At 44.8% G+C, this 230,686-nt stretch carries 188 protein-coding genes and 1 pseudogene (1 of these 189 running past the window's edge); 97 read left to right on the top strand and 92 right to left on the bottom strand.

What is annotated here, in order from left to right:
- The 6 genes from V202x_RS17690 to V202x_RS17665 all read right to left on the bottom strand — a co-directional run.
- Positions 1-2,047, bottom strand: the 5' portion of a protein-coding gene (locus tag V202x_RS17690) for a PSD1 and planctomycete cytochrome C domain-containing protein (protein WP_145177791.1). The gene continues 1,112 nt to the left of window position 1, outside the view; the window shows 2,047 of its 3,159 coding nt (coding positions 1-2,047); its start codon is at positions 2,045-2,047; its stop codon lies beyond the left edge, outside the window.
- Positions 2,048-2,347: 300 nt separating this feature from the next.
- Positions 2,348-3,841, bottom strand: coding sequence for an aldehyde dehydrogenase family protein (locus tag V202x_RS17685; protein ID WP_145177789.1), 1,494 nt, complete (start codon positions 3,839-3,841; stop codon positions 2,348-2,350).
- Positions 3,842-4,055: 214 nt separating this feature from the next.
- Positions 4,056-4,457: a hypothetical protein gene (locus V202x_RS17680; protein ID WP_145177787.1), complete on the bottom strand. Its 402-nt coding sequence runs from the start codon at positions 4,455-4,457 to the stop codon at positions 4,056-4,058.
- Positions 4,458-7,943, bottom strand: a complete 3,486-nt coding sequence (locus tag V202x_RS17675; protein WP_145177785.1) for a PVC-type heme-binding CxxCH protein — start codon at positions 7,941-7,943, stop codon at positions 4,458-4,460.
- A gap of 70 nt (positions 7,944-8,013) precedes the next feature.
- Positions 8,014-8,925, bottom strand: a complete 912-nt coding sequence (locus V202x_RS17670; protein WP_197992941.1) for an SGNH/GDSL hydrolase family protein — start codon at positions 8,923-8,925, stop codon at positions 8,014-8,016.
- A 167-nt stretch (positions 8,926-9,092) separates the two neighbouring features.
- The gene (locus V202x_RS17665) at positions 9,093-10,265 is read right to left on the bottom strand and encodes a serine/threonine-protein kinase (protein WP_145177781.1); all 1,173 of its coding nucleotides are present in this window, start codon (positions 10,263-10,265) and stop codon (positions 9,093-9,095) included.
- 368 nt (positions 10,266-10,633) lie between these two features.
- Between V202x_RS17665 and V202x_RS17660 the strand changes: the two genes are divergently transcribed.
- Positions 10,634-11,044, top strand: coding sequence for a hypothetical protein (locus V202x_RS17660; protein ID WP_145177779.1), 411 nt, complete (start codon positions 10,634-10,636; stop codon positions 11,042-11,044).
- Positions 11,045-11,168: 124 nt separating this feature from the next.
- Here the strand turns inward: V202x_RS17660 and V202x_RS17655 are convergent, their stop codons facing one another.
- The 5 genes from V202x_RS17655 to V202x_RS17635 all read right to left on the bottom strand — a co-directional run bounded on the left by V202x_RS17655 (position 11,169) and on the right by V202x_RS17635 (position 18,817).
- Positions 11,169-13,148, bottom strand: a complete 1,980-nt coding sequence (locus tag V202x_RS17655) for an ATP-dependent DNA helicase (protein ID WP_145177776.1) — start codon at positions 13,146-13,148, stop codon at positions 11,169-11,171.
- Positions 13,149-13,221: 73 nt separating this feature from the next.
- Complete coding sequence (locus V202x_RS17650; protein ID WP_145177774.1) at positions 13,222-14,946, bottom strand: SpoIIE family protein phosphatase; 1,725 nt, start codon at positions 14,944-14,946, stop codon at positions 13,222-13,224.
- Between the two features lie 247 nt (positions 14,947-15,193).
- Positions 15,194-16,891, bottom strand: a complete 1,698-nt coding sequence (locus tag V202x_RS17645) for a serine/threonine protein kinase (protein WP_145177772.1) — start codon at positions 16,889-16,891, stop codon at positions 15,194-15,196.
- A 153-nt stretch (positions 16,892-17,044) separates the two neighbouring features.
- On the bottom strand, positions 17,045-18,169 hold the full coding sequence (locus V202x_RS17640; RefSeq protein ID WP_145180650.1) for a pyridoxal phosphate-dependent aminotransferase: 1,125 nt from the start codon (positions 18,167-18,169) through the stop codon (positions 17,045-17,047).
- A gap of 105 nt (positions 18,170-18,274) precedes the next feature.
- A complete protein-coding gene (locus V202x_RS17635) occupies positions 18,275-18,817 on the bottom strand; it encodes an NUDIX hydrolase (protein ID WP_145177770.1) in 543 nt (180 codons plus the stop codon).
- Between the two features lie 177 nt (positions 18,818-18,994).
- On the opposite strand from V202x_RS17635, the gene V202x_RS17630 reads away from it, so the two are divergent.
- The gene (locus V202x_RS17630) at positions 18,995-19,843 is read left to right on the top strand and encodes a DUF5077 domain-containing protein (RefSeq protein WP_145177768.1); all 849 of its coding nucleotides are present in this window, start codon (positions 18,995-18,997) and stop codon (positions 19,841-19,843) included.
- 63 nt (positions 19,844-19,906) lie between these two features.
- Positions 19,907-21,628 carry an SMP-30/gluconolactonase/LRE family protein gene (locus V202x_RS17625; RefSeq protein ID WP_145177766.1) on the top strand — a complete coding sequence of 574 codons (1,722 nt, stop codon included), beginning with the start codon at positions 19,907-19,909 and terminating at the stop codon, positions 21,626-21,628.
- Positions 21,629-21,660: 32 nt separating this feature from the next.
- Here V202x_RS17625 and V202x_RS17620 read toward each other — a convergent pair whose 3' ends face one another.
- The gene (locus V202x_RS17620; RefSeq protein ID WP_145177764.1) at positions 21,661-22,131 is read right to left on the bottom strand and encodes a hypothetical protein; all 471 of its coding nucleotides are present in this window, start codon (positions 22,129-22,131) and stop codon (positions 21,661-21,663) included.
- A gap of 266 nt (positions 22,132-22,397) precedes the next feature.
- Here V202x_RS17620 and V202x_RS17615 point away from each other — a divergent pair, with 266 nt between their 5' ends.
- Positions 22,398-23,090, top strand: coding sequence for a uracil-DNA glycosylase (locus tag V202x_RS17615; RefSeq protein WP_145177762.1), 693 nt, complete (start codon positions 22,398-22,400; stop codon positions 23,088-23,090).
- Positions 23,091-23,118: 28 nt separating this feature from the next.
- Here the strand turns inward: V202x_RS17615 and V202x_RS17610 are convergent, their stop codons facing one another.
- Positions 23,119-23,985 carry a formyltransferase family protein gene (locus tag V202x_RS17610; protein ID WP_145177760.1) on the bottom strand — a complete coding sequence of 289 codons (867 nt, stop codon included), beginning with the start codon at positions 23,983-23,985 and terminating at the stop codon, positions 23,119-23,121.
- A 529-nt stretch (positions 23,986-24,514) separates the two neighbouring features.
- On the opposite strand from V202x_RS17610, the gene V202x_RS17605 reads away from it, so the two are divergent.
- From V202x_RS17605 to V202x_RS17575, 7 genes are all read left to right on the top strand, one after another.
- On the top strand, positions 24,515-24,841 hold the full coding sequence (locus V202x_RS17605; protein WP_144985096.1) for a hypothetical protein: 327 nt from the start codon (positions 24,515-24,517) through the stop codon (positions 24,839-24,841).
- 605 nt (positions 24,842-25,446) lie between these two features.
- Complete coding sequence (locus V202x_RS17600) at positions 25,447-25,770, top strand: hypothetical protein (RefSeq protein WP_144985095.1); 324 nt, start codon at positions 25,447-25,449, stop codon at positions 25,768-25,770.
- A 78-nt stretch (positions 25,771-25,848) separates the two neighbouring features.
- Positions 25,849-26,193, top strand: a complete 345-nt coding sequence (locus V202x_RS17595) for a hypothetical protein (RefSeq protein ID WP_145177758.1) — start codon at positions 25,849-25,851, stop codon at positions 26,191-26,193.
- A gap of 807 nt (positions 26,194-27,000) precedes the next feature.
- Positions 27,001-27,324 (top strand): hypothetical protein, encoded by a 324-nt coding sequence (locus V202x_RS17590; protein WP_145177756.1) that lies wholly within the window; start codon positions 27,001-27,003, stop codon positions 27,322-27,324.
- A gap of 87 nt (positions 27,325-27,411) precedes the next feature.
- Positions 27,412-27,744, top strand: coding sequence for a hypothetical protein (locus tag V202x_RS17585; protein WP_145177755.1), 333 nt, complete (start codon positions 27,412-27,414; stop codon positions 27,742-27,744).
- Between the two features lie 84 nt (positions 27,745-27,828).
- Positions 27,829-28,179, top strand: a complete 351-nt coding sequence (locus tag V202x_RS17580) for a hypothetical protein (protein WP_145177754.1) — start codon at positions 27,829-27,831, stop codon at positions 28,177-28,179.
- Between the two features lie 406 nt (positions 28,180-28,585).
- On the top strand, positions 28,586-28,921 hold the full coding sequence (locus tag V202x_RS17575) for a hypothetical protein (RefSeq protein WP_144985090.1): 336 nt from the start codon (positions 28,586-28,588) through the stop codon (positions 28,919-28,921).
- Between the two features lie 140 nt (positions 28,922-29,061).
- Here V202x_RS17575 and V202x_RS17570 read toward each other — a convergent pair whose 3' ends face one another.
- Positions 29,062-30,387 carry a hypothetical protein gene (locus V202x_RS17570; protein WP_145177753.1) on the bottom strand — a complete coding sequence of 442 codons (1,326 nt, stop codon included), beginning with the start codon at positions 30,385-30,387 and terminating at the stop codon, positions 29,062-29,064.
- Between the two features lie 407 nt (positions 30,388-30,794).
- The gene (locus V202x_RS17565; RefSeq protein WP_145177752.1) at positions 30,795-31,430 is read right to left on the bottom strand and encodes an NTP transferase domain-containing protein; all 636 of its coding nucleotides are present in this window, start codon (positions 31,428-31,430) and stop codon (positions 30,795-30,797) included.
- Positions 31,431-31,537: 107 nt separating this feature from the next.
- Here V202x_RS17565 and surE point away from each other — a divergent pair, with 107 nt between their 5' ends.
- The 4 genes from surE (at position 31,538) to fhcD (ending at position 36,254) form a co-directional block, all read left to right on the top strand.
- Positions 31,538-32,347, top strand: coding sequence for a 5'/3'-nucleotidase SurE (gene surE / locus V202x_RS17560; protein ID WP_145177751.1), 810 nt, complete (start codon positions 31,538-31,540; stop codon positions 32,345-32,347).
- Between the two features lie 216 nt (positions 32,348-32,563).
- Positions 32,564-34,612, top strand: coding sequence for a PAS domain-containing sensor histidine kinase (locus V202x_RS17555; RefSeq protein ID WP_145177750.1), 2,049 nt, complete (start codon positions 32,564-32,566; stop codon positions 34,610-34,612).
- Between the two features lies 1 nt (position 34,613).
- Positions 34,614-35,234, top strand: a complete 621-nt coding sequence (locus V202x_RS17550; protein ID WP_232098543.1) for a response regulator transcription factor — start codon at positions 34,614-34,616, stop codon at positions 35,232-35,234.
- Between the two features lie 105 nt (positions 35,235-35,339).
- Positions 35,340-36,254, top strand: coding sequence for a formylmethanofuran--tetrahydromethanopterin N-formyltransferase (gene fhcD, locus V202x_RS17545; protein WP_145177748.1), 915 nt, complete (start codon positions 35,340-35,342; stop codon positions 36,252-36,254).
- Positions 36,255-36,277: 23 nt separating this feature from the next.
- Here the strand turns inward: fhcD and V202x_RS17540 are convergent, their stop codons facing one another.
- The 3 genes from V202x_RS17540 to V202x_RS17530 all read right to left on the bottom strand — a co-directional run bounded on the left by V202x_RS17540 (position 36,278) and on the right by V202x_RS17530 (position 47,169).
- Positions 36,278-39,154 (bottom strand): 2-oxoglutarate dehydrogenase E1 component, encoded by a 2,877-nt coding sequence (locus tag V202x_RS17540; protein WP_145177747.1) that lies wholly within the window; start codon positions 39,152-39,154, stop codon positions 36,278-36,280.
- A 403-nt stretch (positions 39,155-39,557) separates the two neighbouring features.
- A complete protein-coding gene (locus tag V202x_RS17535; protein ID WP_145177746.1) occupies positions 39,558-39,920 on the bottom strand; it encodes a DUF3467 domain-containing protein in 363 nt (120 codons plus the stop codon).
- A 385-nt stretch (positions 39,921-40,305) separates the two neighbouring features.
- Positions 40,306-47,169, bottom strand: a complete 6,864-nt coding sequence (locus V202x_RS17530; protein ID WP_145177745.1) for a VCBS domain-containing protein — start codon at positions 47,167-47,169, stop codon at positions 40,306-40,308.
- Positions 47,170-48,322: 1,153 nt separating this feature from the next.
- On the opposite strand from V202x_RS17530, the gene V202x_RS17525 reads away from it, so the two are divergent.
- The gene (locus V202x_RS17525) at positions 48,323-49,465 is read left to right on the top strand and encodes a porin (protein WP_197992939.1); all 1,143 of its coding nucleotides are present in this window, start codon (positions 48,323-48,325) and stop codon (positions 49,463-49,465) included.
- Positions 49,466-49,499: 34 nt separating this feature from the next.
- Here V202x_RS17525 and V202x_RS17520 read toward each other — a convergent pair whose 3' ends face one another.
- From V202x_RS17520 to V202x_RS17490, 7 genes are all read right to left on the bottom strand, one after another.
- Entirely contained in the window at positions 49,500-50,495 is a 996-nt protein-coding gene (locus V202x_RS17520) for a cation diffusion facilitator family transporter (RefSeq protein WP_145177743.1), read from the bottom strand.
- 187 nt (positions 50,496-50,682) lie between these two features.
- Complete coding sequence (locus V202x_RS17515) at positions 50,683-51,846, bottom strand: M24 family metallopeptidase (RefSeq protein ID WP_145177742.1); 1,164 nt, start codon at positions 51,844-51,846, stop codon at positions 50,683-50,685.
- Positions 51,847-52,293: 447 nt separating this feature from the next.
- The gene (locus V202x_RS17510) at positions 52,294-54,033 is read right to left on the bottom strand and encodes a TIGR03545 family protein (RefSeq protein WP_145177741.1); all 1,740 of its coding nucleotides are present in this window, start codon (positions 54,031-54,033) and stop codon (positions 52,294-52,296) included.
- On the bottom strand, positions 54,030-54,542 hold the full coding sequence (locus tag V202x_RS17505; RefSeq protein ID WP_145177740.1) for a TIGR03546 family protein: 513 nt from the start codon (positions 54,540-54,542) through the stop codon (positions 54,030-54,032). The genes V202x_RS17510 and V202x_RS17505 overlap by 4 nt, the downstream gene beginning before the upstream one ends.
- A gap of 245 nt (positions 54,543-54,787) precedes the next feature.
- Positions 54,788-55,189, bottom strand: a complete 402-nt coding sequence (gene crcB / locus V202x_RS17500; protein ID WP_145177739.1) for a fluoride efflux transporter CrcB — start codon at positions 55,187-55,189, stop codon at positions 54,788-54,790.
- A gap of 45 nt (positions 55,190-55,234) precedes the next feature.
- Positions 55,235-56,443, bottom strand: a complete 1,209-nt coding sequence (locus V202x_RS17495; RefSeq protein ID WP_145177738.1) for a PQQ-binding-like beta-propeller repeat protein — start codon at positions 56,441-56,443, stop codon at positions 55,235-55,237.
- Positions 56,444-56,502: 59 nt separating this feature from the next.
- The gene (locus tag V202x_RS17490; RefSeq protein ID WP_145177737.1) at positions 56,503-57,648 is read right to left on the bottom strand and encodes a hypothetical protein; all 1,146 of its coding nucleotides are present in this window, start codon (positions 57,646-57,648) and stop codon (positions 56,503-56,505) included.
- Between the two features lie 290 nt (positions 57,649-57,938).
- Between V202x_RS17490 and trpD the strand changes: the two genes are divergently transcribed.
- Both trpD and V202x_RS17480 read left to right on the top strand, forming a co-directional pair.
- A complete protein-coding gene (gene trpD, locus V202x_RS17485) occupies positions 57,939-58,970 on the top strand; it encodes an anthranilate phosphoribosyltransferase (protein WP_145177736.1) in 1,032 nt (343 codons plus the stop codon).
- A gap of 177 nt (positions 58,971-59,147) precedes the next feature.
- On the top strand, positions 59,148-59,624 hold the full coding sequence (locus tag V202x_RS17480; RefSeq protein WP_145177735.1) for a DUF2203 domain-containing protein: 477 nt from the start codon (positions 59,148-59,150) through the stop codon (positions 59,622-59,624).
- Positions 59,625-59,664: 40 nt separating this feature from the next.
- Here the strand turns inward: V202x_RS17480 and V202x_RS17475 are convergent, their stop codons facing one another.
- Both V202x_RS17475 and V202x_RS17470 read right to left on the bottom strand, forming a co-directional pair.
- A complete protein-coding gene (locus V202x_RS17475) occupies positions 59,665-61,029 on the bottom strand; it encodes a sulfatase-like hydrolase/transferase (RefSeq protein WP_145177734.1) in 1,365 nt (454 codons plus the stop codon).
- A gap of 72 nt (positions 61,030-61,101) precedes the next feature.
- A complete protein-coding gene (locus V202x_RS17470) occupies positions 61,102-63,177 on the bottom strand; it encodes a prolyl oligopeptidase family serine peptidase (protein ID WP_145177733.1) in 2,076 nt (691 codons plus the stop codon).
- A gap of 533 nt (positions 63,178-63,710) precedes the next feature.
- On the opposite strand from V202x_RS17470, the gene V202x_RS17465 reads away from it, so the two are divergent.
- Positions 63,711-65,474 (top strand): DEAD/DEAH box helicase, encoded by a 1,764-nt coding sequence (locus V202x_RS17465; protein WP_145177732.1) that lies wholly within the window; start codon positions 63,711-63,713, stop codon positions 65,472-65,474.
- A 105-nt stretch (positions 65,475-65,579) separates the two neighbouring features.
- On the opposite strand, the gene V202x_RS17460 is transcribed toward V202x_RS17465, so the two are convergent.
- Positions 65,580-67,070: a hypothetical protein gene (locus V202x_RS17460; protein ID WP_145177731.1), complete on the bottom strand. Its 1,491-nt coding sequence runs from the start codon at positions 67,068-67,070 to the stop codon at positions 65,580-65,582.
- Between the two features lie 514 nt (positions 67,071-67,584).
- Here V202x_RS17460 and polA point away from each other — a divergent pair.
- The 5 genes from polA (at position 67,585) to nusB (ending at position 74,057) form a co-directional block, all read left to right on the top strand.
- Positions 67,585-70,287: a DNA polymerase I gene (polA, locus tag V202x_RS17455; protein WP_145177730.1), complete on the top strand. Its 2,703-nt coding sequence runs from the start codon at positions 67,585-67,587 to the stop codon at positions 70,285-70,287.
- Between the two features lie 296 nt (positions 70,288-70,583).
- On the top strand, positions 70,584-71,231 hold the full coding sequence (gene coaE, locus V202x_RS17450) for a dephospho-CoA kinase (protein WP_145177729.1): 648 nt from the start codon (positions 70,584-70,586) through the stop codon (positions 71,229-71,231).
- 309 nt (positions 71,232-71,540) lie between these two features.
- The gene (rho, locus tag V202x_RS17445; protein ID WP_409996684.1) at positions 71,541-72,884 is read left to right on the top strand and encodes a transcription termination factor Rho; all 1,344 of its coding nucleotides are present in this window, start codon (positions 71,541-71,543) and stop codon (positions 72,882-72,884) included.
- 163 nt (positions 72,885-73,047) lie between these two features.
- Positions 73,048-73,530, top strand: coding sequence for a 6,7-dimethyl-8-ribityllumazine synthase (gene ribE, locus V202x_RS17440; protein ID WP_145177727.1), 483 nt, complete (start codon positions 73,048-73,050; stop codon positions 73,528-73,530).
- A 77-nt stretch (positions 73,531-73,607) separates the two neighbouring features.
- The gene (gene nusB / locus V202x_RS17435) at positions 73,608-74,057 is read left to right on the top strand and encodes a transcription antitermination factor NusB (protein ID WP_145177726.1); all 450 of its coding nucleotides are present in this window, start codon (positions 73,608-73,610) and stop codon (positions 74,055-74,057) included.
- On the opposite strand, the gene V202x_RS17430 is transcribed toward nusB, so the two are convergent.
- A complete protein-coding gene (locus tag V202x_RS17430) occupies positions 74,050-75,183 on the bottom strand; it encodes an SDR family oxidoreductase (protein ID WP_145177725.1) in 1,134 nt (377 codons plus the stop codon). The genes nusB and V202x_RS17430 overlap by 8 nt on opposite strands.
- A 259-nt stretch (positions 75,184-75,442) precedes the next feature.
- Positions 75,443-77,671, bottom strand: coding sequence for an efflux RND transporter permease subunit (locus V202x_RS17425; RefSeq protein ID WP_145177724.1), 2,229 nt, complete (start codon positions 77,669-77,671; stop codon positions 75,443-75,445).
- 613 nt (positions 77,672-78,284) lie between these two features.
- Between V202x_RS17425 and V202x_RS17420 the strand changes: the two genes are divergently transcribed.
- Positions 78,285-78,635, top strand: coding sequence for a PilZ domain-containing protein (locus V202x_RS17420; protein WP_144985059.1), 351 nt, complete (start codon positions 78,285-78,287; stop codon positions 78,633-78,635).
- Positions 78,636-78,652: 17 nt separating this feature from the next.
- Here the strand turns inward: V202x_RS17420 and V202x_RS17415 are convergent, their stop codons facing one another.
- The 4 genes from V202x_RS17415 to V202x_RS17400 all read right to left on the bottom strand — a co-directional run bounded on the left by V202x_RS17415 (position 78,653) and on the right by V202x_RS17400 (position 83,854).
- Entirely contained in the window at positions 78,653-80,524 is a 1,872-nt protein-coding gene (locus V202x_RS17415) for a hypothetical protein (RefSeq protein WP_197992938.1), read from the bottom strand.
- Between the two features lie 194 nt (positions 80,525-80,718).
- Positions 80,719-81,576, bottom strand: a complete 858-nt coding sequence (locus V202x_RS17410) for a deoxyribonuclease IV (protein ID WP_145177722.1) — start codon at positions 81,574-81,576, stop codon at positions 80,719-80,721.
- 113 nt (positions 81,577-81,689) lie between these two features.
- Positions 81,690-82,394 carry a class I SAM-dependent methyltransferase gene (locus tag V202x_RS17405; RefSeq protein WP_145177721.1) on the bottom strand — a complete coding sequence of 235 codons (705 nt, stop codon included), beginning with the start codon at positions 82,392-82,394 and terminating at the stop codon, positions 81,690-81,692.
- Between the two features lie 173 nt (positions 82,395-82,567).
- Positions 82,568-83,854 (bottom strand): glycosyltransferase family 2 protein, encoded by a 1,287-nt coding sequence (locus V202x_RS17400; RefSeq protein ID WP_145177719.1) that lies wholly within the window; start codon positions 83,852-83,854, stop codon positions 82,568-82,570.
- 280 nt (positions 83,855-84,134) lie between these two features.
- On the opposite strand from V202x_RS17400, the gene V202x_RS17395 reads away from it, so the two are divergent.
- Complete coding sequence (locus V202x_RS17395) at positions 84,135-85,874, top strand: hypothetical protein (protein WP_145177717.1); 1,740 nt, start codon at positions 84,135-84,137, stop codon at positions 85,872-85,874.
- An 83-nt stretch (positions 85,875-85,957) separates the two neighbouring features.
- Here V202x_RS17395 and V202x_RS17390 read toward each other — a convergent pair whose 3' ends face one another.
- The 6 genes from V202x_RS17390 to V202x_RS17365 form a co-directional block, all read right to left on the bottom strand.
- Complete coding sequence (locus tag V202x_RS17390; RefSeq protein WP_145177715.1) at positions 85,958-86,596, bottom strand: DUF3124 domain-containing protein; 639 nt, start codon at positions 86,594-86,596, stop codon at positions 85,958-85,960.
- Positions 86,597-86,793: 197 nt separating this feature from the next.
- Positions 86,794-87,381 carry an HD domain-containing protein gene (locus V202x_RS17385; RefSeq protein ID WP_145177713.1) on the bottom strand — a complete coding sequence of 196 codons (588 nt, stop codon included), beginning with the start codon at positions 87,379-87,381 and terminating at the stop codon, positions 86,794-86,796.
- A 15-nt stretch (positions 87,382-87,396) separates the two neighbouring features.
- Complete coding sequence (locus V202x_RS17380) at positions 87,397-89,496, bottom strand: ABC transporter ATP-binding protein (RefSeq protein WP_197992937.1); 2,100 nt, start codon at positions 89,494-89,496, stop codon at positions 87,397-87,399.
- Between the two features lie 55 nt (positions 89,497-89,551).
- Positions 89,552-90,478, bottom strand: a complete 927-nt coding sequence (locus tag V202x_RS17375; protein WP_145177709.1) for an ABC transporter permease — start codon at positions 90,476-90,478, stop codon at positions 89,552-89,554.
- Between the two features lie 443 nt (positions 90,479-90,921).
- Positions 90,922-91,233, bottom strand: a complete 312-nt coding sequence (locus V202x_RS17370) for an acylphosphatase (protein WP_145177706.1) — start codon at positions 91,231-91,233, stop codon at positions 90,922-90,924.
- Positions 91,234-91,357: 124 nt separating this feature from the next.
- A complete protein-coding gene (locus V202x_RS17365) occupies positions 91,358-91,561 on the bottom strand; it encodes a carbon storage regulator (RefSeq protein WP_145177703.1) in 204 nt (67 codons plus the stop codon).
- 642 nt (positions 91,562-92,203) lie between these two features.
- Here V202x_RS17365 and V202x_RS17360 point away from each other — a divergent pair.
- The 4 genes from V202x_RS17360 (at position 92,204) to V202x_RS17345 (ending at position 96,086) form a co-directional block, all read left to right on the top strand.
- The gene (locus tag V202x_RS17360; RefSeq protein WP_145177700.1) at positions 92,204-93,265 is read left to right on the top strand and encodes a Gfo/Idh/MocA family protein; all 1,062 of its coding nucleotides are present in this window, start codon (positions 92,204-92,206) and stop codon (positions 93,263-93,265) included.
- A 159-nt stretch (positions 93,266-93,424) separates the two neighbouring features.
- The gene (locus V202x_RS17355) at positions 93,425-94,264 is read left to right on the top strand and encodes an MBL fold metallo-hydrolase (RefSeq protein WP_145177697.1); all 840 of its coding nucleotides are present in this window, start codon (positions 93,425-93,427) and stop codon (positions 94,262-94,264) included.
- 371 nt (positions 94,265-94,635) lie between these two features.
- Positions 94,636-95,571 (top strand): DUF1559 domain-containing protein, encoded by a 936-nt coding sequence (locus V202x_RS17350; protein ID WP_145177694.1) that lies wholly within the window; start codon positions 94,636-94,638, stop codon positions 95,569-95,571.
- Between the two features lie 92 nt (positions 95,572-95,663).
- Positions 95,664-96,086, top strand: a complete 423-nt coding sequence (locus V202x_RS17345; RefSeq protein WP_232098540.1) for a hypothetical protein — start codon at positions 95,664-95,666, stop codon at positions 96,084-96,086.
- A 140-nt stretch (positions 96,087-96,226) separates the two neighbouring features.
- On the opposite strand, the gene V202x_RS17340 is transcribed toward V202x_RS17345, so the two are convergent.
- On the bottom strand, positions 96,227-97,609 hold the full coding sequence (locus V202x_RS17340) for a Gfo/Idh/MocA family protein (protein WP_197992936.1): 1,383 nt from the start codon (positions 97,607-97,609) through the stop codon (positions 96,227-96,229).
- A gap of 316 nt (positions 97,610-97,925) precedes the next feature.
- Here V202x_RS17340 and dinB point away from each other — a divergent pair, with 316 nt between their 5' ends.
- Positions 97,926-99,116: a DNA polymerase IV gene (gene dinB, locus V202x_RS17335; protein WP_145177688.1), complete on the top strand. Its 1,191-nt coding sequence runs from the start codon at positions 97,926-97,928 to the stop codon at positions 99,114-99,116.
- 46 nt (positions 99,117-99,162) lie between these two features.
- On the opposite strand, the gene V202x_RS17330 is transcribed toward dinB, so the two are convergent.
- Genes V202x_RS17330 through V202x_RS17320 form a run of 3 tightly spaced genes read right to left on the bottom strand, consistent with a single transcriptional unit; the run spans position 99,163 to position 103,724 of the window.
- Positions 99,163-100,716, bottom strand: coding sequence for a sulfatase family protein (locus V202x_RS17330; RefSeq protein ID WP_145177685.1), 1,554 nt, complete (start codon positions 100,714-100,716; stop codon positions 99,163-99,165).
- 12 nt (positions 100,717-100,728) lie between these two features.
- On the bottom strand, positions 100,729-102,948 hold the full coding sequence (locus V202x_RS17325) for an ABC transporter permease subunit/CPBP intramembrane protease (protein WP_145177682.1): 2,220 nt from the start codon (positions 102,946-102,948) through the stop codon (positions 100,729-100,731).
- Positions 102,948-103,724, bottom strand: coding sequence for an ABC transporter ATP-binding protein (locus V202x_RS17320; RefSeq protein ID WP_145177680.1), 777 nt, complete (start codon positions 103,722-103,724; stop codon positions 102,948-102,950). Before V202x_RS17320 ends, V202x_RS17325 begins: the two co-directional genes overlap by 1 nt.
- A gap of 506 nt (positions 103,725-104,230) precedes the next feature.
- On the opposite strand from V202x_RS17320, the gene V202x_RS17315 reads away from it, so the two are divergent.
- Positions 104,231-105,451 (top strand): PQQ-binding-like beta-propeller repeat protein, encoded by a 1,221-nt coding sequence (locus tag V202x_RS17315; protein ID WP_145177677.1) that lies wholly within the window; start codon positions 104,231-104,233, stop codon positions 105,449-105,451.
- A gap of 89 nt (positions 105,452-105,540) precedes the next feature.
- Here the strand turns inward: V202x_RS17315 and V202x_RS17310 are convergent, their stop codons facing one another.
- Positions 105,541-106,590 (bottom strand): hypothetical protein, encoded by a 1,050-nt coding sequence (locus V202x_RS17310; RefSeq protein WP_145177674.1) that lies wholly within the window; start codon positions 106,588-106,590, stop codon positions 105,541-105,543.
- 201 nt (positions 106,591-106,791) lie between these two features.
- On the bottom strand, positions 106,792-108,291 hold the full coding sequence (locus V202x_RS17305; RefSeq protein WP_145177671.1) for a PLP-dependent aminotransferase family protein: 1,500 nt from the start codon (positions 108,289-108,291) through the stop codon (positions 106,792-106,794).
- 133 nt (positions 108,292-108,424) lie between these two features.
- On the opposite strand from V202x_RS17305, the gene V202x_RS17300 reads away from it, so the two are divergent.
- The 5 genes from V202x_RS17300 to V202x_RS17280 all read left to right on the top strand — a co-directional run bounded on the left by V202x_RS17300 (position 108,425) and on the right by V202x_RS17280 (position 112,015).
- Positions 108,425-108,862 carry a cupin domain-containing protein gene (locus tag V202x_RS17300; RefSeq protein ID WP_145177668.1) on the top strand — a complete coding sequence of 146 codons (438 nt, stop codon included), beginning with the start codon at positions 108,425-108,427 and terminating at the stop codon, positions 108,860-108,862.
- Between the two features lie 11 nt (positions 108,863-108,873).
- Positions 108,874-109,326, top strand: coding sequence for a carboxymuconolactone decarboxylase family protein (locus tag V202x_RS17295; RefSeq protein WP_145177664.1), 453 nt, complete (start codon positions 108,874-108,876; stop codon positions 109,324-109,326).
- Between the two features lie 69 nt (positions 109,327-109,395).
- Positions 109,396-110,199, top strand: coding sequence for a DJ-1/PfpI family protein (locus V202x_RS17290; protein ID WP_145177661.1), 804 nt, complete (start codon positions 109,396-109,398; stop codon positions 110,197-110,199).
- Positions 110,200-110,360: 161 nt separating this feature from the next.
- A complete protein-coding gene (locus tag V202x_RS17285; protein WP_145177658.1) occupies positions 110,361-111,449 on the top strand; it encodes an NAD(P)/FAD-dependent oxidoreductase in 1,089 nt (362 codons plus the stop codon).
- The gene (locus V202x_RS17280) at positions 111,446-112,015 is read left to right on the top strand and encodes a class I SAM-dependent methyltransferase (protein WP_145177655.1); all 570 of its coding nucleotides are present in this window, start codon (positions 111,446-111,448) and stop codon (positions 112,013-112,015) included. The genes V202x_RS17285 and V202x_RS17280 overlap by 4 nt, the downstream gene beginning before the upstream one ends.
- A gap of 12 nt (positions 112,016-112,027) precedes the next feature.
- Here the strand turns inward: V202x_RS17280 and V202x_RS17275 are convergent, their stop codons facing one another.
- Positions 112,028-112,279 carry a DUF2007 domain-containing protein gene (locus tag V202x_RS17275; RefSeq protein ID WP_144985033.1) on the bottom strand — a complete coding sequence of 84 codons (252 nt, stop codon included), beginning with the start codon at positions 112,277-112,279 and terminating at the stop codon, positions 112,028-112,030.
- Positions 112,280-112,520: 241 nt separating this feature from the next.
- Between V202x_RS17275 and V202x_RS17270 the strand changes: the two genes are divergently transcribed.
- The 4 genes from V202x_RS17270 (at position 112,521) to V202x_RS17255 (ending at position 117,059) form a co-directional block, all read left to right on the top strand.
- Positions 112,521-113,849, top strand: coding sequence for a dipeptidase (locus V202x_RS17270; protein ID WP_145177652.1), 1,329 nt, complete (start codon positions 112,521-112,523; stop codon positions 113,847-113,849).
- A gap of 295 nt (positions 113,850-114,144) precedes the next feature.
- Positions 114,145-115,413 (top strand): L-rhamnose isomerase, encoded by a 1,269-nt coding sequence (locus V202x_RS17265; RefSeq protein WP_145177649.1) that lies wholly within the window; start codon positions 114,145-114,147, stop codon positions 115,411-115,413.
- Positions 115,414-115,445: 32 nt separating this feature from the next.
- Entirely contained in the window at positions 115,446-116,852 is a 1,407-nt protein-coding gene (locus tag V202x_RS17260) for a purine-cytosine permease family protein (protein WP_145177646.1), read from the top strand.
- Between the two features lie 9 nt (positions 116,853-116,861).
- Positions 116,862-117,059 (top strand): hypothetical protein, encoded by a 198-nt coding sequence (locus V202x_RS17255; protein WP_145177643.1) that lies wholly within the window; start codon positions 116,862-116,864, stop codon positions 117,057-117,059.
- A gap of 80 nt (positions 117,060-117,139) precedes the next feature.
- Here the strand turns inward: V202x_RS17255 and V202x_RS17250 are convergent, their stop codons facing one another.
- A complete protein-coding gene (locus V202x_RS17250; RefSeq protein WP_145177640.1) occupies positions 117,140-118,012 on the bottom strand; it encodes an AraC family transcriptional regulator in 873 nt (290 codons plus the stop codon).
- 481 nt (positions 118,013-118,493) lie between these two features.
- On the opposite strand from V202x_RS17250, the gene V202x_RS17245 reads away from it, so the two are divergent.
- From V202x_RS17245 to V202x_RS17220, 6 genes are all read left to right on the top strand, one after another.
- Positions 118,494-119,510, top strand: coding sequence for a DUF1559 domain-containing protein (locus V202x_RS17245; protein ID WP_145177637.1), 1,017 nt, complete (start codon positions 118,494-118,496; stop codon positions 119,508-119,510).
- 107 nt (positions 119,511-119,617) lie between these two features.
- Positions 119,618-120,067 carry a carboxypeptidase-like regulatory domain-containing protein gene (locus V202x_RS17240; protein WP_145177634.1) on the top strand — a complete coding sequence of 150 codons (450 nt, stop codon included), beginning with the start codon at positions 119,618-119,620 and terminating at the stop codon, positions 120,065-120,067.
- Positions 120,068-120,115: 48 nt separating this feature from the next.
- Positions 120,116-123,499, top strand: coding sequence for a glycoside hydrolase family 78 protein (locus V202x_RS17235; protein ID WP_145177631.1), 3,384 nt, complete (start codon positions 120,116-120,118; stop codon positions 123,497-123,499).
- A gap of 214 nt (positions 123,500-123,713) precedes the next feature.
- On the top strand, positions 123,714-124,931 hold the full coding sequence (locus tag V202x_RS17230) for a nucleotidyltransferase (protein WP_145177628.1): 1,218 nt from the start codon (positions 123,714-123,716) through the stop codon (positions 124,929-124,931).
- Entirely contained in the window at positions 124,932-125,402 is a 471-nt protein-coding gene (locus V202x_RS17225) for a hypothetical protein (protein WP_145177625.1), read from the top strand.
- A 179-nt stretch (positions 125,403-125,581) separates the two neighbouring features.
- Positions 125,582-128,773: an NACHT domain-containing protein gene (locus tag V202x_RS17220; protein ID WP_145177622.1), complete on the top strand. Its 3,192-nt coding sequence runs from the start codon at positions 125,582-125,584 to the stop codon at positions 128,771-128,773.
- Positions 128,774-128,864: 91 nt separating this feature from the next.
- Here the strand turns inward: V202x_RS17220 and V202x_RS17215 are convergent, their stop codons facing one another.
- A complete protein-coding gene (locus V202x_RS17215; protein ID WP_145177619.1) occupies positions 128,865-129,692 on the bottom strand; it encodes a reverse transcriptase/maturase family protein in 828 nt (275 codons plus the stop codon).
- On the opposite strand from V202x_RS17215, the pseudogene V202x_RS17210 reads away from it, so the two are divergent.
- Positions 129,667-130,182: pseudogene (locus V202x_RS17210) on the top strand (transposase); the annotation flags it as partial. The gene V202x_RS17215 and the pseudogene V202x_RS17210 overlap by 26 nt on opposite strands.
- A gap of 85 nt (positions 130,183-130,267) precedes the next feature.
- Here V202x_RS17210 and V202x_RS17205 read toward each other — a convergent pair.
- The 5 genes from V202x_RS17205 to V202x_RS17185 form a co-directional block, all read right to left on the bottom strand.
- Entirely contained in the window at positions 130,268-130,813 is a 546-nt protein-coding gene (locus V202x_RS17205) for a YcxB family protein (protein WP_145177613.1), read from the bottom strand.
- Positions 130,814-130,881: 68 nt separating this feature from the next.
- Positions 130,882-131,337, bottom strand: a complete 456-nt coding sequence (locus V202x_RS17200) for a hypothetical protein (protein WP_145177610.1) — start codon at positions 131,335-131,337, stop codon at positions 130,882-130,884.
- A 334-nt stretch (positions 131,338-131,671) separates the two neighbouring features.
- Complete coding sequence (locus V202x_RS17195) at positions 131,672-132,130, bottom strand: hypothetical protein (protein ID WP_145177607.1); 459 nt, start codon at positions 132,128-132,130, stop codon at positions 131,672-131,674.
- A 502-nt stretch (positions 132,131-132,632) separates the two neighbouring features.
- Positions 132,633-132,896, bottom strand: coding sequence for a hypothetical protein (locus V202x_RS17190; RefSeq protein ID WP_145177604.1), 264 nt, complete (start codon positions 132,894-132,896; stop codon positions 132,633-132,635).
- Between the two features lie 344 nt (positions 132,897-133,240).
- Positions 133,241-134,287, bottom strand: a complete 1,047-nt coding sequence (locus tag V202x_RS17185) for a hypothetical protein (RefSeq protein ID WP_145177601.1) — start codon at positions 134,285-134,287, stop codon at positions 133,241-133,243.
- Between V202x_RS17185 and V202x_RS28060 the strand changes: the two genes are divergently transcribed.
- Positions 134,268-134,996, top strand: a complete 729-nt coding sequence (locus V202x_RS28060; protein WP_145177598.1) for a hypothetical protein — start codon at positions 134,268-134,270, stop codon at positions 134,994-134,996. The genes V202x_RS17185 and V202x_RS28060 overlap by 20 nt on opposite strands.
- Here V202x_RS28060 and V202x_RS17175 read toward each other — a convergent pair.
- Positions 134,973-135,899, bottom strand: coding sequence for a YybH family protein (locus tag V202x_RS17175; protein ID WP_145177595.1), 927 nt, complete (start codon positions 135,897-135,899; stop codon positions 134,973-134,975). The two genes, V202x_RS28060 and V202x_RS17175, sit on opposite strands and share 24 nt — an antisense overlap.
- A gap of 483 nt (positions 135,900-136,382) precedes the next feature.
- Between V202x_RS17175 and V202x_RS17170 the strand changes: the two genes are divergently transcribed.
- On the top strand, positions 136,383-136,658 hold the full coding sequence (locus V202x_RS17170; RefSeq protein WP_145177592.1) for a hypothetical protein: 276 nt from the start codon (positions 136,383-136,385) through the stop codon (positions 136,656-136,658).
- A gap of 143 nt (positions 136,659-136,801) precedes the next feature.
- On the opposite strand, the gene folD is transcribed toward V202x_RS17170, so the two are convergent.
- Entirely contained in the window at positions 136,802-137,659 is an 858-nt protein-coding gene (folD, locus tag V202x_RS17165) for a bifunctional methylenetetrahydrofolate dehydrogenase/methenyltetrahydrofolate cyclohydrolase FolD (RefSeq protein WP_145177589.1), read from the bottom strand.
- Positions 137,660-137,728: 69 nt separating this feature from the next.
- Positions 137,729-138,220, bottom strand: coding sequence for a phosphatidylglycerophosphatase A (locus V202x_RS17160; protein WP_145177586.1), 492 nt, complete (start codon positions 138,218-138,220; stop codon positions 137,729-137,731).
- A gap of 321 nt (positions 138,221-138,541) precedes the next feature.
- Between V202x_RS17160 and V202x_RS17155 the strand changes: the two genes are divergently transcribed.
- The 4 genes from V202x_RS17155 (at position 138,542) to V202x_RS17140 (ending at position 144,562) form a co-directional block, all read left to right on the top strand.
- A complete protein-coding gene (locus tag V202x_RS17155; protein ID WP_145177583.1) occupies positions 138,542-140,263 on the top strand; it encodes an NADPH-dependent assimilatory sulfite reductase hemoprotein subunit in 1,722 nt (573 codons plus the stop codon).
- Positions 140,264-140,657: 394 nt separating this feature from the next.
- On the top strand, positions 140,658-142,175 hold the full coding sequence (locus tag V202x_RS17150; RefSeq protein ID WP_145177580.1) for a 2-isopropylmalate synthase: 1,518 nt from the start codon (positions 140,658-140,660) through the stop codon (positions 142,173-142,175).
- Between the two features lie 36 nt (positions 142,176-142,211).
- A complete protein-coding gene (locus tag V202x_RS17145) occupies positions 142,212-142,655 on the top strand; it encodes a hypothetical protein (RefSeq protein WP_145177577.1) in 444 nt (147 codons plus the stop codon).
- A 146-nt stretch (positions 142,656-142,801) separates the two neighbouring features.
- Positions 142,802-144,562, top strand: coding sequence for an ArnT family glycosyltransferase (locus tag V202x_RS17140; protein ID WP_145177574.1), 1,761 nt, complete (start codon positions 142,802-142,804; stop codon positions 144,560-144,562).
- Positions 144,563-144,602: 40 nt separating this feature from the next.
- Here V202x_RS17140 and V202x_RS17135 read toward each other — a convergent pair whose 3' ends face one another.
- Positions 144,603-145,247: a molybdenum cofactor guanylyltransferase gene (locus V202x_RS17135; RefSeq protein ID WP_145177571.1), complete on the bottom strand. Its 645-nt coding sequence runs from the start codon at positions 145,245-145,247 to the stop codon at positions 144,603-144,605.
- A gap of 72 nt (positions 145,248-145,319) precedes the next feature.
- Here V202x_RS17135 and V202x_RS17130 point away from each other — a divergent pair, with 72 nt between their 5' ends.
- The 7 genes from V202x_RS17130 to V202x_RS17100 all read left to right on the top strand — a co-directional run bounded on the left by V202x_RS17130 (position 145,320) and on the right by V202x_RS17100 (position 153,504).
- Positions 145,320-145,751 carry a YkgJ family cysteine cluster protein gene (locus V202x_RS17130; protein ID WP_145177568.1) on the top strand — a complete coding sequence of 144 codons (432 nt, stop codon included), beginning with the start codon at positions 145,320-145,322 and terminating at the stop codon, positions 145,749-145,751.
- Positions 145,752-146,379: 628 nt separating this feature from the next.
- The gene (locus V202x_RS17125; RefSeq protein ID WP_144984992.1) at positions 146,380-146,829 is read left to right on the top strand and encodes an HU family DNA-binding protein; all 450 of its coding nucleotides are present in this window, start codon (positions 146,380-146,382) and stop codon (positions 146,827-146,829) included.
- Positions 146,830-147,277: 448 nt separating this feature from the next.
- A complete protein-coding gene (locus V202x_RS17120) occupies positions 147,278-147,496 on the top strand; it encodes a hypothetical protein (protein ID WP_144984989.1) in 219 nt (72 codons plus the stop codon).
- A 342-nt stretch (positions 147,497-147,838) separates the two neighbouring features.
- A complete protein-coding gene (locus tag V202x_RS17115; protein ID WP_145177565.1) occupies positions 147,839-148,777 on the top strand; it encodes a dihydroorotate dehydrogenase in 939 nt (312 codons plus the stop codon).
- A gap of 81 nt (positions 148,778-148,858) precedes the next feature.
- A complete protein-coding gene (trpS, locus tag V202x_RS17110; RefSeq protein ID WP_145177563.1) occupies positions 148,859-149,839 on the top strand; it encodes a tryptophan--tRNA ligase in 981 nt (326 codons plus the stop codon).
- The gene (locus V202x_RS17105) at positions 149,793-150,506 is read left to right on the top strand and encodes an MFS transporter (RefSeq protein ID WP_145177559.1); all 714 of its coding nucleotides are present in this window, start codon (positions 149,793-149,795) and stop codon (positions 150,504-150,506) included. Before trpS ends, V202x_RS17105 begins: the two co-directional genes overlap by 47 nt.
- 91 nt (positions 150,507-150,597) lie before the next feature.
- The gene (locus V202x_RS17100) at positions 150,598-153,504 is read left to right on the top strand and encodes a PQQ-binding-like beta-propeller repeat protein (protein WP_145177556.1); all 2,907 of its coding nucleotides are present in this window, start codon (positions 150,598-150,600) and stop codon (positions 153,502-153,504) included.
- Positions 153,505-153,521: 17 nt separating this feature from the next.
- On the opposite strand, the gene V202x_RS17095 is transcribed toward V202x_RS17100, so the two are convergent.
- Positions 153,522-155,021, bottom strand: coding sequence for a sulfatase-like hydrolase/transferase (locus V202x_RS17095; RefSeq protein WP_145177552.1), 1,500 nt, complete (start codon positions 155,019-155,021; stop codon positions 153,522-153,524).
- A gap of 115 nt (positions 155,022-155,136) precedes the next feature.
- Between V202x_RS17095 and V202x_RS17090 the strand changes: the two genes are divergently transcribed.
- On the top strand, positions 155,137-156,096 hold the full coding sequence (locus V202x_RS17090) for an endo alpha-1,4 polygalactosaminidase (RefSeq protein ID WP_197992934.1): 960 nt from the start codon (positions 155,137-155,139) through the stop codon (positions 156,094-156,096).
- 6 nt (positions 156,097-156,102) lie between these two features.
- Here V202x_RS17090 and V202x_RS17085 read toward each other — a convergent pair whose 3' ends face one another.
- From V202x_RS17085 to V202x_RS17065, 5 genes are all read right to left on the bottom strand, one after another.
- Positions 156,103-156,894, bottom strand: a complete 792-nt coding sequence (locus V202x_RS17085) for a phosphoadenylyl-sulfate reductase (protein WP_145177545.1) — start codon at positions 156,892-156,894, stop codon at positions 156,103-156,105.
- 225 nt (positions 156,895-157,119) lie between these two features.
- A complete protein-coding gene (locus V202x_RS17080) occupies positions 157,120-157,935 on the bottom strand; it encodes an HAD-IIA family hydrolase (RefSeq protein WP_232098538.1) in 816 nt (271 codons plus the stop codon).
- 580 nt (positions 157,936-158,515) lie between these two features.
- On the bottom strand, positions 158,516-158,959 hold the full coding sequence (locus tag V202x_RS17075; RefSeq protein ID WP_145177541.1) for an Hsp20/alpha crystallin family protein: 444 nt from the start codon (positions 158,957-158,959) through the stop codon (positions 158,516-158,518).
- Between the two features lie 341 nt (positions 158,960-159,300).
- Complete coding sequence (glnA, locus tag V202x_RS17070; RefSeq protein WP_145177538.1) at positions 159,301-160,713, bottom strand: type I glutamate--ammonia ligase; 1,413 nt, start codon at positions 160,711-160,713, stop codon at positions 159,301-159,303.
- A gap of 673 nt (positions 160,714-161,386) precedes the next feature.
- Positions 161,387-162,103, bottom strand: a complete 717-nt coding sequence (locus V202x_RS17065) for a pyridoxine 5'-phosphate synthase (RefSeq protein WP_145177535.1) — start codon at positions 162,101-162,103, stop codon at positions 161,387-161,389.
- A 326-nt stretch (positions 162,104-162,429) separates the two neighbouring features.
- On the opposite strand from V202x_RS17065, the gene V202x_RS17060 reads away from it, so the two are divergent.
- Complete coding sequence (locus V202x_RS17060; RefSeq protein ID WP_145177532.1) at positions 162,430-167,031, top strand: putative Ig domain-containing protein; 4,602 nt, start codon at positions 162,430-162,432, stop codon at positions 167,029-167,031.
- Here V202x_RS17060 and V202x_RS17055 read toward each other — a convergent pair.
- The 6 genes from V202x_RS17055 to V202x_RS17030 all read right to left on the bottom strand — a co-directional run bounded on the left by V202x_RS17055 (position 166,991) and on the right by V202x_RS17030 (position 173,485).
- Positions 166,991-167,803, bottom strand: coding sequence for a lysophospholipid acyltransferase family protein (locus V202x_RS17055; protein ID WP_145177528.1), 813 nt, complete (start codon positions 167,801-167,803; stop codon positions 166,991-166,993). The two genes, V202x_RS17060 and V202x_RS17055, sit on opposite strands and share 41 nt — an antisense overlap.
- A gap of 123 nt (positions 167,804-167,926) precedes the next feature.
- Positions 167,927-169,042 carry a serine hydrolase domain-containing protein gene (locus V202x_RS17050; protein WP_145177525.1) on the bottom strand — a complete coding sequence of 372 codons (1,116 nt, stop codon included), beginning with the start codon at positions 169,040-169,042 and terminating at the stop codon, positions 167,927-167,929.
- A 161-nt stretch (positions 169,043-169,203) separates the two neighbouring features.
- Entirely contained in the window at positions 169,204-169,539 is a 336-nt protein-coding gene (locus tag V202x_RS17045) for an STAS domain-containing protein (RefSeq protein WP_144984944.1), read from the bottom strand.
- Positions 169,540-170,107: 568 nt separating this feature from the next.
- Entirely contained in the window at positions 170,108-171,409 is a 1,302-nt protein-coding gene (locus V202x_RS17040; RefSeq protein ID WP_145177522.1) for a DUF11 domain-containing protein, read from the bottom strand.
- Between the two features lie 35 nt (positions 171,410-171,444).
- Positions 171,445-172,191 carry a hypothetical protein gene (locus V202x_RS17035; protein WP_145177519.1) on the bottom strand — a complete coding sequence of 249 codons (747 nt, stop codon included), beginning with the start codon at positions 172,189-172,191 and terminating at the stop codon, positions 171,445-171,447.
- 157 nt (positions 172,192-172,348) lie between these two features.
- Positions 172,349-173,485, bottom strand: a complete 1,137-nt coding sequence (locus V202x_RS17030; protein ID WP_232098536.1) for a hypothetical protein — start codon at positions 173,483-173,485, stop codon at positions 172,349-172,351.
- Between the two features lie 324 nt (positions 173,486-173,809).
- Between V202x_RS17030 and V202x_RS17025 the strand changes: the two genes are divergently transcribed.
- The 16 genes from V202x_RS17025 to V202x_RS16950 all read left to right on the top strand — a co-directional run bounded on the left by V202x_RS17025 (position 173,810) and on the right by V202x_RS16950 (position 189,293).
- Entirely contained in the window at positions 173,810-174,784 is a 975-nt protein-coding gene (locus V202x_RS17025; RefSeq protein ID WP_145177516.1) for a LolA family protein, read from the top strand.
- 201 nt (positions 174,785-174,985) lie between these two features.
- Positions 174,986-176,008 (top strand): hypothetical protein, encoded by a 1,023-nt coding sequence (locus tag V202x_RS17020; protein WP_145177513.1) that lies wholly within the window; start codon positions 174,986-174,988, stop codon positions 176,006-176,008.
- Between the two features lie 67 nt (positions 176,009-176,075).
- The gene (gene lspA / locus V202x_RS17015) at positions 176,076-176,642 is read left to right on the top strand and encodes a signal peptidase II (protein WP_145177510.1); all 567 of its coding nucleotides are present in this window, start codon (positions 176,076-176,078) and stop codon (positions 176,640-176,642) included.
- 26 nt (positions 176,643-176,668) lie between these two features.
- On the top strand, positions 176,669-177,727 hold the full coding sequence (locus V202x_RS17010; protein ID WP_145177507.1) for a tetratricopeptide repeat protein: 1,059 nt from the start codon (positions 176,669-176,671) through the stop codon (positions 177,725-177,727).
- Positions 177,728-177,761: 34 nt separating this feature from the next.
- Positions 177,762-178,619: a MotA/TolQ/ExbB proton channel family protein gene (locus V202x_RS17005; RefSeq protein WP_145177504.1), complete on the top strand. Its 858-nt coding sequence runs from the start codon at positions 177,762-177,764 to the stop codon at positions 178,617-178,619.
- Positions 178,616-179,032 carry an ExbD/TolR family protein gene (locus tag V202x_RS17000; protein WP_144984920.1) on the top strand — a complete coding sequence of 139 codons (417 nt, stop codon included), beginning with the start codon at positions 178,616-178,618 and terminating at the stop codon, positions 179,030-179,032. Before V202x_RS17005 ends, V202x_RS17000 begins: the two co-directional genes overlap by 4 nt.
- A gap of 12 nt (positions 179,033-179,044) precedes the next feature.
- Complete coding sequence (locus tag V202x_RS16995) at positions 179,045-179,509, top strand: ExbD/TolR family protein (protein ID WP_145177501.1); 465 nt, start codon at positions 179,045-179,047, stop codon at positions 179,507-179,509.
- A gap of 32 nt (positions 179,510-179,541) precedes the next feature.
- A complete protein-coding gene (locus V202x_RS16990) occupies positions 179,542-180,315 on the top strand; it encodes a TatD family hydrolase (RefSeq protein ID WP_145177498.1) in 774 nt (257 codons plus the stop codon).
- A gap of 180 nt (positions 180,316-180,495) precedes the next feature.
- On the top strand, positions 180,496-180,894 hold the full coding sequence (locus V202x_RS16985; protein WP_145177495.1) for a hypothetical protein: 399 nt from the start codon (positions 180,496-180,498) through the stop codon (positions 180,892-180,894).
- Positions 180,895-180,960: 66 nt separating this feature from the next.
- Entirely contained in the window at positions 180,961-182,793 is a 1,833-nt protein-coding gene (locus V202x_RS16980; RefSeq protein WP_145177492.1) for a glutamate mutase L, read from the top strand.
- A 30-nt stretch (positions 182,794-182,823) separates the two neighbouring features.
- Positions 182,824-183,960, top strand: coding sequence for a hypothetical protein (locus V202x_RS16975; protein ID WP_145177489.1), 1,137 nt, complete (start codon positions 182,824-182,826; stop codon positions 183,958-183,960).
- Between the two features lie 6 nt (positions 183,961-183,966).
- The gene (locus V202x_RS16970) at positions 183,967-185,232 is read left to right on the top strand and encodes a DUF6754 domain-containing protein (protein ID WP_145177486.1); all 1,266 of its coding nucleotides are present in this window, start codon (positions 183,967-183,969) and stop codon (positions 185,230-185,232) included.
- Positions 185,232-185,960, top strand: a complete 729-nt coding sequence (locus V202x_RS16965) for a hypothetical protein (RefSeq protein WP_145177484.1) — start codon at positions 185,232-185,234, stop codon at positions 185,958-185,960. Before V202x_RS16970 ends, V202x_RS16965 begins: the two co-directional genes overlap by 1 nt.
- 3 nt (positions 185,961-185,963) lie before the next feature.
- Positions 185,964-186,824: a hypothetical protein gene (locus V202x_RS16960; protein WP_144984897.1), complete on the top strand. Its 861-nt coding sequence runs from the start codon at positions 185,964-185,966 to the stop codon at positions 186,822-186,824.
- Complete coding sequence (locus V202x_RS16955; RefSeq protein ID WP_197992933.1) at positions 186,824-187,720, top strand: hypothetical protein; 897 nt, start codon at positions 186,824-186,826, stop codon at positions 187,718-187,720. The genes V202x_RS16960 and V202x_RS16955 overlap by 1 nt, the downstream gene beginning before the upstream one ends.
- Before the next feature lie 205 nt (positions 187,721-187,925).
- Positions 187,926-189,293, top strand: a complete 1,368-nt coding sequence (locus V202x_RS16950) for an MFS transporter (RefSeq protein WP_145177481.1) — start codon at positions 187,926-187,928, stop codon at positions 189,291-189,293.
- A 7-nt stretch (positions 189,294-189,300) separates the two neighbouring features.
- On the opposite strand, the gene V202x_RS16945 is transcribed toward V202x_RS16950, so the two are convergent.
- A complete protein-coding gene (locus tag V202x_RS16945; RefSeq protein ID WP_145177478.1) occupies positions 189,301-190,116 on the bottom strand; it encodes an IS5 family transposase in 816 nt (271 codons plus the stop codon).
- A gap of 181 nt (positions 190,117-190,297) precedes the next feature.
- On the opposite strand from V202x_RS16945, the gene V202x_RS27850 reads away from it, so the two are divergent.
- Both V202x_RS27850 and V202x_RS16940 read left to right on the top strand, forming a co-directional pair.
- Positions 190,298-190,417, top strand: coding sequence for an immunity 26/phosphotriesterase HocA family protein (locus tag V202x_RS27850; RefSeq protein WP_232098535.1), 120 nt, complete (start codon positions 190,298-190,300; stop codon positions 190,415-190,417).
- Positions 190,418-190,666: 249 nt separating this feature from the next.
- Entirely contained in the window at positions 190,667-191,101 is a 435-nt protein-coding gene (locus tag V202x_RS16940; RefSeq protein ID WP_145177475.1) for a DUF5713 family protein, read from the top strand.
- 42 nt (positions 191,102-191,143) lie between these two features.
- Here V202x_RS16940 and V202x_RS16935 read toward each other — a convergent pair whose 3' ends face one another.
- The 3 genes from V202x_RS16935 to V202x_RS16925 all read right to left on the bottom strand — a co-directional run bounded on the left by V202x_RS16935 (position 191,144) and on the right by V202x_RS16925 (position 195,056).
- Positions 191,144-191,635, bottom strand: a complete 492-nt coding sequence (locus V202x_RS16935) for a GyrI-like domain-containing protein (RefSeq protein WP_145177472.1) — start codon at positions 191,633-191,635, stop codon at positions 191,144-191,146.
- Between the two features lie 294 nt (positions 191,636-191,929).
- On the bottom strand, positions 191,930-193,456 hold the full coding sequence (locus V202x_RS16930) for a hypothetical protein (RefSeq protein ID WP_197992932.1): 1,527 nt from the start codon (positions 193,454-193,456) through the stop codon (positions 191,930-191,932).
- Between the two features lie 172 nt (positions 193,457-193,628).
- Positions 193,629-195,056 carry a right-handed parallel beta-helix repeat-containing protein gene (locus tag V202x_RS16925; protein ID WP_145177469.1) on the bottom strand — a complete coding sequence of 476 codons (1,428 nt, stop codon included), beginning with the start codon at positions 195,054-195,056 and terminating at the stop codon, positions 193,629-193,631.
- A 262-nt stretch (positions 195,057-195,318) separates the two neighbouring features.
- Between V202x_RS16925 and tadA the strand changes: the two genes are divergently transcribed.
- The 4 genes from tadA to V202x_RS16905 all read left to right on the top strand — a co-directional run bounded on the left by tadA (position 195,319) and on the right by V202x_RS16905 (position 198,271).
- Positions 195,319-195,834 carry a tRNA adenosine(34) deaminase TadA gene (gene tadA, locus V202x_RS16920; protein ID WP_145177466.1) on the top strand — a complete coding sequence of 172 codons (516 nt, stop codon included), beginning with the start codon at positions 195,319-195,321 and terminating at the stop codon, positions 195,832-195,834.
- 328 nt (positions 195,835-196,162) lie between these two features.
- On the top strand, positions 196,163-196,363 hold the full coding sequence (locus V202x_RS16915) for a carbon storage regulator (RefSeq protein ID WP_145177463.1): 201 nt from the start codon (positions 196,163-196,165) through the stop codon (positions 196,361-196,363).
- A 246-nt stretch (positions 196,364-196,609) separates the two neighbouring features.
- Positions 196,610-197,362: an isoprenyl transferase gene (locus V202x_RS16910; RefSeq protein ID WP_145177460.1), complete on the top strand. Its 753-nt coding sequence runs from the start codon at positions 196,610-196,612 to the stop codon at positions 197,360-197,362.
- A gap of 6 nt (positions 197,363-197,368) precedes the next feature.
- Positions 197,369-198,271, top strand: a complete 903-nt coding sequence (locus V202x_RS16905; RefSeq protein WP_145177457.1) for a phosphatidate cytidylyltransferase — start codon at positions 197,369-197,371, stop codon at positions 198,269-198,271.
- Here the strand turns inward: V202x_RS16905 and V202x_RS16900 are convergent.
- Both V202x_RS16900 and hisG read right to left on the bottom strand, forming a co-directional pair.
- Positions 198,208-198,852: a hypothetical protein gene (locus V202x_RS16900; RefSeq protein ID WP_145177454.1), complete on the bottom strand. Its 645-nt coding sequence runs from the start codon at positions 198,850-198,852 to the stop codon at positions 198,208-198,210. The two genes, V202x_RS16905 and V202x_RS16900, sit on opposite strands and share 64 nt — an antisense overlap.
- A 29-nt stretch (positions 198,853-198,881) precedes the next feature.
- On the bottom strand, positions 198,882-199,760 hold the full coding sequence (hisG, locus tag V202x_RS16895; protein ID WP_145177451.1) for an ATP phosphoribosyltransferase: 879 nt from the start codon (positions 199,758-199,760) through the stop codon (positions 198,882-198,884).
- Positions 199,761-200,119: 359 nt separating this feature from the next.
- On the opposite strand from hisG, the gene cysC reads away from it, so the two are divergent.
- Positions 200,120-200,731 (top strand): adenylyl-sulfate kinase, encoded by a 612-nt coding sequence (cysC, locus tag V202x_RS16890; protein ID WP_144983523.1) that lies wholly within the window; start codon positions 200,120-200,122, stop codon positions 200,729-200,731.
- Between the two features lie 107 nt (positions 200,732-200,838).
- Here cysC and V202x_RS16885 read toward each other — a convergent pair whose 3' ends face one another.
- Both V202x_RS16885 and V202x_RS16880 read right to left on the bottom strand, forming a co-directional pair.
- Complete coding sequence (locus tag V202x_RS16885; RefSeq protein ID WP_145177448.1) at positions 200,839-202,368, bottom strand: sulfatase; 1,530 nt, start codon at positions 202,366-202,368, stop codon at positions 200,839-200,841.
- 197 nt (positions 202,369-202,565) lie between these two features.
- Complete coding sequence (locus V202x_RS16880) at positions 202,566-202,805, bottom strand: hypothetical protein (protein ID WP_145177445.1); 240 nt, start codon at positions 202,803-202,805, stop codon at positions 202,566-202,568.
- 184 nt (positions 202,806-202,989) lie between these two features.
- On the opposite strand from V202x_RS16880, the gene V202x_RS16875 reads away from it, so the two are divergent.
- Positions 202,990-203,232 (top strand): hypothetical protein, encoded by a 243-nt coding sequence (locus V202x_RS16875; RefSeq protein WP_145177442.1) that lies wholly within the window; start codon positions 202,990-202,992, stop codon positions 203,230-203,232.
- 935 nt (positions 203,233-204,167) lie between these two features.
- Here the strand turns inward: V202x_RS16875 and V202x_RS16870 are convergent.
- The 9 genes from V202x_RS16870 to V202x_RS16830 form a co-directional block, all read right to left on the bottom strand.
- Entirely contained in the window at positions 204,168-204,884 is a 717-nt protein-coding gene (locus V202x_RS16870; RefSeq protein WP_145177439.1) for a hypothetical protein, read from the bottom strand.
- 156 nt (positions 204,885-205,040) lie between these two features.
- Positions 205,041-205,478 carry a hypothetical protein gene (locus tag V202x_RS16865; protein ID WP_145177436.1) on the bottom strand — a complete coding sequence of 146 codons (438 nt, stop codon included), beginning with the start codon at positions 205,476-205,478 and terminating at the stop codon, positions 205,041-205,043.
- A gap of 170 nt (positions 205,479-205,648) precedes the next feature.
- Entirely contained in the window at positions 205,649-206,083 is a 435-nt protein-coding gene (locus tag V202x_RS16860; protein ID WP_145177433.1) for a TolC family protein, read from the bottom strand.
- Between the two features lie 117 nt (positions 206,084-206,200).
- On the bottom strand, positions 206,201-207,220 hold the full coding sequence (locus V202x_RS16855) for a carbon-nitrogen hydrolase family protein (RefSeq protein WP_145177430.1): 1,020 nt from the start codon (positions 207,218-207,220) through the stop codon (positions 206,201-206,203).
- A gap of 210 nt (positions 207,221-207,430) precedes the next feature.
- Positions 207,431-208,198: a DUF3050 domain-containing protein gene (locus tag V202x_RS16850; protein ID WP_145177428.1), complete on the bottom strand. Its 768-nt coding sequence runs from the start codon at positions 208,196-208,198 to the stop codon at positions 207,431-207,433.
- A gap of 42 nt (positions 208,199-208,240) precedes the next feature.
- Complete coding sequence (locus tag V202x_RS16845) at positions 208,241-208,624, bottom strand: VOC family protein (protein ID WP_145177425.1); 384 nt, start codon at positions 208,622-208,624, stop codon at positions 208,241-208,243.
- 198 nt (positions 208,625-208,822) lie between these two features.
- Positions 208,823-210,064, bottom strand: a complete 1,242-nt coding sequence (locus V202x_RS16840) for a tetratricopeptide repeat protein (RefSeq protein ID WP_145177422.1) — start codon at positions 210,062-210,064, stop codon at positions 208,823-208,825.
- Positions 210,065-210,256: 192 nt separating this feature from the next.
- Positions 210,257-212,734, bottom strand: a complete 2,478-nt coding sequence (locus tag V202x_RS16835; protein ID WP_145177419.1) for a c-type cytochrome — start codon at positions 212,732-212,734, stop codon at positions 210,257-210,259.
- Positions 212,735-212,825: 91 nt separating this feature from the next.
- Positions 212,826-213,665 carry an endonuclease/exonuclease/phosphatase family protein gene (locus V202x_RS16830; protein WP_197992931.1) on the bottom strand — a complete coding sequence of 280 codons (840 nt, stop codon included), beginning with the start codon at positions 213,663-213,665 and terminating at the stop codon, positions 212,826-212,828.
- A 446-nt stretch (positions 213,666-214,111) separates the two neighbouring features.
- Between V202x_RS16830 and V202x_RS16825 the strand changes: the two genes are divergently transcribed.
- The 3 genes from V202x_RS16825 (at position 214,112) to V202x_RS16820 (ending at position 217,092) form a co-directional block, all read left to right on the top strand.
- Positions 214,112-215,101, top strand: a complete 990-nt coding sequence (locus V202x_RS16825) for a DUF1559 domain-containing protein (protein WP_145177413.1) — start codon at positions 214,112-214,114, stop codon at positions 215,099-215,101.
- A 117-nt stretch (positions 215,102-215,218) separates the two neighbouring features.
- On the top strand, positions 215,219-215,347 hold the full coding sequence (locus tag V202x_RS28005) for a hypothetical protein (protein WP_261343727.1): 129 nt from the start codon (positions 215,219-215,221) through the stop codon (positions 215,345-215,347).
- Between the two features lie 125 nt (positions 215,348-215,472).
- A complete protein-coding gene (locus V202x_RS16820; RefSeq protein WP_145177410.1) occupies positions 215,473-217,092 on the top strand; it encodes a calcineurin-like phosphoesterase C-terminal domain-containing protein in 1,620 nt (539 codons plus the stop codon).
- A 128-nt stretch (positions 217,093-217,220) separates the two neighbouring features.
- Here the strand turns inward: V202x_RS16820 and V202x_RS16815 are convergent, their stop codons facing one another.
- Together V202x_RS16815 and V202x_RS16810 are read right to left on the bottom strand one after the other, a co-directional pair.
- A complete protein-coding gene (locus tag V202x_RS16815; RefSeq protein WP_232098534.1) occupies positions 217,221-217,679 on the bottom strand; it encodes a hypothetical protein in 459 nt (152 codons plus the stop codon).
- Between the two features lie 152 nt (positions 217,680-217,831).
- Positions 217,832-220,048, bottom strand: coding sequence for a WD40 repeat domain-containing protein (locus tag V202x_RS16810; RefSeq protein ID WP_145177407.1), 2,217 nt, complete (start codon positions 220,046-220,048; stop codon positions 217,832-217,834).
- A 184-nt stretch (positions 220,049-220,232) separates the two neighbouring features.
- On the opposite strand from V202x_RS16810, the gene V202x_RS16805 reads away from it, so the two are divergent.
- The 5 genes from V202x_RS16805 (at position 220,233) to V202x_RS16785 (ending at position 223,585) form a co-directional block, all read left to right on the top strand.
- The gene (locus tag V202x_RS16805; protein WP_145177403.1) at positions 220,233-221,684 is read left to right on the top strand and encodes a sulfatase-like hydrolase/transferase; all 1,452 of its coding nucleotides are present in this window, start codon (positions 220,233-220,235) and stop codon (positions 221,682-221,684) included.
- A 120-nt stretch (positions 221,685-221,804) separates the two neighbouring features.
- Complete coding sequence (locus tag V202x_RS16800) at positions 221,805-222,338, top strand: DUF2975 domain-containing protein (protein WP_145177400.1); 534 nt, start codon at positions 221,805-221,807, stop codon at positions 222,336-222,338.
- Positions 222,339-222,418: 80 nt separating this feature from the next.
- Complete coding sequence (locus tag V202x_RS16795) at positions 222,419-222,643, top strand: helix-turn-helix domain-containing protein (RefSeq protein WP_144983473.1); 225 nt, start codon at positions 222,419-222,421, stop codon at positions 222,641-222,643.
- Between the two features lie 14 nt (positions 222,644-222,657).
- Positions 222,658-223,068, top strand: a complete 411-nt coding sequence (locus tag V202x_RS16790) for a VOC family protein (protein ID WP_145177398.1) — start codon at positions 222,658-222,660, stop codon at positions 223,066-223,068.
- Between the two features lie 118 nt (positions 223,069-223,186).
- Positions 223,187-223,585, top strand: coding sequence for a hypothetical protein (locus tag V202x_RS16785; protein WP_145177395.1), 399 nt, complete (start codon positions 223,187-223,189; stop codon positions 223,583-223,585).
- 200 nt (positions 223,586-223,785) lie between these two features.
- On the opposite strand, the gene V202x_RS16780 is transcribed toward V202x_RS16785, so the two are convergent.
- The 3 genes from V202x_RS16780 to V202x_RS16770 all read right to left on the bottom strand — a co-directional run bounded on the left by V202x_RS16780 (position 223,786) and on the right by V202x_RS16770 (position 227,235).
- A complete protein-coding gene (locus V202x_RS16780; RefSeq protein ID WP_145177392.1) occupies positions 223,786-225,456 on the bottom strand; it encodes a CehA/McbA family metallohydrolase in 1,671 nt (556 codons plus the stop codon).
- Between the two features lie 179 nt (positions 225,457-225,635).
- Positions 225,636-226,961 carry a Gfo/Idh/MocA family protein gene (locus tag V202x_RS16775; RefSeq protein ID WP_145177389.1) on the bottom strand — a complete coding sequence of 442 codons (1,326 nt, stop codon included), beginning with the start codon at positions 226,959-226,961 and terminating at the stop codon, positions 225,636-225,638.
- Complete coding sequence (locus tag V202x_RS16770; protein ID WP_145177386.1) at positions 226,891-227,235, bottom strand: hypothetical protein; 345 nt, start codon at positions 227,233-227,235, stop codon at positions 226,891-226,893. The genes V202x_RS16775 and V202x_RS16770 overlap by 71 nt, the downstream gene beginning before the upstream one ends.
- Positions 227,236-227,576: 341 nt before the next feature.
- Here V202x_RS16770 and V202x_RS16765 point away from each other — a divergent pair, with 341 nt between their 5' ends.
- Both V202x_RS16765 and V202x_RS16760 read left to right on the top strand, forming a co-directional pair.
- Entirely contained in the window at positions 227,577-228,935 is a 1,359-nt protein-coding gene (locus V202x_RS16765; RefSeq protein WP_145177383.1) for a DUF4365 domain-containing protein, read from the top strand.
- Positions 228,935-230,395, top strand: coding sequence for an argonaute/piwi family protein (locus tag V202x_RS16760; protein ID WP_145177380.1), 1,461 nt, complete (start codon positions 228,935-228,937; stop codon positions 230,393-230,395). The genes V202x_RS16765 and V202x_RS16760 overlap by 1 nt, the downstream gene beginning before the upstream one ends.
- Positions 230,396-230,686: the final 291 nt, after the last annotated feature.

The following is a 230,686-nucleotide window of genomic DNA, read 5'->3' as shown; positions in this document are numbered from 1 at the left end:
ACATCAGTCGACGTTCTTTCAAATTCGTCAGTTGGTAATGAATGTTTTTGAATTCAGGAGCAATCCGGCTATAGTAGAGATTCAGTGTTGCCGATTGGATTTCATCGCGTTCATTCTGAGCAATGGACAGTATTTTTTGAATCTCAATCGGAATATTCGTTCCATCATCAATGCCTGACATACCGAAGATCTTATAATCGCCGGCCATCAATCTCTTTCCGTAACCAAACTTTCCATCACCCCAAACTAACATGACTGTCAGGTAAGGAGAGCCTTTTGTTTCATAAGGGCGATCAAAAGTCACGGTCAAATGTTGCTGGCTCTGATTTTGTGGTGCAGGCGACCAACCCGTATGATCACGTGGATCCAAACAATCCTCAACAGGATATTCGGGGTGCGAAGCACTGGCGGTAGTTTTGACAACTTTAAACATCGCGTACAGGTCGACCTGATCTGATGGAACAGTCGTTCCGGAAGCAGCAAAACTTGTCAAAATGAATCCGCCGGGAAAGGTTTCTTTTTTACCATGCCCAATCCCGCCATGAGATAACTTTTCATTTGGGTAGAATACAAGTCGCAAACCGGTCAGTTTATCGATACCTGGTTTTACCTTTAAAGAAATGGAGGGAGAACGTCCACTGGCAGTTAATGCAAGCACATGCCCTTCTTTACTGATTTCAAACGCGCTACGAGTATTGGGATCAGATACTTTAACCACTTCCAATTCATGCAGTTTTAAGCCTTGTCCGCGTTGCGATAGTTCTTGACGCGCTTTCTTTTCCCATTCCGCTAATTTTTCTGTATTGGTATGCCTGAGTTTAGCTTGAAGTCGGGCGATTTCTTGATCAAGAGATTTTAACTCAGCTGCAACAAAAGGAAGTTCTGTTTTCGCTTTCAACTTGGGGCCGGCGTTAATTCCGCTATTTCCATCGAGGCCACGATCTTCCAACGTATTGAAATACGCGAAGAACTGATAGAAGTCTTTCATCGTAATGGGGTCATATTTATGATTGTGACATTGAGCACACCCCATCGTTAAACCTAAGAACACTTCCGATGTTGTTTTTACACGATCGACGGTATAGTTCACTAGATTTTCCTGAGGGATCGTACCACCTTCATGTGTAATCATATGATTGCGGTTAAAACCGGTAGCCACCTTCTGCCAGGTAGATGCTTCCGGAATTAAATCGCCAGCAATCTGTTCGGTGATAAATTGATCAAAGGGCTTATTTTTGTGAAACGAGTCGATCACCCAATCCCGCCAAAGCCACATGTGACGGCCCCCATCGATTGAAAATCCATTGGTGTCTGCATAGCGGGCCAGATCAAGCCACTTTAGCGTCATCCGTTCTGCGTATTGTGGTGACGCCAGCAATCGATCAACAAGTTTTTCGTAAGCTTTCGGGTCCTTCGAATTCACAAAAGCATCCACTTCCTCAATCGCTGGTGGCAAACCAATCAGATCAAGATAAAGTCGACGAATTAAAGTCGGACGGTCCGCTTCTTTTGCGGGTGAAATCCCCTCCTTTTCCAATCGAGATAACACATAATAATCGATCTCATTTTGTGGCCAATTTTTTTGTTTGACTGTAGGTCGTGGAGAACGAACCGGTTTGACGTATGCCCAGTGGTCCTGCCAGGTAGCTCCCTGCTTTACCCACTGCTTCAAGAGCTCAATCTCTTTAGGCTTCAGCTTCTTACCTGAATCTGCGGGTGGCATTCGCTCATCCACGTCAGTAGCAAGAATCCGTTGAATCAGTGCGCTTTCTTTTAAATTTCCCGGCACAATCGCCGCGTTTCCGTCAGTACTGTTAAAGGCTCCCGCCTTTGTGTCCAGACGCAGGTCTGCTTCACGATGTGATTCGTCCGGTCCGTGACAGAAAAAACAATTATTGGAAAGAATAGGACGGATGTCGCGACTGAAATCGATGTTTGATTTTGTCGTGGAAATCTTTGACTTCTCATTCTCAGCAGCAAATAAGGAAATACAAACTATGCCAGCAAAAATCAGTGGCAGACCGATTCGGAGCAAAAGGGAACGCATACTTTCATACCCTGTTGATAATGAGCTTAACACAATCCTGGTGCGTCTCTTTGAAGCCGAACCATGCCATCATAGTCCGGGAGAACAGGTGGGTCCCAGCAAACAGATTGTTATCCTTGATCTTAGAGCGTGAGAATAAGGCCTGTCAAGCAATGAATCTACGATCTATCACCATTTCTTGTGACTAAAGTGGTTTGGACTAATTGAACGAACAGGCACGCCAATGATGTCCAAAAAAGGCCCGCAGAGGTTTCCATAAGAAATGACCTGCGGGCCTGAACCTAATTGTAATTGAACGTCTTACAGCGGTCGCACGACAGACAAGCCGCGCCAGTAATCAAACAGTGTTTCAACAGACAACACACCACCACCCATGCCACTCTTGTTGATTCCGGCGTAGGGAATTCCGTGTGCAAATACATTGTGTGCATTGATCCAGCTATTGCCGGCACACATCGCTTCAGCAACGCGAGCCGCACGCGACAGGTCAGTCGACCAGACACTATTCGCCAGACCGTAGTCAGTCGCGTTGGTCATCTCAATCGCTTCATCTTCACTTTCAAAAGGAGCCAGATATGCTACAGGACCGAAGATTTCTTCACGTGCGGCCACATTATCCAGAGAACCAGCCATGAGTGCTGGTTTCACGTAGTACCCTTTGTAACCGGGCACCTCAGCAACACCACCTTCAAGAATACATTCAGCACCTTCGGCCTGCCCTTTTTCCAGATAAGACAGCACACGCTTGTGTTGTTTCTCATTCACAACCGGCCCCATTTGCGAGGTATCGTCTAATTGATAACCTATTTGCACATCCTGCAGACGATCAACACACTCACCGACAAATTCATCGTAAATATTCTTATGGACCAGCCAGCGCGTTGCGTCACAGCAGACTTGCCCCGTATGGAAGGTAATCGCATTGACCAGCTTTTCTGCCGTATCTGGAATGTCGACATCATTAAAGACTACTGCAGCTCCTTTGCCTCCGAGTTCCAGTTTCACCGGTACCAGATTCCGTCCACAGGATTCAGCCACCAGACGACCCACTTCAGGAGAACCAGTAAATGACATACGTTTGAGCTTGGGATTTCCGGACAACGCTGCTCCGGCCACAGAACCAATTCCTGGAACCACATTGATCACGCCATCTGGAATTCCGACTTCTTTAGCCAGACGTCCCAGATAGATTGCCGACATCGGTGTATCTTCAGCCGGTTTGATCACCACCGTATTTCCCGCAGCGAGTGCAGGAGCAATTCCCCAACCAATCAGCAGGAATGGAAAATTCCAAGGAAAGATAAATCCACAAGCACCATAAGGCTGACGCACAGTCCAGGCTTCATGATTTTTCACCGCGAGAACCGAGCGTCGTTGAACGTGTTGTGCCAAATCGGCGAAATAACGAATGGTATCCACAAAGTTTTGCACATCTCCTTGTGCCTGTGCTTCGATTTTACCCGCATCCAACGCTTCCAGTTGCGCGATGATAGGCTTCTTTTGTTCAACTGCATCCGCTAAACGATGCAACAGCGCGCTGCGCTCGTTCTGAGGCAGCTGTGCCCAACCAGTTTTCTTGAATGCTTCGTCAGCGACATCGACGGCCTGATCAATGTCATTCGCTTGAAAGCTAAAGACCTCTGCGAGTTTAGCCCCTGATCCGGGATCTGAGGTGATGAAGGTTTCACCACCCGTAGACTCCACTTCTTTACCGCCAACAATTCCTTTTAGGATGCCGCTTTCGAGGAAAGCGTTCACTTCAGGATAAAGGTCGTTTGCTGTGGTAGTTGACATCGCGCGCTCCTGTTCATTGAATTCCAGAATAGTCTGATTCGCGCCTTTGATCCTCAGCATACAAAAAGAATTTGACCAAAGGCTGATTTCTTGCGTATTAAATCCCCAGCCGCGTCCTGCTGCTTAAACTCATCATACCCAGAATCATTCTAAATATTAACTTCAAACACGTTGAGAGATACTTGAAAACAGGAGTTTCCAGAATAATTGCATTTTAACCAGATTTTCTTGGGAGTTCAGGGAGCGCAAATAATTTCGGCATCCAGGCAAACTCCTGCCACATTATGCACAGAACCGTAATACAGCCTGCAATTACATAAAATTTTACCCTCTTTGTCTGTTTGTTGTCTTTATTGATTAACGCAGCTAACAGAAATCCTTCTGGTATTGAAAACAGATAAATAAACGTTCTTAGCATAAAATGATTTAGATAATAGGCCAGAGTAATCTTACTCCAAAAGAGGCCGATAACATTGAATACAAATAACAGAATCAACGTTACTTTCGAGTCAGGAATCCCTTTCACAAATAAGTAATAAAGAATGCCTAAAAGAATGATAACACCGCAAACACCAACCACGCCCCCCATTCTACCACCTATACTATATAGACTCACTCACTTTCCATTTACAATCGCTACTTGTGCTGGTGAAGTGGGGGCATCCAACAGTTCCAAACGCAATAGGTCTCGCTCGGGTCTGAGTTCAATTGCAAAGGTCAGGCGGTGTTTGCCTTTGGTGAGTTCGAGTTCAGTTTCGGGTTTGAGAATGATTGGCTTTTCACCGAGCCACATTTTGAGACCATCAACCGAGTTGAACTTGAGAATCGTTTTTCCAGGAGAGGTCGCTTCCAGTTCACATCGCACAAAGGCAGCGCCTTTCGCTCGATTCGAAACGTGCAACTTGCCGATCTCATCAAAGTTTCTAACGGGTAAATTTCCATTTACTTGGCTATAAGCTGGCTCCCAGACAAACGCAGGGTTTTCCGTAGCGGCTGTTGCATGCCTTGTTCTTCGAATCGCGTTCATTGCCGCAGGTGTGCCTTTCATGACACGCCAGCGTCGTACGACACGCTCTTTACCCACTCTGTATGCTTCTGTTTTTCCCAACTCGGAAAGAAACCGAGTCAAATCAACTAATTCTTGCCGAGTTAACTTATCTAATAAACCAACTGGCATCAGAGATGCAGCTGGTGCTTCTTCGTCAATCTGATCCAGGGGAATATTCATGATGTGGTCATTCACATCCCGTAACACCAGTTGACTATCTGTACGACGTACCAAAACACCAGAAAATACTTTTCCCTGATCGGTAATGACAGTCACCGCATTATAATTCTCTTTGACCTTTTTATTCGGATTCAATAAGGAATCGACAATGTAGTCCAACTGGGCACTCCCGCCGAGACTGATCATGTCAGGGCCTACTTTACCACCGGCACCTCCAATCGCATGACATTTCAGGCAAGACAAATCCGCTCTGCGAAAGATGGCTTCGCCCCGTTTTGCATCCCCCTTGGTTTTTACGGCATTGACCATACTGGCCATCTCTTTTGGTGAGAGATTCACCGCTTGCGGCGCGCCGCTGCTGGTCAAGCCTCCTGCAACAGCAATGGCTTTTGCCAATTGCGGGTTGGCACGACCGGATGACTGTATTAAGCGCCCCAGTTGTATGGCAGCGTCTTTGGAGATCGTTTTCCCATTGAGTGCTTGAACCAGAACACCTGCGCCTCCCCTTCTCTGCACGAAAATGTTCGACAATGCGGACAGCTGCTGAGGCGAAGTAATGTCTTTCATTAAGCTTATTGTTTGTTTGGCAGCAAGATTAAGATTCATCTCCGCCAGTGCGGCAACAGATGCAATGCGAAGATCTTGTGAATCGCTGTCAATACTCAGATTCTCTAGAAGATCCTGATTCTGTATGCCTCCCAAGCGGGCTAATGCAAAGAGACACGATTTTCGTAGCTCTAAATTGGTCTGATCCGACTGTGCCAGATCACGAATCGGCGTTCGTAAAGTTTCGTTTTTCCAGAGCCCGGCACAATCGATGGCCGCCTGTTGAACAGGTAGACTCTGCGAGGTAAACAACTTTTGCAATGAACTCAAATCACCGGCAGGTCGTACTTTTCTTGATTGAAATGCCTGGGCCAATGCTCGTAAAATAGCGGCTTTCTGAGCTGCTTTCGTATCTTTTTTCAAAGCGAGTTCAAACAGTGGTTGCAAATCATTTGAGGTACCAAATTTGGCCATTAGGTTCAGACTGGTTTGCATTTCACTATCGGGAATCTGCCTGTTTTGAATCAATTTAGTAATGACTGGTGCGACTTCTGGCGAATTGACAGCCGTTAATGCAAATATAAGCTTGCGTGGATCTTTTTGAAGTGTTGATTTCCCCTCCAGTACTTGTGGCAGCCAGATCGGTTTTGTTTCGCGAGTAGTCAGCCAGAGAGCATAGTCCAGGAATTCATCTACTGGATGATCCAATGCTTGATAAGCATCAGTTAAGACAGCAGGCTGATCATAGAAAGAAAGCGCACGCACTGCTTCTAGACGAACCCTTGGATGGGCATCATTGGCTAAGGGTGCGATCAATTGATAGCTATCCGGAACTTCGTCCTTCCAATGTCGTGCTACGCGGACTGCAGCTGCACGTGCTCTGCCATCTTTGGACTTTAAACAACGCTTTAACAATTCCGGCTGCACACTATTAATACATTGTGCTACCCAAAGGCCTTCTAACTGGTTGTGTTCGAATTGCAAGTCTTTAGGATCGAGATTTTTCAGCCAAACTTTTAAGTCATTCTCTACTTTCGCCTGTCCACGCTCCCTTAGAACGTTTTTAGCATTTTGACGTGTCCATTCTTCAGGCAGCTTTAATGCATCCAGTAATTCCTGATTGGTTGCATTAACCAGTTTGGGACGGGGTAATGTGGGTTTACCTTTATAGGTCACGCGCCAGATACGTCCATGAGTATGATCACGGCGGGGATCTCGGAAATCGACTTCGCCATGCTGAATGATTGGGTTGTACCAATCCGCGATGTAGATTGCACCATCAGGCCCCATTTTGACATCAATCGGGCGAAAGGCAACATGGTCCGTTTTAATGACTTCTACCTGTTCTCGCGAAACATACCCGGCTTCGTTTTCTGTAACCACAAATCGGCACACGCGATGCCCACGGAAATCGTTCGTGATCATATTCCCCTGCCAGTCATCTGGAAGATGACGTCCACTCAGAATCTCCAAACCACAGTGTTTGGGACTGCCAAGATTCAAACCTTTTAAAATGCGGTCCATGCCGACTGCCGTCACAAAGGCAGCGCCTGGGAATGTATAATTGATGCCATGCCCATAAGCACCATCAGTACAGAACGACTGTCCCCAGCGATCAAAATGATGTCCCCAACTGTTAACCATACCTCGCATGACGACTTCGAGGTCCATCGTTTCGGGACGATATTTCCAGATACCACCTCCATTGAGACGGCGTACGCCGTGGGGGGTTTCAATGTGACTGTGAATGTAGATCGACTGATTGAAATAAAGGTGTCCCCCAGGTCCCCAACGAAGTGTATGTAAAATATGGTGAGTGTCTTCCGTACCGAATCCTGCTAAAACGGTTTTTCTTACGTCTGCCTTGCCATCGCCGTTTGTATCTTTGAGATGCAATAACTCCGTACTATTTCCAACATACGCACCACCATCACCGGGCATAACTGCAGTTGGAATTAACAGTCCATCGGCGAAAACAGTCGTTTTGTCCGCGGTTCCGTCTCCATCTTCGTCCTCCACTACAAGAATTTTGTCGTTGGCTTTTTCACCTGGCTTGATATGGGGGTAAATTTCGGAAGCAGCAATCCAGAGTCGGCCTTGGGGATCGAAATTCATTTGAATCGGTTTCGCGATTTGTGGATCAGACGCATAAAGGTTGACTTCAAAGCCTTCAGCAACTTTGAACGACTTTCGTTCAAGTTCCGGGTCAGGAGGAGGAATGTCCGTCAGGTCGCGTTGTGCCCATGTGGTTGATTGTGTTAGCAGGCAAAACACACATAGTGAGAAAAGAAAAAAATGCCGCAACGAACGATTGGGTTGATTTATCACGGGAACGATCCTCTTGAGATCAAATAACGGTTGTAGAACTATTTCGGAGATAATTAATTGTTGATCATAATTACTGAGACAAAATCAGGCGATGAATCGCAGTTTCATTTTTTTCGATCAATGGAATGAACTGCGGTAACTCTTTCGCGTTCTGGCCTTGTTCATGCTTTCGGAAGCCAAGCAGGTAGGTGATATTCTGGGGTCGCCAATTGTGAAAGTAATGACGGTTCTTCTCAAATGTTAACTCTTTTACTTTATGCATAGTATCCGGAGACAGGATAACGGGTCGTAATCCAAGATCAGCGGCAATGATTTCAGCAGCTTTCTGATAACCAGCGTCAGTTAAATGAATCCCATTCGTTGTCCATTTCAGTTGCGGTTTTCCAGCTGGCTCAGGAATCAACTTAGTATAGAGATCAATGAAATAGTGATTACCCCGCATCGCCGTTTCTTGTAACAGATTGGAGTAAAGCTTCAGATCTTGATTATGAGATTTTGGATCAGGCAGGGGATGACCTGCATATTCAGATCGATGTGGGGACAGAATAACGATTTTGGCTCCAGTTGGCTTCAGATCAGCAATCAGCTTTTCGAGTTGTTTCTGAAATGCTAGTAACCCTGCCTTACCTGCATATGCTTCATTCCCTCCGTAACCAAGCAAAATCATATTTGGTTTCAAATCTTTCACTTGTGTGAGCATCCGTTGATACCCCACAGCCGGAGGATCAAAAATTCCTCGTGATTCGGCCCAGACTGTATCGGCACTCCAACCTAAATTTCGGAATGATAGTTTCGACTGTGGAAAGCTCCTTAAGAATACACTCTCCCAATTTCCGAACTTTTGAGCCCGCTCGATCAGCGTGTTGCCAAGAAAGATCACCCGATCTCCGGTTTTTAACTCAAATAATTGGGTTTCAGCAGAAACTTGTTGAGTGGTGCCAAAAACAAAAAAGAGCAGTAGTAGGGAGAGACGCTGTTTCACGGAGGAACCTCTGAAGTTAGTCGAGAGAAGATCACAATCTATATTAGTTAAAATAACAGGCTGCGAGGGGAACGGCAAATCAGGAATCTAAAAAATACGACCAAATTTCAATGCTCAGAGGTCTACTTTGTTAGCATTGTAAAGATATCATTCAAATTCAGAATCGATCAAGATTCCAGTGAGGAGTCGTGCTGCGATGGTTGCTCAATATAGCGTGTTGTGGACACTGTTGTTTCCGGATCAGAGGAAAAGTGACCATTATCAAAATAATCCGTTTCGACTTCCTCGACCCAAAGGCGTAACTCATTTTCGTAATCACTGGGAAGATCACTTTTGACGAGTAGCCGATGGAAGTCAGCAGCTCCATCCTCTCCCAGGTCTGCTGCTTCTGCACTCTGGAAACGTTCGCCTGGATCGGGATGAACAAGTCTGTGAATTAGCTTCATTAATGGTTCACTCAATGCAAACTCTTCAGCTGGAAACCATTGGGGAAGCTGTCGTAGAATGTTCTCTTTGGCTTTAATCAACTGTGCATATTTCAGATTGGCAAAAGGCTGAAATCCAGTGATCACTTCAATCAGAATATATCCCAAACTGGCAAGATCTGATTGCGGTGTCGCTCGTCCTCCTGAGAGTACTTCAGGTGCAGCGTAAGTTGGTGTGCAGGGTTGATTGGAAGGCAAGTTGTTCAAATCAATCGCCGAACCAATATCAATGATCTTTGCATTTCCACTACGTTTGAGCATAATATTCGCAGGCTTCATATCGCAGTGGATAATATCGCTTCGATGTAAAGCCGCCAGCGCCGCCAGACATTCACGAAGAATGGCAACTGCAATACCTGGTTTTAATCTTGGTTGCTGAACTCCTTTTGTAAAAACATTGCTATTGATTTTTTTCCAGCGTCGCGAAGTCACTTGTTCTCGGATCTGTTTAAATGTGGCTGGAGTCAGCAAGCTGCGCAGGTCATATCCATCAACCCATTCCATTTCCATGATATAAATGTGATCTCGTTTTACGAAATTTTGAACAGCAACCAGATGATTTTCTTGGATGCGAGCTACACGGGCTGAAACCTGAGCTATGCGCCCCATCTCATTTTGATATTCCTGGCTGCTTGCATAGCGCTTAGGAGAAAACAATTTAAGTGCAACAGGTATATTGAACCCATCTGCCCCTTTGCGAGCACTCAAATAAACAACCCCCTGACCTCCAATTCCCAGGCAGCGCGAGAATGTCCGCTCATTATTCCATTGCAGAAGATTGTTGTTGAGCAATTTCTGATAATGCTTGTCTAGGTCTGACAATTGTACTGGTTGTGAAGAATCATGTGTGGTCAAAGGAAATCCGCGTGAACTTTGAAAGATTGACTTCAGGTATTTGCCTTAAAACAGGTAAAGAAACAAGCTGACACTATTTGTTATTTTCCAGTTTAATTCTAATGGCAGCATTTACTCAAATTAGAATCTTGCCACCTTACAAAAATAATGTTGCTTTTTTGAGTGGAGTTGTTAAACAATATAGAGTAGAGGGATATTGAAATCGGCTTTGTTTCAGGAATCGTAACACATCTTAAACAGAAATGAAGGTCAGACAACCTGGAAGTAATAGATTGGACAGAATATCAAGCTATCAGGTTCAGTTTGAAAAACTTTTCTCGGTCGACCCTTTTTTAAAGGATCGAAATATTTGTTCAAGGAGTAGGACAATGATTGCGACAATAAAAACGGCGTTGAACGCGCAATCGATCTCAGAGTTAATTGATGAAGTGTGTACTCTGGTGGAAACAGGAGAGGGCTGTTGGAAAGTCGAGTATGGCAAACGCATCTTGTTTCTAATTGTCGATGCTGACCATGATCGAGTACGCATCATGACTCCCATTCTCAAGGAAGAAGATCTGGAAGAAGATGATTTGTGGGATGTGATGGAAGCAAACTTTGATCGCTCGCTTGATGCACGCTATGCCATTGGTGATGGTCTTTTATGGTCTGTGTTTCTGCATCCTCTGACAGACTTGAGCCGTAATCTATTCTTAGATGGATTGGATCAAGTGGTCACTCTGGCTAATAATTTTGGCGGTTCGTTTTGTAGCAGTGATGTCATTTTTAGTTCAGAATGACATCCAACCGGATTTTAGACTAAAAGACAACTGTTCCGCACAAGTAGCTCAGCTTTTTTCCATAGCTCAATCATGAGTACTGAGACAAAGTGTAATCAGCCCGTCTTGTAGAGCGCTAGTCATCTTATTTATCGATGATCATAGTGCAATCGGGCAAGCTGTCCAGAAATATTTGACCATAGCGTTTAGTACGCACCCTCGGATCAAGAATAACGACTTGCCCATGATCGCTGGCACTACGAATTAATCGGCCAAACCCTTGTTTAAGTTTGATAATGGCTTCAGGCACCTGATAATCCATAAATGGATTACCACCGCGATTGCGAATCGCTTCCACCCGTGCTTCCAGAAGCGGATGATCGGGAACACTAAAAGGGAGCCTGGTAATAATTACATTGGTTAAGGCATCACCGGGAACATCGATTCCCTGCCAGAAACTATCAGTGCCAAACAATACTCCTCTTGGATTGTTTCGGAATCGCTCCAGCATCAGTGAGCGTGGTAACCCATCACCTTGCAGGTAGAGCGCCAGGTTATGCTCCTGCAACCAGGGACTGATACGATCGGCACATTGTGTCATCATTTTGTAGCTTGTAAACAATGCAAATGCATGCCCGTCTGTCTGCTGGATATACTGTTTTAATTTTTCACAAACTGCTAGCTCATAATCAGCTGGCGCATCACCAGGGTCGGGCATCGATTCGGGTAATATCAATCGAACCTGCTCTTGGTAATTAAAAGGGCTACCTAATTTCAGCTCTTCACATTGTGTGAGTCCCAGTCGAGAGCGAGTAAAACCAAAATCCTGACTGCCAACCGCTAAAGTCGCACTGGTAAGAATCACTGAATTCGCCTGGTTAAATAGCTCGTCTCTTAGAACTGGCCCTACATCCACAGGAGCATTGACCATCTTAACTCGCTGATTTCTACCACGCGAAACTTCAATCCAGTATACTGAATCGGATTCTGCTTGCTGGGTTAACCAGCTATTCAAAGCATCTCCTAATGCTGAGCTCCGTTCTGCAGCAGAGTGTAGTTCAATCTGTTCTTCTTCATTTTTCAATGTAAAAGCATATTCAGAAATATGTGCCGCTAATAACTTCATCTCCTGAGTAAGCGTATTTTCAATAGGTGGTTGTTGTCTAATGCGTCGATTCGATAAGCCATGGCTGGATTGCCATTCCAGCAAATGATCAAATAAATCTTCGACCATAAATCTGAGCCGCGTGACATGTTGTTGGCAATCAACCAGATTATGGTGTAGTAACAGACCTTTTTGTGTTCTGTCGTTATACAGCTTATTGAATAAATAATCGAACTGGCTGTTTGTGATTGATAAACCAAGATGATCCCCGGCGACAGCTTCAATCGTATGCGCTTCATCCAAAATCACGGTGTCATAATCTGGGAGAATATTGCTTCCGTCTCGGCGTAAAGCGAGATCAGAAAAAAATAATGCGTGGTTGACAACCAGTACATCTGCATTCCAGGCACGTCTGCGAGCACGGTAATAGAAGCATTCATTATAGGTCGCACAACGTTTTCCCAGACAGTTACCATGTTCACTCTGAATTTCATCCCAGATTTTGGGAATCGGTCGGAACTCAAGATCAGCACGGCTGCCATCAGTAGTCTTGCGCGACCATTGCACAATCTCGTCGAGCTGATCCAATTCATCCTGTCGGGAAAAGATGCTGCCGGCTCGATCTACCGTTCCTTTCATGCGTCGGAGGCTCATATAATTAGAGCGTCCCTTCACTAAAACCGCTGAAAACTCGACCGGTAATACTGCATTCAAGAAGGGAATGTCGCGGGTGATTAGCTGTTCCTGCAAACTGATGGTATTAGTAGAAACGATGAGCCGTTTCCGATCTTTTCCAGTTTGAGCTTCGTTTTGTTGACAGGTTGCTAATATGGCCGGGACTAAATAGGCAAAACTCTTACCGACCCCCGTTCCGGCTTCGACCAATAGATGTTTTTTCTGTTCGATGGCCTCTGCGACTGCTTCGGCCATTTCCAATTGCTCAGGACGATGCTCGTATTGATCGAGTCTCTGGGCAACCTTACCATCATTTCCGAGAATTGAAAATACATCTGTAGTCAAAAGTGGGCCTCACCTGCTGAGTTGAAACAAACCATTGCTCAACAATAAATTGGCAGAGCACTGATTATACGGCTTACTTTTTACGCCGAAAGCTGACAACACAAATGTCATCTTTTTGCATCGAATCCTGTCTGAAAGCATCCACATCTGACAGAATTCCTTTCACAAGCGGCTCAACCTCTTCAGGGCCAGACTTGATATATTTAATCAGGCGATCTCGGTGATAAAGATGATTATCCTGATCCATGGCTTCAGTGACTCCATCCGTGTAAAAGACTAATGTGTCTCCTTTTTCCAATGTTATGGTTTCTACATGGAAAGTTTGGTCTTTTAAAACTCCCAGGGGCATCCCTGATTTTTCTTGTGCGACTGGTACTACAGTCCCTTCTGCACTTTTTCTCAGCAGAGGGGCCATATGTCCTGCATTCACAAGCGAAACAGTATGCTTCTTTGGATCAAGGACTGCAATTACAAAGGTGATAAACCGTAATCCAACACCGCTTGAAGCAATCTCTGTATTTAATTCAGTTAAAGCTTTATCGGCAGATGGTTTTGAAAGAACTTGAAATCGTGCCGAGGCATACAAACGTGCCATTAAAATTGCCGCCGGAACCCCCTTGCCGGCAACATCACCTAAAGTAACGACGAGTTTACCATTAGGTAGTTTGATGTAGTCGAAATAATCACCGCCAACACTTTGCGCTGATTCATAATAATCAAAAAACTCATATTCTTTAAATTTGGGGCGGCTATGGGGTAATAAGCCCAATTGAATCTGATGTGCAAACTCTAAATCACGCTCGATATCTCGTTGCTTCACCAGATCTTCGTGCAACTTCGCATTTTCTACGGCCAGACTCGCCTGCTGCGTAATTGCCACTAAAACATCCAAATCATCTTTATCGAATTGCTGGCCGATATCACGCGTTGCAATTTGAATCACTCCCAGAATATCACCACCGTGTGAAATGAGTGGAACGCACATCATGGAACGAATTCTGAGTGAAGTAATACTCTCACTCATTTTGAAACGATCATCTTCTACCGCATCGGCACTCAAAATCGCGGCCCCACTCATAATGGCTTGTCGCACGATTGTCGTGCTGATCCGAATCGCATCCTCGTCCTCTGACCGTCTGGCTTTTGTGGCTTTGACTACGAGCTTTTTGCGCTCGGGACTCTGGAGCATAATGAAACCCTGGTCAGCCTGTGCAAATATCTTGAACAGCCCATCCAAAATTCGAGGAAGTACTTCATCCAGCTTTAAAGCACGGCTGAGCGTCTGGCTAATTTCCAAAACGGCATGTAGCTTAACCTCTGGCTTCACACTGATACGTAACTGGCTGCTAGTATTCAAATCAAGCTGGCTGATAATCGATGAACCATCAAGAACACCTTCTTCCGAATTCTCGTCGATGGCCAGCAAATGTGCTTCCTGTTTCAAGGAAGAATTACTAACTTCCATCGTCTGTTGAATGGATGAATCGAGAAAATCGGAATGATCCTGATAGTTCAATAAAAACTGCATCTGGATATCACAAATACTAATCGTATCGCTTTCGTGCAGTTCGGTTCTTCCTTCGATGGGAGCCCCATTCAATAACGTCCCATTTCGACTATGTAGATCTTCCAGGTAAAAGAAACCGTGGCTCTCCAGAATCTGCGCGTGATAACGGCTGACCGCGACATTATCAAGCACGATTTCGCAGTTAGGGTGGCGGCCCATAATCACACGATCGCCACTTAACTCGATGATTTGTTCGGGAACTTTCCCTTTTAATATTTGTAAAATCGCCACGATAGTATAGTGCCCGACTTAACTTGAATGCGACTGACTGTCAGGAGCGGTTTTATCAGTTAGGTTACTGATCGACGACAGCCATTCTTTGAATTCCCTCAGATGCGAAGCAGCTTGTTACCACACCTGAACATTACACTATTATAATCTGTTCCGTTCTAAAAGAAATCTTCCCTGTCATCAAGACTACTCAAGATTATAAAAGTCATTCTTTCTTTTCAGGGAAATGATGTTTCATGAATCAATTTTATGATCGATCTGCTTCATCTGCATTAGGCAGATCGAAGATTTCATCGAGTTCTTTGCCGTTATCAATACCAAGGACACTTTGGTTATTTCTAAGAGCCCGTGAAACATATTCAACCATTTCTGTATCCAGTTCTATATCCGGATCACTCAGTTGTTTTTCAACCTGGAGATTCCATATTTCCTGAGACTTTTGAGCATCGCCCCCTATGCTTTCGAGTGCCATCAGGCCTGCATAACCATTCACTATAGTAGAAACAGACTGACCAGAATCAATCAGTTCCTGGAAAATCTTTTTTGCATCCTCATATCGACCTTCTCTGATTAGTAACAGTCCCAATCGGATTTGTGCACGAGATTTGTAAAATTCGTCATCCGGAAAGTTTGTAATAACGGCCTTCCATGCATGTTCACTGTTTCCCAACCTGACTGCCAGGAGATACTGAATCATGGCTGATTTTTCTTTTGGTATTATATTTTGATCAGTTGCATTGTCCCCTTGTTGGAGAAAAGGAGCATTCAACGGATCTCCGGGACGATTGATCCATCCAAAGGCGGCAGCCACACTGCCCACACATAGGAAAGCCAACAGAAACGCGGCGAGTTGCCTCTGAATATTTCGATTCCCCTGAAAAGGAAGAAACGATCTCCAGTTGTTTTGCTGACTGTCAGAAACCTGTTCCGGAATTTTTTTTATTTCCTGAATAAGCTCGCTGGCGTTCGCAGGCCGTTTATCGGGATCCTTTTCCATCATACGATGGACTAAATCACAAAGCGCCACTGGTAGATCCGGACGTCGATCTGTTAGTGGAGGAGCCGCCTCATTTAAATGTTTGACGGCAATGGAAAGTGCCGTTTCACCATGAAAGGGGGGCCGCCCCGAAATCAAGTGATAACAGGTTACCCCTAGTGAATAGATATCACTGCGCTGATCAAGTACTCCACCATTGACTTGCTCTGGACTCATATACAAAGGAGTCCCCATCGTCATGCCAACTTGAGTGAGATTGACTCGTTCATCAGACTGAGCAATTTGTGCCAGTCCAAAATCGGCAACCTTGATCTGTTTTTTGGACGTCATCATAATATTCTCGGGTTTGATATCCCGATGAACGACTTCTTTTTCTGCTGCAGCATTTAATGCAGCAGCGATCTGTCGCATGATCCTGATAATCAAAGCATAGTCTGGGGGAGCATAACGCGCAAGATATTCTCTCAGATTAATACCACGCACATATTCTTGAGCAATATAATGCGTTCCTTCAAACTCTCCCGTCATATAAACCTGTACGATATTAGGATGTGTAAGTCCCGCGGCCGCTTTTGCTTCACGTTCAAAACGCTTGAGATGCGTTTCATCGCTTAACAATTCATCATGCATGACCTTGATCGCGGCTTCCCGTTTGAGAGAAACCTGCTCAGCCAGGTAGACAGTCGCCATCCCCCCCTGCCCCAATTTCCTCAAAATTTTGAAGTCACCTAACTGCTTGCCCACCAGATTCACTGCTTGGGTTTCACGAGGTGACGGAGAGGAGTCGCTGGTCTGGTGGACGGTCTGGCCCATGGGATCAGAATCTTCAACACCAGATAATCGTTGAGTACGAGATTCTGCCCCTTTCACCGGGGGTGATGCGGAACTTTCACCAGACGCCCCCGTGTGGACATTGCTCATTTTTTTCTGCGGTTTGTCAGCTGGCATAAGTCGTTATCTGGCAATATAGTAAGTCAATGAATGCCTGAAGGAAAGCTACACACATTCTCTATAATAAAGGTGATACCCTTTCAGGTATAGAGAAAGTTTTTATTTGTCAGAAAAAACTTACCCCCCATTACTGATCTCATCATTTTTTCACTAGTATTTACTACCTATCTGATCTACCAGCCGATTTAGGATTTCGGCTCCCTGTTCCAGAATCGGATTTTCCTGAGCATAAGAAATGCGAAAATGCGAATCATGGTTACTAAACACATTACCGGGAATGATCAAGAGATTGTTTTTGATCGCTTCCATACAGAATTCGGTCCCTGTTCCCCACGGAGCTTTCAGGAACATATAAAATGCTCCTTCAGCGCCTGAAATCTCGTACCGCCCTGATAATCGATCACGCATTAAATCACGTTTTTGGCGATACTCTTCGACTCGCTCAGAAACGTCATAGTCTAGCGCGGCCAGGCCTGCCCATTGAATTGGCTGGGGAGCACAAACGAACGTATATTGCTGTAACTTGATCATCTGCTGCATGATGCTTTGAGGGCCATGCACAAAACCAAGTCGGTGACCTGTCATTGAATGTGATTTACTGAACCCATCAATCACAATCACATTTTCATTAAATCTCGCTGGACTAACAAAAGAATGGTCGTAACAAAAGGAACGATAGATTTCATCGCTCACCAGTGCCACATTTTTTTCCGCAGCCAGCTCTGCCAAATCGCGGGTTTCTGCTTCGGTTGCTACATAACCAGTAGGATTGCTGGGGCTATTAAACAAAATTAATTTTGTACGTTCTGTGATTGCGGCTCGAACTTTCTCTATATCAATCGAGAAATCGGGATAGGTTTCCACAAAAACCAGTTTAGCTCCAACCACTTTCGCCAAATGTGAGTACATCACAAAGTACGGATCGAAGACAATCACTTCATCGCCAGGATTGACGAGTGCGTTTAAAACCAGCATCAGCGCACCGCTGGTACCGCTGGAAATGAAAACCTGACGATCGTCGTGATGATATTCAGCATCCACACGATCCTGGATCTTCTCAATTAAGGGCGCAATCCCCTGAGTCTGGCTGTAGGCATTTTTACCATCTCTCACAGCTTGGCACAAAGCAACCTTAACTGGTTCCGGAGTATCAAAGTGAGGCTGCCCGATGCTGAGATTTATCGGATTCTTCATATTGGCAGCCAGATCAAAAACTTTGCGAATTCCAGATGCATCAATCAGATGCATGCGGTCGGAAATCCATTCTTCAGTCATATCGCTCACATTCTTTTCTTTAAGGACTTTTTTTCAGATCATCAAGCTGAGATCATTTTAGTACATAATGGCTTACTAAGGAAATGAGGAACTGTGCGAGCGGTATTAAGTGATGTATTTAGATAAATAATAAAGCCCGGCATAAATCCGCGCATCGATCAGACAACCTCGCTTTTCCGCTACGTTCAGCCACTCTTCAATATCCACAAAAGGAACGGTATGCACGGTAATGTTTTCTAAATCATCGCCTCCACCTACAGCAACTTTTGTCAGATCCAATGCGAGAAAAAAGTGAACCGTTTCATCTGTCAGTCCAGCCGAAGAAACTGTTAGCCCGAGTGGTATTACTGTCTGTGATTCATAGCCAGTTTCTTCCATGAGTTCACGTAGTGCTGCGGTTTGAAAGGCTTCGGACTCCTGCCCCTCGATATCACCAGCCAGTCCAGCCGGAAATTCAATTACTGGCGCATCCACAGGTGGTCGAAACTGTTCCACAAAAATCACTTGATGATCAGAAGTGAGTGGGAACAAACAAACCACACCTGTTGCATTCGCACGCTGAATGAATTCCCAGCGTCCCCGTTTTATTAATCTTAAGAAGCGCGTCTCAGCAATGATCTGATCGGATTCCTGATCCTTGTCATTCATCTATATTTGTATTCCTTGCCAGTCCCAGCAGTATTTTAGAAACATTGCTCAGTTATGTTTCTTCAGGAGAACTCTCTCATTCACATGATTATTGATTGAACTGAAGATTCAGATCATCAAGAATAGACACTCAGACATGTAAGTCGTTTTCATTTATGATAAAGAGGCGCTAGTTTGATGATGCTCAACTTACCGTTCAGGTTCACCCCCAATTTTAGAAATCTTCTCCGCACCTCTTCCCTGATTCTCATTATAAGCACAGCAGTTTGTCTTTTCTATGGCATCGAACTTGTAGGTGAGACGAAGTCCGCATCCCAGATCAGTAATACATCATTTCCTATCCAGAAAAAGTGGGGTACGATCAGCACTCTACCTCAAGGTCTGAAGCTGGAGATCTCTCAGTTAGAGCAAAAAGAAAAGCTCCTGATTCCGCGAATGAATAATCGCATCAAATCTGTTTATTTTGCTCAGGACGCTGATAAGAAACCACTTGATCTGAAACCTGGCGTAAATGAATGGGAAATCCGCTTGCCTGCAAAAAACAAATTGACATTCCCTACATCGGTGGTTGTTGAATTTAAAGAGCCCCCTTACTTACCGGTAAAGCCCAGAGTGATTCAAGAGAACCAGAAGAAACAAATTATCCTGGATGCAAAAGATGCGATCGTACATGGTGAAATGCTACGATTTGAACCGCAACCGCATAAAAATACAGTTGGCTACTGGGTGAAAGAGAAAGACTGGTGCGAATGGAAACTCAAGTCGAATGCTCCCGGCGTTTTTGATGTCTATATTCTTCAAGGATGTGGTAAGGGACAAGGAGGCAGCAAAGTCGAACTGTCTGTCAATGAAAGCAAACTCAACTTCACCGTGGAAGATACTGGGCATTTTCAAAACTTTAAAGAGCGACATATTGGCAAGCTGACTATCAGTAAAACCGGTGTCTATTCTTTACAGCTAAAACCACAACAAAAAACGAAGAACGCCATTATGGACGTACGTCAAATACGTCTGATTCGTCAATAAACAAGCTTCAACAAGAGAAGATCACGGAATTTTCATCACAGCCTCAGCTTACAGGAACTATTTATGAAACGGCTTGCTATTTTTCTATTATCGCTCGCTTTTATTAACAATACCAATAACGCCGCGGATTCGATTGTTGATACCTCGTCGCCTCTTGAAACAATTGCTACCGATTTTGGATTGGCAGATGGCCCTGCCTGGGATGGAGGTGGAAATCTCTATTTTCCTGATGTCAAAGGAGGAAAGCTATATCGCTACAATCCGAAGTCAGGCAAGGTTCAGGTTTTTCTCAACAATGCCGGGCGTATCAGTGCTACCTACTTCAACCATGGAAAACTGTTCTTGTCAAATAATGGTGCCAGCCAGATCAGTGTGCTAAATGGCAAACAGAAAACACGAATCGCGGGCCAGCCGAGAGATGCCAAGCCTTCACGCAGGCCCAACGATCTCGTGGTCGATCAGCAAGGTGGGATTTATTATACACTCACAGGAGCAGGTGAAGTCGTCTGGATTTCACCCGAAGGTAAGCAACACATCGTTATTAAAAATATTAAAACGCCAAACGGCTTGATTCTTTCTCCCGATGGTAAAACACTTTATGTAGCGGCTTATGTACCTAAAGAAATTTGGGCGTATACAGTAACCAAACCTGGAGTTGTAGAAAACGGTCGCCTCTTTGCCAAAATGGATTCCGGTCCTCAAAAAGGTGCTGATGGAATGACAGTTGATCGCGCAGGTAATGTCTACTGTGCGGGACCTGCTGATATATGGATCTGGAATCCTGAAGGCAAACTTCTGGCAAAGATCCATACACCAACACGTCCCATAAACTGCACATTCGGCGATCAAGATATGCGTTCTTTATACATTACCGGCTTTGGTGGTTTATACCGTCAGCGAATGAATACTTATGGGTGTTTTCCTGAACCGGCTCTGAAAGAAAAAACTAAAAACCCCAAACGCCCCTCGACAGCGATTCCCAAAACAGTTTCTCCTCACCTGAATGTCGTTTACGGTCAAGTAGGACATCGAAAATTATTAGCCGATATTTTTGTCCCGAAATCAGGAAAAGGACCATTTCCTGCTATCATTGTAGTACATGGTGGAGGCTGGCTAAACGGTGACAAAGCAAAATTCCGCGCACTGGCTCTTGCGTTGTGTGAACGTGGATATGTTACCATGGCAGTCGGATATCGACTGGGACATGAAGCCAAATTTCCCGCAGGCATTCAGGATTGCAATGCTGCGGTTCGTTTTTTAAGGGGAGAAGCACAAAAGTACCATGTTGATCCTCAAAAAATTGGTGCCGTGGGTGGCTCAGCGGGAGGACATCTGGTGGGCCTGATGGCAGCAGCACCTCATGTAAAACAGTTGCAAGGTAGCGCAGGTAATCAAGATCAACCTTCAAATCTACAGGCTGCAATCGTTATGGCCGGTCCGATGCAAATGGCTTCTGGCTCGGTAGCTGATCGCTCTCGCAAGAATCCGAAAAAATCAAATTCGAATCAGTGGTTGGGCAAGACGATTGATGAAGCCCCAGAATTGTATCAACTCAGTGATGCGTACTTGCACTTCTCGAAGAAGACACCACCGCTCTTATTCATGGTGGGTGAGTTTGATCAACCAGAACGCAATGCACCTTCTCGTGAGAAACTGAAATCTTTCGGCGTCGATACTGACGTAAAAGTTTATCCGAAAGGAAAACATGGCTGCTGGAACCAATTGCCCTGGTTCAATGACATGGTGACAGATATGGACCAGTTTTTTCAGAATCACCTGAAATAACCGAATACAGTGAGGATGGATGGGGACACTATTTATTTAATGTCCTCATCGTCCTCTTCATCGAACTCATAGTCATCATCTGCGAAGTCAAAATCACCATCTGAGATTTCACCACTGGCTTCGCTGTCACTCATTTCACTATCGCTGAATTCATCGACTTCATCAAACTCATCTCCTGAAGAAAGTTCATCATCGACAAACTCATCTGAAAGTTCTGCGGCTGAATCGCTTATCATTTCCTCTTCATCATCTTGAGCTTCCTCTTCTGGCTGATCCTTCTCTTTCCCTTTTTTCTTTGCAGCACCTTTCGGTCCTAAGACCAGGGCACCGATGGGCATCAGCGCCAGAAAGCCACATAAAAGCAAAGTCAGTCCTGCCACTCCAAGTAAGGCGGTAGACATGGATTCTGCATGATTCAGAAAAGCCATGACCAACAAATAGGCCACATAGGCGCCAGGTATTGCAGCCACCAGCGACATCAATGGAAGTTGTAGTTTCGACACAATCACTTTTCCTGAAAAGGACTTAAGAGCAGTGAATTTATAGCTAAGTCTATTCCGGTAGTGACCGGAAAATAGAGAGGTTGTTCTCTATAGTAAATAGGACTCAGGTGATATTTCAAGCCTGGATTTCAAAATGCCTACTGTAAATAGAGAGTCCAGTTTGACTGCAACTCCTATTTGTTGGTATTGGTAGTGCAGATATATTTCGTTTAACCGGTATAGTCAGACTTTTATAATCGACCTCATCAGCCAGAAACAAAGAGAAAATGAAACCTGAATCCAAGTGGCATCAGTTAAATCAAAAGATCATTCGTTGTACAAGTTGTAATCGACTACTTGCCCACTGCCAAAAGATTGCAGCGGAAAAACGAAAGTCCTTTCAGGACTGGGATTACTGGGGAAAACCTGTCCCTAATTTTGGCGATCCGCAAGCAGAGTTATTAATCGTAGGACTGGCCCCCGCCGCTCATGGTGCCAACAGAACAGGCAGAATGTTTACCGGTGACCAAAGCGGCGACTGGCTCTATCGTGCTTTGCACAAAGCAGGATTTGCCAATCAGCCGGAAGCCCAAAGCTGCTCTGATGGTCTGCGACTACAAAACTGTGCTATTACAGCAACCTGCCACTGCGCACCACCGGCCAATAAACCAAGCCGAGATGAAATCGAAAACTGTCATACATGGATGGAACAAACGGTCGAATTACTACCCGTGAAAGTATTCCTTGCATTGGGTCAGATCGGCTGGAAATCAGTCGTTGATTTCAAAAAACGGCAGGGGAAATTGAATGGAAAGCGTCCTCAATTTTCACATGGAGCGAATTACCAGTTCTCGGATGGTATTTGGCTGGTGGGTAGTTATCACCCCAGTCAGCAAAATACATTCACAGGGCGACTAACCGAACCGATGTTTGATTCCGTTTTTGAGCTGGTTGAATCAAAACTGAAAGAAAAACCGTAAAGAGTCGATATAAAAACAATTGGCAAAATCAGATTGTTTCAATACCTACTACGCGATGAAAATGCAGCTCCACCTCACGATCAATGACACGACGCACTCCTTCCACCAGGCATTCCGGCTCATGTTGAGTCTCGCCAATGCGTTTGATCTCTTTTAACGGAGTCCCCGGCGAGACAGCAAACGCATTTTGGTGAATGATTTGATTACCAGCATCCAGCTCCGGAATTATGAAGTGAATGGTGGCACCAAATGTGAGCATATTATGGCTGAATGCATCCTCATAGGGCTGAAACCCTGGAAACGAAGGTAGTAAACCATGATGCAGATTGATGATTCTCCCGCCAGCAAAGCTCCAGCAGATATTGGGGGGTAGCACACGCATATACCGAGCAAGCAAGACATAATCGACATCGTAGGAATCGAAGAGATTGACCATCTCAGTGTTGTCAGGATTTCCACGTTCGTCACCAATGTTATGAAAATCCAGATTATGTTTTTCAGCCAAAGATTGGCAGCGGTCCCGGTTTCCAATAATCACAACGGGCTGTGCTTGAATCACCCCCTCTTTGATGGCATTCAGTACGGCTTCAGCAGGTTCGCTACGATAAGTCGTGCAAATGGCAATACGAGGCAGCCGATTTTGTTCATCTCGCGCCCAGACACGTAATGTGAGTCCTTTTTGTGTGCCAATCTGCATGATCCGTTCTCTCAAAACGGGAATTGGCTCTACATCAGCCGGCCAGTCCAGCCGCAAAAACATAGCAAACAGCCGTTCTGAGTCATGATCATACATTTGGATTTCGTGAATGTTCGCGCCCACACCGGTCACGTAATGCACGATGGGGTCGGCCAAACCACGATTATCGGGTCCAACTGCTGTAATAGTGACCTGCATATCTTCAAAGACTTTCTCGAGTTATTGATTTTCCACATTTAGTGAACACACATTGTGGCTCTCAATTAAGTTTATAACATTTTAGCAAATCACCGAGATTTAAGTGAAACAGTGCTACAGATTCGAAACGATCTCCAATGAATCATATTCAATGTAGGCCCTTGTAGGAAATCGTAAACATGAAATGTAAAGAAGTGTTTCATTATTCTTACACTTCAAATAGGAATACGGAGCAAAAAAGAAAATGCTTATTGAAGAAATTGGCTGTTAACTTTGAATAGCAAATGTGTTAGAGAAATTCCTCTATATTGCATTCCAAATTATCGATAAAAGCAGATCATCCGGCATGATCTGTGCAATCGATATAACCGGTGGATTTGAAATTCTCAATATAACTGATTTCTTCTCCCCAACTGGAATATGAGTGAACTGGTTCTCATTTCCTTATTGTAGTCTCTCACGATTCATGATTTCTCAGTCTGAATCGAATCGGTATTACTCTCAAATTACGAAGTAAAGGAACTCAAACATGTTAAATCAATTTTGGAATGACGAAGCCGGTTTCGTTATCTCTGCGGAACTAGTCCTGGTACTGACGATCGCTGTGCTGGCCATGATCGTCGGACTCAGTGAAGTTGCTGTTGCTGTTAACACGGAATTAAATGATATCTCAAACGCTATTGGAGCCCTGAATCAAAGCTATGTTTATACAGGCTTTCGTGGAAATGGAGGGAAGTTCAAGAGCTTTTATGCTGGTTCACGATGGGACGATGCCATTGATGATTGCGACCTGAACACCACTTGTGATCTGGTAACAGGAGCGATCTTTGTGACTGGAATAGAGACAGGCTTCTAAACATCTAAAGGGAAGATAGAAACCCTTAGTTTTTAAAATACTTGAGAGGCAGGACTCTGGAAGAGATACATCTCTTCCGGAGTTCATGTTTTAGGTAGAAATTATATTCAATGTAAGTCTTTGTAGGAAATTGTAAACATGAAGTGTAAAAGAAGTGTTTCAATATTCTTACAATATCGAATTCTCGACACTCCATTTCTCCCAGGAGTTAATTAGACTAACGATTGTTAAACTTGAGCAATAAAAGACGTTAGGTAAACTCTTCCACATTTGTGCTTTATAGGGTCTGTAAAGATTAACCCTATGGCATAACCTGTGCGATCATCTCGATCAGCAGACAGGGAATTCTGTGAAATGGGCCCGTGAATCACTGGTTCCTATCCCCAAACGCTATGTGAGTAACCGGTTCTCATATTTCCGTTCGGTCGACTCAAGTTCCCGGTTATTGGATGTATCTGATAAGCCAATTTGGCTTCTCTGAACAGCCAATAGCTGATGCTGAATCTCTATGTGATTTCAAATAGGGATTGCCTCTCGTGATTTATGATCTCTTGATCTGAATCGAATTTATTTACTCTCAAGTTAAAAATTAAGGAACTCACAACATGTTGAATCAACTTTGGAATGACGAAGCTGGTTTCGTAATCTCTGCAGAACTGGTTCTTGTTCTGACTATCGCCGTATTGGCCATGATCGTCGGACTGAGCGAAGTTGCTGTTGCTGTTAACACTGAATTAAACGACATCTCAAACGCCATCGGAGCCTTAAACCAGAGCTATGTTTATACTGGTTTTCTTGGTAACGGAGGAAAGCTCAAAAGTCGATACGCTGGATCACGATTTAATGATGCAGTCGATGACTGTGACGTAAACACAACTTGTGATCTGGTTACCGGTGCTGGTGCTGTTACTGCAGCAGAAGCTCCATAGTTCGAATTATAAGTTAGATCTAAAGGGCTCTGTTCAGGATATTCCTGGACAGAGTCTTTCAACAAAAGGAACAAAATAATGGTGCGGGCCTTTTGGTTTGAAGAAAGTGGATTTGTGATATCAGCAGAGTTAGTCCTGGTGCTAACGATTGCCGTTTTAGCTATGATCGTTGGACTGAGCGAAGTTGCTGTTGCTGTTAACACGGAATTAAATGACATTTCAAATGCCATCGGAGCTTTAAATCAGAGTTTTGTCTATACAGGTTTTACAGGGAGTTCTCAAGGCGTTGATGGAGTCGGCGGTAAACTTAAAAGCGTAATTGTTGGTTCCAGGTTTAACGATGCAGTCGATGACTGCGACCTCAACACCACCTGTGATTTAGTTACCGGCGTCGCAACTGTCACTGTAGCTGAAACTCCGTAATAATCGTCATAATTGGAACCAGACCCAAGGAGAGAACGAACTCCTCTAACTGGTTTCCAGTTATAAAACACACTCAATATTTTGACAGTCTCTTTAACACACTGTTCAAAATCATTGATAAGACAGGTTGCCTAAAAGCAACCAACCACTCTTTCCACGTCTTTGTCACTCACTCAAAGTCATTCTATCTAAATTCTATTGCTGATTACATTTGTATCGATTTCACAGATGTGTTTCTTTTGTAACACACCCTCTGTGGAGTTCTGTAATCAATTCTTCACCAAGATCTGGCACACCGACTGCGACATGAATCGAACGGAGTAAAATAAGTCGATTCAAATTCATTAAGAAGAAATATATAGATCTGAGTTAGCAAATAGAAATCACTCATTGATTCGCAGCGTTGTGACCCGTGTTGAGGCTTCTTCATTTTCATGTGATTTGTCCCCGAAAGAAGAAGAGAAGCCATCTGCATTGTATGAAGGTGAGAGAGCATCCAATGCAAATGATGTTAACTACGTCATTTACTGGGCTTCCATTGCTCCACGGGTCATAACGTGTGCTTACTGGATCATTCAAAGAAACAATACTGCAGTTTGTACCGTGAAATTACCGGCCAGTAATTTCACACACGTGCCTGAATGGAGCTAACGCTCATATTCCGGTTCAGGGATAGATATTACACCCGTAATATTTATTTTTTGTTGTGGATTGTTTTCGCATCTGAATTTTCTTTTTTCAGAGTTATAGAAATCAATCCTCAAGTTAGTCTCTCAATTAATTTTAAAAACCAAGGAACTCACTAGAATGTTAAATCAACTTTGGAATGATGAAGCAGGTTTCGTAATTTCAGCAGAACTAGTTCTTGTTCTGACCATCGCTGTATTGGCTATGATCGTTGGACTGAGCGAAGTTGCTGTTGCTGTTAACACTGAATTAAATGACATCTCAAACGCCATCGGAGCCTTAAACCAGAGCTACGCTTACACTGGATTTGCTGGCACTGGTGGAAAACAAAAGAGCCACTACGCTGGTTCACGATGGAACGATGCCATTGATGATTGTGACCTCAACACAACTTGCGATTTAGTTACAGGTGTTGGAGGAGTGACTGTAGCAGAAACTCCCTAATCATAATTTGGGTTTTTCTTGAATTTGGACAACTCTGTTCAGGAGCTTTCCTGAGCAGAGTCTTTTTTCATAAAAGGAACAAATATTATGATGCGGGCTTTATGGTATGAAGAAAGTGGATTTGTCATTTCTGCGGAATTAGTTCTTGTTTTGACAATTGCCGTTTTGGCAATGATCGTCGGACTCAGCGAAGTGACAGTTTCTGTTAATACAGAATTGAACGATGTCTCAAATGCCATCGGAGCATTGAATCAGAGCTATGCATTCACAGGCTTTTCAGGTAGCAGTTTTTGCGATGGAAAAGCAAAAAGCGTTGTTGCTGGTTCACGATGGAATGATGCCATTGATGACTGCGACCTTAACACCACTTGTGATCTGGTCACAGGTGTTGCCGGTGTGACTGTAGCAGAAACACCCTAATCTATAAATTGGGTGTCAATTAATTTGGATGACTCTGTTCGAGATTTTCTTGAACAGAGTCTTTCACAAACGGAATCAAAAATCATGATACATACTTTATGGTACGAAGAAAGTGGATTTGTCATTTCTGCGGAATTAGTTCTTGTTTTGACGATTGCTGTCTTAGCCATGATCGTCGGACTCAGCGAAGTGACAGTTTCTTTAAATACAGAATTGAACGATGTTTCAAATACCATCGGAGCTTTAAATCAAAGTTACGCGTATACCGGATTCTTAGGAAGTACTTTTGGTATCGATGGTGTGGATGGCAAAGTCAAAAGCATTGTTGCTGGCTCTCGCTTTCATGACGCTGTTGATGACTGTGATCTGAACACGACGTGTGATTTAGTAACCGGTGCTGTTGTTGTAACTACTTCTGAAGCCTTAACTCCATAATTCAAAAAAGATCCGCTCCAAACGTAGCAAACCCTTAAGCTTTACAATATCTCTTTTTACGATCAAAGGGTAAAACACTTTGTTCAGAAACGTGTTCATTTTGCTTTACATTTCGCAAGAGTTGCCTGTAATTGATGCTTTGAACCCATTCAAACACAAATAGTCGTAAATATAATATATTTCTATAGATACAGCCTCTCCTAAATCCTCAATTCTGGTATTTTTCTCATCATGACTGCCCTTTTGGCACATACCCTGCGTGAGTTATTCGCGTTGGTTTTGTTTGAGTGATGTCTCAAAATAAATCGGCTAAAAATGTTTTCTACTCTCTCACGAAAAGAAACACTCTCTCACTCTGCCGAAAGTGAACGTTTCGGCGCCTACTACCATTTAAGGGGACTCAAAAATGTTGCATATCATGCACCGTCTGTACAATGACGAAGCAGGCTTTATCGTTTCTGCTGAACTTGTCTTGGTTTTAACAATTGCTGTATTGGCCATGATCGTTGGTCTAAGCGAAGTGGCTGTCGCCGTCAATACGGAGTTAAACGACGTTTCTAACGCCATTGGCGCTCTCAATCAAACATATGCATTTACTGGATTCTGGGCAGGGAGCCGCGGCAAAACAAAAAGTTATGTACTCGGCAGTGAGTTTGACGATGCTTTTGATGACTGCGATAGAAACACTTCTTGTGACATCGTTTGTGGTGCAGAAGGCCTACCTTCCGAAAACGGAAGATAAAACTCAATCGGTGATGAGAAAGAGATTGTTCTTTTTCGTTTGCCCCTCCTGATGAGGGGACATAAAAAAGAGACAGGTTTCATATGAAACCTGTCTCTTTTAATTACATCGTAAGCAAATTGCTTATCTGTCTCTTGAAATCAGGCAGAAACTTTTGGTTTTGCCGGAACAGTTTTCGGATTTGCTTCAGGCTCTGGTGTTGGAGCGACTGGCTTAGCCGATTCCCGACTTTCAGGAGCGAGATTACAATTGCCGGTTGCACAAGCAGATGTTGGACAAACTGTCGTAGGAACCATGGTGCAAACTTCGTAAGGAACCTTTCGGGCAACACATTTTGAAACGTATCGAGTGCAGTTGACTGCTACCTGTTTAGGTACGCAACGTGCAATACGACGTGTTACAGTAAAAGGAACTTTTCGAGTAACACACTCTGCGACTTTTCTGGTGCACTTCTCAGAAACCATTCTGCAAGTTTGAACAGGAACTTTGCGAACTTTTTCCTCACAAACCCAGTTACAAACCTGATAAGGAACTTTTTGTGCTACGGTTTCAGTCACCCAACGGCAAGTTCGGTAAGGAACCTTTGTGACAACCACTTCAGGAACCATTTTACAAACTTTAACAGGGACTTTGTTCACGATCACTTCAGGAACATACCGCGTCACCTGTACCGGACAGTTCTGACGAACAATCTGAGGAACATACCGTGTACACGGAACCTGACAGGCAACTCTTCGCAGTCTCCAGACCTTACGGCAGTGAGTTCGACCAGGAGTTTGCACCATGCTCATCACAGGCCGTCCACAAGCATCTGTCGACCAACAGGGGCGACACTTGCCAGGCTTGTTAATTTGACGAGTTTCCCAAACTCCTCGTAAACGATGGACCGTTCGGTATGTCGTTACCGGTTTCATGACAGTGTAACAACGTTCTTGATTAACGGTTTCTGTCACAGGACGCATTACCGTCCGTCGGCATTCCTGTTCGATTGTTTCCACAACCGGTCGCATCACCGTACGACGACACTCGCGCTCATGATTTTCCCACACAGGACGCTGGACCTGATAGCTACAATCGCGGTACTTCGTCTCCATGACCGGACGTCGCACTGTGTAACGTTCTTCACGTTCTGATGTTTCAAATACAGGTTTCTGTACCGTGTATTCTTCATCTCGGTAAACGGTTTCGTTTACTATGCGATAACAAGTTTCTTGCTTGTCTTCGTAAACTGTCTCATATTCCGTGCGATAAGCGGTGTACTGTTGAGGCTCTAAAACTCTATCATAAACAGTACGATAGCATGTTTTGCGCTCAACACGACAAGCCGTATAACAGGCAGTGGGTTGGCAAGCTACTGTAGGGCAACAGTTATAACTTGCTGCTCCAAAATACCTGCAAGCTTCAGCGGAATCGTTGACAGCCAACATTGCCACGGTGGCAAATGCCAAGGCCAAAGTTTTACTCATTTTTTCCCCTCCAAAAAAGTTTCGTCACATGATGAAAGCGTGCGTTTTCCGAATTTCCATTTCATACATGACTGTCTGCATTATTGACATGACCAGAAAAAAGATGCAAACCAAAAGCTGACGTCTCATATGGAAAAAACAAAATCGCATCGGATTGTTACATCTAGCACTCAAACATAGATCACATAGTTTTGGCAACTTGAGGAAAAAAGGGGGATATGCCACTTTAGTTGAGAGGTCTTGTCTTGTTTCACTTTATAATCGTTATCACCTGCAAAGTTTCACAAAATCAACATACATGAGACTTAAAGTATTGCGAGATATCAACATGAGTATGTAATACCACACACTGTTTCCTTCATATCTTTTTGACATAGAAACATCTAAATTGTTGGATACATTGGAGTTCAGGTATCAATTGAATATTGCTGCTTCACGTATTCGTAATCTTCGGGTGTATCCAGATCAATCAGTATTTCCGGATGAATACATTCAAACAAATCTGGAACTATTCTTTGATTTTTCCATAGTGCATTAATCCCTTCATCATTTGAGAGTTGAAAAACGTCATCTGAAACAGACCAACGAAAAAAAGCAGGATGGCCTTTTCGATTTTGAAACGTGGGAACCATGACTGACGCCTGATTGTTCTGCCAAGCTTGAGTCAGGTCCTCAATAACAGAATGGCTGAGAACTGGATGGTCTGCAGGAATTAATAACCAACTATCATCCTCAGTCGGATGATAATGAGAGTCGATCCATCTCAATCCAAGTTGCACACTAACTTTCATATCGGGAGGATCGATCTCAGGTTGAATTAGTTGTATGTCTAAGTCAGAAAGATGTGCTTTTAATAAATCATCTCCTTTTCGAGCAATAATTATGATCTTAGCAATAAAAGGAACGTTTAACACCCGAACCAATCGTTGAATGACTGTTTCTTTACCAAGAGGAAGCAGCAGTTTATGCGTTCCCATGCGACGGCTCATTCCAGCGGCAGGAATAATAGCAAACAGTCGTGGCGGTATATTTAAAGTGGCCATTCGGATAAGATGTCCTTAGATAATTGATAAATATCACTCACTGATTGCAGAGTAAAAATCTTCATTTCTATTGATAACTGGTTTCGTTCGTGATTTGAGGTAATTTTGTGCAAATTTTGCTAACCAACGATGATGGCATTCATGCTCCCGGTATCCGCAGCTTACAAAAAGCACTTTCGGCTTTGGGAGAGGTAGAAGTCGTTGCTCCTTTGTCTGAACAAAGTGGAGTGGGTTTAAGCATCACCTATTTACACCCTCTTATGGTACACCAAGAGTACGAAGGAGAGAAGCACTGGGGTTGGGCGGTAGCCGGCAGTCCGGCAGATTGTGTAAAGCTGGGGATTCTGGAATTCTGTACGCGACGTCCAGATCTCATTGTCAGTGGAATTAACTCTGGCTCGAATGTAGGTATCAACGTACTCTATTCTGGTACCGTCGCTGGCGCGATTGAAGGCGCTTTTGCTGGAATCACTTCTATCGCAGTTTCTGCTGCCAGCAGCTTTTCCAATGACGTCAAACCTGATTATGATGAATGTGCCGCGCAGAGCATTCCCATTATTCAAAGGCTACTGAAAGAGGATTACAAATCAGGCCGACTATGGAATGTGAATTTTCCAGAAACCAAAGAAAATTGGCCACGTGGAGTAAAATGGACTTCTCTGGGAGTCAAACGTCACATTGATGTCATGGAAAAACGAATTGATCCACGTGGACGACCTTATTATTGGAGTGGATTAGATCCATCTTCTAATCATCAGTTAGAAGATGGTACTGACATCCAGGAACTTTCAGAGGGATTTGTAACTGTCACCCCTCTCAATTACGATTTAACAGACCATAAGCAATTAGACCAATCTCTGAATGGACAAGCAGGTAGGGATCTTCATCTAGAACATGATCCAGACTACTATAATTGATCCTGTATCAACATTTCGTTCCATACCAAAGTTTGACTTTTCGCTTATTACTTGTGTAGGATAATGGATAGTGCATAAATCTACATTTCGAAAATCCTACCAAATAACTTGCTCGAGATCAGTGACCAGAAACGATCATATCATGCGGTGTGTAAGCACAGTTCTGTTACCTACTGAAGTGAAAGAAATCGAGAAAATGCGTTTAAGAGGTGAAGAATGAAGCAAGATGAATCGCCTCAGAATACGGCTCTTCATTCTCAGTCATCGATCGAGAATTTTTCCAAATTGACAACCAGTGAAGTCTTACAGAGTATCGCTGAGTTTGATCATAAACTTTTGAGAAAATTTCTCTCGAATACCCCTTTAATCATTTGGGCCGTCGATCGAAATGGAGTCGTTACACTCTCTGAGGGTGGTGGTCTTGCAAAGCTCGGTTATGAATCAGGCGAATGGGTAGGAAGATCGATTCTTAAAGAGTTCGCTGAAGATGAGGAATTAATTGCAATATTCAGAAAAACCCTGAATGGTGAACCCAGCCATATTGAAAGACGTACTGGTGACTTGATTCTGGATGTCGAATATACGCCGATCTACGACGATCAGAATGAAGTAGATGGTTTTCTATCCGTAGCAATCGATATCACTGAAAAGATTGCCTCACAGGAAAAGATTCGCCTTTCTGAAGAACGCTTAAGTAAAATTTTTCAGGTAAATCCTGTTGCGATGTGCATTTCAGAAATCGAAACGGGTGTATTTATCGAAGTCAATGATAGCTTTCTATCAGCGCTAGAGTGTAGCCGTGAAGAAGTGCTCAAAAAAAGCGCTTTTGATGTCGGTTTTTGGCCTAGTGAAACACAACGCAAGAAAATGATCGATACGGTGATCAAAGAAGGAAAGGTGAGTGACCTCTATTTCGACTTCATCAATCCCGCTGGTAATCGATTATGTACGGTATTGTCAGCAGTTCTGATTTATTTCCGAGGAGAAACGTTTTTACTTTCCTGCATCAAAGATGTAACCAGAGAACGTGAAGCGCTGAAAGAACTCGAAACTCTGAATGAACACCTCGAAGCCAGAGTCATTGCCAGAACTGCAGAACTCCAAAATGCGCATGCGATTCTGAATGAAGAACATAAAAAAAGAAACCGACTTTACCGAGCACTTCAGCAAACAGAAGCAAAGTGGCGTTCGCTGGTCACCAATGCACCAGATACCATCTTGACTTTAGATAGTGATGGAACAATTCTCTATCTCAACCATACTATTTCGAATATGGGAATCGAAGATATCATTGGTTCTTCTATCTATAAATATATGAATCAAGCAGAAGTCCCGAAAGCAAAAAAATTATTAAAAGAAGTATTTGATACCGGTAAGCCACAGGTAATGGTCACGGAAGGACAAAGTGCCGAAGGAAATAATGCTCTCTATTCCTGTCGGGTGGGAGCGATGGTAAGCGGCGAAGAAACGATTGCCGCAATGGTCATTGCCACAGATATCACTCAACAGAAACAAGCAGAACAAGAGCTAGTTAGGCGTCGTGCAGAACTTGCTCATCTTTCGCGGCTTTCCACAATGGGGGAACTGGCTGCAGAATTATCGCATGAATTAAATCAGCCTTTGGCGGCGATTAATAATTATACCAACGGCTGTATTCGCAGAATTCGTTCGGGAACGACCAGTCTTGAAACGCTGATAGAACCACTTGAAGAGACCTCTCGGCAAGCACAACGTGCCAGTGAAACAATTAAACGTCTGCGTCGCCACGTACAAAAAAGCGAAGTAGAGTATAAACCACTTGATATTAATGTCGTCATTGAAAATTCCATTTCCCTACTCGAACATGAAATCCAGCGAAATTCAACTACTTTACATCTAGAACTGAGCCCGGGACCATTAGAAACAATTGGTGATGCAATCCAAATTGAACAGGTTTTGGTCAATTTGTTACTCAATGCTATTGAAGCCATGTCTGAGATACCCCCAGAAGAAAGAAAGTTACTTATTCAGTCTGATCAAGATAAAGATAATAATTTACAGATTACTGTTACAGATAGTGGTATAGGTTTGAAAAAAGAGGAAGAAAAATCTATTTTTGAAATATTCTATACAACTAAACAAAAAGGACTGGGTGTCGGGTTATCTATTAGCCAAACTATCATTGAGGCCCATGGAGGTACGCTGTCCCCTCGTAGAAATAAGACAGGAACGAGTTTTATCATCACTCTTCCCCTGAAAAATGGAGATACACACGGTGCTAGCTGAAATGACAATCGAAAAAGAAGCAACTGTATTTGTCGTCGATGATGACCCTGCAATTCGAAAATCGTTGCGTTGGCTTATAGAGTCTGTCGGTTTAAAAGTGGAAACACATGAACTGGCAAGTGATTTTTTAGAAAGTTACTCGCCGGACTCACCAGGATGTCTGGTACTCGATGTTAGAATTCCTGGTATGAGCGGTTTGGAACTGCAAGAGAAACTGAGGGATCGAGGCTATGACATTCCCGTAGTCATTGTCTCTGGATATGGTGATGTTCCAATGGCTGTGCGTGCCATGAAAGCCGGAGCCGTCGATTTTCTGGAGAAACCCGTGAGCGATCAAGTCCTTTTGGATTATATTCAAAAAGGAATTGAACGAGATATCAATAATAAAAAGAACCGCTTAGAGAACAAAGAACTGATGGAACGAAAAAAGTCTCTAACACGTCGGGAACTTGAAGTAATGGAACACGTCGTTTCCGGCCAATCCAGTCGTGAAATTGCTGAAATATTGAATGTTAGCTTTAAAACCATTGAGGCGCATCGCGCAAAAATCATGAAAAAAATGAAGGCCAAAAGTGTTCCCAAGCTAATTCAAATGGACTTGCAAATTAAGAGAGATGTTTAACAAGAATTGTTAAGTGACTGATCGCTTTCAGTCTTAGATCTTGTGCGAAAATCAACAAAAAAATGCTAGAATATATCTGTTTTTATAGGTGATTTGGGAACGAATTTGAATACTCATACTGAATTGGAATTAAACGGTGTTTCCATTTGTGACACGTTTGCAGAAGCTTTTACAACCGTGGGAACTCGAGTTATTGTAACTGCAATGACAGAATCCTGGGTCAGAACTGCCGCAGCTGAAGTAAGTGGATATGCGACAAGTGTCATTGCCTGTGATGCAGAAGCGGGAATTGAAAGATTCTTATCTCCCGATGAAAGCCCCGATGGTCGACCGGGTGCGAGTCTGATGTTTTTTGCTTTCAGCCGCTCGGCTTTGGAAAAAGCAGTCGCGAATCGTGTTGGTCAATGCATACTCACCTGCCCCTCAACAGCCTGTTATTCAGGGTATTCAGACTCAAACAAAGAAAAAAACATCGCTTTAGGAAATCAGTTACGTTTTTTTGGCGATGGTTTTCAAGTGTCCAAGAAATGGGATAACCGACGTCTCTGGAGGATTCCAGTCATGGATGGTGAATTCATTTGTGAAGATCAGGTGGGATCATTTAAAGGAGTCGCTGGAGGCAATCTCATCATTTGTGCAACAGATCAAAAAAACGGGCTGCTCGCTACTGAAGCAGCCGTATCAGCGATGCAAAAAGTAGAGCACACAATACTTCCGTTTCCGGGAGGGATTGTCAGAAGTGGCAGCAAAGTGGGATCGCGCTATCCTAAGTTGAAAGCCAGCACCAATGACGCTTATTGTCCTACAATCCGTGCGCAAACGAATTCAGATTTGCCTCTGGGTACAGGCTGTGTGTATGAAATTGTGATTGATGGCGTTTCATTCGATCCGGTTCAGCAGGCGATGAAAGCAGGTTTATACACGATCTGCCAGCAACCTGGTATTCTTCAGGTGACTGCGGGTAACTATGGAGGCAAGCTAGGCAAACACCACTTCCATCTTCGGGACTTAATCGATTAAAGCTATCAAACAGTGATAATGGCTTACTTTTCTTGCCGAAAGCTTTCTGAGATCAACATTTCCTGTTCGAATTGATGACTTCTACTCGAACCAGTCGCCGGACTAGCACTTGCTGCACGATAGACTCCTTTTAGAGGATGTCGGCCAAATACATTTCCTTTGAACTGGCAATAGATGAATCTCCAGGCGCCCATATTCTCAGGTTCTTCCTGAACCCAATAAATGGGAGTCCCTTCAGGATAGGGAGCCAACGCTTTTTCCAACTCTTCACTAGGAACTGGATAGAGTTGTTCCATCCGAACGATTGCTACATCATCGCGCTCTGCTTGCTTGCGATGCTCATTGAGATCATAGTAGATCTTTCCAGCACAAAGTAGGATTCGTTTTACCTGACTAGGATCGATATCCGAAGGATCGGCGATCACTTTGAAAAAAGATCCTGATTTCATCGAGTTGAAACTGGAGACTGCGTCCCGATGCCGAAGTAAACTTTTAGGAGTCATCACAACTAAAGGTTTGCGCCACTTTCGAATGACCTGACGTCGTAATAAATGGAAAAATTGATCGGGTGTGGTGGGAACGGCGATCTGAATATTACTTTCTGCTGCCATCTGTAAGAATCGTTCGTATCGCGCACTGGAATGCTCTGGTCCTTGCCCCTCAAATCCATGAGGCAACAAAAGCACGATTCCGCTATAGCGCTGCCATTTGTCTTCGGCACTCACAATGAATTGATCGATAATCACTTGAGCCGCATTACAGAAATCACCAAACTGTGCTTCCCAGATAATCAGGCCATCGGGGCAATCTAAACTATATCCGTAATCAAAGCCCAACACGCCCGCTTCTGAAAGCGGGCTATTCACAACCTCAAACTTCCCTTGTCCTGCTACTAAATGCTTAAGAGGTGTATATTTTTTACCTGTTTTCACATCATGAATTACCGAGTGACGATGGCTGAAGGTACCTCTCTGGGCATCCTGACCACTCACCCGAATGCGATATCCCTCTGTTAACAACGAAGCAAAAGCTAGCCCCTCTGCTGTTCCCCAATCCAGCTTCCGTTCTCCCGCTGCCATCTCTTTTCTGATATTCAAGAGACGTTGAATTTTCTTATGCGGAGTAAAACCTTCGGGTACCTCAGTCTGCTTTAATAAAAGATTAACGAGATTTTCCTCTGGAACTCCTGTATCAACCTGATCAGCAGGTAGCTCGTCTCCTCCTCGGTAACCGGCCCAGATACCCGCCGGTAGCTCAACAGTATGCGGATAGTTCTCTACTCTGGCAGCAGCCAATTCTGCTTCCAGATGAGAAATACTCTCTTCCCGTAAACGGTCACCATCTTCCTGAGTGACTGATTTGCGTTCCAGCATACGTTGCAGGAAGCTATCTCGAACTGAAGGCCGTTTCGATATAGTGTCATACATTTGCGGTTGTGTGAATGCCGGTTCATCTCCTTCATTATGACCGCGGCGACGATAGCAATACATATCTATGACCACATCACGATGGAACTCTTTTCGAAAATCCATCGCCAGCCTGACAACCTGGGCCACTGCTTCCGGGTCTTCGCCGTTCACGTGAAAAATAGGAATCTGTAGCATTTTTGCTACATCAGTCGCATATGTCGAAGAGCGGCTTTGAACGGGGTCTGTCGTAAAACCAATCTGGTTATTCACAATGACATGAATCGTTCCCCCCGTTCGATACCCTCTTAATTCACTAAGATTCAAACTCTCCTGAACGATGCCTTCACCAGCAAATGCTGCATCGCCGTGAATCAGTAAAACCATTCCCTTGGTACGATCAATGTTTTCCCAACGATCCTGTTTGGCACGCATCCGCCCCATTGCCACTGGATTCACGAACTCCAGATGACTGGGGTTGAAGCAAAGTGTGAGATGGACATTATGGCCTGACTCGGTCATCCAGTCTGAGCTATACCCCAGATGGTATTTGACATCTCCACGCCCGACACTCATTTCTGGATCTGAATCTTCATACTCGCGAAAGATTTCACGAGGCTGCTTTCCCATGATGTTTGTAAGCACATTCAGACGACCTCGGTGGGCCATTCCAAAAACGATTTCATCGACCCCCTGCTCACCAGCTTTCTCGACAGCCAGGTCTAAGAGAGGAATTAAACTTTCGGCTCCTTCAAGAGAGAAGCTTTTCAGACCAACATACTTTTTCTGAATGAACTCCTCAAAAACCACAGAATCCGTTAAGCGACGCAGAATGCGAATCGCTTCAGGACGCTCGAACTTCAGAAAGTTGGCAGTGCTTTCCATTCGGTTTTGCAGCCACTTTCGCACACGTAAGCTGTCGATATGCATAAATTGAGCACCGATCGATCGACAGTACGTATTCCTTAACCATTGGATCATCTCCCGCAAAGTACGTTGCGAAGGCCCCGCAAATGACGACGTAGAAAAGACCCGGTCATAGTCCTTCTCAGAAAAGTCATAAAATTCGGGCATGAGTTCTGCAGGAGTGGCTCGTTGTTTCCCCAGTGGATCCAGCGAAGCCAGAATATGTCCACGCACCCGGTAATTTCGAATCAGCTGGTCGAGACGTTCCTGACGATCCGCAATTTTCATTGTCTGACGTTCGGATCCCTCCCGCTTCTGCTTCCCGGGAGGATTGAACATCGTATGTCTTTTGAACGATGGGCCAAAACTCAATTTTTGACTTCTGGTGACTTTCGCGGGAAACCTGGCAAAATAGTCCTGCCATTCCTGTGAAACGGAAGCTGGTGACTCCAGATAGCTCGTATATAGGGATTCAACAAACGTCAATGACTCTGAGCTTAGTTCATTGATCAACTCTGTCGGTAATTGAGCTTCATGGTGACCATTACCATTGAAATTGGATGAAGCAGAATCTGGTTTATCAAGCATTGTGCCCTCTCCGGGCTGAGAGAAGAACGTGTCTTAAATATCAAAAATTCGCACTTAAAAACAAATGCTTTATTGTGGAAACAAGCCTTGTATGAAACGGACTTACAATATCGTATTATATCTTACATCAGAGTTTTAAAGTGCTCCACTCTAGTTGACTTGCGCTGTCATACAGAAAGTTACCAAACTCGTTTTCGCTTTCCTACTCAATTGATGCTAAACTTTTATTCAAAATCTCAGGAAAAACCAGAATATTAGGTATGATACCCCAGAATCGACTTATGATAAGTCTAAATTTTTGTAAAAGATGAGTGCTTCTGGGGCACAAAAAAACCGTCCCGATGAAAACTGCATCGGGACGGTCAGGAAATAAGTCTTGTTCAACTTACTTTGTCTGAAAACACTAAGTCTGCTGACGTACGACTCGCTTACGAATGTCTGTTTCCAACACTCCGAATGCCTGTTCATGCCTTTGCAATGCCATTGAGAGGGCACTCAGCAATCGTTTCGCAGTATAATGATTCAGAATAATACGCTGACCGACATTGATCTCTGTATTAGCAGGATCAAGAGGTTGTGGATTCAATCCCAAGTCCAGAATCAATTCTTCTGGAGTACTTGAAACACGGCAGAAATTGGCATAGCTGGCAGCGACATCAGTATCATTGACTTTGACCTGTTGCTGCTGTTGGGCTGGAGCTTGAGCCTCCTCTGGAGCGGTTTCCATTGTTTCTTCAGCTGGTTTGTCATCTTTCTTAGCACTCACGCTTCATTTCTCCTCAATGTTACAAAATCTTAAGAGATAATTGGTTCCAGAAATAGGGACCTGAACTGATCTGGAATTGAAGTTGCCTGTTTAAAAAGCAGCCCACAACCCACATAATTAACTCGTCCGTCCTGCTGTGTTCCAAGACTCTTGAAACATAACATCAGCCTGTTCAGTATTCAAGAACAGAAGGCACAGACTTCAAAACTCTTCTAATAGAATCACTCAACTTTGACAAAAATAAGTGTATGTTGACAAAAAACAACTCGACTACCCATCTCCCCTACAACAGCCAATTGATGATTACTCGAGTAAAAAAGAACCCTTATGGTATTCTCAAAAACACATAAGGGCTCATAGATAACGATGATTTAGAAACAGGAGCCTAGAGGATTGGTCCTGACCAGTCAGAGAAGACATCATCAAATCCGGCTTCAACTCGCTCATTCAATCCGAATAGATTTAGTTCTGTCTCATCCGAATCGGAGTCAAGAGCAGTGTTCGTTTCACCACTCCCCACAATTGCTAAGCCATTTTGACGCAGGTCACTGACCAATTCTTCGCTGAAATCTTCGAGAACCGTCAGATCGAGTTCCCCCTGATTCAAACCAGAAACATTAAGATTCAAGTGGTTTGATGCCAGATTGAATTGTGTTAACACAGGGCTGTTCTGACCTGAAAGACCGCTGGAAATTTGGATGGTACCAATTTCCAAGTCAATAAGTGACTCAACACCAGTAATAACGGGAGCAGATTCCTGATTCATGGCAGTGTTTGTTGCCAACAGCTCAGTAGTCGGCAGATTCGCCATCAGAGGAGCATTGACACCAACCTGAATTTCGAAGTTCCCATTAGCCGCCGTTTCATGAGCAGTCTGCAGAATGAGTGTATCCAGCACGGAAGGCAGTTTTCGAACTCCCGGATCCAAGGTCGCATTCATGATGTCGCCTGCATGAACGGTATCATCCAAATGTAAGCCATCATTCGTCAGTGTTGCTTCAAATCCGCTACCGACAAAGCTTAAAGTTCCACCCACACCCACTTCGACATGACTGCCGAATGGTGCATATGTTTGAGTGAACCCGGCGACGTGACCAATTTCGTGTAGTAATACCGTCAGCAAGTCGTAACGGCCGACTGCATCCGAATTACCATCAGCCGTGTGAGCGACTCCCCCCTCCAATTCAGTACCGCCAAAGGCTGTGGTGTTGATATCAGAATACCAGCCTAATCCGGCGGCATCATCATCGAGTGTCACAATCCCGGCAATGGGACGTCCCTCTTCATCGACGGCTGTAATCTGACCTTCACCCAATTGGGTTCCACCTAGGTCGGTAATCACCAGTTGAATATCAAGCGGTTGTTCCAACCCTAGTGCATCCTGCCAGATTTCCAGGGCTTCGTCCATGACTTCATTGATGGAGGAACTGCCTGTAATGTCTGTTGTGTTACCATACCAGCGTTGCAGGAAGTTAGGAGGATAAGCAACCTGTTGATTACCGCCTTTGTACACACCATAGTTCGTTGCAAAGAACGACAAATCTTTAAAGTTTACTGTGCCGCTCTTATCCGCATCAAGAGCCCATACATAAGGAGAGTTCGTATCGAGTACATTATCACCGTAAATTGAAGCCAGGATCATCAAATCACGGAAGTTAATGGCATCATCATCATTCACATCATAGGCAATGGCCCATAAATCTGTTTCTGGACTATCGCCAACAATGATGTCATCTGTTAGGTAAGTATGAAAACCATCAGTGAGCGCAACCTGGACGTTACTCAGTGAAAGTCCAAGATCGTGGGGACCGATGAATTTGTCCTCGAAGTCAATCGTAACATCATCTTGCTCTAATGATTCAAATTTGACGCGCGCCAACAAGGCAGTTCTTTGACTTCCCGCTCCTTCAAACGTTGCAGTGGCATGCAATGAGGTAACAATTCCTGTGGAATCATCAATCAAAGCATTACCATTGTCAGCAAAAGCACTACCAAATTCAATTTCTGTGGCAGTGAAGAATTCCGTATTGTAATTCAAATCAACCAGGGCTTCCGCGATTGCTCTGGCATCCGGAGTTTCCATATAAATTTCGACCCAGAACGAACTCCACTCATCAACCCAGGCATCACTTTTGGGTAAGGCTACAGCATGACCCGTTGAATCGATTTCTGTTTGTTCCTGAACGACAATCAAATCAACGCTGGTTCCTTGATCCTGACCGTTGGTACCATGCAAGGGAGCTGCAGGTGCCTGAACATGAGTCACAGAAGCCCCAACAAGTGAAATCTGGCTGAAATCAATTGACGACGACCTGGAGATAGCATCATCATCAACATTAGGTCCGGGAGTCATTGAAATTGTAAACTCGGCAGGATCGGCGTCTGTTACAATAGAATTCGCTCTAAATAATGCATATCCGAGTCTTGCATAACCTCCATCTTTCGCAATACCTGGGACAAACGTTGCGGCATTAATATTAGAAATAACTCCTGTAACGCCATTAGTACTGGTGACTCCCGAAGTACTGCCAAAGGCGGTCGCTTCTCCTGAAACAAATACTGCCAGAAGTTCCGAAACAGTATTGCCATCCCATTCAAGATCGACCTGAAGGCCTCCGATGCCTGATTCGAGTCCCGACTGTGCAGCCAATGACTGTGCTAATTGATCACTGACCCAGATTTCTACAACATAATTTTCTCCATTAACAAACTCTGTCTGTGTTGTAGGCAGCAAATTCACATTAGCAGCTTCAGGTGATGCTGAAATGTTTTCACCTGCAACAGTACTCGTTGAACCACCTTGAGTTTGAAGCCGAACAGCCAAATCTCCATTATACAACTTGTCTACCATCTCACTGCTTAAGCCTTCCCATGTGCCAGACAGAGTGAAGGCAGCGTCATCTTTGACAATACCATCATTGGATAAAGCAGAATTATAAATCGTAAACACCGTTGAAAAAGTAGTTGTATCAACAATAGTTACAACTCCCAAGTCGTCAGTCGAATCACTGGGAGTCGCTGTTCCGTCAAAATCTAGTGTTCCCAGATCGACATAATCCTTTAGAAAAATAGTAAAATCTAGATCTTGCAGGTTATTAGTAAGCTGTAATTGAGCTGCTCCCGGTATGGGACCGAGCGGCGCTTCTGCCCGGAAAAAGACAAAGTCACGACCTGAAGATGCTGTAGATCGAGTCAATAACCGAACTTCAGCCGTTATTTGAGGATCTGGTGTTAACGTGAATGTACTACTAACGTCAGGTGATACCGTATCACTAGAAGTAGCTGTTACGGTGATCTCCACAGGCAGCCGAACCTGGGCATCACTAAAAATGCTATAGTCGATGTGTAATTCATTCCCATTCTCAATTGAGATATTATTCGCCCAGAAATTTGCTGGTAAAGGATCCCCGCCAACCAGAGTTGCTCCAACCTGATAGCTGATAGTATCACCGGCATCAGCATCGTTAAAGAAATTATCCAGGTTAATGACTTCTGACGTGAGACCATCCCGCTCAATATCAGGTAAGCCAGCACCAACCACCATCAGTAATTCATTACTTCCTGTAACAGTCACTGTTACAATCGCCGTGTTGGTTGAACCATTTCCATCATCGATCGTGTAGGTAAATGTATCTTCAGCTGTATCAGTAGGTAGGGTTAAACCATTGAATTGGCCATTCGGATCATACGTTAGGGTCCCATCTACATTAAGTGTGAGTAGTGCTCCAGATGTTAACTGGAACGGAACATTAGTAATTATCGGCGTAGTGGTTATGGATGAATCTGCAATGTGAGTCACAGAAAGAATATCATTCGTATCAGGATCCGTATCAGGACCATTCCCATTGTCGGCTGTTACATCAATATTAATCGTGTTGTTTTTGCTAGTCGTGACAGCGTCATCTTGTGCTGTGACGGGATCGTTCACACCGTTGATCGTGATGGTCACCGTTGCCACGTCCGTACCACTCAAACCATCGTCGATCGTATAAGTGAAGCTGTCCGTGTCCTGCTCACCGTCTGCCAGAGCATTAAACTGGCTCGAGCTCGAAGGATCATAAGTAAACGTACCATTTGCATTCACTGTCAGCGTCGCACCCGATCCCAAGATGATCGGATTATTCACATCACCCGAAACACCATTCACTTCCGTGATCGTGAAACTTGCCCCATTATCCGGATCGCTGTCCACACCACTCCCGTTATCAGCAAACAGATCACCACCGGTACTCGTATCTTCGTCCGTTGTGAACGCATCCGCTTCTGCGACCGGAGGATCGTTCACACCATTAATTGTAATCGTCACCGTGGCCGTATCCGTACCACTCAGCCCATCGTCGATCGTATAAGCGAAGCTGTCCGTGTCCTGCGCACCGGCTGCCAAAGCATTGAACTGGCTCGAGCTCGAAGGATCGTAAGTGAAAGTACCATCAGTATTCACTGTCAACGTCGCACCCGATGCCAGGATGATCGGGCTGTTCACATTACCGGAAACACCATTCACTTCCGTGATCGTGAAACTCGCGCTACTGTCCGGATCGCTGTCCACACCACTCCCGTTATCAGCAAACAGATCACCGCCGGTACTCGTGTCTTCGTCCGTTGTAAACGCATCCGCTTCCGCGACCGGAGGATCGTTCAGACCATTGATCGTGATCGTCACATCCTCGGTTGCCGTACCATCGCTGGAAGTCACAGTGAATGTGTCGGTGACTTGATCCCCGGCATTCAATGCATTCAGATCCGCTGTCCGGGTATAGGTCCAGTTGCCGGCCGCGTCGATCGAGAAGGTACCATGCGTTCCCACTGTCGATGACTGTGTCACAAACACATCTTCCCCATCATCCACGTCCGTTATTGTCAGCGTGCCGCTGTCACCCGCTTCGTCTTCCGTCATGTCGCCCGCATTGTCACCACCGATCGAAGCGTCATCGTTCAGACCATTGATCGTGATCGTCACATCCTCGGTTGCCGTACCATCGCTGGAGGTCACGGTGAACGTGTCGGTGACTTGATCCCCGGCGTTCAACGCATTCAGATCCGCTGTCCGGGTATAGGTCCAGTTGCCGGCCGCGTCGATCGAGAAGGTACCATGCGTTCCCACTGTCGATGACTGTGTCACAAACACATCTTCCCCATCATCCACGTCCGTTATTGTCAGCGTGCCGCTGTCACCCGCTTCGTCTTCCGTCATGTCGCCCGCATTGTCACCACCGATCGAGGCATCATCGTTCAGACCATTGATCGTGATCGTCACATCCTCGGTTGCCGTACCATCGCTGGAGGTCACGGTGAACGTGTCGGTGACTTGATCCCCGGCGTTCAGCGCATTCAGATCCGCTGTCCGGGTATAGGTCCAGTTACCGGCCGCGTCGATCGAGAAGGTACCATGCGTTCCCACTGTCGATGACTGTGTCACAAACACATCTTCCCCATCATCCACGTCCGTTATTGTCAGCGTGCCGCTGTCACCCGCTTCGTCTTCCGTCATGTCGCCCGCATTGTCACCACCGATCGAGGCATCATCGTTCAGACCATTGATCGTTACTGTCACAGTGGCCGTATCGGTCGTAATCAGGCTACCTGTACCATCATCAATCGTATACGTGAAACTGTCTGTATCACTCTGGCCGTCCGCCAAATTGTCAAACGCACCGTTAGGATTATAGGTGAAAGTACCATTTGAATTCAGAGTCAACAATGCTCCCGATGTTAATGTAATCTGATTACCGACACTCGCAGCATTTCCGTTGACTTCCGTAACAGTGAAGGGATCATTTTCGACATCCGAATCAGGCGTTGTGGGGTTCGCGGCAAATACATTGGTGCCACCGTTCAATACCGTGTCTTCGTCTGTCGTAAAAGCATCATCGATGGCGACTGGCGCATCGTTCTGTGGATTTACATCAACGGTAAATAAATTTGAGAGAACAGAGTTACCAGCTAAATCCATTGCCAGAATCACAATGTCAGTAGAGCCAAAGGCATCCTGAATTGAGTTCAAAACTAAATTTCCAGACGAGAAGTCCACGGTGACAATCGGATTCGTGATACTATCGACCTGGAAGCTGAGTGCAGTACCACCATTCTGATTGAAGAAATCGGTCAGAGGTCCCAAATCCAAAGAACCAAAGTCTTCATCTTCATTCTGATTTGTGATCGGTGTTCCCGTAGCAGTGGGATCGGTCACATCCAACTCGAAAGTCACATCGAAGAAGGAATCGACGTTATTGTTGTCATGCTCATCCTGTGCAAAGAAGCTGAGAGTATGCGTGCCGCCCTCCAGAGAATTCCCATTGTTCAGATTGGTCTCTATCCAACTGCGAGTTAGCGTAAACGAGCCACCATTCGCACCACCAGAAATGAGTGAGAAGATATCAACGAAATCGACCAGGGGAGCCCCATCCAGTCCTACTTTAAATTGTGTAATCAAGCTCTCATCAGAGATATTCCCCAAGATGGTTAAATCGTTGGTGATCCCATCGGAATTGGAAACACCAGAATCGATTTGCAAACCAGCAATGATCTGAGGTGGATCCTGATCACCAATCAGTTCGAATTGAACAGCAGGGATATTCCGATTCGCGGTCATCAAAGACAAGTCATCGTTGTCGACATCGCCATCTCTGTCACTATCCAACTCTTCTGAATAGAAGTTCGTACTGGGGTCCAATCCCATTTGCTGCACGATCAAGTGTGCAGTGACACTATTGAAACCAAACAAATGCTGTTGCATGGCCGCTAATGCGTGCTGGTATTCGGTATCTGAGACAGAACCACTACCATCTGAATCACCAGGCAAGAATACATCAATAACAAAACCACCGGTGTCTGAAGTCTGACCAGTAACTTCGATTCGGTATTCACCAGGACCTAAATTTGCCAAGGCAAGTGAGTTCGTCGAACCATTATGATCATTTTCCGCAAGTTCCAGCGGAATAACCGCATTTGTATTAGCATCGAAAATGCGGATCGCTGCCGGATCAAAGACAGAGTTGGCAGCCGCTCTAACTTCAAATCCCAATGTGGGTGAACTACCTGGCCCGACATTCAGAGTCAGTTCCGTTGTGTCATTGGGCTGATTTACTGAACTTTCGAGCGAAGCTAAAATATTGCTGGCGAGTAAAGTTCGATCTTCAAGCCGCTCGACATGGCTTGCATAGCCAATCGGGCGAGAAACCCGAAATGGCAAACGACGGTTTACTTTGCGAGCAGTTTTACGGCCAAACAATCTTTTCAGGCTCTTCATAATGATTTTTACTCGTAACTGAATTGAATAGTGGTCAAATTTTGAATGGTATGATTCGTGAGGGTATTTACTGTCGAAATAGTCACTTAGTTTGACGATTAAACGAATTAAATCTAACAGTAAGCCATGCCTCGTCTAAAAGGTTTTTCTTTTTTGCTTACGCAGATTTCGCTAAAGATTTCAACAATAATCCAGCATGAGAAATATCTTTGCTCATAGGCGACCCAATTGCAATTAATAAAAAGGCAATTTGCGCTGTTTAGACAATGCTGTTCAGATTATAGTGACATCGTGAAGGTCATCACAAAGAGAAGAGTCTTGTTCAGTAAATGAAATAGACCGTAATGTTACTTTAAGTCAACGTGATTGTTTAACTTAAGAAACATGCTCGTCAAGAATACTGTACATTTCATGAAGTATTCAGCTTCCATACCTGGGAATCAAACCTTTAGCAAATCTTATTGAACAATTTAGGTCAAAATCGTTTAGCCGCAGAAGAAGTGCTTTCAATAAAGATTTGATAAAATAGGTAAAATAAAGGCGATCCTGACGTTTAAACCACAAAATGAGTGTTAAGAGATTACTTTACAAATAAATAGCTTCTGTCTCCCTAACCATCCAAACCGAAATAGAAAGAGGAAGAGTCTTTATCCTCATTGTTTAAACCATCACTAAGTCAGGGAAAAAGCAAAACCATATAACTATATACCTTCAAAACACTTAATGCCGATTGAATTTATATAGACTCATTCAATGAGAGCTGAAAGAACAGCTTCCAAGGACGGAATACTACCAGCGATATGCGAATTATAAAGATTCGCAGTTCATTTGCCATTTTATCGCACAAGTTTGGATTACGATGCGAATAAAAAAATACTCACAATGGATTGTGTTTGGCGTCATTATATGTATGCCTGGACTTGTTTTCGGACAGCAAAATCAGCGAGAGAATGCGTTCTCTTATGACTCTGCACTTGAGTTCGAAGAAGATCAAAGCGTATACCAACCTGTGTCATTAGACTATGTTAACACAAGCTGCGACACCACTGATGAAGCTGGAACCTGTTGCGTTGATGAATTATGTTTGCCGGAATGCCAGTGCTGTAATTTCCTTGAACAGTTCCTTATGAGTCGTTCACCAATATACCCTTCGATGAATTCTCAGAGAATCAGAGTCGGTGGCTGGCTCGACCAGGGCTTTACCGGGAACTTTCAGAAACCATCAAACAATTTCAATCTACCAGTCACCTTCAATGATCGCTCTAACGAATATCAGATGAACCAGCTTTATCTGTTCATGGAACGTGAAGTTGATTTTGGAGGCGATGAACTGGATTGGGGCTTCCGCGCCGACTTACTCTATGGTACCGACTATTTCTTTACCACTGCAATTGGGCTTGAAACAAACACTGATGGTTCGGCTCACTGGAACAGCTCGGATGGACCACGACGTAGCGGTGGCAACACATTTGCCATGTATGGTGTCGCATTACCCCAATTGTATGCAGAACTTTATATTCCCTGGCTTTCTGGTGTGAGCGTCAAAGCAGGGCACTTTTATACTCCCATTGGATATGAAAAAGTAACCGCACCAGACAACTTCTTTTATTCACACTCTTATTCCATGCAATATGGAGAGCCATTCACCCACACAGGTATTCTGTCGACATTCCAGGTGAGCGATCAGCTCCAATTGTTAGCTGGTATTGCTCGAGGCTGGGATGCCTGGGAAGATCCCAATGATGATGCAGAATTACTAGCGGGGATTGGCTGGGTCAGCAGTGATCAAGCAACAAATGTAAATCTTGCATTATCTTCTGGAGACCAAGACACAAATGTCGACGCCAGTGCGAACCGCACTATCATTAGCTTTGTTTTGTCTCATCAATTCAATGACTGCCTGACCTATGTGTTTCAGAGTGACTTCGGAATCCAGGACAACGGAGCGATCAATAATCAATTTCAAGTGGTCCCTGCGAAATGGTATTCAATCAATCAATATCTGTACTATGATGTATCTGATACTTTGGCATGGGGAGCCCGCTTTGAATGGTTCCGGGATCAGGATTTCTCTCGTGTTGTTCAGTTATCTCCCCCGTTTGCTTCAGGTGGCAACTACTTTGAATTAACAGTAGGAGCCAACTGGAAGCCTCATCCGTGTGTCACAGTTCGACCAGAACTACGATTTGACTGGTCTGATACGAGTTCTCCCTTACTGAACGTCCAAGGTCCCTACCGTAACTTCCAGGCCGACTATCAGGTATTACTTGGTGGCGATGTAATCATTCGGTTCTAATTGAGGTGTGAATTGGAAACCTCTTAAACCAGGGCTAATGATCCGCTTCGTAATAAGGCTCTACATGCACAACCACTTCTCTCACATTCGGCCAATCGAGTTGAATCTGGTGGCGAACTCGTTGCGCTATTAAATGGGCCTGGGCAACCGTTTCGTTAGGATTGACTTCGATATCGATATCTACGTGCGCATCAGGGCCGGCTGTCTGAATTCTCACCTTTTCCACATCCAGAACACCTTCCACTTTTAATGTAGATAACTTTACCTGATCGAAATAATTTTGATGAGGAATCTTATCTGTCAGTTCATTAAGATTTTCTCTGGCAGCAATCCATCCCAAATAAATCATAATGATTGCAAGAATCATTGCAGTGATATGATCAATCAAGTGGCCGTACTCAGAAATTTGGCTGGCAATGAGTAAACCGAAGGCAGCCACCAGACTCGTAATTGCATCGACACGATAGTGATAGGCTTCCGCTATCATCGCTGAGCTTTTTTCCTGTTTCGCCATTTTCAAGACAATACGGCAAGTCATCTCCAGCAAAATCGTAGCGAACAAGGGAATCATCCAACTGACCCAGCCTATTATCTCTGATTGGGCATGACTGATCGCAGCGAACAGTTGATAGGCAAAAGTGCCTGCCCCCACCACAAGAATCAGTAAGCCTAATTGAAAGCCTGCCAGGGGTTCATAACGACCATGACCAAAAGGATGATCATCATCAGGTGGGCGTTCTGCTAAACGAATTGCGAATAAAATGGCGAATGATGTTAAAACATCCGCACTACTCGCCAGTGCATCTACGAGTAGAACAGAATGACCCAGAAACCAAAGCCCGATTAACTCCATGATAATGACAAACAAACGAACAGAAATCCCCATCCAGGAAACTTTGATGAGTCGGGCTGTTCTCCTTCGACGGAGACGAGAAACATCTTGTGATAGTTCTAAGCGTTCGGGGAACACGTCCAACATAGGGGTTTGAGTGGTAGAGCTGGAATGATCTGGGGAATCAGAAGCAACCATTAAAATAGTATCACATCAAAGTGAATTCTGGTATATGCAGAAAAAAACATGTCAAATGATTTCCTTTGCTGGCCCGGCTTGACCTATCTTGATTCGACCAAGAAGAATTGACAAGTGAGAAATGGTGAGTATGAAATAAACTCTGATGTTTTCTCGTTTCAGCCTGTAACCGATTCTACATTTTGAATTAGTCTGGCAGGATCAAAATATCAGGTAAAGCAATTTGATGTTCTTTCACCATAATTTTTGCAGTCGGCCATTGCTCCATCGGCGTAATCAGGATGGTATTATCCTCTTCAACAAGAATCGTATCCCCGGTCATCGCCGGGCCTACTGAAGGGTGCCAGAACGCAGCCGTGCCTGTTTTCAATTTAAACTCACTATTAAGGAGAATTGATGTTTCCGCAGGCAGATATCCAATAATATCTGCCTGATCGGCGTGCTGCCATTCATCGGGACAGTCATATTTTTCATAGATTCGCTTTACACGTTTCCAAGTATCAAATAAAGCCCAATCGGGTTTGGAAAAATACATGCCGGTCGCTTGCATTAATAACGCCAGATGATGCGACTTAATAAAGCTGGATGGAGGTTTCCCCAATGCAACAGTTCTTGTCGCGGCGGCATGTAAGCCATTTAGCGAACCTACGGCAGAGATAATACAATATCGTTCCAATCGATCTTCACCAAAGCCCCAATGACGATAACGAATGCATTGGCCATCAGCCATGACCTGCAAGCGTTTGGGAGTGACACCACGTTTTAGTAGTCGATGAGAGAGCGAGCCGGCGATTTCCTGTTCTGTAGCACCGCGTTCCACACTTCTCGCAGTAGCCTCCACTGCATGTGCAACCAGTTTTCCTACTTCCCGAATGTGCTCGCCTTCCAGCTCAGTAAATGGAAACCGCAGGGATTTTAATTGCTCAGAAATATTCAGAGTCTGATCAACCCCCGTATCGCTGGCTACTTTTCTTCCCTTACAAAGATCATTTATTAGTTTCGATAATGGCTCATACCATGGTCTGGATTTTACCTGGAAGCCCAAGCCGGGAATTGCGCGATCAAAAATTTGATCGGCATCCACATTATTGCAGGCGACTAGCCTTGCATCTGTGGTAACAAATACCGCTGCGATACTTTCTACTGAACCGGGACGCGTGAGATCTGCCCCTCCTGTAAACCAGGCAATATTATCAGGAGCTTGCAAAAGCAACGCATCAAGCTGGTTCTTCTCGAGAAGTTCGACAACTTGTTGCTGCTTCTGGTCTACGTCGAGTGCACGTCGAGGGTCTGTCGTAGGTATTTCTCCTGAAGAGATAGGGGCATGAGCATTTACTGCCACGATAGTCATAAAAAACTCCAGACTGGATAAATTACAGACTATTTATCAAATACACGCAACAGACCCTTTAAGACACGTATGTTTGAATGTTGATCTCTTTAAATGAGTTTTGTATTGAACATTGTTTAAGTCAAGTCTTTCTCGAGTTTATAACTCAAGAATCTTAAGTTTCGCATCAATTATTGTTATGAATCAAATGTAAACCAGATTTCATCGATAAAAGAACCGGACGATTCGAGAAATGAATCAAACAATCACGAAAAGTGAACTGGAGAGGTGCAGCCAGATAAGGCAATAAAAAAGGCGAAAAAAAGCATCCTGCATCGCACTCCATTCCTGATATCATTAATAATATCAGAATCAGAGAGAAATCAAGGGGAATTTATGGGAACCAAAGCAAGCATAGCCACTTTTTTTACAGCGATTTGACAATGCTTGAGCAAATGAGCAGTTCGCTTAACGCAGCAGCCGGCGGATATCCAAAGGACGATTTGATACTTTTTGAATGACGGCTTGCACTTTCGATTCCTGCTCTTCCAAATGAGCGATGATTTCAGAATATTGTCCATTGAGTTTTTGGATCAGTTTCTCTCGTTCCTGACTTGCTAAGTGCTCAATTCTCAATGCCTTTTCTTGCTTTTGCCGATTGAATTCGACTTCTAACGCCATATTCAAACCTTCGGCGATTTTCTGCCCTAACTCAGATTCAATTTTCAATTCTGGACTTTCATAAGAACCAGAATAATTCAACGTAGCGGAAATAGAATCGATGGAATCTAAAGAATGTTCCAGGATGTTCCCCATTGCGTGATGATCGTTTTTCGGGCTGGAAAGCTGAAAACGAACCGGCGTCTGTTTAAATTCCAAACGACATTGGAAATCCTCTTCTCTAAATGAAATGTGGGTTTTACATTCTGTCTGATCCGCAATCAAAAAAAGTGAAAGCATTTCTGAATTTTCGAGAGTGATTTTTTTCTGATGTGGAAGTTTGAATAACACAACAAATTCGTGCGTGGGTGATTCTTGATAAAAATTAAGGTCTCCTGCCATTTTGATATAGGCTTCGGCCTCGACCTGTGCCTGGATTGTGATTGGTTCTTGATACAGTTTGGGAGAGCAGGAAAGACCTTTGACCATTCCAACAAATGGATATTTCTGTTGATTCACTCGCGCGGCACCTGTTAGTCGAATTTTTTTAAACAGAACTTGCGGTAAACTGGTATCACGACGAAAATCAATCCATTCTCCCTGAGAGCGATCTGGTTCCTGTTCATCCTGTAGAGTTCTGACAGTTTGGAGAATCATATTTGACCAACCCGATACTTGATTTAGTTGTCGGGATAATTCTTCACCGAGCAATGCATGTAAGATCTTGTGTGGATCGGGTGAAATAGATTCCAACATCTGATCAAGGTTTGTCAGATCTTGCTCTTTCGCATCTTCAATGCGTTTGTAATCCTGCTGTGCAATTTGAGGAAGCAATTTCAACTCGTTGCGAATTTGTTTGCCTTCCTTGATAAGTCGATCCACACGCTCGGCTGATTGGGCATAGGTCTTGATTTTATTCAACGTCTTGCCACTTGCCGTTTTTACTTTATTTTGTACCGAATCCGCTTCCAGCTTAATCTGTTGAAGCCGGGTTTCGTATTGGGCAAAACGTTGTTTCCACTCTTGTTGAACGATTCTGGAAACACATACTGTTTCCAGGCGATTGGGATCCAATTGTTCGGTGACTGAACTCATCAGACTACTCAACCAGGATTCCCCTAGTTCTTTTGACGTTTTACGAAACGGATTAGTGTCAAAATGGAATCTGGTTCCCGACTGGTCTGATGTCGTCTCTGAGAGTTTTCCTGATGTGGTTCGAGGAGTATCAAACTCCATACCGGAAACTGTCACCTCTTCGACAATCAGATTTCGATGCATAAGTGGTTTGCTGGCAAGTTTCATTTCGACCCGACCGAATCGAACAAGGTTGCGTTGTTCGTTAGAATGACTGGCGATCAAAACAGGCCCGGTTTTGATGGAAGGAGGAAAGAAACCTGTTTGTAAACTGGAAACATCCACTTTCGTACCAGTTACCTTTTGCCCCAAACTGACCAGACTACTTCGTATAAGAGGATCGAATGCAAAAGCAAAAAAGAACCAGATTATGGCAGCAATTGTGAAACGAGGTAGTAAGTAATTCCATCTCATGCGACTTCCCCCGTAATCGCACTGATTTCAGTGCCCCAGAGAATTTGAACGATTCGATATTTCTTTAATTTCTGAGAAACCAAGGGGGTATACTTTTCAAACTGTGGCTTCGAAATCCGATAAGTGGGATAGAACAAGAAAAGTCCCAGAAGCAGACTGCCCATTACGATGGTATTATTGAAGTCTGTCCAAGGCATCAGAGGGACTTCATAAATTGAGTACCAAAAATCCTGTAATGGTGCAGCCAGGAGAACACTGCGTCCAATCAGATGACTCAGTGGATCGAGTACTAATGCCAGCCAGGAAAAAAGAACTGTTGATAATGACGCAGAGCAGAGATTGACTTTTGATCCAGCCAGGATGAAGAGCAAAATAACTGCAGTCAAATTCTCTTTGGGGACAAGTCCAATCACCATCCCCATACTGAAACCGAGTGCCAATTGACGGGGAGAAGACGCACCGCTGAGCGCACTAGCGAGAAAACGCAAAGGTCGAAGCCAATAGGACATTTTGGGGGATACTCCGTACTATTGATGGAGTTAGGGAATCTAAAAATAGTTCTACCTGACTAGAAAGTCAGGCAGAACTCCCCCCGAATAGTTTTGTTATCGGTCAGAATAACTCACGTCTTAATCGTTATAATCAGAAAATCTTAACATTTAAAAAGAGCTTGTGAGAAATTAGGGGACACAGCTAACTGAGACATAATTAAGAAATCGAAGTATTAAAAGATCCAATTGAGTCACAGTCGGTATTACTTTTCCAACCAGAAGATGACCGAAGTCCAACCGAGCCAGACGGCAAAGAGTCCAACGACTACATTTCCGAAGATATTGAGAAAGGCAAGATTTACTTCGGAATTTCTTAACAGGCTCACTGTGTGATAACCAAAGGTTGAGAATGTGGTCAATGAACCCAGGAATCCTGAAATCAAGAATAAACTGACATGTTCTTGCATACGAATCGAGGGGGGAACCTGCTGTTTATGAAGGATGAGAGCCATCAAAATTCCAATCACAAAACAGCCTGCTAAATTGACAACGAGTGTTCCTACAGGAAAACTACCGGGAAATTTCTTTGCCATAAATTCCGTAATGCTATATCGCGCGACGGCTCCGACGAATCCACCTAATCCGACAGCCAGCAATTGTGACACAAATCGTTCCTTTTCTCAGTCAACCCTCTGGAGAGAAGACACTAGTTATTTAGAAGAAATTTTCCAAAGGTGTTTATCACTGCGGATAAATAGCGAGTTATTGGCAATTGCTGGTGTAGCCAAAATCGTTTCTTTCAAATCAATGTCTCCCGTGACTTCTCCTTTGTCTGTACCCAATTGTACCACTTGCAACAATCCTTTCTCATTGACCAGATAAAGATGGTTTGCAGCGGCAATCGGTGTTGCACTAAAGGGGCCTTTCAAACGCAATCGCCAAACCAAATCGCCTGTTTTTGGATTGGCACAGTTTAATACACCTGCCCGATTCACAGTAAATACATTATTTTGATAAACAAGAGGACTGGCAGTGCCGGGAGAGAGTTTTTGTTCCTTCCAAAGCACTTTAGGGGGATCACTACTGGAACCGGGGCTTAATGCTGTCAAACCATTAGAGGGAACATACAGAATGTTATCCCCCACAGTGGTAGAAGGAATCCGACCAGCACCTTGTTCATACTGCCAGGCAGTTTCGCCTGTTTCAGGATAAATCGCATCGACACCCTCACTTGACTGGAGTAATACAACAGGCTCAGCATCTGGAGATGATTGCAGAATCGCCGGTGAAGTCCAATTCGCAACACGCGGACGATTGATTTTCCAACGCGCTATTCCCGTCTTCACGTCGAGTCCAGTGGTAAATGAATCATCATCATTTTCAACAGGTACAATCAAGGTTTCGCCGACAACAATGGGAGAAGAAGCCATGCCGAGACTATTACTGGCATTGGGATAATCATGTGACAGTCCACGTATCCAGAGTAAATTCCCATCCAAGTCGAGGCACACCACATCGTTACTGGAAAAGGTAGCAAAGACGCGTTTTCCATCGCTGGCGGGAGTTGGAGTGGCCACGGACATTTTCTTATGACACTGCGTGCGACCGGTTGCCCAAAACTGACGTTCCCAAAGGCGTTTTCCTGAATTGGCATCAAAACAAAGAACATGCAGTTGATCCTGTTTGAAACCCGTTGTGCTGGTAATAAAAACTTTATCACCCACCACGATAGGGCCAGAGGCTCCCCGCCCTTCCAGTTCAGCAGTCCAGGCAATGTTTTCCTGATCTACTTTAGCAGGAGGCGTTTCTGAGATAGCGACATTATTTGTTAAAGGCCCCCGGAACTGAGGCCAATCAGCCCCGCAACTCAAACAAACTGCAATCAAGGGTATCAGAAATTTGGTGGATTCGTATTTCATCAGTTCATCCTCTTCAGGAAAGAAGCGTATAAATCATAATTATAATGGCATATCGAATGTCAGGGACTCAGTTGCGTCGTTGTTTCTGCTTTTTGTGAAAGCACCCCTATTCCAGAAGGATGCGCGATGCGAAGTTGAAACTGATAGCGTTGAGCCCAGCTATCAGTTTGCTCGTTCTGACAGAGTTTGAGCAAAATCACATTTTTACCAGGTTTGAATTTCACAGGTACACTGTACTGGTCTACAACCATCCCGCGATGATATTCGTTCCGTGCAAACAGCAGTTTTCCATTCACCCAGATTTTCCAGGCATTGGGAGTTCCCAACCGAATTTCCAAAGATTGTTCCTGTGGGCTATAGAAGTCAGCCACACAGTACATGACGGCTCCTTTATAGGGAGAAATCGACTTTGCGATGTCAAAAATCCCATAATCATCTTTAGTGTTCACCGATTTCCATTTTACTTTTCCTTCTTTTCCTTCCAAAGTTGAAGAGAAATCAATTTTATCTTCTGGAGAATAGACTGTGTCATAGCCTTTTTTATCACGATTATCGAAAGGTCCTACAATCATCCAGTCAGTTAGAAATCCAAAATGCTTTTGTAGATCGATTTTGTCACCCAGACCTCTTAAGGGTTTGACAATCACTTTGACCTGATCGGAATCAGTTGCGCCGGAGAGAGCCTGTTGATACACTTTCTTTGCCTGGTCTTTTTTACCGGCCTTTTCTAGACTTTTTGCTTCATCAATCAATCGCTGCACGGCATCGCGTCGTAGAGTGACACTGGCATCATTTAACATACCAGGAATGATTCGGTCCGCAGCCTGTGGATCAACTTTGATGAGAGTTTCGTATGCCAAACGTCTGGCACGAGGGTTCTGTGATTTATCCTGAATAAATTTTTCCAATTTTTGCGTGGGAAGTGTTTTCTGTTTGATGGCATTTGCAGCAATCGCCTCGAAAGCACCACGCAACCAATTGACTGCGATGGGATTTGCATCTTTAAAACTGGAAAGTATAGGTATCAGGGCCGACGCATTTGATTTTGAAAGCTTTTGAACCGCTTGTGAGGCAGTGAGATTTCCTTGGCCTTCTTTTTGAACCTGCTTGATTTGCACAATTTGTTGTTCAACGTCATCAGCCCAGACTGTCATCAGAGAACTGAAAAGGAATATGAGGCAGAATAAAAAACTGCTTCGCTTCATCGGAGTCTCCTGAGATTGATCGCGGTAATAGTACTGACCCGCCAATTGTTTGAGGATCTTTTAATTCATTGAAGGAGCGTAAGATGATATTGTATCAACTTCATTCCCACATCGACAAGTATGACAGTTTGGTTTCGGTAGATTCAAGTCAGTAAGGTAAGAATGGGACTTTGTTTAATTAAAATTAACATTCACCATTCACTCCATCATTGGCAGTTTCTATGATGATAGCTAGATACAATTTGAGACAAAGACAGGAATTGCCGCTTTTGGGTATTTGGATTTAGCATATGTCGACAGCGCTGAAAAATACGATTAATCAATTACTTCAGGGAGAAAACCTAGGACAATCTGCTACTTACGACGCAGTCTCCTCCATTATGCGCGGCGAATGCAGTGAAATACAAATTGCTGCATTTTTGACTGCGCTCCGCATGAAGGGTGAAGTTTCGGAAGAATTAGTTGGTGCAGCACAAGCCATGCATGAACGGGCATTTGCAATACCAACACACTGCTCCGGGCTCCTGGATACCTGTGGAACTGGCGGAGACCAGCTTCATACATTCAATATTAGTACGGCCGTTGCACTGGTTGCGGCGGCGGCGGGGATTCCTGTCGCAAAACATGGAAACCGAAGTGTTTCCAGTTCCAGCGGTTCGTCAGATGTACTTGAAGCATTAGGGGTCCGCTTAGACTTAACACCTGAAGAAATTGGAAAGTGCCTGGAAGAGACTGGGATTGGATTCTGTTTTGCACCACTTCTACATTCTGCTATGAAATACGTAGCCCCTGTTCGGCGTGAACTGGGAATTCGTACGATCTTTAATTACCTAGGTCCTTTAACCAATCCAGCAAATGCAGAATATCAATTATTGGGTGCAAATTCTGTACAGGCCTCAGAAAAAATTGCTCAAGCATTACTGAAATTAGGCCGAAAACATGCACTGGTTGTCTGTGGTAATGGAGAACTTGATGAGATTAGTCTCTGGGGAAAAACATTGATTCATGAAGTAACTGGTTCCGACTTGCGATCCTATGAATGGTCTGCAGCTGATTTTGGACTACCAGAATGTGACGTAAGTCAGTTGTTTGTCGAATCCTCAGAACAAAGCGCGCAAGTGATTCTTGACATCTTTAATGGTGAACAGGGGCCAGCGCGAGATATGGTTGTGGCAAATGCCTCAGCTGCCTTAATGGCAGCGGAAAAGACCTCAAATCTGCATGACGCTGTTCAAAATGTCTCAAGACTGATCGATGAAGGACAAGTATTGAAAAAACTCAAACATCTCATCGAATTTACCAGTAATATTAATAGGGATTAAAACGTCAAAAGTAACAGAGAAACAAAAATGCGACTGTCTTGAATCGTGTTGACTTGCCGAATCTGGTGATCCTCTTATAATTCTTCAAAGCTCGAATCATTAGCAAAGAGTAATTATCAGTAGCAAGTAACAACACTTTTGGGTTGATTGCTTTCTTTAAGAAATAAAGGTCTTGTCATGAATGCTGAAGCACAAAGAAAGCTGATTTTCACACCAGAAGAGGCCAGTCTTCGGTTACCACTCGTGCAAGCGATTGTCAAAGACATCGTTGAGCTCTTTCAAAATCTGAATGATAGACAAGAACGAATCGCAGAAATCAAGCGGCTACCGGGTGCTTCCGCTCGCGATGAAGAATCAGCCTATAGTGAGGAACTCATCCAGGCTGAATTGGACATCGAAAATGATTTGGAACAACTCAAAGGATACGTTTCCGAACTCGTCGATTTGGGAGTAGAGTTAGAAGATCCTGGAATGGGTGTCGTCAATTTTCCGGCTTTACGTGAAGGTAAAGAAATCAGCCTCTGCTGGAAATATGGTGAAGAAGAGATCGCCTACTGGCATCATTTGGACGAAGGATTTTCTGATCGGCAATTGCTGTTTGAAGAATCTTTAAAACGCGATTCCGAAGAGAACAATGATGATCCTATCGTTTGATCGATAGCTCTTTTCCACATGGTATGAAATCCGTTTCTTCTTACCTTGATGTGACATCACTCTTCCAGGTTTGATAAGCACTCTTTAATTTCGCAACAATCTCCGGGTGTTTCGCAGACAGATCTTTTGTTTCCCCCAAATCTTGTTCCAGATCAAACAACATAAAATTCCGGCCAGGCTTCGTGCGTAGCAGTTTATATTTACCATCTCGGACCGCGCTAAAGTTCCGATATTCAAAAAAGAACCTTCGTGGTTCTGCTGATTCCGGTGATTCGAGAACTGGCAGAATGTTCTCGCCATCCAGTGTCCGATCCTCTGGAACTTTTCCTCCTGCCAATGAAATTAATGTTGGAAGAATATCAAGGCTGATGATTTGACTGGAGTTCACTGTTCCTGCTTTGATGTGTCCGGGATATCGTACTATTGCCGGAACTCGAATTCCCCCTTCCCATAATGTAACACCACCATCGCGCAACGGTTTGTTGCTGGCCACTTCCAATCCTCGTTCCTTCAGCATGAACGCACCGTTATCCGAATACCAGATGACAATTGTATTCTTACTGAGTCCACTCTCTTCCAATTGCTGCAAAACACGACCAATGGCACTGTCTAGCGCCGTCACAACGGCACGATATCGTTCTTGAGGTTTTTTGGTTTGAGGAGAATAGCCATGGGCTTTAAAAGCAGTAGCTGGAGCTTGCCACTCATTAGGTTGTCCCGGTTGTTTATTACGTTTTCCAGGAAAATGAGGTGCATTGAATGGTAAATAGATAAAAAACGGTTGTTGCTTGTTCACGGCTATGAATTTGCAGGCTTCGTCGGCAAACAGGTCTGTGGAATAGCCTTCAACAAACACTTCTTTCAATCCGCGCCATAAGTCGTGCCTCCCGGCATAAAAATGATGATAATAGTCAATGTTTCCTGCTGCAAATCCGAAAAACTCGTCAAAGCCGCGTTCTGTCGGACGGCTTCCAGGTGAAAATCCCACATTCCATTTTCCGAAACAGGCAGTGCGATACCCCTGTTGTTTAAGATACTGAGGAATCAGTAACTCACTTTTCCGTAAGCCATCCCCGTAATTTTCGTCCTTACTTAACTGATGATTCAAACCGATCCTTTGTGGATAGCGACCTGTTAACAGTGTCGCTCTTGAAACAGTACAGGTCGGGGACGCAGTGTAAAAATCGGTCAGTCGAGCTCCCTGTTGGGCTAGTCGATCAAGTTGAGGAGTTTTCATAATCTGATTGCCATAGCAGCCCAGATCACCGTAACCCAGATTGTCTGCCGTCATCAGCAAAATGTTCGGACGCTGTCGCGTTTGCTTCTCGGTTGCTGAAGCCTGCCTGATGGAGCTAAGGCAAAGCAAACATACTAAAATGAAATATAAAACTGGTCGATGATTCATAGAAGATTCTCTCAAGATTTTAAACAAAGAAGAAAAACTCAGTGGGATCAATGGTATGGGCAACTATGCCATTCACGACATTTTTTTTGAGAGTTGTTGCATCAAATACAAATACTCCAGTGCGCTCAGCATTGCTTCCTGCTTCTGGTTGGCCGTTCCCTTGTGTCCGCCTTCAATGTTTTCATAATAATAAAAATCATGTCCCATTTGTTCCATTCTGGCGGCCATCTTTCGGGCGTGTCCTGGATGAACACGATCATCCTTAGTCGAAGTAAAGAAATAGACTTTGGGATAGGCTTGCTCTTTTTTCAAATTCTGTAATGGAGAATACTGTTTAATATACTCCCATTGCTCAGGGATATCGGGGTTACCGTATTCTGCCATCCAACTCGCTCCGGCAAGCAGTTTATTGAAGCGTTTCATATCGAGTAAGGGAACTCCACATACAATGGCATTGAATAGCTCAGGGCGTTGTGTGAATGCCACTCCCATTAGCAATCCACCATTGCTGCGGCCCATCGCCCCATAATGTTGTGGTGAACTAAAACCGCGACTTTGAACCGCTTCGGCAACCGCAAAGAAATCGTCATAAGCTCGCTGGCGATTTTCTAATAAGGCGGCATCATGCCAACGTGGCCCATACTCACCTCCACCACGAATATTGGCAAGCACATATGCGCCTCCTTTTTCCAGCCAGAGTTTGCCCATCAAAGCGCTATAATGAGGCAAAATCGAGATTTCAAATCCACCATAACCGTATTGCAGGACCGGCGTAGAATGATCGAGCTTGATTTCTTCTGGATAAACAATGAAGTAGGGAATATCAGTACCATCTTTACTAATGGCAAAATTTTTCTCGACTTTCAAACCACTTGTATCAAAGCGCGCAGGAGTCTCTTGAATGAGTTCTTCAGTTCCTGCTTGAAAATTCACGTAATACAGACTGCTCGGTTGAAGGAATCCATCTCGGGAAATCAACAGATGATTATTGTGACTATCAGAAGAACTGATTGAAATCACATCATTTTTCCCAAAAGGAATGAGCCGTTGCTTCCACTTGTGATCCTGAAATGTCAACTCGTGAATCTGACTGGAGACATGTTCGATCCCAGTGATATAAACTGCATCTTTAGCACGTCGCACCTGAGAGATCGTACCTGTTTGCCCTGGATCAAAAACCAGGTGAATGTCTTTGAGTTTTCCGGCTTGTTGAAAATCAGTCAATGAAAAACTGATTAAACATCCTGCCGTGAAACCCTGCCAGTCCTGTTTCAGTTCGACCAGCAATTGATCCTGAAACAGACCGGACAAGCTGCACTTCTGAGGCAACGGGATTTGTTTCAAGTCGCCTGTTTCTGGAACAAGATAAAAGCTGAAATGATAAAAGTCATGTCCTCGTAACACAAAACAGGTTTGACCTTTGTCATGCTCTACATTGATGGGATAAATGAAGGTCTCCTCCACATCCGTTTCTAAAAGCGTTTCTGCGGCCGTGAGTGGTGTCCCCCGTTTCCAACGTTTCAGAATACGAGCATATCCAGAAGTATTCAGACTGCCCTCGCCCCAATCCGTTGCAATTAACAACTGGTTTTGATTTTCCCAGCAAAGATTTGTTTTGGCGAGTGGTACTTGAAAACCATCTTTGACAAATGTTTTGGATTGAATGTCATACTCGCGATAAACAGCAGAATCAGTACCTCCCGGTGCCAGTTCGACAATACAACGCTGATAGTCGGGGCCCAGACAATCGACACCTTTATAGATCCAGTTTTCATCTTCCTTTTTTGCAAGTTTGTCTACATCCAGCAGTGTTTGCCACTCAGGTTGATGCTTTCTGAAGTGCTGCAATGTGGCGCGACGCCAGATGCCGCGGACATGATCCTTATCTCTCCAAAAGTTATAAACGAAATCACCGCGTAAGGTTCCATAGGTAATTCGATCTGAAGCAGTAAGAATTTTCAGGGCTTCTTGCTGATATTGTTCAAACCGGGGATCACTGGTCAGAGCGTTCAAGGTACTGGCGTTTTGCTGCCTGACCCACGAAAGTGCCTGCTCCCCTTCGATTTCTTCCAACCAGAGCAGTGACTCTTCAGTGTTATTCTCAGGTTTTGAGCTTTTGTCAGAAGGAATATCAGAAGAACCCATCATTAATCTCCAATGATTTTATAAATGGAATCAATATGTAAACAGCTGCAATTATAGGCTAAATCTTAGATGAGTCTTATGTGAGTTGAAAGGTCATGTTATATTTTTCAAGCGAACCAACCTGGAAACCAGAAAATCTCAGGAATTAATGAATCAGGGCGTGCAATGAAATCGTACCGGTGATACAATCTCCGCCTGTTGAATAGTCAAAATGTCGAGTTCAAGAAAGAATGCTCGATCAAATTTTGATTGATCTCCTTAATCTCTAGGATAAAAGAATTAGCTGTTTGCTATCTTTTCGTGTTGTTTTTGCTACTTTTTTGAACTCCCTGACCGGAGTCCCGCATTTAACTGTAGCAATGGGGTGATACGAGGCAGAGCTTCGAGGAGAATTGTTTTCAGGACGTTGCCTGAAAATGGATCCTGAGTCCGGAACCACAGACTCTCACCTATTTCTTTCATAACACAACCCATTTTCTTTTTACGTGACGCCTACGCTTAGTCTACAGGCTGAGGGTTCGTCAAAAGGTACACACATGTCGACAGAAGTCTCATTGCAGGCGAAATTCAAAGATTTAGCGCTCTGCCAACCCGTATTAGATTCGTTGGAGGATCTTGGATACGATACCCCTACCCCCATCCAGGCACAAACGATTCCGATGTTACTGGATGGACGAGATCTGGTAGGACAGGCGCAAACAGGAACGGGAAAAACAGCTGCGTTTGCCCTGCCATTGCTCTCGAAAATCGATTTAAATTTAAAGGCACCACAGGTCCTGGTCTTAGCTCCTACGAGAGAGTTGGCAATTCAGGTTGCAGAATCGTTTAAAAAATATGGTGCCAAACTACAAGGCCTGCAAGTCTTACCCATCTATGGGGGTGCAGACTTTAAAACTCAATTACAACCCCTTAAACGTGGAGTACAGGTGGTTGTGGGAACTCCTGGTCGCGTCATGGATCACATGCGTCGGGGAACATTAAAGCTGGACGCCTTACGCTGTCTGGTGCTAGACGAAGCCGATGAAATGTTGCGAATGGGCTTTATCGACGATGTGGAATGGATTCTGGAACAAACACCAGATCAACATCAAACGACCTTGTTTTCCGCTACTATGCCAGCAGCCATCAGACGCATAGCAGGAAACTATCTTCAATCACCGGCAGAAGTGACTGTTAAAGTAAAGACTCGGACGGCTGATACCATTCGCCAGCGACATTGGGTAGCAAGAGGCCTCCATAAACTGGATGCACTCACACGCATCCTGGAAGCAGAAGAAATCGATGGTGTGCTGATCTTTGTACGTACTAAGACGATTACCACCGAACTCTCCGAAAAACTGGAAGCCCGTGGCTTTCTGGCTGCACCGCTAAACGGTGACATTCCCCAGAAACAACGCGAACGCACGGTGGGCCGTCTCAAAGCAGGACACGTTAATATCGTGATTGCCACTGATGTCGCCGCGCGAGGATTGGACGTGGACCGGATCAGCCACGTCATCAATTACGATCTACCTGGTGATTCCGAATCCTATGTGCATCGCATCGGTCGTACCGGTCGTGCGGGTCGAACAGGTGAAGCAATTACCTTTGTTTCTCCTCGTGAGACACGATCGCTCCAAGGTATTGAACGGGCCATCAAACACAAAATTGAGCGTATGGAGTTACCTCCGATTGATAAGATTAATGAACGACGCAAGGAGCGTTTCAAAGAATCGGTAACCAAAGCGATGGATTCACGAGACTTTGAATTCTATCAGACCTTGCTGACGGAATATCAATCGGAATCGAATCATTCCGAGATTCAGATTGCCGCAGCGTTAGCTTGCATGGCTCAGGGTAAGCGACCATTATTATTGAAAGAGACTCCACGTAAAGAGAAACTTAAAAAACAACGCGAGCCAATGGGGAACAGGCAACCTCGAACCGAGCGTCCGTTTCAAAAAGAAAAAGAGCGCACCCCTCGAAAACGTGTTACCAACGAAGCACCTGAAGAAGGCATGGAACGATTCCGACTACAAGTCGGGCATAGCCATGGTGTGAAACCGGGCAACATTGTGGGTGCAATAGCTAACGAAGCAGAACTGGACAGCAAATATATCGGTCGAATCAACATCTTTGATGAATACAGTACGGTTGACCTGCCTGAAGGGATGCCTCGCGATATTTTCCGAGCTCTGAAAAGTGTCTGGGTGGCTGGTCAGCAGTTGAACATTTCTCGATATGAACAATTTGATTCATCTTCGCCTGTCAAACGCAAGCGATTCAAAGGTAAGCATAAGCATAAACAACAGAAGGTTTGATTCTTACCACTTTCTGTAAAGACATAAGCAATAAGAAAACCGTACTGTGAACACAGCACGGTTTTCTTATTGTCAAGCATAAATACTTCTGTTTAATTATCAGTTTCAATAAGGTCGATTTGCTGGTTTTTTACGACCTTTGTTACCTTTGAACACATCTGAAACAGTACCAGAGCCTGTCAATGATTTGTTTGCTAAACCAGCAGTGGTCCCCGTCTTTTTGGCACCTGCTCTGATTTTAGAGGGAACTCCAGAACCGGGCGTATAGAGGCGACGTTGTGGTTTATAGCCAATGTAGCTCAAAAAATCGTTAATCCCGATCACACGAACTGCTTTCAAACGCGCTTCGTCACTAATTTCTTTCATCTTAGAAAGAATTTCCTGCATTTTGTCGCGTTGCTCATCTGTTTTCGCATTATCTAAATTGGGGGATTCACCAATGACGAGGAACTTCGTGTGCACAGTTAACCCATTTCCGAGTCGTTCACCATCTTCGGTGACTTCGTTATCGATTTTAGCATTCGCGTTTTCGATAATTTGACGCAGCTGGTCCATATCAGACTTTCCATCACCATCCAGATCAATGATTCCAGAGATGGCAAATGTTTCTGGACGACCGACACCCCAGAGCGGTGTATAGATTGGATCGCCGGGACTGATTGGCTGAAAAATATCATCACCCACAATACGTGCTTCAGCAAGATGTGGTCCCAGGATTTTAGTGACTTCGATGGCTCCAATAATGTCTTCTTCACCTCGGCCAATTCCCTGATGAGATTTTCGGTACACACTGAACGTCATTCGTTTAGGAAGACGATCTGCTTGTCCCAGATTGATCCACACAACTCCAGTACTGTTGTCTACGGTTCTGACCACACCATCTGGCTTCTCAAAACTAACTTTTTGTATTTGATCAAGACGACTGCGAAGCGTATCAACCAGGCTGGCTAGCCGATTATTTTTGTTTTCGAGATCTTTAATCTTTTTGGCATCTGTTTCACGCAACTGGTCCAATTCGATCAAAATCTCTTCATTCTCCTTTTGCAGTGCAGAAATTTGCTGGTCCTTGGCAGAGACTTCTTCTTCTTTGATTTTCTGATTATCTGCCAAATCTTTTTCTGCGTTATCTCGAGCGGTTTTATGGGTATCGACGACTTTGTCTAACTCACCCTTCAATGCCAGGAATTGTGCTTCCAGTGCGTTTTTGGCAGCTTGCTCCTCAGCTAATTGGCTTTTAGTCTGATTTAACTGCCCCGAAAGCTTGATCAACGTGTTTTTGATTGTCCCCTCTGCCAGTACTCCCGCGTGAGTTTTGATATCCTGCTCGGTGGCACCAAGCACAGTATTAGGAGTCTTGCTGCCAAGCCCTACCTCTTCCTGCTCATTCCCGATCAGCTTTTTTAATTCCTGGAGCTCTTCATCCAGATTACGAACTGCTGCACCGTCTCGCTGTGAATCTTTCTGAGCTTGCTCCAGCTTGGCGTTTGCCTCGCCTAGATCTTTATGATTTAAGTATGCCATCACTGCACCAATAAGAGCAGCCATGACAAAGAAGATCAACGAAAAGTGAACGGCGGTTGGTTTACTGGCGGCCATGTGATTGAACCTTAAAGTTTTTAAGTGACTATCAGATGCAAAGTAGCACCTTCGCAGTTAATGAGCCTGAGATGTCTATCCATCTCACAATAGATCAGTGCAGCGACCCGCACAAATATCAGGAAAACTAGATGAAGTGAATCAGAAAACTCTGAAAGAACAAGCCCTATACAACATTTTAAGTGGAGTAAAAGCAGTGTCAAGCAGGTTTCTGATTCTATGTATTGTGTTCGCAATTAGTTCCAACTTCGCTGGATAGGTTGCCCCCACAAGAAGCATACAAACATACACATACACAGAAGTAATGAGCCAAGATATTGTTAAAAGATTTCATTGAGTTTGGAGTTCGGCTCGCCTGTTCATGGCGAATAGATAGCATCTCACCAATAATAAAAATGGAATGCTTCTCTCTCCACATTTCAATACTGTAAAAAATAATGTTGTGATGATAACGTCCTCTATGTTTTCACTTTCGGCAATCTCTTTTCAAAATTACAGGTAAAGCTAAATCTTTATGAAAGAAACACTTTACATCATTGATACGTTTTCTCTGGTATTTCAGGTTTTTCATGCTGTACCGGCAATGACTGGTCCAGCCGGTCAACCAACCAATGCCATTTTTGGAATCACACGCGATATCCTCAACATTATTAAAACTCATTCCCCGGATTATTTAATCTTTGCCATGGATTCGAGTGGGCCGGGAACCAGAAATGAAATCTTCCCGGAATACAAAGCGAACCGCTCCGAAATGCCCGAAGATCTGGCGGCACAAATTTCCTCGATAATGGATGTGGTCAAAGGGTTTCAGGTTCCCATCATTGAATCGCCTGGCTGGGAAGCCGATGACGTCTTTGCCACAATCGCGCAATTAGCCAAGGAAAAAGGGATTCAAACCGTCATCGTCACGAATGATAAAGATGCGCGCCAACTGATCAATGAGTCTGTCCAGCTTTATAATATTCGCAAAAATACGTTTATGGATGCAGAAGGTGTTGTTAAGGATTGGGGAGTTCGTCCAGAGCAAGTGATTGATTTTCAATCATTAGTAGGCGATGCCGTTGATAATATTCCTGGAGTTCCCCTGGTAGGTCCTAAAAAAGCACAAACTCTGATCGAGCAATTTGGTACCCTGGAAGGAGTTCTTGAGAATGCAGATCAGGCCAAAGGCCCAAAACTACAACAAAATCTTAAAGAATTCGCGGATCAAGCGCGTATGTCACGGGAATTGGTGACCTTAAATAAAAATCTCGATCTGAATGTGAACTGGGATGATTCGCGTTTAACTCACCCGGATCGTGAGCGCTTACGCCAACTATTCACCGATTTTGGTTTTCGCCGTTTTGCCGAAGAAATGAAGGAAGATTTCACAAAACAGGAAGAGCCACGACCTTCAAAACGGATTTGGGAGACCGTCGATAACTTAAAGGCATTTCAAAAATTCGTGACTTTGTTGAAGAAACAAGACGAATTTTGTGTTGACCTGGAAACAACCGGTTTAAAACCAGCCGAAGCAGAAATTGTAGGTTGGGCCATCAGCTGGCAGAAAAATCATGGCTATTATATTCCCGTTGAAGGGCCAACAGGTCAAAAAGCTCTTGACCCGCAAATCGTTTTGGAACAACTCAAACCAATCCTGGAAGACCCCGAAATTCTGATTTCGAATCAGAATATTAAGTACGATATGGTAGTGTTGATGCGGGCCGGTGTTTATCTGCAGGGAGTGAGTATCGACCCCATGGTTGCCAGTTATTTGCTTAGTGCAGGTGAGCGTGGGCATAGTCTGGATAAATTATCTGAACGATATCTACAACACACGATGATCCCCATTTCCAACCTGATTGGATCCGGGAAACAACAGAAAAAGATGTTTGAAATCGATGTTGAGAAAGTCGCCGAATACGCGGTCGAGGATGCCGAGATCGCTTGGCAATTATCTCGGATCCTGCAAGAAGAACTGAAACAAAATAGTTTGTGGGATCTATACTGGGACTTGGAACGCCCCTTGATTCCCATTCTCGCAGAAATGGAATTCAATGGAATCAGAGTCGATCCAGAGGAATTAAAACACCAGAGTCAACAGCTTGACCTTCGCTTGACGGATTTAATTCGAGAGATTCATGAAATTGCCGGTCACGAGTTTAATATCGCTTCACCGCTACAATTGCGGAAGGTGTTGTTTGAGGAGTTAAAGCTGCCTGTCATAAAAAAAACGAAAACCGGTCCCAGTACCGACCAAAGTGTCCTGGAAAAGTTAGCTCCCCTGCATGAGTTACCGGCAAAAATCACTGAGCACCGGCATCTTTCCAAGTTAAAAAGTACTTATCTGGATGCTTTACCCGATCTTGTGAACCCTGAAACAGGTCGCATTCACGCCAGTTTTAATCAGGTTGTCGCCGCTACAGGCCGATTAAGTTCCAGTGATCCTAACCTACAAAACATTCCGATCCGAACTGAAGAGGGGCGGCAAATTCGAAAGGCATTTGTCCCGGAGAACGCAGATTGGAAATTGCTTTGCGCTGACTATTCTCAAATTGAACTACGGGTTCTTGCCCATCTTAGTCAGGATACAGCACTCAGCCAGGCTTTTCGTGAAGGTGCGGATATTCATACCGCTGTAGCAGCAGAGACCTTTCGCGTTTCACCTGAGAATGTCGATAGCGAAATGCGGCGAACAGCGAAAGCAGTCAACTTTGGTGTCATCTACGGCCAGAGCCCTTTCGGGTTGTCAGAATCGATTGGTATTCCGCAATCTGAAGCAGCTCAATTCATTGAAGACTATTTTCAGCGCTATCAAGGTGTCAGGGAATTCCTGGACCAGATTTTAGAAGATTGCGCAAAAAATCAATTTGTGCAAACGATCTGCGGTCGAAAACGGACCATACAAGGTGTACGACCTGGTTTACAAAAACAACTGAACATGCCCGAACGAACGGCGATCAATACAGTAATCCAAGGTTCGGCTGCCGACTTGATTAAACAAGCCATGATCAACGTGAGTGAGCGACTGAAGCAGGAGCAACATCCAGGAAGAATGCTAATGCAAATTCATGATGAATTAGTCTTCGAATCTCCGATATTGGAAATCGAATCGCTGAGCCAGATTGTTCGGGAAGAAATGGAATCCGCAATGAGACTGGATGTCCCGCTGATTGTGGATATGTCGTTCGGATCTAACTGGCTTGAACAAACCAATCTAGAAATCCCCAGCCTCTAAATCCTAAGTCTCATTTAGGTACTAGAATCGGCCAGCAATCATATCAAGATACCTTGATCTCCAAAGATTAGAATCGGAGCCAAAACCACAAAATTTAAGTAGAAAAGTAGGAAGTTTGTTTTTTTTTGTTGACAATCAGTTGGGTATCGGTAACCATACTATTACATACCAATGTGTCTCATCTAAATGTTGCTAATGGATTCAGCAATCAAAAACCTCCTGTGTGGTAAGTTTCTGTTGCGAAGGAATGTGTAAGAAAACCATTTTCCACCAATGCAAGTTGTCACAATCATCTTGTGTCTTCTCATACATTCATTCCCACAATAGCTCTGATTGGAGGCATTGGATCAGGCAAAAGTGCGGTAGCCAATAAACTCAAGACTTTGCGATCTGTTGAAGTGATTGATGCCGATCAAATCGGACATAGAATACTTGATTTTCCTGAGGTTCAACAAAATATTCGAGAGCAGTTTGGAACTGCGGTGTTTGATGAACATGGGAAGGTAAATCGTTCAGTCCTTGCCAAAATTGTTTTTGGAGAAGAAACTCAACATCAAGAATCATTAAAAAAACTAGAGAAAATAGTCCATCCCGAAATTCATCGAGTCCTTGAGCAGGAGATTTTGTCGGCGAAAACAACCAAAAACGTCGATGCAATCCTGATTGACGCAGCGGTGATTTTGGAAGCAGGCTGGAAAGAATTGTGCGATCAGATTGTTTTCATTGAATGCCCGTTTGAACAACGATTGAAAAGAGTCACTCAAAATCGAGGGTGGTCTCCAGCAGAGTTGGAAAAACGAGAGAATCAGCAGTTGCCTCTCTCAGAAAAACGAAAACTGGCAAACTACATTATTCATAATCATGACGACAATCTGGAAGCAGCAGGTCAAGATTTATCTCAATTCATCGAAGTATTACATAAAAGACAAAAAACAAACAATTAACCCAGTTCCCGATGTCTAATCAGCATTCTGAGCATCTTTGGTTATTAACCAGTCTCGTCCCTGATCGTATCATAATTATCTAAAATACTTTTCACTCTATTTAAAAAAACTGGAACCTTTCCAAAAGTCCATTGATCTTCACAGTAAACACATCTGTTTTGGTTCAAGAACTCCACTCCATTTCATCTCAAATTTTTAGTAATTCGGAAAGTTATCAGCATGGCCAAATCCATAAAACTTCAGACATCTGAAAATGACGGGCTTGTGGCATCAAAAGAAAAAGAAGAGCTTGACCAGAAAGCAAAGCGGATGAAAGCAAATTCATCTGAGCAAAGAGCAGCGACGATCACCAAATCGGCTGATGAACGCTATGAAAAGATTAAGCAAAGCGAAATTCATATCGCCGACTTGCAACGAATGACGATGCAAGAACTCATGAAACTGGCCAAAGAGGAAAAACTCACGGAATACACCGGCTTGAAAAAGCAGGATCTGATCTTCAAGATTCTGAAAGAACGAACCAAAGTTAACGGGTTAATGTTTGGGGAAGGAACTCTGGAAATACTCCCAGATGGATTTGGATTTTTACGCAGCCCTGATTACCACTATCTTCCCTGCCCTGATGATATTTATGTCTCCCCCAGTCAAATTCGGCGTTTTGGGCTACGAACAGGAGCCATTGTCGCAGGTCAAATTCGGCCACCGAAAGAAAACGAACGCTATTTCGCTCTACTCAGAGTGGAAGCAGTCAATGGCTGTGATCCCGAGTTATTGACAACAAAAGTCTTTTTTGACGACCTGACACCACTCCATCCCAAGGAACGCTTAAAACTGTCTTCTCCTGCAGGCAACTTGAGCACTCGCATTGTCGATCTCGTGGCGCCCGTGGGAATGGGACAACGTGGCCTGATCGTCTCTCCTCCTCGTGCTGGTAAGACTGTCATGCTACAGGAAATGGCAAAATGTGTACTCGGCAGTCATCCAAGTGCCTATGTATTTATTCTATTAATTGATGAGCGTCCGGAAGAAGTGACTGACATGGAACGCCAGGTTGGTGGAGACCGTTGCGAAGTTGTCAGCAGTACGTTTGATGAACCACCCAGCAGGCATATTCAAGTCTCTGAAATGGTGATTGAAAAAGCCAAACGCATGGTGGAGTATGGTGAAGATGTTGTCATTTTTCTGGATTCGATTACTCGACTGGCACGTGCCTGGAATACGGAAGTTCCTCATTCAGGCAAGATTCTTTCCGGTGGTGTCGATGCGAATGCATTACAACACCCCAAACGATTTTTCGGTGCCGCCCGTAATGTAGAAGAAGGTGGCAGTCTCACGATTGTTGCGACCGCGCTCGTCGATACGGGGAGCCGCATGGATGAAGTCATTTTTGAAGAATTTAAAGGAACCGGTAACACTGAATTGCATTTAGATCGTAGAATGGTCGAAAAGCGAATTTGGCCGGCGATTGATGTGAATAAATCGGGAACACGACGCGAAGAATTGTTGATGGATGAAGAGGAACTCCGTCGAGTCTGGATTCTCAGACGCGTGCTGAACGACATGAACCCTGTTGACGCGATGGAGCTTCTGACAAACAGAATGCGTCGTACCAAAACAAATGAAGAGTTTTTGCTGAGTATGAATTTAGGTTAGTGCTAGACCGCTACTGTGTATCGGTGGGGAGCTTGTTTCAATCATTTGAAGCAGCAGAAAAGAAACATCAATTGTCACTCTTTTCACATGATAATTAATCGTTGATGAACCAACAGTCCGGTTTTTCCAGTTTTCAATAAAATATTTTTAAGTTACTACTTCGATGAACCATAAACTGATTGAAGGCGATTTACTGGCCCGCGAAGCAACATTTGCGATCGTCGTTTCACGCTGGAATGATTTAATTACTCGTAAGTTGCTGGAAGGGGCCTTAGAAACAATCCGCCGCCATGGTGGCTCGGAAGAAAATGTTTCTGTTGTGTGGGTACCTGGATCATTCGAATTACCTCTTGTTGCCGATCGTCTGGCGAAAAGCGGTCGTTATCAGGCGGTGTGTTGTCTGGGAGCTGTCATCCAGGGTAGTACGATGCACCATGACTATATCAATCATCAAGTGGCAGCAGGGATTATGCGGAGCGGTCAGGAAAGTGGTGTGCCTGTCCTATTCGGAGTGCTCACGTGCGAAACGATGGAGCAGGCGCTCGATCGCGCCGGAGGAAAAGTAGGAAATAAAGGCTGTGAAGCCGCTCTGGCAGCAATTGAGATGGTAAACCTTCTGAAAACCATTGATCAAGATTCGCAGTAAGTTTGCTTTACTGGCAAAAGTCAGAGAATTTTGAGTCTCTGAGTTAATTTACCCCAAATAGTGTTAGTGATATTTCTATGTCTCTCCGAAAACAGGCTCGACATCTAGTTGTGCAGATGTTATATCAAGTCGATCTCAACCCTGATATTACTGCAGGTGAGGTTCGTCGTATGATCGAAGAGCATGGCCGCAATCAAACTGTTCGTACCTTTGCCTGGAAATTGTTTACGGGTGTGACAGAGTATAAAAAGCAACTTGATGAGGAAATTGTGAAAGTTGCTGAAAACTGGAGCCTTGAACGAATGGCTGTCACAGATCGAAATATTCTGAGGCTTGGTGCTTACGAATTACTACACACCGAAACCCCCTCTTCAGTCGTTTTAGATGAAGCAATCGAATTGGCACGTGAGTTTGGTAGTGCGCAGTCTTCGCAATTCGTTAATGGAATTCTCGACAAGCTCATTCCCGGTAAAACCCAACCCGATCAGAAGACTGATCGCAAACTGGATAACCCCTGGGCTACTTGACACCAAATCGATGCGGTGTGCGATCATTCCAACTGAAGTTCATATCGATCGCCACTTGAGACAGTCGGGTCAACAGCTCTCTATCGATATGTGGACAAGGCAAGTGTGGCGCCGCTGTTTGTGTATTGGTACTGTCAAAGACGGGATCATCACGCCAATACGAATTGTAGACACGAATATGGTCATAGAACAGTCGTTCGACTTCTGTAGGATCTTCAAGTTCTACCCCTGCTCCGGCAAATTCTGATCCATAAAAATTGCACGTCCCTTGAAGCACGTCGTGCACTAGTCGTGATTGTACCGGGTTCAAAGGTGTCAAGTGATAGGTTTTATTATGATGCTTGGGATGAGTGATAATATATGCCATCACAGCTGAAACCCAATCTACAGGAATCAGATTCTTTGATTCATCACCGTCGAGAGTGAAGCGAGACTTTGCATAGAGTCGTCCTGTTTCATCCGGAGTTTGCATTTGAGTTAAAGTATGGCCTAGCTGTAAAGCAGCATAAAAGCCATGGAATGTATTCGTAAATCCTGTTTTTGAATCTCCAATAATGATTGCAGGTCTAAAAACGGTTAACGATTCGAGATGCTCTGCACTTCTCACCAGTAATTCAGCTTGAAGTTTACTGCGCTCATAATCGTTTCCCGGTTCCTGCCCGACGTCAACGTCTGACTCCATAATTCTGCCTGTACGCAACCCACAAACATAAGCAGTGGAAACATGGTCGAATTTTTTGATTCCAGCAATTTTACAAAAGTCGAGAACTTTTTTGACTCCGCCGACATTTGATCGCCAAGGCTCACTTTCTTGACTTGTACTGTAAAATGAAAGACTGGCAGCAGAATGGAGGACTCGCTCAACATTTTGAGTTACCCATTCAAGTTGTTCCTCACTCAGCCCCAAGTTCTCCTCGTTAATGTTACCTTCCAGAACGACAGGCCGCGGTAATTCCCGTCCCATTTGATCGTCCCAGAACCCCATGATCATGTCGATTCGCTGATCAGCAGTCATGCGTCTCGTTGGACGAACCAACACAGCTAAAGGCACACCAGCAGACGCTAAGTCCCGGATCAAGTATCTTCCCAGTAATCCTGTAGCACCTGTTATCAGATGATATCCCATTTTGTTATCCGCTATATTTCCGTTGATGTAAAAATCGAGGTTGATAATTGCCTGAAAAAACTCTGTTCAAAGAGGTCCATTTCGAGCTCCTGCCTACTGCTCAGAACCTGCAACAGATTGTGACTGTGGTAGAACAGAGGGGAGAAACTTTCGAGCTTGGGAGAAATCAATAATAATGAACTGGCTTCATATATCAATCAAAGGGTACTGAAAAGCAGATACTTTCGCAGAGCATTTGTTAGTCGTTCAGGAAATGAATTTATGCAACTGCTTTCTTTGATTGATCTTTCGTTCCCTGTCGATTGTCCTTGAGGAAATGAGGGGCACTGGGATGTTGTCGCTCAAGCAGATCACTGCTGTCATTGCGATCAGTACTTCCATCATCTGTTGGTTTCTGAGGACGAAGTGCCAATAAACTTGGAAGTAAAATGAGATCACCGACCAAAGCAGCGATCAGTAACGAAGTCATCATGTATCCAAAGCGTGCCGTGGGGACAAAATTGCTCAGTGTGAGAGCCATCATACCTGCACCTGTAATTACTGCCGCTGTGAAAATCGGCTCTCCCGTCATCAGTAGCGAGTCTCTCGAAGACTGTGCTGAATTTTTAGTCAGTCGATACTGGCTTTGATAACGCACCAGGAAATGAAATGTTCCATCGACGGCAATCCCCAATGCGATACTGGCAGTCATCATGATTCCAATATCGATGGGAATTTGATACCAACCCAGAATTCCGAATACAATACAAATGGGGGTCAAGTTGGGGACCATCGCAACTAAACCGGCTTTAATTGAGCGAAGTGAAATAATCATGACTACAGTAATGATGAGAAACGCCATTGAAAAGCTTTCCCAAAATCCAACGAAAATTTGTTTTTGTGCCCGCCTCAATAATGGAGCAACCCCCGTCAGGATCACATCAGGATCATCAATCATGACTGCCAGCTCGTCATAAATTTGGTCCTGTGGTAAATCAGCACCACTACTGACTCTCGCTGAAATTCTCCACAAACGTTCGCCATCTGAAACGAAATCATTCTCGCCATGCGAAGATTTCGCGTGCGATAACAACCGTGCTGTTTCAAATGGACTTTCCGGAAACTTTTTCGGAAAAAAACTCGCCAGCGACATCGTATGTCTGACCGCAGAATGTTGTTTAATTGTTTTTTCCAGTTCACGAACCCGCTCAATTTTCTGAATGAACGGAATCTCTTTATCTCCAAAATCGACGATCGCTTCAACTGAATCTAATTCGGTAAGGTCATTCTGTATCGAACGTACATCCTGGATGACTCTTCCCTCTGCGGGTAAAAAGTCGAGAGGGTCAATTTTCGTTCTCAGGTTGAATAGTCCAGCACCAGAAATCAAAACAAGGAAAATTGCTGCAATTGAAACTCGTCCGGAATGATCAATCACCCAGTTGGCACACCTTTGAAAATTCCAGTTTTTCTCACCGACATGAATTGTTTCAGGATCAATGGGCCAAATGGTCAACACAGCCGGAGTAAGTCCAAGACCTGTAATCAAAGAAACAAATGTCCCAATCGAAGCAGCATATCCAAATTGGACTACGGGACCAATTTCACTAACTGTTAGAGAAAAAAGACCAATCGTAGTAGTGAGTGTCGCCAAGAAACAAGGCTTCCACGCAATACGTAATGCAGAGGCCAAGGGATCATCTTCGTGAATACAACTGGCTACATAATGATGTACGTGGATGGAAATCGCGAGCGTAAAGACCATGACCATGACTGAGAGAGCCCCCAGGATGAAGTTCATTTCACCCCCTCCCAGATAAATTAAAGCCGTGGTCAGATTGATGGCCCAAATGGTCAACCCGAGTGTGGCGAGCGTTTTCTTCCATTCTCGGAATGAATAGTATAGTAATCCCAGGCTGATCAGTAATGTGATTATGAAGAATTTTTTATTATTCTTCTGACTACCCAGACGATCAAGCTCAGCAATTACAACAGGGGCCCCCGCGAGTTGAACTTCTTTCCCTGTCAACTGGTTATATTCGAGCTTTTCGCGAATTCCTTCCACCGTCGCAGCACGGTTTTTAATTCCTCTATCAGAAAGGAGAACACATATACCGGCAATATTCTTTTCAGAGTTAATCAAAAGCCCATTCAAGCGTCGATCGATTTCCTCAGGCTCTACTTTGAACTCATTTAAGATTTTTTTGAGTCGTTCTGGTGTCCAACATTGTCTAACTGTTGGTAGTGTTTCAATACGACTGGCGGTCGCTTCGATGAGTGGTTTTTTGCTTAAGCCATCTTGTACCGCGACAAGAATAATTTCTTCCGCTCCAAATTCAGCTTTGAACCGATCATAGACCACGCGAACATCGGAATCTTTGGGCAACCAGGTTTCGATGTCATTGTTGGAGGGTAGTAACTCTGCAAGAAAGGTCAAAATGGGAAGTGTGCAAAACACTCCCCAGATTAATTGCTTACTATACTTTTTATAAAAAGAAGAGATCATCATAAGTATTGGTAGATCTATCTGCTTTCTCTTGCTTGAGCCAGCTCAAGTTCTCTCATCGAATTAATCAATGGAGAAATTCTATATCAGGTTGCAATTTTACTAGGACATGTTCCATTTGATCGTAGCAGTTTCAAGAGGTGATCCTCGATCAATTACCCCTGGAGATGCCACAATAAACATGAATACAGGCGAGAACCATCTATTGAAATAAACTTGAACTATTTATTACCGAGATCATCCCACACTCATATCGAACAGGCTTTGCTCAAAGCGTCATCCAGATTTTATAAACCGGAAACGTTATAGCAGATTTTGCAGGAGCATTTGGAACGATTGATACAACGCGCACCATCGCGGGATGAATAATCGTCACAAGGCGCATGGCTTTGTAATTTTCTACTGCTTCGCCTGGTGTTATAACTGTTAGCCTTTAACAAACTTAAGTGTACTAATTGCTTGTAGTTAAGAGAGACTCTGGATAGAAAACATGCAAAGTCGCATTTTGAAAGTAATTAGAAACCTTGATTATTTTGTATCCTATATTTTAGTAGCAGATTTTTATTACAAATCTATTAGCCTTTCAGAAACAACTGCAAGACCAGGAGTACATTCGATGGAACAGACCCCATGGAGCCGTCCTACGATGGATGACCTTAAACAAGTCTTGGAAAGCTTCGGAAACAGTGAAGCCGTCAATGTCAGAGACGTAGACCGCCTTGAACTCTCTGTGCCTGCTGAAGTGAAGACATTACGTGGAAATACGATTTCTGCGATGACCCGAGAAATCAGTCGTCAAGGACTAGGTCTACTGCACAAAGGGATGATCAACCCCGGAGAAGTTACCGTGAAGCTGGCAAGTGAAACTCGGGAATTTGAATACCGCGTCAAAATTATGTGGTGTACCCCCTGTGAGAACGGCATGTTCATCAGTGGCGGAGAATTCATTACCAAACCAGAAGATTGATTTGATCAAGAGAAAAATCAGATTGAAGGATTACTGCGTCGTAACAGGATGACGATAATTGATGACAATAAGAGAATGATCATTCCCCCTACAATGAGCAACAACGTCGACATTCCCGACCACTGACTTTCTCGTTCTGGTCTTTTTTCCTCATCAAGCTCCCACTCAATTTCATCCAACGTCAGTCCTGATTCGTTCAGACCTGACTTGCTCTCCCCTGCAATCGAACTATTTTCCATGCCTGGTGACTGAACGCCTTGAACAGTCTTCGGTTTCTTTGATTGAAATTTAACAGGTACGGATTGACTCGTCCGGTTTTGTTCTGAGCGGTTGAGAACTGTTGCCTGATGAGATTGATTATGACCGAAAGATTGGGATGTAAGATCCTGAGGTATCACAGGCAGCTTAGGAAGCATCAATTGAGGTCCTGGCTTCGATAAATCAGCAGCATCTTCTACTGGATCTCGATGCACAGGCTCTGGTCCGCTTAGGCAAACTTTGGCTGGTGGCTCATCTGGAACTTCTTCAAGCTCAAGTCCTAGAGCAGGCTGCGATCTGGAGGGCATCTCTTGTCGTGTCGTCTTTTCAGGAAAAGGGATTTCCAATTGATCTGCCGGTTTTTGTTCAAAAGCTGGATATGGTTCAAACGCAGGTGAGTCCAAAGAAATTCCGGGGGAAACTGGAACTTGTTGACGATTGTTAGGTTTCGCTGTCTGCGGACGATCTGTCCCCATATTACGGGGAACGATCATTGGTAATTCCTGTATGGAATCAGTTGAAGGTCGAGTTTGAGGACGCATCTGTTTTGGATTGATTACAGAACGTCTTTTCAATGGATGAACGGGGGAAGGCGAGAATTGAAAATTTTGTACTCTTTGACCGCCATTTGTTTGAATCTGTGGATTGGTATGTTCAATTTTTTGTACTTCAGAATCAAAATTGGCTGGCATGTTTTTTTTGATACGCTGGAGTAACATCTGCGGCGATTCTTCTTCAGGGCCAAAGGCAATATGTCCCTGATAGCTGGACTCTAATGCTTGCTCTGCTAAAAATGCGGCATATTCGTAATTCTCTCGTTTGAGTTCACGCTTCGCGCGCTCCAGGATGGACGAAACCTGCATTCGTCGCATTTCGTCACTGATTCCTTCGAACGCCGGCTTTGCATGTTCCAGATCCTGATGTAATTCATTCTCCAATTGACTAATCTGTGAAGAACTAACTTTTCCCTGAGCTAACTGATTAAAATAGCGATTCATTTCGCGAGACCTCAACTGGTCTGTCGAAATCTTTGCTTCCACTTTTTTCTTTGTGGACTCATCATGATCCAAAGAATCAAATTTGAGATTCGATACGCGACGTATGCCTGACGAGCCGCTTTGAGCAACAGAACCGTATCGAGTTGCCAGTTTAATGCGATCTGAATTACGATGATAATATGAACCAGAAACCTTTGAAGGATACTTTTTGGCGGATTCAATCAATGATTTCGATCGCCAGCTTTCAGACGGATGCCTTACCGTTTTCCTTATTTTCTCTGTTGAATAGTGAGGTCTCGTTGAAGTGTCAGCAATGATCTCTACACGCCCCGTGTCATCTACTGGCTTCGTATGAGTCCGATGATCGACTGAGGAAGGTTCATTGACTTTAACCCTGGCCACTGCCTCATCGTCAGAAGATTTCTTTTTCGACTGAAAATAATTAAAGCTAGAGCTGCTTTTTGAACTTATAACAGGATCATGGGGGCTCTTCTCAGATTGAGAAACGACTTCTGTTGGTGTTCGAAGGCAGCCCACCATGAGACAACAGAGGGCAATCACCAACGCATAAACCGTTGTAAGGCTTCGTGTTAATAGACCGATCTTCACAACGACAAATCCTGTTCTCTGCATGCAAAGTTCGAGACTTGAGCCCGATTCTCTGCCTGGGTCGCGGGAAGTTTCCTCAATGGGGAGTTGAGGAATTGGGAGGCTATTTCATCAAGCGCGCAACCGCACCAGACAAACGCCTGGTATCATTTATCGACCCTAATGATTTGATAACATGAGAGGGTATTAGTGATTTTAGCGGTCTTTCTGAAAATAGCTCAGGCTTTACAAAGCTTGCGTAACGTTTCCATATTGATTTGGTCCAGCGGGATGCCGTCTTCTTCGGCCTTGGGAGTCTCAAGGTACATAGGACGGTCCTGAAAAACCGGATCATTCAGTAAGTGACGGAATGGTTCCAATCCTAGAAAGCCCTGTCCGATATTTTCATGTCGGTCCTTGCGACTTCCAAATTCACATTTACTATCATTCAGGTGGAATGCGCGGATACGATCTAAGCCAATCACATTATCAAACTCTGCCATCGTAGACTGGTATTCCTTTTTTTTAATTAATGGATAACCAGCGGCAAAGATATGACAAGTGTCAACACAAATTCCCAATCGCTCACCTTCTTGCACCTGATCGAGTAGATAAGCTAATTGTTCAAATCGAAACCCCAGATTTGACCCCTGACCTGCTGTTGTTTCTAACCAGATCTGTGTTTTAAAATTCTCCGTTTGCTGATGTATCTGATCAATGGCAGCAGCAATCCGGTCTAACCCTTCCTGTTCACTGGAAGTTACAAAGCTGCCAGGATGCATGACTGCCCCCTCCAACCCTAATGCTTCTGCACGTTCTAACTCAACGACGACGGCATCAATCGATTTATTCCATAACTCATCTTTGGGGCTTGCCAGATTAATCAAATAACTCATGTGTGAGCAAGGATGCCCTACTCCGGTCGTCTTCAATCGTTCTTGAAAGAGACTGACGTCTTTATCAGTCAATGGCTTAGCCCGCCATTGATTATTGTTTTTGGTAAAGATCTGCACACAATCCATTCCAAATTCGGCTGCGGCATCAACGGCTTTATAATATCCACCAGCAATAGACTGGTGTGCTCCCAGCAATGGCATCAGCATCTCCTCACATCTAAAAAAGATTATTATAGTGGTTCTGAGATGTATTACCACGCATTGGAACAATTCGAGTTGACCTGAGATCTACAGAAAGCCAGTCTGTTTTAAGATCAGGACTTTCGACCGACATACATCAACTTCCCAAACGTAATTCTTTGCTGTTCAACATCGAAGTACCGGTTTAAGAGCGTCAAGATTTCCTCAGGCTGGCCCAACCATTGTTCGTAGGTTGTCAGCTCCTGCTCAGTCATGACAGCAAATGCATCTAACTTGGGCCACAGCTTTCTTAATGGTTTATTTTTACTGACCCATAGTACAAAACGAAGAAAAGGAGTCAGCCACGGCTCAACTATAATGACGTGTCCCCCTGGACGAAGGACTCGACTCATTTCTTCTAAAATCTGCTCAAGATCCGAAGGTAATTCCGGTAAATGATGCAATCCACCTTGAACTATTAAAACATCCCGGCTATTTTCTTCAAATTTTAGATCCCGGCAATCACCAACATATAATTGTGCCGTTCCCTGATATTGATTGAGTAGATGTGGTGATAGATCAACTCCTTCAATTGAAGAAAACCCTAATTTTTTCAGGGCATGTAGTCCCATGCCTTGTCCACAAAATAACTCAACAACTTGTTGATGCTTCTCCCACCGATCAACGCCCAACTGACAAAGCCTTTTGATAAACTTTTTCATTTCTTGTTTTGGCGTCTCAAAACGACAATACGCGGCTTCCCAGATTTCATCGCAGCATTCCATTCCTGGATGCCAAAAAATGACGTCCGAAGAAGACTCACTAATTCGATTTTGCATGATTACCTCGATTTAAAATCATTATCAGTGGAGATCGATTAGAAAAGTAACGAAGAATCTGACTCAACGACTGACTTATATTAGTACTTCTTATTCGCAATGACAGGATTTATTTTGAACGGATCTTATGACATCAAACCGGTAACGTTTAGAAATGGATTTGTAGAGCAATTTCACTTCATTAGCTGTTGTGAAGTCTCAGTCATGGAAGTGAGTTTTTGATGTTTCTTATTCAAAATTTCAAGAGATTCTTTCTGAGTTGGATCAAAAGCGTTTTTTTCTATGGAAACTTGTTCAATGCTCCAAATCGCAACTACCTTCATGAGTACAAAAAAGATCAGTGCTTGCATCACAGTGAAAAGAGTAAATGCTCCTGCAATTAAACGTGACCAATGCAAAGTAATCTTGCCCGAAGTTGCAAACTCAATGATTCCTGGCCATAAAAATCCGATGCTCAATCCGCTAAAGAGAGTCACCATTACAAAAAGAGATTTCCCGGTAAACAGACTGGCGACAACTGATGACCAGAAGCCGATAGATTCATCACGACGTGAACTGAGCAAAGCCATCCGATTTGCAAGTGCTGAAGCAAGTAATAACGTAATTCCCAATGAACCAATGAACTGACAAACCACAAACCGATAGATCATCCATTCTTCCAGTCTCTGGTTTTGAAAGTAAAACTCTGTTGGATAGGCCGCCAGGACCAGTATGAATAACATACAAATAGAAAAGCCTGTCAAGAAAATCTTTTCGGGCCGATAGCACAGAACCCCTTCACCGATTGCTCTGAGAAATCGAAATCCGTCCCAAAGCGCGCTCAGTTTACTTTCCCCGATCCGTTCTTCATATTTCATCGGGAGTTCTATAATCCGTAAATCGTTCATTAAGGCGCGCGCACTCATCGCCGGAGTGAAATGTAATCCATCAGGGAGCGGATAAAGGTGTTTCAGTGCCGAGCGACGTACAACCCGCATACCACTGGCTGTATCCGTCACTTTTCTGCCACATAATAAGCCTAGCAGGAATGCAAACATCCGGTTACCCGCTTTACGAATTGCCGGCATTTGTGAATCTGCTCCCAACCGCGAGCCAAGTGTGATATCAGCATTTTCGTCTTGCGCGGTCTTGCATAAGTTAGCAAAAAAGCGTGGATCACAGGTTCCATCTGCATCGAGGAATCCGACCAGATCTCCACGCCCGCGTCTCCAACCTTCTTTGATGGCGGCCCCATATCCCTGATTATCGTCAAAAACGATAACTTGCACATCATCGAAGCTTTGAGCAATTTCAGCCGTCTTGTCTGTTGATCCGTCACTGACAACAATAAATTCTACACCATCTAAGTCAGCTGCCTGACGAATCTCCTCTCTAGCTTCGAGGCTTCGAGAGATTGTTGATCCAATCGCATCTTCTTCATTTAATGCAGGAATGACGATTGTAAGCCATTTCTCATTCATAGTTTACAACTCATTCTCGTTAGAATCGGCTCTTCTAAATACCCATTAGTCTTAAAAAAGAAGGCTCTGTTCGCTTAGATAATCTGCTTGTGCTTCATATACCGCCTATTTCATAATAGGACCATTAAGGGGTGTGGTCAAAGAAAATGCTCGAATTCTGAAAATCTCGAAGTGGAAAGAAGTCTAAGATCTAAGGTAAAAATATCTTGATTAGACTGAGCTGTCGATATTGAGTAACAGACTCAAGCACTACCTTGCATGTCTGATCAGGTTATGCTCCATGAAAACAACTTTGATTTTATTAACCTGCTATGTTCTAGCCGCATTGTTACTTCTCACGAGAGTGGTCCCCAATCAGTTTGTTCGATTCAAGATTTTAAATCGCTTTCGTAAGGTATTTCAAACATTTAGTTCCCCTGTAACATCAGTTATAACGGTCTTCCTGCTCAGCTTTTTACTTTCGGCGGGTATTTCAAGCTTCAAAAAACCAATCCCCCGAATTCATGATGAGTTTAGTTACTTGCTCGCTGCCGATACGATTTCACAGGGGAGATTGACAAATCCCACACACCCCTTCTGGAAGCACTTTGAGTCATTTCACATAATTCATCAACCAACGTATGCTTCCAAATATCCTGTCGGCCAGGGTCTGTTTCTTGCTCTCGGTCAAGTACTGACGGGACACCCTATTGTTGGAGCCTGGTTGAGTGTCGCACTCGCGTGCGCTGCCATTTGCTGGATGCTCCATGCCTGGGTTCCCCCTCGATGGGCATTCGCCGGTGGTCTATTGTCAGCCCTCCACCCTATCATACTACTTTGGGGACAAAATTATTGGGGTGGGGCAGTTGCGATGCTGGGTGGGGCTTTGTTGTTTGGCGCTTTACGCCGTCTAATAAAACACCCTTATTCAGGGACCGCATTAATATTGGGAACAGGATTATTGATTCTTTCTGTGAGTCGTCCTTTTGAAGGGTTTCTGACCGCTGTTTCAGCAGCGGTGATCTTAATGATCTGGATGATAAAACAAACAGAATTTTCCAAAATGGTATTGGTTCGCTCTATCCTCTTTCCCCTGGGATTTACATCTTTATGTATCGTAGGAATCATTGCGTTTTATAACGATCAAGTCACAGGAAGCAGCTTTCGCTTTCCTTATCAAGTGCATGAAGAAACCTATTCTCAAACCCCACTTTTTCTTTGGGGAACACCACGTGATGCAAATGTCGCCAACCCGCATTTGAGAAAATTCCAATCCGAATGGTCATATGAAATGTACCAGAGACAACAAGAACTGAGCGGGTATTGGGATACTGTTTCAATAAAAATATCGAGACTTCTCGGCAACTTAATCGTTTTCCCTTTGGGTGTTTTCTTACTCATAATCCCCTGGATTATCAAAGAGCGTTGGGGATGCATTGCAGTGACAATCGTGTTGTTGATCAGTTTCATTGATCTGTTTGGAGCGACTTTTTTTCAACCTCATTATCTGGCTCCAGTGATTCCTCTTGTTTTTTTCATTTTGATTCAAGGTGCACGCCAATGGCGTGTTGCCTGGTGGCAAGATCGTAATCAGGGACCGGTATTAGTATTTGGCCTGGGTTTAATCTTTGTTGCTATGAGCTTTACCAAGATTTGGCTTTTCACGTCGACACCAGAGCTCCCTGCTCAATATCCAATAGCATTACAGCGATCAGAACTGATTGAACAATTGAAACAGAATCAGAAGAAAGACCTTGTCTTTGTCAAATACTCGGACGATCATGATCCCCATTTCGAATGGATTTATAATCGTGCAAATATTGATGATGCTGAAGTTGTTTGGGCACATGTTTTAGACGAGGAATCAAACAAGAAACTCAGAGAGTATTTCTCAGATCGACAGGTTTGGATCATCAATGCGGACGACAAGCAGGTTAAACTAAAAGCGTTTTTGCAAAACTCCCTCGATACAAAACCCAATGAGACACGGCCAAAAGATTCAGGATCGTCGACTTTTGAGACTACGCCTAATCAGAGATGAAGCAATTGCGCCATTGATTTATGAAAGCCGATTCTAGCAGCACTTATCAGTATTCAAGTGGTAAGTCACTATGATCTAAAATACTATTTTGACCGGGTGCTTCCACCATTTGAGGATGAAATATCGGCTCCCGTTCTTGTAAAACTGATCGCCTGCGATCCAGATGTCCCAATCATTACCGTTTCTATCATTGGTTTGTTAACTTCGCTCTCCGAAAACCATTCGACAAGGAAATTGGCTCCAGATCCACCAGAACTATCGCGATCCTCGACTAAGAACTCAATCGTTTGCAGAGGAGCTAATTTTATCTTTTGCTCAAGATACTTCTTAACCAGTTTGCCTTGAGTATTGAAATACTCAATCGAGTTCAGATAAATCGGCTGCTCAAGATCGATATTACGAATACTGAGTGTTGTTTCAAGCAGCAACGGTGATCCACCGTGATAGTAAATGTGCGAATAAGAGGGGACATAAACCAATTGCCGTATTGGTAATTTCTCTAATGAGATATTTCCTGCTTGATAGTCATCCAGATTGGGTGGCTCATAGCTCCGTGGTGGAACATATTGAAGATGATCTTCAATTTCTGCAAGTCGAGAATCAAGATAAAGAGCGCCTCCGACAATAACACCAAATGCGAAGAAGACGAAAAAAAACAGACCAATCCAATTATTCCAAAACCAGAGAAAACTGTTTGAATATTCTCTTTTCTGCTGCCTCATCGTTCACTTTACCTTCCGTTTTGAACGGCATTGACGAACCACTATTCACGCTACCATCCCGTTACGATTGACAATCTGCTCTAAATCAAGGGCATTTTCCCACGAGAGTTCTGGATGTTCGGACTTACCATATGCAATACAGGTTACCCCAAAACTCTACCAAACTATCATAAAGTGTTGTATCGCAAATGCAGTGCTCACGGAAGATATTTTTTCAATTCGTCGAGTCGTGCATTACAGTTGTGTACCAGGGTCTCTAATTGTTGGTCCGACTGCCCAGCCGCATCAATCATAGAACGATAATATTGAAAAATTTCAGTCGGACTGGCACCAAAGTGTTTCCAAAATTCATTAATATCTTCTGATCGTAAATCGAACAGCATCGCTTCCAGATTATGAAGCTTATCCGCTAATTCAATTGCGCGCGCTCCCAGTGTTGCCTGTTGCATGACTTCAATATGGTCCTGTTTACGCTCACGCCAATTCCGCTTTTCCCCCTCGGTTGTTTCTTTTTGCTCTGTCATTTCACTGACATACTGAATCACTTCTTCAGAAAAATGCTCTGTGAGTTGCTCAATCGTCAAGTTTGTATCTTCAACAACGTCATGAAGGACTGCGGCGGCAAGAATATCCTCATCGTGAAAACCAGCCTTTGTTAAGATCAGGCACACACTCATGGGATGCGAAATATATGGAATTCCTGATGCTTTTCGCTTTTGAGATTTGTGGGCCATCGCAGCCAATCGAATCGCCTGTTCGACCACAGGAGAATGAAGAATGTCCATAACTAATGCTTAGGTTCAACGTCCGTTCGAAGGTTCTTGCAGGTGCCTGAACTGATTAAATCGAGTATATTCCCAATGTCGATACAAAGCTGATTTCTTTAATAAGTTTGCCTGAGTATCCACTGCTTCCACTTTTCCTTCATGAATCAGTACCACTTGATCTGCATTGCGGAGCGTCGTAATCCGAGAAGGAATGATAAAAATGGTACGATTCTGAAAAATTCGTGAGTACGTATCTTCCAAGAGTGTTTTTGTATCCTCGTCGAGTGGTCCCTCTGGTTCTTCGATAATTAATAAAGCGGGCTTTCTTAGCAAAGCCCTTGCTAAACCCAAACGGAAGCACTCGCCGATCGTTAATTCCTCGCCATTTTGCCCTAAAGCAGTCTCATACCCTTGTGGTAAGTTTTGGACAAATTGATGCGCGCGTACCTCTTTTGAAGCAGCAATTACTTCCTGTAATGAATAACGTTCATCACCACATCGAATATTTTCTTTTACCGTTCCTGTCAGACAAAGGTCATTTCCGCCAACATAAATGGCTTCGGCTCTTAGAGATTCTAAAGTCACCCAGGCGCTGTCTTCACCATCCATTAGTACCCGTCCTGACTTCGGTTCTATAAATCGTGGAATCAGGTAACTCGCCGCACGCGGTGCAAGCGCTTCGAGAGAGACAAAAGCGGTACTCGTTCCCGCAGGAATTTTTAAATCAAAGCCACTGAGAATTTCAGGCTCTTGTGAGGATAGACGATAACTCACATTCTCAAATTGAAGTGCCTGCGATAACGGCTCCAGAAATTTGGCGCCTACCGCCTGACTCACTTCGGGAATCTTGTTGAGATATCGATACACAGAGCTTGCAGCGATATTAGCACCAGAACGTACTCCAATCAGTTCGTAGAGCCCGTTGACTGGCAAATAGAAAAAGGAAAAGATGCCCACAATTAAAATCGCCGCAGAGAACGGCAAACTCTCTGGATTCAGCAGCACTTTATAGCCTACCAAAAATATCACCAGACACGAGCAGAATACCGCCAGTCCGCGGGCAATGCGGTGAACCCAACCTTCAACTCGTTTTAAATTGGTTGTATTCTCCGAATATTTTTCGAGATGTTTCTGGAAACGATCATGCTCTACTATTTCCATTCCATACCCACGAACCAAACGTGTACTTCGCAAGTTTTCAGCTAACAATGACAATTCAGATTCAATTGAGACGAGTGTTTTGGCATGTTGAAGTTCATAATTTTTGCGGTACTGCAGTAAAAAGTACCAGGCGGCCGCTAATGGTATGACACATTGAAAGGTCAGCCTCCAATCAATTGATACCGCGAATAAAAACAGTATTAATAGTGTGACGGGATGTTGAGACATGCGATAGACCCATTGGAAAACGCCATTCTCCACAACCTCGACATCTTTAATAAACAAATTGAAAGCCTGATCGGTTTCTTTGCCTGATAAATCTCCCGGTCCCAATCGAAGCGCTTGTCGATGAATCATACTTCGGAGCGTCATTGAAACATGACGAGAAATTTTCAGGCTCAGCTGCCTGGATCTCCATCGAATTAAAACTCGTAAACTTGCCAGAACTAATGCCACAAGGATCAGGGTAAACAGGGCAGACTGATTTTCCTGAAGTAAAGGGAAACGCTGGTAGAGTTGCTTCAGTATTCCATTCTGATATTTGACTTGGACCCACCACACCGATGGCAAAATCCCCGTATCAGTCAAAATAAGGTAGTTCGGATTTTCGGGAGCAGGTGTCTCTGTATTGCCTTTTTCTATTTCTGCTGATTTTCCAGGCCCTTCTTCAGATTTGGCTTCATCTGGTCCTGCTTCATCTAGCTCATTCTCTGGTTTGGCTTCCTGCTCGGGAACAATAACAGGAGCTTCAACGGATCTGATATCCTGAAGCGCCAGGACATTTTGTTCTCCACGAACCGTAATTTTGCCTCGATGGTTGAGTAAGTCGATAATGAGAAATAAATCGACCAGTATCAGAGTTAGCAACAAGCCGTTAAAAAGTGACCAAAACAATACTGATCTAGCCGACCCGCGAAAGAATTCCCGCGCAGGAAATGCACGATGGAATGCGTTGGGCTGACGATTTGACACGGGACCCACCGAATCTGTTTGAAATTACTGATAAACGAAGCTCGTTCCCCGTTGTTCAGGCAAGGTCACGATCTTCAAAAAGGATAAATGCAACCAAAATCGCAATTCCGGAATAAAGCAGACAGCTTAAAGCGGAATGACCAATATAGACTGGCGGAACGATTGTCCCAGTTGCTACCGCTGGTGAGACATTAAAGTTATCCAGGTTCGGCAGAATCGTAGCGATCAACTGACCTGTAAATTTTACGAATTCCAGTCCTTCTGCTTTGGCCTGGACCAGGTTTGGTGTCAGGTGCCCAATGATGTAGACACCAAAACAAACTATCATGTTCACCATCATCGGTAATCGAGTAGAAATCGCAACACTGATTGCGGTCAAGATTGCAACTTCCATATAAATCAAAAGAATCCCTGGCAGAATCAGCCAGACAGCAGCCATTTTTTCTGCGTGAGTCGGAACGTCTTTGGAAGCTTCTCTCGCGTCATACCCAACCTTAAAATAAACAAGTAACAGAAAGGTAATCACTAAAGGAAGCATTAGCCAAACAACGGCTTTCAGAATTCCCAGATATTTCCCGACGATAAATTGACGACGATTAATCGGCTTGGATAATAACGTCATTGCGGTTTTACCTTCAATCTCATCCGCAATACTTGTACTGGCAGACCAGATTGCAAGTAGCAAACTACAAATCAAAATTGTAGCCAGGCCGCAGTCCATTAACATTTTGACATCATCACCCATCGAAAAGAATGGCAGAAACGTATTCAACAAAAGCAAAACCAACCCCAAGGAGAGCAAAAGCAAAAACACTGGCTGGCGAATCGCTTCTTTCGTCGTAGCTCTGGCAATGACTCCTGCCTGGGTATATGCCGTCACTCCAAATAACACCATGAAATAGAGCAATACCCCTGCTCCGGTGATCCACCATTGCACAGTCAGGTCAGCATTTTCAGCAGAAAAAACCAAAAGGTTTTCCATCGTTTATCCACCACTCAACTAAATAATATGAACTGATAAAGTAAGACGCGACGTCATTTCAAAGCCAAAACAGGCACAGAATCACTCACGAATTGTACGAATCTGACCGCTTCAGATGTTGGATTTATTTTTGAAGTTCTGAAAACAAATCAATTTCAGTCTCCACAAACAAGCTTTTGACAGGTCTCATCTGAAAAAATGTTCCAGCTGAGAAACAGAACCCTGAAAGAGTGAGAACTGCCTTCAGAAACCGATGAAGATTTCAACTATCAAAGGAAATGCTGCAAAGCATTTCAAGCAATTCCTACTTTACCGAGAAAAGGTGGTCAAAGTAAAGAATCCAAGGTAATTCGGGAGACGTTTTCCCTAATCTGTCGCATACATCCGCTAAAATTTGCCAAATTGGCTTCACTCTAACCACCATCTGCTCAACGGTATATCAATCAGCGTGCGATCCTGAAGTCCTGCAGGGTCGAATCTGGATCGATTTCCTGAATCGCCACATCGGTGACATTCGTTGCAAACATCAACATCATTTCATCGAAAAAATGGTCCAGCTCTGCTTTCCTATTCGCTTGAGCCACTAATTCCACAGTTCCATCAGACAAATTTTTGACAAATCCAGTAATGGGATGCTGCTTTGCCAATTTTGAAGTTCGATAACGAAAGCCAACTCCCTGCACACGCCCCTGAAAAACAGCATGCAGGCAGACTAAAGTCGGTGAGGAACCTGGTGAGTGCGAATCGGTGGACATTACCAATGCTTTTCTTATCGAGTGCAGTAATGACAAATCGATCAGCAAAACTCTAATCGAATGATTAAGCGATCAAGAAAGACTTGAGGCCTTGTGAGATGGGGAGTTAAGACAGCAATTCAAATTAAGGCGAAGGAGTTTTCTCTGTCAATTGGCTGGCTTCTGGTAAATCAGAAAAGTCAATACAGAGTTCTTCGCGCACGATACTCATACTTCGAGGAGCATCGATCCCTAATCTAACTGAATTAGGGCCGATTCGAACAATCGTTAAAGTTACATCATCGCCAATTCGAATTCGTTCGCCGGGCTTACGTGATAATACAAGCATTTCTTTTCGAATCCTTCGTTATCTGTTCCCTCAAACTTCCTTGTAACCTTTCCAGAAAGGTTGAAGCCACATTAAGGATGAGGGTAGTTCAAGAGTACTCATCTCGACAGCTTGCTGAAAACAATTATATCTACACCAAAACTGCCATCACTACGATGTCGACATCAGTATGATAACACCTTTTGATTTAATGTGTCTAGCCCAGACTGAAAAATAACAAAGAGTCCTCAAAACACAGGACAAAGCACGCCTATTCCACCTAAATTAACCCAACATGTGCCTAAAAATCGCGCACCACAGCGACTGCCTAATAAACGGGCATCGACACAGCTCTTTTTGCTACTAAATGAGACCCAAAGACACCTGTTTTTGATCACCAAAACTCATCGAGTCACAGCTCCAAATATCGAGTTCCACTATACTGGAAACCGGTGACTACCGCCTGAAGGAAGGTCTTCATGACAACTCAGTTTGAATGATGGAGATAAAGCGACCAGAAGATCAGGTTTTAAAATTTAAGAAGATAAAAAAAGAAGCAAGAAAACGGGCTGGCGACCGCTTGACGATTTCATTACTGATCGTCAGTCTTTAGCAATTGTGTAAATTTACTTGAGAAGTCTGCCGCAACTGCAGGGGAAAGCTATGATTCGGATCGGGATTATCGGTATTGGTTTTATGGGAATGGCTCATTATGAGGGAGCAAAAAAACTCAAAGGAGCCAAAGTTACGGCAATCGCGACTCGTGATTCCAAAAAACTGGCGGGGGACTGGAGCAGCATCGAAGGGAATTTCGGACCACGCGGTGGACAGGAAGATTTATCCAAAGTCAAACAGTACAAAGACTATCACGATTTGTTAGCCGACCCTGAGATTGACCTGGTTGATATCTGTCTGCCAACAGAAATGCATGAGAAAGTTGCCCTTGATTCAATTCGGGCTGGAAAACATACACTCGTCGAGAAACCAATCGCCATCGACCTTAAAGCAGCCAATAAAATGGTAAACGCAGCCAAGAAAGCGGGTGTACAGTTCATGGTGGCCCAGGTACTCCCCTTTTTCCCCGAATTCCAGTTCGCTGTCGAATGTGTTCGTAGTAATAAATACGGAAAACTTTTAGCCGCTCATTTTCGTCGAGTCATGGCGCCTCCGAAATGGTCGGAAAATATAGAAGACTTCCAGAAACTGGGAGGTTGGGGAATCGATCTGCATATTCATGACAATCATCTGATCAGCCTAATGTGTGGTGTCCCTCGAAAAGTCACTTCGCGTGGAATTGAAAACCAGGGTTATGTCAATCATGTTCACACTGTCTATGATTACGATGAACCCAACCTGGCAATTAGTTGTGTGAGCGGAGGTATTGCGGCACGTGGTCTTGAATTTGCTCATGGCTATGAACTTTATTTCGAAGATGCCACAGTATTGTTTGGTGCTGGCACAATGGGCGTCGGTAAAAAGAAAGAATGGGTTGTCAGCCAGCCTCTGACACTGATTACTCAAAAAGGCCGTTTGCAACACCCGAAACTAAAAGGAGGAGATGCCTGGTGCGCAGCCTTCACGCTGGAATTACAGGCGGCCGTAAATGCCCTTGAGTCTGGGGAAGAACCAGAGGCATTATCGGGAGCACTCGCAAGAGATGCGCTGAAAATTTGCTATGCCGAAGCTAAAAGTATCCAGACAGGCCGATCCATACCGGTGAAATAAGTGTCCTTCGGTCTGTCATGCATTCTTTTGCACGCTTTCACCGCTGAACATCGAAAGGTTTTCGAAATACGGCGGTGTATTTCTTGGTTCGTCAGCGAAATTGAGTTAGTCTGACTTCCTCCATATTAAATTCCTTGATGATTCGGCTATGTAGCTCCTATGCTTGAAAACTTACCTCTGCAATCCGTGAAATATAAAGGACTCACAATCGAGGGGTATTCGCGCGCTGCAGTACAGAGTTACTGGAGAGTCCCCGAACTCAAGCTGGGGTTTGACATGGGGGGAAGCCCCTGGTCATTTATGGGGACTTCGACCTTTTTTATCTCGCACGCACATTTGGATCACATGGCAGCCTTGCCCGCTTATGTGGCGCGCCGACGTATGATGAAAATGAGTCCTCCCACTATTTATCTGCCCGAAGAAGTAGTGGATCCGGTTTGGAATATGCTAAAAAGCTGGCAGCAATTGGATCGCGGGCGTATGGAATGCGAACTGGTTGGTCTTAAGGATGGGCAAGAGGTTCAGCTTTCCAGAGAACACGTTGTAACAGCCTTTCGAACAAAGCATACAGTACCTTCGCTTGGATTCCAGGTTTGGGATTGTCGCAAAAAACTAAAATCAGAGTTCATCGGTAAACCGGAAACGGAAATCCGCGATGCCCGTATGTCAGGAATTGATGTCAGCGAAGAGGTTCGTGTACCTTTAGTGTGTTATACTGGAGATACAGCTCCTGCAGGCCTGGATCATTTCGAGACATCCTTTCAGTCAAAAGTTTTGATCACCGAGATGACTTTTTATCGTCCTGAACACCGCCGTGAAAAGATTCATAAATTCGGTCACATGCACCTTGATGATCTCATCGAACGTGCGGATCGATTTCAGAATGAATTGCTCATTCTCGCGCATTTCAGTACTCGCTATCACGATAATCAGGTGATGAGCGCCATTAAAAAACATCTGCCCGCTGAATTACGGGAGCGCGTGCACCTTTGGATGTAGGGTCATCAGAAATCTGAAAGAATCTGATGAGACTTCGTAAGCATAAAGCCCAACTGCTGGGCGATTAATACATCCCCCCATAATCCCCCCATCGATTCTATATTGGGGAAATATCGATACAAATCCTCACGCCTAAAAAACACCTGTTCAATAAATTTAATTTATATTTTAAATCTTATTGACAGAAAGACATGGCTAATTATATACTTATATTAATACACTTGTATATTAATGAACTAACAAGTCGTAGTCGATAAATCAGCTTATTAGAAACAAATTTCTACCAATTACTACTTCAAATTTTAAAAAATCATATGTCATTATTCTTGGTACGTTTTTCCACTTATTTCTTTATTCGAAGGAGCAAAGACGTGAAGTTGAATCATTCATTGAAGCGCGGTTTTACACTGATTGAACTACTGGTAGTGATTGCCATTATCGCCATTTTGATTGCCTTATTATTACCTGCAGTACAACAAGCACGCGAAGCAGCACGGCGCAGCTCTTGCAAAAACAACTTGAAACAAGTTGGCTTGGCCATGCACAATTACCATGATGCACATTCAGTACTTCCCTACGGTTGGGGCTGGGATGATGGTGCAGGACCATTAGCCAGAAGTCGTGAGACCTGGATGCAACAACTTCTCCCCTATATAGAACAAGGTGCCTTATACAACGCTTACATTGAGGAAAATTTTGCTTACGTACATGGATCTTCACACCGGTTTACAGTAATTCCAGCCTTAGTCTGTCCCTCCAACCCCACTGTGATTAGCAATTTTGCCTTCAGAGGAAATTACGGGATGTGTTCTGGATCAACAGATTCAAGTTGGCGCAGTGCAACGGGAAATGGAATGTTTTACCTACGCTCGAAAACAAAATTAAGAGATGTGACTGATGGGACCTCTAACACGATCATGGGAGGCGAAGGAGTCGCACGTTTAAATGGACTTACTGTTGCCCATACCCCTTGGGGTGAGGTGGGTAATTATTGGGGTGGTGGCTCATCCCACCACGGTACAGCATTCAACAATGCAGAACCACCCAATAGTCCAGTTCCTGATTGTAACTACACTTGTGCGAATTATGATTTGTCAAATTATCCGTGTGCTGGTTACAACTCGGGATCATCTCCTACTGTTTCCTGCACGGGGTCTGCACGAACCTATGCTCGCAGTTATCACATAGGAGGCGTGCACATCTTATTGGCTGATGGAGCAGTCCGTTTCGCTTCAGAAAATATTGATCTCAGCACTTGGCAAGCGTTAGCTACTCGTAGCGGAGAAGAAGTGATTGGTGAATTTTAATCACACAACCTAATCTAATAAAACAAGCGATCTCTCGTAGATTCTCTCCGGGGTTAAGCTGTTAATCTCTCAAAATCAATTGGAAATCAATCATGCTACGTACACAGTTTTTTTCTATAAGTTTCATCATCACGCTGGTCATAGTCGTAATTGGATGCGGAAGTGGGGAGAGTGGCCCGAAATTGTATACTGTCTCAGGAACTGTAACACTTGATGGCCAGCCAATACCTGACGCAAGTATTCTTTTTAAAGATCCAGCCAGTAAAAACAAATCATACTTTGCAAATGTAAAGAACGGTTCCTTCAATTCGGAAATGGAAGCTGGAAAAAGAAGAGTACTCATCACTGCAAACCGCCAGTCCAAGAATAAGATGGTCGACAACGCAGAAGGGACTGGAAAGGAACCAGCAATGGAACAGTATCTCCCAAGCAAATACAATGAAAAAAGTATCCTTGAAATTGAAGTCGGTTCAAACAATGAAAATTCATTCACATTTGACTTAAAAAGCAAGTGAGTGCCGTCACCTGTAGTTGACGACACTAGCACAGGTATATCTCATGTATGGTCGAAAACGGAAACTTTTATCAGAAAAAAAACCTGAAGGGAAATGTTTCCCTTCAGGCTGAGCGCTTTTCTACATCTAAAAGGCAGCAGTTACGCGTTGGTCTCGTAACCTTTGCGTTGTTCGCGAGATTGCCACTGGTTAGCTTCATCATCGCCGATTATCTGCTCGGTTTTAGGATCCCATTCCAGAGAACGATTCAAGCGAATTGCGATGTTAGCCAGATGGCAGGTTGTAATCGCACGATGATGTGTCATTACATCGGAAATGGGTTGCTCCCGTGCATCAACACATTCATAGAAGTTACGCATATGGTCACCAGGTTTCCGCCCTTTATAGAGTTTGGTGATCGTATCACTGGAAAGCGGCTTGTTCTTAAGTTCTTCGACTGGCTTACCGGTCAAATCACCACGACTGACGAAGATTCGGCCTTCCGTACCGGTAAAGAGAATTCCATTACGACCATCACTTTTGATCGTCATTTTGACTTCGTTCGGGAATGTGCACTGTACTTCAAATTTTGAAGCCACGTTGTAAGCGTCATCCTTCGTTGGCATCCCGTCTTTCAGAGGAACAGGATGTACTGCGGAAATCGGCACTACCTGTGTAGGTCCAGATTCATCCATGCCAATCCCCCACTGGGCAATATCAACATGATGTGCTCCCCAGTCAGTCATTTTTCCACCGGAATATTCATACCACCAACGGAATTCATAATGAGCACGCGTTTTGGGATTACCTTTGTCTCCTTCTTTAGGTTTCCAACGATAATCCGTCATCGGGGCTTGTCCAAGCCATTTTTCCCAATTCAATGTTTTAGGAACTTCGGCCACGGGAATCGAACCACTAGGGCCAATACCACCAATCACACATTCCACATCGGTGATCTTACCCAACCGACCTTCTTTGATAATAGCCAATGCATTTAGAAAACGCTGTCCCATTTCACTACGCTGTTGGGTACCAACTTGGAAGACGCGCCCGGTTTCTTTCAAAGCTTTGATGATCTGCTTGCCTTCATCAATCGTCAATGTTAGCGGCTTTTCACAATAAACGTCTTTACCGGCTTTCATGGCTTCAATGGCAATTTTCGTATGCCAATGATCGGTTGTGACAATCGTCACGATGTCAATTTCCGGATTTTCAAGCACCTTCTGATAGTCTTCAAAGACAGCGACTTCTTTATTATTCCCTTTTTTGCCCTGTATGTCTTTCACTCGGTCACGGGCTTTATTCGCGTGAGCAGCATCGACATCGCAAACAGCAATCACATCGCCATATTTCATCGCATTGGGACCAACGCCATTCCAGCGACTACCCGTTCCAATGCATCCCACAACGGGGCGATCATTGGCTGCTTTAAATTTGTATGCACTCGCAGGGTCGATATCAAACCAGAATGGAACACTGCTACCCGCGACGGCAGCAGCGGTTGTTTTCATAAAATCACGACGATTCTGCTTTTGGTTACTCACTGAAGACTCCTTATCTACGAAGATTTGTGCACGTTGATCCAAGTGAATGAATCATTTTAATGCAGGAAGATATAGCGTGACCTGCTCATTATAATGAACAGAGAATGCGCTTTGCAAAGATCAAGCAGTTTTTATATCTGTTTTGTGTTCTATTCTTTTAAGTACGTTTCTACTGAGATCCTTGCTAAAATGAAACTTCAGAAAATAGCAATCACCTCAAAAGAGTAATAAGAAATCAATGTTAGACTGACAAAGCCTGCAAAGCGAACTCTTTATAAGTGAAGTTAATTAAATTTACTGACGTCCGAATAATACGATGCGCACAATCTTGCACGTTGATATGGACGCGTTTTATGCGTCAATTGAAGAACGGGATCACCCGGAATTAAAAGGACAACCGATTATTGTCGGTGGTCGTTCCGATCACCGTGGTGTTGTTTCGGCAGCCAATTATACAGCGCGGGAATTCGGAGTTCACAGTGCGCAGCCGATGAAAACCGCCCGCAGGCTTTGCCCCCATGGTCACTATTTTCCGGTCCGAATGAATGCTTACGCTGATATTTCACAATCCATTCAACAGATTTTTCGAAAATACACCCCGCTTGTTGAACCCCTTTCTCTTGATGAAGCGTTTCTGGATGTCACCGGCAGCAAATTATTGTTTGGTACCGGACAAGAAATCGCGGTCACGATTAAACAGGAAATAAAGCAGCAATTGAATCTGATTGCCTCGGTAGGAGTCGCGCCGAATAAATTTTTAGCAAAAATCGCCAGTGATATTGATAAACCAGATGGACTCGTCATTGTGCAACCGGACGCCATACAAGACTTTCTCGACCCCTTACCCATTTCTCGTGTGTGGGGCATTGGTAAAGTAGCCAGCAAACGGTTTGACAAGCTAGGCGTTCAAACCGTTGCACAATTGCGAGCCATTGACTCGCAATTATTAGGTGAGCTATTTGGCGAACAAGGTCAACACCTCTGGGAACTGTCGCGGGGAATTGATGAGCGGCCTGTTGTTTCTGAGCGACGCGCAAAATCGATTTCACGCGAGACGACTTTTTCTCAAGATGTCACTGATCGAGACATTCTGAAGACCGTTTTGATTCAACTGGTTGAAGATGTTGCCCGAAGATTGCGCAAAAATGGATTACGCGGCAGAACGATTCAACTCAAAATACGTTACGATGATTTTTCCACATTTACGCGCGCCGCGACAATCAACCAACCAACAGATATTACAAGGGAAATTGAAGAGGCGGCATTACTCTTACTGGAAAATCGACTTCCACAGCGGACTTTATCAATCAGACTAATTGGAATCGGTATTACGGGCTTTGATATCGGACCATTACAGCAGCGGTCATTATTTGATGAAGCAGATCAGCAAAAAAACTCTCGTCTGGATCATGTCAAAGATCAAATCGCCCAACGATTTGGGACAGAGTCATTAAAACGAGGGACCCGAATTTCTAAGGACGATTCCGAAGATGAGCCGACGACTTAAAGAAGACCTTCCCTTTTGTGTTCTCTGTTCATACCTGGCTGAGTTATTATTTTTGAGCGGGGGCCCAACGTCGCTCCTGAATCGTGTCAAAACGAACCTGCGTGTCGTTGGCACTGATCTGACTGGCACGACTACTGCCTTGATCGATTAGTTTTTGAAAATCGGCGGTCATTTGCGCAACAATTTTCGGACGTTGTTTCACTAAATTTTTCTGCTCACCAATATCAGCATCCAAATGATAAAGTTCGGTAATGGTTGGTTTCCCGCGAGATTGTTGAAGGTTGCGGCCACTCATTTTAAAGACAAGCTTCCAGGGACCATCACGATAGGCAAATTCCCCATGATTGGAGTGGTTAACAAGTGATGTGCGATGTTGGTCTGATTTCTTACCGAGTAAAGAGGGTAGAAAACTCATACTGTCCTCTGCCCCGTTTGAAGGTAATTCTGCTCCCACAATTTCTGCATTCGTGGCAAACAGGTCAGTGAGGCACACCATTTGGTGACTCTCAGAACCAGGTTTGATACGGTTCGGCCAGCGCACGACAAGCGGAACACGATGCCCACCTTCCCAAATATCTCCTTTATGTCCTCGATAGGGACCACTGGGAAAATGGCCTGCATTAATCAAATCATCCCAACCGGTGTAGTGTGAATGGCCGTTATCTGCCGTGAAAATCACAATGGTATTTTCGGCGATGCCCGCTTGATCAATGGCTTTTATCACCTGACCGGCAGACCAATCTGTCTCCATCACAAAATCTGCTATCGGAGCAATTCCGCTTTTTCCACGAAACTTTGCCGACGGTACAACCGGTTCGTGGGGCGAAGTCATAGAAAAATAAAGGAAGAACGGCGAGGCTTGCTGCGCCTGGTCATGCACATATTGAACCGCGCGTTTCGTAATTTCCGGAAGAATCTTTTGCATGCGCCAACCGGGTGCCGTGGGTGCACCGACGAAACCTCTCGGTAAAACAATCCCTTCACTGTGGTCTAATTGAAAGCCTGCAGTTGGCTGAGTCGTAAGACGATCATTTTCAATAAATGCAAATGGAGGAAGGTTGGGAAGATCGACTCCAAAATAATAATCAAAGCCGCGCGCAGTCGGTCCTCCCTTGATCGGTTTTGTAAAATCCCACTGAAGTTTCCACAGCCCGTTTCTTTTTTCTGTCATCCGACTCGGCTGCGCCCCAGGCCAATTCCAACCCAGGTGCCATTTGCCGATACAGGCGGTGCGATAGCCTTGCTCCTTTAGAAATCCAGGAAGTGTCGGACGATCCTCAGTAATCAAAGGTGGCTCATAGGCGGCAACCACCCATTCCTGCATGCGTGTTCGCCAACTATAGCGCCCCGTTAATAAACCATAGCGAGTCGGCGTGCAAACCGCGGATCCACTATGCGCGTCGGTGTAACTGATTCCCTGCTGAACAAGACGATCCAGATAAGGTGTGGGAATCTTATTTTGGGGATAGTGTGCTTGGATATCTCCCACGCCAAAATCATCAGCCAGAATCACAACAATGTTTGGTCGTTGTTGATCGGCAGCGGGTAGCGAAGAGACGCTGATACTAACCAGAATGAACACGATCCATTTCACAGCCATTGATATCTCCCATTAGTTTTTCTCAGTCAGGCTCTTTGCAGCAGCCAGCTGATTACGATTGCTAAGGTAAATCAGTGTGAATCCAACAATCACCAGAATCAGAGAAGTTCCCAACCAGAGCATCGGTAAATGTTTCTGATTCTCCAGATTGACTTCCCATTCGGAAAACGCATCCTGATAATTGGCAATCGTTATCAACAGCCCATTGTGTATCATATGCAACATGATACCCGGAATCACACTGCGGGCGAGAACATTCACGTATCCCAGACTGAGTCCCATTAAAAAACTGGGAAAAAAACGTTCAATGAACAGGGAATCTCTGACAATCACATGAAACAAAGCAAACAGGAATGAAGAAATTAGAATCGCAGGTGTACTTGAAAATCGATTTAATAAGGCACTTAACAAATATCCGCGAAAAAATAATTCTTCACACACTGCAGGTAAGACTGCCAATGAGATCAATTTCACCCACAAAGGTACACTTCCCAGCTCCAGTTTTAATGATTCAAACATCTTGGAAAGTGATTCAATCCGGTCATTGTTGAGTGAGAGAATCTCAATTTCATACGCGAAGGGCCACAAGGTGAAGCCCAGCAGGATTGCCCCCAGACATGCCAGGACTTTAGGGGGAAACCAGCGGAATCCCGTTTTTAATTTCACACCTCCCATGCGTGCGAATAACAACGGAATCAAAAGAAACAGGCTGAAGGTCAACGTTCCTGAAACTAACAAACGCTGGGACATCGAAATCTCACCCAGACGCCCGACAAGTGACGAAGAAAGAATAAAAACGGGAAATAAGACCGCCAGACAAATCATGGCGTTATTGAGAGCGGGGACTAAGTGCTTCTTTTGTGATCGCTTCAGTAAATCAGTCCAGGTAGTATGACTCTGGTACAAAATCGTATCGGCTCCAAAAATACGAGCCGCGATTCCGAGCGCAATGACGCCATAAAACAAAGTTGAAATCACGGAGAGAAACACTAAGCCCTGCTGTGCTTCCTGGAGAAGAAAGTCGCGGCTTAATAACACAATATTTGCTAAGGGAATGACGGCCCACATCGGAGTCATCTTTAAATCGGGTACCATTCCCAAAATCCCGGGTGCCATTGAAATCAGCATCAGTGGAATCAAGTACGCCTGCGCTTCTTTAAAACTGCGCGCAAAACTGGTCAGGCACAATAATACAGCAGAAAAGAAAGCTGCAAAAATCACAAGCAACAGCAAGATCTCAAGCAAAACAAAAGGAGTCATACCTGCACCAAACAAGACCGTTTCCAATCCGTTGGCATAAGCGGTCGCCAGCATGGCCGTCATATTGACCAGCGCTGTCAGGATCGCCACAAATAAGACCGCGATGAATTTAGCACTTAAAATCCACATCCGTGGAAGGGGAGCTGCCATTAAGGTTTCGAGCGTGCCTCGTTCACGTTCCCCTGCAGTTAAGTCAATGGCGGGATAAACGGCACCTGTAACCGTCATCAGAATTAAAATCAGAGGCACAATTGTGACCAGCGAGAATGCCTGTGCCGAATCTGAGTTGACCGCAGAAACCGATGTCACGAAAGGGACGGCATCGCTTTCACCAAAATCTCTCAGAAGCCGGTTCCGGTAATTCCACCTGACCGCCTGCAAGCGTTGCTCCACATAGTCAGCAACACGACGACTGTGTCTCGATTGAGCTCCGTAGATGATTTCAAATCGCCCTCTCAGCTTGTTGATATCAGGATTTTGATCCAGCTCATCACTGGGAATATAGCGAACTCCAATATCAACAGATCCTTCGCGCACTAAAGTTTCCAGGCTTTGGACATGCTCTTCGTGATCCGCCATCAATATCTTGATTTCTGGATCTTCCTGCTGGAATTTTTCGAGTGTTTCGCCTGACTTTGTCTTTTCTGAATCCGAAAACTCTTGATATTCTTTTAACGTCAGGAGTTGTTCTCCATGAGCAAACACGTCACGGAATAGCTTCGCTTCAGGTTCATTGGGCAGCACAATCTGATATTCCACTTTTCCCAGATTCGTCATCTGGCTGATAAAGAACTTTTGCAGCATTAACCCCAACAAGGGATAAACCAGCACCGGCATTAAAATCAAAGTAATAATAGTACGACGATCGCGCAGAATTTCGCGCAGTTCTTTTTTTAAGAGACCTGAAAACCGAAACGTGATCGTTGAGCCAGGCATGTGATCCTGCGAATCTGAACTAGAAGGCGACGACATTAAATCACTTTCTCTTGAGTAGCAGGTATGGTTTCATCCTGTTCAAAAGGGGTGTCCAGTAACTGCAAGAAAATCTGCGTCAATGTCTGGCACGATGTCACTTCTTGCAATTCTGTCAGAGTACCTTCGTATCGTTTTTTCCCCTGATGCATCAAGCCGAAGCGATCACAGAGTTGTTCTGCTTCGTCCAGCCGATGCGTACAGACTATGACCGCTTTCCCTTCATCGCGCAGGTGGTCAATGTAATCAAAAATGACTTTACTGCCAACCACATCCAGGCCACGGGTCGGTTCATCCATGAGCATGACAGGAGGATTATGAATGAGCGATCTTGCCAGATTCACACGTTGCTTTTGCCCCGTACTCAAAGTGGCAGATCGGCGATCCAGAAACGTGGTAATATCAAAGAGACGAGAGAGTGCTCTAATGCGTTCCGTAGCTTGCTGCTTGGAAACACCATAAACGTCAGCAAAGAAAAATAGAATTTCACGAGGGGTCAACCATTGATACAAACCCGCACTGGTCGATACCAAGCCCACCCTCCGTTTGATTTCATCGGGATGGCTTGATACCAGAAACCCTTCCACTTCTGCATCGCCGCTGGTAGGTTTCAATAATCCCAGAATCATTCTGAGCGTGGTTGTTTTACCGGCTCCATTGGGTCCCAATAAACCATAAACCTCACCCTGTTGTACTTGAAACGAGATTTGGTCGACCGCCAGGACATCCTGGTTACTCGCTTCGAATACTCGCGTAAGGTCTTTTACGATTATCATTTGGGCAACCCTCCCCTACTCTAATATGACTCATAGAGCGCAATGCAACCTGCCTAAAACACCAGTCAGTGAGGCACTTTTGAATCCAGATGTGTCTCAACATGTTAAAATTAGTTTTGAATGGATTGCCATGCTTAAAAAGCGTTGATGTCACGGGAACCGTGATATTGAAATGCTGGCACGTACTCAACGCATTTTGGAACTTCGTCATTGTAGCAAACTGAAAGTGAATCTGTCACGTTCTATAGAAGGAACCAGGCAAAGATTATCCATTGTTTCAGTAAACGGTTGAATATAAGCTTGGCGTTCACAACAGATTGATGAATGAATGAAGAAGATTTCGGATGCACCTTGCATGAGGTTGCATGCTTGATCAAAATAAATAGGTTCGATACGAATCATACCAATTCGAACCCTGCCAGAAATTGCCTCCATTGCTCTGGTCCATTTACGAAATTAAAGGTCATACAATGCGCACTCACACTCGAAGCGGATTATTTTGCTGCATGCTCATAACATGCTTGACTACAATTGATACCTGGGCAGCAGATGACTGGAGGGTCTGGCGCGGCCCCAACTCCAATGGAATCGCTGCCTCAGACCAGACACCGCCTGTGATTTGGTCGGAATCCAAAAACATTCTCTGGAAAGCGCCTCTGCCCGGACGGGGTCATGCCTCTCCCATTGTCGTTGATGACCGTGTACTGATTGCCACAGCTGATGAAAAACAACAAATCCAATCCGTTGTCTGCTTTGATCGCACTTCGGGACGGCAACTTTGGAAAACCGATGTGAGCCAGGGAGGCTTTGCTGCCAAGATTCATCAAAAAAATACGCATGCTTCTCCTACCTTAGCATCGAATGGAGAAACCGTTTTCGCTGCATTCCCTCACCATAAAAGTATTCAAGTCACTGCCTTAAATCTTGATGGAAAACAACTGTGGCAGATCACCGCTGGTGGTTTTCTGCCCCGTGCGTATCAGTTTGGCTATGCTCCTTCTCCCATCCTTTATGAGGATAAAGTCATCGTTGCGGCAGAGTTTGAAGTGAATGGTTACATCGCCGCCTTTGATCAACAAACTGGACGAGAAGTCTGGCGAATCAAACGACCGAATAAACTCAATTTTTCGACGCCCATCGTGGCACGAATCGCTGGACGCGACCAGTTACTCCTAAGTGGTAATTCGAAAGTCGCCAGTTTTGATCCCCAAACGGGACGCGAACTCTGGTCCAGCCCCAGCCTCTGGGTTGTCTCCTGTGGTACAATGGTCTGGGACAAGGATCTTGTCTTCGCCAGTGGCGGCTTTCCCACAAAGGGGACATTGGCAGTCAAAGCCGACGGTTCTGGAAAAGTCGTCTGGACGAACCGAGTCAAATGTTATGAACAATCGATGCTGGCTCACAACGGCTACCTCTACGCGGTCGACGATAATGGAATCGCCTATTGCTGGAATGCACAGACAGGAAAAGAGCAGTGGAAAAGCCGACTCGGTGGAAAAGTTTCTTCCTCGCTCGTGCTGGCTAACGGCAACCTGTACCTTTCCAATGAACAAGGTAAAACGTTCGTGTTCCGCGCCAATCCAAATAAATTCGAATTGGTCGCAGAAAATCAGCTCGGCGATGAATGTTTTGCAAGCCCCGCGCTATGTGGCAATCAAATTTTCCACCGCGCTGCCAGCCGCGCTTCAGGAACGCGCAAGGAAACGCTTTATTGTATTGGGAAGTGATTCTTCAACGCCATTAGAGCAAAAGCTCAAGTACTAACAAAACTCATTCAACAAGTAGTAAATCTGATGAACCCGCATCTCTGACTGCATCAACAACAATGAGAGCTACTGTTACTCGCCGGCTTCGAAACTGGTTGAGGTGGCTGCGGCTTTACCTTGGGTTGTACTGCCTTAGGTTGCACTTTTTTAGGTTGAATTACGGGTAGCTGTTTCGTCTTCAATTTGAGTAAGTTCGCTCGAGCAGGTATTGGTTGAACCGGGATGGCCTTAACTGGCGTTGTTCTTAATTTGTGTGGAACCTGGAACACAACACGGCCTGCAGTATACCCGTTAGTCCAATGATACCCCACCTGATCTGGTTTGGGTCTTGAACTCGTTTTGGGATTGGACCAGACTTCTTTCTTATCCAGCTTTACCAAAACTGCCGTCGCTGATAACTTTCCACACCCATAAGACCATTTTTTACCATCGGTTTCGAGAAATAGAATCACTTCTGGATTAGAATTTCTCTCAAACAAGAATACAGCAGCATCCGAGTTTTTTGCATCAGTTGGCTGATATCGGTCGAACGGTTCGGGATGTAGATTTAAATAGATTTTTTCTCTGCCAAGCATCTCCTCAGCTGAAAAACGAATTGCGAGTTGCTTCATCTGCTCTAATCTTTCTGGTGCGGTTGCAGCAGGTTGGGGAGCTCCCGGAAGTGGTTTGAAATCGACACCCAATTCCCAAGGTTGCCAACTGACTCCACGGCCGTTAATCCGAAAAGGTCCTTCTGAGACAGCAAGGAACTCAAAAGTGGCAAGACCTGTGTTTCCTCTCGGGTTACCCATTTCGACGGTAACATAAGCACGTGGGCGCCCTTTCTTGCCAAGACGCCAGATAGCACAGTCAGTCATTTTGTACTTTGGGTCTGTATATCGCAGCACGGGATCTTGTACGAAAGCCAGCGGCTCACTTCGTTTCTCTTTCGTCCGAATGGACCAGGAATTCATTAAATGACGCATGATATCCAGATTAGAGGGAGAGGTCTCCGTCTTTTCTACACCCTTCTCTTCAAATGCTATCACTTGAACTGTCACAGTGATCAAAAAAGCGGATGCCAAAAAAACATACGATTTAATCTTGAACATATCCTTCATGATTATCCTCTTTACAGGGAACATAAGATTATTAGTAAACTTAATTATTCAGCGAACCTCACTAATAATCAATTCCAAAGTCGCATAATATTTAATGATCAAAAAAATAGTAATTTAGTGTTTCATTTCGATAGTCACGTTTTGATTGTGTTATTTTGAAAATCTAAAATGTTCCAATCTCAAATGATTCGGCAATAGATTTTATGCTCGTTTCAGGTAATTCATCGCCCAACTGCGAATCGTGTTTTCGATTTGCTCTTCTGTGAATGCGGCAAAACCCAAAATCATCCCCGCCGGATTTGTACCAGGGGAAGCATAGAATGAGACTGGATGATACTCGATCTCCAATTGATCGGCTGAGCGTCTGAGCTTTGCCTCTTTCTTTTCATTCGCCCCATAAACGACGAGTTGCAGCCCTGTCTCCGTACGACTGAAATGAACCTCATCCCCGAAATTCTGTCTGATTGCTTCAGAGAGGGCAGCCTGTCGACTTGCATACGAGGTGCGCATTTTTCGCACATGGCGTTCAAAATGGCCTTCCTCAATAAAGTCTGTCAGCACTGCCTGCTCAAAGGGAGGCGAATGCCGATCGGCCAGCCAACGCGCACCTACAAACGCATTAACGAGTTTGGCCGGAATGACAAGATAACCAAGCCTGAGTCCGGGGAACAACACTTTACTGAAGGTCCCCATATAGAGCACACTTTCGTGCTGATCCAAACCTTGAATGGAGGGCAGAGGACGCCCATCGTAGCGGAACTCGCTGTTGTAATCATCTTCCAGAATCCACCCGGAATGATGCTGTGCCCAGTTAAGAAGTTCCAGTCGGCGAGAAAGACTCATCGTCATTCCTAACGGCCAATGACTTCCCGGTGTGATATAGGCCAGGCGTGCATTCGCCTTCTGCCTAACCCCCTCACTGACAATGAGTCCTTCTTCATCAACCGGAATCGAAACGACTCTGGCACCGTTCAATTCAAAAACCAGTCGTGCGGGTGTGTAGCCGGGTTCTTCGATCCAGGCCGTATCCCCAGGATCAAGCAGTAACCGCGATACGAGCTCCAAGCCCTGCTGAGCTCCTGCTGTAATCAGTATCTGGTCAGAGCAGCAATTCACACCACGAGAGATTTTCAAATAGTCGGCAATCGCTTGACGAAGTGGGCGATACCCCTGTGAATCTCCGGTTCCCCAAAGATCGCGGGACAGACGTCGCAGCCGCCGTTCTGAAAGACGTTGCCAGATGTGCCGAGGAAACAAATCCAATGCCGGTACGTGAGGGCGGAATGGACGAGGCGGTTTAATACCCAGTTGATTCCAGTCACCAAATTCAAACATTTGCTTTCCACGCTGAGAGAGTAACGCACCATCCCGTTGTGTTTTGTTCTCCTTCTTTTTCCGGGCTTGAGGACGATTGAGCAGTGTCTCGGGCAGTTCTGTGGAAACACGTGTCCCAGAACCAATTTCTGCCTGCAGATAGCCTTCCGCGATCAACCGTTCGTAGGATTGCGAAACCGTGTTTCTCCCGACGTGAAGGTCCCCGGATAAACGCCGTGTTGCAGGGAGTCGTTCTCCCGGTGCAATCCGTCCCTGCAAAATGGCGTCGCGCAGTTGATCTTCCAGTTGTCGATAGAGCGGCTGAGCCGACTCATGATCGATCAGAATCGTCGCAAAATCAAAGCGCTGAGGATTTCGGCGCCCCATAAATTGGCCCCATACATTCTTTGGTAATTGGATCTTATTCAAGAGCCATTTTAGATGTAAAATTTTCCCATTGCAACAAATGTTGTAATCAAGGTTGCATTAAAAATTCGAATCTCAAGAGGAGAAACAGTAAATGAACTATCGATTCATCCCACTGGTAGCATTGATTGTCGTGGTCGGTTCGCTTACGACAGTCGCCCAGAACACAACGAATTCCAAACAGCAGACAAAAGCCGCTCAGGTCAAAAAAATTTTAGTACGTGATCTTGATGAAACATTTGACGGCAAACCGGCTCGAGCCACCATGCATGAAATCACCTGGGAGCCGGGTGCTTCCACGCCCGCGCATCGGCACCCTTGTCCGACACTCGTCTATGTACTTGAGGGAGAATTAGAAACCCAAGTTGGTGATGGCCCTCTATTACATCTGAAAGCGGGAGACACTCTGTATGAACCCACAATGATCCTGCATTCCAAGACTCGAAATCCGAGTAAATCAAATCGTGCGCGGATTCTAGCGATTCAAATTCACGATCGCGCAACGAAACGCTTAACGATCCCCGAAAAATAAAGGAGTCCCTGATGTCCCCACCTCGACTCGACTATAACGACGCTGCCCCGGAAGGTCTGCAAGCACTGCTGGGAGTTAACGAATATACTCAAACCTGTTCAATTGATACCAAGCTCAAAGTGTTGATTGAATTGCGGGTTTCTCAGATTAATGGGTGTGCGTTCTGCATCGATAAGCACAGCCAGGAAGCGCGTGCACAAGAGGAGAGCCAGCAACGACTGGACTGCTTATCCGTGTGGCGCGAGACAACGTTTTACAATAACAGGGAACAAGTAGCACTAGCATGGGCTGAGGTAGTAACCAAACTCTCTGCAGGGCAAGTCCCGGAAGGATTTTATCAAAAAATGTGTCTTGAATTTTCTGAAAAGGAGATCGTCGACCTCACAATTATCATTGTCATGATGAATGCCTGGAATCGCCTGGCTATCAGCATGAAACAAGGTCCAGCTAAACGAACTAATTAATCAGCAATCAACTCTTACCATTTCTGAGTCTAGAAACCCACAGAACCATAAATACAAAGGAATATTTTGATGCTCTCACGAATCACCGTTATTGTTTTCATTTTACTCGTTTTTGCAGCCATTACGTTCTCTGTCGTGACAGGACAGAATGATGAAAATACAACAAATCAAAATAGCTCATCACAAAACATCAAATCGCAGCCGGGGCAATGTGTCGTCGCCTCACAACCAGAAGGCAATCAGAAATCGCAATCTTTAAATCCCGAATTGCCTACCATCGGTGTGCTCGTGGTCGATGACGTTCTGCTTACAGAAGTTGCTGCTCCCTTTGATGTGTTTGGTAAGCATGACGCCAATGGTAATCAGCGATTTAATGTCATCTTAATCGGTAAGGAGCAGCGTCCCTATCTTTCTGAAGAAGGGCTGACGCTCGTTGCAGATTTTTCATTTTCTAATGCGCCCCCGTTGACCGCATTAATTGTTCCTGGTGCTTTTCAGATGCAGGAGATTCTCGAAGATCAGACCATTGTCAATTTTGTTCGCAAATCGGGACAGGATGCAGAGTATCTCGCCAGCAATTGTGCCGGAGCATTTTTATTAGGAAAGTCCGGGCTAGCCAACAATCGAAAGATCGTGACCTATGTTGGAGGTGGTCAGGTACTCAGGAGTACGTTTCCAAAACTTAAGGTTCAAAACGATTCCAACACAACTCACGTCATTGATGAAAATATTATTTCATCCAACGGCAACCTGACGAGTTATATTTCAGCGTTACTAGTCCTGGAAAAAATGACGGACAAATCACACCGTAAGTATGTTGAGTCACAACTTTATCTGAATCGACTCAAAAAATGGAATGGTGAATTAGAGTAATTTTTTTACTTAGACTCATCCATTCAAAGCACAGAATATTGAAAATATTGCGATTCCGGGATTCGTGTCTATCTGTGTTTTCAAATACGATCTTGCTGCTGTATGATGATTCTCATTCATCGATCGGCCCCAAGAGATAGCTTTACAATGCAAAATCGTAAATGGAAACAAAAACAGTGCCTGCTTTGAAACGAGTTGATTACATCATCGTGGGGCAAGGTCTTGCAGGTACGGCACTCGCCTGGACTCTGGCAAATCGAGGATATGATGTTTTCATCGTGGATCGTTGTGAGCAGACAACTTCTTCACATGTCGCAGCAGGTCTAGTGACTCCGATCACAGGACTACGGTTGGTTGTTTCCTGGCGACTTGATGAGTTTCTCCCCTTTGCTACCAATTTTTATCGCAACATTGAACAAAAAACGGGCTCTTCATTTTTTAAATTAAAACCGATGCTACGTCTGTTTGCTTCAGACCAAGAACAGGAGCAATATCGACAGAGGTCACAAACTCACTTCCCACACCTGGTTTCGACACCTGAACCTCTGGCAGCGGAATCAATGTTCGAAATTTCCAGGGGAGGCTTTGAGATGAGTCAGGGAGCACAGCTTGATGTTCCCACCTATCTCAACGTATCCCGTCTTTTCTTCTCGCAGCAGGACCGTTTTCTGGAAGCCGATATTGATCCCCTCCAAGATCTGGATTTTGCGTCAAACGGAATCTCGTTGCCTCAGTGGAACGTGACAGCCAGGAAAGTCATTTTTTGCGAAGGCATCCACGGTCAACAGAATCCCTGGTTCAAAACGATCCCCTTCGAAGGCGCCAAAGGAGAAATTCTTACCTTAAAAATTCCAGGGCTGACTGAACGCCGCGTCGTACATCGTGGCGTTTGGTTGGCACATTGGAAAGAGGATCTCTATCGAGCCGGTTCGACCTATGATCGCGAACATCTTAACTGCATACCTACGAGTGCCGGTCGCGCTGAAATCTGTACCCGACTGTCTGAATTTCTGAAATTACCAGTAGAAGTCATTGATCACAGTGCAGCAGTCAGACCGATCATTCGCGGTCGATTACCTGTGATGGGACTACACCCAGTGCATCCTCACATAGGATTTTTTAACGGGTTCGCCTCAAAAGGAAGTTTACAGACTCCCTGGATGGCCGATCATTTTGTCAATGTCCTGGAGGAAAAGATACCTCTGGAAAAACAATTAGACCTTCATCATAAAATTGAAGTGCGCACATGACACGTTTAACCATACAAGCCCAGGATTTGATTTCTACGGTTTTACAATCAGGTGAAACCGCCATCGATGCGACTGCTGGCAACGGACATGACAGTCACTTTCTTTGTAAGACTGTGGGATCTACCGGGAGGGTTTATGCATTTGATATTCAACAAGCAGCCCTCGATCAAACGGCAGATCGACTTCAGCAATCCGGCTTTTCTAATTACAAACTGGTGCATGATGACCACAGTCGACTGCATGAACTGATTCCCGCTGAATGTCATCAGCAAATCGGTGCGATTATGTTTAACCTAGGTTATCTACCAGGAGGCGATCATACTATGATCACACAAGAACAATCGACGATTACTGGAATCGAAGCCGCTCTGACTTTGTTACGCTCTGGCGGGATTTTGACAGTCTTGGCTTACCCCGGTCACCCAGGAGGCGCTGCAGAAACAGAAGCGGTTTCTGTGTTATTTAGCCAGCTTGAAACTACTCAGTATATTGTCAAAGTGCTTTTCGCACAATCAGAATCTACAGAGGCACCTCGGCTGTTTATCGTGAAGAAAATCAGCCTCTAGCTCAGACAATGATTATTCTTCCTCGTCTGAATCGTCTTCTGAGCCTTCATGCTGAATCGTGTGACGAACTTCTTCAATAATTTCCTTTGCCCGGTCTGCATCCGCCGATGCGACATCCAGCTTGATTTCCAACACACCTGCAAGGCCTGCCTGATTTTCATTTTCGAGTAAGCAGCGAATTCCCTCTCCCTCAAGCGTCATTTTTAGAAATTCTGCTTCCAAAACATTCGGTGTGTAATACACTGTTTCCAGGTCTTCGCTCATCGTTCTTTTTCCTTAAGCAAACCATCATAGCCAATGATGGTGATATAATAATTCGGTGATAATGCAATTGATTGTCTGCCCAAACTAACCAGATCGTGATGACATATCAATACTACTTTTAAATTGAATTCACATACAGTGTGAATCATGAAAGACATTGATTATTACTTTTAAATGATACCACCCGGTGATACCTTTAAGGAAGTCACCATACCCATTTCTACCGAAGATAAGAGACGTTATGAAAATCCATTTCTTTCCAGGACATCACTTTTCGAGAAGACTCTCCTCTATACTTTTTCTATCAATGCTACTTCCCCCTGTTTCTGTGCAGGCGGAACCCCCCGTTCGCAAACCAGTTGTGTTAACAGAGCGTGCTCGTAAACTCCATCAACAATGTCTTGTCATTGACGGACACAATGATCTCCCCTGGACGATGCGACAAAAAGCCGCCTCATCATTCAAGCAGGCTGATATTTCCTCCCCTCAACCTCAGTTCCATACCGACATCCCCCGCTTGCGACAAGGCAATGTTGGTGCGCAATTCTGGTCTGCTTACGTTCCCTCGGAAACACGCAAAGAACGGCGCGCCGCGCATGATACTCTAGAACAAATTGATCTGATTCACCGTATGATCAGGCGCTATCCAGAAACCTTTGAAATGGCTGCCACGGCAGATGATATCGAACGAATTCACAAATCGGGCAAAATCGCCTCAATGATCGGTATTGAGGGTGGACATTCGATAGAAAATTCGTTGTCACTCCTGCGCATCTTCTATGGTTTGGGCGTGCGTTATATGACACTAACTCACTCCGATTCACTCGACTGGGCAGACTCGGCCACAGACGAGGCAAAAAGTCAGGGATTATCACCTTTCGGCGAGGAAGTGGTGTTGAGTATGAACCGTCTCGGAATGCTGGTCGATATTTCACATGTGTCGAAAGAAACGATGGACGACGTGTTGCGTGTGAGTCAAGCGCCCATTATCGCCTCGCATTCGTCGGCACGTGCCATCGCCGATCATGTGCGGAATGTCCCCGATGAGATCCTGGTGAAAGTGAAACAGAACGGCGGTATTGTGATGGTCAACTACTTCTCTGGTTTTGTGGTTCCCGAATCCGCCAAACAAATGACTGACATGTTCCAGAAACGGCGCGAACTCAAACAGAAATTCCCGAAGGAAACCGACTTCAGGCGCGAATACAATCAATGGAAGAGTAAACAAAAAATGAAGCCAGGCACAATTCATGATGTCGTGGATCACATCGACCACATTGTGAAAGTCGCCGGCGTGGAGCATGTCGGCATTGGTTCCGATTTTGATGGCGTTTCATCGCTGCCAACTCAACTGGAAGATGTGGCAACCTATCCGTTGATTACCCAAGCACTCCTGGATCGCGGTTACACTGACCAGCAAATCAAACAAATCATGGGCGAAAACCTGATGCGTGTGTTAAGAGAAGCAGAACGTGTTGCTAAGCACTTACAAAAGAGTGAAAATGAACCAGAAAATACGGAGAGCGACTCTGAAAAAACAAAAAAAACTCTACCAAAACTCAGAAAGTGAGTTAATCTAATTAGCTACATTATGTGGGACGGAGGACTCAGATCGGCTTTTCCCACGACAACATATCATCTTTTATGAGCATTAGTTTTGTTCTAAAACACTGCCATATCAAGACTTTACGCCTCAAATATGCCTGGCAATATTATGCTATATTTCGGCAGAATAATGAAGGTAACACATAAAGTCCTAAGATATCTTTTGATAAGTTCTTGATGAAAAACAGAGTTAAAAAAAGATCTAAAGTGCTATTGAACATATTTCATTTGAAGAGTCAAACAGGTAGGAATGTGCTTGTATGCTGGAATTAAACGAAACTCTTGAAGCTGCTTATTCCGTCGCAAGGCAGATGTATGAGGAATTAGGAATCGATACGGAAGCAGCCATTCATCAGATTTCCCAAATCGCGCTTTCGCTTCATTGTTGGCAGGGAGATGATATCTCCGGCTTTGAAAACAACGGCGAAGACATTAGTGGCGGCTTAGCAATTACAGGGGCCTATCCAGGAAAAGCTAGTTGCCCCGAGGAACTGCGTGAAGATATTGAAAAAGCAATGTCCCTGATTCCAGGCCAACACCGACTGAATCTACATGCCAATTATGCAGAGACCGGCAACCAGAAAATCGATCGAAATGACCTCCAACCGGAACATTTTCAGAATTGGATTGATTGGGCCAAGTCGTTTGGTCTTGGTCTGGACTTCAATCCCACTTATTTTGCGCATGCAAAAGCGAAAGACGGTTTTACACTTGCACACCCGGATCAGGGAATACGACAATTCTGGATTGACCATGGTATCGCCTGCCGAAAAATTGGGGAATACATGGGAAAGTCACTAGGCACTCCCTGTGTGACAGACTTCTGGATTCCGGATGGCTTCAAAGACACTCCCGCCGATCGCAAAACACCTCGTCTACGCCTTCTTGATTCTCTTGATGAAGTTTTTTCAGAAACAATCGATCCTACATTCAATAAGGATGCGGTCGAATGTAAGTTGTTTGGGATTGGTTCAGAGAGCTATGTCGTGGGTTCGCATGAATTTTATCTAGGTTATGCAATTAAAAATCAGAAACTACTCTGCCTGGACTCGGGACATTTTCATCCCACGGAGTCGATTTCTGACAAGATTTCTTCTGTCTTATTATGGGTAGATGAAATGTTGTTACACGTTAGTCGCGGCGTACGGTGGGACAGCGACCACGTTGTAACATGGACCGATGAATTACAAGCAATAGCCCTGGAACTGGTGCGGGGAAATTATCTGAATCGCGTTCACCTGGGACTCGATTTCTTCGATGCCAGTATTAATCGGGTTGCTGCCTGGGTAATTGGTTCTCGAAATCTTCTCAAAGCTTTACTGATGGCATTTCTGGAACCGACTCAAACGTTGCGGCAATATGAATTGGAAGGTGATTACACATCCCGATTGGCGTTGATGGAACAATTGAAGATGATGCCTCTGGGTGCTGTTTGGGACTACTATTGTATGAAAGTAGGTGTTCCTTCCGAGCGGGAATGGCTGAATGAGATCAAACACTATGAACAAGATGTACTCAGTCGCCGCTAACCCCCCTTCGATTTATTGAACCTTAATCAACAATGACAGACCAAAACAACTCTACCACTAACGAGTACGAAAGAGAGCCGGTTCCGCAATCGGCATTGCTCGGCTTTAAAAGTTTTCTCGGCATGTATGCCGGCGAACATTGTGCCGGAACAGAGTTGATGATCGGCCCGTTATTTGTAGCCGCGGGAGTCAGTGCATTTGATTTGGTTGTCGGACTGATCGTCGGCAACCTGTTAGCGGTTTTAAGTTGGTTATTTCTTACCGCTCCCATTGCCGTCAAATGCAGGCTCACACTGTATTATCAATTGGAGAAAATTTGTGGCCGAAAACTTGTAACGCTCTATAACCTGGCCAACGGAGTGATGTTCTGTTTTTTGGCCGGTTCGATGATTACCGTTTCGGCAACTGCAGTCGGAGTCTGGGTTGAATTTCCGATGCCAGGACTCAATGATGTGTATCCTAATAGTATCGGCTGGGTGTTAGCCGTTTTCGGAATTGGGATGCTTATCTCAATTGTGGCTGCATTTGGCTACGATACGGTTTCAAAATTTGCCAATATCGCGGCCCCCTGGATGGTGTTGGTTTTTCTGGCGTTCGGATTAGTAGGGCTCAAACAATTTATCGAAGTCACGGGAGCAGAAGTCAATTCTCTTAGTTCATTGTGGACTTTGTGCGAAACACATATCTGGGAAGGGGGCGAACCGCTACCAGGTCAGGTAAAGTTTACGTTCTGGCACGTCATGTTCTTTGCCTGGTTCTGTAATATGGCTATGCACATTGGTATGTCAGACCTCACCATTTTCCGATACGCGAAACATTCCTGGTATGGAGTCGCTACCGCTTCAGGCATGTACGTAGGACATTTCATGGCTTGGTTATCCGCCTCAGTGTTGTATGCTTTACAACTTCACAATCACCCCTCAAATACTGATGTCTTACCCGGACCGATGGCATTTCAAGCAGCAGGGATAGCGGGTTTATTGTGTGTGATTATTGCTGGCTGGACCACCGCGAACCCAACAATCTATCGAGCTGGACTTGCCTTTCAAGCGATTGTGCCTGCTTTATCCAGATTCAAAGTCACCATTGCAACCGGCATGCTGGCTACCTTCGCAGGAATGTTCCCTGCTATTGCTATGAAACTGCTGGGATTTGTGGCACTTTATGGAATGCTGTTAATGCCGATGGGGGCTGTGATTTTTGTTGACTTTTACCTGTTAAAGAAATTCGGACTACAAAGTAATTATGCTGAGCTGAGTAAGAAATCGTTCAACTGGGCTGCTGGACTCACTTGGTTTCTCACACTGGGTATGTGTGTCGCACTAGTGCAATTTGCCGGTGTTCAAATTTATTTCGTGAGTCTACCGGGCTGGTTTATCGCGGCTGCTTTTTATGTGGTGATTAGTAAATTCTACCAACGTCAAGTTCATCACGCCTAGGAGACTCTCATGAGACGAATTATTCAAATCATATCATGGCTGGCTTTGGCAGGGACTTTCCTTTCCCCCGTCCTGTTTGTTGCGGGGATGATTGATCTTGAACAATCGAAGAGAATCCTACTATTAGCGACGATCATTTGGTTTGTGCACACTCCAATGTGGATGGGTAGAGAACCAGAGAAGCCCGATACTGCTACGATTCCATAATTGTGCAAGTAGCCTTCTTAAATACTTATCGCGAAAACCAAACGCTTTCAGCCACTTCTGAATACATAGACACCATTCAGCTATTTGCTGCTCTTGTTCATCTTGCGGTATAAAGAAGGTGATGTCCCCATTTGCTGTCGAAACTGTCTTGTGAAATAATTGCTATCATTAAAGCCGACTTGCATGGCAATTTCGGTAATGCTGAATTCCCCCTGTTTGAGTAGTTCAATCGCACGGTTGATTCGCAACTGAATCAAGTACGCAATCGGGGATCTTCCCATTGCCGTTTGAAATGTGCGAATGAAATTCCGTTTAGACATATGTGCGATTTCTGCTAAATCATCCAAGTTAATCTCATCAGAATAATTGAGTTCCAGATAGGTAATCGCTTCAGCAATTAATAACAGTGATTGGGAATCAGGATTTTCAGAATTACTAAAGCACCGAGATAGATAACCAACAACCTGCATAAACGCAGCTGTTGCCAGGAACTGAAAGCCGGCCTCTCTTTTCGAAAGTTCCTCTTCTAACGTGTCGACATAGGAAACAACAGTTGCCAGCGATTTTGCATCGAGCCTCAGCCGACTTTTAAAATTGTGCCTTTTTCTCCAGGCAGGTTCGAGAGTAAACAAAGCCAAATAACCAGGCAATGTCCCGAGATCATTCAAGTCTAACTGTAATGCCAGAGGATCAAATAGAATATTGATCAGCCTTAGGTCTTCCATGTTCTGATAGTCATGAGGACGAGAGCCTCCAATGACAAATGCATCGCCTGTCGTCAACAGGTAAGATTCGGAACCAGTGACATGATGACCAACACCTCCCGTCACGATCACGATTTCGGAAAATTCGTGCGCATGCAAACCAAAAGGCTCTTGTGGATCACGACGTTCAACCACAATGGGAAAACCATCCTCATGAAACCAGTTTTCTTTTTTTAGAATTGCGACCATCTACTTTACACTTGTAAACCATCCAAAATCGCGTGTGCTAATCCATGGCAATATCGTCCTACACAGCAATACGCACACTTAAATAATAAACACGCGACTTATTGTTTTTAAAAACTATTTATAGTGTATTTCTTGCAATCCAGACCATTAGAAAATCCCCATGCAAAAACAAGCCTTGGCGTTATTGTCCAGAACACTGGCACGATAATCAAGGTAAATCCCTTGTTTTTGCAGATAGATTATTAACATATTCATAGGTATTTCACCTAATACTTCATCGATTTTGTTGAATCCATATTGAGAGTGATGAGCCTTGCTTGAAAAATTGAATATAGCCAATCCTTTTAGTGATTTTCAAATCCTCTCAGCACTTTTGTATTAGTAAAACACCCTGTTGATCATCAAGTTTTCCCTATCAGCATGTTTCAGCATAGGGGCATGTTGAATATTTTTTATTTCTTTTATTTAGGAGGCGCCACTAATGTCCACACTTGGAACCAGACACAAGCCTAGAGGCTTCACATTAATCGAATTATTAGTGGTGATTGCCATCATTGCTATTCTGATTGCGTTATTGTTGCCTGCTGTGCAACAGGCACGCGAAGCAGCTCGTCGCAGTCAGTGCAAAAACAACTTGAAACAAATTGGTATCGCTTTGCATAACTACCACGAGACTCATTCGGTCTTTCCCTATGCATCAAGCTGGAATGATAATGACCCAGGAATCACACATACCCCTTCTACCGGCTTTTTTCCGCGTCATACTCTGTTTGGCTTAATCCTACCATTTGTTGATCAGGCACCCCTATACAATCAGATCAATTTCAATGTAAGCATCAATGATGCTGCTTCCGGCAACCGCGCATTAATTGAGAAACAGTTTTTTGCTGTTTACACATGCCCTACAAACCCAACTGCCGGTTCGGGAAGGCGTAAAGACGGTTCGATTCATGGTGGTATCAGTGTCGCTGCACAAGGTGCCTTTTATGTCTGTGTTGGTGGTTCCATGAATACAGGTCAAGCTAGAGATTGCCCCAACCCACCGAACTCTTTCTGTAGAACTGCTGGTCCAGCGATCACTTCCACTGTTACCGGTGGTAATGGTGGTTGGAGTGCTCCTCACGTATTGCCAAACCAACTCATTGTAGGCATGTTTGCCCGGGGTCCGACCGACACCAGAATCAGAAATATTACAGACGGAACTTCCAATGTATTAATGATGGGCGAGCGGAATCCTGAAAATCATACTTGGGGCAGTGTCTGGTCTGATAATGTTCCCACATCGATTCAGGCATGGAAAATTAATAGTGCCTTTCTCGATCCTGATGTCTATGTTGGCTGGCCTACAGCTGGTCCAGGTCATTCCAGTCACCACGTCGGGGGAGCTCATTTTGTGCTGGCTGATGGCTCTGTGAGATTTCTTAGTGAGAACATCGATTACGAAAACTACTGTCGCCTCACAGACAAAGCTGATGGAAATCCTGTGACGCTTGATTAATCTCGATTTCTATCACGAATTCATTCAGCAACATAATCAGACAAAGTCATACACTATCGAATCAGATGGTGTATGACTTTTAAAATGAGTTTTAAGGAAGAAGCGCTATGAATAGACCCACAAATATGAAATCTTTTCTTTATATCGGTGTAATGTTTGGCTGTTTGACCGGCTGTGGCGGCGGAGGTGACTTCAACGACTATCCCGATGTGACGGGAACAGTCACTCTTGACGGTCAACCGCTGACAACCGGCCATGTCTCATTTCAATCCGACAGCGGTGGCACGGGAATTGGCGTCTTAGACTCTAACGGAAAGTACAGCGCACGCACCAGTAGGAACCAAGCGGGATTAAAGCCCGGCGAATACAAAATTTCTGTCACATCCTGGAAGGAAAAACCGGGAATTGACAAAGATGGTAACCCTGACATGAGCGTCAAAGGGGTTTCGATGCTTCATAAATCTTATGCGGATACAAAAAAATCTGGATTGACAGCATCGGTAACCGAAAGTGGTCCCAATGAATTCAATTTTGAATTGAAGGCTGCGGGCCCATAACCATATAAGAGTGATTTAAAACGATAGAGAACGATTTAAGGTACGCTCATGAATCGCGGGTTGATTATTGGTTTCTTGTTGGCGTTACTCTACGTGAACCAAGTTCTCGCCAACAGTCCGGAGTTGACTGTGACTGGTTTACGTTGTGAATACTTAACGAATCCTGTCGGCATTGATGAGCAAAAACCGCGGCTGAGTTGGCGTTTAGAATCTTCACAAAGAGGGCAAAAGCAAACTGCCTACCGCATACTTGTTGCATCTACAGAGAAACGACTTCAGGCGAATCACCCTGATTTGTGGGACTCCGGTAAAGTTGTTTCACAGCAAACAACACAAATTGCCTATCAAGGCAAGCCGCTGCCATCACGTCAACACTGTTTCTGGACGGTTCAAGTCTGGGATGAGTCAGGAAAATCGTTTTTCGCAGAGAAGCCAGCCACATGGTCCATGGGACTGCTTCAAAAGAATGACTGGTCGGCTAAATATATCAGTTTTCGAGATCAAACTCCGATTGCCAAAGATCGAAAATCTCACTTTCTACCTCCTGCCAGACAATATCGTAAACAGTTTCAATCGCAAAACAAAACCATTCGCCGGGCTACGGTTTATGCATCGGCTTTGGGTATATATGAATTGCACATCAACGGCCAGCGTGTCGGAGATGCCTGGTTTGCACCAGGGTGGAGTGACTATCGAAAAAGAGCCTACTACTATTCTTATGACGTGACCAACATGCTTTCCACCGGCGAGAACGCCATTGGCGCCTGGGTCGCCGATGGTTGGTATAGTGGCTATGTCGGGTTTGGATTGCTAGTAGGAATCGGGACTGAAAAAATCGGTCGTTATACCTATGGAAAAACGCCATCATTGATTGCACAATTGGAAATTGAATACACCGATGGCACACGCCAAACGATTGGAACCGATGAGTCCTGGAAAGTCACCGGAAAGGGTCCGATTCGTCAAGCCGATCTGTTGATGGGAGAATTTTACGATGCTCGTAACGAATTCAAAGGCTGGTCAACACCTGGTTTTGATGATCAAAACTGGGAACAGGCGATTCTAGCAGAACAAAACGGTCACCCTACAGCAAATTTTTACGAATTTCGTAACCCTTCCGAGCCTGGTAAACCAGTCAAAATTCAAGGGCGTGAAGTCGACCTGGGATTTCATCGCCCCGAGTTAGAGGCGTTTCCGGGTGTCCCTGTACGCGTCACTGAAGAAATCAGACCGGTGGATATCAAACAACGGTCCAAAGGGACTTATATCTTTAATCTGGGGCAAAATTTTGCCGGAGTCGTCAGGCTGAAACTAAAAGGTCCAGCCGGTCAACGTGTGATGCTACGTTATGGTGAGATGCTGCATCCCGATGGACGTCTTATGACTGAAAATTTGCGAAAAGCGCGTGCGACTGATTATTATATCTGTAAAGGAGATCCCGAAGGCGAAGTTTATACTCCCCGATTTACATTTCACGGTTTTCAATACGTAGAAGTTTCGAATTTTCCTGGTGAACCGAATCGAGACACTGTGACGGGACTGGTGATTCTCTCCGATACTCCGTTAGCGAGTCAGTTCGAATGCTCTGACCCGATGGTGAATCAGTTATTTCAGAATATCGTCTGGACACAACGCGCGAACTTTCTTGATCTTCCCACCGACTGCCCGCAACGTGATGAGCGGATGGGGTGGACTGGAGATGCTCAGATTTACGTCGGCACAGCCATCTATAATGCTGATGTCGCAGCGTTCTACTCGAAATGGCTGCGTGAATTGATGGAATCACAACGACCCAGTGGTGCCTTCCCTGGCTATGCTCCTTTTCCTTTTCAGCATGGATTGGATTTTGGAACAGCCTGGGGTGACGCCGGGGTGATTTGCCCCTGGACCATCTGGCAAGCTTATAACGATACCAGAATCATTGAACGCTGCTGGAAGCCGATGACCCGTTTTATGGAATGGCGCAAACGGACCAGCCAAAATTATCTGGGTGTGAATCATGGTAATCATTGGGGGGACTGGCTATCGCAGGGAGAAACAACTCCACTGGATTATATTGACACCGTTTATTTTGCCATTTCTTCAGAGATGATGAGCGAAATGGCAGCAGCGATCGGCCATGAAGCAGAAGCTGACGCTTATCAGAAGCTCTACCATAACATTCAAAAGGCTTTTATCAAAAAATATCTCAATGAAGATGCGACTCTCAAAGTCGATACACAAACGGCCTACGCATTGGCGATCTATGCTGGTTTGATACCAGAAGAACTACTTCCGATAACAGGACAGCATCTGGCGAAAAAAGTCGAGGACAAGGGCAACCATATGGCGACGGGTTTTTTGGGAACACGAAAATTGTTGCCGGCACTCTCATCAACAGGGCAACATGACTTAGCGACATTTTTGCTCCAAAGCCGCGAGTTTCCTTCCTGGGGTTATGAGATTGATCAAGGTGCAACTACGATCTGGGAACGATGGGACAGCTATACCAAAGAAGATGGTTTTGGAAGACATAATGCTGCCATGAACTCATTCGCGCATTACTCCTTTGGTGCCGTTTGTGAGTGGATGTTCAAAACACTAACGGGCATTAGAACAGCAGGTCCGGGATTTCAGAAAATCATCATCCAGCCGAATCCCCCTGCTCCCGGCAGTAATGCGCACCACCAACCGATTCATTGGGTTCGTGCCTCCTACGACTCTATTCACGGAATGATTAAGAGTGACTGGAAACTTGAGGGGAACCAGTTTCATCTGAATGTGACTATCCCCGCAAATACTACAGCTACGGTTTTTCTACCGACTGATTCTATTAAAAGCATTACTGAGAGTGGCGCGCAAATCGAAAACGCTATAGGAGTTCAACTCTTGCGATACGAGAATGGCAGCGCAGTACTATTGATCGAATCAGGCAGTTATCAGTTCGCCTCTAAAAGTGGAATTCGTGACGCAAAGCAGGCTTTAAAAACATTCACCCCTCCCGATCAGTCCATCAATCCGGAAAAAATCGATCTGCATCATGCGAAATTAATCATGGCATGGGATTTTTCCAAAAAATCAGACGTGGCAAAGTGGCATTACTTAAACAGCCTTAAAGTAGACCATGATTCAAATAATTTATCTTTGAAGTCGAATCAAGGTGACCCACAAATGGTTGTTGATTTTGAGAAACCCATCTCGGGACCGTTAGCAATTGCCCTGAAAGCGCGGCCTTCTAAAGGATCACAGGTACAATTTTTCTGGGCCAGTGCTTCGCGGGGATTCAATGCAGCCGAAACCACCTCCCGCACATTGAATCCAAGTCAGAAAATCAATAATTATTTATTTCAAATCGATTCAGACAAAGCAATCAAGGCACTTCGCTTCGACCCATTTTCGGGCCAGGGACAAATGGGAATCGAGTCCCTTTCAATCTATCAGTTGGCAAAATAGATACTCGCCCTTTATTTAGCAGTCGTTTTTGCAGTCTTCGTTGTTTTCATATTCACCTATGTCATAATTTGGCCCTATGGCTGACATTCGTGTTTTATAAAAAGTATCGAGAAAATGAGTATTTACCGAGCACTTTGGAGTTCTACTGTAGTAGTTGGTATTAATTAACACACTGTTCACTGGTCACCTCTATTTATTCTGATACTATGCCCGAATGGGCACTAGTTTAATCGGACACATCGACTCCGACTGCTTCTACGTAAGCTGTGAGAGAGTCAGGAATTACAGTTTACGAGGCGTACCCTGTGGCATACTCGGCAATCAGGGTGCGTGTGTGATTGCTAAGTCATACGAGCTTAAATCATATGGTGTGAAGACTGGTCACGCGATCTGGCAGGCCAAAGAGCTCTGCCCTCATGCTGTCTATGTGAAGCGTGACTTTCGTTGGTACGAGGTCATATCACGGCGGCTACTTGAGTTGCTAAAACAAGTCTCTCCATCGGTCGAGTATTACTCAATCGATGAAATGTTTTTCGATGCGTCTGAATTAGAACGTTATTTCGGTCTACCAATCTTCGAAGCCACAAAAGCACTGCAACAACGAGTTAAAGAAGAGGTCAAGATACCTGTTTCGATCGGAGTGGCACCTACTCGCACGATTGCCAAACTCGGAAGCGACTCAGCTAAGCCTTACGGCGTGCGGACTCTGGAAAAGGATTGTGAAGTCTTTCTCAACTCTCAGTCAGTGGGAGAGCTGTGTGGCATTGGCACTAAAAGCGAACGTAAATTGCGAGATAGAAACATTCGCAACTGTTGGCAGTATAGGCAGGCAGACCGGCTTATGATTCGTGACTTACTCACGATCAAAGGCGAGGCTCTTTGGTGGGAGCTACGGGGGGATGCTGTTACCCCTCTTCAAACAACTAGGCCGCCACACAAAGCAATTGCCCGGGGTGGTTCATGCGGTGGTAAGACAAAGGACTGGCTACGAATCAAAGCCTGGGCAGTCCGCAACATTGAACGCCTGATTGAAACGCTGGATCACAATCAAGTCTACGCGAGTCAAATAAGTCTACAGATCGACGCAAACAAAACAGCACTTTGGTTAGGTCGAACCCCTTTAGCGATGCCGACGGCGTCATTTCGCACGATCTACGATGCAGTGATGCCGATGTTGGAAGCCGCACCACGAGAGCATCCCATTAGCCACATGCATATTATTGCCGAGGGCCTGACCTGGCGAACCAAAGTACAACGAACATTCTTTTTCGAAGAACCACAATGCGAGCTAGACCATCTCAAACGTAACATTAACCAAAAGCTCGGCAGGTTCTCAGTTAGAAGTGCGGAAACGTTACCGCTTTATGAAGTCTATCATGATTCCACCCATAATTACGACATATGCGATGTGTCGGGAAAGATGTGTTTTTGAATGTGTACCGGAATTACAGTCAGCAGGCACGCTGTACCGGATGAATTTATTAAACAGTACAATTTGGAAGAACGTTTTTTTCAACGTTCAGAGCGTGCGCAGAAAGAAATCCTCTTCATGCAGCGCCATCGACTACCATTACTTCCCGTCTTCTATCAAGGCGCGGTTCATGTCATGCGGTGGGGCAATCGTCGAAGAGATATCAAAGTTCCTTTAGCCTGGAACTGTGATATGGCAACGCTGGAATCCGGTGCTTGGACACAATATGCTCCGGAACCCATAGAAATACTCGCGACGTTTGGTTTTGAAAAAGGTGTCTGGTATCAAGTCCCTGAAGGCATTAGAGGAGTCGTCATACACGATCAGCATAATGAGCCTTACGTTTATTTGCTCCTGCAGCCCTCTTCACACTATTACCAGGTGATGACTGGTTACGATCGAGAGCCTGTTTTTATTGGCGAACAAATATAATTGTCTGGGAAACAGTTATTACCTGGTCATATTCCTCTATGGAATTATTGATTCTTGAAACACATAAGGGTAGCGTAACTATTGGATTAAGATTCAGATAACAGTTCGAATGCACATTAATAATATTTTGATAATGTCGAAGTATCGTAATCAAGTTGAGAAATTTAAAGGGCAAATCGATGGCAGAATTCAGTACTGAAGAGAAACAGCTACTCGAGCAAATCCCAGAAAGCAGTCCATTACGGACCAACCTCAGCCAAATTCGGGAGGCAGTCGAGAAAATCTGGTCAAATGAAGCTCCCCGAGTGATTCAAGATTTCACTGATCATGGAATAAAGCATTGTGAACGACTTGTTTTTTTTGCAAATCAGTTACTCAAGGCACTCCAGGGAAAAAAACTCACCCCCGAAGAGACGTATTTACTTCTCGCTGGGATTTATTTACACGACATCGGCATGCAATGCGATGTCGTGAATTTCCCGGAGATCAAGGAATGTGCTGAGGCTTTAGGCGCTAATTTCAATATCGAATTTACTTCTATAGGCTCTAATAAATTCAAAGACAACGAACAAAAAGAGATCCGCCGAAATCACCACTATCTATCGATTGCATGGATCGATATTGCTCGTAGAACATCTAAAAACACCCTGCACAGTGCCGCGCGGGAGATTCCCGAAGATTTACTACTCGACCTACAGGACGTATGTAAGCATCACACGAAGCTTGCAATTGGTGACTGTGAAATCGGCTTTAAACTTGACCAAACTGGTCGCAAACAATTCGTCGCAGCACTGCTTCGGTTCGCTGATGAATTGGATATCGAGAGCACTCGCGTCAACATTGAGACGGTGAAAACTTTCTCGATTAATCCTCAAAACAGCGTCTATTGGTGGTTACACAACAACACCAAGATCACGTTACCTGCGCCTAATTTGGTCAATATTTCGGTCAGACTTCATCCAGATGACATGAAATACAGTCGTCTCATTCAGGACACCTTTATCAGTGACTTCCGCACTAAGAATTTACCAGTCTTAAGTGTCCTGGCCCAGAACTCCATCCCAATTGTCATTGATAACGAATCGAAGGTCATTGATTACGAGCCGACTAAACACCTACCTGAAGAGATTTGTGTCGCTCTGAGCGACATGGAAAAACGTCCAGAACCGCTTTCAGAGCTGGCAAGCGAAATTGGTGTCTGGCTAAGAGCGATCCGCTACGAGGTCGGACAGCCGCAGTTAAACGATGATGACCGTTCAATCGATTTGATGGCAACGATGCAGCAAGGCACCGTCAATCAGCGTGTCTTAGTCCGCTGCATCGGCGGTGAAATCACGAAAACGGACGTCACAGAGATGGACGAGATGCTTGATCGAAAGACAAACCAAGGATGGATTATTAGCGACAAGCGGGTGTCGGAAGAAGCACGCCGAGTTTCATCCGACACGGATGTCGAAATATTCAATCTGAGTAATTTTCTCCGTCAGAAAGTCTGGGGACCTTACATTGATTCGCTGACGTCGCTCGTTGAAGGAGATAACATCCCTGAACTGTACGTCGATATTGGCTGCTACAAACAGACTCTTGATGCAGAATCGAATGAAACGAAACGTGAAGAATATAAGAGTCTCGATGGTGCGATCGATCAGTGGTTGTCCGAGCGCGGCAAGATGCACGTTTCGTTGCTGGGTGAGTTCGGTTCCGGCAAGACGTGGTTCTGCCGGCATTATGCCTACAAACGCATGCAAGCGTACCTTGCCAATCCTGCCACCGAACGTTTGCCATTGTTGATCACACTGCGCAACTTCACGAAAGCGACTTCTGCGCGCGAATTGATTAACGACGCGTTGACGGAGCAATACCAAGTTCACTTTGTCGGGGCTCCGTATGAAGTATTCGAGGAACTCAATCGACGTGGAAAGATCCTCTTGATTCTCGACGGATTTGATGAAATGGCTCGCAGAGTCGACAAGCAAACCGTTGTTGACAATTTTTGGGAGTTGGCACACCTCGTAGATGACAATAGCAAAGTAATTCTTACCAGTCGCACGGAGTACTTCCGCTGGTCAGAGGAGGCCGAAAAACTTCTCGCCGGGGAAGAGTTTGGTAGGCGAATTTCCGTCCTCAAGCCACCCAAGTTTGAAGTGTTCTACTTGGAACCTTTCACCGATGACCAGATTCGCACGGTGATCAAGGGACGGCTGAAAGGTGCAGAAGCCGATCAGATCGCCGACCAAGTCATGAACTCTGATAACCTGAAGGAAATGGCTCGCAAACCGATTCTTGTGGAGTTGCTCCTCGCGGCCGTCGAGGAGACTGAAAAGGGTCTGCTGACGAATCAAGCCCAGGTCTACCTGTTCGCCACCAACAAACTTCTCTTGCGAAACATCGACACGCAACGGACCTTTACCACAACTGCAGACAAGCTCTTTTTCCTATGTGAGCTGGCTTGGGAAATGATCAAAAGCGGTAATCTGCGGATCCATTATAAGGATATTCCGAATCGGATTCAGCAATATTTTAGCCATAAGTTTGAGCATGATCACGAAAAAGACCAATGGGATTATGATTTACGAAACCAAACTCTGCTACGGCCAGATTTTTCGGGGTACTATGAATTCTCTCACAAGAGTCTGGCAGAGTACTTTGTCGCGCTTAAGTTTGGTGCAGAACTCGATTGTCTGTCGAAACCGTACCTTGAGACATATCAAGAGGAGGGGGGACTACCCTGCGACTTGCCATATCAGAAAAAAAACATCCAGGACTTGGCGGAATCCGTTGGGGCATTGCCAATTTCCAACCAAACTCTCACTGCGGTAAGGGAGTTCATGGGCGACATGATCACAGCTGACGGTGCTAAGATACTACGTAAATCTCTCCAGGAAATGCAGGGGAAAGAATCCTCCGGAAGCACAGCGGCTACAATCGTGACACTGCTGAGCGACTGTGGTGAATTATCACCTATTACAGAATTGGCGAGATTGGATCTTCGTTGGGGCGTGATAAGATTATCGCAGATTGTCCAGGCGAAAATAACAGATGTCGATCTTAGAAGGGTAATGTGGTGGGATGATACCCCCGACACGCGCGAAAAGCAACAATGGAATACACAACCATTTCCGATGAGTATTGAATTCGGAGGCCGTGCCCGCCGAGACGCGGGATCGTTATGGGAATCACACGCAATGTTCCAATGGAGTAGAACCCAAAGGGATGTAGGCCCAGAAGCCGCCACTGCCACTTGGGCGGACATAACCAGGTATATACAGACCAACTTAGACATCTTGACACAAAACGGGAACGACGTTATGTATTTAGCCCGGCACGCGAAGGTACTACCTCATGCGCGGTCAGATTCGCACAATGAATAAGTCGAGTTACACAAGTGATTTTAATGACAATCCGCAGGAACCCGCTCGTTCGTCACAACGCATGCACAAGACGTTGACCCATGAATTTCATTTACGATTTATCGTAACATGAAGTTTCGTGGCGGATAATCAACAGCCCACATACAGCCCGGGGAGTGCTGGAACCCGAGACAAACGGGCGACTCAAATTCATTGCATTCGCTAAGGATATGCATGCGCTATCTATTCCGCTATTAACCCACTTCAACCACAGTCGAACATATTTCCCGATGCGATCTAAGTCCGCACCTTGCTCATAAAGCCAGGTAGCTCGTTCAACGAATCTTATTATCGTCTTCCGGGCAACGCCGATCAGTCCGTCCGACTGGAAACGATATCCTAGAAAATCAAACCCGCGACTGATCCGCCCGATGAATGTCTTGTCCGGGTGTTGATCGACCTTCAGCTTTGCAAGAATCTGGTTGACGGTTCTTATGACCGCTCGCAGTTTCCAGCGAGTCGGAGCCAGCTCCACCCAGTCGTCCATGAAACGGGCATAGAACAAGCCGGTTTCAGCCATCGCATCATCGATCGGCTTTAAGTACAACGCGGCCATCAGTGGCGATAGTGGACACCCCAGGGGAATCCCGACAGCGACATCCTCGTAAAGCCCACCGTCATAGATGGTCCGTTTCATGTACTGCCAAAGAATGTCCAGCAGTCGCGGATCGCTGACATGTTTCTTGAGCTGCGCGAATAGTATTTCGTGGTCGATGCTGGCATAGTAGCTCTTCACGTCCGTACGAAAAACGAAAGAACTCGACTTCACTTGAACCGCTACATCACGTACTGCCCTTTTGGCTCCACCGTGTCCCGCTAGGTGGTAACAGGATCGGTTTCGGTGTCCTGCAGGGAAGTATCTATACCCCAATCCTGCCATTGAGAAGAACTATAAGCGGTACGTCATCACATCATCGGACTGTAAGGTTTGTCCGCAAGCGTCAACCTGTCCAGCGCGAACACGCAGCAGTTCTCCTCGGCTTTTTGTTCTGCGCAGCCCTGATCAGGATCTCTTTGAAGAAGTACTGACACGCATGCGCGATCCCGTGTTTCGCCAGAAGCTGTCGGAGCGAATGTGGAAGAGCGAAGGGTTATTTGCCGAGGCCAAACAAAATCACGGTTTGTCTCGGGCACGGTATCGCGGGCGAGTCAAGGTACAAATCCAAGCCTATCTGATTGCAACCGCTCAGAATCTGAAGCGGTTGGTGAAGGCGTTTTGTTTTTTGCTGTTTGCGCAGTGGTCATACCGAAGAATGACCGCTACCCACTCTCTCCATATTCTCAGAAAGTGGACTTTTTCAACACGCCCCATCGTTTCCCGGTCATTCAGAAACAACAGCAATCACTTAGCAGCAAACAAGTGCCGTTGATTTCAAATTCGTCCTGGCTGGCATCGCCGATGCATTTGTTTATTGTGTTGCACTCAATATGTGAGTTGACAAACTGCAGAATGGATTACGCGCGTTCGACCGTGACACCGGTTTGATCTACAATTGACTGCAGAAACGCATTGAATCTGTCATCTGTATCAAAAGCACGTTTCGGAACAATGAATGCCTCTAAGCTTGAAGTATACACGAATATGTGATCGTTGGAGACGACGATCCGCTGCACGGCAGACCAATTTCGAATCGTATTACCAGACGAGCTTGATTCACTGATTCCGGTGTCGTCAAACGAAATGGAGCAATTACTATAGAATTGGGAGTTCTGCCCTTCGATGACCATATCCTTGATGAGTTTGCGCGTGCCCCACTTGAAGGATTGCGAAACGAGAATTACAAACAGAATGGGCCCAAGAATGAGCGGCCAAATATCTAGAGCCATTCCCAGAATAGGCTTGTCTGTGGTGAGTAAGATCAATCCCGGCAAGCAAAGCAGCACGACAAACGTGATAACCAGACTTTTGGTCCTTTGTCTGCGTATAGTTGGAGATCGCTCGTTGTGGAATTGGTTGAATGCCACAAGATCATCGACAGTTAATTCGTATGACGCATTCACTTTTCGAGCCTCTGTAATATAACATCTAAATCCAACGGGCGCGATGGCGGCGTCTTGTTAGCTGTCTTTTAGTCAGCCCACACCGCATCTGCCGCATCCTCTTCGTTTATCACGTCGCATTCACCAGAATCACTGATGCTTTCAGCATGTTTAATTACCATTTGCACTAATTCCATTGGAACATCCCAAGCCTTTTCTCGTTTCCCAAACAATGCCCCAATTATCCCCATTGTTTTGGCTATACCGATATAGCACCTAAGCGGTGGCTCAAATGAACAGTTTGTTTGCACAATGAATTCATATCCAACATCATGCCATGTACCACAAAAGTACCAATTTGAATGTTCCCATTGATCTTCTGGTATTTGGTCCAAGTCTACGCTGACACCCTGGCTTTTTAGATGTTCAATGAGAGAATTGCAGACCTTCCGACCAGGTGGCGGATTATCTGGATTGTCACTTTCATAATCTGGATCGGTGTCGAACAACTGAGTCGTGTTAAAGAGTGCGCAGGTTTTGGACATTAGACAGCTATCCTATTATTCATTTGCCATTACTATATGACACTTACAAGGCATCAAAATGTGCAAAAATCGTCTATGTATTAAAATATAATGCCAAAAGAACTGATCCTGGTTTTAATAAGGATTACTGCAAGGTACGAAAATCGTACCAAATTGATAGGGCCAGTCAACAAGGAGCCTCTTCCTCTCGAATAACAGTCGAAGGTATATGTTCGGGAAATCACAGATTCCCGGTTCATTTGGGAGATTAGGCCAAGTGGCGCATAAAAAATATCCGGGTAATGTTTTGATAGTCCAGTGAGGACCAGAGCGTTCGTCAGCTTGGCAATCGCAGTCACTTTTTCGTGACTGGGTTCGTTAGATCGAGAAAATCCTTGGCCTTCAAATAGTATCCGACGCCTCCTCTACTACTGGTATAGCAAACCACGAAGAAGCTGCACTGGGCAAGTTGATCAGCATCAACGGAAAAGGCAACGGTGGTGATGCCTTTAGATTGACGATGATGGACGGGATTGGGTTGTAGCTTAGCGGAGACTAAATAGTTTCCTTGATGATCATCCATCCGGAGTTCTGCATAGGTAAACTTTTTCAGCAATCCTTCTTTCTTAAATTCGAGCCACACTTTGATGCCTGCATCACCATTCTCGCGAGCATGCATGGTGATACCATATTTTTCTTTAGCAGCTTCCTTCGTGAGCACTCCGACGTTGATCATCCCAAAACTCGGGCTGGTAGAGAACATAAAAACACAGATACTGAGCAAAACCGTCGATATGCAAGACACCCATTTCATGTTCTTCTCCCGTTTCCAGTTTAGTTATCGGACAACGATACAACTTGGTTACAGATGGTTTCTGCCTCTAACCTGTAGGCCTCTCTTTTTTGGGCTAACGCGTAGGCAGTGAATTGATGTAAATGACATTATAGTTGTTTGCTCAAATGAATAATACATGAATTCTACTTTTTACAATAGCTGAACTCAGCCCCCAGATAACATCAAGTCAGACCGCCCTGCCATTACTCCACTGCTCTTACAACACCTGATATATTTTCATCTCCGCGTTATCAGGAATATCAGATAGAATCGTTTCAGGCAGGCTTTGTATTGCCTGCATGGGGGGGATAGTTTGTTCTCTTCGCACTGTGGTACTTGTGGAAGGGAGTCTTGTGATGTGTTGTCTGGCTTTTCGTGTGTTACATTTGCTTTACGGTTGGAAGAAGGTTTGTGGTTTGAGTTGCGTCTATCATGGCGAATGGCGTAGGTTGGTCAAGTTTGACTTATGCGCCTTAATGTCTCAGGGTTGGTACTTTCGTGACCAGTGGATCGGTGATTTATGCTCTGGCAGGGTCAGATTGGGAACAAACAGCAGTGAAAATTGGGAACCGGTTTTGCTGATGATTTTTGAAAGCCTGCTCAAACGAGGGGGTTTTATAGTGATGGCATCTACAGGAGCAGAAATTTTCAGCATCCCGAATTTTTTCACTCGCGCGCGCGACGCAGAAGTGAGTAATTTCGTCAGGGGCGCAGCGGTGTCAAGTGGAAAATGTATGCTGAACATGGAGAACAATTTCTCACCTTGAAATGACTTATCACCTAAAAGGAGTTTGAATCTAGCGAGTTCCTGGATACCGTAATCAAGTGCTGCTCAAGTGGATGATGTGCAAGATGTTTAGCTCGTGAACAATGAAAATCAGCGTTTTAGATCGTACTTTTATTTCACAGACGCAGTTGGATTCCATGAAAACGATCTCATTCGTGATACCAGTCACACAGTTTTTTGAATGCGGCAATCGAGTCAATTCGTAAAAAAACGCCCTGTTTCCAGAGCGTTCTTTTTAGTTTTTGAATCATTTTATGAGATGCTCAAGATGAACTGCATTCCCGGTCGGAACTTTTGAATTCTTATGAGTTCGTCGCCGGTGGCGGTGCTGGTACATCTGGTTGCTGCTGCAGGTCTTTCAGATAATCATTGAGCAACTTATAGGTCTTTTGGAATTCAGGTTTCTTAGTTAGAACCTGATATTTGGAATCTGTCTGGATCTGTTGATAGTGCTTGATAACTGTTTCCAATTCCGCTTGAGTTGGAACTGCAGTCGTTGAATATACGCTCTCGGGCAGCGCCAGATAGGACTTCCAGGAGTCATCCAGTGTTTTTTCCAATTCCGTGTAGGCGGAAACCAGTTCATTTTTGAGAGTGTCATTCTGAATTTCCTGTTGTGCCAGTTTGGCTGTCTCCTGATCAATCCGCTGCATATTCCAGGTTTCAGAAACACCTTCACTGAAATAGATAATGACTTTTGACTGATCTTTCGTAAGACTGTCCAAGCCAGTTTCCATGGTAATGGCATCTTCTTCGCCAACCTTCCAGGCAACACGCTGATTCTTTTCATCGATGGCTCCCTGCAAAGGCAAGGTGATATCGCCCTCTTTTTTATAGTAGGTACCCGCGACGGCGCCATTTTTCCCGACAGCCAATTGAACGGTCACATCCACTTCCTCTATACCTTCCGGAAGGATGGCAAAGACGCCGACTGACATCCACTCATCTGCCTCATCAGGTGGTGGCACACTCTCTGCAATCTGATTTGCTTGTGCTTCATACTCTTCGACAGGAGCGACTTGAACGCCATCGTTATAGACATAACCATCACTGACTGTGTAGTTATAGACGACAGGTGTTGTCACCGCGCTATAACCGATCCAGGCTGCGACGCCTCCAAAAGTGGCCCATGCCCAGGGTCGATAACCATATCTGTAATAGTGATAGTATGGTCGATATCGATAGCCAGGACGGTATCCGTGCCAGTATCCGGGAGGATAATACGGTCTATTTCCATAACCGGGTCGGTTCCCCGGAGGACGATTGCCAGGAGGTCTGTTTCCTGGTGGTCGATTCCCCGGCGGTCTACCTGCCCCTGGTTTTCCTGGTTTGCCTCCGCCTGGTTTCAATCCGGGTTTTCCTGTACCTGGTCTGTTTCCGTTTCCAGGTCGCGTTCCTGGCCTGTTCCCCCCAGGACGATTTCCACCAGGGGTCAGTCCCGGTTTTCCACCTCCAGGTTTTGTGCCAGGACGTGTGCCGGGAGTCCCACCCGGTCGTGTTCCAGTTCCCGGTCTCAGGCCTGGGTTTCCACTTCCCGGTTTTGAACCAGGTCTACTAGTTCCAGGAATTCCCCCAGGTCGTGTTCCGCTCCCGGGTCGTAATCCCGGATTACTAGAGCCCGATCCGGGACGTGTTGAAGGTCGTGTACTCGGCCTAGAAGTACTGGGACGCCGATTCGAAAAATCGAGTGTCTTTCCCGGTTGTGAAGGTCTTGATGGTCGTGCTGAAGGTCGAGTTGATGGAGAAGGCCGTGATGGCATACTGGGACGGCTGCGTGAGGGTGTCCTACTGGGTCGGCTCATCGAAGGACTACGCGATGGTCGCGAAGGAACTGGCCGTGATCGCGCACCACCTCGAGACATGCCTCCTCGACTGCCTCCACGTCCGCCACCGCCTCGTCCGCCTCGTTGGGCAAAACAATCTAGCTCGCAAACAAATAACATCACCAGAGCGGCCAAAGCCAACGCACTAATCTGTTTCATCAATTCAACCTATTCGATCGTGATAAGAGAAGATCTATTTTTGAGCTATTTATTATGGAGCAATCGCAGGAGGTAGACGAACGACTTTCACCTGCTCGATATCAGGTTCATGTTCCTGACCCACAATTCTGTTTTTGGATTCCCAAAGAAAACTATCATCATTAATGATGGTATAAATATTTGTTGCAGAGGCGTGTCTGCCATCTTGAAGAACGCTGCTTTTACGTACGATCCATTGGTTACCCTTCTGTGACCAATAACCTTCCGCAACGCCTCCATCTGAGTCAAACGTCCAACTTTTGATTTGTTTTCGAATCGGATCCCAACCAACGCGCTGTGAACCGGAAAGCACAATGCGACCGTTTAAATTTACTTTAAATTTACGGATGATGAAATTTTTATTCTTACTCCAGATTGCTGAAGTATAAATGCTGGATGATTCATCCTTATCAACCCATTCACCGAGCATCCATTCCAAATGTTTTAAGTGCTCATAATTAGATGGCACTTCTACTGCTGACTCTCGAACTGATGTAAGTAACCACTTACCATCTTTTTTGACCCGAATCGCTGAGAAACGCCCCATGACTGGTTTTCCAGGTGGAGGAGGATCAACTTCAGAGGTTCCGTCAATCAAAACCACATCGGGTTGAATAAAGCGAATCGACTTAGCGTGAACCTGAACCTTACGGCCATAACTGTTATGGAAATATCGCTCGAACTCGCTCTTAATTGCCTCACGACCGGAATAAACCGTACCAGTTTCATCAATGTAGTCACCATCTTCATCCCACATAGTAGCGATCGCATCGGCATCGCGATGATTGAAAGCTTTGATAAACGCCTGACCTGCTGCCTGAATGGCTTTCAGATCGGCACTCGAATCACTGGATGATTGAGCTACAGAAGGGTCTTCGCAGAATGCATTAACGATACCTGTAATAAAGATGAGCAGCGCCAAAGTTACAGTCAATCTCATAATTTTGCCCCCGGAAGACAGATACACTTTTTAACTAAGTAAATCATGTAACTGCTGCAGGTTAACTAGAGTGGGAGCCTCCTTACACAATCTCCTCGAACACTCTTTTGTCCGCTCTACTCTTTCAAGATATGTCTGGATTTTGTGAAAGTCAACAAGAAGTAATAAAGACTGAAAAAATAGCGAAATAAACAAGCATTAGTAATCTGGGTATCTATTTTGCGAAATAACTGGACTGCTTCCAACCAAAATTCAGTAGAATTTAAGTCGCAAATCGTCTGTTTCTGAGGTTTTTGAAAAATTAACCAAATCTTTGGAATAAATCTCCCAGAAGGAGGCTCTTAATTTGTATAGGGGGGTCTTGTTTGATTATGGAGAACAGACCTGAAACAGGGTTTCCTTCAATGATTACTGAATCAAACCCGGTTTGTGAGATTCTCATTCTTACAAATCAGATATTCAATTAAGAAACGGAGAACAGAGATGAAATTACTGTCGACATTGGCAATGTTACTGGGAATCACATTATTCTTTGCTGGTTGCACAAAAACTGAAACAACTACTGAGCCAGCACCATCTGAAGTTCCTGCAGGTGACCCACCAGCTGAAGGTGAAATGCCAGCCGAAGGTGAAAAACCAGCTGAAGGTGAAAAACCGGCTGAAGGTGAAAAGAAAGACGAACCTAAGCCTGAAGAAGCTGCCAAATCAGAAGAAGCAAAGCCTGAAGAAGGTAAAAAAGACGAAAAGAAGCCTGAGTAATCTGCTTCTGCCATTTTTAAATTATGGCACATTACAAAGAAAGCTCTCCTGGAAAACCGGGAGAGTTTTTTTACTTCCGTTTTGCGAGTCAATCAAAATCAGCTTCTTTCAATTTCCTGGTTAATCTAGTGTCGATCAACCTCTTAAAGAATGCGGGCAGCTGTTAATGTATTTTTCAATAACATGGCAATCGTCATCGGCCCGACTCCTCCCGGAACGGGTGTAATCGCAGAAGCAATCTCTTTGACCGAATCAAACGCCACATCTCCAACGAGCTTTTCGTTAACACGATTGATCCCGACATCAATGACAACAGCGCCCGGCTTCACCATATCGGCAGTCACAAATTCAGGCTTACCGATGGCTGCGATGATGATATCTGCGGACTGTACAATCTCTTTTAAGTTTTGAGTTCTACTATGGCAGATCGTGACAGTCGCATCTGCCCCGAGACCACGCTGAATTAGCAGCATTGCCATTGGTTTGCCTACAATCTCGCTGCGACCTAAAATCACGGCATGTTTGCCAGCTGTCTCCATTTCAGTAGAAAGAATCATCTGCTGAATTCCGTACGGAGTACACGGCAGATATCGAGGACGTCCCTGAACAATCAGGCCTACATTTTCCGGATGAAAAGCATCGACATCTTTTAAGGGGTTGACCACATCCAGAATCGCCACTTCATCAATATGCTTTGGTAGGGGCAACTGGACTAAAATGCCATGCACACTTTGATCAGCGTTTAACTCCTGCACCAGCTTATGCAACTTATCTTGTGTCGTTTCTGCAGGTAATCGTTTCAGAGTACTTTGGATTCCTGCTTTCTCGCAGGCACGCTGTTTATTTCTGACATAAACGGCACTGGCTGGATCTTCTCCGACTAAAATAGCAGTCAAATGTGGAACGATTTGAGACTGCTCTTTGAACTGGGCTACTTCTTGAGCCACCTGTTCGCGAAATGTTATGGCCAGTTTTTTGCCATCAATAATTTCTGCTGACACTCTGCCAATTCCTTGAAAAATTTCAGATACCCTCAAAGTTGACCACAAGATAACGAATCGGTCAGAAATCTAAAACCACCCCAAAAGAATTAATGAGCCGTAAAGACAAATCGCCGCATAAATGGCGGCAACATAATCATCCGCCATAATTCCCCAACCACCATGAATTCGATCAAAAAAACGAACCGGCCAAGGTTTCCAGATGTCAAACAATCGGAACCAGAGAAACGCAATGATTGAAATCCATAGAAAATTCGCAGAGCTGGGCCAATAGACCACAGGTATCAACACTACAGTGAACGCAGCGATTTCATCGAAAACAATACATCCAGGATCGTCTAAACCCAGAATTTTTGCTCCTTGATTACAAACATAGACCCCAACCAAAAAAAGAACTACTGTCAGTATTAGATAGACAGGAAACGCCAGATTCCAATAGAGAATCCCCATAACTAACAAAGGGCCTAACAAACTGCCAAATGTGCCGGGAGCATGTGGCGCATAACCTATTCCCAGCCCTGTAGCTAGCAACAGAATGAATTGCTCTTTGATATTTCTCATAAATGATAATTACTAAACCAGCAATTTCTCTGCTGTGAGGTACCTAGAAAAAGTCACTATTCAAGATAATCTATCTCGTTTATACTTCATGGAAGCGTAGAGTTCTCTGATACAAATGAACAATCCACTTTTAAATAAGCGGTGTATTATATAGCCTGAAAAGTCTGAACGGTCCATTGCTTTCATTCATGGATCGTATCTGAATCGTCCGATATTGCCAATTGAATTCAAGTGAGACCTACCAAACCAGTCACTCAGAATCGCTTCCTGTGAAGTTTGAATCTGAATGCCGTTTCGACCACATCAACCAGGATTGAATATATGACATCTCCAGAAGGCCCTAAGCTTTCCAAACTGGAAGCTCTGAAAGATGGCAGCCACCAGCTTCGTGGAACCATTGCAGAAGAATTACAGAATGACAGTGATCAATTCACTGGTGATTCCACACAAATTTTGAAACATCACGGAACCTATCAACAGGATGATCGTGATTTGCGAAAAGCCAAAAACCCAGATGGAACGCGTAAAGGTAAGGCTTATAGTTGTATGATCCGAACCCGGGTTCCTGGTGGGAAAGTAACTGCAGAACAGTTCCTGGCCGAACTGGATCTTTGTGAACAGTATGGAGATGGTACCGTTCGCTTAACAACACGTCAGGGATTTCAACTGCATGGGGTTATCAAAGGTAACCTTCGAGCAGCCATCAAAGGGATCAATGCTTCCAAGCTGACCACTTTGGCTGCCTGTGGTGATGTCAACCGAAATGTCATGGCTTGCCCTGCTCCTTACAAGAATAATTCGGTTTTCGATGCCATGCAGGATATGGCGTATGCCATCGCGGAACACCTCAAACCCAAGACGACCTCTTATTTTGACTTATGGATTACAGACGAAGAGGGCAACAAAACCAACGAAGCAGAATTCCAACCCGTAGAAGAACCAATCTATGGTAAAGTCTACCTGCCTCGAAAATTCAAGATCGGTATTGCACTCCCTGAAGACAATTGTGTTGATATTTATACTCAAGACATCGGTCTATTAGGAATTGTAGAAAACGATCAAATCATTGGATACAACTTCTACGTTGGCGGTGGTATGGGAGTCACCCCCAGTAATAAAAAGACCTATGCCGCTCTCGCGAAGCCGCTTGGATTCGTTGAAAATGATCAGGTACTCGCGGTCGCCGAAGCAGTTGTCAAAGTTCAACGTGATTTTGGAAACCGTGAAGACCGAAAACAGGCTCGTATGAAATACCTGGTGAATAACTGGGGAATTGAGAAGTTTCGGGAAAAAGTAGCTGAATACCTGGGTGCCCCGATCACAGATCCTCGCTCAGTTGAAGTGACAGGGATAGATGATCACATGGGATGGCACGAACAGGGAGATGGCAAATTATTCCTGGGTGTGAATATTGAAAACGGTCGTATCAAGGATGCCGGTGACCTCAGAATTAAAACCGGCCTGCGAAAGATTCTGGAAACATACAAATTTGAAGCCCGAATCACTGCAAAACAGAGTGTCATATTCTGCGATATTGATCCTTCTGATCGAGACGCCATTGACGAAATACTTGTAGAGCACGGCATGAAAAAAGCGGATGAATTGACGCTGATTCGCCGATTCTCAATGGCTTGCCCTGCTTTACCAATGTGTGGTCTCTCAGTAACAGAATCAGAACGAGTAATGCCGGAACTGATTACAGAATTTGAAGAAGAACTGGCTCGCCAGGGACTTCAAGATGAGCGGATCTCTGTCAACATGACTGGTTGCCCCAACGGGTGTGCTCGCCCTTATATCCCTGATATCGGTCTGGTTGGGAAAGCGGTCGGAAAATACACCCTTTTTCTCGGAGGCAATTCTCTGGGGAACCGTCTGGCATTCATCTATGACGACTTAGTCCCCCTGGGTGAAATCACCAGCCGACTCTCTCCTGTACTTGAATATTTTAAGGAGGCACGTCAGGCAGGTGAATCGTTTGGAGATTTCTGCCACCGAGTTGGTAAGGAGTCTTTACAGGAAAAAGCAGGTTTGGCAGCGAAATAATCAACATCGCCTTTTAGGGATCATTAAGTCATTTTCACGAACCTTAATGAACCGTAGCTGTCGTACATTTTACTAAAATCGCCCCAGAACGGGTTGACCATCGTTATAAGAGCCTGTAGATTATCTGCATAAAGAGGCAGCGAATCTGTTAATATACATGTAAAATAAAGTAAATTGAGTCTGATGCAAATCCACAATCTACTAAGCCTGAGCCTACTATTAAACCTGCTTACCCAAGCCAGGTCCTAGGTTCTTTTGTACGATTGTTAATCAAAAACAACAAAACCCTGAGACCAGAATTGGCCTCAGGGTTTTTTATTTTACCTGCTGGTACTATTCTGGTCTCTCATTAGATCCCCTGACCGGGAGTGGAACTAAATAATGGAGCAAACCAATGTCCGATGACACCGTAATGATTTTCGACACCACCTTGCGAGATGGTGAACAGTCCCCTGGTTGCAGCATGACAACCTCTGAAAAGATGAAAGTGGCCGGGGAACTTGTGGAGCTGGGCGTCGATATCATTGAAGCAGGCTTTCCGATTGCCTCTCCAGGCGATTTCGAAGCGGTTCAAAAAATCGCCCAGGAATTTGGGAGCCAGACAACAATCTGCGCCCTGTCACGCTGCCGCAAAGATGACATTGATCGTGCCTGGGAATCGTTGAAAGAAGCCGAAAAGTCTCGGATCCACGTTTTTCTGGCGACTAGCTCAATCCATCGTGAGCATAAATTGAAAATGAATAAGGAACAAATCGTGGAAACGGCCGTGGAAATGGTTAAGCGGGCCCGCGATTATTGTGCTGATGTCGAATTCTCGCCGGAAGATGCCGCCCGCACTGAAAAAGACTTCCTCTGTGAAGTTGTTGAAAAGGCAATTGAAGCTGGCGCCACCACTGTCAATATTCCTGACACGGTCGGCTATGCGACCCCTGCACACTACCATGGGGTAATCACAACGCTCAAGCAAAACGTCCCCAATATTAATAAAGCGATCATCAGTACGCACTGTCATAATGATCTTGGATTGGCTGTTGCCAACAGCTTGTCAGCTGTCGAAGCTGGAGCAAGACAGATTGAGTGCACCGTCAACGGTCTCGGAGAGCGCGCAGGAAACTGTGCTCTGGAAGAAGTCGTTATGGCTTTAAAAACACGGTCTGATTACTATGGCTTACATACAAATATTAATACAAAGCGCTTGTATCCGATTAGCCACCTCGTTTCGACCGTGACTGGAATGACCGTGCAACGCAATAAGGCAATTGTGGGGAAGAACGCATTTGCCCATGAAGCAGGCATTCACCAGCATGGGGTGTTGCAAGAACGCACGACTTACGAAATCATGCATCCGGAAGATGTCGGCTACATCGGTACTAACCTTGTGCTGGGGAAACACAGCGGACGACATGCATTTCGTGACCGTATCCAGTCATTAGGACACAACCTCGATGATGAAACATTCCAGCGAATCTTTGATGAATTTATCGCGCTGGCTGACAAGAAAAAAGAGATCTATGATTCCGACATCATTGCCTTGATTGAGAACCAGGTAACTGATACGCCTGAAAAATGGAAAATCGCGCGGTTTCACACTTCTGCAGGAACAGGCACAATCGCTACGGCGACAATAGAACTGAGCGATGAGAATGAAAAGATCCACTGTGATGCCGCAACCGGTGATGGCCCTGTTGATGCGGTTTTCCGTGCACTGGAACGAATTTCAGGAACCTCAGGTGTATTGGAACAATACCATGTGGGAAGCGTTTCCAGCGGAAAAGACGCGCAAGGTGAGGTTCGAGTAGAAGTTCTGATTAACGGAAAGCTGTATACAGGCCGCGGTGTGAGCACAGACATCATCGAATCGAGTGCCAAAGCTTATTTACAAGCAATCAATAAGGCGGCAGCTAAGCAGTAAAATTGAGCGTTTTACATTTACCAATATGAGTCAGAAATGACATCTCACGATCCTGAATCACAACAACCGAGACTGGTCAAAGGCAGGACAATCGTCTTCAGCCTCTTGATTTTCGGACTGTTGATGTCAGGATCGTTGTATGTTTTCCAGGCTGTGAACTCGTTCAAATTTGCAGGGACTCAAAAAGCGCTAGATCTAAAATTTCCCAACTCAAAACCGCGTGTCGAAGGTGGACGACTCAAGGGAAAACAAGAAAATCCTGCTACGTTACGTATCACTATAGCGGTTTCTTTTAACCCCGACCAAAATGAAGATCGCCTTCAAAAAATGTCGGATCAAATACTGGAAATTGCAGCTGAGAATCTCAACCTCAACGAATATGAATTGGCAGAACTACATTTTTATCAAGCAATTCCCGAACAAAAAATTATAATGCGGGAAATCAAACGCGATCTCAAAACGTGGTTGGGTCAGCAATAACAATCTTCGTTTGTGCGAAGCAGCCTTTTCGGCTTGACTGAACTCTTCCATAGTAGAATCTCTTTCTTGTAATTCGCGATCAAGCTATTATCAAAAGGAGATTTTAAAATAAGCCCCACCTTTTTCGCGCTGAAGTCTGGACTGATATGCCAAATTTGAAGGATCAATTACAAACGAGTAAAGGATTCTGGTCTATCATCGGGTCGATGCTGTTGATTCAATTCGGTCTGGGACTGTTTACTGCTCATAAATTAACTGTCACCCACGATGAGTACTGGCATCTACCGGTTGGTTTCCTTTCATGGGAAACAGGGAAATTTGACTATGATCGCTTGAATCCCCCATTCATTCGCACTTGGTCGGCGATACCTCTCTTATTCACCTCTGCTAAAAGTGGCCAGCCTCCTTATTCTTCCGACCCTGCTGATTACGGTGATGCATTTCTCGAAGCAAACCCACAGAATTATCAACAGTACTACTTTCTTGGCCGGTGCATGATTCTGTTATTATCAGTCGCGACAGGTGTATTATTAGCGATCTGGGCTCGCGAACTCTATAGTCCCTCAGCCGCTTATCTGGCCGTGTTCCTGTGGTCAATGAGTCCTAATGTTTTAGCAAATGCGACTTTAGGAACTCAGGATCTCGCAATCACAGGATTCTTTCTGGCAACCGTTTATTGTGGCTGGAAATTTGCATTAAACGTCTCCTGGAAGTGGGCGCTCATAACGGGTGCCGTTCTTGGTTTGGCACAAATCACGAAATTTACGGCCATTCTCTTACCCCTTATTTTGATACTGCAGTGGTTTATCATCAGGTACAAAAATAAGACGCTAGAGAACAATCTCTCTAAGAGAAGCATTCTCGCAAAATGGGGAGGATTGATATTAAGCAGTTGGTTCATTTTAAACGCCGGCTATTTGTTTCAAGGGACATCCCAGCCAATTAGTGCTTACCAATTTCAGAGTTCAGAATTAAAAACGTTAAATCAACTCCCTCCGTTCATTCAAACAATACCTTTGCTGTTGCCTCGGGATTACTTAATGGGCTTTGATTTGCAGCGTTTTATTATGCAGCAATCACATCCGACCTATCTGAATACAGAATGGAAACTCGATGGTTTTCATAGCTATTACATCTGCGCCTTATTATACAAGCTGCCACATGCCGTTCAGTTCTTGCTACTATTGGCCGTTTATCAATGGTTCAAACAACGAAACCATAACGACGATATGTCTCTCAGAACTCTCGGAATGCTATTCACACCTGTGATTTTATTGACACTCATAGCCAGTTTTTCTAAAAATCAACTGGGCTTACGTTACATCCTTCCCGTTTTCCCGTTTCTATTTCTCTTTATTTGTCCATTGGCCAGGCATTTGGATTTCCATAAGCACAAGCTATATTCTTACCTGGTAATAGTCGCAGTCATCCCATTACCATTATCATTGCGCTATGCCCCCGATCATTTAGCCTATTTTAATGAACTATCAGGCGGCCCTGAAAACGGTGCCCAACACTTAATCGATTCCAACCTCGATTGGGGACAAGATCTATACCTTCTGAAACAATATGTTGATAACAATGCGCTCTATGACATCGGGTTAGCCTATTTTGGAACCGTTCCCCCATCATCTCAGGATATCAATTATCATTTACCTCCTGAATTACGACCAGCCCCCGGGCTTTATGCCATTAGCGCAAGTCTCATACAGGGTCGGCCCTACTCTGCCAGAAAACCAGATGGCAGCCGTCATAATATTGGCCTTGATATGTTAGGGTATTTTCGATTTTTCAAACCCAAAGCACAACTGGGATATTCGATCAACGTATATGAATTGACTCCGGAGGATGTGGCACGCTGGGAGATGGCGGTCATTCGTGCTAACCGTGGTTCCTACCCTCAATAATCGATTAGTTTAATTCTCATGACCAACCAAAAGATCTAACCTAAAAGGGTATTTTCGTTGAGTTAGCTAATCCAGTTTCCCTTAGAAGTTCGAAGTACTGCTCACGTGTATTAATATTCTGTAATCCTCGTAGCTCAGGATCAATTTCGCGCAGCACATCTGCTTTGAGAAAACATGCTTTCGCGCTCTCAGCCAAATCAATGGGCCGTCGCTGGTTTGAGTTCAATAAATGATAGATCTGCTCAATCAATGATGTCCGATAAACGGCAGCCAGCGGATGATACCATTTCCCTTCCTGAACCATAACCAGTTGATTCTCACCCAAGGCAGAAATGATCTTTGTGATGAACTTAACATCAATCAACGGTGTATCACAACCTGATACAAAAGCGGCATCACACCGATCTTTCAATGTAGCCAATCCGTGTGCAATCGCAGGTAGGGGGCCTGCTCCGGTTTCTTTATCAAAAATAACAGTGACCGATTCTGGCAACTCAGGTAATTTCTGTTTCTGCGAGGCAACAACAATTACTGGCGAGACAGTATCAGAAACGACCCTGACCACTCTTTGTAACATCAACTCATTTCCCATAGGAAGCCACGCTTTGGGATAATCCATGCGGGAACTTTCACCACCACAGAGAATCATTCCACCGACCTTTGTTTCTTTGCTAATATTTGACATATACCCACAAGTATCTTACAAAAAGAGATCTAAAACCACAGTTTAACACAACACAGAAAAGCGAATTGGAAAATGAGTGATCAGCATTCTGAACAAACTCCCTGGTATCGAGAAGGTCTGAATTTTACATGTACGCAATGTGGTAATTGTTGCACCGGTGCCCCTGGAGTTGTTTGGGTAGAAGACTCAGAAATTGAAGCCATTGCAGAACTAACGGGTAAATCCAAAGGCGAAGTATTGTTAATGCACACACGACTTTACGCAGGGAGGCGATCATTAACAGAATATGCGAATGGTGATTGTACATTCTTTGATCCAGAAAAGAGATGCTGTACTGTTTATGAAGCACGTCCCACACAATGTCGCACCTGGCCTTTCTGGAAATCAAATCTTGAAAGTGAAGAGAGCTGGAAATCACTTACACCAGAATGCCCTGGTGCAGGTAAAGGAGCTTTCATAAGCTTTGATGAAATTCAAAAACGTGCAGCACAAAGTGACTTATGAACTTTGAATTATTTTTCACTCATGCATCTCAGACGAAGCTAATCTTTAGCTTACGTGTGCTTAAGTCAAATCAGATTTCACCATGTTCTGAAAACACGTTACGGACTGTCGAATAAGTTAATTCACCATAAGTCACGAATGAGCGACAAATAATTTCCGTTAATTAAGTATCTATCTTTAAAGACTTTGTAACGCTGAAATCGTACTAAAGTGGCTCTCCACATCCCTTTTTACCAATTTCGTTTGAAGTTTGTAAAAAAAATCTTTGTGAGCTGAATTCAGTGTAAACGAAGGTGCAATCATTTACTTATAGAGCTTTTGTTCATAGAAAATCATTCTCTTATTCCCTTTATTTAAAATGACTTACAAGAATTCGTTTTAATTTTAAATGAAGTAGAGCATCTCAGACTGGGAATCACAAAAATTACTTTCCACTAGTGAAAAACTGTCTAAGAACCCTCTGATTGTTGTTGCCAGCCAAAGATCGGTCTTGACTTACTGTTCAATTGTGGGAAATAATCTATCGTGACACTAAGTCGTGTAACCCATTACAGTTGAGACGGCTCTGAATTGCCCAATGGAAGGGCGTAGCTGTCCGACGGCTTCTCAGAATTGGGAGAACCCAGTCGTGACGAAAAAAGAGATTGTCAAAGTGATTTCGGAAGAGATTGGTCTGACGCAACTCAAAACCAAAGAGATTGTGCAAAAAACGTTTGACGCCATTGTCGACACACTTGTGACCGACAAGCGCATTGAACTCCGCAATTTTGGCGTATTTGAAGTCAAAAAGCGGGCTGCGCGTAAGGCAAGAAATCCACGGACAGGAGAACGTGTCGACGTAGAAGAGAAATATGTCGTAACGTTTAAACCTGGAAAGGAAATGGAAAAACGAGTACGTGATCTGGAAGAAGAAGCAGCCAGACTGAAAGCCGCTGCTTCGCAACCTCAGGTGGGGAATCCTGCGGCGACATCTCAACCGCAACAATCACCACCGGCGGCTCAACAGTCTCCAGGTTCTCCACAAGTAGGTACCTACAATAACGGTTCTTATGCGTCGGGAACTCAACATACTCCTTAAGTCTGTTTTCTAAAGAGTTTAATGTTGAAAGAACTGGTATGAACTTTCTCATGACCGGTCTGTTTTGAATGTACGAAAACAGACCGGTTTTTTTATGAGTTGTCAATTAGAGAAAACTCTCTCAATATAATTAACAAATGGACCGTAATTTCACCGTTTATTGTCCGTAAATCCTGTTAAATAGGCCTGATAAGTAGATTCACCACAATAATTGGAATAATCCGCATTTTTTACCAAAGTCTCCTGGCCTGATTGTCGATAAAACGACCTAGAGAAGATTAAATGTGGCATTTATAATCCCACCTCTTCAAACTCCTCCTTATTACATTTCAGCACTTTAACACCTTCGATATTGGTTTGATGCCTTCTATTCAATGGTTTGAATTAAGGGATCTCTGCCTGGGATTCACACCAGCATATATGGAACAACCATATCATGGAGAAAAAAATGCGTAAGTTTTTATTGGCCAGCATGTTAGTCGCAATGTCCTTCACTCAGGTCGGATGTGTAGTTCCTATCTACTCTTCATCCAGAGATGATCGTGCTCGCCAATTAATCTTTCAATCAGAAAGTATGCGGCACATCCCCAAAATCTGGGAACGAATCTGGGGGCTGGATATGCCTGATGTAGCCACACCATATCGAACACATGGTGGAGTGATTTAAGCTAAGTTTGTCAAAGCATACATGGCTTTTCGATCATCCAATGGTTTCGCCTACGAAATTGAAAATCGCAATAGTAAATTGTGCTGAGCTGCCAAAAAATCTTTTCTGGCAGCTTTTGTGCGTTTAAGGTTTATGTTTTCAGTAGCGCTCTTACTGGCTCTCACTATCTAAGCACGCTAAGATAGTGTTCTGTGGGTCTTTAACGATCCCTTCACAGTCTAATAACGCAGTGCAATGATTTGATAACTGGCCTTAGTACTTGGCGGTTTGCAGGGCACTTATCCCGTAATCAACTTAAAAGGAACGATCATGTAGCCTCTGGCTGCACCGGATGAGACTCCGATGAACGCCCCTACCCAAACGGATCTATTATCAGTTACTCTGAACCGCCTGCATCTAAAAAATCCTATTCTGGTCGCATCGGGTACATTTGGCTATGCTCGAGAAATGGAACCATTCCTCGACTTCTCCCAACTCGGTGGAATTATTCCCAAGACAATTACGACAGAACCACGAATTGGAAACCCTCCACCACGGACCATTGAAACGAGTGCAGGACTATTAAATTCGATTGGTTTAGATAACGATGGAATCGATCTGTTTCTGGAAAAACATCTCAACTATCTCGCCTCGCTCGACACCTCGTTAATCGTCAACATAGCAGGCCGCACCATTGATGAGATGGCAGTGATGGCTGCACGACTTAATTCCTTTCAAGATCAGATTGCAGCATTGGAGTTAAATATCTCTTGCCCGAATGTCAGTGGGGGCGTTGATTTTGGCACACAACCAGATTTGACAGAGAAAATGCTCAAACAGGTCACTGAGAGCTGTCAGCTGCCCATCATTGCGAAATTGACTCCTAATGTAACCAGTGTCGTTGAAATTGCGCAGGCAGCCGCCTCAGGAGGTGCTGATGCTGTCTCTCTGATCAATACGGTTCAAGGAACCGCGATCGACTGGCGTCACAAAAAGCCCATTTTGGGAGGCGTGTTTGGTGGCCTCAGCGGTCCTGCCATTAAGCCAGTCGCTCTACGAATTGTCTGTCAGGTTTCTCGTGCATTAGACATTCCGATCATCGGTGTCGGGGGCATTGCCAACATTGACGATGTAATGGAGTTCATCGTCGCAGGTGCCTCCGCTGTTCAAATTGGTACAGCCAATTTTTATAACCCAGGTCTTGCAACACAATTGGTTGGAGAGCTGGAACAAGTTGTCCTTGAGGAAAAATGCACACGAGTGAGTGAACTTGTAGGATCTCTCGTGTATCCTGAAAGATAACCAACTTGCTAATTGTTTTACTCTTACAGTAACCCTGTTTTAATCAACAATTGATTACATAGCGAAAAAGAGAACTGACTCATGCGTGTGTTATCGGGAATTCAGCCAACAGGCCGCTTTCATTGGGGGAATTATTTCGGAGCGATCAAGCAATACATTGATCTGCAAGACAATGATCAGGCTTTTTATTTCATCGCAGATTTACACGCATTAACCACAATTCGAAATGCAGATCAGCTTCGACAGAACACACAGGAAGCTGCCATTGATCTTCTTGCCCTGGGTCTGGATCCCAAACGGGCCACACTGTTTCGACAATCAGATATTCCCGAGGTCACTAGTTTAACATGGATCTTGATGACAATCACTCAAATGAGCCTTTTGGAAAAATGTCATGCTTACAAAGATAAAAAAGCGAAAGGCATTGCCGCTGATGCAGGTTTATTTACGTATCCAGTTTTAATGGCAGCAGACATTTTACTGTACGACAGCGATCTGGTCCCCGTAGGCCAGGATCAAATCCAACATGTCGAAGTGACACGAGATCTGGCACAAAGGTTTAACACTTTGTTTCGTGAAACAATCACCATTCCAGAATCAAGAGTCCTGGATTCTTCAGCAAAAGTACCAGGTATCGATGGCGAAAAGATGTCAAAAAGTTATCGCAATGTCATTGAAATTTTTGAGCCCCCTAAAAAACAACGTAAAAAAGTGATGTCTATCAAAACAGACTCTGCAACTCTGGAAGATCCCAAAGACCCAGACAGTTGTTCGGTATTCGCTCTCTATAAATTGTTCGCAAATGAGAGTCAGCAGGCAGAGCTGGCAGCCCGCTATCGTGCAGGAGGCATGGGTTATGGCGACGCCAAACAGGCGGTTCATGAAGCGGCTCTCGAATACTTTAGGGAAGCAAGAGAAAGACGAGAACAACTTTCCGCAGACACCGACACAGTCAATGATATTCTCAGTGAAGGAGCGAGAACCGCCAGAGAAAAAGGCAAGGAAGTCCTGGAACGTGTTCAATCCGCCTGTGGTTTATCCACTACTCATTTCTCGCTATGAAATCGAAACTATGACGGATCAGTCAACAGAACCTCAACGCCAGCCGAATCAAAAAGCCAGCTTTATTCAATGGTTGATTATCGCAACGGTACTCATAACGGCCCTCTCTCTGTTGGCAGTCCATCTCCCTGAACGCCTCAAACTACTACTCGTCTATGCCGTAGTCTATGGATTAATTTCAGGTGGTGTTTTAACGACCTTGGCGATCAAGTTTGAACTCTCTGTTAAGAAGACATTGATTCTCGTTATTGTTTGTTTGACCATTTTGGGTCAATCACTCGTTCTGTACTTATCTCACCAACGCTATCGGGAAATGACACTAAAACGGTTCAAAGCAGATCAAACATCGTTTGCCATCGACCGCGTGATTGCAACCAGTGAACCACCTGAAGATCCTAAAGCACGAAAAGACTATGAGCAGGTATTAAAACAGATTCGAGAAGCAAAAACGGAACGGAGAAAAAGAGAAAAGGATCTACTCAAAATCTCATCCTACTTAAAACATCGGATTTCTGCCATCGCCAACCTGAAGGCCCCCTGGCCTCATCTCTTCTGGTTCATTGAACTGATTCTGTGTTGCCTGGCAGCCATCTGGGCCAGTCGGCAAGTTGTTCGATCTGACTCAAATAATACTTCTGCTGAAAAGAGTATTGAATCAAAGAGTTGAATGACGTCTCTACTCTTGTTAATTTGGTAGAGAGAACGATTCCCCCCCTCACCTTACCGAAATCATCATACCTTCCAAAAAGGTTCGGCTGATGCCAAATATCTTTTCATACCAAATGATCTTTACGCTGTTATTTCTTCATACGCTTCTTGGACCGACTCAAGCCAGCGACTGGCCCATGTGGCGTTTGAATGCGCAACGTTCTGCAAAAACAGAGCAAACGATTCCGGATACGCTACACGTCCATTGGGTACATCATTTACCGCAACTAGACCCCGCGTTCAAAAATGCTCGTCTACAATTTGATGCCGGATATGAACCCATCGTTAAAAATGGAATCCTCTTTTATGGTTCATCCGATACAAATTCAGTCACTGCCCTCGATGTCAAAACAGGCAAAGAACTCTGGCGATTTTATACTAACGGTCCTGTTCGCCTGGCTCCTGTAGCTTGGAAAGACTCTGTACTATTTGGCTCAGATGATGGCTATCTTTATTCACTGGCTGCTCAAACTGGCGCGCTACAGTGGAAATTTCAAGCGGTTCCTTCCAGCCGTCTGATTCTGGGTAATCGTAGACTCATCTCAGTCTGGCCTGTACGAGGTGGACCAGTGGTTGATGAAGACACCATTTATTTCGCAGCCGGTGTCTGGCCGTTTGAAGGCATATTTATTTATGCATTGAATGCAGAGACTGGGGAGCGCCGTTGGATCAATGATCGACTGGGATACATTTATGGACAACATCCTCACGCAGCAGAAGCCTTTGGTGGAGTGACTCCGCAGGGATACTTGCTCATTACAGGCGACGAATTGATCGTTCCCTGTGGCACTGCATTCCCAGCTCGCCTCAATAAACAAACCGGAGAACTCATTGAATTCCAACTCCCTAAAGCGGGGCGTAAACCAGGAGGCTGGTTCACGGCAGCAGGTAAGGCGGCGCGGCGTGGTGAAACCGAAGCCCCAAAATCAGATCTGTTATTTGATCGAGACGTTAATTCCGCGCGACATGAAAACGGGCAAAACTATGGCCCGGACGGAAAACGTGGGATACGTCAGCAGATTCAAGCAGGAGAAAAACAACTTACCTATCAAAAACAATATCCGGGAGTGACAGGAACAATTCATTCAATGCTGGTAGCGTCCAACCGATTATTGATTACCACGCTTGAAGGGAGTATCTACTGCTTAGGTTCTGAAAAAGTATCAACGCAAAAGCATGTCTCCCCCGCTTTGAATCGTCAAGAAACGACACAACCTCAAGCAACAGGTTCCCAATTGCCATCCGTCATTTCTAAACGAGTTGCTGGAGGGGGAAACGTGTTGCTGGCAGGGATACCTGACACAAAGCTGATTGAAGGGTTACTTACAGACAAATCTCTTTACATTGTTGCCTTGGAATCTGACCTGGATCAGGCCAAAACACTCCGACATACGTACTATAATCAAGGTTGGACCGCCTCTGAAATTTCTTTTATCGAAGGACCGCTGTCAGACTTTGAGATGCCAGCTTACTTTGCGCAGCTGATCATTGCTCAGGAGCCTCAGCACTCAGGCTTTGAATCATTTTTACAACTGGTAACAAATTTGTATCCCTCTCTTAGACCTTATGGAGGCAGTCTCCTGTTAAATTGCACGGAAGAGACTCATTCTAAATTAAAAGAGGAATTTCGAGACTTGTCCCAGGCACAAATTTCACGACACAGCGGATACACGGTCATCGAAAAAGCAGGTGCGATTCCCGGTTCAACGAATTATACCGGAGGCTGGTCGAGTCCAGATGAATTAGTGAAAGCACCTGTAGGTGTGCTCTGGTATGACGACAGCGTCGGAAATTTCAAACGAGCCCCCCAACCTATGTTTGTTGACGGTGTGATGATCTCACACTCTAAGTACTGGCAAGGTTATCCTGCTGGAATTCGTCCACCTTATAAATTACTTAAACCTCAATATTCTGATGTTTATACTGGTAGGACACTCAACGAAAAACAGGCGAAAACACTCGTTAAGGAATTGCCAACACGGGATCAAACGCAAAAACAACCCAGTCAGTACCGACCGCCTTACCAGAAAAATGACTGGAGCCCTGCACCTCCGGTAATCGGCGAACGTACGAACCCTTTAACCGGTCAGTCAGAACCGCGTGCGTTTCCCAAAAGCTACGGCTGTGATGGAGGTGTTGATTATAGTTATCTCTATACCATGCGATCCGGGACAGCCGCCTTTTATGACAAGCGTGTAGAAAGTGGTACCATACACATCAGCGGCCCCCGTTCCGGCTGCACGAACAGCATTGTTCCTGCCAACGGATTGTTGAACGTACCTTATTATTTTCAGGGATGTACCTGCAGTTATCCATTACCAGTTGGTCTTTCTTTAATTTCGATGCCCGAAGTGTATGAACAATGGATGGTTTGGGGCAAAAGTGAGGCAAAAGAAATTCGCCGAGTGGGTTTAAATTTTGGTGCTCCCGGCGATCGAAAAACAGATCGGGGAACTCTTTGGCTTGACGCCCCCAGTGTAGGAGGCCCTTCTCCCGAACTTGATCTTACAATAGAACCGAAGAATGTTACCCCCTTCTATCAGCATTCACTCTGGGTAGAAGGTGGGCGCGGCTGGCCCTGGGTGGGCGCATCTGGAATCAGTGGAGTTAAGAGCATCACCCTGAAAAACTTAAAACGCTCAAATTATACATTACGTCTCTATTTTGTAGAGCCTGAATTCTCCACAACAGAACAACGCATCTTCAGCGTTTCCCTAAATGGGAAGCCACTGATTAAAGATTTAGATATCTACCAGGAAACACAAGCCGGACACCATATTCATGTTCGCGAGTTCTCTCAAACTCCCCTTGCTGGCACGTTGAACTTAGCCTTCACAGCAACCAAGGGGAAACCCCTGATTTGCGGAGTGGAACTCGTCGAGAAGAATCTGCCACTTGACACATTAGTCAAGTTACCAACTCGTAAACAGAGACTCCTGACTAAAGTGAATCCTTAAAGTAAAGGAGTTTGTAACTAAAAATCACGAAACGGTCCACGTGGTTCCGCTTCGGCCATTTCTTTTTTCCAGTTAGCAAAGTAAGCTTTCATCTCTTTCAGCTTTTCAGGATGTGATTTTGAAAGATCATGTTTCTCCCCCACGTCCTGCGAAAGATTAAACAGACCATCTCCTTTAGCTGATTCTACCCACTTCCAGTTTCCCACCCGCGCTGCTTTATCAGCCCGGCGTTGCCAGTACATTTCCTTTCGAGGAGACTCTCCTTGTTCCATCAACGTCGGCAACATATCGTATCCATCAAAGACAATCTCTTCAGGTAATGGAATGTCTGCTTCCTTGAGGAATGTGGGCACTAATTCCAATGAGGTGAGTAATCCTTCATTGACTGTACCCGCCTTAATTTTTTTTGGGTATCGCACGATACAGGGAACCCGTATGCCCCCTTCGAACATCATCCCTTTTTTACCTTTAAGAGGTGAATTGTCTGATCCTCCCCCACCTCCATTATCAGAAAAGAAAACGACAATGGTATTATCTGCAATTTTGTATTCATCAAGCAAATCCAAAACTTCGCCAATGGCGGCATCCATGCAAGTAATAGAAGCGACATACTCCAAACGCCGTTTGCTAGCTGAAACCCCCTGCGCGATCACAGGCCCTTTGGAGCTCTCACGAAATTCGTAGCGTCCCGTCTTTTTTTTCGTAACGAGGCTGTCTTTCAAATGAGGATACATTTTTTTATATTTTTCCGGTGCCTGGGCACCACCACGAATACGAGGATCGAGGCTTGATGCTCCATGTGGTGCATTAAAAGGTAAATAAAGAAAGAATGGTTTTTGGTGGTTCTCTTTTAAAAATCGAACGGCATCGCGCTGAAAGAGATAGGTACAATATTCTCCTTTATCTTCTTCGGTAAGTTCATTATTTCTAAACATTGAGGGGACGCCATAACGTTCATGTGTGAAATAATCGATGCCAGTATTTGTGAACCCATAGAAATCATCAAATCCACGAGCTAAGGGAAGAAAGCGTTTATGTACTCCTAAGTCCCATTTACCGTAAATCCCGCTGACATAACCGGAGGCTTTCAATAATTGCGGCAGTAACTTCTCTCGTACATCCATGCCACCGATTCGCTCAAAGGTGACTTCATACTCTTCGGGCTTATATTTATGACCATAGTCAGGTGCTTCATTTCGAATCATGTCATAGATACCATTCCGTTGTGGATAACGTCCCGTCAATAAACTACCTCGACTAGGAGTACAGGCAGGCCAGGTCACATAGAAATTCGTAAGTCTGGCTCCTTCTTTGGCTAAACGATCCAAGTGGGGAGTGATCACTTCCTGGCTGCCAAAACAACCCAGGTCTTTATATCCTTGATCATCGCTGACAATCAGAACAATATTGGGAGGATTCTTTGCTGCTGCGAAACAGCTCGTTGAAACGATCCAGCTGATCAGGACGAAAGTCAAGATGCTGAAAATCGTCTGGTTATTAGTTTGGTCTCTATACATGGTTGATCTTCCAGTTGAAAATAAGAGAGTCTATAGCTTCTGTATGATTTTGATATCATTTAGAATAACAAAGGACTCGATGAAAACACAAACCACATCCAGAGGAACCGGCTTGATGAAAATATTTTCGTGTCTCTATTTTAGTATACTATTCAACTTAGCTCTGGCGACTTCTGCCCCACTTGTCAGCGCAGAAGAAAAGGTTTTTGTCCCAACCAGCTTTCAGCTCTACTATGGCAGCGATCCTAAAATCATGTCGCAGTTACAAGAGCAACTTAAAAAAGGACAAGTTGTTGTCATTGATCTGCGTGGGCTTAACCAAAATCAGATCACAACACTAATCGATCACGCCCACCAAGTGGGTGCCAAAGTGATCGCCTACATCAGTGTGGGTGAATTAGAATCTTTAGAAAAAACAAACTTTAAACAGTTTCTCAAGCAACACAAAAAACCAACTTTATTAGAGAAGATCTCCATAGGAAAAAATGAAATCTTTCAATCGTGTCATATTGACGTTAATAACAGCATGTGGCATAAGTACCTATTCAAAAAGATCGATCAGATTTACGATCAAAAAGTTGATGGACTATTCTTAGATACAATCGATACCGTAGATGTTTATATCAATCAACAAGAGTGGCCAGTTTCTCGTAGAGCAAAAAGTGTCAAGGCTATGATCGACTTGGTCCGGAAATTCAAAGAATCTTCACCGGATAAGTTTATCATGCAAAATCGTGGATTGAATCTGATTGGGAAATCTGTTTTTGTGGGTGAGGAAACTGGTATCCTAGTCCCAGGGCTTTATCTTAGTAAATCACATCCACATAATCCGGATGGTTTACTATGGGAATCAGCCTACACTCACACTGGCGACTGGATCGATGGGAAAGAACGAGAAATGATTCAGATTCAAAAAAACGGATTCACATCGGTCTTCACTCTGGGATATACAGATACCAAAGCAGATCGCAGACAATTCTTTCAGAAGAGTCAGGCTGCAGGATTTATCCCTGCCTGGGGAAGTTCCACCAAAACGTTACACAAAGAACTCACTCAGGGAATCACAACTAAGTAAAATTCGTTAGATCATAAAGTCCGTTTCGCGTCCCAGAATTCGATCTACCAAATGCTGTGATAATTCGATTGCGGGTGCGTGTTTCCCCGAGACATCAGTCGGGTTGATTCCGCAATACTGAGACCAGGGTCCCAAGTGCCGCCAACGTCCGGCACGATTCGGTTCGCTTTCCATTACGGGAGTTGTGCAACGATTACAACCAATGGTTGGATACCCTTGCTGATGTAGCGGGTTTGTAATCACTTGATTCTCTTCGAGGTAGGCCTGAAACTCTTCCTTGGATAAACTTGCGAGAATGTTCACACGCAAGCAGTTCATCGCAGGGTCGATTGCCAAAATAGGCACATTCGCGCGTTGGCCACCATCAGCGCGACGTAGACTTCCAATCAGAGCGTCATATTGATCTGCAACCTGCATTAAAGGTTGTGTCTTTCGCAAATCACAACACTGCTCCTGCCCTTCGACTGAAAGGTATAAAACCCCCAGCTCTTCAGTCTGTTGTGCCATTGTTTTTTCTGGTTCCAGAGTAACAATATCTAAATTGTATTCTTTCATCAGTCGATCACGGGTCTCCAATGTTTCCTGATATAAAACACCAGTATCTACAAACAGAATTGGTATCTCCGCTTTCATCTGACTCAACATATGCGCGACAACACACCCTGCACGCTGCATTGATGATAATGCTGCCAGACGCGAGCCAAACATTTCCTGTGCCCAATGGATCAGTTCAGCGGGAGTTCGTTCTTCAAATGCTTCGTTGAGATCTGCTAAATCGGCCTGAGTCAGACGTGCCATTCAAGTATTCCTGCTGCGATTTGCCCTCTGTATTCAATTCAAAGGCAGTTCGCGTCGTTCAAACATGATTCTTGTAAACGTAGTGATAGATCTATTTAATCGCCTCATTTTCAGGAATTGTAACGTACCGTTAGAAATACCTCAATGCGCGCGAGAACCGGTTCCCTCTGAATGAGGGTGCTTTTATACCGCTAAAAGGAAATGCCACGGTCGACATTTAAAAAATCAGGCGAGTAAGCGTTCGACTTTAGGAAATCGTGACTGATCCAGATGAAAGAATTCTTCTTTGTTTAAATCGGCAATACTTTCAACGACGAGATCGGGCTGATAGGCATAATAATCTAAATCAGTCAATGAGGTTCCACCTGATAAAACCAGTACAGAACGATATCCCATCTCCACACCACCTAGAATATCCGTTTCCATTGTGTCGCCAATCATTGTGGTTTGAGCAGAAGAAATCTCCAATTCCTGTCTTGCACTGCGCATCATAACAGGACTCGGCTTTCCCACGCTGAAAGCTTTTTTCTTAGTAGCCGCTTCCAACATTGCGACAATGGCTCCACACCCAGGTCTGAGACCATTTTGCGTTGGACAGTTGGGATCCATATTAGTGGCAATTAATTTTGCTCCATTTTCAATCATGCGTACAGCGGCTTCGATCATTTCGAAGTTCATCGACCTGCCTTCGCCAACGACAACATAATCGGGATCATGATCAACTATAGAATATCCATTGCGATGCAGAGCATGGAGCAGACCTCCTTCTCCAATAACGTAAGCTGTTCCATCGGGCTTACTCTGTGCAAGAAATCGGGCAGTTGCCATCGCACAGGTAAAAATATGTTCTTCACCCACCGTGATTCCCATACGGGATAATTTCGTGACGACATCCCTGCGAGTTCTTTGACTGTTATTGGTCAAAAAAATGAAAGGGAGATCTCTCTTTTTTAATTCATTAATAAATTCGACTGCCCCATCGATCAGGTCAGTCCCACGGTAAATCACACCATCCATGTCAATTAAGTATCCTGGTAACATTAGTTACGGTCCTTGAATCATTAAATTGAGTCAAAACTCATATAGGAAAGCTTCAGATGCAGGCGGGCGCTCATTGAAAAACTCAATGTTTGAATCGAGACATGGGAAGGCAACTATCTCGAGGAGAGACCAAAGTATTGAAAATTTACTTATACTTGGATTCCCAAATCACCATTAGAACAATTTATATTCATTCGCATCTGCTGAAGCGTTTTAGCGCATTAAAAACAAACATTCTTAAGAATTGCAATTGCTGTGCCGTATTAGATCAGGTAAATCAAAACTGAATTGTCATAACACCACATAAACACTTATGACTTCTGCACTTTCAAACTTTTGTAACCGCAATCATTGGTCAGAAAACCATGAAATCTTTACCAGGACCTCACACTGACAGTTGATCAAGACTTAGCGTTTAAGCGAAACTGCCCAGGAATTAGACAAGCTGAATTTACTGGATCAACCAAAAAAACGATAACATTTCATGCATGATGGAATCAAAAACCCCGATTGCCTTTTTAGAAAAGACAATCGGGGCCGCAACGAACAATCTGTTAATCAATTAAAAATTTACCAGTGTTTATTCTGACTGCGATGAATCCTTAATTTCGATACTCTTCGGCTGCAAGTCCGGTTTTTTATCCAGGACAATGGTTAAAACACCCGCATCAATCGTTGCATTCACCGAAGTGGGATCTACCCAATCCGGAAGCTGGATCACACGCTTGAATTTCCCAAATCGACGTTCATTATGTAGATATTCACGGTTTTCGACAGTATTGCGTTCGCCTGTCAGAATAAGGTGACCATCCTGAATATCGAGTGACAATTCTTCCTTTTTCATACCGGGAACATCAAGGGCGACATGATACTTGCTTTCTTCTTCCCAAACCGAAAGTGGAGAGTACGCACCTTCACATCCAGCTAATGACTTGCCAAACATTTGACTGAAAGCATCATCCAGCTCTGAACGAAGATTAGCAGAAAAAGGAAATCCTAATTTGTGAGTTCGTGTACTTAACATGACTTTTGCTCCTTTACTGACATACTTTTTATCGTTTTCTAGATCTTTAAAGGACCTTTTCAACACAACTTTGATGATAAGCTATAGAGCATAGAACATGCCAAATCTGTCAGAAAAAGAAGCAAAAAACATAAATAGTTTTAAAACAAATACTTAAGAAAAAATAATATTTGCTCAAACATATGAGCCACTCCAAAAAAGTGCCATTTTGGCTGAAATAATCGCCATACAGCAACTGCCATTTTGTCAGTAATTATCTATTCATTAAAAAACTCGCAGGAAATCAAATGATTCACTGCGAGTTGTTTTTTACTTCAATGTTTGCTTAATCTACCAAACGTTTACGCGTTATAGTAGAGATCAAATTCGTAAGGATGAGGTCGTAAACGAATCGGATCCAACTCCTCTGTTCGCTTATACTCAATAAAGGATTTGATCAGATCTTCGCTGAAGACATCGCCAGCTGTCAAGAAGGCGTGATCTCCTTCCAGCGCGTCCAGAGCTTCTTCCAGTGACTTGGGAGCCACATTAGTTTCCGCCAATTCTTCCGGAGTCATGTCATAGATATCACGATCCAAAGGCTCACCAGGATCAATTTTGTTCTGAACGCCATCAATCATCGCCATCATCAAAGCAGTAAAGCTGAGATAACCATTGGCCGTTGGATCGGGACAACGGAACTCAACACGCTTCGCCTTGGGGCTACCAGAATACATTGGGATACGACAGGAAGCAGATCGGTTACGCTGGCTCATGGCCAGTGTTACGGGTGCTTCGAAGCCAGGTACCAGTCGATGGAAGCTGTTGGCGGTTGGATTTGACAAAGCAATCAATGCACGGCCATGTTTGAGAATTCCACCAATGGCATTCAAAGCCAACTCACTCATGCCGGCATAGCCATCACCATACATCAAAGTATCTCCCCCCTTCCAGAGTGAGATATGCGTATGCATTCCGGACCCATTGTCTTCAAAGACGGGCTTAGGCATAAACGTGACTGTTTTGCCATTGCGTTTCGCAACGTTTTTAATCACATACTTGTACCACATGAACTGATCGGCCATTTGTAGTAGTGGTGCGAATTCCATATCAATTTCGCACTGACCGGCAGTCGCCACTTCATGGTGATGTGCTTCGACAACGATCCCCAGTTTTATCAACTCTTCAACCATTTCAGCACGCAAGTCACCATAGGTATCAAGAGGTGATACAGGAAAATATCCCCCTTTATAGCCTACTTTATGCCCCAAGTTGGCCTCTTCGGACCTACCTGTATTCCAGGCAGCTTCCGAAGAATCAATCTCGTACATCGCCCCGCGTTGGTTCGAAAGATAACGGACATCGTCAAAGACAAAAAATTCAGGCTCGGGCCCAATAAAGCAAGTGTCTGCAATGCCTGTTTGTTTCAGATAGGCAAGACCGTTTTTCGCAACATTACGAGGATCTTTGTTATAATCCTCTTTGGTAATGGGATCCACAATATCAGCCAGTACGCTGACGGTAGGCTGCTTGAAAAAAGGATCCATTTTCACGGTTGAAGCATCGGGTACGGCAAGCATGTCTGAACTGTCAATTGTCTGCCAACCACGAATGGAAGAACCGTCAAAACCAACACCATCTTCAAAAGTACTCTCGTCCCAAGTACTAATGGGGTACGAACAATGCTGCCAGGTGCCAAAGATATCGGTAAACTTCAGGTCTACCATTTTAGCGCCGTTTTTTTCTGCAAATGCAAAAAAGTCTTTGGGAGTCATCGCAAACTGCTCCTCTAAATGTCTGAGTGAAATCGCAGGCGTAGAGATCCGTCATACCCTGTCCTGCTAAGAACCGACCATATCCACAATAAGTTAAAGCAAAGTTTGTAGAGGGAAGAGAAATTTTGTCCCACTACTGAAAAAGCAATCCATTGAAAATCGAAACCATAAAGATTTCGAAACACTTTTCCCCTTACTCATTTTGCGTGAGTCGTAAATAAGTTGTTTCAACCAACAATGTGATTTCAGAAACGCAACTCACAATTCCCTGGTTACTTAAATTCATCATGATTTTAAGTAGATCGGTTGGAAAAATAGCGATTGCAGGAATTCGCAACCATACCGAAACCCAAAGGCACATGTTCAAGATACAAGCACACGCGATGTCGACGGAACCTTCCGGTGATGTATCTCGTTCGTATAGCAGACCACCGTAACGAATCAATCAAAAGAAATCTACTGTCAGACACCAGTCTCTTTGAAATCTGTGCTGGATTCGAGATTTCATAACTCCTGATCTACAAATAAGCTTGGTGGCTTTTAATGATTACCAAAAATAGTCAATCAAAACCGCACAAGTCAAACAAGAAACCCGAATTACTAAACTATTTTAATAAAAAATAAATCAGTTGGCCTCGCAGGAATATCTTGGGTGAGAATCTTGGTTAAGAGCCTAACTTGTAATCAAAGCTTTCATCTCACGCACCGCCTGTTCCATTCCCACCAAAACTGCTCGAGATACAATACTGTGACCAATGTTTAACTCACTCACATTTGGTATCGATGCTATCTTTGAGACATTACGATACGTTAACCCATGTCCCATATGCAGCTTTAATCCCTGTTGAATGGTAAATTCAGAGGCATTGACCAGTGTTTCATATTCTATCTGCTGATCATCTGCCGAAGTAGCATCAGCGTAACGGCCTGTATGCAGTTCGACTCCTTGAACTCCCAGATTTTTCGCAGCAGCGATTTGATCCACGTCTGGATCAATAAAAATACTGACCTCAATGCCTGCCTCTTTTAACTGATCGATGCAATGTCTGATCCGGTCTGAATTTGTGATGACGTCCAGCCCTCCTTCTGTCGTCAGTTCCTCTCTTTTTTCTGGAACCAATGAAACCTGATCGGGACGTACATCCAGAGCGATATTCGTCATTTCTGCTTCTGCTGCCATTTCCAGATTCAACTTAACCTGTACCGTTTTCTTCATGGTATAAAGATCGTGATCCTGAATATGTCGTCGATCTTCCCGCAGGTGCAACGTAATCCCATCAGCACCGCCCAATTCCGCCAGAACTCCTGCCCAAACCGGATCTGGCTCATAAGTTAAGCGTGCCTGACGAACTGTGGCAACATGATCAATATTCACACCTAAAGCTGGCATAGCTAGTTGGCTTTCTTAATAAAGCAGATGACAGATCAGTTAAAAGCATCAAATTCTTCGAAAATCAGAACGAGAGCTTGTCCGTAGTATCGACAAGCAAGGGCCGAAATAGTTCTCAAAAATGACAGGTTCAATCCTCTTATATTATTGGTTTTTCCAAGAATAGCCAGAAATGGAATCTCAGAATTTCCAGGGATCTCATCAATTACCTTAGAAAATTCAACCTTTTTGTCGCAGTCGGGACTATCTGACGAATCTCTTAATAATCACCCACCAGCTTTGAGCTCGCTTTTAACCCTTGACACAAATTCAGCAACGAGATTTTCATGCTATTTGACAGATTCAGCAATTTTTATCAGTATTTTGTGTTGTTATTTTGCCGTAACTTTCGAAAACAATTTGAAAAACGACCTAAAAGATCCAGAGGGCGTCGCAGTTTCGCTCCTACACATTCGATTGCACAAATCGAAATTCTGGAAGACAGACAATTACTGGCTGCCGACGATTTAACCGATCTGAACGATGACTTTGATAATGCGGCTTCAATCGCAAATTGGCAGAGAATCAACCAGACAGAAGGTTGGAATGCTGACCAGCTTGAAACCTGGGATATCAATCAAACTCAAGCAGGAAGAATGGTCCTGGCACCTTACACAACTTCCTGGTTTGAATCGTATCGTGGTCCTTTAGTTTTTAAAGAAATCACTGGAGACTTCGTCATTACAACTCAGGTCAATATCTCTGACCGAGATGATATCGGTGACAGTGATCTGAATGATATTCCCAATGGTTCCACTTTTTCACTAGCGGGGTTAATGATTCGAACTCCAAGAGATATTCAAAACCCGGCTGTCGACTGGACACCAGGGTCGTTTGCGGATGATGGAACAAATAATGGAGAGAACTACATCTTTCTTTCATTGGGTTTCGGGAACTCTGGAAACCAATTTCAAATGGAAACAAAAACGACTCGCAACAGTAATTCATCTTTGGTTCTGCAAGATAGAGGTGACAACTCTGTGATCAACCTTCAAATTGCTCGAATCGGGGAGAATGTCTTCACACTCTACCAAGTTCCAGGCGAAGACTGGGTTCTTGATAACCGTTATCATCGACCGGACATGCCGGAAACACTCCAGGCAGGCATGGTTGCCTATTCCGACTGGGGCAAAGTCAGTGATTATGATCCTTTCGATCATAATAATAACGTACTCCAACCCGGAGGCTTTGATCCAACTCCTTTCGAGGCCTTCGAACCTGATATTGTTGCAGGATTTGAATATATTCAGTTTGATCGTCCTGAAGTACCAGAATACCTTCAGGGCATTGACTTGCGTACTCAAACCACGAATTTACAAATGCTGTCCTTTTTAGGTGACAATGTCAATTCGCCAGTTATTCCCAACCAGGACACAGCTCCGCCGATGCAGGTAGGGATGAATCTGGAGGGAATCGCAGATTGGAGTTCCGCCTGGACGTTTACAGATATGGCGCACACAATGCGTACCTGGAACAGTGTCGCTCTAAATCTGACGACATTCCAATCACAGTGGGGTTCGACCTTATTTGACATTGAGTTAGATGAGCATGGCTGGCCAACGCAAACCCATCAAACAGTTAACGAAGCAGGACAAACGATTATTCAACAGTTCGTTGCCCCGATTTTGACAGGAGACGTCAATCCTGCAGGCATCTATCGGGCAGAATGGGATGGTGAAGCAACGGTTCTATTACCAGGAGTAATTGAACAAGGCACCACTTCAGAGGGACGTCACTACGCACTTCTGGATTTAGTTGAAAACCAGGATATTTTACTGACAATTCGAGATATCGACCCCACCAATCACTTTCGAAATTTCAATCTCTGGATGCCTGACTACAACGGCCAAAGTTTTGTTGGTCAAGATTGGCAGCCCGGCGATGACTTCTCTCCCTTCCATCCTTTATTTCTGGAACGCCTGGCCCCCTTTGACACTCTTCGATTTATGGACTGGATGGAAACCAATGAAACCGACGTCGTTACCTGGGAAGATCGTGCCCGGCTCGAAGACGCTACCTACCACGGTGGCAATGATCCCAATGATTTTCATAACGGCATTGCTCCCGAGTATATGATTGAACTCTCTAATACCCTGAACGCGAACGCCTGGTTCAATATGCCTCACCAGGCAAACGACGACTTCGTAAGAAACTTTGCCGAAATGGTACGAGACAACCTTGACCCGGAACTAACCATATATGTCGAATGGTCCAATGAAATCTGGAACTATGCCTATGGTTTTCATGCCAGCTTCTGGATTCAAGATCAACTTGCATTGCCTGAAAATGCAGGAATAAACTGGTATGAGTTTGCCGCCAGTCAAATTCAACAGGATTTTGCGATCTGGCAAGAGGTATTCGCCGGGCAGGAAGACCGAATCGTAAGAGTTGTGGCTGGCCAGCAGTCGAACCCAGCCGTGTTGGCAGGGTTGCTGCCCGCCATGAATGGCAATTTTGATGCCATTTCCGTTACCGGCTATGCTGGACTGGGATTTGAACAACTCGCCAGTTTTGACGAGTCTACGACAGTCGATGATGTCATCGACACGGTATTGGAAGAAACGATTCTCTGGAGCCTGTCTCGTCTAATCGATCACCAGAATCTCGCTGATCAATACTCGCAGATTTTGGGAAGAGAAATCGATTTGGTCACATATGAAGGGGGCTCTCATCCGGATGCTTACGGCTGGCCTGTGCAAGAGGTCGTCCATGCAGCTTCGCGCAGTCCTCGCATGTCGGAAATTTATCAGGCGCTGTTAAACGGTGCGGACCTGATTGGCGTTGATCTGTTTAATCAATTTACCTTCACAGGAGGAGGTTTCTCTGCACCCTGGGGAGACTGGGGGCTGTTACACACCATGGACCAGCCACTGGAAACGTCATTTGAATATCAAACGATTGTCGATTTCATTAACAGCCAGACCCCCGAAGTTTTGCCGGTCGTCAACATTGAATCAACTGTCTCCAGCGTTGATGAATCAGGTGAAGAACAACTTGTGTATACACTCACTCGCAGTGATGATCAGATTGATGCTCCCTTGACCGTCGGCTATCAGGTTTCAGGCACAGCCACTTCCGGTTCCGATTTCGTTAGTTTAACAGGCGAAGTGACATTTAATGCAAACGAGTCGTCTGTCACGATTCTGGTAACAGTTCTGGAGGATTTACAAGATGAAAATGAGGAAACCATTCAAATCCAATTACTGGACCAGAACACCTATCATTTGGGAGATTTAATTCAGGCCAGTGGGTCGATTATTGATAATGATTTTACAAACATAGCACCTGTTGTCTCACCAATTCCAGATCAAATCATTGCTGAAGAAGAAACCTTTTCTCTCTTTGTCAACAGCTATGTTTCCGATGTGAATTCAACAGACGGTGATCAAATCATTTTGACTGCCATGTTGGCTGATGGAGCAGGATTGCCTGATTGGTTAGAGTTCCATTCGCAAACTGGAGAGCTCATTGGGACTCCCAATTTGGGTAGTGCAGGCATCTTTGAAATTGAAATTAGTGCCATAGATTTAGCTGGTCTGGAATCAAGTACAACCTTTCAACTGACTGTTACCCCCGTTCCGGTCACACAGTACGAGATGCGCGTAGTAAATACTCCCACAACGACTACTGCGAATGGTGAGGTAGCAAACCTTCCACCAATTGAAACCGTTTTAACAGAGTGGCAATCCTATTGGATCGAGGTCTGGGCGAGTGTTCCTAATTCATCTGACCACGGTATCGAATCATATTCATTCAACCTGCATTACAATTCTAATTTCACAACAGCATCAAACATCGAATATGGACCGGCATTTTTAGAAGAACAGTCCGGACAGATCGATGACGAAACAGGAACCATTCAGAGCATCAGTGCACGCACTAGTTTGACTGATGTTGGCGATGATCAATTTGTGTTGCTTGCACGAATTCAGTTTACGTCAACAGCCAATGATCAGGTCAACCTGGATCTTGAATCGCCAGGTATTGGTCCTTATCAGGCAGAATTTTTGATCGAACAAGCCAACTTACAATTGACTGATCAAGCAGAGAGTCAAATGGAAGCGATCAACCTTGCAAAAGTGGAGTTCTGGGCTATTCCCTATGATGCTAATGATGATGATATGATCAATTTTAGAGATCTGATGTTATTCGCATCGACCTATGGTTCTAATGTCTCTAATTCAAATTCACCTTTTGCCTGGTTTATGGATTATAATCAATCAGGAACTGTGAATTTTCGAGACTTGATCTTTTTAGCAGAAAACTATGGTAAATCAAAATTCAATAATTCTCATGTCACATTCCCTTCTGGTTTTCCTGATACCTGGGCTCCACAAAGCTTAATCATGGATATTGCTCATCCCGTTCAACCACAAATGGAAATCACATCGATGACAATCGAAGAAGTGAATTCGACCGCGCACGAAGCGGTCCAAATTTATTCAGAGTCTGCTTCATTGAGCGAACGAAGCAGACCCAATAACACAAAATTTGAAATTGCTGATATTACAGAAAATACGCTGGCCACAGCAATGCCGGGAAGAATTGTGTTTGATATTTCCGTGGGTGGCTATGGATGGTTTGTCTATAATAGCCCATGGGATCACTCTGAATTTAATGTTGCAAACTCATATGAGTTGGAAGCGTTTACCAATTCAAAAGTATCTTTACCTATCGATTTACTGACCGTCATATTCCATGATTTAAAACATCTTTTAGAACACCAACATGAAACATCAGGTCTCATGCATGCAAGACTCTCACCTGGAATTCGCCGACTGCCTGATGAAATTCCTCATGCTGCAACTCACTTCAATGAAGATCACCTACACGAATCCGATCAATTCTTCAGTTCGCTGAAAGATAATGATCTTCAGGCATTTGGATAAGCTGTTTGTTTTCCTCAGAAGTTGGACTTCCCAGATATACGGTATCACCAAGCGAAGCAAGTTGCTGCATCATAAGTGTGGTGACCTCTTCTAAGACTTCCCGTGAGGCACGACGACCATAATAGTCGGACAGATCAATCGGTTCTCCATATACAACTGAAGCATTGGAAAAAGAATAGAAAGGTTCTATCATATTCTTGCCACGTGGAGAATTATTGATATAAACAGGGTAGACAGGAGCTTTTGAGCGAAGAGCTAAAAAGGCAATACCAGAATTGGCGTGTGCAATGGGACGAGGATCCTGAATCCCTCCCTCTGGAAAGACTCCAATCATCTCTCCCTGCTTTAGTTTACGAAGTGCTTCGCGTACTGGTACCACATCACGACCATCGCGGTCTACAGGAATTGAATGCATGGCCCTTGAGATCCACCCGACCAATCCGGGTAGCTCATAATATTCTCGCGCCATTAAAAAACTGATACATCGCAGCCGTTTTTGAGGACTTCCCAAATGAGAGTTATACCAGAGAATGATGGGATCAACGGGACTACGATGATTGGCAATAATAATCGCCGCAGAATCCCCTGGAAAAGGGCAACGACGGTTCGCCTTAATGCCCCAAAGGCCTGGGGCATAAACACGAGTAATCGCAAATAAAATCCAAGCCCGCCAACCGTCGGGAAGCCTGGCAGCCTGATAGACGATAATTGTCAAGACTACTAAAGCGTAAACAACGAGTGTCAGGATGCTGATGTATTCTGGATTCATCATCAAAATTCATACAAAACAAAACTGTCATCTACGAAACATTGAGTGGTCACTTTGAAGTCAGGGATTATAATCTGTTAAAAAAAAATAAGGCAATATCAACCAGAATATACAAAAGAATACATCTCAACCTTCAATGGCAGAGACGATCGCATTTGTAATTCGAGCCAGAAATCGACCATGTGGCTCTTGGGGTTGTGTGGTCAGAATTATGGCAGAAGTTTCTAATTCTGGATCAATCCATAAAAGCGTACCTGTGGCACCACCATGTCCGTAAGTGGAAGTGGAGAGTAAGTCTCCATAATAATCACTCTTTGTATTCGACACCATTTGCCATCCAAGCCCCCAGCCTTTGCCCTCTTTTTCAGTCGCCGATAGTCCGGAAATTGTCGCTAGTTGATCTTTAGTTGCTTTCAAAATGGTACGATGGGAAAAGAGCCGCTTTTGTTGAAAAACACCGCGATTTTTAAGCATCTCAACAAGCTTTCCCAGGTCAGAAATAGTCGTTAAAAGCCCTCCCCAGGGTGCGCCAAACCCTCTCCAGTAGGGACTGTTCCAATCCCAATCTGGTTCAATATCCAGTTCGTCAGGGATTCGGATCTCAACAATCCGCTCGACTTTCGGTTGATCTCCTTCATACCACTCTTCTGGAACCCCAAGCGAAGTGTCCTTCATTCCCATAGGTTGAAATAACACCTGATTCAGATATTCAGCACACGAAAGGCCAGTGATACGTTGGATGACCTCACTGAGAATAGCAATTCCTGTACTTTGATATTGCACAATTCTTCCCGGTGGTTCATCGGGAGAAAGCTGGCAAATTTGTTTTACAAATTCTGAAAGTGGGGCGTTCGCTGAGCGAAGCTCGCGGTTATTGGGTAACATGTCAGGCAACCCCGAGGTATGGGTCATCAGATGTCGAATCGTGATTCCATGCTTTCCCGCACAACCGAACTCAGGTATGAATTGCTTCACCCGGTCTCCCAGCAGTAATTCACCTTCCTCCAGTAATTTGAGTACCCCCAGTACGACAATTGGCTTTGTAATTGAAGCGATTAAAAAAATGGCGTCTTCACGAAGCGTGTCTCCGTTGTCGTTGAGTCGTTGTCGCCCTCTAGAATAAAGTCGTGATGTCTCTTTCACATTGACTTGTAAAGCAATCGCAGGTACCTGGTTCGTATTACAAAAATGATCGATCAGTTTCTCAACAGCGTGCCAGCGTTCAGGATTTATTTGAGGCATTCGTTCCCGCAGTAATTTTTAAAGTACATTTTAGACATAGGAAGCAGCCTTCAGATTAATCACTCCATCAGAATTTGGAAAGTAAATAGAAAGTCTGGGTATAAAAAAAGCGAAAGCTGACATGAATCAGCCTTCGCTGTATTTTGGACTTTTGTTAATCGTTAATAGGGGATCTCTACATCATGCAGTTGCATGAATTGGTTCAGCTTCGTGATTTCCAACACGTCCCGAATATCATCAGAAGGATTATAGAGATGAATCTCGATATCGAGGTCTCTCATGGAAGCTAGTAACCCGAGCATACCGCTGGGAATGAGTTTGACACCTGTCAAATCAAGAGCCAGAGTTTCGCAATCATGATCTCTTACTAATTCCAACAACTCATCTCGAATATCCTTCACACTGAAAGTATCAAGAATGTCTCTACCACCAAAACCTGCGACACAAAGTGGTCCTACGTGATAAACTTGGAGGATCCCCCCCTGTTGAACTGTCATAAGTCAAACCCCTTCATTTAAAGAAAAATGAGGCGAAGCTAAGAAAATGAAAAACAAAAATTCGATAATATTTACAAGTATACTTCGCGTCATGATTTGATTTATCGGCAATTTGTGTGCCAATGACGACATCTATACAAAATATTCTTAATCCTGCATTATAAATCAAAGGTTTCATCTCTAAATCAATTAGAAATCGGTACTTTAAGGTTTATCAAGTTAAGACTCATGAACCATTCTTGAGTCACGTCTGCATAAAACACTGCAGTAAAATACCTCAAACTGTTGAAATTTGAAACAGAGTTATCTGAGTCAGTGCTTTTTAAAAAGCACCTGCCATTTCTTTAATCAATTCAGGTACTCCTTATGGATCAAAAACAACGTTCGCATTAGAACAATGCAATCCAAAAACTTCTGAATCGTCTTTTTAATAAAAGCCTATTAAAAAATAAGCCCGCTATGCAAAGCTGCATAGTGGGCTTGGATTCGCGGGAATCCACAAAGTGTTTTCTAAAGGACTTCGTCAAATCGTAAGTTTAACAACTACTTCTTACTATTTTTTGTGAGCTTACCGAACACGTGTCTGGAAGGTGACCACACCTCCTTGATGACCTTCAACAGGCTCATCTACTTCAAATGTGAGAATTAAACTGCCTTCCAAATTATCTTCAACAACCAAACGTCCTTTTCGGTCTGAAGTGGCACTATCCTGAATATATTCCAACCGTGGTGTTAAGTTATCGATGATCTTGATTCCTTCTACATCGAAATCACCTATATTTTCGTATTTGATCGTGAAGGTAATCACATCACCAGACTCAGCATTTTTCTTATCTGCCATTTTGATCAGACGCAGGTTACCTTCAGTTTTCCGCTTGTCTTCAATACCAATGTATTCTTCTGGTTTAACAGCACTTTTGGACTGGTGAGCCGATCGTTCCCGAATCGCGATAACCGGAAACTGTGTGCGAGACCAAATTGCAGCTGCCTGTATCTGATAAGCAATCCGTGCTTCATCAGACTGTCGAAATTGTCCACCGGTCTCTGTACCTGTATCCTGGAACAAATTACTCAACTTAGTATGACCACTGATGTAGGCAGTTTGCCCCACTGAACCCTGTTGACGTTCAGTTTCAACACCACTGGCACGAGAACGCATACGAATTCCCTCCAGCTGCTCCCGCTGTTTGTGTTGTGTAATAACCGTTCGTGCCTCTAAACCAACACCATGAACTGTGTCTTCTGTTGTTGCCAATGCATCAACCGAAGTCCCGGACAATGGTGAACTGGCAGTACGAATGGCAGCAAACCGAGGTGCATAAACGGCAACCCGATTTGATTTTTTGACTTCTTGTTTACCTTTGTGAGTTTGGTATTCCACAATGGTGTCTTCAGTATCTAACCCGAGACGACTAAATTCATCATAATGAACCGGTTTTTGCCGATCTCCTCCATCAAACAGATATTCATCCGGGTACATCTCAACAACTGCAGGATCACTACCAGCAGGGAGTGCAAAATCTCTCTGCTCTGCAGGGGAAAATTCACAGTAGGGAGGCCGTGCTTGCGCTAAAGCAGTGGCAGGCTGATGATGGGCCACCTGTTGAACTGGAGGGGGGACGGAAGCATTCTGTGCAGGAGCTGAAAGACGAATTGCTCCTACTTTTGTATCAAAGTCGGCGTGTTGAACAGCTGGTGTTTTTTCTTCAATCTGCTCAGGAATTTGTTTTTCCCAAGGCATGGAAACTCGGAAAGGTGAAATACTGGAACATCCATGACTAGCAGTCACCAACACCATCATCGCAACCGCTGAGCACAAACGCAGCGTTTGTGATGCTCTTCTTTCCATTCGGTTCGATAATTTTAACACAGAATTTCCTTCATTCGACTGAGATGAATTACAACTTATTTTTGACTGTTTTGACTCTTTAATTCAACGACAGGAGCACCACTACCAAAAAAAGCGGGATCCTCTCCGTGGCTGAGTGGTAAGCGGCCCCCGATGCGCATAATCAACATGGGACGTCCCAGCAAATCCGCTTCAGCAATCAAATTTTTCTGAGCTGAAATCGAATCTGTTGGCTGTTTTTCATACTGTTTCGGTACGGCTGTCTGAGGGCGTTCAAGATAAACGACCTTCGTTACCATTCTGTTAGAAAGTACGAGCGCGATATCTTCCTGAGTGATACTAACGGGAACAGGATATTGCTCTGCTAAACCGGCAGGAGGATGTAAGCGGTCGATTAATTCAATCGTCGGATAAAGCTCAACACCTGGAAATTCGGGCATATCGCTGATTTTCAGTCGATAAACATAGCCGACTGCAAAACCAATGGAAGCAGGAGAGGCTTTCTGAATCGTCTGCTTCGGTCCATTGGGATAGAAAGTAACTGTTCCTTTTGTAGGCAGAGTCACTTTCATTGGTTGAATATAACCAGGCTGAACCTGTCCTGACAAAGCAGCCCATTGACTCGCAACCCCAGTAGGAGTGTTCTGATTCAAAGGATGATAAAATTGATTTCCAGCATTGTATTGCCTGCCTCCTCTCACCTGTTGAGACCAGGCGGAAGGTAGCTTAATGGCAAAAACGATCATGGCCATTAACAGAACCGTTAATAATCGTGATCGTTTTTGTCGTTTTAAAGTAGTCATGACTAAGAAATTCTACAATCAAATGTCCTGAAGGATGACAAAAGATGATTTAGCCGGCGAGGTAAGACAAGAGTGGAGAGAAATGAGAAGGAGGAAAAAGACAAGGGACGGCACTCCCTGAAAAAAATCAGGAAGTGCCGCATGGGTCCTGAGTCTTTTAATAACCTGGTCCTGGTGCCATGGTTCTTGGATAAGAAACTTGTCCAGGAGAATGAACCGGATGGCTTTCCGAGTATTGAACATACTTGACTGGTTTCGGCAGACTTGGTGGAGGATTCTGTTTGACGTCCACCAGGAAATGATCCACAGGTTTAGGTAATTTTGTTTTCGATACATTTCGAATGGTGTGAGACTTCAAACTGGCTGGTCCACCCAGTGGAATATGTGCAGGGCCAGGTAGTCCGATTGGTGTTCCCGTCCTGGGCATACCCCAGACAGGAGTGGGGCCCATACCAGAAATGGGATTGTAAGCAGGTTGTCCGGGTGCTCCCATGCCAGCTACCATGGTGGGTGCGGGAATGCTGTTAGCAACTCCAATTGTATCTCCGGGGATTGGCATCGGAGGCATGTGTGCTCCTGCATCTCCATCATAAGAGACCTGAGAGACCTTTTCATTATTACCTGCAGGCATTTCCAGATCCATGTTACCCATACGAAGGACAGCCATAATCGTACCTCGACGACTTGCTTCTCGGACGGGATCAACACCAGGATCCAGGCGTGTTGAAACCAAAGTTTCTACACCTGCAATCGCCAGTTCCTGAAACTTTTCTTCAGGAAGATAGATCACTTTGGTCACAAAGTTATTGCTTTCTACCTGATCCAGATCTTCTGGTGTAATTTCCAGAGGGATACTGTTATGAGATAGATAAGCATCTGTTGTAGGATGTGATGGATACACCTGCAACGAAGGATACAATGCCGGAATCGATCGGCCAGGAATGTGTGACAATTTTAACCGGTAGGTAGCTCCCTGAGTAAAATTGTAACGTCCGGGTGCTGTAAGCTGGTTTTCGGCATAGCCTTCAGCGACCTGCCAACCAACTTTCATACCTGCCGGTCCCACGAAACGGATTTGTGACGTACGAGCGGCAAATGCACTCGCAGGAGGTGGAGCCAGCATTTGTAGAACGCCAGGTCCAGGCCCATCCACCATTGGCCCCGGTCGCTGCATCATTGCAGCCGGTGGCGCAACATACTCATTTTTTGAATTCATAATCTGTTGCCCGTCGGCTGCACAGCCCACGCAAACAACAACCAATGTGCCTAAAGCCAGGAAGTAGTACTTCATCATGACCCCTTGTTCGGATACCCCTCGACGAATTATGCGACTTGCTAAGTGAAGAACCGTTCATCGCAAACGAATGCGTCGATCCATGGGAATTTGGAACTGTCGACGTTCGGTTCAAAAAAGACTCAGTTTTCAGGTCGACCCAATGCCCGAAATATCGTTAAAATACAGTTAACACCATATTTAACAGACATACTCTGAGCTACACGGTCTGTTGACTGATACACACCAGCCAACAAGAGGCAATTTGGTGGCCTCATACATCTGTTTTCGGATCATTGTGGTCTGAATCTTTGGTAAATTCGTTTTTTTCCGAACAATTAGAACATGTTACGCATTTTAACTTTCATTGCCTGTCTCCTGTGCATCGCAGGTTTTACTGAGTATTTTTCTTTTTCGTCTTGGGCCGATTCGTCGCAAGATAATACAGTTAGTAAAGATACATCCAACAAATCTGAACGTTTTCTAGCTCGCGCAGAACAAGAGCCTGATAAAAAAAGCGTTCAAAACGAGCCTGATGGACCGGAAAATAATTTGAAAAAAAATCCGACCCTGGCAATCGGATTACTGAATAAGTCGCGTGAAAAATTATTGGCCTATAGCTCAATCAGGGCACAGATCACTGAAAAAGTCTCAATTGGTCCGAAGCCATTTGTGATCAAAGGCAGCTATCTTCAAGGCAAAGATTTGAAACTACGACTCGAATTCCAGGTTCAAAGTCAGAAAAAAGATGGGAAACCCATCGGAACTTTACTGGAAATTTGCGATGGACAGGTACTTTGGACAGAACACAATATAAAAGGGAACGCACGAGTCACTCGTCGTGATGTGCAGGCAATTTTAAAACAAGCTGAATTGAACCCCAAATCTCGTCCTAACAGGTTAGTAGCAGAATTGGGTCTGGGTGGACTCCCTGGTCTACTGGCTTCTATCGAAAAGACTATGAAATTTGATAGTGTGGCTGAAAAAACAGTCAACGGTAAAACATTAACCGTCATCAATGGTACTTGGAAAAACGAGTTCCTTGCTCAGTTGAAAGGGGGAAATCCTCAGTCCCCAGTTGAGCTCCCAGCTTATGTACCAGATGCTGTGAAAATATACTTGGATCCTGAAACGCTTTTTCCACGCCGAATCGTGTACCTCAAAAAGAAAGAGGATACGATAGAAAACATGGTATCACTTAGCTTTACGAAAGTGAGTTTAAATGCCCCCATTAGTGCAACGGAATTTGCATATGAGCCACCTGATGGTGTCTTTCCGGTGGATACAACACATCAATATCTTAAACAATTAACCCAATAAATACGTAAAAGAATAAGAGAACAAGTCTGAATCTGGGTAAAATGGTAATGGTGCCATCTCCCTGTTGAAGGAGAATGGCCATTATAAGATCACTAAAACAAGTTACTTAATCTTTTATAATTTAAGGATTTAAGAAGAAACGCTTCTCTTAGAACATCTCTTTTTCCTCAACTGAAGTTAAATAAACGGACCTTTATACAGATGCCGGCAGCATTGACAGAACTTGATCACCAAACGCCACAATGGCAGAGAAATTCCCCTCTGCTGGTGGTTCCGAGTTGGGCTGCCTCTCTTGCTATCCACTCACTTCTTTTATTCATTCTCATTTCCAGTTTGAATCGTTGTGATAGTGGTCAAACAGGAGGAACTGACGGGGAACTACGCAGCGTAGGTATTTATGTCAAACAATCTCCGGACGCAGAAAAAACCGATGAAACTGAGCAAGAAACTCAAGAAGAAACGCAAAACAATTTAGCTTCCCAAACTCAAGAGCCACTCAAAGACGTTCTTGACCAGCCCCCTGTCGATCCTTTACTACCTGAACTGAACTCAAAACTTCTCGGGGCCGGACCAACGCGGGCTCCCGCAGTTCCAAACTCACCCAATTCAGATTTAACGTCAAATTTGATGTCTCCCAGTTCTGCCCTCGCTCCACCAGTGATGGGTATGGGTAATGTGAATTTTTTTGATGCCGTTGATTCAGGAAAACGATTTGTATTTGTTCTCGATTGCTCAGGCAGTATGGCAGCACCGCAGGGGGCTCCGATTCGAAAAGCTCGTTCAGAACTCATCTCCAGTCTGTCAGGCCTGACCCATCATCAGCAGTTTCAGATTATTTTCTACAATACAACCACCAGAGCAATGCAGCATCGAGGAAAATCAGCAGAGCTGCTATATGCCACTGATATCAATCGTACCCTGGCCCGTCAGTTTATTCAGAGTGTCGAACCAGATGGAGGAACCGATCATATCCCAGCTCTTAAGAGAGCTTTAAATTTTCAACCGGATGTCATATTCTTCTTAACTGATGCCAAGCATCCTCAGTTATCGAGTGCAGACCTCAATGAAATTCGCAGGCTAAACAGGGGGAAGGCAAAGATCCACTGTATTGAATTTGGAGAAGGCTTCCCAGTCATGGAAGGAAATTCACTCGAAAAGCTGGCACGACAAAATAAAGGTAGCTACCGCTACTACAACGTTCGTAAGTTTCTCAGGAATCGTTAAACTGTTCATTGATTATTCAAACTTGATTCCAGAACTAAATTTAACAATCGCAGAAAGCAATTCATTAATGTCTTCAACGGTATCCAAAGTGACTCGGTATACTCTGTTATTAGCCTGTTTGCTGTTTTGCGTCGGCTGTGATCAGGTCACAAAAAAGATCGCTGTTGAAAAGCTCAAATATGAACCGCCCATCACCTACTTCAATAATACTCTGCGCATGGAATATGCAGAAAATACTGGCGCCTTTCTCAGCGTCGGAAGCGGTCTTTCAAAACCAGTCCGGTTCTTCATGTTAGTGATTGCCAACGCAGCGTTTTTAATCATCGTGACAGGCATGCTCATTTTCCGATGGCAGATGCCCTTGGTTCAATTCATTGCCCTGTCACTTCTGCTGGCAGGCGGCATCGGGAATTTAATCGATCGCGTGTTTTTAAATGGAATTGTGATTGATTTCTTAAATATCGGCTTTGGCCCTTTGCGAACCGGTATTTTTAATGTGGCTGATATGGCGATTACCGGTGGAGCCCTGCTTATGCTGGCATCCTGGTTTTTCACGAAAGACCAATCGGGAAAAGAAAACAGTAGCGAATCCAAAACTCTTGAACCCATCACACCTTCTGCTACGGAGTCATAGAAATCTTTCGATATTGAAAGTCTAAAATGCGTACTTCTTCTCTGACAATCATGATCTGCTTTTTTTTCTTGCTGAAGGCAATGTCCGCTTCCGCACAGGACAAGATTGAAATTCGTCCCGATCATCATGTCGGCCATGCTACCTTACCTTGTACGATTCTGGATTTCACACAGTCAGAAGTCAAAGTCAAACTACTTCCCAGTGGATCTGTGCGAACATATCCGAGCTCTCAGGTTGTCAAAGTTCATACTCCTCAAACCGATCAACATCAACAAGGATTAAAACACCTTCAGGCGGGACAATTTGAAAAAGCGATCAGTTCATTCGGTGAAGCACTGAATGTTGAAAATCGAGCATGGGTTCGTCGAGAAATCCTGGCGTTGATGATCAAGGCGGCACTAAGCCAAGATGATTATTTGAAAGCAGCACTTCGGTTTCAAATGATGGTCGAAAATGAACCAAATTCTCGCCATTTCGATCTCATTCCTTTAGACTGGACGATTCAGGAAACGCTTTCTCCCGCCCGTAGTGCTGCCCGGAACTGGTTGACTTCCAACGACGAAGTCAAACAGCTAATGGGTGCGAGCATTCTACTTACCGCCCGCGATTATGAGGCCCAGGCGGAAGCGGCTTTGAGGTCATTGGCAACCAGCACAAACGTAAACGTACAACAACTGGCACGTGCCCAGCTTTGGCGAAATCGCCTAAAAGCGGGCGACTTGAGCCATCTGGAACTCCAACGCTGGGAACGAAATCTGAGTCAGATCCCGGAGCACCTGAAAGCAGGAGCCTATTTTCTTCTAGGGACTGGATATGCCTTGCTGGAACGACATGGACAAGCATCAGCTTGCTTTCTCTGGATTCCTCTGGGTTACGATTCGAATCCTCAATTGTCGGCACTCGCTAACTTGAAAGCAGCAGATTCACTGGTGGCTATGGGACAAACAGCAAATGCATTACGGCTGTATCAGGAAACGGTAGCTCGCTACCCGCATTCCGCTTCGCAACAAATCGCACAGCAAATGATTGATCAGTTATTGAAGTCTGATAGTTTCAATGAAAAACCACCAACTCAACCCAACTGATTTGAATAAAACAATTCTGGAAAAGAAACATTAGATGGATCGCAGTAAATCACTTCTAAAATATATCAGGATTGGTTTTGTCATCTTTAGCGTGACTTTGGCCACACCAGCATTCTGCCTGGCAGCCGATGAGGTTGATACATCAGGTTCAGGTATCGCAAAAGTTGATTTTCGTCAGCTAGTCGATGATGCGGGTGCCATTGGAATTATTATTGCTGTTTTGAGTGTGGCCATGGTGGCGCTTATCGTCGAACACATTATCAGTATCCGCAGCAATACCCTCATGCCTCCCGGTCTGGCGGAAGAAGTTCACTCTCTCATCACTCAGCAACAATATCGTAGTGCCGATTCGCTCTGTAAGGATAACCCCAGCTTTTTATCTTATGTACTTTCGGCTGGACTAGCAGAAGTTCAAATGGGCTATGGAGCTGTCGAGAAAGCAATGGAAGATGCCGCCATGCAGCAGTCAGCTCGTTTAAATCGCAAAATAGAATATCTGTCAGTCATTGGAACTTTATCGCCGATGCTGGGTCTCCTAGGAACGGTCTGGGGTATGATTTTAGCTTTCTCCGAATTCTCTGCTCAAGCCAACCCCGATGTTGCGGAACTGGCACCTGGAATTTCGAAAGCATTAATTACGACTCTCTTTGGCTTGAGCGTTACCGTCCCTGCACTGGCCAGCTTTGCTTTTTTCCGAAATCGGATCGATGAGCTGGTTGCTCAATCTTCTTTGCTTGCAGAACATGTCTTTGCTGATTTTAAACGATCTATCGCCGTACCCACAAAACAAACTGGAAAACCACTTCGTAAACGTCCAGAAGAAGAACTCGCACAACGTGCCAAACAACAAGTAACTCGTCCCTCTCCCCCTTCAGGAGGACAGGAAACGTGAAAATTCCAACTCGTCCTCGCCAGCCTGGAATTCGCTTTAATATTACTCCATTGATCGATATCGTTTTTCTACTAATCGTCTTTTTTCTTGCAGCAACCCATTTGACTCAGAATGATAATCTCGAAGCAGTCGAACTACCGCTTGCTTCACAAAACAAAACAGAGCCAGAAGAACCACCGCGCAGGATTATCGTCACGATCACATTAGACGAACAACTACACGTACGCGGCAAAGAAATTTCACCGGAAGAATTGGACGCAAAACTCCTTTCCATCGATGATACGAAACGAAAAGAAACGGAAGTTCGCATTCGCGGAGACCATCGAATTCCTTACCGCATTGTGGAACGCGTACTCATCGGTTGTGCCCGTGCGGGTATTTCCAATGTTCAATTCGCCGTACTGAACGAGTAAGCTTGTTTCATCATGAAAATACCTTCCCACCATAAAACACGTCATGACATACAGGACCAGGCGACCATGACGCCTATGATCGACGTTGTGTTTCTCCTGTTGATCTTTTTTATCAGTGCTTCGGCAAATCAGATTCGAGAATTTCTCTTACCGACAAAACTCGCAACGGGCAGTATCGAGTCTCCAGAAACAGTTCCTCAAGAAAAGCCACTTGGTGAAGTCTGGTTAAAACTCAAACGAGAAGGGAATCAAACCATTGTAGAATTAAATGAACGAGAGTATGCTCAGTTCGATCAATTGAAACAAACTCTGACCTCACTGGCAGAACTGGCTCCAGAGATTCCTGTCATTCTGGATATCGAAGAGGATGTTCCTTTAGGCGAAATGATTCGTACCTACGACACGAGTCTTGCTGCCGGTTTTCATTCCATTCATTTTGCCACTGACGTGAATAAAGTCGCTCCCCAAAAAAACTGAAAACGTCTCAAAATTGAAATCGCTCGTTACAGATGAAATTATTTGATACTCACGCCCACCTTGATGAAGAAGCCTTTCATCCTGACCGTCCTGAAACGATCCAACACGCAGTTGACTCGGGCGTAGAAACGATCTTAACAATCGGAACCACAGCAGAAAGTAGCCAGCGGGCCGTTGACCTCGCAGCAACTTTTCCAAATGTTTATGCAATCGTCGGCATCCAACCCAACTATGTCGCACAAATGAAAACCGGTGATTGGGAATTAATTCAAACGCTCTCCACTGCCCACAAAGTTGTTGGGATTGGAGAGACCGGCTTAGATCGCTACTGGGACTATGCTCCCATCGAATTGCAGCGTGAATACTTCGGCAAACACATCCAACTCTCCCAAAATCTAGACCTGCCTTTTGTCGTTCATTGTCGAGAAGCGGAAGAAGATATTGTCCAATTATTGCAGCAAGAAACCAACGAGACTCCTCTCAAAGGGATTATGCATTCTTTTTGTGGTAGTCCTGAGACAGCCATCGCTTGCCTCGAGCTGGGACTACATATCTCTTTTGCCGGTATGTTGACCTTCAAGAAAAATGAGGAGCTGCGTGAGACGGCACGCGAAATTCCCCTGGATCGTTTATTAGTTGAGACCGATGCTCCTTATCTGGCGCCTGTTCCCATGCGGGGAAAACGCAATGAACCTGCATTCGTTAAACATACTTGCGCCTGTCTGGCTGAAATCCATAATAAATCTCTTGAAGAGATGGCAGAAATCACTACCGCTAATGCCAAGGCACTATTTAAACTTGGGTGAGACCAATCCCTGAGTCTGCATTCCTTTTGTCTAGCCTTTATAAAATAGCGGCAGATTCTTTTAGAATCTTTTTTTCTTGAACGGGAAGGGAATCATTTCAATCTGCGCGTGCTACTGCTAGACTTACTTGAGCTATAAAGATCACTTGCGTCAATTAAACCCACAACAGGTGTTACTAGGATGGTAATGATCAAACAGTGGCTTGCGCACGCCTTCGCCGTTGAACGTCCAGAAGATTTTTCTCCATCAGACGAACAGCAAAAAATTGCTGACCGGATCTGTCAGGAAATCATTCGGAGAGATATGGTCACACTGGCAATTCTCTCGTTAGAAACCTGTCGCCCTTTAAATTATATAGGCTCTCAGGCCATTCACTTCTTCGCTCCGTTTCTCTCTATTTTAGTTGATCGAACGGCACAAAAAACGTTCGCTGAATTTCTGGAACAACGAGGGTCAATCGATTGGATGTGTCAACGATTAGAAACATTAAGTACGTCTCACGCAAACAAACAAAATGCTCCAGTAAATGAAGTATTGTCCCCAATCATTTCAGAAACAATGAGCGAGGATCATTCCTGACAATTGCTGAGTACTTCAGCAACCATATAAACTGCTTTCATATTCACACGGATGGCGAGTTATAATATGAACTCCACAACAGCAAAACAATTTGATCTCGATCAAATCAATGTAATCTTGGCTACGGACTGTGGTAGTACAACAACGAAAGCCATTTTAATCGAGAAAATCAATGGTGAATACCGTCAGACGTATCGTGGTGAAGCACCAACGACCGTAGAAGAACCTGCCGCTGACGTGACAGTTGGTGTTGTGAATGCTGTAACCGAAGTGGGTGAGTTAGCAGGCCGAAAACTTATTGACGAAAACGGTGAAATCATTCGACCTGTAGAAGGTGATACTGGTTGTGATATTTATATTTCAACATCCAGTGCAGGTGGCGGGCTACAAATGATGGTCGCCGGAGTAGTGCGAGAAATGTCTGCCGCCAGTGCCAAACGTGCGGCCCTGGGTGCTGGTGCGATTGTGATGGACACGATCTGTTCTAACGACAAACGCCTGCCTCACGAACAGATCCAGCGCATTCGCGAATTGCGTCCCGATATGATTTTATTGGCAGGTGGTACCGATGGAGGGACTCAAAAGCATGTAGTGCAATTGGCGGAATTGATTGCACCCGCCAAACCACAGCCCCGATTTGGTGGTACCTATAAGATGCCGATTATCTACGCTGGTAATCAGGAAGTCATCTCATTTGTCGAAGAGACTTTTGATGAAGATGTCAAGTTGACAACCGTTGCGAATGTGCGTCCCATACTGGAACAAGAAAATCTGGCTCCCGCACGAGATGCCATTCATGACCTGTTTCTCGAACATGTCATGGCTCACGCTCCCGGGTATAACAAACTGATCTCCTGGGCGGATGCGCCCATCATGCCCACACCTGGAGCCGTAGGCAATATTCTGCAGACAATCGCTGAGCAAGAGGGAATCAATGCATTGGGTGTCGACATTGGTGGCGCAACGACTGATGTCTTCAGTGTGTTTGATGGCACATTTAACCGAACCGTGAGTGCCAATCTGGGAATGAGTTATTCTGTCTCCAATGTTTGTGCCTCTGCCACTTTACCGATGATCTTACGCTGGGTACATCTCGATATGAATCCACGGGAACTGCAGAATCATATCAAAAACAAAATGATCCGCCCCACAACGATTCCCCAGACCAGGGAAGCGCTGGTCTTCGAACAAGCCGTGGCGCGCGAAGCCCTCCGATTGGCATACATCCAGCACAAAGAATTTGCAACCACACTCAAGGGAGTACAGCAACAACGAACGGTAGGAGATACTTTTAGTCAGAATACCAGTGGTCAGTCGATTGTGGACAATATGAAACTGGATTTGCTGGTGGGTTCAGGAGGTGTTCTCTCACACGCCCCCAATATGAATCAGACTGCCGCGATGATGGTTGATGCATTCGAACCCGAAGGAATGACTATACTCGCCAAAGACAGTATTTTCATGATGCCTCATCTGGGAGTTCTAGCACAAGTCCATCCCAAAGCCGCGTTGCAGGTCTTTGAACGAGACTGTTTGATCTATCTGGGAACCTGCATCGCACCTCGCGGTTTTTATCGCACGGGAAAAACCTGTTTTAAGTATCAGATTACTGGAAACACAATCAACCAATCTGGCGAAATGATGTGTGGTGAGATGAAACTCTTCCCTCTCGCTCAAGATGAACGAGCAACAATCACAGTCGAACCAAAGCGAGGTTATGATTTTGGTGCTGGTTCAGGAAAACGAATGGAATTCGAAGCACGTGGCGGAACAGTCGGATTGATACTTGACGCACGTGGCAGACCATTAATGGTTCCAGCCGAAGAAAAACAGCATCTGGCCCAGTTAACCAGTTGGGTACAGGAATTACAGCTATATCCTGATAATCATTCAAAGTAAGCAAGTCACGACTCTAAAGAATTGACAATTATGGCAAAGGCATATTCTCCAGGCTTACAAATTCGTCAGCGCGTGCTGCATTCCAGCCGCCGTATCCTCCCCATTCCGGGAGACGTCCTTGTCAAGGTAGGCGATCAAGTCAGTTCTCAACAAATCGTTGCTCAAACCTTTATGCCAGGCGATGTCACACCGATTAACGTTGCCAATCAGATCTCAGTCGCTCCATCTGAAGTGCCAAACTGCATGCTCTTTTTAGAAGGGGACGAAGTTCAAGAGGGAGACATTCTGGCGCGGAGTAAAGGAATTTTTGGCTTCTTTAAAGCAGAAATGACCACTAAGACTTCTGGCACCATTGAATCCATCTCACATGTCACTGGTCAAGTTATTCTACGTGGTGCACCATTGCCGATTCAGGTACGTGCTTATCAAGCGGGTACTGTAAAAGAAGTGATTCCGGAACAAGGAGTGGTCATCGAGTCAGAAGTCACTTTTCTGCAAGGTATTCTAGGAATTGGTGGAGAAGCTTATGGATTGATTAAGTTTGCTTGTCAAAACAAAGAGCAGGACTTAGAGGCACATCTACTCGATGAATCTATGCAAGGCAAGATCGTAATTGGTGGTGCCCGTATGACCGGAGAGGCCGTAAAGCGGGGTATTGAAATCGGCGTAGCAGCGATCATTTCTGGAGGAATGGATGATGAAGATCTAAAAGAAATCCTTGGCTATGACTTGGGAGTCGCGGTCACCGGATCGGAAAATATTGGCACTACGCTGATCATCACGGAAGGCTTTGGTGATATTGCCATGGCAGAACGAACGTTTAGCCTGTTTAAAGAACGAGAGGGCGCAGAAGCCGCCGTGAACGGCACAACTCAAATTCGAGCTGGTGTTCTCAGACCTGAAATTGTCATTCCACTTTCCGAACACACAAAGTCTGATACCACTTCCGAAACGAAAAGCGAGACTGAAATGGGTATTTTAGAAATCGGTGTTCCCGTTCGAATTATTCGCGATCCTTATTTTGGTCTACTCGGCTCTGTAAGTCAGTTGCCTACAGAACTGCAAACACTGGAATCAGGTTCTGAATCGCGTGTACTCGAAGTCATACTTGAGTCCGGAAAAACAGTGGTTGTTCCACGTGCCAATGTGGAACTCATCGAAGGATAGTTATTCATGCATTTATGGAAAAATGTGGTAATCAAACAATTGATGATTCTGGTTTTGTTTTTCACATCAGGCATGACTCTGGCTGCAGAAGCACCGGCACCTCCGACTCAGTTCAGGGCGGTAGATGTTCCCGGCGACGCGGGAACTGCTATCGACCTGTTCTGGACCTTATCTCCAGATGATGAGGAGAACACAAAACCGCGAAAGGTATTACGTTATGTGATCTATCGTAAAGAAGTTGATGCAAAAGAAGCTAAGTATGAAGTGATCGGCGAGCCTACCTACCGCGTCAACACATTCCGAGATTCAAACTGTGAAGTGGATGTTCCCTACATGTACCGAATAGAAGCCGTCGGACAGGAAGGTTTAAAATCGGTACCCGTTGATCTTAAGGAGCCAGTGATTGCGACCTTGCAATGGTTTAATCTACAGCGAAGCTGGTTTGCGATCTTTGTCTTTCTAATCTGTGGTTCGGTGATTCTATTCATCGAAATGGCCCGCAAAGGAAAAAAATTGAAAGTCCGAAAGATCGCCGGGCTGGAAGCCATCACAGATGCCGTCGGACGAGCCACCGAAATGGGAAGATCTTGCTTATTCGTTCCTGGAATTCAAGATATTAATGATATCCAGACTGTTGCTGGAATTACAGTGTTAGCACAAGTTGCCGAAACAACGGCCGACTACCGAGCAACATTGGAAGTTCCTACCTCGCGTTCGCTGGTAATGACGACAGCACGTGATACAGTCGAAGCCGCCTATCTTGCTGCTGGTCGACCGGATGAATATAACGAAGATGACATCTACTATATCACAGACGAACAATTCGGTTATGTGGCGAGTGTGACTGGGAAAATGGTCCGAGACAAACCCGCAGCTTGTTTTTATATGGGTGCGTTTTATGCTGAATCCTTGATTCTGGCTGAAACGGGAAACTCTGTTGGTGCCATCCAAGTCGCTGGAACAGCAATGCCCACTCAACTTCCCTTCTTTGTAGCTGCCTGTGATTTTACTTTGATCGGCGAAGAATTTTTTGCAGCCTCAGCATATCTGTCAGGAGAACCTCAGCAGTTGGGTAGTCTGAAAGGACAGGACTTTGGAAAAGTCATTGGCGGCATATTGCTGCTGGCCGGGTGCATCATTATGACCTTATCTTCTTTTGAATCAGCTTTTGATCCGAAAGAAAAGACTCAGGCTGAAAGTAGACCCACATTTCTACAAACAGCCCAGACATACCTCAAAGACAATATCCTCGGTAAAGGAGGTTTTAAATAATGAAACGCACCATCCCCTTGTTTATCTCGGCAGTGACGGGATTTGTGTTGATCGGCACCGCGTTCATTCCCAAGTTTGTGGACTGGGGAAACGACGCCATGGCCTGGTTTAATCTTCTGGCTGCCTTTGCATTCATTCTAGGAGGTGGAAATCTTCTCAAGATGCAATTACAGAAGATTTCAGCTCAACAACCAGGCTGGGGATATGCCGCTGTAACCTTAATCGCCTTTTTCATTACACTCTTTGTCGGCCTTGCAAAAGTGGGAGTCAATCCTAGTGTTAAATTCCCTGAATTTGCCTGGTCTGGAGAATTTCAGGAGGAAGGAAGTGCTTTTTGGTGGCTCTTCGAATATATTTTTTATCCCCTCTCAGCAACCATGTTTGCTTTATTAGCCTTTTATATTTCTTCCGCTGCGTTTCGTGCATTTCGTGCGAAAAATACAGAAGCCACCATTCTTCTTTCGATTGCAGTGATTGTTTTACTCGGACGCACTTACGCAGGCGTTTGGTTAACCGGCTGGCTACCAAATGAACCCATCATCGGTTCCAGCGGCATTACTTACAGTGATTTTCATTTACCACATTTATCACAAATCATCATGGACGACTTTACAACTCCTGGAATGCGAGCGATTACGATTGGCATCGCGTTAGGAGTGGCTTCGACATCTCTGAAAGTCTTACTTGGGGTCGATCGTTCTTACCTTGGATCAGATCAGGAGGCATGATCGATGCTCGAAACACTACAAACTTTGGACCGTAGATGGATTTTTTTAGCGATGTTCCTGGCCGTCGCAGTCCCACTCATCATGGGTACGACATTCCCTGAAGAACCATCAGATCAAGTCATGGCCGTCTTCGATGCGGTAGAAAACCTGCCCGATGGTTCCAATGTGGTCATGGCTTTGGATTATGATCCGGCCAGTGAAGGGGAACTGCAACCGATGGCATCAGCATTTACTCGACACTGTGCTTTGAAAAAACACAATATCTATTTCATGACACTTTGGCCACAAGGCGGCCCCATGATTCAACGCTCCACTGAACTACTGGAGAACGACTATCCCGAAACATACAAAGGAAAATATGGAACCAAATATGTGAACCTGGGATTTCGCGCCGGGAATGAAGGAGTGATTAAACTGGTCGTAGAAGATCTGAAAAAATCGTATGACACCGATGTACAAGGCACCAATCTCAATGACATTCCACTCACCAAAAACCTGAAAAATATTCAACAGGTCGATTTGTTATGTAACGTCAGTGCCGGCTATCCCGGCTCAAAGGAGTGGGTACTTTACGGGTCAGCCCCATTTGATATTCCCACTGTCATCGGTTGTACCGGAGTCCAGGCACCGATCATGTTGCCTTATATTCCCCAACAACTGACGGGAATGCTGGCCGCGATCAAAGGAGCAGCGGAATATGAGCAGGCCATTATCAATGCTTATCCCGAGTTGAATGATAATCTGGCAGCTAAAGAAGGTCTTAAACGAATGGGCCCTCAGTTGGTTGCACATGTGCTGCTCATTTGCCTGATTGCATTAGGTAATGTGATCTATTTTTGGGAGAGAAAGCAGGGAACATCTTAATGAAACAGTCGACTCTAATTTGGACTATGCTGATGGTATTTGGTGGTTTGAGCCTGATTTTCATTCAGTTTAATAGAGGCAAAGGCGAGGTTTACGTTCGCGAAGTTCCTGTTGAAGCCAAAGCTTCATCCAAAACCTCTCCCGAGCAAACTTACCGTTGGTCTACTTATCAGCAAGTCCCTGAAAAAGAAAAAGGGAAGCCTGGTGTGAGTTTTAGCCTTTCACGCACTCTCGGTTTGTGGGTGGCAGCTTTTTGCACCCTGGCTATTTTCTCTTTCTTGTATGGTGATAACCCACTCTATAAATTTACAGAAGCGGTATTTGTGGGCGTCTCAGCCGCCTATGCTATGGTCGTTGCATTCTGGACTGAAATTGTGACCAACCTGTTTGCAAAACTCTTCCCTGGTTTTGCTCGTATGAGTTTTTTACCTGATATCTCTGAAGATGTTCAAAGCGATCTACTCTATCTGATTCCCCTTGTATTAAGTGTTCTGCTTCTCTGGCGCCTTGCCCCTAAAGGAAGCTGGATTGCAAGATGGCCTTTAGCCTTTTTCATTGGTGCCACAGCTGGTATCCGTCTTATCAGCTATCTGGAAGCGGACTTTATTGGACAAATTCAAAATACCATTATGCCCTTTATCGTTTTCGATTCCAAAGGTTCTTTTCTTTGGATCGAGTCCTTACGTAATACAATTGTGATTTTAGGTGTCACATCTTGTATGGTCTACTTCTTTTTCTCAATTGAACATGAAGGTGTCGTCAAATACATTTCGCGACTGGGTGTCTGGTTCTTAATGGTCACATTCGGGGCCAGTTTTGCATACACAGTCATGGGGCGAATCGCCTTATTGAGTGGTCGACTTGACTTTCTGTTCAACAATTGGCTGGGAATCTAATCGTCTCATATTCATACCAAAACCCTTGATTTGATTGAATATATCGTTCAGGTTCAATAATTGATCTATGAAGATCACAGTATTTACCTAATGCTTGCTCTCTGAACGCTACGCCTGTCTTTCCAGTTCTGCTATAGTCGATTCCACCCCACCGGTCACGCTCCCACGATGATTACTCAACGATACCTTTGAAGAACACCAAAAAATGAACTCGCAGTCTTCGCTAGCCAATGCGAAACTTAATCCACATCCTGAAGGGAACTCTTTACCCGGTCATAAATATTTTCCCGGTTGGACTATGATTGGCATTGCCGCGATGGCACAATTTCTGTCGGCTCCGGGACAATCATTTTCCATTGCAGTCTTTAAAGATCCGATGCGGACCGCACTGGGTTTAACGGAAACGCAATATTCATTAGCCTATGGAGTTGCCACGATTGTCAGCGCCTGTCTGCTCCCAATTGTGGGTCGTATGCTCGATCGCTGGGGCGCGCGAATCATACTACCTTCCGTTGCGGCTGGCTTGGCGATCGCCTGCTTTTGTATGTCTCAGATACACACTCTGACCGGGCTTTATATTGGCTTTAGTTTGGTACGCAGCCTGGGTCAAGGAGCGCTCACTCTCATTTCAGTCTGGATGGTGGGAGAGTGGTTTGAACGTAAGCGTGGGCGCGCAACAGCGCTAGCTGGATTTGGAAGTGCGTTCTCGGTAATGACAATCCCTTTTGTTAACAGTTGGCTCATTACTGAATATGGCTGGAAGACAGGTTGGATGTTTCATTCTGCTGCGGTCGCAATTTGCTTAATTTTACCCGGTATCTTCATTGTCAGGAACCGCCCGGAAGACATGGGACTGCACCCTGATGGAATTGACCCCCATCTCGAACCAGAGCCTGAAGTGGATGAAGAAGGTAATGTGAAGAAGACAAAGGGACCTTTGATTACTTCAACTGATGAATCATGGACGGTCCGTCAAGTTCTACGTGATCCCACATTCTGGAAGTTATTGTCTGTCATCACCACACACGCTCTTGTAGGCACTGGTTTAATCTTCCATCAGATAGCGTTGTTAGGAAGTCATGGCGTTCCCGCAAAATGGGCTCTGGGAATGATGTCGGTTCAGGCAATCTGTGCGACGATATTAATGTTTCCCGCGGGTTGGGTTACTGATCGCATTCCCAGCCGTTATATTCTGTCTTTTGGGATGATTTGCCTCTCGTTTGCAAATCTCATTGCATTAACAATGCCTGCACTCTGGATGGTGGTCATTTACGCTTTGCTATTAGGAACAACTGGCAGTATCTTCCGTAGTACGGCTACCGTCGTCTGGATTAACTACTATGGTCGCATGAATCAAGGTGCTGTTCGCGGTGTTGCCTGGTCGATGATGATTTTAGCTTCAGCACTCGGCCCATTACCAGTTGCCATGTCAATCGATTATTTTGGATCATATAATCCGGTCCTCTGTCTCTTCACTGCTATGCCTCTCATCGCTGCTTTAGCCGTCTGGTCAGCACATCCTCCAAAACTGTATAAAGATCAGAAAGAGATTTCAGCCGGCTCCGGCGGCTAGGTAGTGTTTATTTAATAGCTTTGATGGTGATTCTCAGGAATGCGATCTTAATCATCGACAGGTAACTTTCTACTGTTTTGTCATAGCGAGTGGCGATTCTGCGGAAATGTTTCAAACGCCCAATCAGGCGTTCCACAACATTCCTTTGACGATACCGTTCTCTGCAAAAGTTGGGATTCTTGTTTTCATTCTTCCGATTCGGAATCACATTTCCAATCGATTTCGATTCTAACCATTCGAATATGTAACGGGCAACATACGCTTTATCACCTGCCAAATACTCAGAACGATTGGCTTTGCGCTGTAATTTCAGAGGAATCGAATCCATCAGATCAATGAACTCTGTAGGCTCATTGATCTGACCTGCTGTGACTCTGATTCCCAGCGGGATTCCCTGACCGTCACGGGCAATGTGTAACTTGGAAGAATAACCACCGCGTGATCTTCCGAGCCCGTTTTTCACTGCACATCGCGAAGTTTGACTCGATCCTCCTACCGCAGAGTGATGAGCACGTACGATACTGCCGTCGACGCACCAGATCGAAGGATCAATCATTTTATTACGTCGAAGTGTCTGGAGCAATTTACTCCAAAGGTGATGCCAGAAACCTGACTGGGACCGGAAACGTTTGTAAATCGTCTGCCATTTGCCATAACATTCAGGAATATCTCTCCAGGGAGCACCCACATTCAATAACCACATGATTCCATTGATCGTTTTTCGATGATCTGCCCAGGGACGCCCCGGTTTTCCAGATCGTTCTTTTGGAAGGCTGTTTCGTATTGCATTCCACTCGGTATTTGTGAGATCATGTCGTGACATCAGCTGCCTCCTTGTAGCCTTGTTGCTGTTATTGACAACAAGGATGTAGCTGATGTTTTTTAGTTTGCAAAGATCAATCAGAATTAAGAAACACTACCTAGCACCCTGTCGCTCAGTAGGTTTAAAACTTTCTGAGATTTTTTCCTCCACATAAAACGTTCAAAATGAGGAGAGCAAACCAGTGGGACGTAAGAAGAAAGTCATCCTTCCCAGCGCCGGAGATGCATTTGCGGTTCCGCTTGAAGATGGTCGTTATTCTGTCTGCCTCGTGCTGGCTGATCGAATCACTCGACCAAGATAAAGTATCGATGCAGTCTTAGTCGCGTCCTCCGCCTGGATCGGGTCTGAAGTACCTTCCGTAGATAATCCGGAATTAAGACCGATTCTTAAACTGACACATCACTCATGGGATGAGGAAAAAATTGCCTGGATCTGTGACCCCGTCCCCGACACATTTATTCCAATCGGAACCATTACTCCAACGGACGAAGAAGCGTCCCTGAATTGTCCTTCACACAGTGACTGGTTCTCAAAGATACAACAGCCCTTGATGCAGTGGCAGTGGGATCATGATCATGAGGCTGTCATAGCAGAGGATGCTGCCAGGAAACAGGCGCAAGCCGATCAAGCAGCACAGGAGAAACGGGAACGCCAAGAACAATTGAAACAGGCAAATTTGAAAGACCTCGCAAAACACAAGTTTTTCGCAGACTGGACGTATCCTCCGAAAAAAGCGATCACAGCTTCACGCAAAATTATGGTCGACACAGTTCAGGCGTTGATCGAACTTGGTAAGTCAGCAAGCGAACCCGAGCGGCTCAATGTACTACAGAACTGCGTCGAAGCCTTCAATGCACTCGACGAAAAACTGGAATTCATTGAAACCGTCGAGCGTGAAGACATCTGCCACGAATTCGAAGCCATCGTGCATGCGTGCGGCTTAGGCTCACATGAAAATCTAGCCGACGAATGGCGTGACTGGTAACCAACTGGAACCAGAGACAAATATTTGGTGCACTTTTGGGGTCTACTGTTTCACACTCACACAGATTTCCACGATATGATGTTTCTCGGGATGCTCTTCCGGATTGTTGAGATAGATTTCATAGCAGGGACGCGACGCATCGCGTTCATAGTCACTTTGCTTGACCCAGTCCACAATCAGGTTCCACGCGGTTTCATATTCTGGGGGACCGGTTAATTCGGCGTGCATCACAGCATAAGAACCACCGGGCAACCGCTTCTCTTGTATCTCCGCATCATCAACGTCGGTTCCCTCGGGGATGCTGATGCAGACATCTAACTTGAGTTCATCGAGTGGCGTATCGGCTGGATCATTGACATAAGACGACAAGAAAACGGTTTCCGCCGAGAACAGGCCTTTGGCGCCCGCCCAGTTGCCAACTTTGTTAAAGAGACGTTTAAATAATTCCGTATCACCGATGTAGTTACTCTGGTGTGAGACGCAGGCCACCAAACGTTCTGGTAACTGCTGGACTTCCGGTGTTTTATTTTCCATGAGATTCTCTTTATTCTGCTTATCAAATTATAATTCTAAAAAATATCACTGCCTGGCTGATAGCATGTATTCGATACTTGGAACACCATATATGATTACATCGAACGAGAGCCATCTGTCAACTGAATGGTGAAGATTAAATGCGACAGATAAACGCATCTTGATTCTTAACAGAGCCACTGCAGTCACCTGTATTATGTTTCATGCCTTTCGAGTTTTTCGTGGTAGTCAAAATCTTTTTAAAATACCGAATGCTAGCGCCCCGTCGCTCAGGAAATTTCAAGGTCTTGATAACTATTCCAACTCCGGAGGCACGCTCCCGTAACCCCAGGGGTTGTTATTGAACGGGGGGGCAGCTGGACGCTGCGGCACTTTGTCGGGGGTTAGCTGTTTCGAAAGCTCAACCGCTGCATCTACCATTTGGGGTCCTGCGGTGATGATGAGATTGCTGTAGCCTGTCAGGCGGGTTTCATAACCACCACCGTTTTTATCAAACGCTTCCTTGGTGGGAACATACCCGACACACCCATTGGCCAGTGAAACAGGAAATGTGATCGGAAACGGGCTGCCCGCTTTGATGTCGAGACCGAGTTGACAGAAAAATTCCGCCGGGTCTGTCAGTAATACAACGGGCCCCAACTGAACTGCTTGAATTTCGACTTCTGCCACCGGTTCTTTTTGCAGTCGGGCATCGAGCAGTACAGTCTCTTTCGCAAACACCCAATCGACGGCTCCCGATTTTGCCGATCCGGCTTTCACCGTTTCGATGGCTTTCTTCACACGTTCCGGATTTGGTTTGCGACGAGGGATCTTAAGCATTTTGGTTTTGCTAGCCACCGTTTCAAAATTGCCGCGCGGCATTGAGAGCAGGACTTTGACCGCTTCGGCTCCCACACGACCGCCGACAAAACGCGCTGATTCTTCACTCGGACGTCGTTGGAATTTTGAAAGATTATCAACCTGTGTCACATCGCCCGATGCCCCTGCTAAAAAGACGACAATGACATCTTTACCGAAAACTCCTCGAATGACTTGCTCGACATAATAAATATAGTTCGCCGAAATACCGCCCGGATTGGTGGTCGCATGACAGACGAAATTCACAATGCAACCTTTCAGCTCACCCTGCTCATCCCATACGCCAATGACGCCTACTTCAGGATCAACAGGGCCGGCAGGTTTTACAATATCCGGGTTACCGGGACGCGGATGTGTAAAGGACAAACCGTTACGCATAAAGAAACGGCGGTTGAAGGCAACTTGTTCTTCAATGCCCACACCAGCGCCGCACTTTGATGCATTTCGCTTTTTAAACGCGTCACAGATGGCTTCGACAGACTGATCGACTACTGTTTCCAGATAAGCAGAGTCTGCCGTTGATGATTTCTCATATGCCAACTCTTGCACGAAGTCAGAGGCATGGTCGTACTCACCGGGCAGAATCATGCCCATGGGCCCCGAAGAGTGCGAGTGCGTGGCGTGGAGCAGAATCGAATCCGCGGGAATCTTACATTTGGCTTGAACGCGTTTTCTAATTTCATTGACTGTGACGCGACGAATAAATAAAGCATCCAGACTCACCACAGCCACAACATGTTTTCCTTTGTCAAACACGGCTGCCCGTACTTTGCACGGGTCATGGAATGAGCGATGAAATGATTTCCCATAACCGCCGGGCTGCTCCATCCCAATTTCAGGAGTAATATCGCGTTCTGCAAAGCCGACTTTGATTTGCGGTGCCTCAGCAGCGAGACTAAGCGACGGAATCAGCAATAAATAAGACAGCAAAATTGTTTTCAAGCCAAGGGAGAGCATGTTCATGAGTAAGACTCGGCATATTTTGGGTAGGAAATGTGAGGAACTGACATCGTTTTATTTAAGCAAAATTAAAAATCGGCGACTACTGAAGGATATTAAGAAATCTTTGTTCGTCAGAAATTTGTCTGAGATGAGAATTTCTTATCACTGGTGCCGGAATGATGATCTCTATTTACTAGAGTTGTTTCAGATTGCCAAACAGATTATCAACGATCTGATTCTCTTTGCCGTCAATGACTTGAATCGAGTAGGTTTTCTCGTTGCCCGGCAAATCATTTTGAATCAGACAATCCGAGATACGACTCTGAGAAACATTCTTCAGCAACAAGCCCACTTTGGCATAATCGAGAATCGTACATCCCGTTACATTCATCCGCCGCGAATCACGAATCTCCAAAGCCGCGGTTTCATCGCCGGTTCCATTGATGTGATTTCCACTGATGGTACAGCCATCGCAATTGGTCAAGAGCATCCCTACTTTGGCAGTCGCCCCATCACGATAGTGATAGCGCGGGTTGCGATCCAGCACGTTATTCGAAACCACAATGTTATGGCAGTCATGAATTCGGATGTTGTGGGTATAGCCTTTCCACATTGTATTGCCGGTCACCGTCACGCCACGGGCACTGGTGATCTCAATGTTGGTTTGCACATCGGAGAGCACATTGTCGGCGATCGTGATATTGCCATCACGGTATTCACTGGAGTGTGGTCTGATGCGTGCATGTTCGTTAATGCGAATGTTGGCGGAACCCGGGGCATAATGGTCGTGTTGAATCGTGCATCCAACGATGGCAATCTCACCCACCATAGCCCCTTCCGAGTCGATCAATACATTGGCGGTTGGCTCAGAGTTTTCATCGCCCATGTTGCCTTCAATGTCACACGTGCCGATATGGATGTTGCGAATGTCACCTTTACGCACAACCACACCCCCGCCGGCATTGTAGGAAATATGACAGCCGACAATATTCGATTGATGAATGTTGACATGGTCATAAAAGACTCCCGCGCCCCGGTTTTCATAAATGTGACAGTTGGAAATAATCAGATTTCGATTCCGTTTCACAAAGTGGATGCCATGCAGTGCGCGGCGAATGGTAAGCCGCGTGAAGGTCACTTGCATGGTTCCCGTGGCTTCGATGCCGCAGGCTTCGGGGTGATCGCCCACAATTTCCAACCCGTCCACCAGCGGAGAACGTTGATTCTGCCAGACATTCTCCTTAACGGTTTTCGGGCTGGCAGTACCGGTATGTGTACCAATAAAGCGGAATGCGGGCCCTGCTCCCGCCATAATGATCGTCGCAGTACCATCTGAACTGAGAGAAGTCGGTCCCAGTTTGTCCAAATCGACAGTGATCGTTTTCGTAATCCGATAGACGCCTTTGGGAAACTGAATCTGCCCCATTTTGGTATCGACGGCTTTTTGAATGGCAGCAAAGTCGTCGGTTTTTCCATCGCCAGTGGCTCCAAACGACTTCACAGTCGGAATCGCAAGTGCCTGGCTCACCGTCGAGTCATTTTGTGAGATACTCCTTTGTGATGAAATCAGAAGAAAACCAATGACTATGAGAGTAGACAAACAAATGACGAGTCCGCGCATGAGATTAACCTTGAATTGAATTTGTTGAAATTCCGAGTCAGTCCTATCAGTTAATATTGTAATCAGAATAACTCGCCGAATGCTATCATCGGAATCGATTCCTATGAAATTACTTGATGTGCTTTATGTACTGGTATGCCTGACTTTTGGAGAAGTAAAACGTTTATAAGGAATAAGACAGGAACACGCTTTCTTTCCGAGTGAATCTGGATTATGTTGTGCTGAAATCGTTCTGTTTCTTTCTTAATGAATCGTAAATGAGATGATTGATCGACAAGAAGAACCTGAATTCATTCCCGGCGATCGGGAATTATTGCAGTTACATACGCGCTGGATGCGCTTTGCTTATGATGAAGCACGTGCGGCTTTTGAAGAGGATGAAGTTCCGGTAGGTGCCGTCATCGTTTATCAGGATCGCATCATTGCAGCTGCTCATAATCAACGAGAAACGTTGAACGATCCGACCGCACATGCCGAAATGATTGCCATCACGCAGGCAGCCGAATCGCTCGGTTCCTGGCGCTTGACTGATTGCCTGTTGTACGTCACGCTGGAGCCATGTCCTATGTGTGCGGGTGCGATAATTCAATCGAGGATCCCCTTCGTCATCTATGGCACGCGTGATGAAAAAGCGGGCGCCTGTGATTCGTTATTTCAAATCACCAATGATTCCCGGTTAAATCATCAAAGCACTGTTATTAGTGGTGTGATGCAGGAGGAATGTCGTACAATCCTGCGGGAATTTTTTCGTCAAAAACGCGCGGAAGGGAAAAAGTAATTCTGAATCTCTTTTTGATTTGATGTTTGTAGTTGTAAAACGAAGTGTTAGTTTTTTTATTTTTAAATTATATTAATTGTGTGAGCACGATTGTAAAAAAACAAATTTATTTCCAGTTTGAGAAACTAATCTACATATCAAGGAATTATCACGGAAACGATGAATCAGAATTTGTCAAGTGATTTTCGGCGAAAAGAAACATCATTAAAATCGTTTGAAATTTTATTTAATTTCCGCTTGTCCTTCTGAGTGCAGTTCGTCAAAATGTCCTCACAATAACTATTCACAATTCACAGATTCAATTCTGAAATAACTTTGAGGCGAGCGAATGCATATTATCTCTCGTAGTATGAATGAGAGTATCCTCATCGGGGAACATACAGTTGTTAAAGTGCTTGAAGTATTTGAGGACCACGTAAGAATCTCAGTGGAGACCCCTGGAGCAGAACCTGCTTACTGGGAAAAAGATGTCTATCTGGATCAATCTATTGAATTGGATGAATTACAGCCCGTCGAAGTTACTGGCTGATTCTTTTTTCAGAACAAACCTTCAGAGTAAAGATCAGTGTAGGTAAAATTGCCTCCTGAAGGTTTTCATTTCCATGCTTTCTCTAAAGAAGCTGTGCTTTCTAGCCGTGCAGCCTTGGCGTTTTTGAGATAATTTCTCACAATAGAGCTACCAGGGGAGGCTTATCCGTCATCGTCTGTTATGGGTTCTGCAGTAATCGCGCAGAGACGTCGTTTAAAACTATCATCAGTCATTGTGAGGCAAGTTGTGCCCGCCATATCAGAACAGGATGGAGAATCACTCGGCTTGGAGTCCCGGCAGTTGCCACGTCATATTGCCATTATCATGGATGGAAATGGACGCTGGGCATCCCGACGTGGATTTCCGCGCATTGAAGGACACCGCCAGGGAGTCAATAGTGTGCGCACAGTTGTGGAAGAATCGACACGCCTGGGAATTGAACAACTGACGCTCTATTGTCTCAGCAGTGAAAACTGGAAACGGCCCGCATTAGAGTTGAATCTTTTGATGCAACTTCTGAAAAAGTTTGTCATCGGCGAACGTGAAGAGATTATGCGTCAGAATATCCGGTTCACAACAATCGGCCGTCGGACAGATCTCCCGCAGGATGTACTCATCGAAGTGGACAAGACCATTAATGAGAGCCAGGAAAATTCCGGGATGCAACTTTGTCTGGCATTAAATTATGGCAGTCGTTCAGAAATCGTCGACGCGGTACAATCCATCGTCTCCGAAGTCGAACAGGGAAATTTAAAAAAAGAAGAGATTACAGAAGAAGTGATTTCTGCGCATCTTTATACGGCTGGAATGGTTGACCCGGATCTTGTGATTCGCACAGCAGGAGAAATGCGGGTCAGTAACTTCCTGTTATGGCAGATCAGCTATGCCGAACTTTGGGTCACTGAAACCTATTGGCCGGACTTTGCTGTTTCCGATTTCTGGCAGGCGTTACGTGACTTTGCCGCCCGTGACCGTCGCTTTGGTGGTTTGAAAGGATAACCCGACATGCTCGGTTGGCGGTTACTCGTATCGGCAATTCTAATTCCTCTTTTGTTCGGTCTTTTTTATCTGGATCAACGTGCGGGAGTTGGTGCACCTTATCTACTGGGTTTGTGCTGCCTTTTGGTGTTAAGAGGCAGCTGGGAATTAACACATCTTTTAAAAGTCCGTAAGCTTGCTCCCAGTTATCCGATGGTGTGTATTCTGTCATTACTCATCTGCATCATGGCCTGGATACCGTTTCTTACTTCGCTTGACGGGCAGACACCCCCACAAACCCTCTCATTGGCATTGATGGCGGTGGCGTTTGCCGTTTCCATCTTATTGATCTTCCTCAAAGGTGCGATTCAATTTCAGGAACCGGGGCAAAGTATGGAAACCATCGGTGCTGAGATCCTGTCTGTTTCCTATCTTGGGTTCTTATTGGCCATGCTGGCAGAATTACGCTGGGTCATTGGTCCTGAAACTGGATACATCGCCTTGGGCTCTTTGATTATCAGTGCAAAGATGGGAGATATCGGTGGTTATACCTTTGGTCGGTTGTGGGGCAAACAGAAACTGGTGCCGCGACTGAGCCCTGGTAAGACCTGGGTCGGAGGATACGGTGCTCTCTTTGGTGCGGCTTTAGGCAGCTTCCTCTGGTTTCAGATCACCCCCGCGCTATTTCACTCGAACTGGTCTGCTCCCGCGTGGTACTGGTCCATTTTATTTGGCGCAGTCATTGGACTAGTGGGGCTGGTGGGTGATTTATGCGAGTCGCTCATTAAACGGGACGTTGGAAAAAAAGACTCCGCCGAATTATTGCCCGGGTTTGGAGGCCTGCTCGATTTATTAGACAGTCCACTTTACGCGGGCCCTGTCGCATTTCTGATGTGGAAATTGTTACCACTGATTACTGTGTCGAGTTGAAGTGGAACAGAATCCGACCGCAAGTTACACCAACGTAGTTGCGGCAGGGACTCTGCTATCGTTGGCAAGTAAGAATCGACGAGTCCCGCTAAAGCGAGCTTGGAAAGCGATCGATCTTTGGGAAGCTCAATAGACTTCAATAAAATAAGCTCGTCAGCAGGCCAGGTGAGAGAGACCCAGGCAGCAATCGAATCACTGGTCACATCCCATGATTCTGGTAATTTTGCTATGTGTGACGTTGCAGTCTGTTGTAAATAGGTGTCCGAATTCAAAACGGGAACACCGCGTTCCTGCCAGACAACTTTGGCTTCGGAAGGGGAAGTAATAATACGCGCGTCAAGCAGCAGTTGACAGAGTAACCGGTTGTTCAACATCAACGATTGAATGGCAAGCCAATGCGCGGCACGATCACCCAGTTGATGCGTTTGATCCCAGCTTCGAACAAGGTCAACGGTTTTGCCACCTCCACAGACAATGAGCGGCTTTGTGTTTTCTAAGACGTCTAATAACTTCGCGATCCGACCCGCGAGATCGGGCAGATCAAAGAGGCTCCCACCAATTTTGATAACCGCAGTCTTCATGTCTGGTGCGCCGAAGATTCAAACGGAGTTTAGTCAATGATTTTCGAAATCTGGTATTCCACAAGTCCACAGGCACCTGCTGCTTTCAATTTCGGGACGATGGTTCGCACTACAGATTCTTCCATGATGGTGCTGATGGCAACCCAGTCTGGATCTGATAGAGAAGAAACTGTGGGCTTTTGCAAAGCAGGTAAAAGATTGAGTACATTTTCGAGATCTGTTCGAACGACATTCATCATCAAACAGACTTTGCCTTCTGCCGCCAGACAGGACTCCAACATCATCGCGATGTTTTCCAGTTTCTCCCGTTTCCAGGGATCTTCGAACGAATCTTTATTGGCGATGAATCGAGTGGTGCTCTGCATCAACTCTTCCACAATTCGCAGATTATTGGCCCGCAGAGACGATCCGGTTTCGGTCACTTCGACAATCGCATCAGCCAGCTTGGGAGGCTTGACTTCGGTGGCGCCCCAGGAAAATTCCACTGTTGCTTTTACACCATGCTTTTCGAGATAACGCTCTGTCATTCCCACGACTTCTGTAGCAATGCGTTTGCCTTCCAGGTCCTTTACGGTCTGGACCGGAGAATCTTCAGGAACACACAATACCCAACGCACAGGGCGGCGGCTGACTTTTGAAAACAGCAGCTCGCAAATTTCATGTACATCGGCATTTGTTTCCAGAATCCAGTCATACCCCGTAATCCCGGCATCCAGAATGCCTTGATCGACATAGCGGGCCATTTCCTGAGCACGAATCAGTAAACATTCGATCTCATCGTCGTCAATCGTAGGGTAATAGGAGCGGGAGGAAAATTTAATCACATAACCGGCACGCTTGAATAATTCCGCCGTGGATTCCTGCAAACTTCCCGCGGGAATACCGAGTTTTAAGACCTTCTCAGACATGATACTTGTTTTTCTGAATTCGATGGTTTAATACGTAATCTGTGTAATATTAACAGTTTAGATTTCTTGTTTCATTTGGAAACCGAAACCACTGGAGTAATTGCCAGCGAATGGTCCCTTCTCTTAAGAAAACCCGTGCGCGTACTCTAACAGCTAAAAAACCGTAGTTCCAGTAGTTCGGAACGAGAATGTTACTAGAAAATCCCAATCTGTGGGCTTCCATCAAGCGTGGAGTTTCTCTAGGATCTTGAAAGCACCTGCTCAGGATAAACGATTCCGGGTGATTTTTCACTGCAGGCATCAATCAGATAGAAATTGTTTCTACAAAAATTTATTAGAAAGTAAGGAGAAATTCCTCGATGGCCGAGCAAAAAGCCACTAATGTCACCTGGCATGACCACCGTGTTTCCAAAGAAGAACGCTGTCAACAAAACGGACACAAAGGAGCCGTTCTTTGGTTCACAGGCTTAAGTGGGTCCGGAAAAAGCACCATTGCAAATACCGTTGACCACAAGCTGTTCGAACAAGGCAAACACACGTTTGTTTTAGATGGCGATAACATTCGAATGGGCCTGAACAAAAACCTGGGCTTCTCTCCCGAAGATCGTACTGAAAACATTCGTCGGATTGGTGAAGTTTCCAAGTTATATACTGATGCCGGAATTCTGGTGATGACGGCTTTCATTTCGCCTTATCGTGAAGACCGTGATCAGGTTCGAGAAATTCTGGGAGATGGCGAATTCATTGAAGTCTTCGTCAAAGCCTCTCTGGAAACCTGTGAAGAACGTGATCCCAAAGGGCTCTACAAAAAAGCCCGTGCTGGTGAAATCAAAGGTTTCACTGGAATTGATGCTCCTTACGAAGAACCAGAAAAGGCAGAACTGATTCTGGATTCCGACGGCAAAGGCATTGATGATTTGGCTGACGAAGTCGTGGCCTATCTCGAATCAAACGGTTATCTTTCGATCTAAGTCAACCGTGCCAGTTGAAGTACTGTTTCAAAAAACTAAACCTCAGGCAGCACACTGTTGCCTGAGGTTTTTTGTTGTCATGTCAATATTGAGTGTAAGAACGAAACTTATTTTTTCTCCTGGATCTTATAAGGTCCTAATGCCGAATCGATTTCAAACCAATTGTCTGGTCGGCTTTCCAATCGCTTCGTATAAACACGAATTGATCGCTCGTCCCAGAATTTGGGAATCGCAGGATCTTCGGGAATGCGACCTTTGTCATCGATTTGTTCCATCCATTTATCAAGTGCCAACGCCAGTTTTTTCCTGGTCACTTGATGCTCTGCGGAGTTCGCCAGGTTCTTTGTTTCCCAGGGATCATTCTCTAGGTCATACAACTCTTCTTTAGGTCGGCTCTGTGCCATGAGCTTCAAAGGAGGACCTGTTAATTTTCCTTCTGAGTGCAAATGACGCAGCAAACCGATAATCGGATATGAGGCTTCCTTATAACGATTGATTTGCAGGAAGGGACGTTCCGGATATTTACTGCGGAGGTAACGATAACGTTTGTTGCGTACGGTGCGAATGTGAAAGACGGTTTCATCACCGCGATCGCGACCACTAAATAAATAAGTACGGGGAGGCTCTGATTGAGATCCCAAGAAGACCTGGCCCTGCATTTTTTCCGGTTTGGTCACTCCCGCTAATGCCAGCGTCGTCGCGCTCAAATCAATGGCAGAGATCAACTGCTCGCTTTGCTCCCCTCGTTTATAGTTCGCAGGGACAGGAAGTGCGGAATTATTTTCAGGCCAATAAACAATGAGCGGAATATGGAGACCACTATCGTACGGCCATTGCTTGCCCCGTGGCATCGCGCGACCATGATCGCCTAAAAAGATGACAATCGTATTTTTATCAAGCTGGTCCCGTTTCAACAGATCCAGTATGAAAGCGACTTTCTTATCGACGGCCATCACAGCGTTCAGATATTGGGCCCACACCGCCCGCGTGACGGGATGCTCTGGATAGTAGTCAGGTATCTTTACCTTGGCTGGATCAGCCTGATGATCGATATGTTGATGCGATGTATTCCAGGCACCACCGCGATGAGTTTCAGAAAAATTAATCTGAGCATAAAAAGGCTGTTTGTTTTTCAGTTCATCAAAGTCACTGACATCGAAGGGCTTTTTCCCCTTGGGATACGTAAAGTTCCAGTCTGTTTTCCCCGTCCCTTTATAGAACTTGGACAGCTTGCGATCTTTCGTCAATTTTCTAATATTAGCCGTCGTATAACCGGCGGGACGCAGCCAGTCGGTAATCACTCTCACCCCATCCGGTAGCGGGTTGGTTCCTTCACGATGCGAACGATGATTATGCGCGTCAATCGACATCGCATACATGCCGGTCATGAAAGAGGAACGACTGGTAGAACAAACGGGGGTCACGGTAAAGGCATTTTTGAAAAGCATCCCTTTTTCAGCCAATCGATCCAGAGTGGGGGTTTTGACTTCGGGAGTCCCATAACAACTTAATTCGGGTCCCATGTCTTCTGCGATAATCCACAAAATATTGGGCCGTTCGGCTGCTATTAAAGTCGCAAGTCCCTGGCTAAATAAGATGAATGCAACAACGGATAACACAGTGATACATCGATTCATGGGAAGAACTTCTACTCCAAAAGTGGGATCAAATAAGTGAATTAGAATAAAATACTCAGTTCATTTATCATCAGTGATCGATGAATCATTGTCAATCGATGACAAAGAAATGCTGTCTGCTGTATTGACTGCAGAGTTCAGGTGGGAATGCATCAGACATATCGTCTTACCCTATTTTTTGCAAAGACAAAGATGGTTTAATGATCTTCAGCAATAGCTTCGCTATCCGCGTCAATTCCAAGTGGACGCCCAATGGCTCTTAACGAGCTTAGTTGTGCCTGATTGTAATCTATGATTGCATTCAGATAGGCGTTACGTGCATCAGCGACAGTATTAAGTGACTGAAATCCTTCGAGAGGTAAACCAGCCAGTCCTCGAATGCGTGCCATATTTTGGTTATAAGATTTGGTGGCACGTTTGAAATTCTCTATTGACACAATTTTGTTGATCATTCTCGTTAGTCAATTTTTTGATTCAGAATGGCAAATGGAATCTGTTAGTAAATTCCAACAATGTGTTGGTTGTCATGCCTATTACATTGTGAGTATGCAATCTTGTTACAAATTATCATATTGTATTTATTCTCGTTAGACTCACCACGCTTTTCTAAAAGAGATTCTTATGAAAAGGTTGTTCTTTGCCACAGCGACACCACTTGCTTCTATCTTTGGTAGTGGTTTCCTGATCAGGATTCCAATTCTGAATGGTGCTGTGGGGCGTTATTCAATTTTGGCGATGGCTTTGATGTGTGGTGTGGCCTATAGCGTGGGAAGTGTGATTCGTTTCAACATCATGGCTTCATTTTTGTTAGGGGTCTTGGTCAGCAATACGATGCCCCACTCAATGAACATCTGGTCTCGGTAGTGGTCATTGGTCTGATTGGAGCCATTGGCTATTTTAAGGGACTATTCATACTTGCAAAATTGGAAACGCTTGCGATTGGGACAACCCTACTCATTATCATCGCAATTTTTATCGGTTTCGCTTCCTATGACATCAAAGAACTAAATACGGGGATTCAATGACCGAAGACACCATCTCATTCCTGGTGGGAGATTCTTACAATCCTGGGCGGTACATTGATCGTCGTGCAGGGATTTGAAACATCATGCTAGCTGGGGAATACTTTCAATTCACCAATGAGAATTCGAAGCAGCCGTCTATCGCAAATCATTTCGACAATCGTCTATCTGATTTTGTCGCATTGGCGACACCTCTGTTGCACTTCCTGGGAGACACGTCAAAGATAACGACTTGATCATGCTGGCTGGCAAGGCATCGATTCTACTTACGTTCCCGTTAGTCATCGCGGCAATGCTGAGCCAGTTCAGCGTGGCGGTCGCCGATACCCTCGGCGGTTTCGGAAACATGATGGAAGTTACAAAAAGTCATATCGATTTAAAACACGCCATAGTTCTAATCTGTGGTGGTGCAATGTTTTATGCTTCGCTCCCACTCTCACCATCATCGCATTAGTATCAAGGGCATTCGCCTTTTACTACATGCTGCAATGCCTGGTAGCAAGTACGTTAGCTGAATCAAAATTGCAACTCTGAAGCTTCCGCTTATTGGCGGCGATACTGGCTTTTATCACATTATTCGCCATACCTGCTGGTTAGTTGATGCCTTTTGTGATGAGATCATTCAAATAAATCCTCAGACTGCATACGAAGATCATAGGTAGATGGGGGATGATCAAATAAGTTCGGTTCCGTGCACAATTATTACTTGAGTGGATGCGGCTAATTCTGACATCGAGGAATTCAGTGTGATCATTTCTTACCAAATCAACACTTATATTATTCTCTCCGCATGTGTTCGCGTAATAACTCGATACTCTCGCGATAACACTCGAAACGTTTGGCTTCACCATCTTCCGGTATAAAGATTGCGTCACCCACTATTGATAAGAGTTTCCAATCCTGTTTGCACTTTTTCCATTCCGCTTCAGTTCGAGGCGCATCATCAATTAATTCGATTAGTTTTTCCATGAAAAATTCATCATATATTTTTTCTAAATAAAATTCACCGGATATTAAACTGAGAAGAATATCAATATTGGAAGGGACAACATGATTAATCAATGTACATACCACTTCTTCTTTATCATAGAACGCCATATCACCGAAGGTCCAACTTTGCTTATAGGTCAAAAGACGATAGCCTAAATTGTCCTGAATTTCAGTCTTGTACGTCCTGGCGTCCCTTTCGCATTCAATAATAATTCGTTTATATTCGTTATATTCTGCTTCAATCAGATTGTAGAGCGGGCGAATTTGGTTGAGTGCATTGATACGGTCTTTCAGACTTTTATGCTGCACTATTTCATTAGGTAGCTTGTCGCTGCAACAGAGTTCGAAATACTTATCTTTTTGCAGCTCACCTCCACAAGGGCAGATTTGAAGGAAGTCGTCAGCACAGGACTGACAAAAATGTCCCGCACATTCGGGACATCCACTGTACTCTGTCGGCCAACGATCAAGGCATTTGTGGCAAGAATAATCGATCGATACCATTTTCATTCCTGATAAACTGGAAAAACATGAACTGTGGAAAAGAGACACTGAGAACCGAGTCGATTCTAAAGAACAGTTTGGTAACTTCAACTTTGAGTCAGTGAGACAAAGCCAAAATACCAATTGAATGTCTGAGGCCAACATTCAAAATGAAGACTATAGAGCATACTTTGATTTCCAACTAGCTGGAATCGTGAGCTTCAAACCGTACAAATATCTGATCAGTTGACCGTGGTGAGCGGCTTCGTGTTCGAGTAGATCGATGACGAGTCGATTCTGAACATCGCTGAATTCCGAGATCGTTTCCAGAGCTTCAGAGACGGCAGATTCAGAACGATGCAATGCTTCGGCAACGCTCACTTTGTTATCAGTGTTTTCCAGCGAACAGGAAAAGCCAGACCACTGATTGGCTTTGATCGCTTTGCTGAAACTCTCACGCGCACCAATGACGCACCACAATTGGAGTCCCAATGTATTGGAAGGAAGTCGTGCCAGTTTGGAACTTAGAGTACTCTCTTCAATCGATTCAATCAAATCACGATACAATGTAAATGACCGATCGAAACTCTCATTGATTACCGTGGTGAGAGGCATGGCATCTCTTTTCCATTTAAAGATTTAAAGAATGATGATTCGCTGTAATTAAACGGCTGAAACTATTTGCATGTGTTCTCATGAATTTCCCTGTTGAATGGGTCTTACCCTCAATACCAGTCCGATGTTGCACAGTCAGCTGAACTTTGAGCGGTGCCCAATTCTCGGTTTTACTCAGGCGCAGATTGCTCACGGAGGCAATCGATCTCTGCTTGAAGTCGTGCCGCTTTCGCCGAAAGCTTGGCTTGTATCTTGCCAGTACCCGATGAAAATCTTTGAGCCGTGACACTCTCAAGCTTACGTAAATTGTCGAGCCGTTTTTTGCAAAGCTCAATACGTTCTGACTTTGTAGAAGCGAGTTCGAGTTCGGCTTTGAACAAATCATCTTGAGCAGAGATAACCTGCTCAATCGGTTTTTCTCCATGCTCGTAGGAACTCTTGGCAGCGGCTAAAAGCTGACGGAACACATCAAGACGTTCCTTCTTCAATTCTGAAATTTTGTTGCCGACGTTCGCATCTTCAGTTTGTGCCGCCCCGGAATATGTCGTGACAGACCATGCAATACAGAGAGACGCTAACAGAAACATACAAATGCGACGTGACATGGGACACCTCTTTTAAAGAAAGGCCGTAGTGAACGACAAAACAGATGCGTGTATCGTAACAGGCCAAACTCGATCGTAGCAAATTTTATTTGCAGAAATCTCTCATAATCCCGTTTACTAATCGGCTGGCTCACAATCAGCCAGATTGCCTGATGTGGTATCATTGGGCAAAAAACTGATGGGTCGCTGAGCTTCGCGATTGACCGTCAGTTTGAAAATATCAAACCGATTATATCCCCCCACGATATCGTGAAGCTGTTTGGGCTCAACGCACAGTGATAAATCGATGGTAGTGTAAAGTATGCCTTCCTCTTCCTGCATGATCTCACTGACAGGCGTGCCGTTGGGACCGATGACAACCGAAATGCCGCGGGGACTTGCATCAAGAATTCGCCCCGCCTCTTTATCTCGGTTCGCCAATAAGTCACGAGTTGATCTATCCAAATAGCCGGCAGCGACGAGATTAAATAGCTTTCCTTCAAAGGAGTGGGCTCCCGCACGAATCAGGATTGCGTTTTTGAGATCATAGTTTTCGTGGGTTGCCGGGTCATGAGAAGGCCAGGCCGGTGGGTAGGTCGATAAGTGGACTTGCTCCCCCTGCGCGAGCAATGTGAATCTCGCGAGGGGATTCGTGTTTTCTCCACAGATCAGCATTCCCAGTCTTCCCAGACGCGTCTCACTCACTTGCAAGCCAGCACCATCACCGGGCGTCCAAACCAGTTTCTCATAGAACGTCGGTACGATTTTTCGATGGTGACACAGAACTTTGCCCTCATCGTCAATCAACACATTGGAATTCCAGATGCACCCACCACTGACAGTTGTCCCTTCATTAAAGCCCATGGAAACAAACATTCCGCATTCGCGGGCTGTTTCCGCAATTAGAGCTAACTCGGGACCATCAACTTTGATTGAGTTAGCGGCAAGTCTGCAGAACAAATCATGATTATGAATTGGTGCCTGCAACGCACACCAGACGGGAAAAGCCGGAATGTAAGTCTCAGGAAAAACGATCATCTGCGCCCCATTTTGTGCCGCTTCTCGGATCAAGGAACATGCCTTATCCACAGTCGCATCTTTGTCAAGAAAAACGGGGGCGACATGGGCAATGGCGGCTTTAAATTGGGGATCAGTCATGAGGGATTACCAAACGAAAGGAAAAATTAGTCATGCAAAGACTTGAGGATAACAGGTAGTCGTTTTGAAAATCAATCATCGCCAAGTAAAAAGACAATCCGAATTGTTTTCAATCGAATAGAGCGCGATGCTTACAAAACGAACTCACGAATCCAGATCTGTGTTTTAAGAAACAATACATTTCGCGAAAGATTACCTGATATGCGGTCCTCAAACAGGCGTTTGAATGCTGGCTAAAACACCATCCCATAATAGCAAACGTGCCTGCACAGCTGATTGAGCCGCGGCAATCGCTTCCTCTATTTTCGTTTCATTTCCATCGCATAAGCCGTTCAGCAAACGCAATGATAAGGGTGCATGAAAATCTCCATCCAAATCAATATGCCGATTCAGATAAAAATGAAATACGGGTGCCTCTGCTTCTGAGACACCGGTTCGCTTTAATATTGAGCGAAACATATCCGGAATGATGTGCTCCCTCCCCAACGCAAACGCGGCGGCTACTTTGTGAGGTTGCCCTTCCTCAATCAAAGCAAAGGTCTGAGACGTAAATTGTCGTGAAGGTTCAGGGACTCCCGGCAGTTTCAGAGCGGCATTGACTCCCTGTTGTTTGACAGTTTCAATGAATTCCGTCAGTGACGCAGTGCATGCACCGACTTCTGTCATGGCGGTCATATACAATTCGAAGTGACTGGAATATTCTCCTTCAGTGGTAGATTCATCTGACTCTTCCTCAAGAATAATCTCATTGATAAAACGCCGAACACTGGCATCCCCTCGAGGAACCCAGGGACATTCGGTGGGAGCGATGATCGACTGCAAATACTTGATCAACGACATGAAATCCCAGACCGAATACACATGATGCTGCATAAACCGCTGCAAATCGTCAAGCGTGGCAATCGATTCATAAATGGGATGCGATTCCAGTTGAGTTTTAAAAGAGTGAATCACGTCTGAAGTAATTTGTTGCGACATCACTTTGCATTCCTTTGTTTGTTTTATGTCGGGTTCAGCAGATTACAAATCACCAGTAGCGCCGGCAAGCACAACTACATATCCATCAGGATCTTTAATCCAGATTTCGCGATGGTTGGCGTTCGGATTGACCATGGGACCATCCAGCACCTGTGCTGACATCGCATTGGCTCGAGCCACAGCATCTTCAAAGCCTTCCACTCGAAACCAGAGTAGCACTCCGTTTCCACGCGGCAGTTCGGGATCACCCATGTAGGGATGCTCGTGGGCGTCCCAGTGATGTAGTTGGAGAATCAATTCACCGGAATCAGCGATCAGCCTTTCGTATTCATCGCCGCCATGACCACTCTGGCAATTGAGGAGACGTTGATACCACTGACTACTGGCAGGAACATCATTGACGGCAATCAGAGGTTGTGGCTGCACTTCTTTATCCTCTCAAGGAGAAGAATTTAACAATAGCACTTACTGAAGATATTTGTTCTCACTATCCCAGACACGAAATAGGCTCAACGGCTTCTCTCAGTAATATAGTCACAAAAGTCTGTGAAACCAGCCCCAGAGACAATAAAAAGTGCAAACCTTAACCTGGAAGTACTTTCATTTTCGAATCATCACCGATTCTTAATTAAACCAGAACGCCATTGTGAAGAAATTAGCACCACCGAACGTACTATTGATGCGGCCCAGCATTTGAGGGGAGGCGAATTCTGTAATCGGTCCTTCTTCCAGATACGGAGCGGCCGCCGTTCCCTGGACCCAGAGGAACGGATCGATGATTCGTGGCTCAGTAAAGACTCGTCTTAAATTCACTCCCTGCGTACCTGGTTTTCCGCGCCAGAAGGGGATTAACTTTTTACCTTGCAGAACCAAACCGGTTTCGTCCAACACAGCCAACCAAGTGTCTAGCATTTCCTGGGTGACCTTAATCTGCAACACTCCCGTTTGTTTCGGATTGGGAATCCACTCATGATCATCGTCGGTCTCCGTCTGATAGTATTTCCACATCGATTTCGCATGGAGCTGCATATCTTCCAGATGAGCAAGCGCCGCCTTCATTCTTTCTGGCTCTTTCATTTCAAAACGCCACAGATGGATAAACGCGAGAATGTCCGAGATTAACGGTCGATTAAAGCTGCGAAGCGCATCAAAATTGCGGGGTCCTTCCAAGAGAAACTTATAAGGCGTATCCACCTTTTCAAAAAACAGGTGCGCCGTGCAATTGAAGATCTCCTGCCCGTCCACAGCCAGCATTACTTCACCCCAGGCACACAAAAAATTACAATAACCGGCCAGCCAGTCGGCATCTCCCCGATCAAAGCCAATCACAAAGTTTTCGGCAGCCTGTTTTTGCTGTGGTGTCCCGATTCTGCCCATCAAGAATGCCGCATCAACGGGTTTCCCCGAGCCGATCAGGTCGACCTTGATCAATCCCACATGTAAGGGCAATTTCACGTCAGGGTCTTTGACAGCAGACAGAGTTTTTTCAGCCTGTTTTAAATCGTTCACCCAGGTTTGCAAAATCTGTCGGACATCAGCATAGGAAATTTCTTCTGGATTTCGATTCTGCGGCAATAGTGCACGAACTTCGGGAGGCATACCCCGAAAAGTACCCTCTGTTCGTAAACCGTACTTATAGAGACTGCCTCCCAGATTTTCAAAAGACTGAAAAAACTGAACCACTCCTAAACCGAAGCGGGCTTCATCGTCTTCAGGGGACTTCGTAATTTGTTCCTTCAGGGCTTTTTCCCCCTCCGCAAGTTGTCCCGAAGTCAGGTACTGTTCCGCCAGTGGCTCAGCAGATACCCACTGCGCAGAAAGCAGTAAAGTACTGAAAAAGGCAGTAAACATAGTGTTGCGACGCATGCGAGAGCTCCCTATAAAGACGAAATTTCTGTGTTTGAGGCTATCTGAGTACCAGATTGAACCGGCTCAAGAATGATCCCACTAACCAGAAGGCGTATTCCCGTCAAAAATATCACGGCAAATAATAACAATCTTAATTCTTTTCGCAAAGTTTCTCGCTGATTTCAGTTTTCGTCTTGCTGGTCACCAATTTCATTTCTGACTCTGAAAGGCAGTCGCTTCCGGGTTGCCGCCGGATTTGAGATAAGCCAGCAGATCAAGAATTTCTTCTTGTGTAAGCACATTGATCAGATTGGCAGGCATCGGTGATGTTTTCGAGAGCACCGCCTCTTCAATGTCTTTGCGAAGCACGGGAACTGTTGTTTGTTTTAAGGGATCAGTTTCCACTGTAATTGTGGTGCGGCTGACTCCGACAGGCCTCCCGGTCACCACTTTACCATTGGTCAGCACATAAACGGTATAAAGGTATTTGGGGTCCATGACTTTGGAAGGAGCAATGATTGATTCCAGAATCGCACGAGCATCAAAACGCTTACCGACGTTGGTCAGATCAGGGCCAATCTGTGCGCCCGTGGAACCGATACGATGACACTTGAGACAATTGGCCGCTAATAATGCCTGTCGTGCACTTTTATAGGATCGGTTCGATGCGACAGAAGTGAGATGAGGTTCGAGATCGCTGAAGCTCCACTCCTGCACTACAGGCCGCGCTGGCACCGTTTCCAGTTCAACCAACGGTTTATCAAGTGCAGCGATTTCTTTACTGAATTTTTGACGTTCCTGTTCACTTAAGATTGCGATGAAGTCAGTTCGAATATCGCGAATTCGTTCGGTGATCTGTTTACCCCCGCTGAAGGTACGCGCGTGTCCCAACCACTTAAGAAAATGACGTTGTCGATCTTCATTCCAGCCCTGTTTCGCAAAGGTCAGCGTTCGTGCTGCGCGTATCTGTTCTTCCTGCGTCGAAGTATCTGATAATAAGCTGATCGATTTAGCAACAATGTCCGTATCTTGTAAATATACAAGTAATTCCCCAAGCAGGTGGTTCACACTACTAGTGGGATGAGGATAAAGGGAACTCAGTCGGTGATTAACAGCGGTCGCTTGTCTGGTATCAGGTCGTCTCAGTCTGATAAAACAGAGTTGGTAGGCACGCAGCAAACCAAGCAATTGTGATTGTTTCAACTTTTTCAAATCGATTCGATTGAGCGCTCCCAGAACACCGTCACGGTCGGTTGAATCACCTTGCCGACACAAAGCGATCAGACCGTCAATGGCAGCAGTAGGCTGTGACTCTGCCAGAGCCCGTTTGCGCCATTGGGAAACATCCTGGTTTTCAATCGCACACCGGGCAGCAAAACGGAGCCAGCGATCTTCACTCTTGAGATGCTTCCAGAGATCATCAATGTTCGCATTCTGTTGAACATGAAACACTTCCAGTTCCCGTCTTAACTTTCGCGCAGCCCGTGAGTGTGCTTTGACCTGATTGCTGATTGGAGGTGCCGCTGATAGACTCTTTTGATTCGACCTGGGCGTAACGCGATATAAGCCCGATTGGGAACCACGTCCCCCAGTAATGAAATACAACGCACCATCGGGACCAAATTGCATGTCACACACATTGAGCGGCCCCCCTTCCAGAAAAACTTCATATTTGCAGGTATAACTTGCTCCCGAGGGAATCAGATCGACCAGCAGTATACGACCATTTTGCCAGTCAGCAATAAACAGAGCATTTTTAAATCGAGCGGGAAAATTGCTTTTCGTTCCAAAAATCATTCCCGTCGGTGAGCCCAAGGCAGTATCCAGCGTCGTGGGGAGACTGTCGGCAAAATAGTCTGGCCATTTCCCGGTTCCCCAACGCCAACCATATTCACCACCTGACACAACATGGTTGACACGAGTCGGTCGATACCAGGGCTGACCGACGTCCCATTCCATGTCGGCATCGTAGGTAAACATCTCTCCTTCCTCGTTGAAAGCCAGATCAACCTGATTGCGAAATCCGCCTGCTAAAACATCCCAGCGTTTCCCGTCAGCATCGGTTCGTAAAATATAGCCGACACGATTGTCCTGACCGGCATCATGGGGGTTGGGCAGCAAGTGGTCATTGCGGGGATCGCGATAAGGTGAATTTGGCGACGCTCCCTCCGGGAAGGAGACATCATTTCCGACAACGATATAAATCATGTTATCGGGGCCGAGCACGATCTGGTTACAGCCATGACCGAAGCGGCTGCGATAGTCCAGTTTTTTTAACAGAGTTTTTTGATCAAATTGATCATCGCCTGTCGTGTCCTGTAAACGATAAAATCCTTTGCCATTGGTAACGCTGACATACAGGCTGTTGTGCGCATACAGCACTCCGCGACAGTGTTTGAACGTGTTTTCAATCTTTTCGAATTTTACTTTAGACGGATCGTGATTGAGTGTGAGTCGCCCCACTCCTACATCGTCGAGTCCCAGGATCAGACGTGCCCGGTCATCAAAGGTCATACTGATCCAGGAGTTTTCATCCTTACTGGCAGAACGCAACAGTTCCACCTGAAATCCTGGCTGAACACGAATCGAACTAACGGGAGTCGCAGCCGACTCCGCAGAGACAGCTAAATTGGAGGATCCGGAAAGCAGCAACAGACAAATCAGAGTGATCCAAGTCATGATTCTCATAATTGTGTTTCCAAATTCCTTTGTAGAATACCATCAAGCAGACGCATGAAAGAAGTTATATTTTAACCACACATTAAAGAAATACATGCTGTCAGTCTTGCTGTAATTTCAAAATGGCAAAGACGGGTAAATGATCTGACGCCATTGGCTCGGCAATGACCTCCGATTTGATCATTTGGAATCGGGATGCTGGCCGGTAGAAGATATAATCAATACGAGATCTGGGTTTGGTTGCGGGAGCGCTCGGTGCGGCAGCTTTGTCAATGGCATTGGTCCACTGCTTCAGCAAGATTTTGATCGGTTCCGAGTTTGGTGTGGCGTTCATATCGCCGGCCAGAATGGTGGGGATCTCATTATTGGTAGCAAAATGCTTGTTGATTGCTTTTGCTTCTGCAACTCGATCTTCAGGCACATTGTGTTGAAAGTGTGTACTAATAAACCGCAACGGTTTTCCATTGGGGCCGCGCACGGTAACGGCAATGGCGCCTCGTGGGTAAGTCACGCGTTCCTTGGTACTTTCGGTATAAGGCAATGGTTGAATTACCACATTCAGAATCGGGAACCGTGTCAGTACGGCGTTTCCAAACAGCCCCCCTTCATAATGTTGTGTGGGACCAAAGCGTACCGCCATACCTGTGAGTTCAGCCAGCCGTTGTGCTTCATGAACGCGACCAGACCTTTTGACACCCACATCGACTTCCTGCAACGCGACTAAATCCGGCTTGGTACGTTTGATCGCTTTCGCCAGTCGCTCTACATCGTACTTCCCATCATTTCCCTGACCATAGTGAATGTTGTAACACAAAATCCGCAATGTATCAGTCTGCTCTGCACCATAAACGTCGAATGACGAGATGCAGAGGATTGAAAACACGGAACATAATACAGTATGAAAAATAATGTTGAGATTAATCAGACGATGTTTCGGCATAATGGCAGGCTCCTGGAGAAATGAATTATTATTTTGGGGGGATACAGTTTTCATATGGAAAAGAAAACAGAGCGCTAAGCTCCATTCTTTACTATGAAAGAACAAATGCACAACGTCAATACCTGAGAGGTGATTAACTAAAATCTTCTGTTTGCTTACTGTTTCACTTAGCGATTACGTTCCAAGCTCCTTTTAAGTAAAAGACTACTGAACGAACCGGTAATCTGAACGAACCATATCTAGATTTTTATCAATCCCGAGGTTCGGTCACTTTTCACTTTACGGTCATGGAATCTTAATAATCCGTGTGTAAGATTCCGCCAACATCGAGGAGCGAATCAGGAGTTCCTCTCGATATTTGGTCAGATAAGACCCTCCCCGGCATCAAACTGCCTTGAAATGCTGAAACAATTGATCTTTATTTTTCACTTTTGAGGAGAACATTGATGCTTCTTCACTTTTCGCGCATCGCCGGTGCGCGTATCAACAAATCCGTACATCGTCGCGGTTTTACATTAATTGAATTACTGGTCGTCATTGCGATTATCGCAATTCTGATAGCTTTACTACTTCCCGCTGTCCAACAGGCACGTGAAGCCGCTCGCCGCAGTAGCTGCAAAAATAATCTGAAGCAGCTTGGTTTGGCACTCCAAAATTATCATGATACACATCGCGTATTTCCTCCAGGTGGAATTATTGGTCCCTGTGGAGGAAACCCTCCGACGAACCTTACAGGTATCCAGGAATGTAGTGGTGGGCAAAGTCTGGGGGGCAACTGGTTGTTATTCATTTTACCTCAAATGGAACAAGGGGCACTTTGGGATACAGCTGCTCCTGGCTTAAGTGCCAGAGATCCGTTGGATTTGATGAATAACATTTTTGGTCATTTCTCTCCCGTTGCTTATCGATGCCCCAGCCACCCCTGGGATCGTCGTAGCAATGTTGCTTTCCGTTCCATCGAACATATGTCTCGTGGTAATTACGCAGCAAACTATGGTTCTGGTGATTTAACAGCTTCTTATGTCCAGGCAACAGCGGGCGTATTTACCATTAACTCTTCCACGAGTATCAGAGATATCACAGATGGGACGACGAACACGTTGCTGGTAGGTGAAGTGAACTACATCAATGATGTCACCGCCGATGCGCGAGGCGCCTGGGTTTATTCGGGAATGGGTGGCTCTGCTTTCAGTGCGGGCCGAAACCCTAATAGTGTCACTGCCGATATTCTGGCGAGGTGTACCAACACCACAGAAATGCCTTGTACTGAAGCGAACGATGGAACTCAGATCGCAGCGATGCGAAGTCAGCATACCGGAGGCGCGCAAGTCTGTCTCGCCGATGGTTCCTGTCGATTCATTTCGGAAAATATCAGTCAGACGATTTTGGAGGCACTGGGAACACGTGCCGGTCGTGAAGTGATTGGGGATTGGTAATTTTCAGCTTGCTTTAGCAAAGACCTGATCCTTTTCTTTCATTTGAAACCGGGGAATGAATGCAAAATTCGTTGTCCGGTATCTTTCATATTACAAACATTCTGGAGATGTTGTTGGATGAAAAATTACTTGCAAATCATCGTTTGTCTCATTTGTATGATACTCACAATGCCCGGTTGTTCCAGTGAGCAGGAAGAGGGTGTCACCGGTGACACCACACCTACACCCGAATACACGGACCCCTGAAACCATAGGTATACTAGAACTCACAATATCAAAAACAGGCGTTTGGGTTTTGCAGATACCGTTATGATCATACAATGATCAAGTTGATTCATTGGGTTTACTAACTTGCAAACAAGGGAAGATAAATGCGTCTACGACCATTACTGAAATTGCTTTTGAGCTTACTTTTTATCACTTCTTATCATGAGAGCGGGCAGGCGGATACAAAAAAGGACGGACAACAAACTGCAACCGGCTATGTATTTTATGATGCCAATCACAATCGGAAACGAGACGCGGGAGAACAGGTCTTACCTTGTGTTCGCGTTTCCAATGGTCGCGATATCGTGTGTACCGACGAAAATGGCCAATATCAACTTCCTGTCACTGATGATACGATTCTGTTCGTAATCAAGCCACAGGGCTGGCGGACTCCACTCAGTAAGAACCTGACGCCTGAGTTTTACTACATTCATAAACCAAACGGATCGCCCAAATCGAAATACGCAGGTGTGAAGCCCACTGGCCCACTTCCCGCTTCGGTAGACTTCCCACTTTATCCTCAAAAAGAACCTGCTCAGTTTCGGGCGCTGTTCTTTGGAGATCCACAGCCACGGAACCAGAAGGAAATTGATTACATCGCGCATGACGTGCTGGAAGAGTTGGTAGGAACCGATGCGTCATTTGGAGTGACTCTGGGTGATATTTTATTTGACGACCTTTCCCTGTTTGAATCCCAGGCACGAGGTATCGCTCTGTTGGGAATTCCCTGGTACAACGTCATTGGCAATCATGATATCAACTACGATGCGCCCAATGATAAGTTGAGTGATGAAACATTTGAACGTGCATTTGGGCCCGCTTATTACTCGTTCGACTATGGACAAGTACATTTTCTGGTACTCGATGATATTGAATGGATTGTTCCTGAAAAGGGAAAGAAAGGAAAATATCAAGGCGGTCTTGGTAAAGAACAAATGGAGTTTATCAAGAACGATTTGAAACAGATTCCCGAAGATCAACTCGTTGTGTTAATGATGCACATTCCCCTGGTGGATGTAAAAGATCGACAGCAACTCTATCGGTTAATTGAAAAACGTCCCTTCTGCATGTCCATTTCCGGGCACACACATCATCATGAACATCGCTTTATTACAAAAGCCGATGGTTGGCGGGGCCCCAAACCACATCATCATGTCATCAATGTCACGGTCAGTGGTAGCTGGTGGTCTGGTGCACCTGATGAGCGAGGAATTCCCCATACGATGATGGCCGATGGCGCCCCCAATGGTTATTCCATTATCAGTTTCGACGGCAAAGATTATAACGTTGATTTCCGCGCTGCAGGTCGGCCGGATGACTATCAGATGAATATTATAGCTCCCGAAGAGGTTGCGACAGATCAGTTGGCGAAGACTGATATCTATGTAAATGTCTTCAATGGATCTGAAAAATCAAAAGTGGAAATGCTGATTGGAAATAGTGGCACCTGGATTCCGATGCAGCACAAAGTGGGAATTGATCCCAGCTTCAAAAAATTGTCTGAAACAGAGAAATCGATTAAAGACAAAAAATGGCGTGATTTACCCAAGCCCAAAAAATCAACTCATCTCTGGCACGCTAAGTTACCTGAAGGAGTAAAACCGGGGACCCATCTGCTGCGAGTTCGTACGGTCGAAATGGATGGCGATAAACATCAAAGCGGTCGGGTGATTCGCGTAATTCCCGCCAAACAGGCACAGAAGACTGCCTCGACGGAAAAATAATTCAAAAGAATGACGGCGAAATAATAGGGGTAACGTGATCTGAGTTCACGTTACCCCTGTTTTCTTTTCAATACATTACTTTTTTGTGACAGCCATTCGACTGAAGACAGTTCAATAACTCGAAATGGTCATCTTTCGGAAATCAGTACTTTGTTCACTTTCTTATGACATGAAATGCAGGTCATCGTCAAATGCAGATAACTAAGCGATGCTCCATCCAGGTTTTTCTCCTTCGCAAACTTGATCACCTGACGCGCGGCTGAGCGGAATTCGTCACTTTGTTGGGCAAAGATAGGTCCTTCGATTACCTGCCAATCGGTAGCGTTACTCATTTTGATCATCTTTTCCGCCCCCTTTTGCATCAGATCATAGTCTTCGATCATCAGCCCTTCCAGGACTTCTTGAGAACTAGTCAGTTTCTCACGCATGAACTTGTTAAGTCGTTCTTCGGCGTCTTCATCTTTCGATTGCAGTTTATTTTTATCCTTCGAATCATCTACAGCATGTACAAGTTGAGAATCGCGCGGATCGGCTCCTAAACCGAGAAGAAGAGAACCACAAAGAAACAGGTATAAAAGCTTTCGCATCAGATTGTCCTTAACTATGGCGGGTGACAGCAGAATCCAAGTCTCAGATTCTAACAAGGTTTTCATTCGTAGTCATTGTAAGGGAATGACACCATGGGTCAATCAGGAAATCCCCCATGTTGTATGAGCTGAATTTTCTCCGCTCAGATGTCTCACTCTGGTAATTTAATTTCAACAGGGAGCATGGAAAGATTTTCGTCTTTAGGAATAAAATACGGAATGGCTTCGGCCATCAACCTGTTTTGCAAGCCTTCAAACATCTTGGTCCGCGCTTCTTCAGCCGTCGCATCCCGCAAGATCAAGAAGCGAGGGTTGACGAGAGCTTCTTTGGACCAGCGCGTCACATTAGATTTTCTTTCCACCCATGACAGTTTGAATGCGGCTGCCGTTGATTGAAGAGATTTACCAGTCGCTGCCCGTCCCGTCAGATTTTCTCGAGTCGGTCTAGTACGCTTAGTAATCTGAAGTTTGTTCCCATCTTGTTCCTGATATTCGAGTTTGAAAATTAGAGGCTGATCTGGCATAATTTTGAAACCATCTGCCTCTAATCGTTTTTGCATCACATCAGTTAATATCGATTTTACTTCATCAGCATTACCAAATTTTAACTCACCAATGTTGACATTAATGCTGATTTCCTGCCCCGCTCCCAAGATAGCATCGCTTTTACTTTCATAAGCGGAGAGACTGTCTGAAATTTTCTGCTCAGGAATCGGAACGGCAACGAGCTTCGGCTCTCGATTTTTAATGTAGCGTCCATTTTCGTCTTTAATTGCAGTTGCAGTCGACGCTATCAAATAATTTGGTGTCAGAAATACTTCATCTCGTATGGTTACATTAGGAACGGGCTTAAGAGTCCAGATTAATTGTTTTCGTTGACGATCCACATACCAAGCCCCATAAAGTAGCCATCCAGCACCATCGGGATTCCAGACAAAATCAGGCCCCACATACCCAGGTTCGCGCAAAGCTTGGCTCAAACTTCCTGAAATTTGAATTCCTTTGTTTGATTTTCCAGAACTCAATTCGACAATCCAGATTGTCGTCGAATTTGAACCGGACACAAGCAAGCCTAGTTCTTTACCATCTGCAGAAAAATCGAGATCAGCAATATTGTAATAGTCTTCATCAGAGTTCAGAAAATCCTTTAATTTAGTCTCGTAAATTAAGTCGAGTGAGCCCAAATCATATACATATAAATCTGAGTATGAATGTGCAATCAGGTATTTGCCACCCGGACTAATTTTATAACTCGAATTAATGAGATGAAGTGATTCAATCTCTCTTTCTTTTATCAATTTTCCTGTAGTAAGATCCCAAAGTTTTAGAAACGCGTGAAATTTTCCATCGACCTTTTCATTCGTTTTTGAAATAGCGCGTGTGGGGCTACAAATGTTATATTCTTCGATTGTAGAACCTTTAGGGCCAGCATCCCACTCAGCTTTTAACTTGTCATTCATCACATCCCAACATTCCAGTCTTGGGATAAGTTCTTTGTAATTCTGAAATGCCAGTAAGAGATATTTTCCATCTTCACTTAACTTGGCTTTTCCTTTGTAAGAAATCGAACTTCGTTTAATATCAATTGACAACTCGTTTACTTTTTTTTCTGTTACCAGATTCCAGACATCAAGATGAGTTGCACGATTGACATCGTACCACTGTCCCATATAAGGACTGACTGAGTGCGGATGAATTCGACCATTAGTACTGTGATCCAAATCGATTGATATCTGCGACACCTCTGGCCATTTGGGGATAGTGCGAGGATGATCAATCAGTGAGACCCATTCTTGACTGGTAGAACTACTGTTTTTGTTTGCAACCTTGTCAGAAGATCGCGTTTCGCCGTTCGCAGCAATTGACGCTTTCTGTTTCGCTCTCAACTCCTTAATACGTGCGAGAGTTGTTTTCATTTTGTTCAGAATCGGCTTTCTTTCCTCATTCGTAGTCGCCTTCTTGACCGCTTCTGAATACTCCTTCATTTTTGCTCTTAGTTGTTTCAATTCCTGGCTTATGTTGACTAATTCATGCTGAGCAGCTTCATCATTATTTTTGTCACCAAACAGGCCACCGACGAATGTATAAGCAACAAAGAAAGCAATCCCAAACGCACACACGCCTGCTATGATCGTGATCGGATTATTCGAGTTATTCGAATTTTTCTTTTTTGATGTGCTGGTCGGTTTCTTTTTACGTGTAGGACGAACCGGTTCTTCGAAGTCTTCATACAAATCGTCTTCGAAATCGTCATCTCCCGCAGGCACACGCATTTTGGAACCGCACGACTTACATTTTAGTACCTGTCCGGCTCGGTCATCGCGTACTTTATATTCCTGAAAACACGTTTCGCATTCGAATTTGATCATCGTTAAGCCCTATGTGTAGTCATGAACCATTTTTAATGATGTTGATATTAGAACTCATTCGAAATCATGCAGTACTTAAGCTATAATCGCAAGCAGAAAATTCAATTTCCTAGGAGAACATAAAAAAACGATTCCTGAGGGAATCGCGATTTCTTTTTTTAATGAGCAAATCAGGAAAACATCAATGTCTGATCGTATATTTAATCCTGCAACGATTCTGGTACTGTTTTCGATCGTCTTAGTCTTAAACCATGGCATGTCGTCTTCGCTGGAAGCAGCAGAGCGACAGCCCGGAGATCGCCCGAATTTAATCGTGATCATGGTGGATGACATGGGCTATGCCGGCGTCAGTTGTTTTGGAAATCCCTACTTCAAGACTGCGGAAATTGATCGACTGGCAAGCGAAGGACTAAAGCTGACCGACTTCCATTCTTCGGGTACCGTTTGCTCACCCACTCGCGCGGGATTATTGACGGGCCGCTATCAACAGCGGGCGGGAATTGAAGCCGTCATTCATCCGGTCAGTAATCATCCTGAACATCGCAAAGGCTTGCGAAAAGTTGAAAACACATTTGCCGAACAATTGAAACAGGTCGGCTACCGAACAGGTTTAATTGGTAAATGGCACCAGGGGTATCCTCATAACACATCCGAGTTTCATCCGGATAATCACGGCTTTGATACCTTCATCGGATACCATAGCGGGAACATCGATTTCATCAGCCATGTCGGCGATCATGTCAAGCACGACTGGTGGCACGGACGAACTGAAACACGTGAAACCGGTTATTCGACACATTTGATTAATCAGTATGCCCTCCAATTCATCAAGGAAAATCGAGGGCAACCCTTCTGTCTGTATGTCGCGCATGAAGCCATTCACAATCCAGTTCAAGTCCCCGGCGACCCTGTCCGACGTAGCGAAGCAGAGGGATGGAAACGTTGGAAACCAGCCAACAAAGCAGAACGAATTGAAAAGTACAAAGGCATGACACTTCCCATCGACGTGGGTATCGGGCAGATTCGCCAAACGCTTGTGGACTTGGGACTCGATCAAAACACGTTCGTTTTATTCTTCTCTGACAACGGTCCGTCACGAGACTTTCCCAGCGGTAGCCCCCAATGGCGAGGGGGTAAAGGATCGGTCTACGAAGGTGGACATCGTGTGCCAGCCATTGCCTGGTGGCCCGGGAAAATCAAAGCAGGGACGTCTTCCAATACACCCGCCATCAGTATTGATGTGATGCCTACTCTGCTCTCATTGGCAAAAGTGAAAGTGCCAGAGGAACGTCCTTTGGACGGAGTTGATCTCTCACCTGTCTTATTGAAACAACAGCCTGTTGCCAAACGCCCCCTGTTCTGGGCTTCGCTTTCCAATAATGGGAGACGATCCGAGGCGATGCGTCATGGTCCGTGGAAACTGGTAGTCCAGCATCCCAAAGCAAAACCGGGGACGTTTGAAAACGAAAAGATCGAACTCTATCGGCTCGACCTGGATCCAGGCGAACAAAAAAATCGGGTTAAGCAAGAACCAGAACAGGCAGCCGCGATGCTGAAACAATTGAAAGACTGGTACCAGGACACACAGTCGACTGCAACCCCACAACCGGGAGGCTGGCTCTCAAAAGGAACTTAATCTGCAGCGAAGCAGATCCGTCCCCACAAAAATTTTCTTGGAATTGGGGTTGTAGAGTTTATCGTAAAACGATAAAAACTCGCTGTCTTACAACAAACCCCCTTGGAAAGGAATCCTATTATGACTTCAAAAGATCGAACCAGTACCATTTGTCAGGTGCTTTACTATTTCAGCGTTTTGTCACTCTACGTAGTTCCCTTAATGCTCCTGGGAGTCTGGTTTTATGCCGATCAACTCGTGGCCGGAAATGGAATGATTCCCGACTCGATGATTCAGCACCCGTTACCCGTGACCACAAAAACGTTTCTGGTCCTGTTAACAGCGATTATGATTTCCCCCGCTTACTGGGGCCTCTTCTCGCTGCGTCGCTTTTTAGCGGCCTGTAGTACAGAAGACTATCTAACGCTGCAAAACAGCCGTGATCTCAAACGATTTGCGTTTGGCTTGATGGGAACCGCCCTGATCTCACCCATCACCGGAGCCGTATTAAGCGTGATTCTGACCTTGCACAGACCCGCCGGCCAGAAAATGTTAGCCATCAATATCAGTTCGAATCAGATCATTTTAGTCGCCATTGGCGGCTTATTATTCATCCTCGCCAATTTACTCAAGCGGGCCAGTCTGATCGCCGATGAAAACGCGCAAATTGTTTAGTGTTGCCAATTGATAGTCACAGGCGATCAATTGTATGATCGCCTCAACAACACATTTTTTTCTCAAGCAATAAGGGCATCATGAAAATTTGCATTACTTTGGATGTCATGCTGGCCAAACGCAAAGTCACCTCCCGCGATCTGGCACGTTATGTGGGAATTACCGAGCAAAATCTTTCTCTGCTGAAATCAGGAAAGGTGAAGGGAATTCGTTTTGGTACTCTGGAAAAGATTTGTGAGTTCCTGAATTGCCAGCCAGGTGATATACTACAATTCGAAACGAGTGAACAAAGAAAGGTAGCTTGAGCAGGAGCAATAGCTTGAAAGTACACGGCGTTCTGGAAACAGCAATTTATGTCGATGATCTACAAGTCGCTGCCGACTTTTATCAGCGATTATTCGATTTTGAAGTGATGGCGGAAGATCGCCGGTTTTGTGCCTTGAATGCGGGTGACCGCAGTGTATTTCTGATCTTTAAACGCGGTGCCAGTCATACCGCAGCCCATCTGGAAGGGGGAATCATTCCCCCTCACGATGGCGCTGGTCCCGTGCATTTTGCCTTCGCCATTGATAAAGACGATTTACCAAACTGGGAACAACGTCTCGTTGACGCCGGCGTCGAAATCGAAAGCCGCGTCAACTGGCCCCGCGGCGGCGAAAGCATCTACTTCCGCGATCCCGATAATCATGTCGTCGAACTGGCCACCCCCGGCATCTGGCCGATTTTTTAAGACCATTGAATCAGTTTGAGTGGAGCGAGGAATGATATCGACAATATTTTGTTTTTCTGTTATTTGAAACCCTCGAATCGCGTTTTTTCAATTCGAGCCCGATGATTTCAGGGAGGCAATGATGAAGCATTTGTTCGTCGCATTGGTCTGTGTGACTTGTGCAATCTTATCTGTGAACGCAAATGATAAAATCATAAGCACTTACCAATTGGAACCGTTTGATCAACGTGTCTCGACCGAGCTAGTTGCCTCATTAACTCAATCCAGCGATATAACACAGTCGCAAGAAAAAATATTGCGTCATCCTGAGTTGGGAACTGTCTGTGAAATCAAGCAGGCCAAACTACTTTTTCAAGATGAAATTATTCCATTTACGCCTGTTGTGCGAGAGGTCTTTTTTGAAAACCTTGCTTACTACACGGATCCAGCATATATCATGATGAGGAATGAGAGTAGTTTTCAAACAATGGAAGACTTTCGATTACTTAATCTGCAATACGGATACAGGCTCAGATAGAGACTTGATTTTCGTAATCAGTTTTCATTGCCTCTACCTGATGGGTTTATTGTGGGTTGCAGTGTTTTCTGTATGAATGCGGAGTAACAGCAGCTTCCGAACGCCCGTGCCTATTTCTGCAGTATTCAACCGTAGTAAATCAGCGCAATTATGATTCAGTCTTTGCGATTTAAGAGACCTGATACATTTAGTTCATTGACTCATTCAGGATTAATTTCAGAAGTCAAGGTTTTGTTAGAGGCAACCTTCTGTTTCCAGAATTCACGCGCTTTTTCCTGCCAGACAAGCACTTTACGAAGTTCACGTTCATCCTTCACGTTTGATTTGATACGCCCTATCCGTTCATTGACCCAATCCAGAAAGAACTGGGCAGACTGGCGACTGCCCCGAAATGGTTCAGTCTCTGATTCAATGTACCAGGGAGCCGTGGATGCAAATCGGAATGTGTTTTTTACATCGGTTATCGCTCGGACCAGAAACCAACCAGGTTCAGTTACATTAAAAGCAATTGTTTTCTGCTGCTCTCTCTCGTTAGAACATTCGATTGTTTTTATGGCCCGCCCGTTATGGATCACTTCAAGCGCAGGAACTCGATCGTTTGAAGTGAGTTTAACGGAAAACTTGATGGGAGTTCCTTGATCCCCGGACAGTTTCAGAGTTGCTCCTGGTAACTGTTCGTTTGCCGTCACTCGTAACAAGGGACCATTCGTTACGAAACATCTGCCGCGTGAGAGTGACTCAAACCATGTTTCCCGCGTAAAGACCTCAGCGTGTTTGTTGGTCTCTTGTCCCACGCTTTCTTTTTCAGAGTTCTCTCGACCAAGATAAACATAGACCCGGTTATATCCAACGGGATTGCGCAAGACTCCCGATGCACTTCCCGCGGAAGGGGGAATTCTCATTCCGGAGTTCAATATATGATAATAGAGTTCCTGTGTCCAAAATCCATTCCCGCGAACATCGCCAAGTCGCCGCCGATCGCGCGGCTTGCCCCAGGCTTCCATATCCAACATTTCACTTCGGCACATGTGATTATTCGCCAGGCCGATTGAATCCATTTGTCCGCTGGCAAGCCACACCGGCACATCCCACCAAAACGGTTTTTCGATATCAATCCAGACTTCTTGATTCTTCTTTTGAGCCAGCTCCGCAAAGAACATCGAGGAAGGTACTTCGCGAGACTTTACTGAGAGATCCAGCGGTTGCTTCAAGCCAAAGTAAAGCAGTGCTCCCCCTTCCCGTTCATCTTCACCAGCCATGATGTTGTAAAAACGACGGCCATCAAGCTGAGTCGTTATTTTTTGTGGAACTTTGTTCTTCCGCCAGAAATTTTTATTGTTCCACCAGGTAATGACCGGTGCAAAATCGAGGTCTTCCGCGAGTATCAACCGCTCAATCTCATCGACAGGACGATGAACGTGCAAATCGGCAGAGTACCATCCCTCATCGCGCAGAGAAGCAATTCGTTTGAGAGTGACATCGAATGCAGCAACTTTGTCAGCAACCACCTTGATGTCACCTGACTTTCGCTCATACTCCGGACCGCGTTCGATTTCCCAGGTGTATTTACCAGGTGGCACATTCATGCGGATCGTTCCAGAACAGACAAAATGGTCGTGCCAGAAAGGCTGCCCCAATGCTTTCTGAGGTTCACCTCGTTCGTTTTTTAAGTGAATACGGCACGGCAGTGGTCGTCCATTAATGTCCTTCACAGAAATCTGTAACGGCGTTTTACCTTCCGCACTCAAGATGTCCGCAGGATAGGAAATGAAAAATGAAACCAGAAAAGCCATGCAGATTAAACGATTTAAGGCTTGTTGCATCATCAACTTAATGTATGGCAAAGAAAATGGTGGTCTATCATCATTCATCGACTCAAATCTCCAAATGTAAGTAGACCAAAGTCCTTCGTTCAATGTTTTCAATACAAATGATATTTTTAAGGAGCATACAAATCGGATATAGGTCGCGCCTACGCGGCGATTGCTTTGTCGGCTAGTGATAAACAAAATGATTTCATGGCAACGGATTTCCCTCTTGCTCTCTGGGTCTAATATATATTGGTCTTGCCAGGCAAGGCGACAGGGGCGACTTTCAACGGTCCAAATGTGTATTCAGATGGTGTCAGGTCCTCTTTGGAATTCCAGGCTTCATCCCAGCTCACACTTTTTCCTGTGTACGAGGCCATGCGGCCCATGATGGCCATCAGCGAACTTTTGGCCGCGTATTCTCCATTACAGATTGGTGTATTAGTTCGAATGCTCTTAAATAAGGCCTCGTGTTCCTGCACATACGGCAGATCCTTCACGCCATTTCTGGCGCGGCCACGTGCCCGGCTGTATCGCCAGGTTTTCGCGCCGCTGAGCGTGTTCCGATTCAAATCGGCGGTTCCCTTTTCGCCAAATACCAGTTGAGACGTGTTGATATCCGTTCCATCCTGCTGACGACAAAAGGCAAAACAACGTTGCCCGCCGCTGTATTCATAACAGATGGCATGATGATCAAAGATGTGGCCGTATAACGGATCGGTGCGCGATTGCCTGCCGCCTAGCCCGAAACATTTGGTGGGATATTCCTCCTGCATGACCCAGGACATCAGGTCGAGTCCATGTACGTGCTGCTCCACCAACTGCCCGCCCGAGAGCCAGGTGAAGTAGTACCAGTTGCGCAGTTGCCATTCCATGTCACTCCATTCGGGCTTGCGGGGATGTGACCAGAGACCATTAATGTTGTAGTTGGTCTGCAGGGTCACGATCTTTCCGAGTTGACCTTCATGGATACGGGTGAGTGTTTCCTGCATGGCCTTACTGTAGCGCAGCATTAAACCCGACTGGATCGAAAGCCGTTTCTGCCTGGCAAGTCGGCACGTCTCCATCACCGAACGCACGCCGGGTGCATCCACGGCGACCGGCTTTTCGGCAAAGACATGTTTGTCGGCTTCAATCGCACGTTTCAGATGAGCGGGCCGAAAGTGCGGGGGCGTGGTCAGCAGCACGACATCGACGTCACTACTGATTAATTTTTCAAAGGCATCGAAGCCCACGAATTGCTGACTGGGATCGACGGCATACTGTTTGCCGATCAATTTCTTAATCCGCTGGGCACTCGCTTTCAGTTTGTCTTCAAAAATGTCTGCCATCGCTACGAGTTGTGTATTGGGATCGGCCTGCATCGCATTGATGGCGGCACCGGAACCACGGGACCCACATCCAATTAAGCCGACCCGCAACGTGTCAGCCTTGTTTCCACCACCGGCCCAGACCGCAGGCGCCGCAGCCAACCCCGCCGCAGTCACCGTGCCCAACTCACGCAGAAACGTCCTTCGTGGCACAGAATGGTCTTCCAGCGGGGAATGCTTCTTTGTGTGATCGCTCATCTCCATCGTCTCCCGGATTCATGAATGCAACAGATTTTCGCTGGTATCCAGCATGACAGACTGCAGATGGGATGTCCAGCAGAGGGATCGTTCCTTCAAGGTTGAAAACGATGTTTCCTCTGGGTTTGGAATGTTTTTGGATGAATGGTAGAAGTGGAAATAGAATCCCAGTATCAATCGGCTCTGCCCCGCTTACAGACCCTTCACGCACACCGCACGATGGAACGTTAGAGGCAGTGGTGCTGTGGTTTAATATAGCCAAAAAGGTCAACATTAGCTTCTCATTGCATCATCTTTTAGAGACTGAGTTCATGCTCTGCGTCCCCAACTAAGGAAGTCGCAATCGAGCAACGTTAATATCCTTAGCCCACCTAAGTTTGATGCTCCAGGTGATTGAGAAAATACCTATAATACCTTATTATCTTAAATGCTCATTTGACAACCACAGAAACAAAATAACACTCAGCAAAAACGAGCATCCCTTTTTTCTTCTAGACAAGTGAAAGATAGCCTTTACAGCAATGCCTTATTTCTAATTTGCCAGGAGGTTCATCAGTACCAACGCAGCCTCTCCCTAAATAAAGCCAGTTTTATTATATCCCGAGGAGAAAAATATTGGCGAAGCGAAAACAAATTGGAATGTCAGAGATTACAGGGGAGAAAGGAATTGCATTGATTCATCGAATCGTACTCCAAATGGGATTTGCCTGGAATCCTACTAACATGGATGCGGGTATTGATGGTTATATTGAGTTACGCGATTCTGAAACAGGTGAAGTATCAAATTGTATATTGCAAGTTCAAAGCAAAGCCGGAGATAGCTACTTTCTTTCTGAAGACGAAAATAGCTTTGTATTTCAATGCAAAAACCGTGACTTAGAGTATTGGCTTGCTGGAAACGCTCCAGTCATTTTAGTCGTTTCTCGTCCAGATAAGGATGAAGCATATTGGATTTCAGTAAAAGATTATTTTAGTAGTCCGTCAGCGCGTAAGAACCGAAGAATAACTTTCGATAAAAAAAATGACCGTTTTGAAAGAGACTGCCGTCATCGTCTGATGCGTCTAGCAATTCCTAAAAATAACGGCCTTTACTTATCTTCTCTGCCACAAGAAGAAACCATTACATCTAATCTGCTTCCTCTAGTCAGTATCCCTGAACGATATTTCAAATCAAAAACGAAGTTTAGAGACCCAATTCAAGTTTGGGAGATTCTGCGTGATAGCGATAGCGATCCTGATGGGGAATGGTTGCTCCACAATGGATTCATCTACTGCTTCCATGACCTAACTTTCGAACCATGGCGTAATTTTTGTGAGCCGGAAAATACTGACAATCTACGGACAACAGATTTGTCAAATTCAGAACGTCCTTCCGATCGACATGCTTTTGTCAAATTATTAAATCTCTGCCTAACTCAACTACTTTATAGGCAAGGAATTCGTTATTCAAAATTGAAAGAACTGTACTACTTTAAGGCTTCTACTGATTTAACAGCTCGAAAAGTAGGAAGTAAAACAGTTTTTAAAGGATACACAAGTAAAAAAAATGAGAGTCGAATTGCGTATTATCGTCACCAAGCCCTAGAAGTACAATTTTTACAAATTGAATCTAAATGGTACCTTGAACTCACACCATCCTATTATTTTACACATGATGGATTCAAGTTATCAAAATACTACGAGGAAAGGCTTAGCGGAATAAAGCTACTCGAACGACAGAACAAAACACATCTTTCTCACCTAATTATGTGGTCTAAGATATTACAACAAAGCTATCTGAGCTCTGCGAAACAACAAAGCCTGCAATTTGAAGATGATCCCACGGAAGATACCATCAAGCCTTATTCTTTTTTACAATTTGGCCCCTTAGTCACCTTTGAAGTTGATTTTGGCATTTCAGATTCTTCTTGGCTTCCTTTACCGGCTAAGGATAACGAAGAAGTAAATTCGAGACAAAAAAGATTGTTTGACTAATGAAAGTTTTAAAGCTTGGAGAACCCGAATTAGAATTTGGTACAAATTCACATATTGACATTAGATTCGGCATTATGAACTACTGCCCTCTTGATTTTGAATCTGACAATGCAGCCAAAACTATCAGAGTGGGTATAGTTGGAAGTGCCTGTTCGATCGAGGGTATTCGAGATTGGATAGAAAAATGTAGACATGAAATTCCCGCCAAGGACAGTAGACAAAGTAATCTATTTCCTCGCTTTCCTGGCTTTAACCCTGATCTAGCTTTTCATTCAGAATTGACCACTGATTCTTCGTTAGAACGGCAACTATCATCCTCAAAGATCAATTCTGTAGTCAAAATACCTGTACTAGATGAATTAAGAATAGAAGCTGTCCGTTCAATTGTAGAGGAAGTAAATTTTCTACTTGAAAAAAAACCTCCAGATGTAATTATCTGCGCCATCCCACAAGAATACGTTGAGGTCCTTGATCCTGATACGGGTAAAAAAGATTTAGACGATGAAACACTAGTAAGTAAGACAATACAAAAAAGCAAAATCAATTTTCATCATTTACTAAAAGCACGTTGCATGTCTCTCCCTCGTGCTTGCCCAATCCAAATCGTTTTACCGTCAACTTATGATTCGTCAAAACGACGCCGAAGTAATTCTCTTAAGCGTCAAGTACAACCAATCCAGGACGAAGCCACAAGAGCATGGAATTTGCACACAGCGCTCTATTATAAAGCTGGTGGTATCCCATGGCGATTGAAATACGACCCATCAAAATTGCAAACATGCTTTGTTGGTATTGGTTTTTTTCATTCACTTGATAAAGAAAATATTTCGACGAGCGTAGCTCAAGTCTTCAACGAACGGGGATCTGGTTTAGTAGTTCGGGGAGGACCGGCGATGATTTCCAAAGAAGATAGACAAGTACATCTTGATGCGGATAGTGCATATGCATTGATGCTTGACGCGTTAAAACAGTATCAGAACGAACATCATACTATACCGGCACGGGTCGTCATCCATAAATCCTCGTCACATAGCTCAGCAGAAATTGACGGTTTCCAAAAAGCTGCTGAGGAGTACAGAGTACATTCATGTGAATTATTATCTTTGCGGAAGTCTTTAACACGCCTTTTTCGAAATAGTGAATATCCCCCATTAAGAGGAACCTTTTTAACATTAAATAACGATATACATATTCTTTACACCAGAGGAAGCGTCGAATTTTATTCTACATATCCCGGTATGTATATGCCAAGAACGTTGCGAATCAACTGTGATAAAGTGGATCAAACACCACGATATCTATCTGAGGAAATTCTAGCTTTGACAAAAATGAATTGGAATAACACTCAATTCGACAATGGCGTACCTATCACTCTTAGAGCAGCTCGACAAGTTGGTGATATTCTGAAATACATAAATCACACTGATTCATTTCAACCACATTACAGCTTTTATATGTAATCCTCTAATTTCTCGCTTTGGATTATTAACAAAATAAACAGAAATAGCGTCTTATGATTTTCAAGTAGTATCAGTGCGCAAAAAAAAGCCTCACCCAGAAAGTATCTGAGTGAGGCTTTTGTTATAGCAAAAGGTTGGTGGTCAATTTTTAAGAGCTTTGTCCTCAAGGTTGTTGAAGAGGCTGCTATTGAAAACAGCCCTCAATTATCCTTAGAAAGGAGGTGATCCAGCCGCAGGTTCCCCTACGGCTACCTTGTTACGACTTAGTCCCAATCACGGAGTTCATCTTAG

This window comes from Gimesia aquarii (genome assembly GCF_007748175.1).
Lineage (GTDB): Bacteria > Planctomycetota > Planctomycetia > Planctomycetales > Planctomycetaceae > Gimesia > Gimesia aquarii_A.
The sequence above is the reverse complement of the archived record's forward strand: the minus strand, read 5'-3'. Positions and strand labels throughout refer to the sequence as shown.

What these genes read in the sequence shown, in the direction of transcription:
- V202x_RS17050 (WP_145177525.1), bottom strand. Translation starts at nt 169,042, where the DNA reads ATGCCTCAAATAAATCCTGAACGCTGGCACGCTGTTGAGAAACTGATC.
- V202x_RS17490 (WP_145177737.1), bottom strand. Translation starts at nt 57,648, where the DNA reads ATGAAGCGAAGCAGTTTTTTATTCTGCCTCATATTCCTTTTCAGTTCT.
- V202x_RS17220 (WP_145177622.1), top strand. Translation starts at nt 125,582, where the DNA reads ATGGCAGAATTCAGTACTGAAGAGAAACAGCTACTCGAGCAAATCCCA.
- V202x_RS17260 (WP_145177646.1), top strand. Translation starts at nt 115,446, where the DNA reads ATGACAGACCAAAACAACTCTACCACTAACGAGTACGAAAGAGAGCCG.
- V202x_RS16995 (WP_145177501.1), top strand. Translation starts at nt 179,045, where the DNA reads ATGAAAATACCTTCCCACCATAAAACACGTCATGACATACAGGACCAG.
- V202x_RS17090 (WP_197992934.1), top strand. Translation starts at nt 155,137, where the DNA reads ATGAAAATATTTTCGTGTCTCTATTTTAGTATACTATTCAACTTAGCT.
- V202x_RS17595 (WP_145177758.1), top strand. Translation starts at nt 25,849, where the DNA reads ATGGTGCGGGCCTTTTGGTTTGAAGAAAGTGGATTTGTGATATCAGCA.
- V202x_RS17225 (WP_145177625.1), top strand. Translation starts at nt 124,932, where the DNA reads ATGTGTACCGGAATTACAGTCAGCAGGCACGCTGTACCGGATGAATTT.
- V202x_RS16810 (WP_145177407.1), bottom strand. Translation starts at nt 220,048, where the DNA reads ATGATCAAATTCGAATGCGAAACGTGTTTTCAGGAATATAAAGTACGC.
- V202x_RS17305 (WP_145177671.1), bottom strand. Translation starts at nt 108,291, where the DNA reads ATGGGGCGCCGAAATCCTCAGCGCTTTGATTTTGCGACGATTCTGATC.
- V202x_RS16975 (WP_145177489.1), top strand. Translation starts at nt 182,824, where the DNA reads ATGGCAAAGGCATATTCTCCAGGCTTACAAATTCGTCAGCGCGTGCTG.
- V202x_RS17280 (WP_145177655.1), top strand. Translation starts at nt 111,446, where the DNA reads ATGACACGTTTAACCATACAAGCCCAGGATTTGATTTCTACGGTTTTA.
- V202x_RS17630 (WP_145177768.1), top strand. Translation starts at nt 18,995, where the DNA reads ATGATGCTCAACTTACCGTTCAGGTTCACCCCCAATTTTAGAAATCTT.
- V202x_RS17570 (WP_145177753.1), bottom strand. Translation starts at nt 30,387, where the DNA reads ATGAGTAAAACTTTGGCCTTGGCATTTGCCACCGTGGCAATGTTGGCT.
- V202x_RS17460 (WP_145177731.1), bottom strand. Translation starts at nt 67,070, where the DNA reads ATGGCCGCCAGTAAACCAACCGCCGTTCACTTTTCGTTGATCTTCTTT.
- dinB (WP_145177688.1), top strand. Translation starts at nt 97,926, where the DNA reads ATGCGCACAATCTTGCACGTTGATATGGACGCGTTTTATGCGTCAATT.
- V202x_RS16825 (WP_145177413.1), top strand. Translation starts at nt 214,112, where the DNA reads ATGCTTCTTCACTTTTCGCGCATCGCCGGTGCGCGTATCAACAAATCC.
- V202x_RS17095 (WP_145177552.1), bottom strand. Translation starts at nt 155,021, where the DNA reads ATGTATAGAGACCAAACTAATAACCAGACGATTTTCAGCATCTTGACT.
- V202x_RS17085 (WP_145177545.1), bottom strand. Translation starts at nt 156,894, where the DNA reads ATGGCACGTCTGACTCAGGCCGATTTAGCAGATCTCAACGAAGCATTT.
- V202x_RS17255 (WP_145177643.1), top strand. Translation starts at nt 116,862, where the DNA reads ATGAGACGAATTATTCAAATCATATCATGGCTGGCTTTGGCAGGGACT.
- V202x_RS17565 (WP_145177752.1), bottom strand. Translation starts at nt 31,430, where the DNA reads ATGGCCACTTTAAATATACCGCCACGACTGTTTGCTATTATTCCTGCC.
- V202x_RS17475 (WP_145177734.1), bottom strand. Translation starts at nt 61,029, where the DNA reads ATGAATCATCGACCAGTTTTATATTTCATTTTAGTATGTTTGCTTTGC.
- V202x_RS16830 (WP_197992931.1), bottom strand. Translation starts at nt 213,665, where the DNA reads ATGCCGAAACATCGTCTGATTAATCTCAACATTATTTTTCATACTGTA.
- V202x_RS17065 (WP_145177535.1), bottom strand. Translation starts at nt 162,103, where the DNA reads ATGCCAGCTTTAGGTGTGAATATTGATCATGTTGCCACAGTTCGTCAG.
- V202x_RS17590 (WP_145177756.1), top strand. Translation starts at nt 27,001, where the DNA reads ATGTTAAATCAACTTTGGAATGATGAAGCAGGTTTCGTAATTTCAGCA.
- V202x_RS17115 (WP_145177565.1), top strand. Translation starts at nt 147,839, where the DNA reads ATGAACGCCCCTACCCAAACGGATCTATTATCAGTTACTCTGAACCGC.
- tadA (WP_145177466.1), top strand. Translation starts at nt 195,319, where the DNA reads ATGATTGATCGACAAGAAGAACCTGAATTCATTCCCGGCGATCGGGAA.
- V202x_RS17600 (WP_144985095.1), top strand. Translation starts at nt 25,447, where the DNA reads ATGTTGAATCAACTTTGGAATGACGAAGCTGGTTTCGTAATCTCTGCA.
- V202x_RS16815 (WP_232098534.1), bottom strand. Translation starts at nt 217,679, where the DNA reads ATGCGAAAGCTTTTATACCTGTTTCTTTGTGGTTCTCTTCTTCTCGGT.
- V202x_RS16860 (WP_145177433.1), bottom strand. Translation starts at nt 206,083, where the DNA reads ATGTCACGTCGCATTTGTATGTTTCTGTTAGCGTCTCTCTGTATTGCA.
- V202x_RS17610 (WP_145177760.1), bottom strand. Translation starts at nt 23,985, where the DNA reads ATGCAGGTCACTATTACAGCAGTTGGACCCGATAATCGTGGTTTGGCC.
- V202x_RS17510 (WP_145177741.1), bottom strand. Translation starts at nt 54,033, where the DNA reads ATGAGATGGAATTACTTACTACCTCGTTTCACAATTGCTGCCATAATC.
- cysC (WP_144983523.1), top strand. Translation starts at nt 200,120, where the DNA reads ATGGCCGAGCAAAAAGCCACTAATGTCACCTGGCATGACCACCGTGTT.
- V202x_RS16835 (WP_145177419.1), bottom strand. Translation starts at nt 212,734, where the DNA reads ATGAGAATCATGACTTGGATCACTCTGATTTGTCTGTTGCTGCTTTCC.
- V202x_RS17555 (WP_145177750.1), top strand. Translation starts at nt 32,564, where the DNA reads ATGAAGCAAGATGAATCGCCTCAGAATACGGCTCTTCATTCTCAGTCA.
- V202x_RS17660 (WP_145177779.1), top strand. Translation starts at nt 10,634, where the DNA reads ATGATTGCGACAATAAAAACGGCGTTGAACGCGCAATCGATCTCAGAG.
- V202x_RS17170 (WP_145177592.1), top strand. Translation starts at nt 136,383, where the DNA reads ATGAAATTACTGTCGACATTGGCAATGTTACTGGGAATCACATTATTC.
- lspA (WP_145177510.1), top strand. Translation starts at nt 176,076, where the DNA reads ATGTCTTCAACGGTATCCAAAGTGACTCGGTATACTCTGTTATTAGCC.
- V202x_RS17330 (WP_145177685.1), bottom strand. Translation starts at nt 100,716, where the DNA reads ATGGCTGTGAAATGGATCGTGTTCATTCTGGTTAGTATCAGCGTCTCT.
- V202x_RS17245 (WP_145177637.1), top strand. Translation starts at nt 118,494, where the DNA reads ATGTCCACACTTGGAACCAGACACAAGCCTAGAGGCTTCACATTAATC.
- V202x_RS16870 (WP_145177439.1), bottom strand. Translation starts at nt 204,884, where the DNA reads ATGGTATCGATCGATTATTCTTGCCACAAATGCCTTGATCGTTGGCCG.
- V202x_RS16905 (WP_145177457.1), top strand. Translation starts at nt 197,369, where the DNA reads ATGCTCGGTTGGCGGTTACTCGTATCGGCAATTCTAATTCCTCTTTTG.
- V202x_RS16990 (WP_145177498.1), top strand. Translation starts at nt 179,542, where the DNA reads ATGAAATTATTTGATACTCACGCCCACCTTGATGAAGAAGCCTTTCAT.
- V202x_RS17410 (WP_145177722.1), bottom strand. Translation starts at nt 81,576, where the DNA reads ATGCCATTGCTGGGAGCACACCAGTCTATTGCTGGTGGATATTATAAA.
- V202x_RS17615 (WP_145177762.1), top strand. Translation starts at nt 22,398, where the DNA reads ATGAAACCTGAATCCAAGTGGCATCAGTTAAATCAAAAGATCATTCGT.
- V202x_RS17400 (WP_145177719.1), bottom strand. Translation starts at nt 83,854, where the DNA reads ATGAATGAGAAATGGCTTACAATCGTCATTCCTGCATTAAATGAAGAA.
- V202x_RS17290 (WP_145177661.1), top strand. Translation starts at nt 109,396, where the DNA reads ATGCTCTCACGAATCACCGTTATTGTTTTCATTTTACTCGTTTTTGCA.
- V202x_RS16950 (WP_145177481.1), top strand. Translation starts at nt 187,926, where the DNA reads ATGAACTCGCAGTCTTCGCTAGCCAATGCGAAACTTAATCCACATCCT.
- V202x_RS17195 (WP_145177607.1), bottom strand. Translation starts at nt 132,130, where the DNA reads ATGAAATGGGTGTCTTGCATATCGACGGTTTTGCTCAGTATCTGTGTT.
- V202x_RS17075 (WP_145177541.1), bottom strand. Translation starts at nt 158,959, where the DNA reads ATGTTAAGTACACGAACTCACAAATTAGGATTTCCTTTTTCTGCTAAT.
- V202x_RS17150 (WP_145177580.1), top strand. Translation starts at nt 140,658, where the DNA reads ATGTCCGATGACACCGTAATGATTTTCGACACCACCTTGCGAGATGGT.
- V202x_RS16775 (WP_145177389.1), bottom strand. Translation starts at nt 226,961, where the DNA reads ATGAGCGATCACACAAAGAAGCATTCCCCGCTGGAAGACCATTCTGTG.
- V202x_RS17265 (WP_145177649.1), top strand. Translation starts at nt 114,145, where the DNA reads ATGCTGGAATTAAACGAAACTCTTGAAGCTGCTTATTCCGTCGCAAGG.
- V202x_RS17285 (WP_145177658.1), top strand. Translation starts at nt 110,361, where the DNA reads ATGGAAACAAAAACAGTGCCTGCTTTGAAACGAGTTGATTACATCATC.
- glnA (WP_145177538.1), bottom strand. Translation starts at nt 160,713, where the DNA reads ATGACTCCCAAAGACTTTTTTGCATTTGCAGAAAAAAACGGCGCTAAA.
- V202x_RS17135 (WP_145177571.1), bottom strand. Translation starts at nt 145,247, where the DNA reads ATGTCAAATATTAGCAAAGAAACAAAGGTCGGTGGAATGATTCTCTGT.
- V202x_RS17495 (WP_145177738.1), bottom strand. Translation starts at nt 56,443, where the DNA reads ATGAAATACGAATCCACCAAATTTCTGATACCCTTGATTGCAGTTTGT.
- V202x_RS16760 (WP_145177380.1), top strand. Translation starts at nt 228,935, where the DNA reads ATGAAAGTTTTAAAGCTTGGAGAACCCGAATTAGAATTTGGTACAAAT.
- V202x_RS17060 (WP_145177532.1), top strand. Translation starts at nt 162,430, where the DNA reads ATGCTATTTGACAGATTCAGCAATTTTTATCAGTATTTTGTGTTGTTA.
- V202x_RS17385 (WP_145177713.1), bottom strand. Translation starts at nt 87,381, where the DNA reads ATGGACATTCTTCATTCTCCTGTGGTCGAACAGGCGATTCGATTGGCT.
- V202x_RS17415 (WP_197992938.1), bottom strand. Translation starts at nt 80,524, where the DNA reads ATGCAGAGAACAGGATTTGTCGTTGTGAAGATCGGTCTATTAACACGA.
- V202x_RS16820 (WP_145177410.1), top strand. Translation starts at nt 215,473, where the DNA reads ATGCGTCTACGACCATTACTGAAATTGCTTTTGAGCTTACTTTTTATC.
- V202x_RS17325 (WP_145177682.1), bottom strand. Translation starts at nt 102,948, where the DNA reads ATGTCGTCGCCTTCTAGTTCAGATTCGCAGGATCACATGCCTGGCTCA.
- V202x_RS17230 (WP_145177628.1), top strand. Translation starts at nt 123,714, where the DNA reads ATGGGCACTAGTTTAATCGGACACATCGACTCCGACTGCTTCTACGTA.
- V202x_RS17160 (WP_145177586.1), bottom strand. Translation starts at nt 138,220, where the DNA reads ATGAGAAATATCAAAGAGCAATTCATTCTGTTGCTAGCTACAGGGCTG.
- V202x_RS17080 (WP_232098538.1), bottom strand. Translation starts at nt 157,935, where the DNA reads ATGTTACCAGGATACTTAATTGACATGGATGGTGTGATTTACCGTGGG.
- V202x_RS17640 (WP_145180650.1), bottom strand. Translation starts at nt 18,169, where the DNA reads ATGACTGAAGAATGGATTTCCGACCGCATGCATCTGATTGATGCATCT.
- hisG (WP_145177451.1), bottom strand. Translation starts at nt 199,760, where the DNA reads ATGTCTGAGAAGGTCTTAAAACTCGGTATTCCCGCGGGAAGTTTGCAG.
- V202x_RS16930 (WP_197992932.1), bottom strand. Translation starts at nt 193,456, where the DNA reads ATGAACATGCTCTCCCTTGGCTTGAAAACAATTTTGCTGTCTTATTTA.
- V202x_RS17370 (WP_145177706.1), bottom strand. Translation starts at nt 91,233, where the DNA reads ATGTCCACCGATTCGCACTCACCAGGTTCCTCACCGACTTTAGTCTGC.
- V202x_RS16785 (WP_145177395.1), top strand. Translation starts at nt 223,187, where the DNA reads ATGATGAAGCATTTGTTCGTCGCATTGGTCTGTGTGACTTGTGCAATC.
- V202x_RS17310 (WP_145177674.1), bottom strand. Translation starts at nt 106,590, where the DNA reads ATGAAGGATATGTTCAAGATTAAATCGTATGTTTTTTTGGCATCCGCT.
- V202x_RS17505 (WP_145177740.1), bottom strand. Translation starts at nt 54,542, where the DNA reads ATGTCCTATTGGCTTCGACCTTTGCGTTTTCTCGCTAGTGCGCTCAGC.
- V202x_RS17360 (WP_145177700.1), top strand. Translation starts at nt 92,204, where the DNA reads ATGATTCGGATCGGGATTATCGGTATTGGTTTTATGGGAATGGCTCAT.
- V202x_RS17295 (WP_145177664.1), top strand. Translation starts at nt 108,874, where the DNA reads ATGTCCCCACCTCGACTCGACTATAACGACGCTGCCCCGGAAGGTCTG.
- V202x_RS16945 (WP_145177478.1), bottom strand. Translation starts at nt 190,116, where the DNA reads ATGTCACGACATGATCTCACAAATACCGAGTGGAATGCAATACGAAAC.
- ribE (WP_145177727.1), top strand. Translation starts at nt 73,048, where the DNA reads ATGAACCATAAACTGATTGAAGGCGATTTACTGGCCCGCGAAGCAACA.
- V202x_RS17345 (WP_232098540.1), top strand. Translation starts at nt 95,664, where the DNA reads ATGCTACGTACACAGTTTTTTTCTATAAGTTTCATCATCACGCTGGTC.
- polA (WP_145177730.1), top strand. Translation starts at nt 67,585, where the DNA reads ATGAAAGAAACACTTTACATCATTGATACGTTTTCTCTGGTATTTCAG.
- V202x_RS17005 (WP_145177504.1), top strand. Translation starts at nt 177,762, where the DNA reads ATGGATCGCAGTAAATCACTTCTAAAATATATCAGGATTGGTTTTGTC.
- V202x_RS16875 (WP_145177442.1), top strand. Translation starts at nt 202,990, where the DNA reads ATGAAAAGGTTGTTCTTTGCCACAGCGACACCACTTGCTTCTATCTTT.
- V202x_RS16940 (WP_145177475.1), top strand. Translation starts at nt 190,667, where the DNA reads ATGCAGTGGCAGTGGGATCATGATCATGAGGCTGTCATAGCAGAGGAT.
- V202x_RS17540 (WP_145177747.1), bottom strand. Translation starts at nt 39,154, where the DNA reads ATGCTTGATAAACCAGATTCTGCTTCATCCAATTTCAATGGTAATGGT.
- V202x_RS17375 (WP_145177709.1), bottom strand. Translation starts at nt 90,478, where the DNA reads ATGGAAAACCTTTTGGTTTTTTCTGCTGAAAATGCTGACCTGACTGTG.
- V202x_RS16800 (WP_145177400.1), top strand. Translation starts at nt 221,805, where the DNA reads ATGACTTCAAAAGATCGAACCAGTACCATTTGTCAGGTGCTTTACTAT.
- V202x_RS17425 (WP_145177724.1), bottom strand. Translation starts at nt 77,671, where the DNA reads ATGATGATCTCTTCTTTTTATAAAAAGTATAGTAAGCAATTAATCTGG.
- V202x_RS17420 (WP_144985059.1), top strand. Translation starts at nt 78,285, where the DNA reads ATGGAACAGACCCCATGGAGCCGTCCTACGATGGATGACCTTAAACAA.
- V202x_RS17275 (WP_144985033.1), bottom strand. Translation starts at nt 112,279, where the DNA reads ATGAGCGAAGACCTGGAAACAGTGTATTACACACCGAATGTTTTGGAA.
- V202x_RS17530 (WP_145177745.1), bottom strand. Translation starts at nt 47,169, where the DNA reads ATGAAGAGCCTGAAAAGATTGTTTGGCCGTAAAACTGCTCGCAAAGTA.
- V202x_RS17430 (WP_145177725.1), bottom strand. Translation starts at nt 75,183, where the DNA reads ATGGGATATCATCTGATAACAGGTGCTACAGGATTACTGGGAAGATAC.
- V202x_RS17045 (WP_144984944.1), bottom strand. Translation starts at nt 169,539, where the DNA reads ATGACAGTTCAACAGGGGGGGATCCTCCAAGTTTATCACGTAGGACCA.
- V202x_RS17525 (WP_197992939.1), top strand. Translation starts at nt 48,323, where the DNA reads ATGAATTCTCAGAGAATCAGAGTCGGTGGCTGGCTCGACCAGGGCTTT.
- V202x_RS16780 (WP_145177392.1), bottom strand. Translation starts at nt 225,456, where the DNA reads ATGAATGATGATAGACCACCATTTTCTTTGCCATACATTAAGTTGATG.
- nusB (WP_145177726.1), top strand. Translation starts at nt 73,608, where the DNA reads ATGTCTCTCCGAAAACAGGCTCGACATCTAGTTGTGCAGATGTTATAT.
- V202x_RS28005 (WP_261343727.1), top strand. Translation starts at nt 215,219, where the DNA reads ATGAAAAATTACTTGCAAATCATCGTTTGTCTCATTTGTATGATACTC.
- V202x_RS17235 (WP_145177631.1), top strand. Translation starts at nt 120,116, where the DNA reads ATGAATCGCGGGTTGATTATTGGTTTCTTGTTGGCGTTACTCTACGTG.
- V202x_RS17470 (WP_145177733.1), bottom strand. Translation starts at nt 63,177, where the DNA reads ATGATGGGTTCTTCTGATATTCCTTCTGACAAAAGCTCAAAACCTGAG.
- V202x_RS17315 (WP_145177677.1), top strand. Translation starts at nt 104,231, where the DNA reads ATGCTCATAACATGCTTGACTACAATTGATACCTGGGCAGCAGATGAC.
- trpS (WP_145177563.1), top strand. Translation starts at nt 148,859, where the DNA reads ATGCGTGTGTTATCGGGAATTCAGCCAACAGGCCGCTTTCATTGGGGG.
- V202x_RS17010 (WP_145177507.1), top strand. Translation starts at nt 176,669, where the DNA reads ATGCGTACTTCTTCTCTGACAATCATGATCTGCTTTTTTTTCTTGCTG.
- V202x_RS17645 (WP_145177772.1), bottom strand. Translation starts at nt 16,891, where the DNA reads ATGCCAGCTGACAAACCGCAGAAAAAAATGAGCAATGTCCACACGGGG.
- V202x_RS17250 (WP_145177640.1), bottom strand. Translation starts at nt 118,012, where the DNA reads ATGGTCGCAATTCTAAAAAAAGAAAACTGGTTTCATGAGGATGGTTTT.
- trpD (WP_145177736.1), top strand. Translation starts at nt 57,939, where the DNA reads ATGTCGACAGCGCTGAAAAATACGATTAATCAATTACTTCAGGGAGAA.
- V202x_RS16935 (WP_145177472.1), bottom strand. Translation starts at nt 191,635, where the DNA reads ATGGAAAATAAAACACCGGAAGTCCAGCAGTTACCAGAACGTTTGGTG.
- V202x_RS17175 (WP_145177595.1), bottom strand. Translation starts at nt 135,899, where the DNA reads ATGAGATTGACTGTAACTTTGGCGCTGCTCATCTTTATTACAGGTATC.
- V202x_RS17625 (WP_145177766.1), top strand. Translation starts at nt 19,907, where the DNA reads ATGAAACGGCTTGCTATTTTTCTATTATCGCTCGCTTTTATTAACAAT.
- V202x_RS17365 (WP_145177703.1), bottom strand. Translation starts at nt 91,561, where the DNA reads ATGCTTGTATTATCACGTAAGCCCGGCGAACGAATTCGAATTGGCGAT.
- V202x_RS17320 (WP_145177680.1), bottom strand. Translation starts at nt 103,724, where the DNA reads ATGATAATCGTAAAAGACCTTACGCGAGTATTCGAAGCGAGTAACCAG.
- V202x_RS17030 (WP_232098536.1), bottom strand. Translation starts at nt 173,485, where the DNA reads ATGATGAAGTACTACTTCCTGGCTTTAGGCACATTGGTTGTTGTTTGC.
- V202x_RS16795 (WP_144983473.1), top strand. Translation starts at nt 222,419, where the DNA reads ATGAAAATTTGCATTACTTTGGATGTCATGCTGGCCAAACGCAAAGTC.
- V202x_RS17685 (WP_145177789.1), bottom strand. Translation starts at nt 3,841, where the DNA reads ATGTCAACTACCACAGCAAACGACCTTTATCCTGAAGTGAACGCTTTC.
- V202x_RS17120 (WP_144984989.1), top strand. Translation starts at nt 147,278, where the DNA reads ATGCGTAAGTTTTTATTGGCCAGCATGTTAGTCGCAATGTCCTTCACT.
- V202x_RS16865 (WP_145177436.1), bottom strand. Translation starts at nt 205,478, where the DNA reads ATGCCTCTCACCACGGTAATCAATGAGAGTTTCGATCGGTCATTTACA.
- V202x_RS16915 (WP_145177463.1), top strand. Translation starts at nt 196,163, where the DNA reads ATGCATATTATCTCTCGTAGTATGAATGAGAGTATCCTCATCGGGGAA.
- V202x_RS17585 (WP_145177755.1), top strand. Translation starts at nt 27,412, where the DNA reads ATGATGCGGGCTTTATGGTATGAAGAAAGTGGATTTGTCATTTCTGCG.
- V202x_RS16770 (WP_145177386.1), bottom strand. Translation starts at nt 227,235, where the DNA reads ATGTTGACCTTTTTGGCTATATTAAACCACAGCACCACTGCCTCTAAC.
- V202x_RS17390 (WP_145177715.1), bottom strand. Translation starts at nt 86,596, where the DNA reads ATGAGGCAGCAGAAAAGAGAATATTCAAACAGTTTTCTCTGGTTTTGG.
- V202x_RS17300 (WP_145177668.1), top strand. Translation starts at nt 108,425, where the DNA reads ATGAACTATCGATTCATCCCACTGGTAGCATTGATTGTCGTGGTCGGT.
- V202x_RS17215 (WP_145177619.1), bottom strand. Translation starts at nt 129,692, where the DNA reads ATGGCAGGATTGGGGTATAGATACTTCCCTGCAGGACACCGAAACCGA.
- V202x_RS17200 (WP_145177610.1), bottom strand. Translation starts at nt 131,337, where the DNA reads ATGTCCAAAACCTGCGCACTCTTTAACACGACTCAGTTGTTCGACACC.
- V202x_RS17520 (WP_145177743.1), bottom strand. Translation starts at nt 50,495, where the DNA reads ATGGTTGCTTCTGATTCCCCAGATCATTCCAGCTCTACCACTCAAACC.
- V202x_RS17025 (WP_145177516.1), top strand. Translation starts at nt 173,810, where the DNA reads ATGTTACGCATTTTAACTTTCATTGCCTGTCTCCTGTGCATCGCAGGT.
- V202x_RS17575 (WP_144985090.1), top strand. Translation starts at nt 28,586, where the DNA reads ATGTTGCATATCATGCACCGTCTGTACAATGACGAAGCAGGCTTTATC.
- V202x_RS16805 (WP_145177403.1), top strand. Translation starts at nt 220,233, where the DNA reads ATGTCTGATCGTATATTTAATCCTGCAACGATTCTGGTACTGTTTTCG.
- rho (WP_409996684.1), top strand. Translation starts at nt 71,541, where the DNA reads ATGAAAGCAAATTCATCTGAGCAAAGAGCAGCGACGATCACCAAATCG.
- V202x_RS17240 (WP_145177634.1), top strand. Translation starts at nt 119,618, where the DNA reads ATGAATAGACCCACAAATATGAAATCTTTTCTTTATATCGGTGTAATG.
- V202x_RS17635 (WP_145177770.1), bottom strand. Translation starts at nt 18,817, where the DNA reads ATGAATGACAAGGATCAGGAATCCGATCAGATCATTGCTGAGACGCGC.
- V202x_RS16900 (WP_145177454.1), bottom strand. Translation starts at nt 198,852, where the DNA reads ATGAAGACTGCGGTTATCAAAATTGGTGGGAGCCTCTTTGATCTGCCC.
- V202x_RS17055 (WP_145177528.1), bottom strand. Translation starts at nt 167,803, where the DNA reads ATGATGAATCCAGAATACATCAGCATCCTGACACTCGTTGTTTACGCT.
- V202x_RS17580 (WP_145177754.1), top strand. Translation starts at nt 27,829, where the DNA reads ATGATACATACTTTATGGTACGAAGAAAGTGGATTTGTCATTTCTGCG.
- V202x_RS16925 (WP_145177469.1), bottom strand. Translation starts at nt 195,056, where the DNA reads ATGCGCGGACTCGTCATTTGTTTGTCTACTCTCATAGTCATTGGTTTT.
- V202x_RS17130 (WP_145177568.1), top strand. Translation starts at nt 145,320, where the DNA reads ATGAGTGATCAGCATTCTGAACAAACTCCCTGGTATCGAGAAGGTCTG.
- V202x_RS17145 (WP_145177577.1), top strand. Translation starts at nt 142,212, where the DNA reads ATGACATCTCACGATCCTGAATCACAACAACCGAGACTGGTCAAAGGC.
- V202x_RS17190 (WP_145177604.1), bottom strand. Translation starts at nt 132,896, where the DNA reads ATGTTCAGCATACATTTTCCACTTGACACCGCTGCGCCCCTGACGAAA.
- V202x_RS17270 (WP_145177652.1), top strand. Translation starts at nt 112,521, where the DNA reads ATGAAAATCCATTTCTTTCCAGGACATCACTTTTCGAGAAGACTCTCC.
- V202x_RS17155 (WP_145177583.1), top strand. Translation starts at nt 138,542, where the DNA reads ATGACATCTCCAGAAGGCCCTAAGCTTTCCAAACTGGAAGCTCTGAAA.
- V202x_RS17465 (WP_145177732.1), top strand. Translation starts at nt 63,711, where the DNA reads ATGTCGACAGAAGTCTCATTGCAGGCGAAATTCAAAGATTTAGCGCTC.
- V202x_RS17550 (WP_232098543.1), top strand. Translation starts at nt 34,614, where the DNA reads ATGACAATCGAAAAAGAAGCAACTGTATTTGTCGTCGATGATGACCCT.
- V202x_RS17355 (WP_145177697.1), top strand. Translation starts at nt 93,425, where the DNA reads ATGCTTGAAAACTTACCTCTGCAATCCGTGAAATATAAAGGACTCACA.
- V202x_RS17035 (WP_145177519.1), bottom strand. Translation starts at nt 172,191, where the DNA reads ATGACTACTTTAAAACGACAAAAACGATCACGATTATTAACGGTTCTG.
- V202x_RS16840 (WP_145177422.1), bottom strand. Translation starts at nt 210,064, where the DNA reads ATGCGTCGCAACACTATGTTTACTGCCTTTTTCAGTACTTTACTGCTT.
- V202x_RS16970 (WP_145177486.1), top strand. Translation starts at nt 183,967, where the DNA reads ATGCATTTATGGAAAAATGTGGTAATCAAACAATTGATGATTCTGGTT.
- V202x_RS16985 (WP_145177495.1), top strand. Translation starts at nt 180,496, where the DNA reads ATGGTAATGATCAAACAGTGGCTTGCGCACGCCTTCGCCGTTGAACGT.
- V202x_RS17020 (WP_145177513.1), top strand. Translation starts at nt 174,986, where the DNA reads ATGCCGGCAGCATTGACAGAACTTGATCACCAAACGCCACAATGGCAG.
- V202x_RS16965 (WP_145177484.1), top strand. Translation starts at nt 185,232, where the DNA reads ATGAAACGCACCATCCCCTTGTTTATCTCGGCAGTGACGGGATTTGTG.
- V202x_RS16960 (WP_144984897.1), top strand. Translation starts at nt 185,964, where the DNA reads ATGCTCGAAACACTACAAACTTTGGACCGTAGATGGATTTTTTTAGCG.
- V202x_RS17515 (WP_145177742.1), bottom strand. Translation starts at nt 51,846, where the DNA reads ATGACTATCGTGGCAGTAAATGCTCATGCCCCTATCTCTTCAGGAGAA.
- V202x_RS16955 (WP_197992933.1), top strand. Translation starts at nt 186,824, where the DNA reads ATGAAACAGTCGACTCTAATTTGGACTATGCTGATGGTATTTGGTGGT.
- V202x_RS17605 (WP_144985096.1), top strand. Translation starts at nt 24,515, where the DNA reads ATGTTAAATCAATTTTGGAATGACGAAGCCGGTTTCGTTATCTCTGCG.
- V202x_RS17100 (WP_145177556.1), top strand. Translation starts at nt 150,598, where the DNA reads ATGCCAAATATCTTTTCATACCAAATGATCTTTACGCTGTTATTTCTT.
- V202x_RS16885 (WP_145177448.1), bottom strand. Translation starts at nt 202,368, where the DNA reads ATGAATCGATGTATCACTGTGTTATCCGTTGTTGCATTCATCTTATTT.
- V202x_RS16855 (WP_145177430.1), bottom strand. Translation starts at nt 207,220, where the DNA reads ATGACTGATCCCCAATTTAAAGCCGCCATTGCCCATGTCGCCCCCGTT.
- V202x_RS17480 (WP_145177735.1), top strand. Translation starts at nt 59,148, where the DNA reads ATGAATGCTGAAGCACAAAGAAAGCTGATTTTCACACCAGAAGAGGCC.
- V202x_RS17405 (WP_145177721.1), bottom strand. Translation starts at nt 82,394, where the DNA reads ATGCAAAATCGAATTAGTGAGTCTTCTTCGGACGTCATTTTTTGGCAT.
- V202x_RS17395 (WP_145177717.1), top strand. Translation starts at nt 84,135, where the DNA reads ATGAAAACAACTTTGATTTTATTAACCTGCTATGTTCTAGCCGCATTG.
- V202x_RS17140 (WP_145177574.1), top strand. Translation starts at nt 142,802, where the DNA reads ATGCCAAATTTGAAGGATCAATTACAAACGAGTAAAGGATTCTGGTCT.
- V202x_RS16980 (WP_145177492.1), top strand. Translation starts at nt 180,961, where the DNA reads ATGAACTCCACAACAGCAAAACAATTTGATCTCGATCAAATCAATGTA.
- V202x_RS16850 (WP_145177428.1), bottom strand. Translation starts at nt 208,198, where the DNA reads ATGTCGCAACAAATTACTTCAGACGTGATTCACTCTTTTAAAACTCAA.